201 protein-coding genes and 4 pseudogenes (2 of these 205 running past the window's edge) are annotated in these 230,686 nt (G+C 70.6%); 107 read left to right on the top strand and 98 right to left on the bottom strand.

All coding sequences use genetic code 11. From position 1 onward, the window contains the following. The 5 genes in view from FHR82_RS29430 to FHR82_RS29410 are tightly spaced (at most 15 nt apart) and all read right to left on the bottom strand, a layout consistent with a single transcriptional unit that may run on beyond the window. Nucleotides 1-1,452: the 5' portion of an asparagine synthetase B family protein gene (locus FHR82_RS29430; RefSeq protein ID WP_221464420.1), read on the bottom strand. 306 nt of this gene lie to the left of the window's left edge; 1,452 of the gene's 1,758 nt are visible here — the first part of the coding sequence; its start codon is at nt 1,450-1,452; its stop codon lies off the left edge, out of view. Nucleotides 1,453-1,467: 15 nt separating this feature from the next. Continuing rightward, on the bottom strand, nt 1,468-1,959 hold the full coding sequence (locus tag FHR82_RS29425; RefSeq protein WP_184813802.1) for a hypothetical protein: 492 nt from the start codon (nt 1,957-1,959) through the stop codon (nt 1,468-1,470). Between the two features lie 12 nt (nt 1,960-1,971). Beyond that, the gene (locus tag FHR82_RS29420) at nt 1,972-2,682 is read right to left on the bottom strand and encodes a hypothetical protein (RefSeq protein ID WP_184813801.1); all 711 of its coding nucleotides are present in this window, start codon (nt 2,680-2,682) and stop codon (nt 1,972-1,974) included. Next, on the bottom strand, nt 2,670-3,656 hold the full coding sequence (locus tag FHR82_RS29415; protein ID WP_184813800.1) for a hypothetical protein: 987 nt from the start codon (nt 3,654-3,656) through the stop codon (nt 2,670-2,672). The genes FHR82_RS29420 and FHR82_RS29415 overlap by 13 nt, the downstream gene beginning before the upstream one ends. Then, nucleotides 3,653-4,288, bottom strand: a complete 636-nt coding sequence (locus FHR82_RS29410) for a cupin domain-containing protein (protein ID WP_184813799.1) — start codon at nt 4,286-4,288, stop codon at nt 3,653-3,655. The genes FHR82_RS29415 and FHR82_RS29410 overlap by 4 nt, the downstream gene beginning before the upstream one ends. A 139-nt stretch (nt 4,289-4,427) precedes the next feature. Between FHR82_RS29410 and FHR82_RS29405 the strand changes: the two genes are divergently transcribed. The 3 genes from FHR82_RS29405 to FHR82_RS29395 all read left to right on the top strand — a co-directional run bounded on the left by FHR82_RS29405 (nt 4,428) and on the right by FHR82_RS29395 (nt 8,711). Next, a complete protein-coding gene (locus FHR82_RS29405) occupies nt 4,428-5,195 on the top strand; it encodes a class I SAM-dependent methyltransferase (RefSeq protein ID WP_184813798.1) in 768 nt (255 codons plus the stop codon). A gap of 272 nt (nt 5,196-5,467) precedes the next feature. Then, nucleotides 5,468-5,992, top strand: a complete 525-nt coding sequence (locus FHR82_RS29400) for a P-loop nucleotide/nucleoside kinase family protein (protein WP_184814149.1) — start codon at nt 5,468-5,470, stop codon at nt 5,990-5,992. Nucleotides 5,993-6,107: 115 nt separating this feature from the next. After that, a complete protein-coding gene (locus FHR82_RS29395) occupies nt 6,108-8,711 on the top strand; it encodes an NPCBM/NEW2 domain-containing protein (protein WP_184813797.1) in 2,604 nt (867 codons plus the stop codon). 45 nt (nt 8,712-8,756) lie between these two features. On the opposite strand, the gene FHR82_RS29390 is transcribed toward FHR82_RS29395, so the two are convergent. After that, nucleotides 8,757-10,265 (bottom strand): alpha/beta hydrolase, encoded by a 1,509-nt coding sequence (locus tag FHR82_RS29390; protein ID WP_184813796.1) that lies wholly within the window; start codon nt 10,263-10,265, stop codon nt 8,757-8,759. Nucleotides 10,266-10,675: 410 nt separating this feature from the next. On the opposite strand from FHR82_RS29390, the gene FHR82_RS29385 reads away from it, so the two are divergent. Both FHR82_RS29385 and FHR82_RS29380 read left to right on the top strand, forming a co-directional pair. After that, entirely contained in the window at nt 10,676-11,077 is a 402-nt protein-coding gene (locus tag FHR82_RS29385) for a hypothetical protein (RefSeq protein WP_184813795.1), read from the top strand. Further along, nucleotides 11,074-11,355 (top strand): hypothetical protein, encoded by a 282-nt coding sequence (locus FHR82_RS29380; protein WP_184813794.1) that lies wholly within the window; start codon nt 11,074-11,076, stop codon nt 11,353-11,355. The genes FHR82_RS29385 and FHR82_RS29380 overlap by 4 nt, the downstream gene beginning before the upstream one ends. Nucleotides 11,356-11,719: 364 nt before the next feature. Here the strand turns inward: FHR82_RS29380 and FHR82_RS29375 are convergent, their stop codons facing one another. From FHR82_RS29375 to FHR82_RS29360, 4 genes are read right to left on the bottom strand one after another with little or no spacing between them, the layout of a single operon-like run. Beyond that, the gene (locus FHR82_RS29375; protein ID WP_184813793.1) at nt 11,720-11,947 is read right to left on the bottom strand and encodes a choice-of-anchor I domain-containing protein; all 228 of its coding nucleotides are present in this window, start codon (nt 11,945-11,947) and stop codon (nt 11,720-11,722) included. Continuing rightward, entirely contained in the window at nt 11,908-12,348 is a 441-nt protein-coding gene (locus FHR82_RS29370; protein WP_184813792.1) for a hypothetical protein, read from the bottom strand. Before FHR82_RS29370 ends, FHR82_RS29375 begins: the two co-directional genes overlap by 40 nt. Nucleotides 12,349-12,374: 26 nt before the next feature. Beyond that, on the bottom strand, nt 12,375-12,791 hold the full coding sequence (locus FHR82_RS29365; protein WP_184813791.1) for a hypothetical protein: 417 nt from the start codon (nt 12,789-12,791) through the stop codon (nt 12,375-12,377). After that, nucleotides 12,791-14,512 (bottom strand): PHP domain-containing protein, encoded by a 1,722-nt coding sequence (locus FHR82_RS29360; protein ID WP_184813790.1) that lies wholly within the window; start codon nt 14,510-14,512, stop codon nt 12,791-12,793. The genes FHR82_RS29365 and FHR82_RS29360 overlap by 1 nt, the downstream gene beginning before the upstream one ends. Before the next feature lie 190 nt (nt 14,513-14,702). On the opposite strand from FHR82_RS29360, the gene htpG reads away from it, so the two are divergent. Together htpG and FHR82_RS29350 are read left to right on the top strand one after the other, a co-directional pair. Continuing rightward, nucleotides 14,703-16,529, top strand: a complete 1,827-nt coding sequence (htpG, locus tag FHR82_RS29355; RefSeq protein ID WP_184813789.1) for a molecular chaperone HtpG — start codon at nt 14,703-14,705, stop codon at nt 16,527-16,529. After that, on the top strand, nt 16,526-17,059 hold the full coding sequence (locus tag FHR82_RS29350; protein WP_184813788.1) for a GNAT family N-acetyltransferase: 534 nt from the start codon (nt 16,526-16,528) through the stop codon (nt 17,057-17,059). The genes htpG and FHR82_RS29350 overlap by 4 nt, the downstream gene beginning before the upstream one ends. Here FHR82_RS29350 and FHR82_RS29345 read toward each other — a convergent pair. After that, nucleotides 17,044-17,937 (bottom strand): SDR family oxidoreductase, encoded by an 894-nt coding sequence (locus FHR82_RS29345; protein ID WP_184813787.1) that lies wholly within the window; start codon nt 17,935-17,937, stop codon nt 17,044-17,046. The genes FHR82_RS29350 and FHR82_RS29345 overlap by 16 nt on opposite strands. Nucleotides 17,938-18,024: 87 nt before the next feature. On the opposite strand from FHR82_RS29345, the gene FHR82_RS29340 reads away from it, so the two are divergent. Continuing rightward, nucleotides 18,025-18,597, top strand: a complete 573-nt coding sequence (locus FHR82_RS29340) for a TetR/AcrR family transcriptional regulator (RefSeq protein ID WP_184813786.1) — start codon at nt 18,025-18,027, stop codon at nt 18,595-18,597. A 45-nt stretch (nt 18,598-18,642) separates the two neighbouring features. Here FHR82_RS29340 and FHR82_RS29335 read toward each other — a convergent pair whose 3' ends face one another. Continuing rightward, entirely contained in the window at nt 18,643-19,275 is a 633-nt protein-coding gene (locus FHR82_RS29335; protein ID WP_184813785.1) for a dienelactone hydrolase family protein, read from the bottom strand. A gap of 73 nt (nt 19,276-19,348) precedes the next feature. On the opposite strand from FHR82_RS29335, the gene FHR82_RS29330 reads away from it, so the two are divergent. Beyond that, on the top strand, nt 19,349-20,134 hold the full coding sequence (locus tag FHR82_RS29330; RefSeq protein ID WP_184813784.1) for an RNA ligase family protein: 786 nt from the start codon (nt 19,349-19,351) through the stop codon (nt 20,132-20,134). Here FHR82_RS29330 and FHR82_RS29325 read toward each other — a convergent pair. Beyond that, nucleotides 20,126-21,496: an aminotransferase-like domain-containing protein gene (locus FHR82_RS29325; protein WP_184813783.1), complete on the bottom strand. Its 1,371-nt coding sequence runs from the start codon at nt 21,494-21,496 to the stop codon at nt 20,126-20,128. The two genes, FHR82_RS29330 and FHR82_RS29325, sit on opposite strands and share 9 nt — an antisense overlap. Nucleotides 21,497-21,542: 46 nt before the next feature. Here FHR82_RS29325 and FHR82_RS29320 point away from each other — a divergent pair, with 46 nt between their 5' ends. After that, nucleotides 21,543-22,007: a carboxymuconolactone decarboxylase family protein gene (locus FHR82_RS29320; RefSeq protein WP_184813782.1), complete on the top strand. Its 465-nt coding sequence runs from the start codon at nt 21,543-21,545 to the stop codon at nt 22,005-22,007. Nucleotides 22,008-22,094: 87 nt separating this feature from the next. Here the strand turns inward: FHR82_RS29320 and FHR82_RS29315 are convergent, their stop codons facing one another. From FHR82_RS29315 to FHR82_RS29295, 5 genes are all read right to left on the bottom strand, one after another. Next, nucleotides 22,095-23,330, bottom strand: coding sequence for an ATP-grasp domain-containing protein (locus FHR82_RS29315; protein WP_184813781.1), 1,236 nt, complete (start codon nt 23,328-23,330; stop codon nt 22,095-22,097). Between the two features lie 11 nt (nt 23,331-23,341). After that, complete coding sequence (locus FHR82_RS29310) at nt 23,342-24,067, bottom strand: esterase family protein (RefSeq protein WP_184813780.1); 726 nt, start codon at nt 24,065-24,067, stop codon at nt 23,342-23,344. Next, nucleotides 24,067-25,119 (bottom strand): alpha/beta hydrolase, encoded by a 1,053-nt coding sequence (locus FHR82_RS29305; RefSeq protein ID WP_184813779.1) that lies wholly within the window; start codon nt 25,117-25,119, stop codon nt 24,067-24,069. The genes FHR82_RS29310 and FHR82_RS29305 overlap by 1 nt, the downstream gene beginning before the upstream one ends. 32 nt (nt 25,120-25,151) lie before the next feature. Continuing rightward, entirely contained in the window at nt 25,152-26,033 is an 882-nt protein-coding gene (locus tag FHR82_RS29300) for an LLM class flavin-dependent oxidoreductase (protein ID WP_184813778.1), read from the bottom strand. An 87-nt stretch (nt 26,034-26,120) separates the two neighbouring features. Next, a complete protein-coding gene (locus FHR82_RS29295) occupies nt 26,121-30,482 on the bottom strand; it encodes an ExeM/NucH family extracellular endonuclease (RefSeq protein WP_184813777.1) in 4,362 nt (1,453 codons plus the stop codon). 415 nt (nt 30,483-30,897) lie between these two features. On the opposite strand from FHR82_RS29295, the gene FHR82_RS48070 reads away from it, so the two are divergent. Both FHR82_RS48070 and FHR82_RS29285 read left to right on the top strand, forming a co-directional pair. Beyond that, nucleotides 30,898-32,061 carry a ThuA domain-containing protein gene (locus tag FHR82_RS48070; protein ID WP_221464419.1) on the top strand — a complete coding sequence of 388 codons (1,164 nt, stop codon included), beginning with the start codon at nt 30,898-30,900 and terminating at the stop codon, nt 32,059-32,061. 423 nt (nt 32,062-32,484) lie between these two features. Beyond that, complete coding sequence (locus tag FHR82_RS29285) at nt 32,485-33,264, top strand: alpha/beta fold hydrolase (protein WP_184813776.1); 780 nt, start codon at nt 32,485-32,487, stop codon at nt 33,262-33,264. 127 nt (nt 33,265-33,391) lie between these two features. On the opposite strand, the gene FHR82_RS29280 is transcribed toward FHR82_RS29285, so the two are convergent. Further along, on the bottom strand, nt 33,392-35,575 hold the full coding sequence (locus FHR82_RS29280) for an ATP-binding protein (protein ID WP_184813775.1): 2,184 nt from the start codon (nt 35,573-35,575) through the stop codon (nt 33,392-33,394). Nucleotides 35,576-35,708: 133 nt separating this feature from the next. On the opposite strand from FHR82_RS29280, the gene FHR82_RS29275 reads away from it, so the two are divergent. From FHR82_RS29275 to FHR82_RS29250, 6 genes are all read left to right on the top strand, one after another. After that, nucleotides 35,709-37,988: a hypothetical protein gene (locus FHR82_RS29275; RefSeq protein ID WP_184813774.1), complete on the top strand. Its 2,280-nt coding sequence runs from the start codon at nt 35,709-35,711 to the stop codon at nt 37,986-37,988. Between the two features lie 184 nt (nt 37,989-38,172). Further along, nucleotides 38,173-39,351 carry a PP2C family protein-serine/threonine phosphatase gene (locus FHR82_RS29270; RefSeq protein WP_184813773.1) on the top strand — a complete coding sequence of 393 codons (1,179 nt, stop codon included), beginning with the start codon at nt 38,173-38,175 and terminating at the stop codon, nt 39,349-39,351. Further along, nucleotides 39,344-40,891 carry a sensor histidine kinase gene (locus FHR82_RS29265; protein WP_184813772.1) on the top strand — a complete coding sequence of 516 codons (1,548 nt, stop codon included), beginning with the start codon at nt 39,344-39,346 and terminating at the stop codon, nt 40,889-40,891. The genes FHR82_RS29270 and FHR82_RS29265 overlap by 8 nt, the downstream gene beginning before the upstream one ends. Beyond that, the gene (locus tag FHR82_RS29260) at nt 40,884-41,327 is read left to right on the top strand and encodes a response regulator (RefSeq protein WP_184813771.1); all 444 of its coding nucleotides are present in this window, start codon (nt 40,884-40,886) and stop codon (nt 41,325-41,327) included. Before FHR82_RS29265 ends, FHR82_RS29260 begins: the two co-directional genes overlap by 8 nt. After that, complete coding sequence (locus tag FHR82_RS29255) at nt 41,324-41,737, top strand: hydrolase (protein ID WP_184813770.1); 414 nt, start codon at nt 41,324-41,326, stop codon at nt 41,735-41,737. The genes FHR82_RS29260 and FHR82_RS29255 overlap by 4 nt, the downstream gene beginning before the upstream one ends. A 59-nt stretch (nt 41,738-41,796) precedes the next feature. Continuing rightward, nucleotides 41,797-42,240 carry an SRPBCC family protein gene (locus FHR82_RS29250; RefSeq protein WP_184813769.1) on the top strand — a complete coding sequence of 148 codons (444 nt, stop codon included), beginning with the start codon at nt 41,797-41,799 and terminating at the stop codon, nt 42,238-42,240. Between the two features lie 296 nt (nt 42,241-42,536). Here the strand turns inward: FHR82_RS29250 and FHR82_RS29245 are convergent, their stop codons facing one another. After that, entirely contained in the window at nt 42,537-44,117 is a 1,581-nt protein-coding gene (locus FHR82_RS29245; protein WP_184813768.1) for a phytoene desaturase family protein, read from the bottom strand. An 81-nt stretch (nt 44,118-44,198) separates the two neighbouring features. Between FHR82_RS29245 and FHR82_RS29240 the strand changes: the two genes are divergently transcribed. After that, nucleotides 44,199-45,059, top strand: coding sequence for a serine/threonine-protein kinase (locus FHR82_RS29240; protein WP_184813767.1), 861 nt, complete (start codon nt 44,199-44,201; stop codon nt 45,057-45,059). A 4-nt stretch (nt 45,060-45,063) separates the two neighbouring features. Here the strand turns inward: FHR82_RS29240 and FHR82_RS29235 are convergent, their stop codons facing one another. Next, nucleotides 45,064-46,416 (bottom strand): aspartate aminotransferase family protein, encoded by a 1,353-nt coding sequence (locus FHR82_RS29235; protein WP_184813766.1) that lies wholly within the window; start codon nt 46,414-46,416, stop codon nt 45,064-45,066. Nucleotides 46,417-46,495: 79 nt separating this feature from the next. Continuing rightward, complete coding sequence (locus FHR82_RS29230; RefSeq protein WP_184813765.1) at nt 46,496-46,942, bottom strand: Lrp/AsnC family transcriptional regulator; 447 nt, start codon at nt 46,940-46,942, stop codon at nt 46,496-46,498. A gap of 227 nt (nt 46,943-47,169) precedes the next feature. Here FHR82_RS29230 and FHR82_RS29225 point away from each other — a divergent pair, with 227 nt between their 5' ends. The 5 genes from FHR82_RS29225 to FHR82_RS29205 are packed head-to-tail and all read left to right on the top strand — an operon-like array spanning nt 47,170 to nt 52,476. Then, nucleotides 47,170-48,384: a polyamine ABC transporter substrate-binding protein gene (locus tag FHR82_RS29225; protein WP_184813764.1), complete on the top strand. Its 1,215-nt coding sequence runs from the start codon at nt 47,170-47,172 to the stop codon at nt 48,382-48,384. Between the two features lie 3 nt (nt 48,385-48,387). Beyond that, complete coding sequence (locus tag FHR82_RS29220; protein ID WP_184813763.1) at nt 48,388-49,524, top strand: ABC transporter ATP-binding protein; 1,137 nt, start codon at nt 48,388-48,390, stop codon at nt 49,522-49,524. After that, entirely contained in the window at nt 49,521-50,435 is a 915-nt protein-coding gene (locus FHR82_RS29215) for an ABC transporter permease (RefSeq protein ID WP_184813762.1), read from the top strand. Before FHR82_RS29220 ends, FHR82_RS29215 begins: the two co-directional genes overlap by 4 nt. Continuing rightward, nucleotides 50,436-51,236, top strand: coding sequence for an ABC transporter permease (locus FHR82_RS29210; protein ID WP_221464418.1), 801 nt, complete (start codon nt 50,436-50,438; stop codon nt 51,234-51,236). Between the two features lie 49 nt (nt 51,237-51,285). After that, nucleotides 51,286-52,476, top strand: coding sequence for a saccharopine dehydrogenase family protein (locus FHR82_RS29205; RefSeq protein WP_184813761.1), 1,191 nt, complete (start codon nt 51,286-51,288; stop codon nt 52,474-52,476). 293 nt (nt 52,477-52,769) lie between these two features. Here FHR82_RS29205 and FHR82_RS29200 read toward each other — a convergent pair whose 3' ends face one another. Next, the gene (locus FHR82_RS29200; protein ID WP_184813760.1) at nt 52,770-54,203 is read right to left on the bottom strand and encodes a gamma-aminobutyraldehyde dehydrogenase; all 1,434 of its coding nucleotides are present in this window, start codon (nt 54,201-54,203) and stop codon (nt 52,770-52,772) included. A gap of 79 nt (nt 54,204-54,282) precedes the next feature. Between FHR82_RS29200 and FHR82_RS29195 the strand changes: the two genes are divergently transcribed. After that, complete coding sequence (locus FHR82_RS29195; RefSeq protein ID WP_184813759.1) at nt 54,283-54,957, top strand: maleylpyruvate isomerase family mycothiol-dependent enzyme; 675 nt, start codon at nt 54,283-54,285, stop codon at nt 54,955-54,957. On the opposite strand, the gene FHR82_RS29190 is transcribed toward FHR82_RS29195, so the two are convergent. Further along, complete coding sequence (locus tag FHR82_RS29190) at nt 54,954-55,913, bottom strand: aldo/keto reductase (protein WP_184813758.1); 960 nt, start codon at nt 55,911-55,913, stop codon at nt 54,954-54,956. The genes FHR82_RS29195 and FHR82_RS29190 overlap by 4 nt on opposite strands. 219 nt (nt 55,914-56,132) lie before the next feature. Here FHR82_RS29190 and FHR82_RS29185 point away from each other — a divergent pair, with 219 nt between their 5' ends. The 4 genes from FHR82_RS29185 (at nt 56,133) to FHR82_RS29170 (ending at nt 60,171) form a co-directional block, all read left to right on the top strand. Next, on the top strand, nt 56,133-56,906 hold the full coding sequence (locus tag FHR82_RS29185; RefSeq protein WP_184813757.1) for a helix-turn-helix domain-containing protein: 774 nt from the start codon (nt 56,133-56,135) through the stop codon (nt 56,904-56,906). Nucleotides 56,907-56,952: 46 nt separating this feature from the next. Next, nucleotides 56,953-58,086 carry a MalY/PatB family protein gene (locus FHR82_RS29180; RefSeq protein ID WP_184813756.1) on the top strand — a complete coding sequence of 378 codons (1,134 nt, stop codon included), beginning with the start codon at nt 56,953-56,955 and terminating at the stop codon, nt 58,084-58,086. A 124-nt stretch (nt 58,087-58,210) separates the two neighbouring features. Continuing rightward, nucleotides 58,211-59,170 carry a hypothetical protein gene (locus FHR82_RS29175; protein ID WP_184813755.1) on the top strand — a complete coding sequence of 320 codons (960 nt, stop codon included), beginning with the start codon at nt 58,211-58,213 and terminating at the stop codon, nt 59,168-59,170. Between the two features lie 44 nt (nt 59,171-59,214). After that, the gene (locus FHR82_RS29170) at nt 59,215-60,171 is read left to right on the top strand and encodes a pentapeptide repeat-containing protein (RefSeq protein ID WP_184813754.1); all 957 of its coding nucleotides are present in this window, start codon (nt 59,215-59,217) and stop codon (nt 60,169-60,171) included. Between the two features lie 159 nt (nt 60,172-60,330). On the opposite strand, the gene FHR82_RS29165 is transcribed toward FHR82_RS29170, so the two are convergent. Continuing rightward, the gene (locus FHR82_RS29165; RefSeq protein WP_184813753.1) at nt 60,331-61,602 is read right to left on the bottom strand and encodes a CHASE3 domain-containing protein; all 1,272 of its coding nucleotides are present in this window, start codon (nt 61,600-61,602) and stop codon (nt 60,331-60,333) included. Nucleotides 61,603-61,715: 113 nt separating this feature from the next. Here FHR82_RS29165 and FHR82_RS29160 point away from each other — a divergent pair, with 113 nt between their 5' ends. From FHR82_RS29160 to FHR82_RS29150, 3 genes are all read left to right on the top strand, one after another. Continuing rightward, nucleotides 61,716-62,009, top strand: coding sequence for a hypothetical protein (locus FHR82_RS29160; protein ID WP_184813752.1), 294 nt, complete (start codon nt 61,716-61,718; stop codon nt 62,007-62,009). Nucleotides 62,010-62,202: 193 nt separating this feature from the next. After that, on the top strand, nt 62,203-64,404 hold the full coding sequence (secD, locus tag FHR82_RS29155) for a protein translocase subunit SecD (protein WP_184813751.1): 2,202 nt from the start codon (nt 62,203-62,205) through the stop codon (nt 64,402-64,404). Nucleotides 64,405-64,420: 16 nt separating this feature from the next. Continuing rightward, the gene (locus tag FHR82_RS29150) at nt 64,421-64,780 is read left to right on the top strand and encodes a hypothetical protein (RefSeq protein ID WP_184813750.1); all 360 of its coding nucleotides are present in this window, start codon (nt 64,421-64,423) and stop codon (nt 64,778-64,780) included. A gap of 533 nt (nt 64,781-65,313) precedes the next feature. On the opposite strand, the gene FHR82_RS29145 is transcribed toward FHR82_RS29150, so the two are convergent. After that, nucleotides 65,314-65,838, bottom strand: a complete 525-nt coding sequence (locus FHR82_RS29145; protein WP_184813749.1) for a helix-turn-helix domain-containing protein — start codon at nt 65,836-65,838, stop codon at nt 65,314-65,316. A gap of 89 nt (nt 65,839-65,927) precedes the next feature. After that, the gene (locus FHR82_RS29140; protein WP_184813748.1) at nt 65,928-68,864 is read right to left on the bottom strand and encodes an AfsR/SARP family transcriptional regulator; all 2,937 of its coding nucleotides are present in this window, start codon (nt 68,862-68,864) and stop codon (nt 65,928-65,930) included. A gap of 528 nt (nt 68,865-69,392) precedes the next feature. Between FHR82_RS29140 and FHR82_RS29135 the strand changes: the two genes are divergently transcribed. Next, nucleotides 69,393-70,511: a hypothetical protein gene (locus FHR82_RS29135; protein WP_184813747.1), complete on the top strand. Its 1,119-nt coding sequence runs from the start codon at nt 69,393-69,395 to the stop codon at nt 70,509-70,511. Nucleotides 70,512-70,753: 242 nt separating this feature from the next. On the opposite strand, the gene FHR82_RS29130 is transcribed toward FHR82_RS29135, so the two are convergent. The 5 genes from FHR82_RS29130 to FHR82_RS29110 form a co-directional block, all read right to left on the bottom strand. Beyond that, nucleotides 70,754-72,916, bottom strand: a complete 2,163-nt coding sequence (locus FHR82_RS29130) for an ATP-binding protein (protein WP_184813746.1) — start codon at nt 72,914-72,916, stop codon at nt 70,754-70,756. 682 nt (nt 72,917-73,598) lie between these two features. Continuing rightward, a complete protein-coding gene (locus FHR82_RS29125; protein WP_184813745.1) occupies nt 73,599-74,861 on the bottom strand; it encodes an NAD(P)/FAD-dependent oxidoreductase in 1,263 nt (420 codons plus the stop codon). Then, on the bottom strand, nt 74,862-75,068 hold the full coding sequence (locus tag FHR82_RS29120; RefSeq protein ID WP_184813744.1) for a ferredoxin: 207 nt from the start codon (nt 75,066-75,068) through the stop codon (nt 74,862-74,864). It lies immediately after the preceding gene. Beyond that, nucleotides 75,065-75,637 carry a ferric reductase-like transmembrane domain-containing protein gene (locus tag FHR82_RS29115; protein WP_184813743.1) on the bottom strand — a complete coding sequence of 191 codons (573 nt, stop codon included), beginning with the start codon at nt 75,635-75,637 and terminating at the stop codon, nt 75,065-75,067. The genes FHR82_RS29120 and FHR82_RS29115 overlap by 4 nt, the downstream gene beginning before the upstream one ends. Next, nucleotides 75,631-76,668 (bottom strand): DUF1996 domain-containing protein, encoded by a 1,038-nt coding sequence (locus FHR82_RS29110; RefSeq protein WP_225943914.1) that lies wholly within the window; start codon nt 76,666-76,668, stop codon nt 75,631-75,633. The genes FHR82_RS29115 and FHR82_RS29110 overlap by 7 nt, the downstream gene beginning before the upstream one ends. Nucleotides 76,669-76,711: 43 nt before the next feature. On the opposite strand from FHR82_RS29110, the gene FHR82_RS45310 reads away from it, so the two are divergent. Then, complete coding sequence (locus FHR82_RS45310) at nt 76,712-76,963, top strand: hypothetical protein (RefSeq protein ID WP_221464417.1); 252 nt, start codon at nt 76,712-76,714, stop codon at nt 76,961-76,963. A gap of 132 nt (nt 76,964-77,095) precedes the next feature. Here FHR82_RS45310 and FHR82_RS29105 read toward each other — a convergent pair whose 3' ends face one another. After that, nucleotides 77,096-77,896, bottom strand: a complete 801-nt coding sequence (locus FHR82_RS29105) for a DUF4142 domain-containing protein (protein ID WP_184813742.1) — start codon at nt 77,894-77,896, stop codon at nt 77,096-77,098. A gap of 237 nt (nt 77,897-78,133) precedes the next feature. Between FHR82_RS29105 and FHR82_RS29100 the strand changes: the two genes are divergently transcribed. Continuing rightward, a complete protein-coding gene (locus FHR82_RS29100; protein WP_184813741.1) occupies nt 78,134-78,685 on the top strand; it encodes a sigma-70 family RNA polymerase sigma factor in 552 nt (183 codons plus the stop codon). 89 nt (nt 78,686-78,774) lie between these two features. Here FHR82_RS29100 and FHR82_RS29095 read toward each other — a convergent pair whose 3' ends face one another. Next, nucleotides 78,775-79,719 (bottom strand): alpha/beta hydrolase, encoded by a 945-nt coding sequence (locus tag FHR82_RS29095; RefSeq protein WP_311771333.1) that lies wholly within the window; start codon nt 79,717-79,719, stop codon nt 78,775-78,777. 89 nt (nt 79,720-79,808) lie between these two features. Between FHR82_RS29095 and FHR82_RS29090 the strand changes: the two genes are divergently transcribed. The 3 genes from FHR82_RS29090 to FHR82_RS29080 all read left to right on the top strand — a co-directional run bounded on the left by FHR82_RS29090 (nt 79,809) and on the right by FHR82_RS29080 (nt 84,628). Further along, entirely contained in the window at nt 79,809-80,768 is a 960-nt protein-coding gene (locus FHR82_RS29090) for an NAD-dependent epimerase/dehydratase family protein (RefSeq protein ID WP_311771332.1), read from the top strand. A 314-nt stretch (nt 80,769-81,082) separates the two neighbouring features. Beyond that, the gene (locus FHR82_RS29085) at nt 81,083-83,035 is read left to right on the top strand and encodes a Xaa-Pro dipeptidyl-peptidase (RefSeq protein WP_184813740.1); all 1,953 of its coding nucleotides are present in this window, start codon (nt 81,083-81,085) and stop codon (nt 83,033-83,035) included. Between the two features lie 51 nt (nt 83,036-83,086). Beyond that, entirely contained in the window at nt 83,087-84,628 is a 1,542-nt protein-coding gene (locus FHR82_RS29080) for an alkaline phosphatase D family protein (RefSeq protein WP_184813739.1), read from the top strand. Nucleotides 84,629-84,728: 100 nt separating this feature from the next. Here FHR82_RS29080 and FHR82_RS29075 read toward each other — a convergent pair whose 3' ends face one another. Then, nucleotides 84,729-85,760 (bottom strand): alpha/beta hydrolase, encoded by a 1,032-nt coding sequence (locus FHR82_RS29075; RefSeq protein WP_184813738.1) that lies wholly within the window; start codon nt 85,758-85,760, stop codon nt 84,729-84,731. 112 nt (nt 85,761-85,872) lie between these two features. Between FHR82_RS29075 and FHR82_RS29070 the strand changes: the two genes are divergently transcribed. Continuing rightward, a complete protein-coding gene (locus FHR82_RS29070) occupies nt 85,873-86,268 on the top strand; it encodes a hypothetical protein (RefSeq protein ID WP_184813737.1) in 396 nt (131 codons plus the stop codon). Nucleotides 86,269-86,324: 56 nt separating this feature from the next. Here the strand turns inward: FHR82_RS29070 and FHR82_RS29065 are convergent, their stop codons facing one another. Continuing rightward, nucleotides 86,325-87,098, bottom strand: coding sequence for a class I SAM-dependent DNA methyltransferase (locus FHR82_RS29065; protein ID WP_184813736.1), 774 nt, complete (start codon nt 87,096-87,098; stop codon nt 86,325-86,327). A 116-nt stretch (nt 87,099-87,214) separates the two neighbouring features. Between FHR82_RS29065 and FHR82_RS29060 the strand changes: the two genes are divergently transcribed. Next, on the top strand, nt 87,215-88,186 hold the full coding sequence (locus FHR82_RS29060; protein WP_311771331.1) for a magnesium transporter CorA family protein: 972 nt from the start codon (nt 87,215-87,217) through the stop codon (nt 88,184-88,186). 49 nt (nt 88,187-88,235) lie between these two features. Here FHR82_RS29060 and FHR82_RS29055 read toward each other — a convergent pair whose 3' ends face one another. From FHR82_RS29055 to asnB, 9 genes are all read right to left on the bottom strand, one after another. After that, nucleotides 88,236-88,631, bottom strand: a complete 396-nt coding sequence (locus tag FHR82_RS29055; protein ID WP_184813735.1) for a hypothetical protein — start codon at nt 88,629-88,631, stop codon at nt 88,236-88,238. Between the two features lie 9 nt (nt 88,632-88,640). Next, nucleotides 88,641-89,051 carry a DUF4383 domain-containing protein gene (locus tag FHR82_RS29050; RefSeq protein WP_184813734.1) on the bottom strand — a complete coding sequence of 137 codons (411 nt, stop codon included), beginning with the start codon at nt 89,049-89,051 and terminating at the stop codon, nt 88,641-88,643. Nucleotides 89,052-89,145: 94 nt separating this feature from the next. Next, the gene (locus FHR82_RS29045; RefSeq protein ID WP_184814142.1) at nt 89,146-90,747 is read right to left on the bottom strand and encodes a thiamine pyrophosphate-binding protein; all 1,602 of its coding nucleotides are present in this window, start codon (nt 90,745-90,747) and stop codon (nt 89,146-89,148) included. A gap of 254 nt (nt 90,748-91,001) precedes the next feature. Next, nucleotides 91,002-91,775, bottom strand: a complete 774-nt coding sequence (locus FHR82_RS29040) for a cyclase family protein (protein ID WP_184813733.1) — start codon at nt 91,773-91,775, stop codon at nt 91,002-91,004. Between the two features lie 60 nt (nt 91,776-91,835). Then, nucleotides 91,836-92,945 (bottom strand): alkaline phosphatase family protein, encoded by a 1,110-nt coding sequence (locus FHR82_RS29035; RefSeq protein ID WP_184813732.1) that lies wholly within the window; start codon nt 92,943-92,945, stop codon nt 91,836-91,838. Beyond that, the gene (locus FHR82_RS29030; protein ID WP_184813731.1) at nt 92,942-95,044 is read right to left on the bottom strand and encodes a phage holin family protein; all 2,103 of its coding nucleotides are present in this window, start codon (nt 95,042-95,044) and stop codon (nt 92,942-92,944) included. The genes FHR82_RS29035 and FHR82_RS29030 overlap by 4 nt, the downstream gene beginning before the upstream one ends. Continuing rightward, a complete protein-coding gene (locus tag FHR82_RS29025) occupies nt 95,037-95,645 on the bottom strand; it encodes a DedA family protein (RefSeq protein WP_311771330.1) in 609 nt (202 codons plus the stop codon). Before FHR82_RS29025 ends, FHR82_RS29030 begins: the two co-directional genes overlap by 8 nt. Further along, nucleotides 95,642-96,442 (bottom strand): MBL fold metallo-hydrolase, encoded by an 801-nt coding sequence (locus FHR82_RS29020; RefSeq protein WP_184813730.1) that lies wholly within the window; start codon nt 96,440-96,442, stop codon nt 95,642-95,644. Before FHR82_RS29020 ends, FHR82_RS29025 begins: the two co-directional genes overlap by 4 nt. Before the next feature lie 44 nt (nt 96,443-96,486). Continuing rightward, nucleotides 96,487-98,412 carry an asparagine synthase (glutamine-hydrolyzing) gene (gene asnB / locus FHR82_RS29015; RefSeq protein WP_184813729.1) on the bottom strand — a complete coding sequence of 642 codons (1,926 nt, stop codon included), beginning with the start codon at nt 98,410-98,412 and terminating at the stop codon, nt 96,487-96,489. Between the two features lie 191 nt (nt 98,413-98,603). Between asnB and FHR82_RS29010 the strand changes: the two genes are divergently transcribed. After that, nucleotides 98,604-99,395 carry a Ppx/GppA phosphatase family protein gene (locus tag FHR82_RS29010; protein ID WP_311771329.1) on the top strand — a complete coding sequence of 264 codons (792 nt, stop codon included), beginning with the start codon at nt 98,604-98,606 and terminating at the stop codon, nt 99,393-99,395. A 9-nt stretch (nt 99,396-99,404) separates the two neighbouring features. Beyond that, nucleotides 99,405-99,839: a hypothetical protein gene (locus FHR82_RS29005; RefSeq protein WP_184813727.1), complete on the top strand. Its 435-nt coding sequence runs from the start codon at nt 99,405-99,407 to the stop codon at nt 99,837-99,839. A 59-nt stretch (nt 99,840-99,898) separates the two neighbouring features. Here the strand turns inward: FHR82_RS29005 and FHR82_RS29000 are convergent, their stop codons facing one another. Together FHR82_RS29000 and FHR82_RS28995 are read right to left on the bottom strand one after the other, a co-directional pair. Next, a complete protein-coding gene (locus FHR82_RS29000; protein ID WP_221464415.1) occupies nt 99,899-102,658 on the bottom strand; it encodes a carbohydrate-binding protein in 2,760 nt (919 codons plus the stop codon). An 80-nt stretch (nt 102,659-102,738) separates the two neighbouring features. Beyond that, nucleotides 102,739-104,211, bottom strand: a complete 1,473-nt coding sequence (locus tag FHR82_RS28995; RefSeq protein ID WP_225943913.1) for a discoidin domain-containing protein — start codon at nt 104,209-104,211, stop codon at nt 102,739-102,741. Nucleotides 104,212-105,320: 1,109 nt separating this feature from the next. Between FHR82_RS28995 and FHR82_RS28990 the strand changes: the two genes are divergently transcribed. Next, on the top strand, nt 105,321-105,899 hold the full coding sequence (locus FHR82_RS28990) for a TetR/AcrR family transcriptional regulator (RefSeq protein WP_311771328.1): 579 nt from the start codon (nt 105,321-105,323) through the stop codon (nt 105,897-105,899). Here the strand turns inward: FHR82_RS28990 and FHR82_RS28985 are convergent. The 4 genes from FHR82_RS28985 to FHR82_RS28970 all read right to left on the bottom strand — a co-directional run bounded on the left by FHR82_RS28985 (nt 105,825) and on the right by FHR82_RS28970 (nt 108,904). Then, nucleotides 105,825-106,331: a GNAT family N-acetyltransferase gene (locus tag FHR82_RS28985; RefSeq protein ID WP_184813725.1), complete on the bottom strand. Its 507-nt coding sequence runs from the start codon at nt 106,329-106,331 to the stop codon at nt 105,825-105,827. The two genes, FHR82_RS28990 and FHR82_RS28985, sit on opposite strands and share 75 nt — an antisense overlap. Further along, nucleotides 106,328-107,203: an NAD(P)-dependent oxidoreductase gene (locus FHR82_RS28980; RefSeq protein WP_221464414.1), complete on the bottom strand. Its 876-nt coding sequence runs from the start codon at nt 107,201-107,203 to the stop codon at nt 106,328-106,330. The genes FHR82_RS28985 and FHR82_RS28980 overlap by 4 nt, the downstream gene beginning before the upstream one ends. A 66-nt stretch (nt 107,204-107,269) precedes the next feature. Continuing rightward, entirely contained in the window at nt 107,270-107,941 is a 672-nt protein-coding gene (locus FHR82_RS28975) for an ATP-binding protein (RefSeq protein WP_184813724.1), read from the bottom strand. A 216-nt stretch (nt 107,942-108,157) separates the two neighbouring features. Continuing rightward, entirely contained in the window at nt 108,158-108,904 is a 747-nt protein-coding gene (locus tag FHR82_RS28970) for a putative hydro-lyase (protein ID WP_221464413.1), read from the bottom strand. Between the two features lie 58 nt (nt 108,905-108,962). On the opposite strand from FHR82_RS28970, the gene FHR82_RS28965 reads away from it, so the two are divergent. Together FHR82_RS28965 and FHR82_RS28960 are read left to right on the top strand one after the other, a co-directional pair. After that, nucleotides 108,963-110,231, top strand: coding sequence for a hemolysin family protein (locus FHR82_RS28965; protein WP_184813722.1), 1,269 nt, complete (start codon nt 108,963-108,965; stop codon nt 110,229-110,231). Nucleotides 110,232-110,272: 41 nt separating this feature from the next. Next, nucleotides 110,273-110,632, top strand: coding sequence for a VOC family protein (locus FHR82_RS28960; protein ID WP_184813721.1), 360 nt, complete (start codon nt 110,273-110,275; stop codon nt 110,630-110,632). Between the two features lie 4 nt (nt 110,633-110,636). Here the strand turns inward: FHR82_RS28960 and FHR82_RS28955 are convergent, their stop codons facing one another. Both FHR82_RS28955 and FHR82_RS28950 read right to left on the bottom strand, forming a co-directional pair. Continuing rightward, nucleotides 110,637-111,038: a hypothetical protein gene (locus FHR82_RS28955; protein ID WP_184813720.1), complete on the bottom strand. Its 402-nt coding sequence runs from the start codon at nt 111,036-111,038 to the stop codon at nt 110,637-110,639. A gap of 23 nt (nt 111,039-111,061) precedes the next feature. Then, nucleotides 111,062-111,310 (bottom strand): hypothetical protein, encoded by a 249-nt coding sequence (locus tag FHR82_RS28950; RefSeq protein ID WP_184813719.1) that lies wholly within the window; start codon nt 111,308-111,310, stop codon nt 111,062-111,064. Between the two features lie 115 nt (nt 111,311-111,425). Between FHR82_RS28950 and FHR82_RS28945 the strand changes: the two genes are divergently transcribed. The 5 genes from FHR82_RS28945 to FHR82_RS28925 are packed head-to-tail and all read left to right on the top strand — an operon-like array spanning nt 111,426 to nt 117,976. Beyond that, nucleotides 111,426-111,776 (top strand): hypothetical protein, encoded by a 351-nt coding sequence (locus tag FHR82_RS28945; RefSeq protein ID WP_184813718.1) that lies wholly within the window; start codon nt 111,426-111,428, stop codon nt 111,774-111,776. A 12-nt stretch (nt 111,777-111,788) separates the two neighbouring features. Next, nucleotides 111,789-112,286, top strand: coding sequence for a hypothetical protein (locus FHR82_RS28940; RefSeq protein ID WP_184813717.1), 498 nt, complete (start codon nt 111,789-111,791; stop codon nt 112,284-112,286). Between the two features lie 37 nt (nt 112,287-112,323). Continuing rightward, nucleotides 112,324-116,754: an nSTAND1 domain-containing NTPase gene (locus FHR82_RS28935; protein ID WP_184813716.1), complete on the top strand. Its 4,431-nt coding sequence runs from the start codon at nt 112,324-112,326 to the stop codon at nt 116,752-116,754. A gap of 49 nt (nt 116,755-116,803) precedes the next feature. Then, nucleotides 116,804-117,157, top strand: a complete 354-nt coding sequence (locus FHR82_RS28930; protein ID WP_184813715.1) for a hypothetical protein — start codon at nt 116,804-116,806, stop codon at nt 117,155-117,157. 9 nt (nt 117,158-117,166) lie between these two features. Next, entirely contained in the window at nt 117,167-117,976 is an 810-nt protein-coding gene (locus FHR82_RS28925) for a hypothetical protein (RefSeq protein ID WP_221464411.1), read from the top strand. 530 nt (nt 117,977-118,506) lie between these two features. Here FHR82_RS28925 and FHR82_RS28920 read toward each other — a convergent pair. Continuing rightward, the gene (locus FHR82_RS28920; RefSeq protein WP_184813714.1) at nt 118,507-119,949 is read right to left on the bottom strand and encodes an Nramp family divalent metal transporter; all 1,443 of its coding nucleotides are present in this window, start codon (nt 119,947-119,949) and stop codon (nt 118,507-118,509) included. Nucleotides 119,950-120,076: 127 nt separating this feature from the next. Here FHR82_RS28920 and FHR82_RS28915 point away from each other — a divergent pair, with 127 nt between their 5' ends. The 3 genes from FHR82_RS28915 (at nt 120,077) to FHR82_RS28905 (ending at nt 122,900) form a co-directional block, all read left to right on the top strand. After that, nucleotides 120,077-120,901 carry a septum formation family protein gene (locus FHR82_RS28915; RefSeq protein WP_184813713.1) on the top strand — a complete coding sequence of 275 codons (825 nt, stop codon included), beginning with the start codon at nt 120,077-120,079 and terminating at the stop codon, nt 120,899-120,901. Between the two features lie 123 nt (nt 120,902-121,024). Further along, on the top strand, nt 121,025-122,059 hold the full coding sequence (locus tag FHR82_RS28910; protein ID WP_184813712.1) for a polysaccharide pyruvyl transferase family protein: 1,035 nt from the start codon (nt 121,025-121,027) through the stop codon (nt 122,057-122,059). A gap of 115 nt (nt 122,060-122,174) precedes the next feature. Then, nucleotides 122,175-122,900 carry a S1 family peptidase gene (locus tag FHR82_RS28905; RefSeq protein WP_184813711.1) on the top strand — a complete coding sequence of 242 codons (726 nt, stop codon included), beginning with the start codon at nt 122,175-122,177 and terminating at the stop codon, nt 122,898-122,900. On the opposite strand, the gene FHR82_RS28900 is transcribed toward FHR82_RS28905, so the two are convergent. Further along, nucleotides 122,857-123,306 (bottom strand): hypothetical protein, encoded by a 450-nt coding sequence (locus FHR82_RS28900; protein WP_184813710.1) that lies wholly within the window; start codon nt 123,304-123,306, stop codon nt 122,857-122,859. The genes FHR82_RS28905 and FHR82_RS28900 overlap by 44 nt on opposite strands. Before the next feature lie 40 nt (nt 123,307-123,346). Next, nucleotides 123,347-123,703, bottom strand: a pseudogene (locus FHR82_RS28895) (LLM class flavin-dependent oxidoreductase); the annotation flags it as partial. A gap of 5 nt (nt 123,704-123,708) precedes the next feature. Here FHR82_RS28895 and FHR82_RS28890 point away from each other — a divergent pair. Beyond that, nucleotides 123,709-124,083 (top strand): annotated as a pseudogene (locus FHR82_RS28890) (LysR substrate-binding domain-containing protein); the annotation flags it as partial. On the opposite strand, the gene FHR82_RS46555 reads toward FHR82_RS28890, so the two are convergent. Further along, entirely contained in the window at nt 124,049-124,552 is a 504-nt protein-coding gene (locus tag FHR82_RS46555; protein ID WP_311771325.1) for a winged helix-turn-helix domain-containing protein, read from the bottom strand. The pseudogene FHR82_RS28890 and the gene FHR82_RS46555 overlap by 35 nt on opposite strands. Nucleotides 124,553-125,002: 450 nt before the next feature. On the opposite strand from FHR82_RS46555, the gene FHR82_RS28880 reads away from it, so the two are divergent. From FHR82_RS28880 to FHR82_RS28870, 3 genes are all read left to right on the top strand, one after another. Beyond that, on the top strand, nt 125,003-125,356 hold the full coding sequence (locus tag FHR82_RS28880) for an STAS domain-containing protein (RefSeq protein ID WP_184813708.1): 354 nt from the start codon (nt 125,003-125,005) through the stop codon (nt 125,354-125,356). A 170-nt stretch (nt 125,357-125,526) separates the two neighbouring features. Beyond that, nucleotides 125,527-125,766 (top strand): hypothetical protein, encoded by a 240-nt coding sequence (locus FHR82_RS28875; protein WP_184813707.1) that lies wholly within the window; start codon nt 125,527-125,529, stop codon nt 125,764-125,766. Between the two features lie 9 nt (nt 125,767-125,775). Next, the gene (locus FHR82_RS28870; RefSeq protein ID WP_184813706.1) at nt 125,776-126,336 is read left to right on the top strand and encodes a DinB family protein; all 561 of its coding nucleotides are present in this window, start codon (nt 125,776-125,778) and stop codon (nt 126,334-126,336) included. A 305-nt stretch (nt 126,337-126,641) separates the two neighbouring features. Here the strand turns inward: FHR82_RS28870 and FHR82_RS28865 are convergent, their stop codons facing one another. The 3 genes from FHR82_RS28865 to FHR82_RS28855 form a co-directional block, all read right to left on the bottom strand. Continuing rightward, complete coding sequence (locus tag FHR82_RS28865; RefSeq protein WP_184813705.1) at nt 126,642-127,430, bottom strand: DUF899 family protein; 789 nt, start codon at nt 127,428-127,430, stop codon at nt 126,642-126,644. Nucleotides 127,431-127,582: 152 nt separating this feature from the next. Further along, on the bottom strand, nt 127,583-131,278 hold the full coding sequence (locus FHR82_RS28860) for a CARDB domain-containing protein (RefSeq protein WP_221464476.1): 3,696 nt from the start codon (nt 131,276-131,278) through the stop codon (nt 127,583-127,585). A 119-nt stretch (nt 131,279-131,397) separates the two neighbouring features. Next, nucleotides 131,398-131,835 carry a Rossmann-fold NAD(P)-binding domain-containing protein gene (locus tag FHR82_RS28855; RefSeq protein ID WP_225943910.1) on the bottom strand — a complete coding sequence of 146 codons (438 nt, stop codon included), beginning with the start codon at nt 131,833-131,835 and terminating at the stop codon, nt 131,398-131,400. On the opposite strand from FHR82_RS28855, the gene FHR82_RS28850 reads away from it, so the two are divergent. Continuing rightward, nucleotides 131,834-132,160, top strand: coding sequence for a hypothetical protein (locus FHR82_RS28850; RefSeq protein WP_184814186.1), 327 nt, complete (start codon nt 131,834-131,836; stop codon nt 132,158-132,160). The two genes, FHR82_RS28855 and FHR82_RS28850, sit on opposite strands and share 2 nt — an antisense overlap. A gap of 4 nt (nt 132,161-132,164) precedes the next feature. Here the strand turns inward: FHR82_RS28850 and FHR82_RS28845 are convergent, their stop codons facing one another. Together FHR82_RS28845 and FHR82_RS28840 are read right to left on the bottom strand one after the other, a co-directional pair. Continuing rightward, entirely contained in the window at nt 132,165-132,971 is an 807-nt protein-coding gene (locus FHR82_RS28845; RefSeq protein WP_184813703.1) for a tetratricopeptide repeat protein, read from the bottom strand. 24 nt (nt 132,972-132,995) lie between these two features. Beyond that, nucleotides 132,996-133,493, bottom strand: a complete 498-nt coding sequence (locus FHR82_RS28840; protein ID WP_311771324.1) for a mycothiol transferase — start codon at nt 133,491-133,493, stop codon at nt 132,996-132,998. Between the two features lie 212 nt (nt 133,494-133,705). On the opposite strand from FHR82_RS28840, the gene FHR82_RS28835 reads away from it, so the two are divergent. Together FHR82_RS28835 and FHR82_RS28830 are read left to right on the top strand one after the other, a co-directional pair. Further along, on the top strand, nt 133,706-134,623 hold the full coding sequence (locus tag FHR82_RS28835) for an SDR family NAD(P)-dependent oxidoreductase (RefSeq protein WP_184813701.1): 918 nt from the start codon (nt 133,706-133,708) through the stop codon (nt 134,621-134,623). Between the two features lie 42 nt (nt 134,624-134,665). After that, a complete protein-coding gene (locus FHR82_RS28830; protein ID WP_184813700.1) occupies nt 134,666-135,700 on the top strand; it encodes a trypsin-like peptidase domain-containing protein in 1,035 nt (344 codons plus the stop codon). Nucleotides 135,701-135,712: 12 nt separating this feature from the next. Here FHR82_RS28830 and FHR82_RS28825 read toward each other — a convergent pair. Continuing rightward, nucleotides 135,713-137,008 (bottom strand): annotated as a pseudogene (locus tag FHR82_RS28825) (MFS transporter); the annotation flags it as partial. Nucleotides 137,009-137,148: 140 nt separating this feature from the next. Beyond that, entirely contained in the window at nt 137,149-137,787 is a 639-nt protein-coding gene (locus FHR82_RS28820) for a TetR/AcrR family transcriptional regulator (protein ID WP_184814136.1), read from the bottom strand. A 40-nt stretch (nt 137,788-137,827) separates the two neighbouring features. On the opposite strand from FHR82_RS28820, the gene FHR82_RS28815 reads away from it, so the two are divergent. Together FHR82_RS28815 and FHR82_RS28810 are read left to right on the top strand one after the other, a co-directional pair. Further along, nucleotides 137,828-138,655, top strand: coding sequence for a shikimate dehydrogenase (locus tag FHR82_RS28815; RefSeq protein WP_184813699.1), 828 nt, complete (start codon nt 137,828-137,830; stop codon nt 138,653-138,655). Further along, entirely contained in the window at nt 138,652-140,349 is a 1,698-nt protein-coding gene (locus FHR82_RS28810) for a sugar phosphate isomerase/epimerase and 4-hydroxyphenylpyruvate domain-containing protein (RefSeq protein WP_184813698.1), read from the top strand. The genes FHR82_RS28815 and FHR82_RS28810 overlap by 4 nt, the downstream gene beginning before the upstream one ends. A gap of 1 nt (nt 140,350) precedes the next feature. Here FHR82_RS28810 and FHR82_RS46550 read toward each other — a convergent pair whose 3' ends face one another. After that, a complete protein-coding gene (locus tag FHR82_RS46550) occupies nt 140,351-140,593 on the bottom strand; it encodes a hypothetical protein (protein WP_225943909.1) in 243 nt (80 codons plus the stop codon). Nucleotides 140,594-140,616: 23 nt separating this feature from the next. Here FHR82_RS46550 and FHR82_RS28800 point away from each other — a divergent pair. Together FHR82_RS28800 and FHR82_RS28795 are read left to right on the top strand one after the other, a co-directional pair. Further along, nucleotides 140,617-140,844 (top strand): annotated as a pseudogene (locus FHR82_RS28800) (TetR/AcrR family transcriptional regulator); the annotation flags it as partial. Nucleotides 140,845-140,983: 139 nt separating this feature from the next. Next, nucleotides 140,984-142,267 (top strand): SGNH/GDSL hydrolase family protein, encoded by a 1,284-nt coding sequence (locus FHR82_RS28795; RefSeq protein WP_184813697.1) that lies wholly within the window; start codon nt 140,984-140,986, stop codon nt 142,265-142,267. A gap of 9 nt (nt 142,268-142,276) precedes the next feature. Here the strand turns inward: FHR82_RS28795 and FHR82_RS28790 are convergent, their stop codons facing one another. From FHR82_RS28790 to FHR82_RS28780, 3 genes are all read right to left on the bottom strand, one after another. Next, the gene (locus tag FHR82_RS28790; RefSeq protein WP_184813696.1) at nt 142,277-145,891 is read right to left on the bottom strand and encodes a family 78 glycoside hydrolase catalytic domain; all 3,615 of its coding nucleotides are present in this window, start codon (nt 145,889-145,891) and stop codon (nt 142,277-142,279) included. Nucleotides 145,892-146,046: 155 nt separating this feature from the next. Then, a complete protein-coding gene (ypfJ, locus tag FHR82_RS28785) occupies nt 146,047-146,937 on the bottom strand; it encodes a KPN_02809 family neutral zinc metallopeptidase (RefSeq protein WP_184813695.1) in 891 nt (296 codons plus the stop codon). Between the two features lie 216 nt (nt 146,938-147,153). Next, complete coding sequence (locus tag FHR82_RS28780) at nt 147,154-148,395, bottom strand: glycoside hydrolase family 28 protein (protein WP_311771322.1); 1,242 nt, start codon at nt 148,393-148,395, stop codon at nt 147,154-147,156. 530 nt (nt 148,396-148,925) lie between these two features. Here FHR82_RS28780 and FHR82_RS46545 point away from each other — a divergent pair. Beyond that, on the top strand, nt 148,926-150,311 hold the full coding sequence (locus FHR82_RS46545) for a glycosyl hydrolase family 18 protein (RefSeq protein WP_184813693.1): 1,386 nt from the start codon (nt 148,926-148,928) through the stop codon (nt 150,309-150,311). A gap of 292 nt (nt 150,312-150,603) precedes the next feature. On the opposite strand, the gene FHR82_RS28770 is transcribed toward FHR82_RS46545, so the two are convergent. From FHR82_RS28770 to FHR82_RS28755, 4 genes are all read right to left on the bottom strand, one after another. Continuing rightward, nucleotides 150,604-151,851 (bottom strand): SGNH/GDSL hydrolase family protein, encoded by a 1,248-nt coding sequence (locus FHR82_RS28770; protein ID WP_311771321.1) that lies wholly within the window; start codon nt 151,849-151,851, stop codon nt 150,604-150,606. A gap of 5 nt (nt 151,852-151,856) precedes the next feature. Further along, the gene (locus FHR82_RS28765; protein ID WP_184813691.1) at nt 151,857-152,546 is read right to left on the bottom strand and encodes a polysaccharide deacetylase family protein; all 690 of its coding nucleotides are present in this window, start codon (nt 152,544-152,546) and stop codon (nt 151,857-151,859) included. 206 nt (nt 152,547-152,752) lie between these two features. Continuing rightward, a complete protein-coding gene (locus FHR82_RS28760) occupies nt 152,753-154,111 on the bottom strand; it encodes an NAD-dependent succinate-semialdehyde dehydrogenase (protein ID WP_184813690.1) in 1,359 nt (452 codons plus the stop codon). Nucleotides 154,112-154,211: 100 nt separating this feature from the next. Further along, nucleotides 154,212-154,466 carry an ABATE domain-containing protein gene (locus FHR82_RS28755; protein WP_184813689.1) on the bottom strand — a complete coding sequence of 85 codons (255 nt, stop codon included), beginning with the start codon at nt 154,464-154,466 and terminating at the stop codon, nt 154,212-154,214. On the opposite strand from FHR82_RS28755, the gene FHR82_RS28750 reads away from it, so the two are divergent. Next, nucleotides 154,458-154,736, top strand: coding sequence for an OsmC family protein (locus tag FHR82_RS28750; protein ID WP_184813688.1), 279 nt, complete (start codon nt 154,458-154,460; stop codon nt 154,734-154,736). The genes FHR82_RS28755 and FHR82_RS28750 overlap by 9 nt on opposite strands. A gap of 306 nt (nt 154,737-155,042) precedes the next feature. Continuing rightward, a complete protein-coding gene (locus tag FHR82_RS28745; RefSeq protein ID WP_221464409.1) occupies nt 155,043-155,276 on the top strand; it encodes a putative signal transducing protein in 234 nt (77 codons plus the stop codon). Nucleotides 155,277-155,318: 42 nt separating this feature from the next. On the opposite strand, the gene FHR82_RS28740 is transcribed toward FHR82_RS28745, so the two are convergent. From FHR82_RS28740 to FHR82_RS28730, 3 genes are all read right to left on the bottom strand, one after another. Next, entirely contained in the window at nt 155,319-156,122 is an 804-nt protein-coding gene (locus FHR82_RS28740) for a leishmanolysin-related zinc metalloendopeptidase (protein ID WP_184813687.1), read from the bottom strand. A 94-nt stretch (nt 156,123-156,216) separates the two neighbouring features. Further along, the gene (locus tag FHR82_RS28735) at nt 156,217-157,131 is read right to left on the bottom strand and encodes a PfkB family carbohydrate kinase (RefSeq protein WP_184813686.1); all 915 of its coding nucleotides are present in this window, start codon (nt 157,129-157,131) and stop codon (nt 156,217-156,219) included. Between the two features lie 31 nt (nt 157,132-157,162). Continuing rightward, nucleotides 157,163-157,813: a hypothetical protein gene (locus FHR82_RS28730; RefSeq protein WP_184813685.1), complete on the bottom strand. Its 651-nt coding sequence runs from the start codon at nt 157,811-157,813 to the stop codon at nt 157,163-157,165. Between the two features lie 105 nt (nt 157,814-157,918). Between FHR82_RS28730 and FHR82_RS28725 the strand changes: the two genes are divergently transcribed. The 6 genes from FHR82_RS28725 (at nt 157,919) to FHR82_RS28700 (ending at nt 167,345) form a co-directional block, all read left to right on the top strand. Further along, nucleotides 157,919-158,338: a cupin domain-containing protein gene (locus tag FHR82_RS28725; RefSeq protein ID WP_184813684.1), complete on the top strand. Its 420-nt coding sequence runs from the start codon at nt 157,919-157,921 to the stop codon at nt 158,336-158,338. Nucleotides 158,339-158,403: 65 nt separating this feature from the next. After that, nucleotides 158,404-158,589 (top strand): PspC domain-containing protein, encoded by a 186-nt coding sequence (locus FHR82_RS28720; RefSeq protein WP_184813683.1) that lies wholly within the window; start codon nt 158,404-158,406, stop codon nt 158,587-158,589. Between the two features lie 195 nt (nt 158,590-158,784). Continuing rightward, nucleotides 158,785-160,011 carry an ROK family transcriptional regulator gene (locus FHR82_RS28715; protein WP_225943908.1) on the top strand — a complete coding sequence of 409 codons (1,227 nt, stop codon included), beginning with the start codon at nt 158,785-158,787 and terminating at the stop codon, nt 160,009-160,011. 228 nt (nt 160,012-160,239) lie between these two features. Further along, a complete protein-coding gene (locus FHR82_RS28710) occupies nt 160,240-165,909 on the top strand; it encodes a ThuA domain-containing protein (protein WP_221464408.1) in 5,670 nt (1,889 codons plus the stop codon). 13 nt (nt 165,910-165,922) lie between these two features. Continuing rightward, nucleotides 165,923-166,564, top strand: a complete 642-nt coding sequence (locus FHR82_RS28705) for a hypothetical protein (protein WP_184813681.1) — start codon at nt 165,923-165,925, stop codon at nt 166,562-166,564. 271 nt (nt 166,565-166,835) lie between these two features. Further along, nucleotides 166,836-167,345, top strand: a complete 510-nt coding sequence (locus FHR82_RS28700; protein ID WP_184813680.1) for a hypothetical protein — start codon at nt 166,836-166,838, stop codon at nt 167,343-167,345. A 38-nt stretch (nt 167,346-167,383) separates the two neighbouring features. Here the strand turns inward: FHR82_RS28700 and FHR82_RS28695 are convergent, their stop codons facing one another. Continuing rightward, a complete protein-coding gene (locus FHR82_RS28695) occupies nt 167,384-167,683 on the bottom strand; it encodes a holin (protein ID WP_184813679.1) in 300 nt (99 codons plus the stop codon). Between the two features lie 195 nt (nt 167,684-167,878). Here FHR82_RS28695 and FHR82_RS28690 point away from each other — a divergent pair, with 195 nt between their 5' ends. Both FHR82_RS28690 and FHR82_RS28685 read left to right on the top strand, forming a co-directional pair. Further along, a complete protein-coding gene (locus FHR82_RS28690; RefSeq protein ID WP_184813678.1) occupies nt 167,879-168,841 on the top strand; it encodes an anti-sigma factor RsbA family regulatory protein in 963 nt (320 codons plus the stop codon). A 180-nt stretch (nt 168,842-169,021) separates the two neighbouring features. Further along, on the top strand, nt 169,022-169,396 hold the full coding sequence (locus FHR82_RS28685; protein ID WP_184813677.1) for a DUF8711 family protein: 375 nt from the start codon (nt 169,022-169,024) through the stop codon (nt 169,394-169,396). Between the two features lie 11 nt (nt 169,397-169,407). Here the strand turns inward: FHR82_RS28685 and FHR82_RS28680 are convergent, their stop codons facing one another. From FHR82_RS28680 to FHR82_RS28670, 3 genes are read right to left on the bottom strand one after another with little or no spacing between them, the layout of a single operon-like run. Continuing rightward, a complete protein-coding gene (locus FHR82_RS28680) occupies nt 169,408-170,076 on the bottom strand; it encodes a hypothetical protein (RefSeq protein WP_184813676.1) in 669 nt (222 codons plus the stop codon). 31 nt (nt 170,077-170,107) lie between these two features. Then, the gene (locus tag FHR82_RS28675) at nt 170,108-171,085 is read right to left on the bottom strand and encodes an ABC transporter ATP-binding protein (RefSeq protein ID WP_184813675.1); all 978 of its coding nucleotides are present in this window, start codon (nt 171,083-171,085) and stop codon (nt 170,108-170,110) included. Beyond that, a complete protein-coding gene (locus tag FHR82_RS28670; RefSeq protein WP_221464407.1) occupies nt 171,078-172,061 on the bottom strand; it encodes an ABC transporter ATP-binding protein in 984 nt (327 codons plus the stop codon). Before FHR82_RS28670 ends, FHR82_RS28675 begins: the two co-directional genes overlap by 8 nt. Before the next feature lie 170 nt (nt 172,062-172,231). Here FHR82_RS28670 and FHR82_RS28665 point away from each other — a divergent pair, with 170 nt between their 5' ends. From FHR82_RS28665 to FHR82_RS28635, 7 genes are read left to right on the top strand one after another with little or no spacing between them, the layout of a single operon-like run. Then, nucleotides 172,232-173,440, top strand: a complete 1,209-nt coding sequence (locus tag FHR82_RS28665) for a dipeptidase (RefSeq protein ID WP_184813674.1) — start codon at nt 172,232-172,234, stop codon at nt 173,438-173,440. After that, a complete protein-coding gene (locus FHR82_RS28660) occupies nt 173,437-175,059 on the top strand; it encodes an ABC transporter substrate-binding protein (protein WP_184813673.1) in 1,623 nt (540 codons plus the stop codon). Before FHR82_RS28665 ends, FHR82_RS28660 begins: the two co-directional genes overlap by 4 nt. A gap of 16 nt (nt 175,060-175,075) precedes the next feature. Next, nucleotides 175,076-176,041, top strand: coding sequence for an ABC transporter permease (locus FHR82_RS28655; RefSeq protein ID WP_184813672.1), 966 nt, complete (start codon nt 175,076-175,078; stop codon nt 176,039-176,041). A 2-nt stretch (nt 176,042-176,043) separates the two neighbouring features. Further along, a complete protein-coding gene (locus FHR82_RS28650; protein WP_184814132.1) occupies nt 176,044-176,928 on the top strand; it encodes an ABC transporter permease in 885 nt (294 codons plus the stop codon). Then, nucleotides 176,925-178,103 (top strand): M24 family metallopeptidase, encoded by a 1,179-nt coding sequence (locus FHR82_RS28645; protein WP_184813671.1) that lies wholly within the window; start codon nt 176,925-176,927, stop codon nt 178,101-178,103. The genes FHR82_RS28650 and FHR82_RS28645 overlap by 4 nt, the downstream gene beginning before the upstream one ends. Before the next feature lie 9 nt (nt 178,104-178,112). Beyond that, a complete protein-coding gene (locus tag FHR82_RS28640) occupies nt 178,113-179,000 on the top strand; it encodes an alpha/beta fold hydrolase (RefSeq protein ID WP_221464405.1) in 888 nt (295 codons plus the stop codon). Beyond that, a complete protein-coding gene (locus tag FHR82_RS28635; protein ID WP_184813670.1) occupies nt 178,997-180,022 on the top strand; it encodes an Lrp/AsnC family transcriptional regulator in 1,026 nt (341 codons plus the stop codon). The genes FHR82_RS28640 and FHR82_RS28635 overlap by 4 nt, the downstream gene beginning before the upstream one ends. On the opposite strand, the gene FHR82_RS28630 is transcribed toward FHR82_RS28635, so the two are convergent. Further along, nucleotides 180,009-180,410 (bottom strand): hypothetical protein, encoded by a 402-nt coding sequence (locus tag FHR82_RS28630; RefSeq protein WP_184813669.1) that lies wholly within the window; start codon nt 180,408-180,410, stop codon nt 180,009-180,011. The genes FHR82_RS28635 and FHR82_RS28630 overlap by 14 nt on opposite strands. A 174-nt stretch (nt 180,411-180,584) precedes the next feature. Between FHR82_RS28630 and FHR82_RS28625 the strand changes: the two genes are divergently transcribed. After that, nucleotides 180,585-182,969 (top strand): polysaccharide lyase family 8 super-sandwich domain-containing protein, encoded by a 2,385-nt coding sequence (locus tag FHR82_RS28625; RefSeq protein WP_184813668.1) that lies wholly within the window; start codon nt 180,585-180,587, stop codon nt 182,967-182,969. A gap of 103 nt (nt 182,970-183,072) precedes the next feature. Here the strand turns inward: FHR82_RS28625 and FHR82_RS28620 are convergent, their stop codons facing one another. From FHR82_RS28620 to FHR82_RS28595, 6 genes are all read right to left on the bottom strand, one after another. Further along, a complete protein-coding gene (locus FHR82_RS28620; protein ID WP_184813667.1) occupies nt 183,073-183,828 on the bottom strand; it encodes an ESX secretion-associated protein EspG in 756 nt (251 codons plus the stop codon). Continuing rightward, the gene (locus FHR82_RS28615; RefSeq protein ID WP_184813666.1) at nt 183,825-184,214 is read right to left on the bottom strand and encodes a hypothetical protein; all 390 of its coding nucleotides are present in this window, start codon (nt 184,212-184,214) and stop codon (nt 183,825-183,827) included. Before FHR82_RS28615 ends, FHR82_RS28620 begins: the two co-directional genes overlap by 4 nt. Next, complete coding sequence (locus FHR82_RS28610; RefSeq protein WP_184813665.1) at nt 184,211-185,542, bottom strand: WXG100 family type VII secretion target; 1,332 nt, start codon at nt 185,540-185,542, stop codon at nt 184,211-184,213. The genes FHR82_RS28615 and FHR82_RS28610 overlap by 4 nt, the downstream gene beginning before the upstream one ends. Nucleotides 185,543-185,652: 110 nt before the next feature. Then, nucleotides 185,653-187,737 (bottom strand): MMPL family transporter, encoded by a 2,085-nt coding sequence (locus FHR82_RS28605; RefSeq protein ID WP_184813664.1) that lies wholly within the window; start codon nt 187,735-187,737, stop codon nt 185,653-185,655. 110 nt (nt 187,738-187,847) lie between these two features. Next, a complete protein-coding gene (locus FHR82_RS28600) occupies nt 187,848-188,507 on the bottom strand; it encodes a response regulator (RefSeq protein WP_184813663.1) in 660 nt (219 codons plus the stop codon). Then, complete coding sequence (locus FHR82_RS28595; RefSeq protein ID WP_184813662.1) at nt 188,504-189,604, bottom strand: sensor histidine kinase; 1,101 nt, start codon at nt 189,602-189,604, stop codon at nt 188,504-188,506. Before FHR82_RS28595 ends, FHR82_RS28600 begins: the two co-directional genes overlap by 4 nt. 168 nt (nt 189,605-189,772) lie before the next feature. Between FHR82_RS28595 and FHR82_RS28590 the strand changes: the two genes are divergently transcribed. The 3 genes from FHR82_RS28590 to FHR82_RS28580 all read left to right on the top strand — a co-directional run bounded on the left by FHR82_RS28590 (nt 189,773) and on the right by FHR82_RS28580 (nt 192,058). Next, nucleotides 189,773-190,369, top strand: a complete 597-nt coding sequence (locus tag FHR82_RS28590; protein WP_184813661.1) for a hypothetical protein — start codon at nt 189,773-189,775, stop codon at nt 190,367-190,369. Further along, on the top strand, nt 190,362-190,943 hold the full coding sequence (locus FHR82_RS28585; protein WP_184813660.1) for a hypothetical protein: 582 nt from the start codon (nt 190,362-190,364) through the stop codon (nt 190,941-190,943). The genes FHR82_RS28590 and FHR82_RS28585 overlap by 8 nt, the downstream gene beginning before the upstream one ends. A 209-nt stretch (nt 190,944-191,152) precedes the next feature. Further along, nucleotides 191,153-192,058, top strand: coding sequence for an MHYT domain-containing protein (locus FHR82_RS28580; protein WP_311771320.1), 906 nt, complete (start codon nt 191,153-191,155; stop codon nt 192,056-192,058). 300 nt (nt 192,059-192,358) lie between these two features. Here the strand turns inward: FHR82_RS28580 and FHR82_RS28575 are convergent, their stop codons facing one another. Beyond that, a complete protein-coding gene (locus FHR82_RS28575) occupies nt 192,359-192,976 on the bottom strand; it encodes a TetR/AcrR family transcriptional regulator (protein ID WP_184813659.1) in 618 nt (205 codons plus the stop codon). Nucleotides 192,977-193,045: 69 nt separating this feature from the next. Here FHR82_RS28575 and cysD point away from each other — a divergent pair, with 69 nt between their 5' ends. Continuing rightward, complete coding sequence (cysD, locus tag FHR82_RS28570) at nt 193,046-193,942, top strand: sulfate adenylyltransferase subunit CysD (RefSeq protein ID WP_184813658.1); 897 nt, start codon at nt 193,046-193,048, stop codon at nt 193,940-193,942. A 1-nt stretch (nt 193,943) separates the two neighbouring features. Continuing rightward, complete coding sequence (gene cysC / locus FHR82_RS28565; RefSeq protein ID WP_184813657.1) at nt 193,944-195,743, top strand: adenylyl-sulfate kinase; 1,800 nt, start codon at nt 193,944-193,946, stop codon at nt 195,741-195,743. Here the strand turns inward: cysC and FHR82_RS28560 are convergent. Genes FHR82_RS28560 through FHR82_RS28545 form a run of 4 tightly spaced genes read right to left on the bottom strand, consistent with a single transcriptional unit; the run spans nt 195,720 to nt 199,130 of the window. Further along, on the bottom strand, nt 195,720-196,181 hold the full coding sequence (locus FHR82_RS28560) for an SRPBCC domain-containing protein (RefSeq protein WP_184813656.1): 462 nt from the start codon (nt 196,179-196,181) through the stop codon (nt 195,720-195,722). The two genes, cysC and FHR82_RS28560, sit on opposite strands and share 24 nt — an antisense overlap. Further along, nucleotides 196,178-196,954, bottom strand: a complete 777-nt coding sequence (locus tag FHR82_RS28555) for an SDR family oxidoreductase (RefSeq protein ID WP_184813655.1) — start codon at nt 196,952-196,954, stop codon at nt 196,178-196,180. The genes FHR82_RS28560 and FHR82_RS28555 overlap by 4 nt, the downstream gene beginning before the upstream one ends. After that, nucleotides 196,951-198,078, bottom strand: coding sequence for a sulfotransferase family protein (locus FHR82_RS28550; protein WP_184813654.1), 1,128 nt, complete (start codon nt 198,076-198,078; stop codon nt 196,951-196,953). Before FHR82_RS28550 ends, FHR82_RS28555 begins: the two co-directional genes overlap by 4 nt. Beyond that, on the bottom strand, nt 198,075-199,130 hold the full coding sequence (locus tag FHR82_RS28545) for a DUF1214 domain-containing protein (protein ID WP_184813653.1): 1,056 nt from the start codon (nt 199,128-199,130) through the stop codon (nt 198,075-198,077). Before FHR82_RS28545 ends, FHR82_RS28550 begins: the two co-directional genes overlap by 4 nt. Nucleotides 199,131-199,218: 88 nt before the next feature. Here FHR82_RS28545 and FHR82_RS28540 point away from each other — a divergent pair, with 88 nt between their 5' ends. Then, entirely contained in the window at nt 199,219-200,340 is a 1,122-nt protein-coding gene (locus FHR82_RS28540; RefSeq protein ID WP_184813652.1) for an acyltransferase family protein, read from the top strand. A 426-nt stretch (nt 200,341-200,766) separates the two neighbouring features. On the opposite strand, the gene FHR82_RS28535 is transcribed toward FHR82_RS28540, so the two are convergent. The 3 genes from FHR82_RS28535 to FHR82_RS28525 are packed head-to-tail and all read right to left on the bottom strand — an operon-like array spanning nt 200,767 to nt 203,151. Then, nucleotides 200,767-201,798 carry an SPFH domain-containing protein gene (locus FHR82_RS28535; RefSeq protein ID WP_184813651.1) on the bottom strand — a complete coding sequence of 344 codons (1,032 nt, stop codon included), beginning with the start codon at nt 201,796-201,798 and terminating at the stop codon, nt 200,767-200,769. A gap of 2 nt (nt 201,799-201,800) precedes the next feature. Continuing rightward, a complete protein-coding gene (locus FHR82_RS28530; protein WP_225943906.1) occupies nt 201,801-202,259 on the bottom strand; it encodes an NfeD family protein in 459 nt (152 codons plus the stop codon). Nucleotides 202,260-202,311: 52 nt separating this feature from the next. After that, nucleotides 202,312-203,151, bottom strand: a complete 840-nt coding sequence (locus tag FHR82_RS28525; RefSeq protein WP_184813650.1) for a hypothetical protein — start codon at nt 203,149-203,151, stop codon at nt 202,312-202,314. A gap of 93 nt (nt 203,152-203,244) precedes the next feature. On the opposite strand from FHR82_RS28525, the gene FHR82_RS28520 reads away from it, so the two are divergent. After that, nucleotides 203,245-204,513, top strand: a complete 1,269-nt coding sequence (locus FHR82_RS28520; protein WP_184813649.1) for a cation:proton antiporter — start codon at nt 203,245-203,247, stop codon at nt 204,511-204,513. On the opposite strand, the gene FHR82_RS28515 is transcribed toward FHR82_RS28520, so the two are convergent. Next, nucleotides 204,491-205,699 carry an ROK family transcriptional regulator gene (locus tag FHR82_RS28515; protein WP_184813648.1) on the bottom strand — a complete coding sequence of 403 codons (1,209 nt, stop codon included), beginning with the start codon at nt 205,697-205,699 and terminating at the stop codon, nt 204,491-204,493. The two genes, FHR82_RS28520 and FHR82_RS28515, sit on opposite strands and share 23 nt — an antisense overlap. A gap of 108 nt (nt 205,700-205,807) precedes the next feature. Here FHR82_RS28515 and FHR82_RS28510 point away from each other — a divergent pair, with 108 nt between their 5' ends. The 7 genes from FHR82_RS28510 (at nt 205,808) to FHR82_RS28480 (ending at nt 218,965) form a co-directional block, all read left to right on the top strand. Beyond that, entirely contained in the window at nt 205,808-207,307 is a 1,500-nt protein-coding gene (locus FHR82_RS28510) for a sugar ABC transporter ATP-binding protein (RefSeq protein ID WP_184813647.1), read from the top strand. Further along, nucleotides 207,304-208,371, top strand: a complete 1,068-nt coding sequence (locus tag FHR82_RS28505; RefSeq protein WP_184813646.1) for an ABC transporter permease — start codon at nt 207,304-207,306, stop codon at nt 208,369-208,371. Before FHR82_RS28510 ends, FHR82_RS28505 begins: the two co-directional genes overlap by 4 nt. Further along, complete coding sequence (locus FHR82_RS28500) at nt 208,368-209,378, top strand: ABC transporter permease (protein ID WP_184813645.1); 1,011 nt, start codon at nt 208,368-208,370, stop codon at nt 209,376-209,378. The genes FHR82_RS28505 and FHR82_RS28500 overlap by 4 nt, the downstream gene beginning before the upstream one ends. Nucleotides 209,379-209,413: 35 nt before the next feature. Beyond that, nucleotides 209,414-210,616, top strand: a complete 1,203-nt coding sequence (locus FHR82_RS28495; protein WP_184813644.1) for a substrate-binding domain-containing protein — start codon at nt 209,414-209,416, stop codon at nt 210,614-210,616. Nucleotides 210,617-210,629: 13 nt separating this feature from the next. Then, the gene (locus FHR82_RS28490; RefSeq protein ID WP_184813643.1) at nt 210,630-211,487 is read left to right on the top strand and encodes a sugar phosphate isomerase/epimerase family protein; all 858 of its coding nucleotides are present in this window, start codon (nt 210,630-210,632) and stop codon (nt 211,485-211,487) included. Nucleotides 211,488-211,597: 110 nt separating this feature from the next. Further along, on the top strand, nt 211,598-217,606 hold the full coding sequence (locus tag FHR82_RS28485; protein WP_184813642.1) for a ThuA domain-containing protein: 6,009 nt from the start codon (nt 211,598-211,600) through the stop codon (nt 217,604-217,606). A 186-nt stretch (nt 217,607-217,792) separates the two neighbouring features. Beyond that, complete coding sequence (locus FHR82_RS28480) at nt 217,793-218,965, top strand: hypothetical protein (protein WP_184813641.1); 1,173 nt, start codon at nt 217,793-217,795, stop codon at nt 218,963-218,965. Between the two features lie 78 nt (nt 218,966-219,043). On the opposite strand, the gene FHR82_RS28475 is transcribed toward FHR82_RS28480, so the two are convergent. Further along, on the bottom strand, nt 219,044-219,412 hold the full coding sequence (locus tag FHR82_RS28475) for a hypothetical protein (RefSeq protein ID WP_184813640.1): 369 nt from the start codon (nt 219,410-219,412) through the stop codon (nt 219,044-219,046). Between the two features lie 136 nt (nt 219,413-219,548). After that, entirely contained in the window at nt 219,549-220,229 is a 681-nt protein-coding gene (locus FHR82_RS28470) for a GntR family transcriptional regulator (protein ID WP_184813639.1), read from the bottom strand. A 105-nt stretch (nt 220,230-220,334) separates the two neighbouring features. Between FHR82_RS28470 and FHR82_RS28465 the strand changes: the two genes are divergently transcribed. The 10 genes from FHR82_RS28465 to FHR82_RS28420 all read left to right on the top strand — a co-directional run bounded on the left by FHR82_RS28465 (nt 220,335) and on the right by FHR82_RS28420 (nt 228,255). Then, nucleotides 220,335-221,123: an FAD binding domain-containing protein gene (locus FHR82_RS28465; RefSeq protein ID WP_184813638.1), complete on the top strand. Its 789-nt coding sequence runs from the start codon at nt 220,335-220,337 to the stop codon at nt 221,121-221,123. Further along, nucleotides 221,123-221,599, top strand: a complete 477-nt coding sequence (locus tag FHR82_RS28460; protein WP_184813637.1) for a (2Fe-2S)-binding protein — start codon at nt 221,123-221,125, stop codon at nt 221,597-221,599. The genes FHR82_RS28465 and FHR82_RS28460 overlap by 1 nt, the downstream gene beginning before the upstream one ends. Then, entirely contained in the window at nt 221,596-222,978 is a 1,383-nt protein-coding gene (locus FHR82_RS28455) for a xanthine dehydrogenase family protein molybdopterin-binding subunit (RefSeq protein ID WP_184813636.1), read from the top strand. The genes FHR82_RS28460 and FHR82_RS28455 overlap by 4 nt, the downstream gene beginning before the upstream one ends. Then, on the top strand, nt 222,975-223,997 hold the full coding sequence (locus tag FHR82_RS28450; RefSeq protein WP_184813635.1) for a xanthine dehydrogenase family protein molybdopterin-binding subunit: 1,023 nt from the start codon (nt 222,975-222,977) through the stop codon (nt 223,995-223,997). Before FHR82_RS28455 ends, FHR82_RS28450 begins: the two co-directional genes overlap by 4 nt. Continuing rightward, nucleotides 223,990-224,820 (top strand): AAA family ATPase, encoded by an 831-nt coding sequence (locus tag FHR82_RS28445; RefSeq protein ID WP_184813634.1) that lies wholly within the window; start codon nt 223,990-223,992, stop codon nt 224,818-224,820. Before FHR82_RS28450 ends, FHR82_RS28445 begins: the two co-directional genes overlap by 8 nt. After that, nucleotides 224,817-225,932 (top strand): vWA domain-containing protein, encoded by a 1,116-nt coding sequence (locus FHR82_RS28440; protein ID WP_184813633.1) that lies wholly within the window; start codon nt 224,817-224,819, stop codon nt 225,930-225,932. Before FHR82_RS28445 ends, FHR82_RS28440 begins: the two co-directional genes overlap by 4 nt. After that, a complete protein-coding gene (locus tag FHR82_RS28435; RefSeq protein WP_221464404.1) occupies nt 225,908-226,810 on the top strand; it encodes an amidohydrolase family protein in 903 nt (300 codons plus the stop codon). Before FHR82_RS28440 ends, FHR82_RS28435 begins: the two co-directional genes overlap by 25 nt. Before the next feature lie 2 nt (nt 226,811-226,812). Beyond that, on the top strand, nt 226,813-227,091 hold the full coding sequence (locus FHR82_RS28430; RefSeq protein ID WP_184813632.1) for a YciI family protein: 279 nt from the start codon (nt 226,813-226,815) through the stop codon (nt 227,089-227,091). A 63-nt stretch (nt 227,092-227,154) separates the two neighbouring features. After that, a complete protein-coding gene (locus FHR82_RS28425; RefSeq protein WP_184813631.1) occupies nt 227,155-227,769 on the top strand; it encodes a hypothetical protein in 615 nt (204 codons plus the stop codon). Nucleotides 227,770-227,778: 9 nt separating this feature from the next. Then, on the top strand, nt 227,779-228,255 hold the full coding sequence (locus FHR82_RS28420) for an SRPBCC family protein (protein ID WP_184813630.1): 477 nt from the start codon (nt 227,779-227,781) through the stop codon (nt 228,253-228,255). Nucleotides 228,256-228,551: 296 nt separating this feature from the next. On the opposite strand, the gene FHR82_RS47670 is transcribed toward FHR82_RS28420, so the two are convergent. Next, nucleotides 228,552-230,686 carry the 3' portion of a tetratricopeptide repeat protein gene (locus FHR82_RS47670; RefSeq protein WP_184813629.1) on the bottom strand. The gene runs 682 nt beyond the window's last position, so 2,135 of the gene's 2,817 nt are visible here — the last part of the coding sequence; its start codon lies beyond the right edge, outside the window — the gene reads right to left on this strand; the stop codon is at nt 228,552-228,554.

The raw sequence follows: 230,686 nt of genomic DNA, 5'->3' as shown, positions 1-230,686 counted from the left end.
CCGCGGCGGCACGCGGAACGCGTGGTCGATCACCGCCCGGTCGAACAGCGGCGCGCGGCCCTCGATGCCGGTCGCGGCGGTCAGGCGCTCGACCTTGGTGAGGATGTGGTGGGCGCCCTTGGTGCGCAAGTTGGTGTGCAGGAGCTGGTTGAGCAGGCCGCGCATCGGGCCCGGCCGCAGGTACGGCGCGACGTGGTCGGTCAGCGGCGGGGCACCGGCGAGCGCCTCCTGCGTGGCGCGGGTCAGCAGCATCGGCAGGTCGCCGTGGCACTTGCGGTAGGACTCCAGGTAGGTGCGGGCCCGCGCGTCCGGGTCCGGGTCGTCGCGGTGCAGCTCGAAGATCAGCATCGGCAGGTTCTTCGGCCCGCCGAACACCGGGTCGCCGCCCTCGCCGTTGAGGACCGCGCTCGCGCCGGTGGCCGCGACGGCCTCGGCGAGCAGCAGGTTCGGCACCGTGAGCGGGTCGCCGACCGGGCTGTCGAGCAGCGCGACCGTGCCTTCCAGGCGGTCCGCGACGGTCTGCCCGCTGACCGACAGCACGGTGTGCTCGGTGCGGCAGTGGGCGGCGACGAGCCCCGAGTAGCCCAGCTCGTTGGGCAGGTCGGCGCCGAAGCTGATCGAGTACGTGTGGACCGGGTGGTCGTGCAGCTTGGCGGCCAGTGCCGTGACCAGGCTGGAGTCGACACCGCCGGACAGCAGGACGGCCGCGGGCTCCGCGTCGGGGAGACGGCGGGCGGTGGCGTCCTCGAGCAGCGCGCGGAGCGCGTCCGCGTGCGCCTCCGGTGACCGTTCGTCCGTTTCCTCCCTCGGTTCCCAGAAGGTCCGGGTGCCGTGGCGGGTGGTGACCCGGCCGGGGAGGGCCTCGTGGACGCCGCGCAGGAACGTGTCGGTGCCGGGGAGGTAGGCGAAGGTCAGGAACGACGTGACGGCGGGCAGGTGCAGGCCGGTGTCGAGCGCGGGCCAGTCCCGCAGCGCACGCAACGAGGTCGCGGCGGCCCAGTGGGCACCGGCGGTGGCGTGGAACAGGGTGCGGGCGCCGACGTGGTCCCGGACCAGCACGAGCGAACCCCCGTCGGAGACGGCGAGCACGAACATCCCGTCCGCGGCGGCCACCTCTCCGCGGGCGTAGGCGTGCAGGAGCAGCTCGGCATGGGTGGCGTCGGCGGGCGCACCGGTCAGCCGCCGCAACTCGGCCGCGTTGAACAGCGTGACCTCCCCGACGGCGGTCAGCGACCCGACGCGGAACGGCCCGACCGCGGGCCCTGTCCCGGCGAGCAACCCGAGTGCGACGTTGTCCACCGGCCCGCCCGCGCGGACGCCGGAACCGCCGGTGCCCGCCGCCAGGCTGGTGATCGGGGAGCCGTCGGCGGCGTCCGACACGATCGAGTGAGCGCCCATCGCCGCCAGTTGTGCCACCGGGTCCGGCCCCTGGCAGGCCACCCATCTCGGCATCACATCCTCCGCATCTCAGCCGAAGTCGCCGTCCGCGTCGCCGCCGTCATCGCCGTCGTCCCAGTCGTCGTACCCACCGCCACCGTCACCACCACCGCCCCCGCCGCCACTGGACCCCGACGCGGCCTGCTGCCGCAGCGCCTCCTCCTCCGCGACCGTCATCTCCGCGGGCGGCGGCGCCATCGCCCCCAGCACCACCCCGCCCGCCACCGCGGCCAGCAGCATCCCGAGCCGCCCGCGAAACGACGTCCGGTTCACCGTCACCGTGCCGTCGCGCCACAGCGTGCGCCCGTATCCGACGTCCCGCGCGTACACGACACCACCGTCGGTGTACGTGCGCTTGATGATCCGCTGCCCCAGCAGCTCGTCGGTGCCCGCGCGGCCCCGGTTGTCGCGCCACCGCACCACGCCACCGTCTCGCGTCCGCCACTCCTCACGCCCGTCGGCGTAGCGGCGGTGCACCGTGCGGTCCGCGAGCAGCTCGTCGCGGTAGGGGATCTCAGCCACGGTCGTGCCCTCTCATGCGGTCGGCCAGGTCAGGAAGCCGACCTCCCGGCCGACAAGCCACTGTGGACGTTGCGGCCGCACCTCGCGGACCAGCCGGTGCACGGTCCGCAGCAGCACCGCCGGGCGCACCGCCTCCACCTCCACGAACCGCCCGTCCGGGCCGCGGCCGTGCGTGAGGTGCAGCGCCGCCGCCTGCCGGTGGTTCAGCCCGAGTGGTGACACCCGCGGCCCGGCCGGCACCATCCCCGGCACGGCGAGCCCGGTCGTGCTCGCGTCGTGCAGCACGTACACCGTGCCGTCCACCCGTGCCAGCATCGACACCACCCGCTCGTCGAGCGGCAGGTCGGCCACGCTGAACACCGGGCACGCGGACTCCATCGGCAACCCGTTGGCACGCACCATGTCCGCGACCGCCGCCGACTGGCACACCAGCAGCCTCGGCAGTCCGTAGTCGAACAGGTCCGGCTCGGTCGTGTGCCGTCCCGGTGTTCCCAGCGGTTCCGGTGGCGGCAGGAGCCCGGGCAGCGGCCGGAGCAACGCGCGGAAGTCCGAATAGGACACCGGTGGCGCGGTGGTGAACGGCACCCGCCTGGTCACCCGGTGCCACGGCCGCAGCACCCGGCACAGCTCGTAGTACAGCTGCCGTTCGGTGAACCGCAGCCCGCCCGGTTCGGCCACCCGCTCCGCCGCGACCCGCAACGCCCTGGCCATCATTCCGGCCATGTCATGAACCCCACTTCCGCCGCGCGCGCCCGGTCCGTCCGCGTGAGCGCTCTGTCCACAGCGGACAGCAGCTTCGCGGGCGGCACCGCCCCGATCGGCGACCACCAGCCCGCCGCCAGCCACTCGACCTCCTCGCGGGACAGGCCGTGGCGCCGCAACTCCGCCCCCGCTCCACGGGGGCCCCGGAGCCGGAGCAGCCCGCGGTTGTGGAGCACGGTCGACGGTCGCAGGCCCGCGTCGACCACCACCCGGCCGGGCAGCGCGGCCCGGGTCGCGGCCGCGAACCGCAGGCCGGCCACGCTCGCGTCGTGCAGCAGGACGACCGGCACCTCCGGTGGCACCCCGGCCGCGTTCGTCGCGAGCGCCAGCTTGTTCCGGTGCGGCACACCGTTCGCGTTCAGGCAGTCGAGGACGGACCCGTCCTGGCACACCAGTGCGGCCTCGGGTGCCTGGACCATCGCGCGCGGCACGGTGTCGATCATGCCGGGCGGGCTGGCACCGTACACGCGCCGCCAGTCCGAGAGCATCGTGCGGAAGCGGATCTCGAGGACCGGCGGGTGGATCTCCGCACGCGCGGCAAGGATCGGCCGCAGTACCGCGAAGACGATGTTCGCCACGACGAGCAGGGCCACCGCACCGATCACCACCCCGGCGAACACCTCCTTCGGTGGCTGGATCGCCGCGGCGACGAAGACCACGGCGACCGTCAGGAGGACGAACGTGCCGCAGCCGCACCCGTTCAGCGGCTGGACCGGCTCGGTCACCTTCTTGCGGGACACGGCGTACCAGAGCTGCCGCGAGGTGTACGACAGCCCACCCTCCGCGAGCCGGGCCGCCTGCCGCCGCACCTTGAGGTCGTGCAGCTGGAGTCCGTTCGTCTTGGGGTCGAACGCGAACGTGCGGTCGCAGTACGTGCACTTCGAGCCCGTGCGGTGGCGCCGGAGCAGGTTCTTGCTGCAGTGCGGGCAGATCACGGTGAACCGTCCACTCTGGATGCCAGACGCCGGAGCCGGGACGCCACCCGTTCACGCCACGTCGTGGTGAGGTCCGGGGCGCGTTCCTCCAGTGCCAGCAACGCCTTCGTGAGCTCCACCGCACCACGCCGGTCGGCCTCGGCGGCGGTGATCGCGTAGTCCTCGTGGTCGATGCCGAACCCGGTGTTGGCAGCCAGGATCAGCAGCGGCGTGGTGGCGCGGTTGCCGAACGAGTGCGGCATCATCGCGGGGATGCGCACCATCGTGCCCGGCGTGAGCCGCAGGTCGACGGCGGTGTCGCGGCGCTCGTCGAACAGGCCGCACGACGCGTGCCCGAGGCTCAGCACGAAGTGCTCGCCGCCGTGCGCGTGCGGGGTGAACGCGCTGTGCGGCGCGACGACGCCCAGCTTGTAGGTCGCGTTGCTCGGCCGTTCGGGTGACGTCCGCGCGTCGCCGACGAAGTAGTGCGCCAGCTGCCCGTCGTCGATGAACCGGAGCAGGTCCTCGTCCGCGCCGAGCGGCCGGGTCCCGGCCCGGTCGGTCACCGTGCGGTCACCTGCTGCGCCGAACCGGTAGACCTCCACCCCGGTCGGTAACTCCGCCTCGTCCTTCACGACATCATCATCGTCCATCGGACTCGGGAGGGTTCCCGAACCGGCAACGTGGCACTCAGTGTTCACCAACCAATCGATCGTGTGACGCGTCGCCCGTTTCGGCGGTACAGCGGGCGCGGGCGGCACTTTTAGGCTGGCTTCTCTTGGAGGTTCCCCGGTGACCAGTACCGAACAGGGACGGCGCAAGTACGACGCGCTCGCCGACCGCTACGAGGAGATCTACTTCTACGTCGCTGACATGGGACAGGAGCTGGTGTCGGCAGCGGGGCCACCGCCGGGCGCACGGCTGCTGGACGTCGGCGCCGGACGAGGGGCGGTCGCCAGGGCCGCGCTGGCGCGTGGCTGTGCGGTGACCGCGGTCGACGCGTCGGCCGGCATGGTGGCCCGGCTCGCCGACGACCACCCGGAGATGGTGGCGCGCCAGCAGGACGCGGGCGCGCTCGACTTCCCCGACGGGTCGTTCGACGTGGTGACCGCCGGGTTCCTGGTGCAGGTGCTCACCGAACCGGCGGCGGCGCTGGCGGAGTTCCACCGCGTCCTCGCACCGGGCGGCATGGTGGCGCTGTCACTCGAACGGCAGACGGTCGGCCGCCTCGGCTGGCTCCACGACCTGAACCGCGAGTTCTTCGGCGGCGAGAGCGGTGGCGACCCGCTGTCCCCGGACGGCCTGGACGAATTGCTCGTCGGGTCGGGTTTCGCCGCTCCGGAGCGGGCCTTGGTGAAGGTGCCGAAGGACATGGACGACCCGGCCGCGTTGTGGGACTGGCTCGCGCTGCAGGGCGTGCCGGAAGCGCTCGACTCACTGCCTGGTGGTGAGGCCGTCACGTTTCGCGAGCGCTTCTTCCGCGGTGCGGAGGAGATGCACCGCAACGGCGGTATCACGTTGGAGTTCGCCGCCACGCTTCATACGGCTGTTCGTTCGTAGTGCTGTGTCCATTTGCGTTGGCCGGGGTGGGTTCGTGGTTTGTTCTCGCCGGACGGGCTTTGCCTCCGGCGGCTCCTCGCCGGAGGGGCAGGTCTCTGGGATGGCAGGCACCCTCGGGTGTGGTGTGGGGCTTGCGCCCCCCGGCGTCTCCCGCACCCTCACGACATCCCGTTGTGCCGTGAAAGGCGCCTTCACGGCACAGGCCATGCTGTGAAAGGCGCGTTTAGGACGCTCACCGCCCTCAACGCGCCTTTCACAACACCGGCGATGCCCTGAACGCGCCTTTCACGGCACACCAGCCCACCCCGCCGGGCACCGGCAAGACGACGCTCGCCAGGCTCACGGCCGCGGAGCTGAAAGCCGCCCACCTCCGGATCGACGCCATCGAGGCGGCGGTCATCCGCAGTGGGCTGGCGGAGCCGCCGCTCGGTCCGGTTGGCTACGTCGTCGCGCACGAGGTTGCCGCGTCGTGTCTGGTCGTGGGTGCCTCCGTCGTGGTGGACGCGGTCTCGCCGGTGCCTGCGGCTCGGGCCGGCTGGCTGGAACTGGCCCGCGCGTCGGGGACGTCGGTGCGCCTGATCGAGGTCGTCGTGTCCGATCCGGCTGAGCATCGGCGTCGGGTCGAGGCGCGGCGCAGTGACGTCACCGGGCTGGTCGTGCCGACGTGGCGGCAGGTCACGGCGGTCGCGTACGAGCCGTGGGACGCCGGGCGTGACGGGCCGAGGCTCGTCGTCGCCAACGATGGGTCACCCGATGACGCCATGGTCAGGGTGCGGGCCTACTTGAGCAAGATTTGAGCAAACTTTCGCGCAAGTTGAGCGAAAGTCTTGTCTATAACCGACACATCCGGTACCCCTTGAACAGGAACCGCACAGAAGCGGTCACGTTCACACACAAAGCGTGGGGTTGCCGATGAAGTCCAGCCTTGCCACCGCCGCCACGCTCGCCGTGGCCCTGGCCGCCGCGTTACCCGTTCCCGCCACCGCCGCACCGCCCGGTCAGTGGACCGTCACCGGTCCGGACCGGGCCCTGACCGCGCAGGTCGCCCTCGACCAGGACGGCACGCCCACCCTGAGCGTCACCCACCTCGGCACGCAGGTGCTCGCGCCCGCGCCGCTCGGCCTGCACACCGCGGGCGCCGACCTGTCCCGCGGCCTCCACCTGGTGGGGGACCGCAGCCGTACGGTCGACCAGCGGTACACCATGACCACCGGCAAGCGCCGCGAGCGCGCGACCACGATGACCGAGCGGCGGCTGTCGTTCGCCGGAGACGGCGGTGCGCGCATCGACGTCGTGCTGCGGGTCGCGCCCGACGGTGTCGCCTACCGCTATGAGCTGCCCGCCGCCGAGGAGATCACCTCCGAGGCGTCCGCGTTCACGCTGCCGGCCGACGCGCCTGCCTGGCTGCTGCCCTACAACGCCTGGTACGAGGCCAACCGGGTCGCGACCACCGCCGGTGGCGCCGCTGCGGGGGACTTCGGCAACCCGTCGCTGTTCCAGGTCGGTGACAGCTACGCGCTGCTCACCGAGTCCGATGTGGACGGCCGGTACTCCGGCATGCGGCTGCGGCACGCGGCGGGCTCGTCCACCTACCAGGTGGTGCTCGCCGACGAGGCGGTCACCGCGCGGCAGACGCCATGGCGCACCGCGATCATCGGCGACCTCGGCGGTGTCACCGAGTCCACGCTGGTCGACGACCTCGCGACCCCCGCGAAGTTCCGCGACACGTCGTGGGTGCACACCGGCAAGGTCGCATGGTCGTGGCTGTCGGAGCACCAGAGCCCGTCGGACTTCGAGCGGCAGAAGGACTTCGTCGACTTCGCGGCCAGCAACGGCTGGTCCGCGGTGCTCGTCGACGAGGGCTGGAGCGCCGACTGGGTGCCCGCACTCGTCCGCTACGCCCGTGCCCGCGGCGTCGAGGTGTTGCTGTGGTTCCACTGGAACCGGCTCGACACGGCGGAGAAGCGGGACACGATCCTGCCGATGGTGAAGAGCTGGGGCGTGCGCGGCGTGAAGATCGACTTCATGGAGTCGGACTCGCAGGCGCGCTACCAGTGGTACGACGCGGTGCTCGCGAAGACCGCCGAGCTGCAGCTCATGGTCAACTTCCACGGCTCGACCATCCCGCACGGCCTGGCCCGCACGTGGCCGCACATCATGACCATGGAAGGCATCCGCGGCGCGGAGAACTACCCGCCCGCCGTGAACAACCCGGTGCAGGCGTTCACCCGCAACGTGGTCGGCTCGATGGACTACACGCCGGTGTCGCTCGACGTCGGCACCCACGAGGCGTCGGTCGCGCACGAGATCGCCCTGCCGGTCGTGTACGAGTCGGGCTGGACGCACTACGCGGACAAGCCGGAGGCCTACGAGCGGTACCCGGAGGCGCTGCGGTTCCTGAACCAGGTGCCGTCCGGCTGGGACGAGACCCGTTACGTGGCCGGGCACCCGAGCGAGGGCACCGTCCTCGCGCGCAGGTCGGGCGACCGGTGGTTCGTCGGGGCGATCTCGGTCGGCGCGGCGCGCACGGTGACCGCGCCGCTGGACTTCCTCGGCGACGGCACGTGGACCGTCGAGGTGGTGCGCGACGGTTCGGCGACCGAACGCGGTGACGTGGTGTGGTCGCGGCAGCGGGTGCGGGCGTCGGACACGCTGTCGGTCGACGTGCCCGCGAACGGCGGGTTCGCCGCGATCGTGTGCCGGGGGTCGTCGTGCTCGAAGCCGCTGCCGGACGTGCCCTCGGGTTCTGTCTCGGTGACGCCGTCCACTGTGGACGCGTCCGTGGGCTCGACGGTCGAGGTGACCGGGACCTTCACGCTGACCGATGGCGTCGCGAAGGACGTGCGGTTCCGCGCCGCCGCACCTGACGGCTGGCAGGTCGACGGGCCGGTGCTCACGCGGGCACGCATGACCGAGGGCCAGTCGCTGACCGGCCGCTGGACCGTCCAGGTCGGACAGTCGGCCGGGTACGTCGACGTGCCGGTGTACGCGGAGTTCCGCGCGCCGGACGGGTTGTGGTCGAAGCGGGTGCACGTGGCGGAGGCCGTGCGGGTGTTCGTGCCGCCACCGCCGCTGACCGGCACCCCGTACGTCAGCGACCTGACGTTCGTCAGCGAGACCAACGGGTGGGGCCCGGTCGAACGGGACCGCTCCGTGGGCGAGTCGGCCGGCGGCGACGGCAACCCGATCACGATCGGCGGCGTGGTGTACGACAAGGGCATCGGCACCCACGCACCCGCCGCGGTGCAGGTCTACCTGGGTGGCCGCTGCACCACGTTCACCGCGGCCGTTGGCCTCGACGACGAGACCACGCAACCGGGTTCGGTCACCTTCCAGGTCCTGGCCGACGACGCGGTGGTCCACGACAGCGGCGTGCTCCGGCCCGGCCCGGCGACCGCGGTGTCGGCCGACGTGACCGGCGCCCGGATGCTGACGCTGAAGGTCACCGACGGCGGCGACGGCAAGAACTTCGACCACGCCGACTGGGCTGACGCACGGCTGACCTGCCAGGGCTGACAGGAGGAGAAAGGGGCCCGGCGCGTGGCGCCGGGCCCCCTTCCGCTAACCGAGCCGGTACGGGCCGACCTCGGGATGGATCGTGCTGGTCTTGATCGTCGCCGGTCCTGAGGCCGGGACCTCCGTGGCCGGGCAGCGCAGGCCCCGCTTCGGCGGCTTCAGGTTGATCAGGTAGTCGTCGACCGCCTTGTTGACGCAGTCGCTCGGGCCACCGTTGCCGTACGCCGTGTGGCCCCAGCCCTCGTAGGTGATCAGGTGCGCGCCGCTCTGGTGTGCGGCGGTCAGGTTCCACTCGTACACGGTCGCCGGGTCGTGGACGTTGCCGATCATCACCAGCGGCGGCGCGTCGTCGATGTCCAGGCGCCGCTGCGGGTTCGTGGTCTCGGTGCCGCTGCCGACGCACGTCATGGCGTGGTCGACGTACGGGGACCACTCGACGTTCGGGAAGGCGCGGTCGAGCTTGCTCCGCAGGAGCTTGTAATGGCTGTAGTTCTTCACCGGGTACTGCCAGTCGCTGCACCAGATCGACGGGTACGGGATGTTCCTGATGTCGGCGGCGAACGAGACGACCGTCGTCGCGGTGCCGTCCCGCAGGTCGGCGAAGTACGTCGCGAGGCCACCCCACGACGCGGGGTTCATCACCGCGAACGCCGACGACGCCAGGGCGTAGAAGTCCATCGGCCGCCCGTCCGGGTCGGTGAGCGTCCCGGCCTTGGCCCGCTTCTTCAGGTCGGCGTACACGGCCTTGGTGTCCTTGCCGTACAGCGCGCACGTCTGCGTGGTGTCACACCAGTTCGCGAACTCCACGAAACCCTGCTCGACCGGTGCGGTCTCGCTGCGCATGAAGTCCCACGCCGTCCGCAGGCTGTGGTCCATGTTGCCGTCCATGACGAACGCGCGGATCCGGTCCGGGAACATCTCCGCGTACTGCTGGCCCATCAGGCTGCCGTACGAGTAGCCGACGTAGGTGAGCTTCTCCTCGCCGAGCGCGGCGCGGATCGCGTCCATGTCCCGCACGGTCGCGAGGTTGTCGACGTGCTCCGCGAGCCCGGCGGAGTTGGCGCGGCAGCTGTCGTGCAGCGCCCGGTTGACGCTCGCCAGGTGGTCGAACTCGGCCTGGCTCGTCGGGTGCTTCGCCGCGTCCGATTGCTGCGCGAGGTTCGCGTCGCACCGCAGCTGCGAGGAGTTGGTGATGCCGCGCGGGTCGAAACCGACCTGGTCGAACCGCGCGTTCACGGCGTCGGTGAACGTGTCGGACCCCTTCACCGACTCGACACCGGAACCACCAGGGCCACCCGGGTCCATGAGGATCGAGCCGATGCGGGCGGCCTGGTCCTTCGCGGGACGCCGCGCGAGTCCGATGTGGATTTTCTCCCCGTCCGGTTTCGCCCAGTCGAGCGGCACCTCGATGGACGCGCAGTCGACCTCCGGTGTGTCGGGACAGGGTTGCCAGTCGATGGCCGGTGCCGCCGCGGCCGTGCCCGGTGTGAGCGCGACCCCCGTGGCGACGAGCGTGCCCGCGAGCAACGCGACCAAGCTTCGTTTATGCGTCATGTGAGATCCCCCGATGTCATGATCTGCACGCTGTGTGCTGCCCATGATGCCCTCAGTTGCACTTCGCCGCCAGGAACCTGGGCAGCGGTGCCGTGGACGTCGACCGCTCGCCGGCGGGCAGCGGCGTGGGGAGCGCCTCCTCGGCCGCACGCATCACCTTGCGCCGCAACGACTTCCCGCCCGCGGGGAACGTGGTCCGTCGCCGCCCGCAGTCTTCGATCGGGTGGCGGTGGCGAAGTCCGGCCCGGTCCGCGCAGCCCTGCTGTTGATCTATGTCGGAAATTAACTGATAGGGGACGCTTCACGGAGGCAATTGACGTAGTCGGGTCCGGGTTCGTTGCGGTGTCGCGGGTGATCATGAAACACACTGCAGCGCGGACGTCGACGCGGGCGGCACGACTGTGGAGTTCGTGCTGCGGATCGGCGACCAGCTGATCATGGCGGACGACCCGAGCGGTGAGCTGGCGGGACTGCCGCTGGTCGTGGACGACGAGGACCCGGAGTCGTGCTGGGTGTCGGTCGTGACGTCGTTCGAGCTGTCGCTGGGCATCACGTTCCAGGTGGACTATCCGGGCGGCGACGGGTGCGCGGCCGGAAAGACAGAGCTGACAACGGTTCTGACGACACTGCACGACGCCCCGCCGCAGTACGAGCAGGTGGAAGGGACGGTGCTGACCGCCGACCCGTGCGCGATGGCCGACGAGAAGGCCTTGGTGACCGCGCTGGGGGAGGAGACGTTCGTGGAGCCGAAGGCCTGCACGAGTGCGACATCTGGACCGGTGACGGCACGAGCTACCCGCAGCTGTCGGTGAACTTCCACACCGGCCTGCCAGTGGCGGCGGAGGACGGTGACCCCGCCGGCCTCGGTGGCGGCGTGCCGGCGATCCAGGTGAAGGACGAGGACACGAGCACCGTCCGGTGCGCGGTGACCTGGCTGCGGGTGGAAACCCCGGTCGAGGACGAGGCGGACGGTTACGGCGAGCTGGTTTCCGTGTCGTTCAGCGGAGAACCGGACAGCGGCCTCGACGCCGCGACCGCCTGCGAGAAGGCGACCGCGGTCGCCAAGACCGTGGTTCCGTCGCTCGGCTAGTGCTGTGTCCACCAACGTTTGCCGGGTCCTGCGGCGGGGTCCGGCCAAGCCGACAATGATCGCCGTACCGGGGTGGGCTGGTGTGCCGTGAAAGGCGCGTTCAGAGCATGGCCAACGCCGTGAAAGCGCCTTTTCACAGCACAACGGACGTCGTGAGGGTGGGCAGGCGCCGGGGGGCGCAAGCCCCACACCACACCCGAGGCTGCAGGCAGACCACCGAAAGAGTCCCTGCCAAAGACCCCCGTTGCCAACCCAGGGAGCCATCCCAGAGACCTGCCCCTCCGGCGAGGAGCCGCCGGAGGCAAACCCCGTCCGGCAAGGACAAACCACGAACCCACCCCGGCCAACGTAAGTGGACACAGCACTAACTGATCGTGACGCGGAACAGCGTGGTCGTGCCGGAGACCTCGTTGGCCACCGCGACGAGCGGCGTCCTGGTCGGAGAGTCCTCGGCGGGGATGAACGTCAGGCCCTCCGGCCCGAGATCGCCCGCCTTCGCGAGGTCGCCGCCGTCCTCGACGGACTCCGCGAAGTCCCGGTTGTTCTCGTAGGTCACGAAGAACGGGTGCCGCGGGTCGGTGACGTCGTACACCGGTCGGTCTTGGTGGCCGACTCGATCGCGACCGCGCCGAGGCCGTCCGGCCGCACGTCGACCGAGTTGGCGACCGCGCCGACCGGGATCGTGGTGCCGTCCGCGGCCCGCACACCGACGGTGACCAGGTCGAACAGCTTCGCCGGGACCGCCGTGTCGGCCGCGTCGAGCACCTCGACCTTGGCCTGTGCCGCGTTGACCACGAACAGCCGCCGCGACCGGGGGTGGTACGACACGATCTCGGCGGCGCTCTCGTCGAAGATGCCGGTCGCGTACGTGCCGAGCGGTGCGAGACCGAGGTTCGTCCGGTAGTCGCGGTCACTCGCCGACGCCGGGACCGTGAGGCCGGCGACCGCGGCGACGAGCGCGCCGCAGGCCGCGACGCGTAAGAGGGAACGCAAGGAGTCCTCCGTTGTCCAGCGCTGACTCAGTGCCCACCACAGCACTGGTGGGGTTGTTCGATCTCACTCGGCCGCAGGACACCGCCCGCGGCCGGTTCGACGAGCAGGACGAGCCTGCCCGACTGGTATGTCGGCCGGAGGAAGCCGCGTGTGTCCACCGGGGTGTCCGGCGCGACCGGCACCCCGATCCCGACGACCTCGTCGATCTCCGACAGCGCGGTGATCGCCGCGGCCGGGTGCACGCCCGTCAGGCGGTCCTGCCCGGGGAACCGGACCGCCCGTGCCCCGTCGGGTGGGCCGTCCAGCGGGGCGTGCCCGCCCGTCGGCACACCCCTGGCGACGAGCACGGTCGTCGCCACCACGGCCGAGCGGTCCACGTGCGTGCACACCACGTCCGCGGCCAGTTCGTCCACACAGGAGCCCGCGGCGGACCACCACCCCATCAGACGACGTCCACGAACACCGGGTTCGCGTAGAACCACAGGTCCGACCACGGGTCGTCGTCGCCGAGCACGTCCATCATCGGGTTGCCCGCCGAGTCGAGGCGGTTGCCGTCGCTGCCCCGCAGCCGCAGGTAGAACGCGCGGTCCACGTTGCGGAAGACGTGCGTGAACCGGACCTTGCCCGTGGCGCGGCCAGGCACCGCGAACGTCTCGACGACCTTCGTCTCCGGCGCGGTCATCGCGTCGCGGTCGGCGGCCGGGCCAGTGACCGGGCCCGCGACCAGGTCGACCTTCGCGAGCTTCGGCACGGCACCGGCGAAGTTCGGGCGGCTCGCGAGGGTGACCTCGATCGTCACCTCGACGTCGGTGCCGCGCCGCACGAACGTGCGCCCGCCGGTCGACACGCCTCGGGTGTCACCGTCGGACTTCGCACGCACCCGCAGGTCCAGCCCGTCGATCAGCCTGCCGTGCACCGCGACCACCTTGCCGGCCCGCAGCCCGCGCATGATGTCCACATAGGACCGCGAGGTGGCGCCGACGAGCGTGCTGCTGTACTGGCCCGGCCAGAAGTCGCCGTACACCTGGCGCGTACCGGAGTCGACGGGTGCGCCGCGGCTGCCGGTCTGGTCGTGGTTCTGCGACCCCGGCACGAACGTGTCGGCGAAGTTCTGGTGGCTGTCGGAGGTCGCGGTGATCGTCCACGGCCTGCCCTCGGCGAGCATCGAGTCCCACAGGCCGCCGAGCTTCGCGGTCATCCAGTCGAAGCCGCCATAGCCGCGGTACGGGTTCTCGGTCGCGGTCGGCGCGTAGCCGGGGAAGCTGTCGGCGCCCGGCGAGCCGTCGTAGTAGCCGCGGCCTGCGCCCCGGCCGCCGTTGGCCGAGGTGATCGCGGCGGCCTGGTGACCGGGCGCGCCCTCCATGCCGATCGCCACGTCCGGGGCCGCGTCCCGCCAGCCGCGCAGCTCGTGTGGGCTGTCGACACCGCGGCGGGCCGGGTGGTTGGCCAGCATGAGCGCGATCTCGGTGCGGCCCGCGAAGACCTGCGCGTCGAGGTACCGCAGCGCGGCCAGCGCGTAGGGCTCGCCGTCGGCCGAGGTGGCGCGCTGGATGAGCCCCCGGCCGCCGTTCGCGACCGGCGTCGACAGGACGCCGCCGTCGTAGGCCGCCTCGAACGCGCGGAGGATGTCGACGGTGTCGCGGCCCGGCGGCAGGAACACCGTCGCGTGCTCCGCGCCCGGGATGTTCCACTCCAGGCCCTGGTAGACGAGGGTGTCGCGGTACTGCCTGCGTGCGCGCTCGATGTCCGGGGCGACCTGGTCGATCGAGAACTTCTGGTGCGCGACGCCGCCGTGGTCGGTGATCACGACCCAGTCGAGGCCGTACTCGCGCGCGTTGGCGACCTGCGTCGCGACCTCGTACTGCGCGTCGGGGGAGTACTTGGTGTGGATGTGGTGGTCGCCCGCGTACCAGCGGTCACCGGGTCGCCACGGGTTGCGCGGCCCGTGCTGGTGGTCGCCGCGATGGCCGTGGTCGCTGCCGTGGTCGTCGGCCGCCGCGGTGCCGGTGCCCACCGCGGTCGCCGCCGCGGCGACGCCCATGCCGGTGAGGAACCGGCGGCGCGCGACCGACAGCGGCCGGTCGTCGGCCTCGTCTCGCCAGCTGCCTGCTACCGGCTCGAGGTCGTGGTGATGGTGGTGCTCATGATCGTGTCCGGCGCCCATGCGGCTGCTCCATTCGTGCTGTGACCAGCGCGAAGTATTGCTTCGCTTGCATAAGCAAGAACCCTCCGTTGGACTGAACAGTGGGTGAACAGTGCCGAATCGGCTCGCTACGCTCGCCGGTGCGCAGCGCCCGGAGGCGACACCGTAAAATCGTGCGGTCGAAATTCTTGTTGATTGAGGGGGGACACCCGTGACTGCTGAGGCCGAGACGCTCGAGTTCCAGTCCGAGGCGCGCCAGCTGCTGCAGTTGATGATCCACTCGGTGTACTCGAACAAGGACACCTTCCTGCGCGAGCTCGTCTCGAACGCGTCCGACGCGCTCGACAAGCTTCGCCTGGAGGCGTTCCGCGACAAGGAGCTGGACGTCGACACGTCCGATCTCCACATCGAGCTGACCCCCGACCCGGTCGCCCGGACCCTCACCGTGCGCGACAACGGCATCGGCATGAGCCGTGACGACGTGGTCAACCTCATCGGCACCATCGCCAAGTCCGGCACCGCCGAGTTCCTCGCGAAGCTGAAGGAGTCGAAGGAGTCGCAGACCGGTGAGCTGATCGGTCAGTTCGGCGTCGGCTTCTACTCGAGCTTCATGGTGGCCGACAAGGTCACGCTGGTGACCCGCAGGGCCGGGACCACCGAGGGGGTGCGCTGGGAGTCGGCTGGCGAGGGCACGTACACGATCGAGCCGTTCGAGGACGCGCCCCAGGGCACCTCGGTCACGCTGCACCTCAAGCCGGAGGACACCGAGGACCGCCTCTACGACTACGCGGACAAGGCGAAGCTGACCGAGATCGTCAAGCGGTACTCGGACTTCATCACCTGGCCGGTCCGCCTCGGCGAGGACACGCTGAACTCGATGAAGGCCCTCTGGGCGCGCTCGGACGCGACCGAGGAGGAGTACTCCGAGTTCTACAAGCACATCAGCCACGACTGGCAGGCGCCGCTCGAGACGTTCCGGCTGCAGGCCGAGGGCACCTTCGAGTACCAGGCGCTGCTGTTCCTGCCCGCCAAGGCGCCGTTCGACCTGTTCATGCGGGAGCGCAAGCGCGGCGTGCAGCTGTACGTCAAGCGCGTGTTCATCATGGACGACTGCGAAGCGCTGATGCCGGAGTACCTGCGGTTCGTCAAGGGTGTCGTCGACGCGCAGGACCTGTCGCTGAACGTGTCGCGCGAGATCCTCCAGCAGGACCGGCAGATCGAGCGCATCCGGCGCAGGCTGGTGAAGAAGGTGCTGCAGACGGTCAAGGCGCTGCCGTCGGAGAAGTACGAGACGTTCTGGGGCGAGTTCGGCAAGGCGGTCAAGGAGGGCCTGCTGGACGACGTGGAGAACCGCGAGGCGATCCTGGAGATCTGCTCGTTCGACTCCACCCACGCGGCGGAGGGCCAGACGAGGCTCGCCGACTACGTGGAGCGGATGAAGGAGGGCCAGGAGGAGATCTACTACCTCACCGGCGAGTCCCGCACGGCCGTGGAGAACTCGCCGCACCTGGAAGCCTTCCAGGCCAAGGGTTACGAGGTGCTGATCCTGACCGACCCCATCGACGAGATGTGGGTCGACGCCGTACCCGAGTTCAGCGGCAGGAAGTTCCAGTCGATCGCCAAGGGTCAGGTCGACCTCGAGGACGAGAAGGACCCCGAGCAGGAGAAGGAGTTCGAGGGCCTCCTCGGCTGGCTGAAGTCCACTTTGGACGAGCAGGTGAAGGAGGTGCGCCTGTCGTCGCGGCTGACCACCTCACCCGCGTGCATCGTCGGCGACACCTACGACCTGACGCCGACGCTGGAGAAGATGTACCGCTCGATGGGGCAGCCGATGCCGCAGATCAAGCGCATCCTCGAGCTGAACCCGAAGCACGAGTTCGTGCTCGCGCTGCGGGACGCCCAGGCTGCCGAGAAGCCGGACCTCGCTGAGGTCGCCGAGCTGCTGTACGGCATGGCCCTGCTCGCGGAGGGCGGCGACCTGGCCGACCCGTCCCGCTTCACGAAGCTGATGGCGACGAGGCTGTCGAAAACCCTGTGATACTGCGGCGTTTCACCTCGGCGGACGTCGACGGGCTCGCCCGCCTGCACGGCGACGCCGAGGTGATGCGGTACATCGGGGACCCGGAACCGCGGGCAGTGGTCGAGTCGTCGACCCTGCCCGCGATCCTGCGTGAGTACGTGGACCTGCCCGCCGGGATGGGTCAGTTCGCCGCGGACGCACCGGAGTTCATCGGCTGGTTCTCCCTGCGGCCCGCGACGAGCGTGGGCCTCGACCCGGGTGACGTCGAGCTGGGCTACCGGCTGTTGCCGTCGTGCTGGGGCCGCGGCCTCGCCACCGAGGGCGCGCGCGTCCTGGTGCGGCGGGCGTTCGAGGAATTGGGACTACCCCGGGTGGTGGCGACGACGATGGCGGTCAACACCGGTTCCCGGCGAGTGCTGGAGAAGGCCGGGCTGCGCCACGTGCACACGTTCCACGGCGACTGGCCGGACCCACTGCCGGGCGCGGACGAAGGCGATGTCGTCTACGCGCTGAACCGGCGGGAATGGCGTGATCAGCCGGAGAAGTAGCTGCCGAGGTCGTCGAGAAGTCCCGGCCCGGCGGGCACCCAGCCGAACCGCTCCCTGGTGAGCTCGGCGGACGTCGGGTTGTCGATCCCGACGAAGCCGGCCAGCCACCCGAAGTGAGTGGGCGCTTCGTCGGCCGGGATGCTCACGGTCGGCAGACCCAGGTGCCGCCCGATGCCCTCGGCGATCTGCCGGAACGGCACCCCCTCGTCGTCGACGGCATGCAGCCGCGTGCCGGCCGGCGCCTCCTCCAGTGCCAGACGGTAGAGGCGGGCGGCGTCGAGGGTGTGGACCGAGGGCCAGCGGTTGGCACCGTCGCCGAGATACCCGGACCGTCCAGCGGCACGAGCGGCAGCGATCAGCGTCCGGACGAAGCCGGTCGTGTCGAGCGTGCTGTGCACAACGGGCGGCAGCCGGACAACAGAGGGCCGGACCCCACGCCCGGCGAACGCCGTGAGCACGTTCTCGGCGTCGATCCGCGCCCCGGAGCCGAGCACGTCGTCCTCGGTGCCAACGCGGTTCAGCCCGGCGAGCATGGCCGTCCCGGAGGTTCCGACGAAGGGCGCGCCGGAGCCCTCGAGTCCCTCCGCGAGCGCCCGCACAGCAGCGAGATCGGCGTCGACCGCACCCGAGTAGTCGCCGGTGGCCAAGAGGTCGTGCTTGAAGGCGAGGTGCACCACACCGTCCGAGGCGGCGGCCGCCTCGCGGAGCCCGTCGAGGTCGTCGAGGTCACCACGCCGGACGTGGGCACCCCAGTCGGCGAGGACGGCGGCGGAGGCGTCGGATCGAGCGAGCCCGACGACGGAGTGACCAGCCTTGAGCAGCTCAGGGACGACGGCGGAGCCGAGGTGCCCGCTGGCACCGGTGACGAAGACACGCATTGAGAGATCCTCCTCAGTGATGACACTTGGTGTCGTAACCAACGCTAGCACTGACGACACCAAGTGTCATCACGCTAGGCTGGCCCCATGGCTCGATGGGAACCGAACGCGCAGGAGCGGCTGACGCAGGCCGCGCTGGAGCTGTTCGTCGGCCAGGGCTATGACAGGACCACGGTCGCGGAGATCACCGATCGAGCGGGCCTGACGAAGCGGACGTTCTTCCGGCACTACGCGGACAAACGCGAGGTCCTGTTCCTCGGCCAGGACCAACTGACCCGCCTGTTCACCGACGCGATCAAGGCCGCCCCCACCGGGGCCACACCGCTGGACGCGGTCACGGCGGCACTGGAGTCGGCAGCGGCGGTGTTCGGCCAGGACCGGCGCGAGTTCGTCCGGCAACGCCAGTCCGTCATCGACGCGAACGACGACCTGCGAGAACGCGAGCTGCTCAAACTGGCCCGACTGACGGCGGCCATGGCGACCGCGCTGCGCGAACGCGGAGTGGCCGACCCGACGGCAGGCCTGGCAGCCGAAGTAGGAAGCCTGGCCTTCGTGCGAGCCTTCGAGCGATGGGTGTCCCCGTCGTGCGAAGAGAAGTTCGCCACCCTGGCACGAGAAGCGCTGGCAGAACTGAAAGCAGCAGCGGCAACCCTCGCCTGAGGGGCAGAAAGCCCACCGCCCGGGGTCAAAGCGAGCTGCGGCGACTCAGGCCCGCAACGCCCCGGTGAACCAGTCCGCCGCCTGCGCGGCGACCTCCTCCAAGGTCCCGGGCTCCTCGAACAGGTGCGAAGCCCCGGGGACGACCCGCATCTCCGAAGGCGCCGAAAGCACATTCCGGGCCCGCTCGTTCAGATCCGCCACCATCGGGTCGAACTCACCCACGATCAACAGCGTGGGCGAACGAACCTCGACCAGAGCGGCGCCGGCCAGATCGGGCCGGCCACCACGACACACCACCGCCCGCACCGCGGAAGGCCGGGCAGCAGCCGCCACCAAGGCGGCCGCGCCGCCGGTGCTGGCGCCGAACAGCCCCAGGGCCAACCGAGCCGTCGAAGGCTCCGCGGTCAACCGGTCGATCGCCCCGACCAACCGCTCCGCCAGCAGAACGATGTCGAACCGAGGCCCACCGTCCGCCCGGTCCTCCTCTGCTGTCAGCAAGTCCATCAACACCGTGGCCAGCCCACGCCGGTTCAGCTCGTCGGCCACCGCCCGGTTGCGAGGACTGTGCCGCGAACTCCCACTCCCATGTGCGAACAACACCACCCCGTACGCACCGTCCGGCACAACCACGTCCGCGTCGAGGTGCGCGCCCGCCGTGTCGAGTACCAGCTGCGTCATGGCACGGGCCTACCCGGGCCGGAGGTGCCTAAACCGATCGCGCCGGGCGAAGAGCGCTGCGATCATCCTCGCCATGGAGGAGCAGTTCGACGTGCGGGCGGCCGATCTCGGCGCCCTCAACTCGATGACCAAGTACCCGTCGATCCCGACCTACCACGCGCTGGACCCCGGGAACGGCAGCCTGATCGAGGACGACACCGTCGCGTTCCCGGGTCCGGTGCTCGGCACCGAGAAGGTCGACGGCACCAACTCGCGCATCATCTCCTTGCCGGACGGGACTTTCCTGCTGGGCAGCCGCGAAGAGCTGTTGTACGCCAAGGGTGACCTGATCTGGAACCCGGCACAGGGCATCGTCGCGGCACTGCGGGAGGTGGCCTCGGGACTGGCGCCGGTCACCGACGACTGCGTGCGGGTGCACTTCCTCGAGGTCTACGGCGGCAAGGTGACCGCCGCGAGCAAGCAGTACACCGGTGCCAAGGCGGTGGGTTTCCGCCTGTTCGACGTGGCGGTGATCCCGGACCACCGCGCTGTGCTGCGGCAGGACGCGGCGGCGATCTCCACCTGGCGCGACGGCGGCGGCCAGTCGTACCTCGACGAGGACGCGCTCGCCGGCACCGCGGCGCGGGACGGCTTCGCGCTCACCCCGCGACTGTTCCAGGTGGATGGTACGGAGCTGCCGAAGGAGCTGGACAAGACCAGGGCCTTCCTCGCCGAGCACCTGCCCGCGACGCGGAGCGCGCTCGACGACGAGGCGGGTGGCCTGCCGGAGGGCATCGTGCTGCGCAGTCCGGACCGGGCCGTCATCGCGAAGGCGCGGTTCGGCGACTACGACCGCACGCTGCGCCGCCGGTCACGGTGACACGTCCCGCAGCACGCCCCGCAACGCGGCCAGCGCACCGCCGAACGACGCCTTCGACGAGGCCGCGTAGCCGATCATCAGGCCGGTCGACGGGTCCGTGGTGCGGATCGCGTGCGGGCTGACCGGTTCGATGGTCAGTGAGTGCCGTGCGGCCGAGGCGGGTACCGCCGCCTCGGCCGCCGCGGACAGCGGCACGAACAGCGCCAGCCCGGCTGGGATCCCGCGTGGCGTCAGGTGCGCGGGCAGCGCCGCCGCGAGCCGGTCCCGCCGCGCCCGGTACTCCAGCCTGCACCTGCGCACGTGCCGGTCGAACGCACCGGAGCTGATCAGGTCGGCCAGCGCGAGCTGGTCCAGCATCGGCGGCTGCACACCGGTGCTCTCCAGCGCGGCGATCACCGGATCCACCAGGAACCTCGGCAGCACCAGCCACCCGAGGCGCAGCGACGGCGCGAGAGTCTTGCTGGCCGTGCCCGCGTACACCACCCGCTCGGGCGCGAGTGCCTGCAGCGCGCCGACCTGCTGGCGGTCGAAGCGGAACTCGCCGTCGTAGTCGTCCTCCACGATGACCGCGCCGGAGCGGGCCAGTGCCGTGCGGCGGCCGGGCGCCATCGTGACCCCGAGCGGCGCCTGGTGGGCCGGGGTGACGACCACCGCGGGGCTCGACAGCCGGTCGACCACCAGCCCCTCGTCGTCCACCGGCACGCCGACGACCTTCTGCCCGGCGACCGCCGCGAAGTGCCGGAACCGGTCGATCGACGGGTCCTCGAACGCGGTCTCGGTCATGCCGAGGTCGGCGAACGCGCGCCCCAGCACGGTGATGGCGTGCGTGAAGCCCGCGACGACCACGATCCGCGCCGGGTCAGCCAGCACGCCGCGGCTGCGGCCGAGGTACGCGGCGAGCATCGTGCGCAACACGAGTGACCCGCGCTGCTCGCCGTAGCCGAAGATCTCGTGCGGTGCGTTGGTCAGCACCCGCCGGGTCGACGTCAGCCACTGGTCACGCGGGAACAGCGACACGTCCGGCCTGCCGGCCAGGAGCGTCCAGCGGCGCGTCGTCCCCGGCGTGTACGCGGGGTCCGGCGACGACAGCGGCGCCGCGCCCGCGGTCGCGACCCTGGTCGGCGCGCCCTGGCTGGTCCGCAGGTAGCCCTCGGCGGCGAGGTCGGCGTACACGCGGGTGACCGTCCCCCTGGCGACGCCGAGGTCGGCGGCGAGCGCGCGGGTGGACGGCACGACGGAGCCCGGCCGCCACCGGCCGTCGCGGATCGCGGCGCGGATGGCGTGCGCGAGCTGGGTGCGCCCGCTGCCCGGCGTCCAGTCCAGGTGCGCGTCGACCGACGAACTGGTCCACGAATCTGCCATGAAACTGGACTCTACGCGTGGACAAGTGCGAGCTAGTGTCGATCACATGACACAGCGCATCTCGATCATCAAAGGCATGACCGGCCCGTTCGACGCCCTCAACACCATGGCGGGGGTGGTCGCGAAGGCCGCGGCGGTCGCGGGCGTGGACACGAAGCTCCTCGAACTCGTCAAGGTCCGCGCCTCGCAGATCAACGGCTGCGCGTACTGCCTCGACATGCACACGGCCGACGCGCTCAAGGAGGGTGAGGACGCCAGGAGGCTGCACGTGCTCGCCGCGTGGCGCGAGACCGACCTGTACACCGAGCAGGAGCGGGCCGCGCTCGAGCTGACCGAGGTGCTCACCCGCCTCGCGGAGACGAACGACGTGCCGGAGGACGTCTACGAGTTCGCCACGAAGGTGTTCACCGAGTCGCAGTACCAGGCGGTCGTGTGGATGGTGATGGTGATCAACGCCTACAACCGGATCGTCCTCCCGGGCCACTCGAAGCTGCCGAAGAGGACGGCGTGACAGCCGCCACGCCGCGGGAGCGGCTCACCGGTCTCAGCGCCTGACGAGCGCGCCCGCGATCCGGGCCGGGCACGATCGCCCAGGTCTTCAGGTTCCGGTGTTCTCCTCGACCCACAACCGCAGCAGGCCGCGGAAGTGCGCGACGAACCGGTCGTGCTCGGAGACCGGGTAGGTCGACCGCACGGTCGACACGAGCAGCTCGTCGAACGCGGGCGACACCACCCAGTCCCGCACCAGGTCATCCACATGCGACAGTGTGGTCGCGCAGAACTCGTGGTACCGCTCGGTTTCGAAGTAGTCGTCGGCCAGCTTCCGGTACTCGGCCAGCTTCTCGTCGTAGGTCCGCTCCGAGTCCGCGACCGCGAAGTAGTTGTGGGTGTCCAGGTCCAGCCGCGGCGTGCGGCCCGACACCGCGCAGAACACCGACCACTTCAGCAGCGAGGAGATCGCCCACGGGAAGTAGTAGTGCAGCGACGTGATCGAGATGTCCGGGCACGCGTTGGCGTAGTCGATCGGGTGCACCGACCCGTCGACCACCAGGCTCTCGCACGAGTTGAACTCCCAGCGGAAGAACGCGTTGATCAGCCGCGAGATCGTCAGCACCTCGTCACCCACCTCGGGTGACAGGAAGCCGTGGGCCACCGCGTACCGGTGGTGCATCGGCTCGTCCGGCTGGAACTTCATCACCATGCTGTCCGGGCCGATCGTCAGCGACCGCGCGAACACGTCGTAGCCCTCGACCGATGCCTGCAGGTGCATCAGCATCTCGCCGGACTCGTCGTACGCCCGGTGCAGGGTGCGCGGGTCCTTGACGCGGGACACGCCGCGCCACGCGCCGCCGTCGTAGGGCTTCATGTACATCGGATAGCCGATCCGCCCGGCGATCTCGTCGAGGTCGAACGGCTGGTTGTACCGCTCGGCCGTGTAGGCGTAGCGGGCGTTGTCGACGGGGTTCTTGTACGGCACCAGCCACGTGTCCGGCACCTTCAGCCCCAGCCGGATCATCGCGCAGTACGCGGCGTGCTTCTCCATGGACTGGAACGTGAACGGGCTGTTCAGCAGGTACACGTCGTCCATCAGCGCGATCTTCTTCAGCCACTCGCGCGGCACGTAGTACCAGTACGCGAGCCGGTCGATCACGAGGTCGTAGCGGGGTTTCGCGCGCAGGTCGAACGGCTCGATGGTGATCCGCTCGGCGCGCAGCGTGTGCTCGCCGCCGCCCGCGCGCACCGGGCCGAGCCGTCGCAGCAGTTCCTCGAACGCGCGCGGCCAGTCCTCCTCGGTGCCCAGCAGGAGGCCGAGCAGGTGTTCCGTACGGTCCACGTGATCCTCCTTCAACAGAACCGGGGCAGGTGGTGGGTGAACTGCGCCCGCCACGACGGCCAGTCGTGCGGCACGTCGTGCCCCCACACGTCCAGCTCGCAGCGCAGACCCTTGTCCCGCAACAGGTCCGCGAACGCGGTCGTGGACGGCAGCGAGCCCGTCGTGTCCTCCCACTGGCCCTGGCCGACGACCAGCAGCACGGACAGGCGCGACCGCAGCCAGTCGAGGTGGCCGCCTGCCAGGTTCGGCACGAAGTCGACGGGGTTGGTGAAGTACGCGGCGTCACCCCGGTCGCCCCAGCCGTGCCACGTCGACGGGTCGTAGTTGCCGGACATGCCGATGGCCAGCGGGAACAGGTCCGCGCGGCGCAGCGCGAACAGCACCGCGTGGAACGCGCCGAGCGAACAGCCCACCGTCGCGACCTCGGTGAACCCGCCGCAGTCGCGGTGCACCGCGGGCAGGACGTCGTCGAGGATCCACGACTCGTACACGCCGTGCTGGTGGGCGCGTTCCTCGAGCGGGACCGACTGGTTCGACCAGGACGCCGCGTCGTGCGAGTCCACGCAGTACAGCTTCACCCTGCCGTCGTCGATCAGCGGCCGGACCGCGTCGATCATGCCGTTGGTCTCGAAGTCCCACGCCTGGCCCTGCTCGGAAGGGAACACCAGGAACGGCCGCCCGTAGTGCCCGTACGCGATGACGGTGCCGCCGCCGATCTCGTACTGGTCGCGGCGCATCAGCCGCTCCAGACCGCGCGGAGCAGAGCGGTGAGCGCCGGGTCGAACGCGTCGCGCCAGGCGACGTAGTTGTGCGCGTCGGGCACCTCGACCAGCCGCGCGTCGTAGCCCTGTTTGGTGAGGGTGACGGCCATCTGCCGGTTGTTCGCGAGGTTCTCCTCGGCCGTGCCGCACGTCATCACCACCGGCACGGTCTCGTGCGGCACCGTGCGCAGCACGTCCGCCACGTACACGCTGACCTGCCCGAAGCGGCCGAACCGGTGCTGTTCCTGCGGGTCGAGGTCCACGGTCAGGAACGACGCCGACTGCAGGAACAGCCCGCCGAACAGGCCGGGCAGCGCCCGTTGCGCGTGCAGCATGGCGAGCCCGCCGAGGCTCGCGCCCATGCCGACGACCGGCTCGGTCACCGCGAGCGTCGTGCGCAGCAGCGGCAGGACCCGCTGGTGCAGCGTCGCCGCGTACCGCGGGTTGGCGGCGTACTCGTCGTCCCGTTCCCCTGGCGCGAGCAGCGCCACCCGGAACGGCGGCAGGTCCCCGGCGGCGATCATGGCCGCGGCGTACGCGGTCAGGCCGGCGAGCCGGTCGTACTCGGGACCGTCGTGCGCGACGAGCAGCGGCAGCGGCTCATCGACTGGTGCGGGGGACCAGACCCGCACGGCGATGTCCCGTGCGAGCAGCGGCGCCGGCACCGCGAGGTCGGCCGTCTCACCGGGCACCTGGTCGGCGCCCAGCCACGCTGGCGGCACGTACCCGGGGAACTCGATGACCGATTTGTCCCCGAACGCCCCGGGCGCGCGCAGCGTGTTGCCCGGGTCGCAGATCTCCTCGTCGCTACCGTCGCGGTGGTGCAGCCGGAGGCGGTACTCCATCCGGTGCACCCCCGGGCGGGGGAGCTCGAGCTGCCACAGCCCGTCGGCGAACTCGAAGTCCAGGTCCGTGCCGGGGAGGGAGAGTGCGGGCAGCAACCGGGTCGCGTTCAGCGCCGAGTCGGCGTCGGGCAGCCGGAACGTGACGGATCCCTCGGTCACGAGCGGCTCCGTCTCGGCGATCATCGACCCATCTCAGCCACCGTCCACACGTGAAGTCAAGGGCGGAGCGCTTCGATGATCGTCATCGCCTGCTCCGTGGCTTCCTCGAGGGGCACGTCGGGGTTGCCGATGCGGTCGTGCCAGTTCAGGTCGTAGTACAGGTCGGTGACGCCCTGTTCGCCCAGCCAGTCGGCGTCGGCGCGGATCTCGTCGTAGGTCCCGGTGAGCCTGCCGTCGCGGGGGCCCGGCCGCACGACGCCTCTGACCACGATCCTGGTCCGGTCCGGGTCGGGTGCGGCGTTCTTCACCACGGCGATGTCGTCGGCGATGTGGTCGAGGTCGGTGGCGCTGCGGCTCATCCAGCCCGCTGCCACGCGTCCTGCCCGTTGGAGCGCTGGTTTGACCACGCCGCCGAGGAGGATCGGTGGGCCGCCTGGCTGTACTGGCCGGGGGCGCATCCGGCTGGGTGGGATGGTGTAGAACTCGCCTTCGAAGGAGGCCGGGTCGTCGTGCCAGAGTGTGTGGAGGACTTTGACGAACTCCTCGGCTCGGTGTCCCCTGCGGGCCTTGTCCGCGCCGGTCGCGGTGAACTCGGTGCGTGACCAGCCTGTCCCCAGTCCCAGGTCGAAGCGGCCTCCCGACAGCACGTCGAGCGTCGCGGCCTGCTTGGCGAGGTGGACCGGGGAGATGAAGGGGAGGTTGACCAGCGCCACGCCCAGCCGGATCCGGGTTGTCCTCGCGGCCGCGAAGCTCAGTGGCAGCAGCGGGTCCAGGACGCTCTGGTAGACGGGGTCGAGGTGGTCCTCCGTGCCTACCAGGAGTCGCTGGAACGTCCAGAGTTCGTCGTAGCCCAGCTCTTCGGCTCGTACGGCGACGTTGGTCAGCGTGTCCGGTGTCGCCCACGCGCCGGACACCGGTGCGCCCAGTCCGATCTTCATGTTTCCAACGTAGGTCGTTTCGCCCCGTGACGGCGGAAGGCCCGCCCGGCAGGTGCCGGACGGGCCTTCCCTTTGTTCCCTGGCTACTCAGAGTTTCGCGCACTGCCCGGACGCTGGGCCGCGCACGGTGTTCTTCCTGCCGTCGTTGGTCGGCGGCGGGTTGTTGCCCGTGCACGCGAGTGGGCCGGTGACCGTGTTGCCCGCCACGACCGCCGCACCGCCCGTGTTGCCGACCAGCGACACCGGGCCGGTGATCTTCGACGTGTCGATCGCGACGCCTGCCTTGTTGGTGGCCAGCGAGACCGGGCCGGTGATGTCGGCCTTGTCGAGTTCCACCCGGTCCGTCGCGCCGGTGACCGTCACCGGGCCGAAGACCTGCGTGCCGCCCAGCTCGAAGACCTGTGGCTTCGTGGCCGTGACCGGGCCTGCGATCAGGCCGTTGGTCACGATCAGTGACGCGCCTGCCCTGACCGTCACCGGACCCAGGATCGTCGCGCCGTCCACACAGGTCAGGCCGGACGAGACGGTGACCGGGCCGAACTTCATGCCCGTGATCGTCACGTCGCAGGCCGGGCCTGGCTGGCCGATCTCCGACCTCGGCGCCGGGTCCGCGGTGATCGGCGAGTTGGCACCGATGTAGGCGGTCAGCATCGTCAGGTCGTTGTCGCCCGTCGTGGCCGGGTTCGTGCCCTGGGCCAGGGTGGCGAAGTTGTCGCCGCCAGAGGCCAGGAACGAGTTCACCGTCACCCGGTAGGTCGCGGCCGGGTCGATCGGCACGTCGTTCAGCCACATGCCCGTGATCCGCTGACCGGCCGGGTTGTCCGGCAGGTACAGGTAGCGGAACCCGGCTGACACACCCAGGTGCAGCTTCGGCCGCGAAGCACCGGCGGGCTGCCACTGCTCCTCCAGCACCTGCTTGATCTGGGCGCCCGTGTACGACTTCGTCACGACGTCGTTCGAGAACGGCTGCACCGAGAACGCCTCGGAGTAGGTGACGACACCGTCCGGTGCGTACAGCAGGTCGGACCGCAGACCGCCCGGGTTCATGAACGCGATCTGCGCTCCACCCCGGCCCGCGTCCTTGGTGCCCGCCAACTGCACGTCGGCGACGAAGTTGCCCAGCACCGACTCGGCACCGCGGTCCTCGGCACCCGCCTGCGTGAACGCCCGCTTGATGTCGGCCGTGATCGATCCCAGCGGCTCCTTGCCCAGCTCCTCGGCGTTCGCCTTGGCCTGTGCGACCAGTGCCGCGACCTCGGGGTCACTCGGTGCGCCGGTCACGTCCAGCAGCGCCGCGTCCGACGAGATGACCGTCTTGGTCGCCGGGTCGATCGACAACGTGGCCTTGCCCAGCTTCACGCCGTAGTCCTCGGCCTGGATGACCGGGCGGGTCCGGTCGGTGCCCGGCACCGGGATCTCGAAGGCGTACGGCTGGTGCGTGTGCCCGGACAGGATGGCGTCGATGTCCGCGCTGACCCGCGTGAAGTCACCGAAGACCGGGTCGTTCTGCAGGTCCTGCGCGGAACCGATGTTCTCGGTCGCCGCGCCTTCGTGTGCCAGCAGCACGACCACGTCGGCCTCGCCGTTGGCCTCGTCGCCGTCGGAGAGTTGCGCGGCGACCGCGTCCGCCTCGGCCACCGGGTCGCGGAACGTCAGGCCCGCGATCCCGTCCGGGCTCACCAGTGACGCCGTCTGCTCGGTCACCACACCGACGATGCCCACGCGCACACCGGCCACGGTCTGCACGTCGTAGGCGGGCAGCACCCGGTCGTTCCCGCGGTACACGTTCGCGCCGAGGTACGGGAAGTCCGCCCGGTCGGTCACCCGGCCGGACAGGTCCGCGAAGCCCTTGTCGAACTCGTGGTTGCCCACCGCCGCCGCGTCCAGACCCATCAGGTTCAGCGCGTCGAGCGTCGGGTTGTCATCGTCGATGGCCGACACGAACGTCGACGCGCCGATGTTGTCACCGGCCGACAGGAACAGCGTGTTCGGGTTCTGCTCCCGCAGCTGGCCGACCAGCCCCGCGAGCTGTGCCGCGCCACCAACGCCCGCCGACGGCGGCTCGAGGCGGCCGTGGAAGTCGTTGATGCCCAGGATCTGCAGGTCGACCGGAGCGAGCGCGCCGGTGTTGATGCCGATCACCTTCGGGTTGTGGTCACTCGCCCGGTACGGGTCCGGTGCGTAGAACGCCGGGTGGCCGTCGTACTGGAACGCGAACGACTCGTGCGAGTTGATCTGCCACACGTCCACGCCGGTGACCCGCTGCATGAGCGACGGGGTCGCGACCGCGTGGTCCAGCGAACCGGACTCGCCGCCGAACACGTAGCTGGCCTCGCCGTCTGCGACGTCGTCGAACGAGGCGTCGTAGAAGACCTGCATCGGGTCCTCGTGCGTGTAGGCGTTGAAGTCGCCCAGGATGATCACGTCGTCGCTGCCGGACGACGCCTTCAGCCCGTCCACGAACGCGGTCAGCGACTGTGCCTGCCGGACCCGGTCGCCGTTGAACGCGCCCTGGCCGTCCCCGGCGTCGGCGTTGTCGCCGGTCGCGGAGTCCGAAGAGGACTTCGACTTCATGTGGTTGGCCACCACGGTGAACGTGACCTGGCCCGCGGTGAACGTCTGCGCGATCGGCTCCCGCGCGTTGAACCACACGGTCTCGTCGTTGATCGTCGTCGAAGCACCGGTCGGGGTCACCGAACCGGGCTTGAAGATGATCGCGGTCGTGATGAAGTCCTGCTGCGCGGCGGGCGGCAGGTTCGCAGGCGAGCGCACGTAGTCCCACGTGCCGGCGCCGTCCGCGGCGTTGAGCGCGTGCACGAGCCGCTTCAGCGCCATCTGCGGGTCGTTCGCCTCGAAGCGGACCGAGTTCTCGATCTCCTCGAGGGCCACCACGTCGGGGTCCAGTGCGGTGATCGCGGAGACGATCTTGGCTTCCTGCTTGGCGAGCCCGGCCTCGTCGTCCGCGCCCCGGGCGTCGCCGCCGAAGTGCACGAAGTAGTTGAGCACGTTGAAGCTCGCGACCTTGAGGTCGCCGCCGACGGCCGCCGGCGCGGGGGTGCGCGGGTTGGCCGACTTGAACGTGGTCCGCTGCAGCTCCGGGGTCGTCGCGGTCACCGGGGTGGTCGGCTGCAGCCGCCACTCGTTGAAGCCGTACGACAGCACGGCCGGCGCGAACGCCTCCACCTGGTCACCCACGCGCAGCGGCGCGCCCGGGTACACGTACGGCGGCAGCTGGCCCGCGCTCGACAGGTTCGTCGAGGAGCCGTCGTCGAGCAGCAGGCGCCGCAGCTTGTTGTCCGCGGCCTGCGCCTGCGCCTCGGGGGTGCCGGGGCGGAACAGGTCGGTCGGGATCGGCGCGGCCTGGTCGCCGGCGGCCAGCACGACCTCGCCGAAGCGGTTGGTGTTGTAGACCTCGGAGACCGTGAAGTCACCGACCGGCGCGACGAGCATCGACTCGACCGACTCACGCGCGGCCGGGTCGAGCGGCAGGGTCAGCTGGGCCGGGGCAGGCAGGGTCGCGTCGTGCGCGCAGACCTGGAAGTCGGCCTTGGCGCCGATGGTGACCTCGGTGAGGCCGTTGAACTCGCTGACCACACCGCGCACGCGGACCTGGTCGCCGACGGCGACAGCCGGGTGGTTGGCGGCGTTGGTGGTCAGGTAGACGAACACGCCGTCGGAGGCGGTGCCCGCGGCGGGGGCGCGGTCGCCGGAGCCCGCGCTCTGCACGTAGACGCCGTTGTAGCCGCCGGTGCCGTGGTCGGCGGTGACGACGCCCTCGATGACGACCTGGCTGCCGGACAGCGGCGAGGCGTCGGTGGTGCCCTGGACCTCGGCGATCGTGTTGGTGACCGCGATGTCGCAGCCGACCGGGTCCGGATCGGGGTCCGGGTCGCCGCCTGAGTTGCGGGTGCCGAAGGTGTTCTGGGCCGGCGCGCGCCACGTGCCGTCGATCTTCTGCAGCGAGTGGCCGACCGGGGTGGCCGAGCCCTCGGCGACGCCGATGTCGGTGGCGGTCGTGCCGTTCGCCGGGCCGCCGGTGGCGGTCAGCGGGCCCTCGTAGGAGAGGAACTCCGCGACCGTGCCGTCCGGGCGGACGAGCGCGACGGCGTCGGGGGAGCCGTTCTGGAGGCCGTCGACCGGGTAGGTCGCGACGACCACACCCGCGTCGGGGACGGAGCCGGACAACGTGCGGGTGTTGTACACCGCGCCGCCGTTGCCGTTGTACAGGGCGAGCTGCCAGCCGGAGAGGTCGAAGCCGGCGGGGGCCTCGATCTCCAGCGCCTCGCCGGTGTCCGTTCCGGCGTTGTCGTAGTGGATCTCAGACAGGAACGGGGCGTTCGGTTCGGCCGCCTGGGCCAGCGAGGGCACCGCGGCGATCGCGGCGACCGTGGCGATCGCGGTCAGCGCTCCGACGACTTGGAGCGAACGGACACGTCTACTACTGGGCATCGGGCCTCCATCAGGCGGATAGAACCTGCCGGAGCCTAGGTGTGAACGGTGTCGAGAAAAATGCGCGCAGATGTACGTTGCGCGATTGTTAGATGGGCGCTGGAAATCGTTGGCACACAACGGAGTCGCCTGGATACGGCTGGTTACGGTGGATATGTGCGGATTGTCACCGTAACGGTTCGCACCATTCTTCGGCGCCGTTTCCGGATATGCCGAACGGCGTAATGCGGGCGTTTTCCCAGCGGAGGACGATCTTGATCGGCTGACCAGTAGACATCGGATGTCTCGGTCAATCTTTCTCGTTCATGACGTCCGAATGGGCGCTTGACGGCAACGAGACCTCGGATGTTAACTGCTTGTGAAACACCCTGCTGTCTCTTTCGGATCCACCCCTGCACCGAGAGAGGACCGAGTCGTGCGCACCGTTGCCAAGGCTCTCCTTGTCGCGACCGCGGCCATGGCCGTCGTCGTCGCACCACTGGCCGCCCCGCCGCAGGCGGACGCCGCTCCGCTGTCCAAGATCCTGGTGTTCTCGAAGACCGCCGGTTTCCGCCACTCGTCGATCGACGAGGGCATCGCCGCGATCACCACGCTGGGATCGCAGAACGGTTTCTCGGTCACCGCGACCGAGGACGCCAACCAGTTCACCACCGCCAACCTGGCGCAGTACCAGGCCGTCGTGTGGCTCTCCACGACCGGCGATGTCCTCAACGACACCCAACAGGCCGCGTTCGAGTCCTACATCCGGGGCGGCGGCGGTTACGTCGGCGTCCACGCCGCGGCCGACACCGAGTACGGCTGGGCCTGGTACGGCGGTCTCGTCGGCGGCTACTTCGCCTCGCACCCCGCGATCCAGCAGGCGAACGTGCGCGTCGAGACCACCGCGCACCCGTCGACCGCGCACCTGCCGTCGACCTGGACGCGCACCGACGAGTGGTACAACTACCGCACCAACCCGCGCTCGGTCGTGAAGGTCCTGGCCAACCTGGACGAGTCGACCTACAGCGGCGGCTCCATGGGCGACCACCCCATCACGTGGTGCCAGAACTACCAGGGCGGCCGTGCCTGGTACACGGGCCTCGGCCACACCGAACAGTCCTACACCGAGTCGAACTTCACCCGCATGCTGCTGGGCGGCATCCAGTGGGCGGGCGGCGCGGTGACGGCGGACTGCGGCACCTCGACGGGCGTGACGGACCTGGCCAGAGGCAGGCCGGTCACGGTGACGAGCGTCGAACCCGGCACGTCCCACAACGGCGCCAACGCCGTCGACGGCAACTCCGGCACGAGGTGGAGCAGCGCCTTCGCCGACCCGCAGTCCATCACCGTGGACCTCGGCTCGGTCCGCGACGTCCAGCGCGTGCGGCTCGTGTGGGAGACCGCGTACGGCCGCGCGTACCAGATCCAGTTGTCGGACAACAACTCCACGTGGCGCACGGTCCACTCGACGACCACATCGGACGGTGGCACGGACGAGGTGACGGTCAGCTCGGCCGGCCGGTACGTGCGCGTCCTCGGCACACAACGTGCCACCCAGTGGGGCTACTCGCTTTGGGAGCTTGCCGTCCTCGGCTCCTGAAGCGAGTCCCGGCCGGGGTGGTCAACGAAGCCCACCCCGGACCGGGTAACCACTGGCGGGTGCGGCCGCGGCAGCCAGTGCTGTGTCCGCTTGCGTTGGCCGGGGTGGGTTCGTGGTTTGTCGCCGGACGTTCTCGCCGGACGTGGTTTGCCTCCGGCGGCTCCTCGCCGGAGGGGCAGGTCTCTGGGATGGCAGGCAGCCTCGGATGTGTGGGGGGCTTGCGCCCCCCGGCGCCCCCGCCGTCTCCGCACCCTCACCCGTTGTGCCGTGAAAGGCGCTTTCACGGCATTAGCGTCGGCGATGCCCTGAACGCGCCTTTCACGGTTAAACAAGCCCATCCCGGTATGGGTGATCACCGTCGGCTTGGCCGGACCCGCCGGAGGACCCGGCAAACATCGGTGGACACAGCACTAGGGTCAGGACGTGAGTCTCGCTCGGGCCGATGACGGTGTGTCCCTGTTCTACGAGGTCAACGGGGTCGGGGACGACGTGCTCGTGCTCATCGCCGGGCAGGCCAACAACCACCACTGGTGGGACGTGTCGCGGCCGGACTTCGACGCCCGCTTCCGCACCGTCGTCTTCGACCACCGCGGCACCGGCCGGAGCGACAAGCCGGAGACCGGTTACAGCACTCGCGGCTTCGCGGCGGACGTGCGCGCGATCCTCGACGACATGGGTGTCGAGCGGGCGCACGTGTACGGGACGTCGATGGGTGGCCGGGTCGCGCAGTGGTTCGCCGCCGACCACCCGGACCGGGTGCGCGGGCTGGTGCTCGGTTGTACGTCGCCGGGCGGGGCGCACGGGATCGAACGCAGCGCGGAGGTTCGCCGGTCCCTGGCACAGCGCGATACCGCCGCGGCTCGGCAGGCGCTGCTGGAGTTGATGTACACACCGGGCTGGCTGGCCGCGCACCCCGGCCCGTTCAACACCGTCGGCGACCCCGGTATGCCGGCTCATGCCCGCCGCGGCCATTTCACGGCGAGCAAGGAACACGACGGCTGGGACGCGCTCGCGAAGATCACCGCCCCGACACTGGTGGTCCACGGCGCGGACGACGTCTTCAACCCGGCGGCCAACGCACCCGTGATCGCGTCGCGGGTGCCCGACGCGCGGCTGCACCTGATCCCGGGCGCGCGGCACGCGTACTTCGAGGAGTACCGCGAGGTGGCGAGCCCCCTGGTTCTCGCCCACCTCGACGGCTGACCGCGTCCGGCGCTCCCTCCCCACGCGCCGAACGCGGACCCCATCCTCCGTCCGGGGGAACGGCCACACCACCGACAAGCTCTACAGTTCACCTACACAGTGCCGGTGCGTCCCGGTCCGGCAGGCTTCACCGGGTCAGGCGCAGGCCCTCCACCGCACGGCCGTGCTCATGGCGGTCGCCGATCGCGTCCGCCAGTGTCAACGCCTGCCGGTGCCGTTCCGCCGCCTCCGCGCGCTGGCCAACGGCCAGCAACGTCGTCCCCAGGTCGTTGAGCGTCTCCGCTTCCCCGCGCCGATCGCCGACCGCCCGCAGACTGGCCAGCGCCCGCTCGAGGTGGTCCAACGCCTCCGCGTGCCTGCCCAGCCGTGCGCACGTCACCCCCAGGTTGCTGCGCACCCCCGCCTCCCCGTACGGGTCATCCGCCGCCCGGTACAGGGCCAGCGCCCGTTCCTGCTGCTCCAGCGCCTCCTCGTACTGGCTGAGCGAGTGGTGCACCAGCCCCAGGTTGTCCCTGACCCGCGCCTCCCGCCAGCCGTCGCCCGTCCTGGCCAGGTGGTCGACCGCCCTGCGGTGGCACTCGAGGGCCTCCTCGAACCGGCCCAGCCAGCGGTACGTGAGGCCCTGGTTCACCAGCGCCCGCGCCTCGCCCTCCCGGTCACCCGCCGCGCGCAGCAGCGTCAGCGCCTCCTCGTAGTGCGCCAGCGCCTCGTCGAGCCTGCCCAGCCGCCACAGCACCACCCCGTACGTCACCAGTGCGTCGCCGCGCTCAGCGGGAGTCGCGGACCGCAACGCCGCGCTGTGCAAGGCGTCCGCCTCCTGGTAGTGCGCGCCGATGCTCAGGTACCGGTACAGCACGCGGGAGAACAGCACGCTGTGCGTACGCGTGCCGACGGCGACCAGGTTCGCCCGTTCGTCGTCCAGCCACGCCAGTGCCGCCGCGCGGTCCGGGAAGGCCGGTGCGAAACCGGCGGGCACCGGCGGGCGCAGGGCCCGGTCGAACGGTGCGAACTCGTGCATGGCCACCGCGGCCGCGCGCAGGTAGTAGTCCGCCAGGCGAGCCGGCGCGGCCGGCTCGTCGTGGGGGAGGGACGCGGCGTACGCGCGCAGCAGGTCGTGCATGTCGTACCGGCCGGGGCGGGCCTCGCGCAGCAGGTGCGCGCGGGCCAGCATCGCGATCACCGCGCGGGCCGGGCCCAGTGGGGTGTCGAGCAGGGCGGCCGCCGCGTGCGCGTCCACGTGCCTGCCCGGGTGCACGGCCAGCAACCGGAACAGGCGGGCCGCCTCCGCGGGCAGGTGGCGGTAGGACCACGACAGCACGGCACCCGCGGAGCCGTGCGGGCCGCCGGTGTCGAGCAGTGCCAACCGGTCCTGCTCGTCGTGCAGCTCGCCGACGAGTGTCGCCATCGTGGTGGCGGGACGGGTGGCGGCGAGCTGTGCCGCGATCCGCAACGCGAGCGGGAGCCGGGCGCACTGTTCGACCAGCGCCGCGGCGGCGGCCGGCTCCTCGTCGACGCGGGGTCCGATGTGGACACGCAGCAGCTGGTGCGCCTCGGCCGTGGTGAGCGCGTCGAGCGTCACGCGGTGCGCGCCGTGCCGCACGGTCAGCTCGCCGAGCACGTCGCGGCTCGTCACCACCGCGAGGCTGCCCGGCGTCCCCGGCAGCAGGTCGCGGATCTGCTCGAAGTCACGCGCGTTGTCCAGCAGCACCAGCAACTTCCGCTCGGCGAGCAGCGTCCGGTAGCGGTTCGCGCGTTCGGCCTGCTCGTGCGGGATGTCGGCGCTCCCGAGCCCGAGGCTGCGCAGCAGCGCGGTCAGCGCGGCCGCCGGGTCGAGCGGCTGGTCCGGTCCGTAACCACGCAGGTCCAGGTACAGCTGCCCGTCGGGGAACGCGGCCGCCACCCAGTGCGCCCAGTGGACGGCCAGCGCGGTCTTCCCGACGCCCGCGGTGCCGCACACGGCCACGACCGCGGTGGCGAACCCGCGGTCCAGCTCGGCGAGCTCGTCCGTGCGGCCGATGAACCCGAACGTGTCCGCGGGCAGCTCCTGCGGGCGGTGCCACGGCGCTGCGGAATGGCGTGGGCTGCCGCCCCGGCTCGGGGCCGCCGCGACGAACGCCTCCCTGGCCTCGTCGTGCAGGCCGAGCGCGTCCGCGATCCGGACCACGGTGTCGCGGCGGGGGAACCGCCGGTCGCCCCGTTCGAGTGCGCCGACCGCCTGGCTCGACAGCAACGCCCGCTCGGCGAGTGCCTCCTGCGTCAGGCCCGCCGCAACCCGGTGCTCCCGGAGCAGGTCTGGGAACGAGCTGTCCATCAGGTCGCAACAATCAGCCGGTGGCGTGGGTTCGCGGAGCTTGCGGAGCGAACATCAGACACAGTCGAGCATATCGAACCCGGAATTCCCCGTTGACCCGTAACGATCTCACCGTCAGTGACGACCTCGAGACATGTTCGTGGAACTGCGCGTCCACGGGGTGAGCGGCACGCCGCCGGTGGACATGCTCGACCGTCCGCTGGTCAAGCAGGTCGCCGGGGACGTCGACGGCAGGTTCTTCCGGCCGGTCGACGCCGCGGGGAACGAGGTCCGCGCGGCCGACGGCCACATCGTCGAGGGCTACCACTGGGGACCGCTGACCTCGGGCACGTGGCGGCAGGCGCTGTGGCTCGCGCTCATCCCGTTCGGGCTCGTGAACGCCGCCTACTTCATGCTCCCGGCGGGAAAGGGCGCCGCGGCTCGCGTGGTGGCCCGCGCCGCGCTGCGGGTCCTCGCGATCGCGCTGACCGCGCTCGTCGTGCTTGGCCTCGCGCAGGCCGCGGTCGACCTGTTCGCGTGGCAGTGGACCGGGGTGGCGCCGCGCTCCGGCGACCCGCGCTGGTGGCTGGCAGGCGCGTTCGCCGTGGTCGCCGTGGCACTGCTGGTGATCCGGTTCATCGGCGGGCCGCCGAGGTCGGTGCCGGACGCCGAGCCGCTGCCGGACGCGGCCGAGGTGACCGGGCTCGCGGGCGGCGAGTTCTACCGAGGCGACGGTGACGTGCCCGCGCTGCGGCACCTGCACCTGGCCGCCGGTCTCACCGTCCTGTCGTTCCTGGCGGGCGCGGTGGCCCGCGAGTTCAGCGGCGGCGACTGGCCGTACTGGGTCGCGCTCGTGCTGCTGCCGTGGACGATCGTGCACGCCGCGCTGATCGGCGACCCGTCCGGCACCCGTACCCGGCTGTCGGCGTTCTTCGTGACCCGGCTGCCCGCCGTCGTGCTGGCCGTCGCGATCGCGTTGCTGGGTGCCGCTCTGGTCACCGTGCTCGCCGTGCCGGAGTTCCCGTCGGCCGGCCGCGGTGTGCTGCCGGGCATCGCGAACCTCGGCATGTGGGCGGCCGGGCTCGCGCTCGCGGCACTGCTCGTGCTCATCGGGGCCGCGGCCGTGCTGGCGCTGCGGACCAGGAAACCGAGGCCGCCCAAGCCTTTCCGCCCGTTCCTCGGCGGCATGGCGGGGCCCGTGGTCGCCGCGCTCGGCATGTTCCTCGGCGTCGGGTTCACCGCCGCGCTCGGCTACGGCACGCTGCGGCTGCTGCGGCCCGCCGACCGGTCCGACGCGATGGCGCTGCCGCTGTTCCACCTGCGGATCGCGTACGCCGCCGGGATCGCCGTGGGGCTCGGGATCGTGCTCGCGCTGGTGCTCGCGGGGTGGATGCTGTTGTCCGCCAAGCGGTTCCGCGGGTTCGTGCGCGCGTCGGCCGGGCCCGCCCTGCTGCCGGACGGGCAGCTCACGGGTGTCGCGCGGTCGTGGTGGCTCGCGCGGCTCAAGTTCTCCGTGCACTGGCTCGCGATCGCCGTCGCCTCGGCGGGCACCGTGCTCACGGTCGCGGCGGTGGTCGAGTCGTGGGGCGACCTCGGCGCGGTCGTGTGCCGCCCTGGCGGCACGGTCCTGTCCGACTGCCGCGACCTGCCCGGCCTCGACGCGGTGACCGTCGGCACCGCGGCCCTGTTGCTGCTGGGTGGTTTCCTCGTCTACCTCGGTCGCCGCGCGGTGGGGGACAGCGCGGTCCGCCGCGGTGCCTGCGTGGTCTGGGACGTGGTCGCGTTCTGGCCGTCGGCGGTGCACCCGCTGGTGCCGCCGCCGTACTCCCCGAAGGTGATCGACGACCTCCGCAGGCGGATCGAGTGCCACGTCTCGGGCCCGGCCCGGTTCGTCGTGCTGGCGGGCCACAGCCAGGGCAGCCTGATCGCGGCGGCCGCGCTGACCCGGCTCGCGCCGGAGTACCGGCAGCGGGTCGCGCTGCTGACGTACGGGTCGCAGCTGCAGGTCGCCTACGCGCGGGCGTTCCCCGCGTACGTCAACCACCCGTTCCTGTGCTGGCTGCAGGAGGACGTGCTGCACCGCCAGTGGGTGTCGCTGTACCGCGAGACCGACCCGATCGGCGGCCCGGTGCTGAGCTGGGACCGCACCGACGATGGCGGGTTCCGCTCCTGCCGCCTCGGTGACGGCGAGGCGCTCACCGACGACGAGACCGACCCGGTGACCGGCATCCGGCGCTGCGGCGCGGAATGGCGGCTGCTCGACCCGTGGCCCGCCGACGGCGACACCGGCCCCCGGCTCGCCATGCGCCGCCACAGTTTCTACAGCCTCGAACCGGCCTGGGACCTGGCGTTGTCGGCGCTCACCGCGCCTTACACCCGCACGAACCGCGCCACAACCGCCATGCGCAGCGCTGGTCTGCCTCCCCGCGTATGAACGTGGTCCCGCCCGGCGAAGGTCGCCGATGGCCGGTGGTGGGTGGCTGAGCGCCGTCACGGTTCCACCTGTTCGGCGTGCGGCTGTGTCCATCACTACGTCGCGGCCCTCAGCCACTACGATGGGCAGACCGTATCGACCGCCCGTGGTCGGCACCGGGGAGTGAGGGACGAGCGGCCAGGACATGGTTGGTGCACTGAGCGCGGCACGTGAAAGTCCCGCGCCGACGCGGGTGCTGCTGATCGAGGACGACGACGGCGACGCGTTCCTCGTGGAGGAACTGCTGCTCGAGTCCGGTGCCGCGGTCGACCTGCACCGCGTCCGCACGCTGGCCGAGGCGAAGGCGGCCGTGCAGGACGCCGCCTGCGTGCTGCTCGACCTCGGCCTCCCCGACACACACGAGCTCGACGGGCTGCGCTGGCTGCAGGGGAACGTGCCCTCGGTCGCCGTCGTCGTGCTCACCGGCCTCGCCGACGAGTACCTCGGCGAGGAGGCGGTCCGGCTCGGCGCGCAGGACTACCTCGTCAAGGGCCAGGTCGACGGGCACCTGCTCGACCGCGTGATCCGCTACGCCGTCGAGCGCGAGCGGTCCGACTCGCTGCAGCGGCAGCTGCGGGACGCCCAGATCTACGCCGAGGAGAACGGCCGCCTCGAACGTGGCCTGCTGCCGACACCGATCGTGGACGAGCAGAGTGGCGTGCGGGTCACCACGCGTTATTCGCCAGGTGGGCAGCGGCTCCTGCTCGGCGGCGACTTCTACGACGTGGTCCAGACCGCCGACGGCTGCGTGCACGCGGTCGTCGGCGACGTCTGCGGCCACGGCCCCGACGAGGCCGCGCTCGGCGTGTCGATGCGCGTCGCCTGGCGGACGATGGTGCTGTCCGCCCGCCCGTCCACCGAGGTGCTCACGGTCGTGAACCAGGTGTTCACCCACGAGCGGTACCAGCCCAACCTGTTCACCACGCTCTGCATGCTCTCCATCGACCCGGCCCGCACCACCGGCACGCTGCACCTCGTCGGCCACCCGCCGCCACTGTTGATCACCGGCTCGGACGTGCGCGAGCTGAAGGCACCCGTCCGCACCCCGGTCGGTGTCGGCGACGGCAGTCGCTGGCCGAGCTGCGACGTCGAGCTGGGCGAGAAGTGGACCGTGCTGATGTACACCGACGGTCTCATCGAGGGCCGGGTCGGCAACGAACGCAGGCGGCTCGACGTCGACGGTCTCATCGAGCTGGTCCAGACGGGCATCGCCGAGGGCCTGCGGGACGAGGGGCTCCTCGACCACGTGATCAACGCGGTGCGCGAGCTCAACGGTGGTGACCTCGACGACGACATGGCCGTGGTGGCCCTGAGCCATGGCTGACGCGGACCGCTGGCCGCTGCGCCGCATCATCAACGTCAGCGTCGCGGCGCTGGCGTTGTTCCTGCTGGCCGCCGTGGTCGTCGGCGGGATGGCGCTGAACAACCTCAGCGACGCCCGCGAGACCGTCGTCGGGCGCATCGACCCCGCGCTGCAGCAGGCGCTGCGGCTCGAGTCGGCGCTCGTCGACCAGGAGACCGGCCTGCGCGGCTACGTGCTGGGCGCCGACGAGGACGTCCTGAACCCGTACACGGCGGGTGTGCGGCAGCAGAACGACGCGATCCGGCAGCTCGAGCGCCTGCTCAGCGACATGCCGGCCGCCGAGTCCGACCTCGCGCGGGTGGTCGAGCGCGCCGAGGCCTGGCGGACGCGCTACGCCCAGCCGACGATCGCCGACATCGCGACCAGCCCCACCGCGCAGCCGAACATGACGGTCGCCCAGGGCACCGTGCTGTTCGACCCGGTCCGCGACGAGCTGGAGGCACTCGACGACGAGCTCAACGCCGCCCGCGAGGACGCCACCACCGCCCTGCAGTCCGCGGCGGACTCGGCGAACCTGGCGCTGATCGGCATCGCGATCGCGTTCGCGCTGGTCATCACGACACTCGCGGTCGGCCTGCGGCGGGCGGCGATCCGGCCCGTCTCGCGGCTCGCCGAGGAGGTCCGGCAGGTCGCGCGGGGCGACTTCGACCACCGGGTCCAGCAGAGCGGCCCCCGTGAGCTGCGCGAACTGGGTGCCGACGTGAACGTGATGCGGGAGCGGATCCTGTCCGACCTGTCCGCCGCGAAGGTCGCGCACGCCGAGCTGGACTCGCGGACCACGGACCTGGAGCGGTCGAACGCCGAGCTGGAGCAGTTCGCCTACATCGCCTCCCACGACCTGCAGGAACCGCTACGCAAGGTCGCGAGCTTCTGCCAGCTGCTCGAACGCAGGTACAAGGGCAAGCTCGACGAGCGGGCCGACCAGTACATCGCGTTCGCCGTCGACGGCGCGAAGCGCATGCAGATCCTGATCAACGACCTGCTCGCGTTCAGCCGGGTCGGCCGCGTCGTGCGCGAGTCGGTCGAGGTGTCCTGCGCCGCGGTGCTGGAGCAGGCCACGGCGAACCTGGCGGACGCGATCGAGCGGACCGAGGCGTCCGTCGAGGCCGAGGAGCTGCCGACCGTGTCGGCGGAGGTGCCGCTGCTCACGGCCGTGTTCCAGAACCTGATCGGCAACGCGCTCAAGTTCCGGGGGGACGACCCGCCGAAGGTGCGCATCACCGCCCGCCGCGACGGCGGCTTCTGGGAGATCGCCGTCGCCGACAACGGGATCGGCATCGATCCCGAGTACGCGGAGCGCATCTTCGTGATCTTCCAGCGACTGCACAACAAGGCCGACTACCCGGGCACGGGCATCGGCCTCGCGATGTGCCGGAAGATCATCGAATATCACGGTGGGACGATTTGGCTGGACACGAGTGTGGAATCCGGCTCCCGGTTCTGCTTCACTCTCCCGGTGATCGACGCCACAATCGATCGAGACAAGGATTCCGATGGCTGACCCGACCCCGCTGGACGTGATCGACGTGCTGCTCGTCGAGGACGACGACGGCGACGTGCTGATGACACGGGAGGCGTTCGAGCACCACAAGATCCGCAACCACCTCCACGTGGTGCGGGACGGCGAGGAGGCGCTGCAGTTCCTGCGGCGCGAGGGCGAGTACGCGGACGCGCCCCGGCCGGGCCTCGTCCTGCTGGACCTGAACCTGCCGCGCCGCGACGGGCGCGAGGTCCTCGCCGAGATGAAGTCCGACCCCGAGCTGCGGGTGATCCCCGTGGTGGTGCTGACGACCTCCGAGGCGGAGGAGGACATCCTCCGCAGCTACACGCTGCACGCGAACGCGTACGTGAGCAAGCCGGTGGACTTCGACCGGTTCATCGACGTCATCCGCCAGATCGACGACTTCTTCGTGACGGTGGTGAAGCTGCCGGGATGATCGAGCTGCCGGACTCCTTCTGGGAGGTCCGGTATGTCGGCGCCCGCTACCCGGGCTCGCCAGCCGTGCTGGCCAGTCCCGGGCTCGCGGACGGCGCGAACTGCCAGCTGTTCGCGTACGAGGTGCTGCGGCACTTCGGGTACGACCCGCCGGACCTGCGGTCGAGCGAGCTGTGGGACGACTCCGAGTCGACACAGCGGGTGGCGGTGCCGCGTCCGCTCGACCTCGTGCTGGTGAACTCGTCGAACGACCCGTGGGGCGCACACGTCGGTGTGTGGGCGGATGACGGCCGGGTGCTGCACCTGTGCGCGGAGACCGCGCGGCCCGCGCTGTGGCACCTCGCGCAGTTCGCCGCGCGCCCCAGCTACCGCGAGCTGGTCGGCTACAAGCGGGTGACCTCCCGGTCCTGACCGTTTGCCCTGGCTCGGGCGGGGTATCAGAAGGGCTCCGACCCGGGGAGGCGTTACCCATGATCGATGTGACCGCGGAGATCGACGCACCGCTGGAGCAGGTGTGGGCGGTGCTGGCCGAGGGCTGGACGTACGCGGGGTGGGTGGTGGGCGCGTCGCACGTGCGGGCCGTCGACCAGGGCTGGCCGGGGACCGGCAACCGCATCCACCACAGCGTCGGGCTGTGGCCGCTGACGGTGAGCGACACGACCGAGGTCGTCGATGTCGAACCGGGCCGGTTCATCGAGCTGGACGCGCGCGCGTGGCCGATGGGCGTGGCCCGCGTCCGCATCGAGCTGTCACGGGTCGACGAGGGCCGCACCAAGGTCCTCATGTCCGAGCAGGTCGTGCGCGGTCCGTTGAAGGTCCTGCCGAAAGCGGTGCAGGCGGTCATGCTGATCCCGCGCAACCGCGAGTCGCTGTCCCGGCTCGCGGACCTGGCACTGGCGGGCGCGGGTCGCTGAGCGCTGTGTCCGCATGTTGGGTTGGGGATTGACGGGGTTGTCCTCGTCGGACGTTCAGCACGGGGTGGTGTGTCCTCGCCGGACGGGCGTCCTGCCGGCTGTGAAAGGCGCTTTCACGGCACTGGCCACGCTGTGAAAGGCGCTTTCAGGGCACTCAACGCCCTCAACGCGCCTTTCACAACACCGGCGATGTCCTGAACGCGCCTTTCACGGCAAACCCAGCCCCACCCCCGGCACGGCGATCACCTTGGCTTTGCCGGACCCGCCGCAGGACCGGCAAACGTTGGTGGACACAGCTAGCGGTAGAGCATTTTGTGGGCTGCCGAGACGAGACCGTGGTAGCCGGGGACCTTGTCGCGGGCCAGTGCCGCCTTCGCCGCGTTCGCGCCCGCGGCGCCGTGCACGCCGCCGCCGGGATGGGCCGACGCGCCTGCCAGGAACAGCCGGTCGATCACCGTGTCCGCGCGGCCGAGGCCCGGGACCGGGCGGAACACCAGCTGCTGGTGGATCGCGGACGTGCCCGCGTTGATCGCGCCCTCGACCAGGCTCGGGTTGTGTTCCGCCAGCTCGGCGGGGCCCGCGATCGCCCGGCCGGCGATCAGCGACCGGAAGCCGGGCGCCTGGTCCTCGATCACCTGCTCGATCCGGTCCGCGCGCCGCTTCAGCCGCGACGGCGACCACCTCTCACCCCGCGGCACGTGCGTGTACGCCCACACCGACTCCGTGCCGGCCGGTGACCGCGACGGGTCGGCCGTCGTCATCTGCCCGAGCAACAGGAACGGGTCGCGCGGCACGCGGCCGCACGCGAGGTCGTTCGCGACCCCGGCGAGCCCGTCGAGGTCCGCGCCCATGTGCACGGTGCCGGCGCCGCGCACAGCAGGCGCCGACCACGGGACCGGACCGGACAGCGCCCAGTCCACCTTGATCGTCGCGTCGTCCCAGTGGAAGCTGTCGAGGTCGGCCACGAGCCGGGCGGGCAGGTGCGACTCGCCGACCAGGTCCCGGTACAGCACCGGCGCGGGCACGTCCGCGAGCACCGCCCGCCGCGCCCGCACCACCTGCCCCTCCGCGTCCCACACCCCGAGCACCTCCCCGTTCCCGACGACCAGCGACGTGACCGGTCGCCCGCAGTCCACCCGTGCGTCCCGAGTGGACAGCCGACGTACCAGCGCCGCCGTGATCTGTCCCGCGCCGCCTTCCGGCACCGGGAACCCGACCTCCTGGCCCAGCATCGTGAGCAGCCACCCGAAGATCCCCGAACCAGCCTGGTCCGGGCCGAGGTCGGTGTGCATCGCGCTGCCCGCGAACAACGCGCGTGCACCGTCACCGGCGAACCGTTCCCTGGTCATCGTCCGCACCGGCATCACCGCCCTGCGCGCGAACCGCAGCATCTCGGCGGGCCCCAGCCGCCTGGCGAGCCGTGCCCCGGCGCGGACCGGCGGGAACGGCGACAGGATCGCGTCGAGCACGTCGTCCCGGATTCGTTGCCAGTAGGCGAACTCCGCGTGCCACGCGTCGGCGTCGGCGGCCGCGAACTCCCCCACCGCCTTCGCCGTCTCCTCGAGATCCCTGGACAGCACGACGTTCCTGCCGTCGGGGAACACGTGCGCGAGCACGGACGGCGCGTGCCGCCACCGCAACCCGTGCTCCTCCAGTCCCAGCCGCAGCAGCGCGGGGGAGGTCGCGGCGAGCGGGTAGAACGCGCTGCACAGGTCGGAGATGTACCCGGGCGCGGTCAGTTCGGCGGACGCCACCGCGCCGCCGGGCGCGTCGGTCGCCTCGCAGACGAGCACGCGCCAGCCCGCGTCCGCGAGCATGTTCGCGGCCACCAGCCCGTTGTGCCCGGCGCCGACCACTACCGCGTCGAACTCCTCCATGACCAGCGCCTCCTTGTGTTGTAAGTGCGGGTACCCGCACCTGGCAGGTTTCCACGTGGCGACCCCGGGTATCCGGAGATCATGTCCACGAACCCGATCATCGACCACCGCTACCGGCTGGGCCCCAGGCTCGGCGGGGGCGGCATGGCCGATGTGTTCGAGGCTCGTGACCTCCGGCTCCGGCGACCCGTCGCGCTCAAGCGGTGCCGCACCACCCGGCGCCGTCAGCGTCTCATCGAGGAGGCCGAGGTCATCGCCGGACTGTCCCATCCCGGGCTGTTGCGGCTCTACGACATCGGCTTCGAAGGGCAGCGGCCGTTCCTCGTGCTGCAGCTCGCGTCCGGGGGCACGCTGCGCGACCGGCTCGAAGTGGGACCGATGCAGGCCGACCGGGTCGCCGAGATCGGCGCCGCCGTCGCGTCCGTGCTGGCCTATGTGCACAGTCAGGGCATCGTGCACCGGGACGTCAAGCCCGAGAACCTGCTCTTCGACGCCGAGGGTGAGTGCTACCTGGCCGACTTCGGCATCGCGCGCCTCGACGACCGTCCCGTGTCGGACTTCCTCGGCACCGCCGGTTATCTCGCGCCGGAGCAGGTGGGGCGCGGCGAGATCGGCCCGGCCGTCGACGTGTACGCGCTCGGGCTGGTGCTGCTGGAGTGCATGACCGGGCAGGTCGAGTACCCGGGCGATGGCCCGGCGGCCGCGATGGCCCGGCTCGCCCACCCGCCGAAGGTGCCCGGCACGTGGGGGAGGGACTGGCGTGCGGTGCTCACCGCGATGACCGCGACCGAGCCGCGCGAGCGGTCGGACGCCGCGGCGTGCTCCGCCATGCTGGGTGCTCTGGCGGCGGGTGACCGCGTGCCACTGCCGCTTTCCGCCCGGCGCAAGGAAAGGTCGTGGGTCGCGCGCTTCGCGTCCAAGGCGTGCGCCGCCCTGATCTGAGCGGCTACAGCCGGTTCGACGCCTCCGTCAGCACCGCGCGCAGGATCTCCTCGATCTCGGCGAACTGCGGCTCTTCGCAGGTCAGCGGCGGTGCCAGCTGCACGACCGGGTCGCCTCTGTCGTCGGCGCGGCAGTACAGGCCCGCGTCGAACAGCGCCTTGGAGAGGTAGCCGCGCAGCAGCCGCTCCGACTCCGCGTCGTCGAAGGTCTCCTTCGTGGCCTTGTCCTTCACCAGCTCGATGCCGAAGAAGTAGCCGTCGCCGCGCACGTCGCCGACGATCGGCAGGTCGTGCAGCCGCTCCAGGTAGGACCGGAACAGCCCGGAGTTGCGGCGCACGTGCGCGTTGAGGTCCTCGCGCACGAACAGGTCCAGGTTCGCGAGGGCCACCGCACTCGCCACCGGGTGCCCGCCGAACGTGACGCCGTGGGCGAACGTGTTCGCCCCGTGCCGGAACGGCTCCGCGAGCCGGTCGCTCACCAGCATCGCGCCCAGCGGCACGTACCCACTGGTCAGGCCCTTCGCACAGGTGATGATGTCGGGCTGGTAGCCGTACCGGGTGGCGCCGAAGTACTCGCCGAGCCGCCCGAACGCGCAGATCACCTCGTCGGACACCAGCAGCACGTCGTGCCGGTCGCAGATCTCGCGGACCCGCTGGAAGTAGCCGGGCGGCGGCGGGAAGCAGCCACCCGCGTTCTGCACGGGTTCCAGGTAGACGGCGGCGATCGTGTCGGCGCCCTCGAAGAGGATCGCTTCCTCGATCCGGTCGGCGGCCCACCTGCCGAACGCCTCGGCGTCGGTGCCGTCGGGGCCTGCCGTGCCGGCCGGCGCCCGGTACAGGTTCGTGTTCGGCACCCGGATCGTCGAGGGGACCAGTGGTTCGAAGTCGGCCTTCAAACCCGGCAGGCCGGTGATCGACAGGGCGCCCATGGAGGTGCCGTGGTAGGCGATCGCTCGGGAGATGACCTTGTGCTTGGTGGGCTTGCCGACCAGCTTGAAGTACGCGCGGGCGAGCTTCCACGCGCTCTCGACGGCTTCCGAGCCGCCGGTCGTGAAGAAGACCTGGTTGAGGTCGCCCGGGGTGAGGGTCGCGAGCCGTTCCGCCAGCTCCACCGCCTTCGGGTGGGCGTAGGACCAGATGGGGAAGTAGGCCAGTTCGCGGGCTTGTTTCGCCGCCGCCTCCGCCAGTTCCTCGCGGCCGTGACCTGCCTGGACCACGAACAGGCCGGACAGCCCGTCGAGGTACCGCTTGCCGTTGGTGTCCCAGACGTAGGGGCCTTCGCCGCGCGCGATCGTCGGCACGGGGGTGTCCGCGTAGGACGACATGCGGGTGAAGTGCATCCAGAGGTTGTCGGCCATGCTTCGATTACCGCATATCAACCAGGGTTCGGCAAGTGATTACGGCTGTGATGTGCTGCGATCGCGACGGAATCCGCACTCAGGTGGTGCCCCACGAATAGGTCTGCTTCCTCAGCTTCAGGTACATGAACGCCTCGGTCGTCGTCACGCCCGGCACCGCACGCATCTGCTTCAGGATCTCCAGCAGGTGGTCGTCGTTGCGGGCCACCACCTCCGCCAGCAGGTCGAAGGAGCCCGCCGTGATCACGACGTAGTCCACCTCGGCGATCTCGGCCAGCCGGTCCGCGGTCTCCTCGAGGTCCGCCGACGTGCGGATGCCGACCATCGCCTGGCGGGGGAAGCCGAGTTGCAGTGGGTCGGTCACCGCCACGATCTGCATCACGCCCGCGTCGAGCAGGCGTTGCACCCGTTGCCGCACGGCCGCCTCGGACAGTCCCACCGCGCGCCCGATCGTGGCGTACGGCCTGCGACCGTCCTCCTGCAACTGTTCGATGATCGCCTTGGAGACGTCGTCCAGATCCGCCATTCAGCCCTCCGTGTCATGGGTCGCTTCACCCTCCGCTACCACGCGGTCTTCCCTCGTCGCGTGCTCGGCGCTGGCGCGCCTGTGCGCGCTCCTCAGTCCAGACGGCGCCCGCTACGTCGTTCAGCTCCCGTGTTACGGCCGTAAGTCTTACGCAATTCGTTGCGCAACGCGAACGTGACAACGGAATCCCTTGTCGACCTGTGACGTGCGTGTCAATATCAGTCGCCATGCGAACCAGGGCGCCTACGTCGCTCTCTCCGGAGGCGACGGCACTGCTGACGGGACAGACCCGCTTTTCCCGCAGGACTGTCCTGCGTGGCCTGGTGGCCGCCACCGCCCTGGCGGCCACCAGCTGTGGCATGCCGGGCACCCGCCAGGACCCCGCGGCGTGCCGCAGCGCCGACGAGTCGGCGAGTGACAAGAGCCTCGTCATCTCCAACTGGCCCCTGTACATCGACGTCGCCGAGGACGACGAGTCGGTGCGGCCCACGCTGGACGCGTTCGTCGCGCAGTCGGGCATCCAGGTGACGTACCAGGAGGACGTCAACGACAACAACGAGTTCTTCGGCAAGGTCCGCAACCAGCTCTCCACGTGCCAGACGATCGACCGGGACATCATCGTCCTCACCGACTGGATGGCGGCGCGGATGATCCGGCTCGGCTGGGTGCAGCCGCTCCAGAAGGACAAGCTCCCGAACGTCGAGGCGAACCTACTGCCCTCGCTGCGCGGCCGCCCGTGGGACAAGAACACCGAGTACGCCGTGCCGTGGCAGACCGGTCTCGCGGGCATCGCCTACAACGGCAACGTCACCGGAGAGGTCCGCACGATGGACGAGCTGCTGACTCGTCCGGACCTCAAGGGCAAGGTCACGATGCTGTCCGAGATGCGCGACACCGTCGGGCTGATCCTGCTGCAGATGGGCCACGACCCGTCCGACTTCACCGAGGAACAGTTCAACGAGGCGCTGAACAAGCTGCAGCGGGCGGTCGACGACGGGCAGATCCGCCGCTTCACCGGCAACGACTACGCCCAGGATCTCGCGAAGGGCGACATCGCCGCGTGCGTCGGCTGGTCCGGTGACGTGATCCAGCTGAACTTCGAGGACGAGAACATCAAGTTCGTGACACCGGAGTCCGGCGTGATGCTGTGGTCGGACAACATGCAGGTGCCCAACCGCGCGACGCACCAGACCAACGCCGAGGCGCTCATGAACTTCTACTACGAGCCCGAGGTCGCCGCCGAGCTGGCCGCGTACGTCAACTTCATCTGCCCGGTCCAGGGCGCGCAGGACGCGATGGCCGCCATCGACCCGGAGCTCGCCGAGAACGAGCTGATCTTCCCGAGCGAGTCCACGCTGTCTTCGGCCAAGGTGTTCATGGCGTTGAACGAGGCGCAGGAACGCATCTTCGAGCAGGGCTTCCAGCAGGTGATCGGAGCGTGAACCATGGCAGATGACCTCGTGCTGGAAAACGTCACCAAGCAGTTCGGTGGTGTGACCGCCGTCGACGACCTGTCCCTCACCGTGCCGGAGGGCAGTTTCTTCGCGCTCCTTGGCGCCTCCGGCTGCGGCAAGACCACGACGCTGCGGATGGTCGCCGGGCTCGAGGAGCTGTCGTCGGGCACGGTCCGCCTCGGCGACCGCGACATCACCGGCCTGCGGCCGTACAAGCGACCGGTCAACACCGTCTTCCAGAGCTACGCGTTGTTCCCGCACCTGACCGTCGAGGACAACATCGCGTTCGGGCTGAAGCAGCGCGGTGTCAAGGACACGAAGAAGAAGGTCGCCGAGATGCTGGAGCTGGTGCAGCTGCCCGCGTTCGGCAAGCGCAAACCCGCACAGCTCTCCGGCGGGCAGCAGCAGCGCATCGCGCTCGCCCGCGCGCTGGTCAACGAGCCGAAGGTGCTGCTGCTCGACGAACCGCTCGGTGCGCTGGACCTCAAGCTGCGCAGGCAGATGCAGATCGAGCTCAAACGCATCCAGACCGAGGTCGGCACCACCTTCCTGCACGTCACCCACGACCAGGAGGAGGCCATGTGGATGGCCGACACGGTCGCGGTGATGACGGAGGGGAAGATCGCCCAGCTCGGTTCGCCCACCGACATCTACGAGTTCCCTTCGTCGCCGTTCGTCGCGAACTTCCTCGGCCAGTCCAACCTGTTCGCCGCCGAGGTGTCCGGCACCGCGGGCGACGACCTGCTGCTGTCGGCGCACGGGGGACGGTTCGCGGCGCCGTCGTCCCGTGCGCATTCCGCTGACGGCCGGGTGTGGCTCGGGGTGCGGCCGGAGAAGGTGCGCCTCGCGCTGCCCGGCGAGGACGCGCCAGCCGGGCACAACCAGGTCCACGGCGTCCTCACCGACACCTGCTACGCGGGGGTGAGCACCGAGTACCTGCTGAAAACCCCGTGGGGACAGGAGATGTCGGTGTTCTCCGCGAACGCGGCGGCCGGTGAGCCGCTCCAGCCCGGCACCGAGGTCGTCGCGCACTGGTACCCGCCGCACTCGTTCGTGCTGGCGCGACAGTCCGGCGAGGGCGACGAGGTCATGCGGTACTCGGCCGACCCGCTCGGGGTGGCCCCGTGACCGCGTTCGTCGGCACGACCGCGGCGGCACCCGGTGGCACGGCACCACCACCGCCCCCACCGGCGCGGCGGCGCCGCTGGCTGCCGTACCTGTTGCTGCTGCCGGGCGGGTTGTGGCTGCTGCTGTTCTTCGTCGTGCCGTCGGTGCAGCTCGCGGGCACCAGCCTGTACGACCGGTCCGGCAGCCTCGAACTCGGTTACTCGCAGGCTTTCGCGTTCGGCAACTACGGCGACGCGATCATCGCGTACTGGCCGCACCTCGTGCGGTCGGCGCTGTACGCGGGCATCGCGACGATCATCTGCGCGGTGCTCGGCTACCCGCTCGCGTACTTCATCGCGCAGAAGTCGGGCCGGTGGCGGAACCTGTTGCTGGTGTGCGTGATCGCGCCGTTCTTCACCACGTTCCTGGTGCGCACGCTCGCGTGGAAGTCGATCCTGTCGGACAACGGGCCGGTCACCGGGTTCTTCCGGTCGCTGCCGTTCTTCCCCGACGACTTCCGGCTGCTCGCCACGCCGGTCGCGGTGGTGTGCGGGCTCGTGTACAACTTCCTGCCGTTCATGGTGCTGCCGCTGTACGCGACCCTGGAACGCCTCGACGGCAGGCTCCTGGAGGCCGCCGGCGACCTGTACGCCAAGCCGGCCACGGTGTTCCGCCGCGTGACGCTGCCGCTGTCGATGCCCGGCGTGATCGCGGGGACGCTGCTCACGTTCATCCCGGCGGCCGGTGACTACATCAACGCGGAGCTGCTCGGCACGCCCGGCGAGTACATGATCGGCAACGTGATCGACTCGGCGTTCCTGGTGCGGCTGGACTACCCGCAGGCCGCGGCGCTGTCGTTCCTGCTGATGGCGACGATCCTCGTGATGGTGTTCAGCTACATCCGCGCCGCGGGGACGGACGAGGTGGTCTGAGTGCGGTTCTGGCGCTGGGTCGCGGACCACTGGGTGATGGTGGTGGGCCTGCTCGTGCTGGCCTACCTGTTCCTGCCGATCGTCGTCGTGTTCCTGCTGTCGGTCAACCGGCCAGCGAACCGGCTGTCCTACGACCTGTCTCCGTCGTGGACACTCGAGTACTGGGCGGATCCGTTCGGCGCGGCCGGGCTCGGCGCGGCGCTACGGGTGAGCGTCGGCATCGCACTGGTGGCGACACTGGTGGCGACGGTCCTCGGCACGTTGATGGCGTTCGCGCTGGCACGGCACCGGTTCCGCGGCCGTGCCACCACGAACGTGCTCATCTTCCTGCCGATGGCGACGCCCGAGGTCGTGATGGGCTCGTCGCTGCTCGCGTTGTTCGTGACGCTGCGGGTGCCGCTCGGGTTCTGGACCGTGGTGGTCGCGCACATCCTCTTCTGCCTGTCGTTCGTGGTGGTCACGGTGAAGGCCCGCCTGGCCGGGCTCGACCCTCGGCTGCAGGAGGCGGCGATGGACCTGTACGCGAACGAGTGGCAGACGTTCCGGCGCGTCACGCTTCCCCTGGTGCTGCCGGGCATCGCGGCGGCGGCGCTGTTGTCGCTGTCGCTGTCGTTCGACGACTTCATCATCACGAACTTCAACTCGGGCACGACGGTGACGTTCCCGATGTACGTGTGGGGCGCGGCGCAGCGGGGGATCCCGCGAGAGGTCAACGTGGTCGGCACGGCGGTGTTCCTGCTGGCGTTCGTGCTCGTGGTCATCGTGCAGCTGAGGTCACGGCGAAAGGCGCGGTACGTATGAGCGGAGCTTGCGGAGCGGTCCGGTGCCACGGAGCGGGCGAGGGGGCGTCATGAGGATCCTGCAGATCGGCGCGGGCGCGGTGGGCGCGGCGGCGGTCGCCATCGCCGCGAGGCGCGAGTTCTTCGAGTCGTACGTGGTCGCGGACTACTCGACGGCCAGAGCGGACGCCTGCGTCCCGGACGCCCGCTTCACGTCGGCGACGGTCGACGCGTCCTCGTCGTCGGCGGTGGCGGAGCTGTGCCGCGCGCACGGGATCACGCACGTGTTCAACGCCGTGGACCCCAGGTTCGTGATGCCGATCTTCGAAGGCGCGCTGGAGGCGGGCGCCGACTACCTGGACATGGCGATGTCACTGTCCACTCCGGACGAGTCGGCCCCCTACTCCCGGCCGGGCGTGAAACTGGGCGACGACCAGTTCGCTCGTGAGTCGACGTGGACCGACCGCGGCCGCCTGGCGCTGGTCGGCATCGGCGTGGAACCAGGCCTGTCGGACGTCTTCGCCAGGTACGCCGCGGACCACCTGTTCTCCTCGATCGAGGAGATCGGCGTCCGCGACGGCGCCAACCTGGAGGTCGAGGGCTACGCCTTCGCCCCGACCTTCTCCATCTGGACGACCATCGAGGAATGCCTGAACCCCCCGGTCATCTGGGAACGCGATCGCGGTTGGTACACGACAGAACCGTTCTCCGAGCCGGAGGTGTTCGACTTCCCGGAGGGCATCGGCCCGGTCGAGTGCGTGAACGTCGAGCACGAGGAGGTACTGCTGATCCCGCGCTGGGTGTCAGCCGGCCGCGTGACCTTCAAGTACGGCCTTGGCAACGAGTTCATCGAGGTGCTGCGCACCCTGCACAAGCTGGGCCTCTCCTCTGCCGACCCGGTGCAGGTGGGCAACGTGCGGGTCTCCCCGCGCGACGTGGTGGCGGCATGCCTCCCCGACCCGGCGGGCCTGGGCCCTCGGATGCGCGGCAAGACGTGCGCGGGCACGTGGGTACGCGGCCTGGACACTTCCGGGGCCCCGAAAGAGGTGTACCTGTACCACGTGGTGGACAACGAGTGGTCCATGCGCGAGTACGGCCACCAGGCAGTCGCCTGGCAGACGGCGATCAACCCGGTGGTAGCACTGGAGTTGCTGGCGTCAGGCACGTGGACCGGCACCGGAGTACTGGGGCCGGAAGCCTTCGACGCCGTCCCGTTCCTGGACCTGCTGACGGAGTACGGCTCCCCGTGGGGCATGCGTTAGCGCTGTGTCCACCAACGTTTGCCGGGACCTCCGGTGGGTTCGGCCGAGCCGACGGTGATCGGCCCACCGGGGTGGGTCGCCGGCGCGATGAAGGACCTCCGGCGCGATGAAGGACCCCTTCGTAACGTCCGGCGCGATGAAGGACCCCTTCGTTGCGCTCACCGTGATGAAGGACCCCTTCGTCACGCCCGATGTGACGAAGGGCCCCTTCATGAACATGGGTCCACGCCCTGAAAGCGATCCAGCGCTGCGATTGCCGCCGTGCGTGGTAGATCGGGTGATTCGTGTGCTGCTCAGCCGATGTTGTGCATCACGTGCTTGACCCGCGTGTAGTCCTCGAACCCGTACATCGACAAATCCTTGCCGTACCCGGAATGCTTGAACCCGCCGTGCGGCATCTCCGAAATGAAGGGAATGTGCGTGTTCACCCACACGCACCCGAAATCCAGCGCCGCGGTCATCCGCATCGCCCGGCTGTGGTCCTTGGTCCACACCGAGGAAGCAAGCCCGTACTCGACCCCGTTGGCCCAAGCCACAGCCTCGTCCTCCGACGAGAACCGCTGCACGGTGATCACCGGCCCGAATACCTCGTCCTGGATGATCTCGTCGTCCTGCCGCAACCCGGAAACCACCGTGGGCGAATAGAAGAACCCCCGAGAGCCGACCTGCGACCCACCCGCCTCCAGTGAGGCGTGCGAAGGCAACCGGTCGACGAACCCGCGAACCCGCTCCAGCTGCCGAGCGTTGTTCAGCGGCCCGTACAACACGTCCGGATCCGACGGCGGCCCCGTCCGCGTGGACCGGGCCTGCGAGGTCAGCTCCGCCACCAGCTCGTCGTGCACCCCGGGCCCCGCGAGCACCCGCGTCGCGGCGGTGCAGTCCTGTCCGGCGTTGAAGTACCCGCCGACCGCGATCGCCTCCGCGGCCGCCGCGAGGTCGGCGTCGTCGAACACCACGACCGGGGCCTTGCCGCCCAGCTCGAGGTGCACTCGCTTGAGATCCGCGGCGGCGGCCTGAGCCACCTCCCGTCCGGCACGCACCGACCCCGTGATCGACACCAGTGCGGGCACGGGATGCGACACCAGCGCACGGCCCGTGTCCCGGTCGCCGCACAGCACGTTGAACACACCGGGCGGGAAGAACTCCGCCGCGATCTCCGCCATCAGCAGCGTCGACAGCGGTGTCGTGTCGGACGGCTTCAGCACCACCGTGTTCCCCGCGGCCAGCGCGGGCGCGATCTTCCACACGGCCATCATCAGGGGGTAGTTCCACGGCGTGACCTGCGCGCACACCCCGATGGGCTCGCGGCGCACGTAACTGGTGTGGTCGGCCAGGTACTCACCCGCCGACTTGCCCTCCAGCACCCTGGCCGCGCCGGCGAAGAACCGGAAGTGGTCGATCGCGGGCGGCATCTCCTCCTCGAGCGTGAGCTGCCGCGGCTTCCCCGTGTTCTGGCACTCGGCGTCGAGCAGCTCGTCGGTCCTGGCCTCGAGCGCGTCCGCGAACTTCAGCATCGCGAGCTGGCGGTCCTTGGGCGTCGTCGTCCGCCAGCCCTCGAAGGCCCGCGCCGCGGCCCGCATGGCCTGGTCCACATCGGCCGTACCGGACCGCGGCGCGGACGCGAACACCTCCCCGGTGCTCGGGTCGACGACGTCGGTGTGCTCACCGTCGGCGGGATCAGTCCAGGTGCCGTCGACGAAGTTCCGCAGAACACGCTTCTCGGTCATGGCTGCCATCTTCACAACTGAATCCGCAGCAGACAAGTCGTCCGACGACTATTTCAGCAGGCCACCTACGATCATGTACATGACTGTCCCAGTGCCTGAGGTGATCTCCGCACATCGTCGTTTCGTCGCGGACGTGTCCGGTCTGACCGCGGTGGAGCTGGCGGTGCCGACCGCGTTGCCCGGGTGGACCCGTGGGCACGTGGTCGCCCACGTCGCCGACGGTGGCCGGGCCTTCGCCGACCTGACCGAGGCGGCACTGCGCGGTGAGATCGTCTCCCTCTTCCCCGGCGGCGTCGACGAGCGCAACGCGCGCATCGAGGAGTTCGCGACCGCACCGGACCTCATGGACCGTCTCGGGGACGGCATCGCCAGGCTCGAGGCGGCGTGGGCGCGCGCCGAACCGGGGGACTGGCGCCGCCCGGTCCGCTTCCGCAACGGCGACCTCGCCGGGACGGTGTTCGCGCGCTGGCGTGAGACGTGGATCCACCTGGTCGACTGCGCGGTCGGCGTGACGCCTGCCGACTGGCCGGAGTCGCTGGCCGCGCACGTCATCGACTTCCTGTGGTCGCGGGTGCCGTCCGGCGTGGCGCTGGTCGCGACCGACACGGGGGAGCACTGGGGATCCGGCGACCCGGTGTCCGGCACGGTGCGGGACCTGGCCGCCTGGGTCGCGGGCCGCACACCGATGGGCGCGGTGGCTGGACCGCCGGTCGGGCTGAACCCGTGGCCACCGCACCCGGTCCCGGACCGCTAACGGCCGACGACCTTCGTCGCCGCGTCCCCGAACGCGAACCGCGACGGCTCGCACTCGGCGATGAAGTCGGCCGGGAACCCCCGTTCGAACCCGGCCGCCGACTCCAGCACGGTGACCGCTTCTGCGGGCAGCACGAGGTCGAGCGCACCGAGGTTGTCGGCCAGCTGCTCGGGCCGGCTGACCCCCACGAGCGGCAGCACGGCCGGTGACTTCGCCCTGGTCCACGCGAGCGCGACCTGCGCGGGCGTCGCCCCCAGCTCCTCGGCGACCTTCCGCACCGCGGCCGCGGCGGCCTGGTCCCGAGGGGTCAGCTCACCGACCCGGGTGGACCCGCCGGACAGCACTCCCGCTGCCAGCGGCGCCCACGCCGCCACGCTCATCCCCAGGGCCTCCGCCATCGGCAGCAGCTCCCGCTCGACGTCCCGGCGCAGCAGGTTGTACGGCACCTGCAGACCGGCGAACGGCGTCCAGTCCCGCCACTCCGCGAGCGTGTTCGCCCTGGCCACGAACCACGCGGGCGCGTCAGAGGCACCCACGTACAGCACCTTGCCCGCCCGCACCACGTCGTCGAGCGCCCGCATCGTCTCCTCGACGGGCGTGTGCCGGTCCCACAGGTGCACCCAGAAGATGTCGACGTGGTCGGTGCGCAGGCGGCGCAGGCTCTGTTCCAGCGACAGCACGAGGTTCTTGCGGTGGTTGCCGGCCGCGTTGGGGTCGGCCGCGTCGCGGGACAGCGTGTACTTGGTGCCGATGACGAAGCGGTCGCGGCGCTCGATGACCGCGCCGAGCACGGCCTCGCTCTCGCCGTACGCCGACGCGGTGTCGAGGACGTTGCCGCCCGCCTCGGCGTACACGTCGAGGATTCGCCGTGCCTGTTGCTCGTCGCGCAGGGTCATGGTGCCGAGCAGGAGTTCCGAGACGCGCAGGCCGGTCCTGCCGAACAGTCGATAACGCATGACCGACACTCTGACCCGGCTGTCCGCGCCGAGGGAGACCGCGGCAGGGCCCCTCTCAGGAAACTAGCGCTGTGTCCACCAGCGTGTGCCGGGTCCTGCGGCGGCCCCTCCGGCGAGGAGCCGCCGGAGGCAAACCCGCCCGGCGAGGACGTCCGGCGAGGACAAACCACGAACCCACCCCGGCCAACGCAAGTGGACACAGCACTAGACTCGGTGATCATGGCCGACAACGCACTGGGCCGGTTCCTGCGCGCCCGGCGGGACGCGACCACGCCGGCCTCCTTCGGGCTGCCCGCCGGCCCGCGCCGCCGCGCTCCGGGGTTGCGGCGCGGGGAGCTGGCCGAACGCGCCGGGATCAGCGTCGAGTACCTCACCCGCCTCGAACGCGGCAGCGACCGCTACCCGTCCGGCCAGGTCCTCGGCTCGCTCGCCGACGCGCTGGTGCTCACCCCGGACGAGCGCGTGCACCTGTACCGCCTCATCAAGGCGGAGAGCGGTGCGCATTGCCAGGCCACGAGCACAGCACCGGTGTTGCGCCCCACTGTCCGCGCGCTACTGGACCGGCTGAGCGCCACACCTGCCTACGTGACCGACCCGGCTGGTGACGTGCTCGCGTGCACCGACGGCTTCCGGTCCCTCGCAGGCCCGGTCGGTCTGCTGGACGACGAGCGTCCCAATCTGGCGCGGTACGTGTTCGCCGATCCGCGTTCCCGGGCCACTTTCCCGGACTGGCCGGACGTCGCGGACGAGCGTGCGGCGGCCGTCCGCGCCGCCGCCGACCTCGGTGATCTGGCGGCGGGCGCGCTCGCGGTCGAGCTGTCGATCACGGCGGGCACCGAGTTCGGCGACCGCTACGCGGCGGCGGCCGCGCTGCCCGCGCAGACCGGTGTCGAGCGGTGGTCGGTCGCGTCGGGTACGCGCCGCCTGGCATACGAAACCCTTGCGCTGCCGGGGATCGAGGAGCACCGTCTCGTGGTCTACCTGCCCGCCTGACCTGCGCGGAGCGGAATTGTCGGTGGCATCGTCTACTCTCGCCCGCATGTTCGATCAGCTCGATCTCGACGACCTCCGACTGCGCCCCGGCATCAAGTGGGCGCAGGCCGGACCCGGCGTCCTGCCCGCATGGGTGGCCGACATGGACTTCGCCGCGCCGGAGGCGGTGCGCGCAGCCCTGTTGCGGCACACGGACTTCACCTACCCGGCGTGGGACGAGCGGCCGGAGCGGAACCCGTTACGCGAGGCGTTCGCCGGGCGCATGGCGGCGTGGTACGGCGTGGCGTTCGACCCCGCGCACGTGCGGCTGTTCACCGAGCTGACCCAGGCGTTGCAGACCGTTCTGCACGTCGCGACCGAACCGGGCGACGCCGTCGCCATGCACACTCCGACCTACCCGCCGTTCCTCGACTCCGTGCACGGGATGGGGCGGCGGCTGGTGCCGATCCCGTTGTCGGACAACGGATCGGGCTGGACCTTCGACGTGGACCGGCTGGCGGCCGACGTCGTGCGGCACGAGGTGCGGGCGCTCGTGCTCGTGAACCCGCACAACCCGACGGGCCGGGTGTTCACGCGCGCCGAGCTGACCGCGATCGCGGCGGTGGCCGAGGAACACGACCTGGTGGTGATCGCCGACGAGATCCACTCGGACCTGACCTACGACGGCTTCAAGCACGTGCCGTTCGCCTCGTTGTGTCCACACCGGACGGTGACGCTGTACTCGGCGAGCAAGACGTACAACCTGGCGGGGCTGCGGTGTGCCGTCGTGCACGTCGGTGACGCGCGGGTGCGGTCCGGGCTGGCCAAGCTGCCGTCCGCGCTGCTGGGCGAGGTGAGCGTGCTGAGTGTGCTGGCGACGCTCGCCGCGTGGCAGCAGTGCGACGACTGGCTCGCCGAGGCGAAGGCGACGCTCTCCCGCAACCGCGCGCTGGTGGCCGAGGGCTTACCCGGTGGCGTGCGCCACCACAGCCCGGAGGCGACGTACCTGGCGTGGCTGGACTGCCGCGAGCTGGAGCTGGACGCGGACCCGGCCGCGTTCTTCCTGGAACGCGCGGACGTCCTGCTGAGCTCCGGTCCGGACTTCGGTTCGGCGGGCTTCGTGCGCCTGAACTTCGCGACCTCCGGCCCACTGGTCGAGGAGATGCTGAGCCGGATGCGCGCAGCGGTGGCGGCTGCCTGACGACGGTCGAAGTGCCCCCGGCGAGAGGAGATTGCGGGTAGATTCGAACACATGAACGAAACAACGCGAACAGCACCCGGATCCGCCCATGCGCGGTAGCCGGTTCCGCCGGGGAGCCACGGCGGTGGCGTCACTGGTGGTGGTGGCCGGGGCGTCGGTACCGGCCGTCGTCACGCCTGCGGCGGCCGTGGAACCGGCGCGGAGCGCGTGCGACTGGGTACCGGACGTGCTCCCGCTGCCGGAGTACGCCTTCCACGGTCGCGTGACGGCGGGCGCGGGCGAGTGGCTGGCAGGCGTGGCGGGGATCGACGGCTCGAACGAGGCGGTGCGATGGCGTGCCGGCGAGGTGGAGCCACTGGGCCCGGCGTTCGGCCTGGACACCGCGGTGACGGCGGTGAACGAGGACGGCGTGGTGGTCGGCACCGCCACGGACCAGGAGGGAGCACAGCACGCGTTCCGTCACCAGGACGGCCACTACGAACGACTGCCGGAATCAGGAGGTTCGTCAACGGCACTGGACATCAACGCACGAGGAGACGTCGTGGGCCACGACGGCGGCCGCCTGGTCGTGTGGCCGGCCACGGGACCACCCCGGTTCCTGGACACGCCGCCGGGAGAGGCCCCGTACGGCCGGGCAGCGATCGACGACGACGGCACCGTCGCGGCCAGGACCGGGCACGTCGCGGCGGGAGCACTGCGGTGGCGTGCGTACGCGTGGACACCGGCCGGTGAGCGGGTGTCGCTGCCGCCGGCAGACGTGCAGGACCTGCGGCACGGCCGGATCGTCGGCGTCACAGGCGACCCGGCCGTCGTGACCGCGGCGGCGAGCTGGGGCACGGACCGCGACCTGCGCGCGTACCTCGGCGGCGCCGCGGCGGTGGCGCTGAACGACGATGGCGTGGTGGTGGGCGAGGGCAGGAACGGCGAGCCGCTGGCGTGGACCGGCGTGCTGCCAACGCCGCTTCCCACCCCGGCCGGCCACACGCCGGGCTCGGTCACGGCCGTGAACTCGACCGAGGCGGCAGGCTTCGCCTACCCGGAGGACGGCGACGGCGCCGCACCGGTCCGCTGGCGCTGCCGATGATGATCCACCCGGCCGGCCGCACCCGGCCGGGACCACCTGACATCATGCGTCCCGTGTCGAAGGCCTTGTCGAGCAGGACGATCGTCTGGTGGGCGGTGGGCCTTGCGGTGATGGCGGCGGTGGCCGTCACGGTGCTGTGGCTGTTCCTTGGCGGCGGTGACCAGGCCTCGGCGCACCGGCTGGACGCACTGCGCACAGCGGCGAGCCTGGTGATCGGTGCGGGCGGCGCCGCGGCCCTGCTCCTGGCAGCACGACGGCAGCGGTACGTGGAACTGGACCTGGAGCAGAAGGAACACGACGCGAACGAGCGCCGGGTGACCGAGCTGTACGGCAAAGCGGCGGACCAACTGGGCAGCGAGAAGGCCCCGGTACGACTGGCGGGCGTCTACGCACTGGAGCGCCTGGCACAGGACCAGCCACAACACCGCCAGACGGTGGTGAACCTGTTGTGCGCGTACCTGCGGATGCCGTACACCCCGCCGCAGACGCCGGAGGAAGCGGAAGCCGCACAAGAACAACTGGTCCGCATGACCGTGCAGGACGTGCTGGAAACCCACCTGCGTCCAGCAGACCAGACCCGCTTCTGGCCGGACATGGATCTGAAGATCACCGGCACGACACTCGAGTTCTTCTGGTTCCGCAACTGCCGGGTCCGCAAAGCGACCTTCCGCCACACCACCTTCCTGGCGATAGCCGCCTTCCGGGACACAGAGTTCACCGAGGAAGCGGACTTCCACCGCGCCCACTTCACCGGCACCGCCGACCTCCGCCGAGCCGCCTTCGGCCCCCGCAGGGCCAACTTCCGCAACACGACCTTCGACGCGGACGTGGAGTTCGGCGAAGAACCAACAGCAGGCAGAAGAGTCGACCTGACCGGCGCCACAGCCGCCAAGGCAGCGGACAAACGCGAGTGGCCACAGGGCTGGCAGGAAGAACCGTCACCGGACGACAAAGACCAAGTGCGCCTGGTCCCAGAACCGGTCCCCACCACCGAGTCCTAGCCACCTTCGCGGGCCGCACCGACCCCGCCGCCTTGGGACCGTCGGGACTTCGTTGTCTCTGCCGCTTCGCAACAGCCGGTCTCGCCCTGCCACCTCTCGCGGACTCCCCGCAGGCGCCGGGCTTGTCGAGCCCGCCGCTCCCAGGGGTGCCTCAGCTCGTCAGAGTTCCGTCGACCATTCGATCGTCACCTGGTCCGGTTCGAAGATCGCGGTCGCCGAGTGGTCCGAGGCGGCCTCCTTCAGCAGCGTGGGGTCGTGCGCCGCCGGTCCGGTCAGGCTGACGCGGAGTTCCGTGTCGCTCGTCGTGATCAGGACGGTCGTCGCCTCCGGGTAGAGCGGGAGCACGTGTCGGAGGAAGGTTTCCAGTGCCACCGGCGCCGGGGTGTCCGCCGGGCCCGTCACCGTCGGGGGTGCTGCCAGTTCGGGTTCCAGTGCTGTCAGCACGTCCGCGATCGAACGGTCGCCGTCGAAGAGGCGGGAGCGCAGTTCCTGCAGCACGCGGTCCACGTCGGCGGTCACCGCGCGCAGAGCAGGAGCCGCCGACGGGTGCCGTGCCGCCGCCGACTGGAGGGACAGGCTGATGCCGAACAGGTCGCGGATGGTCGTGGCGCCGAGGTCCTGGGCGATGCGGTCCGCCTCGTGCAGCCGGACCAGTTGCTCCGACGACCGGGCCGCGCGGGCGCTCTCCCGCAGGATGCGCTGCCGCATCGACTCGACCGCGTGACCGACCGTGATGACCTCCGCCGGGCCGCGGGCGGGCACCGGGTGGGACAGGTCGCCCTCCGCTACCCGGCGCACGTTCGCGACCAGGTCGTTCACCGGGCGGACGAGGGAGCGGCGCACCAGCACGATGACGCCCCCGCCGATCACGAGCGCGAGTCCGCCGCAGAGCGTGGTCACCAGGTTCGCCCGTGCCTGGGCGTCGGTCCACGACTGGATCACCGCGGCCGTGCGGCGGTCGATGTGGGCCTGCAGGGCCGTGAGCAGGCCGCGCACCGAGTCGAACCGGGCCTTGTCGCTCGCGGCGGCGGGGTTCTCGTCGCGCAGGGCCGGGGCGGCGACCGTGCGTTCCCAGTCCGTCGCCGCGCGGTCGACCGCCGCCAGCAGCCTGCTGCCCTCCGCGTCCTCGGCGAGCAGGGCGCGCAGGCGCGCGTGGTTGGCCGACGCGGTGTTGCTGCCGTCGTCGTACGGTTCGAGCAACTGCGCGGCGCCGCTCAGCTGGTAACCACGCACGCCGGTCTCCATGTCGACGTACGCCTTCGCGAGCGCGGCCGTCGACGACTGCGCTGGCCGCAGGGTGTTGCGGATCTGGCTGCTGAGGTCCGCGACCCGCTGCCGGGTCATGGTCGTCGCCGCGACGGCCACCAGCAACAACATCACCAGGCCGCCTACGAGCACGTAGAGGCGCCATCTGAGCGTGCTTGGCCGCATGAATCGATGGTAGTTACCCTGAGCGAGCGCACAACCGTTGCGTCGCAAGGGAAACTAACGGCAACTCACACAGGTGGGAAACCATCGGACCACTGATCGGATACGGTGGCGGCATGAACCGGCGTGCGATGGCCACTGGCCTGCTCATCGCGCTGCTCGCCGTGTTCGCGATGGTGACCCCGGCCCACCACGAGCCGGGCACCATGTCCCCGCACACGGTCGTGAGCAACGCTGCCCCGACCCTGCCCGCGCCGAACACCACCCCCGAGATTCCGCTGGCCGGCGCGGAGACCACGCTGCACCCACCGGTCGCGCCGCGGCAAGTGCACGTCGAGGCCGAGCCGGACGCGCACCCGAGGGCCCATCGCGAGCCCGCCGCGGGCCGGGCACCGCCAGCACGAGCCTGAATCGGGCACCACAGACCAGCGAAAACGGCGCGCGCAACCGCGAACCCGCCGGAACGCAACCCCCACCCTGTCCCGGGGGCGTCCCGCCTTGCCAGTCTACCAGTTGGGTGGCGTGCAGGCCAGGGGCGCGGGCTGATCTGTGGACAACTCACCCGGCTGTGGACAACCACCCTCACTCGTGCGAAGGAATCCCATGTCACGCCGCATTTCCTGGCGGGGACGAGCGTTGCTGTCGTTCGGCGTGCTCGTCGCCGCTGTCTATCTCGTCCTCACCGCCTCGCCGCGGCTCGGGCTCGACCTGCGTGGCGGCACGCAGATCGTGCTCGAGACCCACGACTCACCCACCGTCACCGCCGATGCCGAGAGCACCGACCGCACGCTCGAGGTGCTGCGCCGCCGCGTCGACGCGCTCGGGGTCAACGAACCGAACCTCCACCGCAGCGGGGAGCGGCGCATCGTCGTCGAGCTGCCCGACGTGCAGGACCCCAGGGAAGCCGCCGAGGTCATCGGGCGCACCGCCGCGCTCACGTTCCACCCCGTCGTCCTCGAGGGTGGCGACGCCCTGACGGCCGAGAGCGGCGAACCCATCCAGGTCGGGCCTGCCGCGCTGGACGGCAGCGGGGTCGCGAACGCACGCTCCGGGCCCGACCCCAACGGGACCGGGCGCATCGTGTCCGTCGAGTTCCAGGACGGCGGCGAACGGGCCTGGGAGAACCTCACCGCCGAGGCCGCCTGCGCGTCCCCGGGCGACCCGCGCCGCCGCGTCGCGATCGTGCTCGACGACAAGGTGATCTCCTCCCCGCAGGTCGATCCCTCGATCGCCTGCGGGGTCGGCATGATCGGCGGGTCGACCAGCATCACCGGCCGCTTCACCCAGGCCGAGGCCGCCGACCTCGCCCTGCTCATCAACGCGGGGGCGCTGCCGGTGCCGGTCGAGATCATCGAGCAGCGGACCGTCGGGCCCACCCTCGGCGAGGAAGCCATCGACACCAGTGCCCGCGCCGCGGTCATCGGGCTCGCGCTCGTCGCGTTGTTCCTGATCGCGGTGTACCGGCTCGCCGGACTCGTCGCGGTGGTGGCGCTCGTCGGCTACACGGCCGTGTCCTACGCGGCACTGCTGGCGATCGGCGCGACCCTCACCCTCCCCGGACTGGCCGGGTTCGTGCTCGCCATCGGCATGGCCGTCGACGCGACCGTGCTCGCCTACGAACGCGCGCGCGAGGAGTACAACGGGAACCTGCCGAGAGCCGCCGACCAGGGGTTCCGGGGCGCGCTGTCCGCGGTCGTCGACTCCAACGTCACCACGCTCCTCGCCGCCGGTCTGCTGTTCCTGCTCGCGTCCGGGCCGGTGCGCGGGTTCGGCGTGACGCTCACCATCGGCGTGCTCGCGTCGATGTTCACCTCGCTCGTCCTCAACCGCGTGTTCATCCACCTCGCCATGACCCGCGCCCGGCCGAGCTGGAGCGGGATCGCGCACCAGGGGCGGGTGCGGCGCTGGATCCGCGGCCGCGACACGGGTTTCCTGGTGAACGCGAAGCGCTGGCTCCTCGGCGCAGGGGCGGCGGTGCTCATCGCGCTCGCGGGGCTCGTGCTCGTCGGGCCGAACCTCGGGGTCGAGTTCACCGGCGGCCGCCTCTTCGAGTACACGACGGCGGCGGGCGTCGACCAGGTGCGGGAGGCGCTGTCCGAGGCCGGGTACGGCGACGCGGTGGTGCAGGAGTCCGGCGGCGGCGTGTCCGTGCGCACCGCGCCGCTCGACGAGGCGGGCGCGGACCGGGTCGCCGACGCCGTCGCGTCGCTCGGGCAGGCCCAGGAGGTGCGCGACGAGAAGGTCGGCCCGAGCCTCGGCGCGGAGCTGCGGGACAAGGCGCTGCTCGCGCTCGGGCTCGCGATCGCCGCGCAGCTCACCTACCTCGCCATCCGCTTCGACTGGCGGCTCGGCCTCGCCACGGTGATCGCGCTCGCGCAGGACGTCCTGCTGCTGCTCGGGATCTTCGCGTGGTTCGGCAAGACCATGGACGGCGTGTTCCTCGCGGCGCTGCTGACCGTGATCGGCTACTCGGTCAACGACACGGTCGTCGTGTTCGACCGGGTCCGCGAGCTGCGGGGGAACAGGCCGTTCCCGCACGTGGTCGGCGACGCCGTGCTGCAGACGCTGCCGCGCACGGTCAACACCGGCATCGGCGTGCTGTTCGTGCTGGGCGCGCTGCTGGTGCTCGGTGACGGCTCACTGGCCGACTTCGCGCTCGCGCTGCTGCTCGGACTGGTGATCGGCACGTTCTCCACGGTCGTCACGGCCGGGCCCGCGGCGATCCTGCTGGACCGGCGCTGGCCGGGTGCCGGCAAGCGCAAGCCGGTGCGCAGGGAGCGGGAGGGAAGTGGCGCGGTGGTGTGAGGCGATAATGACCGGCGTGAGTTTCGACCTGGCTGTGCTCTCCGCCCCTGCCGACGCGGAGGCCGCACGCGAGACGTACGCCCGCTGCACCCGTGACGACCACCAGGACGGCGACATCGACGTGCGGATCGCCCGCTTCCACGAGTCGCTGGCCGCGGTGTTCCCCGACCACGAGCCCACCCCGGACTCCCCATGGGCGGTGACACCGCTGTCACTGGGCGCGGACCACGTCCTCATGCGCCTGCGCATCGGCCCGGCCGGCGAGCAGGCGATCGAGAAGATCATCGCCCTCGCCGACCAGCACGACCTCGCGCTGTACGACCCCCAGGCCGACGAGACGTACCTGCCCCGCCGCCGGCCAGGGCCGCCGAGGTAACGAGAACCCCATCAAGACCCGTGGGCCGCAACGGAAGCTTCCGTTGCGGCCCACGGCGTTCTGGCCTGTCAGTGGAACGGCCACCAGAGAAGAAAGAACATCAGTTCCCCCCTGCATCAACACTGCCGGAAGGACGGCATCGGTGGTCGTTCGGCTGGTCGTCCGGTGAGGAGACATGCAACGGACGCACGGTGTTATCCACGGTGCGTAGCGTGCCACAAGTGTGCGTGGATGCTCTCGGTGGGTCCCTTTGTGACACCGGAGCCAGAGATGTACACATTCTGGTGAGACGCGGCTTCTGTGGTGACTATCTGATTTCGGCCGACAGGTCAAGCCTCGAAGGCTCGCGAAATCCATGAAACGTTTCAGTGTTATCTGGAGCGGCGCAAGAGTTGGATGCGCTCAACTCAGAGTGTCAACAATGTGATTGGCGCCGATGAATAATTACCCGACAGGAGTAATTTGCACCGCTGCTATTGCTCGTCAATCGCCACTCAGTTGGGTGACGCGGAAACAGGGCTGACGGCGGCGGGTCAGTCCCAGAGCATTCTGCGCGGTGTCCGCTCGGGAATGAACTGGCGGAGATATCGAAGGAACTCGGCGACGGGAAGATCGAAGATGGTCGCCATCTCCTCGATGGCCGCTCGTTCCAGCCGTGCGACACCTGTGCCTTCGGGGTTGCTCTTGAGGCGGTTCTGTGCCCACTGGCGCAATGTGGGATACGCTGAATCCTCCGTGGCGATCACGGCTTTCAGGTCGATCTGCAGGCTGTCCGCGTCCGGCTCGACCGAGATCCTTTGCAGCGCAAGGGCGACGAGGGTTGGCGTCGGCACGTCGAGTGCCTCGCAGATTTCGACAAGTCTTGGCAGGGTGCAGGGACGCAGCCCGTACTCGTAGTTGGCGAGGGCCTGAACGCTGATGTCCGACGCCATCCGGTCGATGACCATGCCCCTGGTCCAACCGAGATCGTCGCGGACCCGTCGCAGCTCGTCGCCGATGGCGCGGTTGACGCTGCCGTCGGTCAAGGTTTCCTGGTCGGCACTCGGCCTGTTCGGCATCGAGGTGTCAGTGTGGTCGGCTGCCTGGTCGGCAGAAGTTCGCGGCGGCAAGGCGTACCTCCCTCATCGTCATCGCCTCGGTCCCCACGTCAGATGCCTTCGTCAAGCGGAGTTGCCGCCTTGGCGATCTTCGCCTGCAGTGCCGCGCTCTGCGCCGTGTTCCCCAAACGCTCGTAGTGCACCAGAGCGTGCCGCCACGAAGTGGCAGCGCCGATTGCATCGTTTTCGGCCGACGCTATGTTACCCATTACTGTTCTTGCTCTTGCTTCTTCCGCGATCAGATGTGACTCGTTGCATACGTCGAGCGCTTGCTGGATGTACGCGTGCGCCATCGTCGTGTCACCACGGACATGCGACACCTCTGCGAGAGTTACGCAGGTTTCGGCTGTGACAGCCATGTCAGGAAGACCTTCGGTGAGCGCCAATGCCTGTCTGCAGTAGGACAGCGCGGCGTCGTGGTCACCTTGATCGCGGTACACGGCGCCGATGCCCGCGAGGCTCTTCGCATGTGCCGACGTGTCGGCTATCCGCTGCGCGTGGAACTCGCTCTGCCTGAGGTGCAGCAAGGCGTTGTCGTGATCTTTCAGCACGCGCAACGCATTGCCCAGGTCGACATGCGTCCAGCACAGCGCCTCCGCGTCGTTGATGCGTTGCGCGATGTCCAGGCAGCGCTGGAAAAGCTGTGCTGCCGTGTCGGCCGCGCCCATCGTCATCGCCAGCTTTCCCAGCTGGTAAAGGGTCGACGCCTGGCCGCGTTCGTTGCCGGTTTCCTCTGCGTACCGGAGAGCGAGGTCAAGGCACCGGCGAGCTTCGGTGGGCAATCCCAGGGTTCCCAAGGTCATTCCGAGTCCCACCTGGGATGACGCCTCCGCTTCGCGGTCGCCCGCGGCCGCCGCTGCCTTGACGGCGATCTCGCGGACTGACCGGCTGTCCTCGAACTGTCCGTACCTGTCGAGGAAGGTGGCCGCCGTGTCCGCGAGGCGCCATGCGTGGTCGTGATGGCCGTGGGCGCTGGCCATGTGTATGACCGAATTGATGTTCGTGCGTTCCCTGCTGGCCCAGCCCTGCGCGTGCGCGGCGTCGACGAACTGGACTGGAACAACGTCTTTCTCCAACGGGAGCGGGGGTGGGGTCAAATGACCCGGATACATCGTGTGGTGCGCCGCGGTGGCGGACGCGAGATAGTGGCCGATCATACGGCGTTCGGCCGCCCTTACCCGATCGGGGGATTCATCCCGTTCGGCGCAGAAGGTGGCGAACTCCCGAAGAAGATCGTGAAACTGGTAGCGGTCCAGAACATCCGGTCGTTCGAGTAGGTGGGCACCGACAAGAATACCCAGACTCCTTTTGATCGCCGCGGTCGTACGCCCGCCGCACGACGCCGCTGCTTCGATACCGATGTTGGGTCCGGGGTGCAGCCCGAGCAATCGGAACAGGCGGCGTTCTTCCGCGGGAAGGGCTTCGTAGGACCAGGAGAAGAAAGTCCTCGCCGAGTTCGACCCGTCGCCGTCCTCGCCGAGTTCCGCGATGAGCCTGCGGAGGTCGAGGTGCTTGGTGACGCTGGCTATCTCCGGTGGCCGGAACGTCACCAGGTGCTCCGCGAGAATGGCGATCACCAGCGGAAGTCCGCCGCATCGCGCCACCAGTTCCCTGCCGGCTTCTTCCGGGAGCTCGACGGTGGAGTCGAGCCTGCGGGTGAGTAGTTCCGCGCCCTCTCGTGCCGGCATCGGTGGCACCTGAATGCGGCGTGCCCCCATCGCGGTGCTGAGCGAGGTGAGGCGCTGGCGACTGGTGATCAGAATCAGGCTGTGGTTGAGCAGTGAGATCAGTTTCCGGACGTGATCGCTACTGCGTGCGTTGTCCAGGACGACGAGCGTTCGCCGGTTCATCATGAGTCTGCTCAACAACAGTTCTCTTGCTCTCGGGTTCATCGATTCGTCCGGCGGGGTTCCCAGTGCGACGAGCAGGTCGTCGACGACGGCGGAGTCGTCGACCACGCCGGTGTCCGAGAACCCGTTGAGGTTGACGAAGAAATCGCCGTCCTCGAACCTGTCGCGCACCTGGTGCGCCCAGTGCACGGCAAGAGCCGACTTGCCGACGCCTGGCATGCCGTCGATGATCACCACACCGGCGCCCAGCTCCCCGGAGCGTGTTGTCGCGGCCCGGTCCAGTTCCCGCATGAGGTCCGCGCGGCCGACGAACTCCGGGATGTCCATCGGCAGCTGGCGTGGTGGAGCGATCGTCGGCGTGGGGTCGCCCGGTGGTGTCCCGGTGCGGCGGGTCCGGAGTTGTTCGTGGTGGTGGCGGAGGTGGTCGGCCCGCTGCTCGTCGCCTTCGTCGAGGAGCCTGCGCCGGAGGTGGAAGTAGTACGTCGTGGCCTCCGACGAACGCGACAGCATGTGCAGCGCCGACATGCGCAGCCGTGCGAATGCAATGTCGTCCGCATATTCGGTCGGAAGTGTGTTCAGCATCGCGAGTACCTGATCGGCGTCGCCCATGCTGAGGAGTGCTTCGAACAGAACGGCATTGACGGGAATCCACTCGTCGCGTTCGATACCGGTGCGCCATGCCTGTGCGCGTTCGCTGATCAGGTCGTCGAGTGGACGACCGCGCCACAGTGCGAGCGCCTGCTCGGCGCATTCCGCTGCCTCGTGGGGCCGTTGTTCGCGCGCGTGCAGGCGGGCCTTGCCCGCGAGCGAACGGAAGCGGTGGTAGTCGATCGTCTCCTTGTCGACCTCGAGCCGGAAGCCGCCGTTTCCCGTGTACAAAGTGGACGGAGAGGGCAACCGCCGCAGCACCTTCCGAATCCTCGTCGCGTAGGTGTGGAAGGTTGCCGCGCGGTTCCGTGGTAATGGCTTCTCCTCCGGCCACGCCCATTCGGTGAGCGTGTCCAGCGTGACCCGTCGTCCCGCGTGCGCGAGCAGGGTCGCGAGCAATGCCTGCACCTTCGGAGAAGCCCAGTCTTCCTCGAAGGTGTCGCCGATCCTGATCGCGGTGCGCCCCAGAATCCCGAAGATTATTTCCACGGTTTCACCCCATCGCTGAACCTTCAGCTCTGTCGAGTGTGCCGCCAAAGGCATGATCAAACCAAGGAGTTACCTCGTGGAGTGGATACGGAGAAGGTTCCGATATGGCAACGGAGACGGCGATATCGGCGCCTGAAAGCCCGCTGACAGTCCGTTGAAAGGTGGGGTTCCGCGCGATGTCCATGATTTGTCCTGTCCGTCGGTCGCGTACTGCGCCACGAGTGGCTGACCCGTTTCTTTCGCACACGGTCAGAACGTTGGGTGACAGCGTTCTGCAGGACCGGCGGTGCACGCTGGGGGCACTGAATCGGGGACGTGCCCTGGCCGGGGAACCGGACGGGGCTTCTGGAGGCGTCATGTATTTGTCATGGACCTGCGGTGAATCACGACCGGATTGTCTTCGCGTGACGGGAATTCGCGGGGGCGGCGATGTCTGACGTCGCCTGGGTGCGCGGTCCGGTTGGCAAACGGGACCGGCACTGGTCCACACGCCTGGGATGCCGCGTCGTTCTGGTCATGGTGCCGCACATGGTCGCCGGCACCCGGCTCGCGGACCTGTTGCCGTTGCTCGAGGCGGACCACCGTGTCCAGGTCGTGTTCACCATCCCCGAGACCCACGCGTCGTGGACGGCCACGACCGAGTACGTGCGGGGGCTCGGCGGTGTCGTGCTCCCGTGGTGCCAGGCACGGCAGCTGGAGTACGACCTCGTGTTGGCGGGAAGCGTCCGAGGCCTCGACGACGTGGCAGGTCCCGCGTTGCTCGTCCCGCACGGTGGTGGGTTCGCGCAGTACCGTTCCTACCGTCCGCCGACCGGTGACGATGGCAGAGAACCGCTGCTGGGTCTCGACCCGAGCCGGTTGGTCAACGAGGGCCGTGTTCGCGCGGAGGCGATCGTCCTGACCCACGACTCGGAGCTGGCCGTGCTGCGGCGAACCTGCCCGCGGGCCGTGTCGAAGGCCGTCGTGGTCGGCAACATCGCCTTCGACCGGCTCGTGGCCAGTACGGCCTACCGGGCGCGGTACCGCTCGGCACTCGAGGTCGGCGCCGGACAGCAGCTCGTGGTGGTGAGTTCCACCTGGTCCGAGCGGTCGGCGTTCGGACGGTACCCGGACCTGTTCTCCCGGGTGCTGGCCGAACTGCCGCCCGAGCGGTACAAGGTCGTGGGACTACTGCACCCGGCGATCTGGTCCCAGCACGGAGAATGGCAGGTGCGTGCGTGGCTGGCGGGCTGCCTGCGCGACGGCTTGTCGCTGGTTCGCCCGGAGGAGGGATGGCGGGGAGCGCTGGTCGCGGCCGACCATGTGATCGGCGACTACGGTTCTGTCACCGGCTTCGCGGCCGGGCTGGGCGCTCCGGTTCTCCTCGTCGACGGACCGGCCGTGCCACTCCTGGAAGGGAGCCCGACCGCCATCATGTACGACCGGGCACCCCGGTGGTCCTTCGACCGGCCGCTGGTGCCGCAGCTCAACGCCCTCGCGGTGGCGCACCGGCCGGACGCCTACGGCGATGTCCGCGCCCTGCTCACGACGCGACCGGGACAAGCCGCGCGGGTGCTGCGGCAGACCATGTACCGGCTCATGGGTTTGAGTGAGCCCGATCGTCCCGTGGCCGCGAGCCCTGTCCCACTGCCTCGGGTGGTGCGATGAGACCGGGGCGGCGCGCGACGGGCGCACAGGAGCTGACGGTCCGTGCCGACCGCACCCCGCTGTCCGACGGGTCGCGGAGGTGGCAGTGCGACATCGACGGTGTGCGGCACGTCTTCAGCCTCGCGGACCTGGCAGGCAGCGCGCGGCTGTCGCTCGTCGACGGGCTGGTGCAGGAGCTTCGCCATCCCACCGTCGCCGACGCGGAACAGGGCGCGACCACGGCACTGGCCTGCTGGCCGGGCTCACTGTTGGTGGTCACGCGGTGTGGGCGGGATCGGTTCTGCCTGGTGGCGCGTGACGGTCAGACCACGGTCGTCGCCGGTGTCTCCGGAGAGCTGGTGGCTGTCGTCGGGTGCCTGTGGCTCACCGTGCGGCGGCGGCTCGACGAGCTCTGGTTCGTCGGCGCCGGTGGATGGCAGTTCGGCCAGCAACGCGGTTATCCGCGCGGTGAGCGGTCCACCGGGCAGGCGGGACAGCTCGAGGGCTTCCAGGAGGTGGGTCCTGGCGGTCGCCGGATCGTCGTTGTCACGGCTGACTTCCGCGAGGGCGATGAGCACCTCCGCGTGGTAGACGGCCGATCCTGACGAACGGAGCACGGTCAGGGCCTCGCGGAGCTGACGTGTCGCGAGGTCCGGCCTGCCCTGGCGGGCGGCGATCCTGGCCAGTGCGACCAGGGTCTTGGCCTCGTCCTTCTGGTCGGACAGCTCGGCGAACATCTCGCGGGCCCGCGTCAACCGCACGGCGGCTTCGTCGTCGCGGCGAGCCTGTGACAGGGCCTCGCCGATCCGGCGGTGCCGCAGTGCGACACCGCGGTCGATGCCCAGTTCGCTCTCGATCCGGAGGCTCTTCTCGAAGAACGCGATGGCGGTGTCGATGTCACCGCGCCCCTGCGCGGCCAGGCCGAGCTGGTTGACCGCCACGGACTCGTTGAGCCTGCTGCCCGCGCTCCTCGCGAGGTCCGACGCGGTGCGGCACTCCCGTTCGGCCGCGTCGTAGTCGTGCAGGTCGAGAAAGGCCCGGCCGAGCTGGCACCTCAACCGGGACTCGGCGACCACGTCACCGCATCGATGAGCGGCCCGCACGCCGACCTCGTGCGAGGAGAGCCAGATCTGGTAGTGCTTGCGGTGCAACAACAGTTCCCACAGCGATTCGCACAACTGCCACGCGAGCTCGTCCCAACCGCGTTTCGCGACCTCGTTGAGGATCGCGATCACGTTCGGCAACTGCGTGTCCAGCCATTCGACGGCGTCGCTGCCCCGGGAGAACATCGGTGGTGTGTCCCGAACCCGCTGCCACACCTTGCTGACCCGCCACCGATTCGGAATGACGACCATGTTCGCGCGAGTGACCTGGCGGAGGAGCCACTCGGCGATCCGTCTCAGCGGGCCGTCCGGTTCGTTGTCCTGGGTTTCGGCATGTGCTTTCCCGTGCAGTTTGACCAGGTCGTGAAAGCGATACAGGTCGTCGCCGATTTCCTCGACGAGGCTGGCGTCGACCAGTTCCTGCAGCCCGGTCTCCGCATTGGGAACGGGGATGTCCGCGGCGCTCGCCGCCATCCCCGCGCTGAAGTGCGGCCCGGGGTGCAAGCTCGTCAACCGGTACAGGCGAGCGGGTGCGTCGTCGAGCGCCTGGTAGGACAGGTCGAACGCGGCACGAACGGAGACGTCGTCACCGATGGAGAGCCGTGCCAGGCGCTGCTGCTCGTCCGCGAGTTCCGTGACGAGCCGGTTCACTGTCCACTTCGGACGAGAGGCGAGTCGTGCGCCGACGACCCGGATCGCGATGGGCAGCCTGCCGCATAACGACACCAGTTCGTCGACCTGTTGCATCTGCTCGACGACCCGGGTTCTGCCGAGCGAGTGCGCCAGCATGTCGACCGCGTCTTCGTGGGGCAGGGGAGTGAGCTCGACGAAGACGGCACCTTCGTTGTGCAGGCCACCAAGGCGGAACCGGCTCGTGACCAGGACCATGCTCTCGCCGCTGGTCGGGAGCAGCGGGCGCACCTGTGCGGCGGAGAAGGCGTTGTCGAGGACCACCAGGATGCGCCTGCCGCTGGTGACACTCCGGTACAGGCCGGTCAGCTCGGCGAGCTCGATGGGCACCCGTGCCGGTGGCACACCGAGGTCGCGGAGGAACCTGGCGAGCGTTTCCTCGGGCCGGACGGTGTCGTCGACGGAAAAGCCACGCAGGTCGGCGTATAATTGACCGTCGGTGAATGCCCCGGCGTTGTTGGTGCCCCACCAGACGGCGAGAGCCGATTTTCCCACCCCGCCCGGACCGACCAGGAGCGCGAGTTTCGGGGCGCCGGGATTTTCGGCGGACAGGTGCAGGACTTCATCGAGAACCGCCGACTCCGTGGCCCGGTTCGTGAAGTTCGACGGCGACGGGGGAAGCTGTCGTGGCACCGGAAGCGGCTCGCTCTGGCTCTGGACGGTTATTCCCCCGTGTATCACACCCGCCTGGACGAATGGGCCGCTGATCGTGCCATCGACCACGTTGCGGATTCTTCGATACTCGTCGCCGCCCATGCCTCAGCCCATCGCTTCGTCACCTGCTTTCGGTGCTGTCTGGACATCGTAGAATCAGGAGGTCGATTCACTGCGCGCCAAACCGGAATTTCGCCCGGAATAGGGACAGGTCGACAGGGCCTCCTCTACGCGCCCGTCACCATTTGTCAGGCCATGGAGCCCCACACCTCCAACCGCGCGCACCCGCGTACCGGCGACCCGATCGCCGCACACGATCGGTGTTATCGCCGGTTCACCCCAACCGAGCGTGCTGGATAGGGCGGCCTCGACGCAAGTGGCCGACTCGGTGCACCGCATGGCGGTTCAGCCGTGTGGCGTAGGTCGGTGCACCCGTCGGGGCTACAGGGAGTGAAGAAATCCCTCGTGGGCGACGCGGGATTTCAGCGTTCTCGCGATCGTGAACGTGTGCCGGCGGATCGCTGAACGCACCGTCACCGCGACCTCGGACTCACGTTGCCCTTTCGCAACCTCTCGAGGGTGAGAGCCGGACGCGCGCGCCGGGATATGGCCTGGATCGTGAAGGCTCCACGATCCAGGCTGCGCGTCCCGACGGGTGCCTTCAGCGCAGGCGGACGACGGGGAGGGTGCGCTCGCCTGCCGGGGTGTGGGTGGCGGGCTTGCGGCGGACGAGACGCTCGCGCATGGCCTTCGTGGTCTGGCGGTCCAGCTCCTTGGTCCACTTGAGCATCGCGGGTGGGGTGTCCCAGCCGATGATGCCGACGAGGCTGCCGTTCGTGACGTAACCCGTCACGCGGCGGCCGACCATCGCGGGGCTGGCCAGTTGTACGCGGTCCTTCGCGAGGGCCGGTGTGCCCGCACCCTGGATGCGCATGCCGTGCTGGTCGGTCCAGAAGCGGGGGAGCGGGGTGTACGGCTTGGCGTTCTCCTGGCCGGCCAGGAGGTTCGCGGCGGCGGCGCGGCCCATCTCGACGGCGTTGAGCCAGTGCTCCACGCGGCGGGGGGCGGTGTCGAAGCGCAGGTTCGGCCACCGCGCCGCGTCGCCCGCCACCACGATGTCCTGGGCGCCGATGGCGTGGCAGGTGGGGCCGCACATCACGCCGTCGTCGATGATCAGGCCCGAGCCGCGTAGCCAGCTCACCGCGGGCACGCTGCCGACGGCGAGCACGACGCAGCCCGCGAACACGACCTGGCCGGTGGTCAGGTGCATCGCGATCCCGTCGGGCTGGGGGACCCAGTGGTGCACGGCCGCGTTCGTCACCACCTGGACGCCGTTGGCCTCGTGCAGTGCGTGGACCGTGGAGCTGAAGTCCTCGCCGGGCACGTGCCGCAGCAGCGACTTGCCGCGCACGATGATCGTCGCGTCGCGGCCCATCGAGCGGGCCGCCGACGCCACCTCGCACGCCACGAAGCCGCCGCCGATGACGGCGACCGGGCCGCGGAAGCGGGTCATGGTCTTCTGCAGCGCGACCGCGTCGGCGACGGTCCGCAGCACGTGCACGCGCGGGTCGTGGCGTGGTGCGCCGGGCAGGTGCCGCGCCTGCGCGCCGGTCGCGATGATCAGGCCGTCGTAGCGGATCTCCTCGCCACCGGGGAGGTGCAGCAGGTGCTCGTCGGGCTCCAGGTGCGAAGCGCGGGTGTTGTACCGCCAGGTCGCGTCGAGCGTGGTGAGCACCGGAAGCCGCAGGTCGCGGGGCCGCATGCGGCCCGTCAGCAGCGGTCTGATGAGCCCCGGCCGGTGGTACGGGCGGTACGGCTCCTCGCCGACGACGACCAGCTCTCCGTCGTACTTCAGCTCCCGCAGCCGCTCCGCCGCACGCAACCCGGCGGGGCCCGCTCCGACGACGACGATTCGCTCGGCCATCTAACGCCTCTCTTCCAACGAGATCGCGAGGGTCGGGCAGCTGCGCACGGCCGCCTGCGCGGCCTCCAGCGCGTCGGCGGGCACCGCTCGCTGGTAGTTCAGCCCGCCTCTGGGGGTCAGCCGGAACAGCTGAGCCGCCTCATCGGCACAGATGCCGAATCGGCGGCAGCGGTCGTTGTCGACACTGACCCGGTAGCTGTGTTTCATGGCCCGTCCTCCGCCAGTCCGGCCGCTTCGAGGGTCTTCGCGGGGACGAGCCGCAGGAGGATCACGGTCAGCGCGGGCACGAGCAGCGTGAGCCCGCCCAGGTACACCGTCGACAGCGTGCCCTTCGCGAGTGCCTGGAAGAACGCGTGCAGCACGCCGAGCACGAACGCCGGGTACGCGAGCCGGTGCAGCCACAGCCACCGCCAGTAGCTCGTCCACCGCTTCAGCCCCACCGCGATCGCGGCCGTCAGCATGCCCTCGAACGCGAGGACCCCGAACGTGTCCCGGAGCACCCCGCGGAACGGGATGATCAGGTCCGCGACCGACCTCGCCTGGTCGAGCAGCGTGAACGACACGCCGTGGACGAACGCGAACGCGAGCGTCAGCGTCGCGAACACCTGGTGGGTGCCACGCAGGGCGTGCCGGCCCGTGAGCCGGTCGAACCAGCCCGTCGAGACCAGCACGCCCCACGTGAGGGTCATGCACATGAGGGCGTACGCGAGCCGTGCCGAGAGCACGGACAGCTCGCGTACGCCGTCATCGTGGCTTGCCGCCGCCAGTTCTAGCATCGCCGTCCGGTGTTGATGCAGCGCACGACCTGGTTCATCAGCCGCTCACCCATCACGTTGACGAAGTCGTTGTGGTCGGTGAGCGGGTTGTGCTTCTCGTCCGGGAACGCGTCCAGCGCGAACACCTTGCCCCGGGGGAGGTTGTACTTCAGCGTGATCCGCAGCTGTGGGATCGGCTCGAAGCCCTCGGGGCAGTTGCCGTTGCGGTCCGCGAACGCGAGGTGCGTGCGGTGGTTGGCGCTGTCGGTGTTCCCGTCGTTGCAGCCGGGGAAGTCCGCGATCCGGACGGTCTGGCTGCCCCGGGGGCACAGCGGGTACTTCGTGGTGATCCGGTTCTCGAACCCGGTGCACGTCCACTTGGCGTTGGCGTTGGCCCCGCCGTTGGTCGACGACTTCGCGTCACCGGTGAGGATCCGGAGGAACTGCGGCGCCGCGGTCACCTGCTGGCTCGGGTTGCCGCGGAACTGGATCTTCACCGAAGCGGGCAGGATCGGGTCGCCGACGTTGTGCGCGTTCAGCGGGTCGACGGCGGTCGAGCCCGCGTTGCGGATCCGGATGATCGGCCAGAAGTACGCCGACTTGTCACCGTTGGTGCAGGTGGTGCCGCCCGCCGCGAGGCTCTCGTTGCTGGAGAAGCCGTCCGTGGTCAGGTTGCCGACGTAGTCGTGCGTGTGCTGGGCGCCGTTCACGTTGCCCGGCGCGGCGATCATGTTCGCCGAGTTGTTGTGGCCGTTCTCGTTGCGGCCGCAGTTGACCGTGAACGTGCCTGCCGAGCCGCCGCGGCGGACCCGGGGCTGGGCGTTCAGGTTCGACGGCCGGACCTTGCGGATGTCGACGAAGTCCTGCGGGAACGGGCCGAGCGGGTCCTGGCAGTTCGGGCCGCCGAACTTGCGCATGGTGCTGTCGGCGGGTGCCGAGGGAGCCTGCTCGGACGGCACGGGGCCGCCGTAGTCGGGAGGCGTCGGCTGGCCGCCCCGGCCGCCGGGACGCTCGCCGTTCATGGACAGGAGCCGGTCGGACGCGTAGCCCATCGGCTCCTCACCTTCCGGGGCCTCGGTCTCGGTCGCTGTGTCGGTGGCGGTCTCCGTCGCCGTGTCGGACGGGGTTTCCGTCGCTGTGTCAGTGGCCGTGTCGGTCGCGGTCTCGGTCGCCGTGTCGGTGGCGGTGTCCTCGGGCGGTGCCGTCTCCGGCGGAGCCGTTTCAGAGGACGGCGGCGCCGTGGTCGTCGAGCTGGGCGGGGCGCTGGCCGTCGGGGGCGGCGGCAGACACGCTTGGCTCGAGTCCGACGCCCTCCTCTGGTTCTGGTCGGCCAGAGCGCTGCCGTAGATGCCGATGCCAACCATGGCACCGAACACCGTCACGGCGGCGGTACCCGCGATGACCAGGCGTTTCCGGTTGTATCGCGAGGTCTTGTGTCGACCCATCGTTCGTCTGCCTCATTTCGTGTGTGCTCGGGACTCAGCGCGAGCGCGCGTAACGCACCAGGCCGACGGTCAGGCCGGCCTCCGCCAAACAGACGAGGGCGACCAGCCAGAAGCTGATCCCTCCGCCCGCGGTGCTCGTGCTCGCGACAGGCGTTACCTCGGGTGTCGAGGTCGCCGGTCCCACTGCTGGTTCGGTGGTCGACGCATCGCGCGTCGGCTCCGGTGGCGCGTTGTCCGTGACCAGCCCGGTGTTCTCCAGGTCGGTCATGTGCCGGTCGACCACGTCGTTGACTAGGGAGGCGAACGCGCGCACCTCGTCGTCCCAGGACCCGGCGCGGGTGTGCGCGGCGACGAGGAAGAGCTCGCCGAGCGCGCCACGCAGCCGGTTCACGAAGGCGAGGTCGTAGTCCGCGCCGGACAGACCACCGAGCTGGTCCAGCCAGCCCTGCTGCTCTTCGTTCGCCTGGTCGGGCAAGGTCAGCTCGAGACGGGTCGCTATCGCCCCGGCCTCGTCGTCGAGCGTCGTCAGGTCCTCGGCCAGCCCCCGGCCGATGTCCTGCAGTTCCGCGTTGTCCGCCTGTTCTTCTGCAAACTGGCCAGCCGGTATCGCCCACAGACTGGCCTGTCGCACTGTGGTGAGGAACGCCTCGTCGGTGACGGGGCCGGTGGTGGCCTCCGCGTCGTCGCCCGGCTGCGCGGCGGGGGATGCGCTGCCGGACGACGACGGGAGGCCGGACGCGACGGGCGTGCCCAGCCCGATGGCCGCGAAGGCCAGCGGGGTGAGCAACGCCAGCAGCGTCACCGCCACGACACGACCGAGCCGTTCTCCCTCCATAGTGGACTCAGGCGTCGCCGGTGACGTCGCGGTGATCGAGAGGGGCGATCTCCGCGACCGAAACCAGCCGGTCGCATCGGGTGCTCATGCGGTTTCCTTTCTGGTGCAAGGACTTCCCTGGGACACCAGCACGTGCGGTCACCAGCAAATACGGACACGCGAGAATCACGGTTCAATCACGGCCGGGAAACAAGTGTGACCTGGGTCACTCGACTTATGGTGCCCATTGAGGCAAAGATGTCCGCCGTGAGCCGGCGTCCAAGATTGGAAGTCGCCGGCGCGGACGACGCTTCGGACAGACACGAGGCGTTGGTCAGGATGCTCTATCGAGAGTTCGGCGGAGCGTTGTTCGGTCACGTACTGTACCTGACCGGCAACGATCGGCAATGGGCCGAAGACGTAGTGCAAGAGACCCTGGTCCGCGCCTGGCGCAACGCGGATCGATTGGACCGCGAGTCCATCGGCGTACGCGCGTGGCTGTACACGGTGGCGCGCAACCTGGTGATCGACGGCAGGCGCAGTTCGAGTGTGCGCCCGCACGAGGTCGACCCCACGCCGCTGGAGACCATGACCATCCCTGACGATTCGGAGAACTCCTTGTCCGCCATGGTGATCGCCGACGCGCTGCAGGCGTTGAGCCCCAAGCATCGCGAGGCACTTGCCGAGACCTACCTGCGGGATAGGACCATCGAGGAGGCGGCTGCGGTGCTGGGTGTGCCGCAGGGGACGGTGAAGTCCCGCGTCTACTACGCACTGAGAGCGTTGAGGAACGCCCTCGAGAAGGAATAGTTGGTTTATCCGTTCAGAGCAACGCGAATAGCCCATTCGGCGCTGGTTCCATTTCAGGCCGAATGGGCTATTCCTTTGGGTAACACCTCTTACATGATCGAATTCACGAGCAGCGGGAACGAGCGGTGCAGCGCCCGCTCCCAGTAGGGCCACGTGTGCCGTCCCGGCCCGTAGAAGTCGGTCCTGACCCGAACTCCCACATCACGCAGGCGGTCCGCGACCGCGACCGTCTGCTCGCCGAGCAGCTCCTCGAGTCCGTCGTGCGTCGCGTCCGGCGGGTCGAGCGGCCCCGGTTCCCCGTTGCCGGTCGACAGGTACACAATCGTCCCGCGCAGCTTCCGTGCCAGGTCAAAGGGGTTGTGCGCGGCCCAGACGCCCGCGTCGGCCACCGGGTCGCCCCACAGCGCGAGTGGGTCGTCCCCGTACGCGCCGACGATGCCGAGGACCAGGTCCGTGCTGCGCGCGCCCTCGTAGGTCGGGTGCACGACGCCGCTGTAGGACGCCGCCGCGCGGAAGAACCCGGGATGGCGCGCCGCGTAGGTCAGCGCGCCGAAGCCGCCCATGGACAGCCCGGCGACCGCGCGGTGGCTGCCGGACCGGTACTCGCGCTCGATGATCCGGCGCAGCTCGGTGAGGTGGAAGGTCTCCCAGCCGGGGCCGTCGAGCCAGTCCGAGTAGAAGCCGGCAGGCCCGGCCTCCGGCATCACGATCAGCACGTTGGTGCGTGCCGACAGCTCCTCCACGTCGGTGTTGTTGGTCCAGCTCTGGTAGCCGCGGTCGCCGTCGCAGCAGCCGTGCAGCAGATACAGTGTCGGCCACTTCTTGTGCGGCTTGCGCTCGTAGTCGGGTGGGAGCAGCAGCCGCACGCCGACGTCGCGGCCGACCGCCGGGGAGTGCACGGTCAGCTCCACCAGCCGCTCGTCGAGCGCTTGCGCCGAGACGATGTACGCGCCCGCGCGTTCCGCGGTGGCGGGCAGGGTGAGCACGGTGCTGAACACCAGCACCAGCGCCAGCAGGAATCCCTTCAGACGCACGATGACCTCCTAGTCGTCACGAGCAGTCAACGGGGTCGGCTCGGGGTGGTCAACAAACCCGGTTGCGGCGGGCCCGTACGGTGATCGTCGTGGAGCGGATTCTGGTGACGGGAAGTGCCGGGCACCTCGGCGAGGCGCTGGTGCGGGTGCTGTCCGCGCAGGGCCGTGACGTGGTCGGACTCGACGTGCGGGCGTCGCCGTTCACGTCGGTGGTCGGCTCGGCGGCGGACCGGGACGTGGTGCGGGCCGCGCTGCGCGGTGTCACCTCGGTCCTCCACCCGGCGACGCTGCACAAGCCGCACGTCGGGTCCCACTCGCGGCAGGACTTCGTCGACACCAACGTCACCGGCACGCTGACGCTGCTGGAGGAGTCGGTCGCCGCCGGGGTGGGCAGCTTCGTCTTCACGAGCACCACCAGTTCGTTCGGCCGCGCGCTGTCGGGGTGGATCACCGAGGACGTGGTCCCGTTGCCCAAGAACATCTACGGCGTCACGAAGGTCGCCGCGGAGAACCTGTGCGAGCTGGTGCACCGCGACCACGGCCTGCCGGTGGTGGTCCTGCGCACGTCCCGCTTCTTCCCGGAGGCCGACGACCGCGACGAGGTCCGCACCGCGTACGAGGACGCGAACCTGAAGGCCAACGAGTACCTGTACCGCCGCGCCGACCTCCAGGACATCGTCGACGCGCACCTGCTGGCGCTGGAGAAGGCCCCGTCGATCGGGTTCGACCGCCTGATCGTGAGCGCCACGACCCCGTTCCTCCCGTCGCACGTCTCCCGCCTGCACGGCGACGCGCCGTCTGTGGTGGCCGAACTGTTCCCGGAGCAGCCCGCCCGGTACGCGGACCGCGGGTGGCGCATGTTCGACGAGGTCGACCGCGTGTACGTCAACGACCGGGCCCGCACGGTGCTGGGTTGGCGGCCCCGGTACGACTTCGCGCACGTGCTCGCCTGTCTGGCGGCGGGGACGGACTTCCGGAGCCCGCTGGCACTCGAGGTGGGCGCGAAGGGCTACCACGCGTCGCCGACGGGTGTGTACACGGTGCGCTGACCAGTGCACCACCAGGACCAGTCCCACGACGAAGACGACGCGCCTGCTGACCACCGCGATCCGCTGGTCCCTCGAAGGACCCTGTGTGCCGCTCATCGGTTCGCTCGCTCGACGCTGCCCTGGCGCGAACCGTCGTCACCTTCTGCGAGCATCTCAGGCTCTTCGTTCGTGGCTGCCCCCGCGGCCAACCACCGTGCCGAGACGTCACGCTGTATTCCAGGCCGTCACACGGCGGAGTCGCGAGGGTTCGCCGACCCCTGTTCGGCAAACGGTGAGTCTTCCTCCGCGTCGTGACCGCCAGTAGGTTGCTGGCCATGGCCTTTCCCTCCCTGCGCCGGGCCGCTCTGGTCGCGGCGGTGATCGGTCTCGCCGGTCTGGTGATCGCGCCGCCCGCCGCTGCGGCGGCACCCCGGCCTCCGCACATCAAGGGCACGGAAACCGCGCCCGTCTACGACTACGCCAGCGCCGTCCGGGAGAGCGTGTGGGTCACCACGAAGCTCGACAACGACGGTGACGGCGCACCCGACAAGGTCGTCGTCGACCTCGTCCGGCCCCGTGAGGCGGCCGCGGGCAAGGTGCCGGTGATCATGGACGCCTCGCCGTACTACCAGTGCTGCGGCCGCGGCAACGAGAGCGAGCTCAAGGAGTACGCCGCCGACGGTTCTGTGACGAAATTCCCGCTGTTCTACGACAACTACTTCGTGCCACGCGGGTACGCGTTCGCCGCCGTCGACTTCAACGGGACCAGTCGGTCCACCGGGTGTGGTGACGTCGGCGGCCGTGAGGAGATCGAGGGTGTCAAGGCCGTCATCGACTGGCTGAACGGCCGCGCGAAGGGCGCCTACGCCGACGGCACCCCGGCCCGCGCCTCCTGGACCACCGGCAAGGTCGGCATGATCGGCAAGTCCTGGGACGGTTCCGTCGCGAACGGTGTCGCCGCCACCGGGGTCGAGGGGCTCGAGACCATCGTGCCGATCGCCGCGATCTCCAGCTGGTACGACTACTACCGCGACAACGGCGCCCTCTACACCATCGACGGCGGGCCCGCATGGCTCTCCGGTTACGTCAACGGCAGGCCGGACGAGGTGTGCCAGCCGGTCCGCGACGCCCTGTACGAGGGCTCCGCGAACGCCACCGGCGACTACAACTCGTTCTGGGCCGAGCGGAACTTCGTGCCCGACGCGCGCAAGGTCAGGGCCAGCGTGTTCATCGCACACGGCATCAACGACAACAACGTGGAGACCAAGCACTTCGCGCAGTGGTGGGACGCCCTGGCCCGCGCAGGCGTGCCGCGCAAGATCTGGCTCGGCCAGGAGGGGCACGTCGACCCGTTCGACTTCCGCCGCGCCGAATGGGTCGACACCCTGCACCGCTGGTTCGACTACTGGCTGCAGGACCTGGACAACGGCATCATGCGTGAGCCGATGGCCACGATCGAGCGGGCGCCGGACGTGTGGGTCGACGAGCCGGCGTGGCCCGCCCGGGGCGCGTTCACGCTGCCGGTGTCACTCGGTGCCGGCGACGGCACCACCGGCACGCTCGGACTGAGGCCCAGCCGCGGCGAGATGTCCATTGTGGACAACCCGGCGCTGCGGGAGCGGGCCGCGGTCGCGAACCCGAACACCGTGGTCGCCGGCCGGTCGGTGTTCCTGTCCGCGCCGCTGGAGAGGAACCTGCGGATCAGCGGCACCGCCACGGTCTCGCTGCGGGTCAAGGTCGACAAGCCGAACACGGAGATCTCCGCGCGGCTCGTCGACTACGGCACCGCGACCAGGATCAACTACCAGGGCGCCAAGGAGGGCATCAGGAACCTCACCACGGAGTCCTGCCACGGCGCCTCGATCCCGGCCGACGACGCCTGCTACCTCGAGACCGCCAAGGACGTCGTGACCGCCGACGCCGCGATCATGACCCGCGGCTGGGTCGACGCCGCACACCGCGACTCGCTGACGCGGCCGACGCAGCTGCGGCCGGGCCGCTGGTACACGGTGACGTTCGACCTCAACGCGCACGACGCGGTCCTGCCGGCCGGCCGCGTGCTGGGTCTGGTGCTGACGCTGTCCGACACGCAGTACACGGTGCCGACGTCGACCGGCGCGACCGTCCAGGTCGACCTGTCGCGCAGCAGGCTCGGACTGCCGGTGTCGCTGGCGCCGGGCGCGACCGCACTGCCCGACGCGACCGTGGCGCCGAAGGTCTCGGCCCCGGCACCGAGGGTGTACGCGGAGGAGCCGGACCGCGAATCTGGCCTGATTCCGCAGGGCTGACGTTCACCTCCGGTTGACTCGCCGTTCGTCATGGGCGGTTAGACATCGCCCATGACGAACGAGCGGGTCAGCAGGCGGACGGTGTTGCGGGCGGGTGCGGTCGGCGCGGGGGTGCTCGCGGCGGGTGTGCCGGGTGTCGCGCTGGCGACGCGGCAGCGGCCGGTCCTCACGCACGGCGTGCAGACCGGTGACGTGACCACCGACGGCGCGATCGTGTGGACCCGCGCCGACCGGCCGGCCCGCATGCTGGTGGAGGTCGCCTACGACAGGGACGGTGTCGCGGACTTCCGCCGGTCCCGGGTGGTGCGCGGGCCCGTGCTCACGCCGGAGACCGGCGGCACCGGTAAGCTCCGGCTCGACCACCTCGCACCCGGCCGGACCGTGCACTACCGCGTCACCGCGGAGGACCTCGACGGCCGCGCCCGCAGCGAGGCGCTCACCGGGTCGTTCCGCACCGCGCCGGCCGGCCGCGAGGACGTCCGGTTCACGTGGTCCGGTGACGTCGCCGGACAGGGCTGGGGGATCAACCCGGACATCGGCGGCATGACCGCGTACCGGTCGATGCTCGCCCGCCGCCCCGACTTCTTCCTGCACAGCGGCGACACCGTGTACGCCGACGGCCCGCTCGCCGAGACCGTGGCGCTGCCCGACGGCCGGGTCTGGCGCAACCTCGTGACGCGGGAGAAGACGAAGGTCGCCGAGACGCTCGACGAGTACCGGGGGCAGTTCGCGTACAACATGCTGGACGAGAACGTGCGTGCCTTCGCCGCGCGCGTGCCTTCGGTCGTCCAGTGGGACGATCACGAGGTCACCAACAACTGGTACCCGGGCGAGATCCTGGACCTGCCGCAGTACACCGAGAAGCGCGTCGACGTGCTCGCCGCGCGCGCGTTCCGTGCGTTCCACGAGTGGCAGCCGATCGACGAGCGCCGCGCCGTCGACGGGCGGGTGTACCGGAGCTTCTCGTACGGGCGGCACGTCGAGGTGTTCGTGCTCGACATGCGCACGTACAAGGACGCGAACAACTCGCCCCGCGACGGCCGGGGCGTGGTCCTGGGGGCGCGGCAGGCGCGCTGGCTGGTCGACGGCCTCGCGCGCAGCACGGCGACGTGGAAGATCGTCGCCGCTGACCTGCCGATCGGGCTGACCGTGCCCGACGGCGCCGACATCGAGGGCGTCGCCAACGGGCTGCCCGGGGTTCCCGGTGGCCGGGAGCACGAGCTGGCCGGAGTGCTGCGCACGCTCGCGCGCAGGCGGGTGCGGAATGTCGTGTGGCTGACCGCGGACGTGCACTACACCGCGGCACACCACTACTCACCGGATCGCGCGGCGGTCGGGGACTTCGACCCGTTCTGGGAGTTCGTGTCCGGCCCGCTGCACGCCGGCGCCTTCGGGCCCAACACCCTCGACCCGACATTCGGCCCCGAGGCGGTGTTCACGCACGCGCCGCCGAGGGCGAACACCTCGCCGCTGGAAGGATTCCAGCACTTCGGTGAGGTACGGGTGGACGGTGGTTCCGGGGCGCTGACGGTCTGGCTGCGTGATGGTCAGGGTGTGAGTCTGTGGTCCAGAACGCTTGCGCCGCAGCGATAGGGGTTCTGCACGGGGTGCTTTGTCCTCGCCGGAGGGGCAGGCAGGTGTGGGTTCGGGCCTGCGCTCGGCTTCTCTCGTCGTGAGGGTGCCCCGGGGCCCTTCAGGGGGCGATGCGTTCGCAGAGCCACTTCAGGGCCATCGGGTAGCGGTAGTCGATGTTGCCGTGGCGGCCTTCGAACAGTTCGAAGTGGACTCGGTCGGCCGCCGCGCCCGCTGCCGCCACTGCTCGGTGGAACGCCGTGGCGCCCAGGTCGAGGTAGTACTCGTCGCCGCGGCCCGCGTCTATCCAGATGGCTTTCAGGTCGCGGAGGGTGGTCGCGTGTTCTTCCTGTGCGGCCATGCGGACCGGGTCCCAGCGCAGCCACCGTGCCCAGACCTCCGGTACCAGTGCGCCCGTGTCGTCGAACGGCAGGGACACCGTGCCGTCCTCGTTGCCCGAGTAGGCCGCCGCGTAGCCGTAGATCTCCATCAGTTCCATGTCCGAGTCCCTCGTGCCGTGCACGCGCTGCGCCACGTCGGCGAAGAACTTCCGGTAGTCGCCCTCGTACGTGTCCCGGAGGATGCGGGCCGCTTTCGGGAAGTCCGACGGATAGCACACGTCGAACAGGGCGTCGCCGGCGTGGGTGGCCAGGGCGCCGAACAGGTCGGGGCGGAGCATCGGGGTGATCATGGCGCCGTAGCCCCCGCTCGACTTGCCGGAGATCGCCCGGTGGGCGGGGGATGCCAGGGTGCGGTAGCGGGCGTCGACCCACGGGACCACCTCGTCGCAGAGATACGAGTGGTAGCGGCCGGTGGCGGGAGAGTCCACGAACTGGCTGCCGCCGAACGCGGTCCACGCGTCGACGTACACCAGGATCGCGGGTGGGGTGTCGCCCTCGGCGAAGACGTCGTCGGCCATTTCCGGGTACGGGCGGGCGAACGGTCTGCGGTTGAACCACATGGTCACGTGGCCGGTGTAGCCCTGGATCACGTACACCACCGGGTAGCGACGGTCCGAATCGTCATAGCCGGGCGGCAGGTACACGTACACCGGTCGCTCGTGCGGGTCGCCCAGCGGGTTGTCCCGCAGCAACTCACTGTGGATGACGTCGTTCTCGATTCGGCCGGCCAGCGGCGAGGACCAGGGCAGCATGGCCGGAGCGTAGAGCAGCGCCTGTAACGGTGCCGAACCATATTCCACCCGACCTGGTGCAATCGGCTGCTCCCGGTGGCGGGCCGCGTCGGGCGCGAGTAACTGTGTGCGCATGCGTTGGCTCGTGGTCGTGATGGCACTGCTGACCGCGGGGTGCGGCACCACCGCGGCGTCCGAGCCGTCCGCGCCGCACCGGGTCACCCTGCGCGGGATGACCGTCGAGTCCGTGCCCGCCGACACCGGCTTCTGGGCGACCACCACCCGCGACGACTACGTGTGGGTGAAGCTGAAGCTGGCGGGCCGCTCCGCGATGCCGGTCCAGCCGGGCGAACGCGTCGACGTCACCGGCGTCGTCGTGTCCCACGGTCCGGACTTCGCCGCCCGCCAAGGCGTGACCGCCCGGCGCGACGTCGACCGGCTCACCCGGCTGGGCTCCCACGTCGAGGTCGAGCAGGCCGACGTGCGGGTGGTGCCGGAACCAGTCGCGCCGGACCAGCTCGCCACGTGAGTCCTGGTGGGACGCCTCGACCGCCTACTTTGCACACCCGCAGCTTCGTCCTGCCGTCAGGTGTCCCGCCGCATCGTCCGCGCGGTGACCACCGGCTGGTAGTAGCCGCTGTCCGGCGGGTCGGCCCAGACGATGTCGGTGAACCCGGCGGCGGTGAGCGCGGCGGTCAGCTCGGCCCGCCGCCACGCCCGGTAGACGGTGGTCCGGACAGACGCGGTCCACCCGTCTTCCCGCTGCCGCAACATGAACAGGTCGAACGTGACCGTGCGGAGGTCGTCGGTCCAGGTCCACGACTGGCCGACGATGCGGCGGGCGCCGTTCTCGGTGTGGGTGACGGGCATGACGCCCGCGACCCGGTCGCGGGCGAGCGCGTCGTAGTCGCGGACGCTCGCGAGGAACACCCCGTCCGGCGCGAGCACGGTGCGGATCGCCGCCAGCGCGGCGCCGAGATCGTCGTCGGTGCGCAGGTGGGGGAGCGAGTTGTCCGCGGAGATCACCACGTCGAACGGCTCGGCCGCGGTCAGCTCACGGACATCGGCCGTGCCCAGCGTGATCGGGATGCCGCGGCGGGCGGCCTCGTCCCGTGCCCGCGCGACGGCGCTCGCCGACAGGTCGGAACCGGTGACCCGGTACCCGCGCGCGGCGAGCGGCAAGGCCTGCGTGCCGATGCCACACGTGCAGTCGAGCAGCGTCGCTCCCTCGGGAACGCCGCGGTCACGCAGGATCCCGTCCAGTGTCTCGCCCTGCGCGACCGCGCTCGTCCACCAGTCGGCGAACATGAGGTGGTAGTCCTCGGCGAGGGAGTCGTAGAAGTCCATCGGTTCGGCCATCCGACAAGTTTCGCCCAACCGGGAGCACCGACGGGTTCCTCCCCGCATGCGAGTCCGCACAGAACGTGTACAACGATGTTCTGTGCGGCTGGCCACGCGCGGCTACCGTTGGCCTGGTGGCACGCACGCGCTTGTACCGGAACGGGGTCCTGGAGGCCGAGGACTTCCCGCCGGAGGACATCTCCGACCACCTCCGCGACGACGCGCTGACCGTGTGGATCGACCTCGGCGACCCGACCGAGGCGGACCTCGCGCTGGTGTCGTCCGAGCTGGGGCTGCACGAGCTGGCGATCGAGGACGCCATGCACCTGCGGCAGCGGCCCAAGGTCGACCGGTACGACACCCACAGTTACGTGACGGCGTACTCGGTCGAGCTGGACCAGGACACGTGCCTGGTGACGACCGCGGAGCTGGGCATGTTCGTCACCGACCGCGTGGTGGTGACGGTCCGGGCGGGCGATGCCTTCGACATCGGCGCGGTGGTGCGGCGGTGGGACGAGCTGTCGCACCTCGCGAAGAGCGGCGTCGGGTTCCTGGTCCACGGGCTGCTGGACTACGTGGTCGACACGCACTTCGCGGCTGTGCAGAGCCTCGACGACCTGATCGAGGACCTCGAGGACACCGTGTTCGACGAGAACGCGTCGGCGCCGGAGGCGCAGCGGCGGGCGCTCGCGCTGCGGAAGTCGCTCGTGACGCTGCGGCGGGTGGTGCTGCCGATGCGGGAGGTCGTGAACACGTTGCTGCGGCGGGAGGACCGCATCGTCGACCAGGCGATGACGCCCTACTTCCAGGACGTCTACGACCACGTGCTGCGTGCGTCGGAGTGGACGGAGTCGTTGCGGGACCTGGTGACCACCATCCGCGAGACGCAGCTCAACATCCAGGGCAACCGGCTCAACCTGATCATGAAGAAGGTGACCGGGTGGGCCGCGATCATCGCCGTCCCGACCGCGATCACCGGTTTCTACGGCCAGAACGTCCCGTACCCCGGCGACGGGGAGGTGTGGGGCTTCTGGATGTCCACGGCGTTGATCTTGCTGGTGGGCGGTGCTCTCTACGCCCTGTTCAAACACCGGGACTGGCTATGACGCGGCGAGTCCCCCGTCCGGGTGGGCACGGGGGACTCGCGCGCGGGCGTCAGGTGCGCGGTGTGCGCAGTTCCCTGGCCACCGAGCCCGCGCCTTCGTCAGCGGTCTGGCCCCGGCGGGCTTCCTCCGGTGGTGTCTCGGTGTCGCGGGCGTAGGCGGGCACGCCGTCGTCCGTGGGGTGGCCCTCCAGTTCGCCCGCCGCGTCCATGCGGTCGATCTCGTCGCGGGGCTCGCGGGGCGCGGCGGTGTCGGGTTGTTCCTCGCGGAGGCGCTCGTCGAGGTCCTGGCCCTCGCGGGTCTCCCGCTCGGTCGTCCCGTGTTCCATCGCCTGCGACCAGTGCTCCGGCGGGTCCATGCCGTCCTCGAGCGGGTCCAGCCGCAGCCGGTCCTCGTCGAGGTCCTCTGCCGCGGAGAGCCCCTCGGGGGCCGGTTCGTCGGTAGTCATGGTTCCTCCTCAGCGCGCCCTCAGGCGCAACGCGTAGACGAGCGCGCAGGTCAGCGCGGACAACACGTACAGACCGACGTTCCACCACGTCATGTGCAGCGGGTCGCCGACGTCGCCGATCACCCCGGCGATCACGCCGTACGCCGCCATCGCGGTGAACACGACCGTCCCGATCGCCGCGAACAGGCTCGCCGCGCCGCGGACCGCCGCCAGCACGGCCACGACCCCGAGCACGGCGTGCGCGATGTCCAGCAGCCTGCTCACCCCGAACACGCCGAGCAGCAGCGCGGGATCCGCCTCGTGGATCGCGCCCCACCCGACGACGAGGATGCCCGTCACGGCGAGCGCCAGGTACACCACGCCGAGCACCAGCACGGCGACCCGCGCTGACCTGGCCGACTTCGCCATTGTCGCGGTCACGGTCCTCACCTCCCCGGAACAGCGGGATTCCCGCCAGGCCCGCCGAGAAACCCCGGGGCCGCGCCGGTGCGGTGGGCGGGCGCACGCCGGTGCGCTACCGGAACGCCTCCGCCAGCCACCACGAGCCGCCGTCGTCGGTGATCTTCGCGTCGACCAGCAGGGGGCGGTCGCGGGGACCGTCGAGCCACCGGGTCACGCCGTCGAGGTCGGCGACCGTGCGGACGGTCAGGCCCGCGCAGCCGAAGCCTTCGCCGATCGCCGCGAGGCCGGTGTCGGGGAAGGTGACCGTCGACAGGTCGGCGTCCCTGCCGAAGTGGTGGATCTCCGCGCCGTACGCGGCGTCGTCGTACACGACCACCACCATCGGGATACCCAGTCGCACCACGGTTTCCAGCTCGGCGACCCCCATGAGGAACCCGCCATCGCCCAGTGCCGCGACCGGCAGCCGGTCCGGCCGGGCGAGCGCGGCGCCGAGCGCGGTCGCCAGGCCGAGGCCGATCGACTGGAACGCCTGTGTGAAGCAGAACCCGTACTCGTCGGGCACCGACAGGTACGCGCTCGGGTACCCCATGAAGTTCCCCGAGTCCACCGACACGGTCCGCGCGGCGGGCAGCAGCGCGTCGAGTCGCGCGCTCAGCACCCGAGGGTCGATGCGGTCCGCGGTGGACTCGTCGGCCGGCGGGGTCCACCGGACCTCGCCGAGGGGTGCGGTGCGGTAACCGTCCTGTGTGTACCCGTCGAGCGCGGCGAGCACGTCCCGCGCGGTCCACGCCACGTCCCCGACCACACCGAGGCCGACCCGCGTGTGCGCGCCGAACGCCGCCGGGTCCAGGTCGACCTGCGCGACGGTCGCGCCGAGCAGGGCGCCGTGCTTCGTCGTCCACTTGTTGAGCGCACAGCCCCAGCCCACCACGAGATCCGCGTCGGCGATCAACGCGGCCGTGCGCGGCGACGCGAACCCGCCGGAGATCCCCAGCGACCACGGATCGCCGGCGAACAACCCGTGCGCCACCGCGGACGTCGCCAGCAGGGCGCCGGTGGCCTCCGCGAGTGCCCGCAAGGAATCGGCCGCGTGCCGGGCGCCGCGCCCCGCCACGAACACCGGACGCCGGGCGCCGCGCAGAGCGTTCGCCAACGAGGCCACGGCGTCCGCGTCCGGCCGGACCGGTCGCGGCACCACGGGCACCGTCGCCGGGCCGGGTACCGCGGGTGCCGCCTGCACGTCCAGCGGCAGGTTCAGCACGACGGTCCGCCGCTCGTGCACGGCTTTCCGGTACGCGCGCACGGTGTCCGCCACCGCCGACGCGGGCGAGTGGACGCGTTCGGAGACCGCGCCCACCGCCCTGATCGCCGCGTCCTGGTCGATCCGGAAGTTCGCGGTCACCGCCGCACCGGGTGTGTCGGCGGTCAGCACGAGCAGCGGAGTGCGGCTCTTCGCCGCCTCCGTGATGCCGGTCAGCGCGTTGGTCAGCCCGCACCCCTGGTGCAGCGTGACCACCGGCAGCCGGTCGCTCATCCGCGCGTACGCGTCGGCCATCACGGTCGCGCCGCACTCGTGCCGCGCCGCGACGAACGGCACCCCGCGGGCCACCAACGCGCCCGTGACGACGAAGTTGCCGCTGCCGACCACCCCGAACGCCTGCGCCACACCGAGTTCCGCGAGCGTGGCGCCGACCAGGTCCGCGGTCGTGCTCAGTGTCGACTTGCCTCGCTCCGCTCGGCGTTCGCGGGCCTTGTCCCGGTGTCTTCCCTCCTGCGCTGCTCGGTCGCTCGTGGCCGAGCTCCCTGCGCTGCTCGTCGGTCCAGACACCGGCGGCCCGCTCAGTGTCGGCTTGCCTCGCTCCGCTCGGTGTTCGCGGGCCTTGTCCCGGTGTCTTCCCTCCTGCGCTGCTCGGTCGCTCGTGGCCGAGCTTCCTGCGCTGCTCGTCGGTCCAGACACCGGCGGCCCGCTCACCGCTCGACCAGTGCGTACACCCGCGCCGGGCTGCCGGAACCGCCGACGATCGGCAGCGGCGACACCACGAGCACCGCGCCAGTCGGCGGCAGCGACGCGACGTTCCGCAGTTGCGTCAGCCCCATCTTCCCGGCGCCCAGGAAGTAGTGGTGACACGGGAAAGCGGGCTCGAACGAGTGCGCGGCACCCGCGTCGGTGCCGACCGTCTCCACCCCGAGCCCCACGAGCCCGGTGTCCTCCGCGAGCCACCGCGCGCACTCCGCCGAGATGCCGGGGGAGTGCGGGCCGTTCTCGTCGGCGTTGAGGAACCGGCCCGCGTCGGTCGACCGTGCGTCCCAGCCGGTGCGCAGCAACAGCCAGGCGCCGTCGGGAAGGGGCCCGTTCGCGGCCTCCCACGCCTTCACGTCGTCGATGCCCAGCAGGAAGTCGGCGTCGTCGGCCACCCGGCCGGACACGTCGACCACGACGGCGGGCGCGACGAGCTGGGTCAGCGCGAGCTGGGAGACGTCGGCGCCGTCCTTGCCGGTGGCCCAGTGCACGGGCGCGTCGACGTGCGTGCCGGTGTGCTCACCGGTGTGGATGTTGTTCCAGTACCAGCCGGGCCCTGCGTCGTCGTAGCGGCTGATCAGCTCCAGCGAGAACGGGATCGTGTTCGAGAACGGCTCCGGCAGCTGCAGGATCGGCGTCTCGTTGGACAGTGGCGCGGTCAGGTCGACGATCTCGACCCGGCCGCCCGCGATGGCGGCGAGGAGATCTTGGAGGAGCGGCATGCCCGCAGTACTACCGCACAAGAGCTGGTGCGGGAAGGCCGAGCCCAGACCACCGACGGCTCAGTCACGGCGTGCGACGAGCAGTGGCACCAGCTGCTCGGCGGACGTGAGCGACCCGTGCTGACCGATCAGCCGGGACAGGAACGCCTCGGCTTCCGACCGGATCACCCCGGCCGTGCCGCGGGCGGCCGCGACCACGCCCCCGATCCGGTCGGCGAAGTGCGGCGACAGCGGCCCGAACCAACCCTCGTCCACCGCCTGCTCGCGGGACACCGTCCACGCCGCGTCGCCGAGCACGCCCTGCCACGTCGCGAGCACGTCCGCCGCCGCACCCGGCGCAACGTGCGCGTGCCGGGCCCGCGGTTCACCGCTCAGCGCGCGGACTCCGGCCTGCAACACGGGATCGGTGTCGGCGTCGAAGGTGTGGTCCATCGTAACCATGCCGTGGTCGCCGGTCACCGCGAGCTGCGCGTCCGGTGGCAGCAACGACACGACGGTCTCCACGAGCCGGTCCACCTGCCGCAGCTGCAGCCGCCACTGGAGCGAGCCCGGCCCGTACACGTGACCCATCGCGTCGAGGTCCGCGTGGTAGCCGTACACCAGCTGTCTGCCCGGTCGGGCCAGGGCCGTCACGATGGCCGCGGCCAGGTCGCCGAACGCGTGGGTGCCGGTGAACGTGCCGCCGCGCAGCGCCGCCCTGGTGAGCCCGGACCCCTCGAACTTGGGTTGCGACACTACGGTCACGCCGATCCCGGCGGCCTCCGCGCGCTGGAACACGGTGTCGGCGGGCTGGACGACCTCGGGCGGGAACGACTTGCGCAGGTCCACCTTCCCGTGCGTGCCGTGCTCGGCCCACCGCAGCGTGTCCATCACGATGTCGTCGGACAGCCGCAGCGACGTGCCGAGCAGCCCGTGCGCACCGGGTGGCAGACCGGTGCCGAGCGACGCGAGGCTGATGGCGGTACTGGACGGGAACCCGACGGTGAGCGGACCGGCGTCGGCCATCGACGCGAGGAACGGCGCGTCCCCCGGATGTGCCCGCAGCAGCTCCGAACCGAGCCCGTCGACCAGCAGCAACGCGGTCGCGCGGGCGGGGTCGAGCAGGGTTTGCTCACCCAGCACGGACGGCAGCACGTCGGCGAGCGACCGCACGCCGTACTCGGGGGTCATGTCTCCGCCACCAGTTCGGTTTCCTTCTCTCGCACCGGTTCCGGGTGGCCGAGGTGGCCGAGCCAGCCGCGCACCACCCGGTGCAGCTGCTCCGCGCCGACGATCTCCCCGGGCGCGGGCAGGTCCGCCGGGTACAGGAGGAAGCCGCGGGACTGGCCGCCGCCGAGTCCGCCGTGCGAGCCGACGTGGATCTCGTACGGCGACGCGTCGTCGGTGGCCGGGTGGTAGCGGCTGTTGATGAGGATGTCCGGGCAGTGCGCGAACCCGTCGGTGCGCCGGATCAGGTCGGCCGCGTGCGGGCCGTAGTCGGCCAGGGGGTCCTCGCCGGACACCGAGTCGTCCCGCAGCCGCCGCACGCCGTCGCGGCCCAGCACGATCGGACCCGACCGGGCGCTGCGGACCAGCATGAACCCGACACCGGGGTGGTCGACGAGCGAGGGCAGCAGGTCGGGGAACTCGCGCTCGACGGTCTCCATGTCGACTCGGCCCTCGTGTTCGGTGAACGACACCATCGCGACGTGCCCGGACACCACGACCACCACACCGGGCGCCGCGCGGGTCACCGCCGAGGGCCTGCCCTCCTCGGTGCGGTGCTGGTCCCTGGTGCTCTGCCTGCCCGCCCGCTTCCGCAACGCCATCGCGATCGGGCCCGCGCCGGTGGACGCCTCCGCGAGCGCCGCGCCCAACTGCCACGCACCGGTTCTCGGCTTGCGCCGCGACCCGTTGGCGGGTGGCGTCCCGCCGCACAGCCGCCCGACGAGCTGCTCGATCGACTCGCCGAACCGGTTGGTGAACGCCCAGCCCTGCGTCACGCCGTGGTCGGACAGCACGACGAGCTTGTACCGGCGCGGGGCCAGCCGGGCGGCCCGGTGCAGGCGGCCGATCTGCTGGTCGATGGACCGGATCACGGCGAGCGCGTCGAACCGCTCGATGCCGGTGTGGTGGGCGACCTCGTCGTAGCCGAGGAAGTCGGCGTACACGACCGGCCTGCCGGCCAGCATGTCCCCGATGATCGCGGACACCACCAGGTCCCTGGCGATGACCGTGGTGCCCGCCCGCGCGAACGGGAAGAAGCCGCCGCGCCTGATCCTCGGCCGCACCCGCGCCCGGTGCTGCCGCACCGACGCGGAGATCTCCCGGAGCACGTCGACGAGCGCGGACCCGAACGTCCGCACCACGTTGATGGGGTTCGCGAAGTAGGCCGAGTAGCCGGAGCCGGCCGGGTCGCGGCGCTTGCGGTACGACCTGGTCAGGAACGGCACGGCGCTCATCGTGAGGCTCGTGTGGTCGGCCTCCCCGGTGAACAACCCGCCGCGGGCCGCGCCGCCGTTCGCGAGCAGGCCCTGCCCGCTGGTGTGCCGCCGCTCGATCTCGGCCGCGTCCACGGGGTGCGCGCACGCCATCACGTGGTCGCGGTCCTTCTCGTACCAGCGGAACCCGAGGATGTCGTCGTTGCTGCCGTGCAGCAGCGCGCACACGCTCGCGCCGGTCTGCGAGCTCCAGTCGCAGTGCCAGTCGGTGAGCACGTGGCTGCCCTCGGACACCCAGCGGGCGAGGGTGGGCAGGTCACCGTCGCGGACCGCGCGGCGCACGGTGTCGTGGCCGAGACCGTCGATCTGCAGGAGCAGCACGCCCGGCGGGTCGTCGCGGGGGTCGGACCCGTCGCGGCGGGCCCTGCGGGCCGCGCGCCGGAAGAACACCTCGTCCTCGTCGATGGCGAGCATGCTGCTGACCAGGCTCGCGACGCCCGCCATCACGACGGCGACCACGACCGCCGTCCGCAGGTTCGCGATGTAGACGTACGGCACCGCGAACGAGATGCCGAGGATGCCCGCCCCCAGCAGCAGGAACGAGAACAGGCCGAGGAACAGGACCGCGCCGGGCGGCGCGAACCGCATGATCAGCGGCCAGACCACGGCGCTGAGCAGGCCGAGCATCGCCGCGAACACGGTCGGCTGCCACCACAGCGGCATGGCGAAGCCGGTGAGCCACAGGTCGAGCAGGTGCAGGCTGACCGCGACGAGCGCCCAGACGAGCAGCAGGCGGGCCACGGCCCGCCCGCCACGCAGCAACCGGCCGCGCTCAGTGGGTTCAGGCATGGTTTCGCGCCTTCTTGCGTGCTTCCCGCTGCCTGCTGACCAACCCGGCCACCAGCGTCACGATCAGGATCAGGAACGTGGCGATCACGGTCGCGACCAGCGGGTTGTCGAACAGCCCACCGCTGACGACGCCCAGTGCCGAGTACGCGACCGCCCACAGCAGGCACGCGCCGGTCGCGGCCACCACGAGCCGCCGCCACGGGTAGTCGAGCGCCCCGGCGGCGAGCAGCACGGGGATCCGCCCGGCGGGCACCATCCGCCCGATCACGACGAGCAGCCAGCCGCGTTCGACGAACTTCGCCCGCGCGTTGTCGAGCTTCTCCTGTGACTGCCGCTTCTCGAACCACCGCGCGAGCGTGCCCCGCCCGCCCCGGCCCGCGCCGAACGTGACGAGGTCGCCGAGCAGGGCGCCGAGGGTGGAGAACACGACCACGAGCACGAGGTTGAGGTCACCGCCGCTGACCGCGATCGCCGCCCCGGCGCCGACCACCGCACCGGTGGGCACGACGGGCACGATCGACCCGAGCAGCACCCCGCCGAAGATCACCGGGTAGCCGATGGACGACGGCTGCGTCCAGTCGATCCCGAGGAAGCCACTCACGAAGCACCGGGGACAGCGCCGGGCAGCCGCACGGTCTCGCCGGGTTGCGTGACCAGGACCCGCGTGGGCCCGGTGACGGCGTTGGCGAACTCGTGCGGTGGGTCCTTGAGCAGCCGTCGCATCCGCTTGCCGTGCTTCCCCGGCACCTTGGGCAGCCCGGTGACCGCGAGCGTCCCCCAGTGCACCGGCACGGCCACGCGGGGCTTGATGAGGTCCGCGGCGGCCGCGGCCCGTTCCGGGTTCATGTGCCCGGGTCCGAGCGTCGGTCCCCAGCCCCAGACGGGCAGGAGCGCGACGTCGACGTCGGTCAGGTCGGCCATCTCGGGGAAGAGGTCGGTGTCGCCCGCGGCGTAGACCTTCCGGTCGGCGCCCTCGATGAGGTGCCCCATGGCGACGGCCTGTGGCCCCCGGGTCGACCTCGGCCCCCAGCGGTGCCCGGAGTGGTCGGCGCGGACACCGGTGACGCGCAGGTCGCCGTGCTCCAGCACCTCACCGGGCGCCAGCTCGTCGACCCGCCGGACGCCCTTGCTCCGCAGCCAGTCACCGGCGCCGCGCGGCACCACGACCCGCACGTGCTCGCTCAGCAGCCGCAGCGAGGGCAGGTGGACGTGGTCCCCGTGCAGGTGGGACAGCAGGACCAGGTCGACGTCGGCCCGGTCCGCCGCGGTGCAGGACGGCGTCACCCTGGTGAGGGCCGACACCCGGTCGGTGAGCACGGGATCGGTCAGCACGGCGTGCCCGGCCAGCTCCACCCGCACGGTGGAGTGCCCGACGAACCGCAGACCGAGAGAACGCACCCGGCCAGTATTCCAAGTCGTGCGCGCGGAAGCAGCTCCGCAGGTCAGAGCTTCACCGGGTAGGCAGGCTCAGGAACCGCGACCTTGATCCGGTTCTCGACGAAGATGCCGTGCCAGAGCATGAACACGATCAGCGCCCACAGCTGCCGCGACCGGTCGAGGTTGCCTTCCCGGTGCTCGTCGAGCAGCGCCATCACCGCACGCCGGTCCAGGTGCTCGTCGGTCTGCGACGACGCGATGATCGAGCGCGCCCAGTCGTACATCTCGTTGCGCAGCCAGTGCCGGATCGGCACGGGGAAGCCCAGCTTGCGGCGGTTGAGCACGTGCGGCGGGATGATCCGCTTCAGCGCCTGCCGCAGCGCGTACTTGGTGGTGCCGCCTGCCAGCTTCTCCTCACGCGGCAGCCGGGACGCGACCTCGAACACCTCGATGTCGAGGAACGGCACCCGCAGCTCCAGCGAGTTGGCCATGGTGACCTTGTCGGCCTTCACGAGGATGTCGCCGCGCAGCCAGGTGAACAGGTCGACGTGCTGCATGCGCGCCACCGGGTCCCAGTCGTAGGACTCCCGGTACCACGGCATGGTCACGTCCTTGAACCCGATGTTCGGGTTGTAGTCGCGCAACACGGCCCGCAGCTGCTCGTCGCGGAAGTTGCGGGCGTTGCCGTAGTAGCGGTCCTCCAGCTTGAGCGCGCCGCGGCGGAGCAGGTCCTTGCCCCGGGTGCCCTCGGGGATCTTGGTGGACAGGTTGCCGAGTGCCCTGCGCATGCCGTTCGGCATCTTCTCGAACGGCGCCAGCGACACCGGCTCGTTGTAGATCGTGTAGCCGCCGAACAGCTCGTCGGCGCCCTCCCCGGACAGCACGGCCTTGACGTACTTGCGTGCCTCCCTGGCGATGAACCACAGCGGCACGAGCGCCGGGTCGGCCACCGGGTCGTCGAGGTACCAGACGATGAGCGGCAGCGCGTCCATCATCTCCTGCGGCGACACGGTCCGGACCACATGCCGCACGCCGATCGCCGCCGCGGTCTCGGCGGCCACGTCGACCTCGGAGTAGCCCTCGCGCTCGAACCCGGTGGTGAACGCGATCAGGTTCGGGTTGGACTCGCGGGCCAGGGTCGCGGTCGCGGTGGAGTCGATGCCGCCGGACAGGAACGCGCCGACCGTGACGTCCGGGTCGGAGATCATGTGCTTGGCGACCGAGTCGCGCATGACCTCGGCGATCTCGTCGTACAGCTTCTCCGGCTCGGGCACCGGCTTCGCGTCGAACGTCGGGTGGAAGTACCGGTTGAACTGGATGCGCTGGCCAGGCCGCACGTAGAACGAGGTGCCGGACTCGATGCGGCGGATGCCGGTGTGCATCGACTCGGGCTCCGGCACGTACTGCAGCACCAGATAGTGCTGCAGAGCACGCTTGTCGAGTTGCTCACGTACGCCCAGTGGGCCGGACAGTTCGAGGAGGCTCTTCTTCTCGCTGGCGAACGCGACCCCGCCCGGGCCGCCCGACCAGTACAGCGGCTTGATGCCGAACGGGTCCCGCGCGCCGAACACGACCCGCTCCTGCGCGTCCCAGATCAGGAACGCGAACATGCCCCGCAGCTTCTTGACCGAGTCCGGCCCGAGGTAGTGGAACGCGGCGACGATCGCCTCACCGTCACCCTGCGTGCGGAACCGCGCACCGAACCGGTCCGAGAGCCACTGCCGCAGCTCGCGGTAGTTGTAGATCTCGCCGTTGAAGTTCAGTGTGTACCGGGTCGGGTTCTCCGGCGGGCCCCAGACCAGCGGCTGGTGGGAGTGCTCGAGGTCGATGAACGCGAGCCGGTTGAACCCGTAGACGACCTCGCCGCCCGCCCACGTGTCGGTCTCGTCCGGGCCGCGGTGGCGCTGGCAGCGCATGGCCGCCCGCACGGCCTCGCGCCTGGCGGCCGCGTGGTGGGGGGTGGCGCAGACAAGTCCGATCAGGCCGCACACGCGTGGTCACACCTCGTTCACGGGTTTGGGGGAGTGCTTCCACTATGCCGTATGCCGAAATGGGTGTTTGTCTCGACCGCGCTGTGGGAACCTGGATCACCATGAAGGAGCCACCAAGAGCCGCGGTACTCGATGTCGGGTGCTTCAGCGCCCATCTCATGGTGGTGGAAAGGTCCCTGACCAGGCCTTTGGTGTCCCACAAGGTGCGGCTGCGGCTGGACAGGGCGCTCGACGAGACCAACCGGATCTCCCCGGACGGCATCGACAACATCTCCGCCGCGGTCGCCGAGGTGCAGGAACGGCTGCAGGAAGTGCGCGTGCCCGCTTTCATGGCGTTCGCGACATCGTCGGTACGGGACGCGGTCAACTCGTCACAGGTGGTCAACAAGGTCGCCAAGCGCACCGGCCTCGAGCTGCGCCTGCTGTCCGGCGAGCGCGAGGCCAGGATGTCGTACACGGCGTGCCGGTCGTGGTTCGGCACCACCGACGCGCTGGCGGTGCTCGACATCGGCGGCGGCACGATCGAGCTGGCCGCGGGGGACGCCCGCAAGCCCGCGTTCGCCCGCTCGCTCCCGCTGGGTGCCCGCACGCTCACCCGATCGGGTCTTTCTTTGCGGCAACTGCGGGCCACGCTGCCCCGCCGCATCGTCGACGCGCTCCCCTCGGCCGCACTGGCCGAGCTGGCGGACGGCCGCGCGGTCGGCTGTTCGAAGGTGTTCCAGCAGCTGGCCGTGCTGACCGGCTCCCCGGCCCGCCTGCGCGCGGCTGACCTGGCCGAATGGATCCCCCGCCTGGCGGAGATGACGCCGCGCGAGCGGGCGCGGCTCCCCGGCATCTCCCGGCACCGGGCTCGCCAGTCGCTGGCAGGCGCGGTGATGGCGGAGGCCCTGATGCACGCGACGGGCCACAAGACCATCGAGATCAGCCCGTGGTCGACGAAAGAAGGCCTGTTGCTCGACCTGTTGCGGGAGCAGCGAACCTAGACTGGGTCGGTGGGCGTCCGCGAATGGCTCGCCGGAGCGCCTCGATACGAGCCCATCCGGCTGGTCGAGGCGTGGGACACCTACGAGCGGGCCCTGGCGGAACGCCCGGTCGACATCAGGTCGGCGATCGGCGACAGCCAGCCGACGTCGTTCAGCGCGCTGTACACGCACAAGGCGGTCGCGTACTTCACGGAGCTGGTCGGCCAGGAGCGGTGGCCGTGCCCGCTGGAACTGGCCGAGGGCGCGGGAGAGGAGTTCCTCGCGTTCGTGTCGGTCGAGCTGCCACCGGACCACATCGACGTCCTGGAGCGCACGAGCCACGTGCCGCCACTGAACGGCATCCGCCACCGCAAGGTCTTCCGCGGCAGCGTGTTCCGCCACCCGGACGTGGACGGCGTGTGCGTCCTGTGGCGCTGGTACGCCACCGAGTCGATCCCCGAGTGAGCGATCGCTGAGCACGGGAACGGGCGCCCACGTTCGTTCGTGGGCGCCCGTTCTACGCACTAGTACCGGACTGTCACCGTGTCCACGTCGAACAGCGAGCCCGCGCCGCCCGTGAACGACAGGAACAACGGTCCGGACACGTTGCCCGTCAACGTGGTCGAGACGTCCTGGAACGTCTCCCACCCGCCGGTGACCGGCACGGGGACCGACCCGAGCACGGTCCCGGTCTGGGACCCGGACCGGATCGTGATGGTCCCGCCCGCCCCGGCGGACGAGATCCGGGCCGAGAACCCCTTGGCGCCACTGGTGTTGAGCTGCGAGTACCCGGCCCAGTCACCCGTCTCGATGTACCCGGCCGTCGCACCACCCGAGGCCCCGGCGTGGGCAGCGGCCTGCACACCACCGGTCGACGTCCACGCCTCGCCCTCGACCGTGCGGTTCGTCCCCGCACTGCCCGGGTTGAGCGTGAACGCGTCCAGGTCGAACAGGTTCCCCTGCCCGGTGACGCCCTTGAACACCAGGAACAGCTGTGTGGTCCCGGATGGCGCCCCGGACAACGTGCCGTTGACGTTCACGAACGTGTCCCAGTTGCCGGTGTTGGCGACGGCGGCGGAGCCGAGCAACGTGCCGGTGGCCGAGCCGGCGCGGACCTCGAGCGTGCCACCGGCCCCGCCGGAGGAGACGCGGGCGGTGAAACTCCCCGCACCCGACAGCACGTACGGCGTGTACGAGATCCAGTCGCCGTTGTCGGTGAACCCGACCGTCTGGCCACCTTCCGCGCCACCGTGCTGAGCGAGTTGGATGCCGTTCTGCGCACTGAAGTGTTCACCCTGCCGGTGTCGCGGCTGGAGCTTCCGCTTGCTGTGCGTGGTCAGGCCACCGTTGTCGGTGTACTCGGCGTCGAGCACGCCGAACACGTTCGCGGCCGGATCGTGCTCGCCGTCTACCGGAGTGGTGATCGTGCCGGAGCACCCGGTCCTGGACGTGATCTCGTGCTCGTGGCTGTCGTGGCCCAGCAGGTACCGGATCTTCACCCGCGAGCAGTCGATCGTGCCGTCCTCCGGGTCGGTGGCGGTGATCTGGAACGACACCGTGTCGCCGAAGGAGAACAACGCGCCGTCGCCCGGCGACGAGAGCGTGACCGACGGTGCCGTGTTGCCGACCGAGATCTGCACGTTCGCCGAACCGGTGAGGCCCTGCGGGTCCCGCACGGTCAGGGTGGCCGTGTAGTTCCCGTTGGTGTTGTACGTCTTCGTCGGGTTCGCCGCCGTCGACGTGGTGCCGTCACCGAAGTTCCACGAGTAGGTGAGCGCGCCGCCCTCCGGGTCGGAGCTGCCCGCGGACGAGAAGGTCACCGTCAGCGGGGACGGGCCGGACGTCTTGTTCGCCGCCGCCTTCGCGATCGGGTTGCGGTTCGTCCCGCCGATGTACTCGATCCGCCACAGGGCCTGGTTGTTCGACCCGGTGCCGTAGTCGAGGACGTACAGCGCGCCGTCCGGTCCGAACGCCATGTCCATCACCTGCGTGCCGGTCCACGGGAACGCGCCGATGTCACCGACTCCGCCGGAGCCGGTCACCTCGATCGCCTTGATCCAGCGCCTGCCGTACTCGCCCGCGAAGAACCGCCCGTCGAGCGACTGCGGGAACTTCACCGACGAGTTCAGGTTCGGGTCGTACCGGTACACCGGGCCGCCCATCGGCGACTCGGAACCGCCGCCGAACTCCGGCGGGGTGCCGCTGTCGCCGCCGTACTTGATCCACGACGCCTTCGGTGCGGGCAGCTTCTGCTGACCGGTGTTGCGGAAGGAGTTGTTCACCGGCCCGGTGGCGCAGTCGAACTTCGCGCCGGACGGACCGGACGGGAACGTGAAGTCGTTGTAGGTCTCGGTGGTCGTGTTCGTGCCCGTGCAGTACGGCCAGCCGTAGTTGCCCGGCGCGGTGATGCGGTTGAACTCGACCTGCCCGCCCGGCCCGCGGTTCGCGTTGGTGCCGCCCGCGTCCGGGCCGTAGTCGCCGAGCCACACGATCCCGGTGGCCTTGTCGACGCTCATGCGGAACGGGTTGCGGAAGCCCATCGCGTAGATCTCCGGGCGGGTGTTCGCCGTGCCCGGCGCGAACAGGTTGCCCGATGGGATCGTGTACGTGCCGTCGGCCTGCGGCTTGATGCGCAACACCTTGCCACGCAGGTCGTTGGTGTTGCCCGACGACCGCTGCGCGTCGAACTGCGGGTTGCGGTTCGTGCGCTCGTCGATCGGCGTGTAGCTGTCCGACTGGAACGGGTTGGTGTCGTCACCCGTTGTCAGGTAGAGGTTTCCCGTGGCGTCGAAGTCGATGTCGCCGCCGACGTGGCAGCACTGGCCGCGGTCGTTCGCGACCCGCAGCACGATCTTCTCGCTCGCCAGGTCGAGGGTGTTGCCGGTGTTCAGCACGAACCGCGACAGGCGCAGCTCGCCCTTCCACCGGTCCCAGTCCGCCTGGGTGCCCTCGGTCGGCGCGTCACCGCCCGGAGTGGACAGTGCGGGCGAGTAGTACAGCCAGATGAACCGGTTCGTGGCGAAACCGGGATCGGCCGCCACGCCCTGGAGGCCTTCCTCGTCGTGGGTGTAGACGGGCAACTTGCCCGCCGTGGTGGTGTTGCCCGCCGCGTCCGTGACGCGGACCGTGCCGTCGCGGGCCGTGTGCACGACCGACCGGTTCGGCAGCACGGCGAGCGACATGGCCTCGCCGAGCTCGCCGCCACCGGACGCGAGCTGGACCTGTTGGTAGTCACCGGGTGGGATGACGGACCCGGCCTGCGCGGCGGGGACCGGTAGGAGCATCGCGGCAGTGAGCAGTGCGGCGACAACACCGCACCGACGCCGTTTTTGCAGGGACATCGGCGTCCTTCTCTTCTGTTGTGTCAGTTGCGGAACGCCTGGAACTCAGCGACCTGGCCCGCGGGCCAGCCGGTGTTGCCGCTGAACACCAGGCGCACGAAACGGTGGCTGCCCGCCGTGACGGGCACGCTCACCGTGTTCTGGGAGGCGGGGTCGAAGCGGTAGCCCTTCGCGGCGGCGATCGTGGCGTACGACCCGCCGTCACCGCTCGCCCGCACCTCGATCGTCTGCGTGCGCGCACCCCACGACGGCGGCAGCGACAGCGACAGCCTGCCGACGCTCTGCGCGGCGCCGAGGTCGACCGTGAGCGACTGCGGGAACGCGTGGTTCGCGCTTTCCCAGTAGCTGCCCTGGTTCCCGTCATTCGCGTTCGAGGCGGGGTAGCCGTGCTGCGTGCTGCTCGCCGTGATCGCCTTGCCGCGCGCGAGGTCCGGGTTCACGGGTGGCACCGTGCCGCCGGTGAACCGCTCGACCCAGTAGCGGGTGCGGTCCAGGTAGGCGATCTCGGCGGCGGCGCCGGTCTTGCCGTACGCGCCGTCGTAGGTCAGGTAACCGTGGCCGCCGGGCGGGTTCGACCGGGCGGGCTCGATGATCGAGCCCTCGTGCCACTCGTTGAACGAGGTGATCGACACCCACGTCGGCGCGCCGCCGGTCGCGGGGTCGAGCGCGTTGTTCCACTGCTGGTCGTACATCGCGCCGTTCGCGCGGTCCACGGTCGGGGTGGTGTTGCCGGGCACCGCGCGGTCGTCGAGGTACCCCGGCGCGATCGACGGCGCCCACACCAGGCCGTTGGCCTTGCAGAAGTCCGACGCGTTCTTCCAGCCCGGTGCGGTGGCGCCCGCGATGCCGTCGTAGGTGTACATGCCGCCGAAGTGCGCGACCTTGGACGTGTCGGTGGTCTGCGCGAGCACGATGCTGTTGTCCGCCACCTGGTCGAGCGCGGTCCAGTCGGTGATCCGCAGGCTCTCGAACACGTAGAACGCCGACCGGTTGCCGTGGCCTGGGTCCCGGTAGAATGCGGGACTCGACCCGTAGCGGGAGTGGATGTAGTCGATGTCGGCGACCGTCGACTCGGCCGTGCGCCCGCTGTAGGGCTCCAGGTGCCAGGCCACCTTGATGCCGTGCCGTGCCGCGGCGGCCAGGATGGCGGGCACCAGGTTGTCCTCGTAGGAGCCCTGGCCCCACCAGCTGGTGACGATCACGCCGGCACCGGACTGCCGGACCCACGCCATGTGCTGTTCCAGCACCGCCGCGTTGCCGGAGTCGTACGCGCCGAGGGTGGGGTAGAAGTTGGCGCCGACGTCGTTCGGGGGCGTGTGACCGCCCTGGTCCCAGTGCCGGTAGGTGCCGTACCAGGGGTAGTAGAAGAGGTGGACGTCCGAGGGGACGGCTTGGACAGCCACTGGCTGCGCACCGGCCTCCGGCGCGGGTGTGGCGACCGCGCCGAAAGCGAGCAGCAGAGCCAGAAGGCCGACGATTGCGTGCAGGGTTCGCATGTCTGCCCTTCGATTCCTCGCAACACTGCCAGGTGACTAGGAGGATACGCAGCGTCAACAGTTTCCGGCAATATGACAGCAGTAATCTGCAAGAAATTGACAGACTTACGCAAGTCTTGCGACGTCAGTCTCGGCTGGTCAGCACGGCAGCAGGACAGGTCGGTACGGACCTTCGCGGCCGCGTCCTGGTGCTCGTCGCGCGTCAGCACGGTGTTGCCGAGCAGCAGGGTCGTCGTGATCCACTGATGGTCGAACCGTGTGTTCTTGCCTCATGGCGGTGCCGGGCCTGGCCAGGCCCGCCGCGCGGGCGACGGGCGCGCAGCGCCCGCACCCATTCGCAGGATGCCTCGAAAGACGCCTTCGAGACAGCTGCGATGCCACGAAAGGCCCCTGCGGGACGCTCAACGTCCCGAAGGACCCCCTTCGTAACGCCCGGTGTGATGAAGGACCCTTCGTTGCGCTCAACGTGATGAAGGACCCCTTCGGTGTGATGAAGGACCCTTCGTTGCGCTCAACGTGATGAAGGACCCCTTCGTAACGCCCGGTGCGATGAAGGGCCCCTTCGTTGTGCTCACCGTGATGAAGGGCCCCTTCATGACATCGGCCACGTCCTGAAAGCGTCTTCCACGGCACGAAGGCCAACCGAGCACAGGGCGAAAGCCCGCCACAGAGGGGCTTCCTGCCATCCCGTCGACCTGGCGAAGCCCGATCACACCGGATCAAGGGGGCACCACCAACGAAACCGGCGCCAAAAGTCGAAAACCGCCCCCTTGAGCCGGTGTGATAGCACGCAGTGAGGTCGACGGGATGGCAGGCAGACCCGCACCCAACTGCAGGCAACCTGCGAAACCGAAAGGCCATCCCAGAGACCTGCCCCTCCGGCGAGGAGCCCGGGGCACACCCATCCGCGAAGACACCCCAACACCAACCAGCAACCGAGAACGGAGGTCCATCGGTGAGATCCAGGTCCAGTGCCCTGAAAGCGCCTTTCGCAGCAATGCGTCCACAGTCCGGCCCCGCGACAGCGGGCGAAGCCCACGCACCGGACGGTTTCACGCCGGTTTCAGCTGGTAGCCTGCTATGACGATCGTCATAGTCGGGAGGTTGTCGTGGCCGGTGGGACGCGGTCGCCGCGGGAGCGGATGGTGTACAGCGCCGTGCAGCTGGTGCGGACCCGGGGTGCGAACGGGACCGGGGTGCGGGACGTCGTCGAGCACGCGCGGGCACCGCGGGGGTCCTTCCAGCACTACTTCCCCGGCGGCAAGGACCAGCTCGTCGGGGAGGCGGTGCTCTGGGCGGCGGACTACGCGGCCGACTGGGCGCGGGCCTACCGGGCCACGGCTCGCAGGCCAACGCCCGCCGGTTTGTTCGCGCACCTGGCGCGCCAGTGGAAACAGGAGTTCGGCAGGCGCGGCTTCGACCGGGGGTGCCCGCTCATGGCCGCCGCCGCGGATCTGGTCGGGGCCGGGTCGGTCGTGGCGGAGCAGTTGCGGGACGCGATCGAGCGGTGGGAGGCCGCCGTCGCGGGGGAGCTGGTCGCCATGGACGTGCCGCCGCGGCGGGCGAAGCGGCTCGCCACCCTCATGATCTCCACCCTCGAGGGCGCGATCATGTCAGCGCGGGTCCGGGGGGACGCGGGCCCGCTCACGACCGTCGTCGCGGAGCTGGCGCCACTGCTCGACGGCTGACCGCACGTCCAGATCCAGCGTCGTGTCGCAGCCGTGGTGGCGGGCCGACACGACCGGCAGCGTCCGCGTGAGGTAGCCCAGCAGCGAGGTCTGGCACACCTCCATGCGCACCACGGCCACGCCTGCGTGCGCCAGCAGCGCGGTCACCAGCTCGCGGCCGAGTCCCTTGCTCTGCCAGCGGTCCTCGACGATCGTCGCCGCCTCGTGCACGGCCGGTTCCTCGAACACCGGGCCCACGCTCGCGAACGCGACGATTTCGCCGTCCTCCTCGGCCACCATCGCCGTGTGCTCGCCGGTCAGGCAGCGGCGCAGGTACGCGGGCGGGAACTCGGCGACCACCCCGTGGAACCGGCGGTACCTCGTCATCGGCGAGCAGCGGGCCAGCATGCGGGTCAGCGCGTCCGCGTCGTCGGGGCGCAGTAAGCGGATCACGACGCCGCCGCCGTGCGTGCCTCGATCGCGCGCACCACCGCGACCATGTCCTCCTGCCCGTGTCCGAGCGCCGCGGTCTCCCCGTACAGCGCGTGGCAGACGTCCAGCAGCGGCGACGCGATGCCGGCGTGCCGCGCCGCCTCCGCGACGAGGCGGTTGTTCTCCAGCACGTTCGTGATCGACGCCTGCACGTCGAAGTCGCCTGCGAGGAGCTTCGCCGTCTTCACCCGCGACACCGCGCTCGCCATCGGGCCCTCGTCGAGCACGTGTGCGAACCGGGCCAGGTCCAGCCCGTGCCGCCGTGCGAAGTGCGTGGCCTCCGCGAGGCCGGTGACCATGGTGATCAGGTACAGGTTGACCGCGAGCTTGGTCAGCAGCCCGTTCGGTACCGGACCGCACAGCACCGTCTCGTGGCACATCGGCGCGAGCAGCGGCGCGATCTCACCGGCCGCGTCCCCGGCCAGCATCGCGACCAGCTCGCCCTTCGCCGCGGGGATCCGCGACCCGGACACCGGTGCCTCCACGTACCGGCCACCCGCCGCCGCCACGTCCTCGCCCAGCGCCCGCGACCAGCCGGGCGCGGTCGTTCCCATGTGGACGACGGTGTGCCCGGCGACGTGCGCCGCGAACGCCGGTGTGCCCCGGCCGAGCACGGCGTCGACCGCCGCGTCGTCGGCCAGCATCATCAGCACGGTCGACGCGGTCGCGAACACCCCGGCCGGGCTCTCGGCCACCTCCGCACCAGCCGCACGCAGCTCGTCGCACCGCCCCGGCGTGCGGTTCCACACCACCAGCGGGGTGCCCGCCCGCGCCAGGTTGAGCGCCATGGGCAGACCCATCACGCCGAGCCCGAGAAAACCCAGTCGCACCATGACCTCCCAAGGCTATGACGGCTGTCATAGTAGCGCGATCATGACAGCCGTCATAGCCCGTGCGCGTCACAGTGCCGCCCAGACCACCTTCCCGCCGCTGGTCGTCGGCGCGGTGCCCCACGCGTTCGCGAGCTTGTGCACCGCGCCGAGCCCGTGCAGTGGCCGCAGCGCCGGGTCCGGCCGTGGCGGGCTCGGGTCCTCGTCGGCGACGGCCACCGTCAGCTCGTCCTCCCGCAGTTCGACCCGCAGCGACGGCTGGTACGGCGTGTGCCGGATGGTGTTCTCGATCAGTTCGTTCGCGACCCACACCGCGTCACCGGCCCGCGGTTCCTCGACGTGCCAGCGCCGGCAGCAGTCCCGCACGAACGCACGCCCGGCACGCCCGCCCATGCGGGTGTTGGGCAGGTCACGCCGCGCGACCCGGCGTGCCGGCGGATCGCCGATCGCCGCCAGCGCGTCCGCGACCGAGTGGTGGGCCAGGTCACCGGGTAGCCGGTCGTGGGGGTCCACCACCAGCAGCGGCACCCCTGGCCAGCGCGCGGCCTCGTCGGCGGCCTCGGCGAACAGCGTGGTCGGGCCGGACAGGTCCAGTTCTCCGATCTCGACCAGCACGGCGCGCGGTTCCGTGGCGGCGGCGGCCAGCATGCGGATGCGCAGAGCGTCACCGCTCTCCGCGTCCAGTGCGCCCGTCGGTGCCAGTATCGCGATGTGGTCCTGTGTTTCGGTGCCCTTGAACACGACCCGTTCACCTCCCGTCGTGGTCGGGATGCCCTACCGCGAAAGGTGAAAACGCGGCGAATCGGGTTTGTGTGGGGCGTGGCCGGGTAGGCGGTCGAAGCGATGACCGGTGGTCGTGCTCACGCGGTCGGACGCCTCGCTGTGCTCGTCGCAGGCGGACAGCGTGCCTGCCGGTCCGGCCAGGAGCACCGCCGCGCCGCGGTCCCGTCCCGCGGCTCACGTCATCCGGTACTCGCTGTCCGGGACGTCGGTGACGAACATGTGACCCGGTGCGTGCGTGATCGCGAACGGTGGCTTCGACGCCATCAGCACCGCCTGCGGGGTCACCCCGCACGCCCAGAACACCGGCACGTCACCGTCCGCCGCGACCGGTGGGTCGCCGAAGTCCGGCGCCCCGAGGTCCGTGATGCCCAGCCCCGCCGGGTCGCCGACGTGTACCGGTGCCCCGTGGACGGCGGGCATCAGGCCGCTCACCCGGACCGCGGTGTCCACCATGGCCGCCGGGACCATGCGCAGTGACACCACCATCGGACCGTGCAGCCGGCCCGCCGGGCGGCATTCGCGGTCCGTCACGTACATCGGGACGTTGCGGCCGTGGCGCAGCGGGACCCCGGCCGCCACCAGCGCGGCCTCGAACGTGAAGCTGCAGCCGATGAGGAACGCGACCAGGTCGTCGCGCCAGTACGGGGTCGCGTCGATCGGCGTGTCGGTCAGCACACCTTCCCGCCACACGCGGTAGCGCGGGACATCGGTGCGCAGGTCGGCGTCCGGGGCGAGGACCGTCACCGGGTTGCCGGGGTCGGTCACGTCCAGCACCGGGCACGGTTTCGGGTTGCGCTGTGCGAACAGGAGCATGTCGTAGGCCCAGTCCGTGGGCACCGCGATGAGGTTGGCCTGTGTGTACCCCGGGGCGAGGCCCGCTGTCGGCCCGGTGACCCGCTGCCGGACATCCGCTGGTCTCATGACCACCACGTTAGGTACGGCTCGGTACCGTTGTCCTCTGCCGAGCCGGGATTGGAACATGAGCGGTTATTGGTTCAACCTTGTGTTGGTCGGTGTGCTCGTGGTGCTCAACGCGTTGTTCGCGGGCAGTGAGATCGCGTTGATCTCGCTCCGGGAGGGACAGCTGAAGCGGCTCGAACGCCACGGCGGCGCGACGAGCAGGACGCTGGTGCGGCTCGCACGGGACCCGAACCGGTTTCTCGCCACCATCCAGGTCGGCATCACGCTCGCCGGGTTCCTCGCGTCCGCGACCGCGGCCGTGTCGCTCGCCGAGCCGGTGGCACCGCTGTTCTCGTTCCTCGGCACCGCACGGGAGGCCGTCGCGATCGCGGTGATCACGTTGCTGCTGACGTTCGTGACGCTCGTGTTCGGTGAGCTGGCGCCGAAACGGCTGGCGATGCAGTACGCGGAACGCTGGGCGCTCACCGTGGCCCGGCCGCTCGACTTCCTGTCCCGCGTGTCGCGGCCCGCCGTGTGGTTGCTCGGGCGGACCACCGACCTGATCGTGCGGATGTTCGGCGGTGACCCCAGGGCGGACTCCGAACAGCTGAGCCCGGAGGAACTGCGAGACCTGGTCGCCGGGCACCGCGGGCTCAACGCCGAGCAGCGCACGATCATCACCGGCGCGCTGGAGATCCACGAGCGGATCCTGCGCGAGGTGCTCGTACCGAGGCGATCGGTGTTCACGATGCGGGCCGACGTGCCGATCGCGCAGGCCAGGGCCGCGCTCGCCGGGTCCGGCCACACCAGGGCCCCGATCGTGCGCGACGGGCACCTCGACGACGTGATCGGTGTGGTGACGCTGCGGGACCTGCTCGACGACTCGGCCACGCTCGCCGCCGTCGCGCGGCAGCCGGTCGTGTTCCCCGACTCGGTGCGGGTGTCGGACGCGTTGCGGCGCTTCAAGGACGAACGCGAGCAGTTCGCGCTGGTGGCCAACGAACACGGCGCGATCGACGGCATCGTCACGCTCGAGGACCTCCTCGAGGAGATCGTCGGCGAGATCTACGACGAGACCGACCGGGACGTGATGGCCGTCCAGACCCGGCCGGACGGTGCGCTGCAACTGCCCGGCACGTTCCCCGTCCACGACCTCGTCGACGTCGGGGTGGAGCTCGCGGACCGGCCCGATGGCGACTACGCGACGATCGCCGGGCTCGTCCTCACCGCACTGGGCCGCATCCCGACCGCGCCCGGCGACCGGGTGGTGCTGACCGAGTGGACCGTGGAGGTCACCGCCGTCGCCCACCACGCGATCACCGAGGTTCGCTTGCACCCGAAGCGGTAGTTTGACGCCGCCGCTCAACGTCAACACCCGTGGGTATGACGATGACGTACACGAGCACCGTCCTGGACGCGCCGGACGCGCGCGAGCTGGCGGACTTCTACCGGCGCCTGCTGGGCTGGGAGACCGAGCAGGACGAGCCGGACTGGGTGGTGCTGCGCGACCCTTCGGGCACCGCCCGGCTGTCGTTCCAGACCGAGCCCGAGTACCGGCGGCCGGTGTGGCCGGGGGAGCGGGACGGCCAGCTGGTGATGGCGCACCTCGACATCGAGGTCGACGACCTCGACGCCGAGGTCGCGCGCGCGGTCGCGGAAGGCGCCGGGATCGCGGACTTCCAGCCACAGGACCACGTGCGGGTGTGCCTCGACCCGGCGGGGCACCCGTTCTGCCTGTACGTCGGGTGAACCGTCACGAGTAGATGTCGTCGATGTCGTTGGCGTACTGCGCGAGGAGCTCGACGACCTCCTCCGCGTGCGCGACCTGCCGCTCCTCCGTGGTGAAGATGTCCGCCTCCCGCGCGGACCGCGGCATGAGCACACCGGTCACCCCGCTGCGGTCGGTGACGAGCGAGTAGTCCTCGAACTCCGGCAGGTCCGGGTCGGCCGCCATGTCCTCGCGCACGACGATCGAGACCGCCACCCCCGCCTGGACGTGCCTGCGGATGATCTCGCGCGCGTTCGCCACCTGGCCCCTCGGCAGCACGAGCACGCGCGTCACCTCGAGGTTGCCCGCCGCGATGCCGCTGCGCTGGCTCTCCAGGTACCTCCGGCCGCCGCCGGTGTTCCAGTAGTTCGTGAGCGTCGCGTCCACGGACCGGATCCGGGCGAAGTCGATCAGCGGGTGCGTGCGTCGTGCAGCCGCCGCACGTCGGCACGCAGCCCTACCGCCGACTCCTCCGACTGGAACCGCAGCTCGACCACCAGCGTCGTCGCGATCCCGAGCAACGTGATCACGGCCGCGGTCTTCAGGTCCGCGTCCACGCCCTCGACCAGCAGCGAGAACCCGCCCAGTGCCACGGAGACGAGCACACCCCAGACGAGTTTCCTGCGCCACCAGGCAATCACCCCGGTCACGGCATCCATGCCGGAACTGTCGTCGCGCCGCACCGAATCGTTAACCGGCGGCGGAACTTTCCGCTACTCGCGCGCGTGGCGGATCCGCAGACTGGAGTACACCGAGCGAAGGCAGGGGAGTCGCATGAACGGGACGCGGAGAACGACGGTGGTGTACGCGGTCGTGCTGGGGGTGCTGGTCGCGGCGGCGGGGGCGTTCGTCGCGCTCTTCCTCATCGAGCGGTCGGCGGCGAGCGAGGTCGGCGGCCAGGTCACCGTGACGGAACGGGAACTGTCGGGTGCGCGGGACCGGCTCGGCACCGCGCGGTCCACAGTGGACGAACTGGCCGACGACGAACAGGTGCTCCGCGACGAGGTCGACGCGCTGCGGGCGTGCGCGGACCCGACGAAGGCGTCCATCGATGCGGTGCGGGCAGGCGACGACCAGGCGCTCTCGGACTCGATCGACCAGATGATCCTGTACTGCGGGAGATGACGGGAGATGACCATGTCCGACCACTACCCGGGCCCGTACCGGCAACCGCAACAGCAACAACAGCCGCACCTGCCGGTGCAGTCGCCGCGGTCACCGATCTCCCAACCCATCCCGCAGCAGTACCCCCAGCAGTTCCCGCAGCAGTTCCCGCAGCCGTTCCCGCAACAGTGGCAGCCCAAGCAGCGGGCCAGGATCGTCCTCCTGGTCGCCTGCGTGGTCGCGTTCGCGACGGCGGGGGTGTTCGGGGCCCTCTACATCGGCGCGGACTCCGGCCACGACGCGGCGGTCGCCCGTCTGGCGGAACGGAAGTCGCAACTGGCCGAGGTTCGCGAACGCCTCACCACGGCGGCGGCCGCGCAGGACAGCGCGGAAACCCGCAACAGTGACCTGGAAGCCGAGAAGGCCACGCTCACGACGTGCGTGGACGCCGTGCAGCACTACCTGTGGGACGGGCTGGAGGGAACCGCTCGCGACGCCGCGGTCGACGCCATGTTCACCGCGTGCCAGTAGGATCACCTGGCACGAACAGAACATGGGAGGGGGCGCCGTGAACGACGATACGGCCACCGAGTTATTCGGCCCGTATCGGATCGAGGAGCTGCTCGGCCGTGGTGGCATGGGGGAGGTGCACCGCGCCTTCGACACCGAGCACGAGCGCCACGTCGCCCTCAAACGGCTGCCCGCCACCGCGGGCGCGGAGTTCCGCGCCCGCTTCCGCCGCGAGGCCAAGCTGGTCGCGGGCCTGCGCGAACCGCACGTGATCCCCATCCACGCGCACGGCGAGATCGACGGCCGCCTGTACCTCGACATGGCGCTGGTCGACGGGCCCGACCTCAAACGCGTCCTGGCCGACGGCCCGCTGTCGCTCGCACGGGCCGTGGAGATCCTCGGCCAGGTCGCGACCGCGCTCGACGCCGCCCACGCCGCCGGGGTGCTGCACCGGGACGTCAAGCCCGCCAACATCCTGCTCGACCGCGACGGCAAGGCGTACCTCGCCGACTTCGGCATCGCGCGCTCGCTCGCCGACGACGTCACGAAGCTGACCAACACCGGCGACTACATCGGCACCCTCGACTACATGGCGCCGGAACGCCTGATGCGCGGCGACGTCGACGCCGCGTCGGACGTGTACTCGCTCGCGTGCGTGCTGTTCCAGTGCCTCACCGGCCGCGTGCCCTTCCCCGCGCCCGACTCGGTCGGCAAGCTGTCGGCACAGCTCAACGACCCGCCGCCCGCGCCGTCGCTGTTCGACCGCCGCATCCCGGCCGCCATGGACCTCGTCGTGCGCACCGGCATGGAGAAGGACCCCAAGCGGCGCTACCCCAGCGCGGGCGAGCTGATGGCGGCGGCCGCCGCGGTCACCGCCGAGGCGCCGACGGCCGTGCAGGCCGAGGCCACGCTGACCGGCGGCCACTTCGTGCAGCTGCTCATGACCGTGGTCTCCGGGCAGGACCAGCCGCGGGCGCACCACACTCCCGACAGCTGCCCGTATCCGGGGCTGCAGAGCTTCGGGGTGCGCGACAGCGACTGGTTCTACGGCCGCGAGCAGTCCGTGCGGGACCTGCTCGCCCGCCTGTCCCGGCAGCGCGCGGACGACGGGCCGCTGATCGTGGTCGGCGCGTCCGGCGCCGGGAAGTCGTCGCTGCTGAACGCGGGGCTCCTCGCCGCGCACGCCAGGTCCGGTGAGAAGTCGCTCGCCATGACGCCCGGCGATCGTCCTATTGGAACACTCGCGGCACGGCTGGCCGCGCTCGTCCACGCCGACCCCGGCGTGCTCGCGCAGCGGCTGTGGGAACGGCCTGCCGAGCTCGGCGAACTCTGCCAGGCGGCCGCCGGTGACCACGGACCGCTCGTCATCGCCGTCGACCAGGCGGAGGAGCTGTTCACCCTGTGCCGGGACCCGCGCGAGCGGGAGGCGTTCGCGACGGCGCTCGCCTCCGCGTGGCCTGCGCGAGCCGTGCTCGCGGTCCGCGCGGACTTCGTCGAGCACTGCATCACGTTGCCCGCGTTGAAGCACTCCCTCGCGGCGCCGTACGTGCTCGGCCCGCTGTCCACCGACGAGCTCGCCAGGGTGGTCACCCAGCCGGCGCGGGCCGCCGGGCTGGAGCTGGAGCCCGGCCTGGTCGACCGGCTGATCACCGATGTCGGCGCGGGCCGGGACCCCGGCGCGCTGCCCCGGCTGGCGCACGCGCTGCGCGAGACGTGGCACAACCGCGACGGGAACCGGTTGACGCTCAACGGGTACCAGCGCACCGGCGGCGTCGACCGGGCGGTCGCGCTCACCGCGGACGGCGTCTACAACCGCCTCCCAGAACCGGACCGGTGGGCGTTGCGCGCGGCGCTGCTGCGGATGGTCACGCTGCTGGACGGCGGCGGGATCGCCCGCCGCCGCGCCCGCCGCGACGAGGTGCCGCCGAGGATCCTCGAGAGCCTGGTCGCCGCGCGGCTCGTCACCGTCGACCGCGACACGGTCGCCCTGTCCCACGACGCGTTGCTGACCGCGTGGCCGCGCCTGCGCGAGTGGGTGGAGGAGGACCGGCAGGGGCTGCTCATCCGCCAGCAACTCGCCGAGGCCGCGGGTGCGTGGCGCAAGAGCGGCCAGGACCGCGGCGACCTGTACCGCGGCGCCCGCCTCGCCGCCGCGCTCGACTGGAGTGGCGGGCGGACCGACATCACCCCCGACGAGCACGCGTTCCTGCAGGCGAGCGACCGGGACCGGCGGCGCACCACCCGCAGGTTGCGCGTACTGGTCGCCGGGCTCGCGTCGCTGCTCGCGGTCGCGCTCGTCGCCGGTGTGGTCGCGGTGATCTCCCGCGCGGACGCGCAGGACCAGCGCAACGTCGCCCTGTCCCGCCAGTTCGCGGCGGAGTCGCTCGCCGAGTCACAGGTCGACCCGGTGAGCGCCATGCGCAAGGCCGTGCAGGGCTGGCGTGCCAGCCCGACCGTGGAGGCGCGCGGCGCGCTGCTGTCCGCGCCGGGCCTCACCTACCCGTCCTCGTTCGCGTCCGGTGTCGGGCAGGGGTACTCGATCGACATCAGCCCGGACGGGCGGCTCGTCGCCATCGGGTCCGGCGAGGGCGAGGTCGCGCTGTGGGATCTGGAGAAACGCGAACGGCTCGACGTCGACATCTCCGGCGCCGGGACCATCCGGGCGCTCCGGTTCTCCCCGGACGGGCGGATGCTCGCGGTGTCGTCGATCCAGTCGGGCGACATCGAGGACAGCGGGGTGAAGATCTGGTCGGTGCCCGGCGGCACGCTGATCCGCAGGCTCCGGCACAACCTCAACGCGTTCGGGCCGGTGTCGTGGCGGCCGGACGGGGCCGCGCTCGCGGCGCTGTCGGTCGACACGGACGGCAAGGCCAAGTTGGGCGAATGGGAGCCGGGCACGGGGAACCTGATCCGCTGGATCGCCGAGACCGCCGGCGACGTGTCCGGTCTCGAGTACAGCAAGACGGGCACGCGGCTGGCGGCCGGGCACGCCAGCGGGGTGGTGGACCTGTGGGACCCGGCCACCGGCGGGCTCGTCGCCCGGCACGACGACCACTTCCGGACCGCGGTGAAGGACGAGGAACCACACGTGCCGGTCCAGGTCGCGTTCTCCGACGAGCTGCTGGCGAGCGTCAGCGTCGCCGACAACACGATCCGGTTGTGGCACGCGGAAACCGGGGCGCTGGTGCGGGAGTTCCGGGACGTCACCCGGCACGCCACCGACGTGGGCCAGGGCCCGATCGCGCTCTCGTTCAGCTCGGACGGCTCGATCCTCTACACCAACAGCGACTCGACCACGCTCACCGCGTGGGACACCCTGACCGGCAGCTACGGCGGCACACTCGCCCCCGGCCCGAGGGCGGGCACGACCGTCGGCCACACGGTGCTGGCGATCGCCGTGTCCGGCGACGGCCGCACGAAGGTCGCGGCCACCAGCGACGGCACGGTGCTGCGGTGGCACTCCAACACGAACTGGTACGTCCGGCCCATCGGCTCGGTGACCGGCCTCGACTTCGGCTCGGACAGCAGGACGTTGTTGGCGGGCGACGCCGAGGGTGGCCTCGAGATGTGGGACGCCCGGTCCGGGCGGCAGATCGCGGCCACCCGGCTCGACAGCTCGGTCTTCGCCGCCCGCTTCACCCCCGACGGGTCGCGCATCACCGGCACCGCGGACGCCACGTTCACCGTCACCGCCGAACGTGGCGGGTTCGCCCGCCCCAGGTCCGTCCGCCTGACCGGCCGCGACTTCCGCGGTGCGCTGGTGGTGTCGCCGGATGGCAAGACCTTCGCCGCCGCGCACGAGAGTCCGCTGCGGTCCACGGAGTCGACCGACTACAAGATCGGTGTGTGGGACGTGGCGACGCTGAAGCAGTGGGCGGTGCTGGACCTCGGTACCAGGTCACCGGCGGACCTCACGTTCTCACCGGACGGCAAGCGGCTGGTCGCGCTCGTGAACAGCGCGGGCAACGCGGCGGTCGGCAGCGACCCGGACGGTGCGATCTCGTCCACCATGGTCTCGTGGCGGACCGCGGGCTTCGACGCCGAGGAGGAGGTCCCGCTCGACGAGAACTCCCTGTCCACGCTCGCGTTCACGCCGGACAGCCGGTCCGTGCTCACGGCGGGCACCGAAGGCGTGGTGCAGGTCCGCGACGCGGTGACCGGCGAGGTGCGGGCCACCTTCGGCAGTCACTCGTCCACGGTCCGCGAGATCGCCGTGTCGGCGGACGGGCGCAGAGCCGCGACGGTGACGGTGGAGGATCCGGTCGTGCGGCTGTGGGACCTCGCCGACCGTGCGCTCCTCGCCGTGCTCACCGGGCACGGCGCGTCGCTCAACGAGGTCGTGTTCGCACCGGACGGCTCGATGCTCGCGAGCGGTGGCACCGACACCGACGTCGGCGTGTGGCAGCTCGACCCGGAGGCGGTGGTGCGGCAGCTGTGCGACAACCTCGCCGACGCCGGCGAGGAGGACCTCGGGTCGCTCGGCTGCTGAGGCGGAAGATTCCACTGGGGTGTGGCGCGGTTTTTCCTAGGATTGGACCATGACCGCAACCGAGAACCCACGACCCCGGCTCCGTCCGGGATTCACCGCCCTGCTGGTGATCGTCACGGTCGCCAACGTGGCCGCGCTCGTCCTCGCGGTGGCGGCCTGGTCCGAGGAATCCACCTACGGCGGCGACCTCACGGGTCTCGGGATGCTGTCGATACTGGTGACGGTGGCCGCCCTGGCGGGCATCGCCGGTGCGTGGCTGCGACGACCGTGGGGTCCGCCGCTGTACTTCGCGGCACAGGCGATGGGTTTTCTGTTCCTGTTGTTCGCGGCGCCCGACGCGATCACGCTGTTCACGTTCGTGCCGCTGGCGCTGGCCGGCCTCCTGTGGTTCCTCGCCGGGTAGTCTGCGCCAATGTTGCAGGTCATGGTGCGGGGCAACGATGTGCATCCCGTTCTGCTGACGACGGGCGAGCGCCTGTTGTTCGGCCGCGATCCCCACAGCGCGGGCGGTCCGGGACCGGGCCGGGTCGAGCTGCGGCTGCCCGCCGCCGCGCCGCACGTGTCGGGCACGCTGGCGGAGCTGGTGGTCGGCAACGAGGCGGCGTGGCTGCGGTGGCTGGGTGCCGGTGAGGGCCGCTTGTCGAGCCTGCTGGACGCGCCGGGCGGCGCCCGGCGGGTGACGCTGGTGCGGGACATGACGGCTCTGCTCGACGGCGGCAAGAACGAGCTGGTCGTGCTGGCGGGCAAGCAGGTTGGCAACGAGCTGTTCACCGACCTGCTGATGACGTTCTCGGTCAACGCGCTCATGCCGTCCACGCCGCCCGCGGCCCCGGTCCACCGCGACACGGAGCTGAAACCCCACGAGCGCAAGGGACAGCTCACGCGCGGTTCGAAGGAGTGGTACGTCGCCCTGGCCCTGGCCGAACCCTGGCTGGCGGGCGACGACGACTCCCCGTTCCCGCCGACGAACCGCCGCATCTACGAACGGATCCGCGACTGGCGCGGCGGCCAGGCGTGGAACCTCGAACGCCCGCAACGCGTCGACGACGCGATCCGCTCGGTCTCCCAGATCGCGTTCGGCGAACTGGGAGACCCGTACCTGGAGGCCCGCGACGGCCGCATCCAGAACCCGAGGTTCGCGGTGGGCAAACGGGTCGCCGAGTACCGGCTGGTGACCGCGGAGGACCTGGCGGAGGTCGAACACGCGGTACGCCGCCCGTAGCCCCGCCTCGATGCCCCTGTGACCCTGAGGCTCTTTTGCGCCGGGACGGCACGGCTCACATCTCCCGGGACGGGGGCCGTGCCGGTGACTCCGATGGGCACCGGCACGGCCCGCGGCGCTAGTGCTGCTTGCTTTACGTTGGCCGGGGTGGGTTCGTGGTTTGTTCTCGCCGGATGGGTGTCTTCGCCGGACGGGTTTGCCTCCGGACGGGTTTGCCTCCGGCGGCTCCTCGCCGGAGGGGCAGGTCTCTGGGATGGCAGGCAGCCTCAGGGGTGGTGTGGGGCTCGCGCCCCCCGGCGCCTGCGCGCCCTCACGACATCCCGTTGTGCCGTGAAAGGCGCTTTCACGGCGTTGGCCATGCTGTGAAAGGCGCTTTCAGGGCACTCAACGCCCTCAACGCGCCTTTCACAGCGCCGGCGATGTCCTGAACGCGCCTTTCACGGCAAACCCAGCCCCACCCCGGGTACGGCGATCACCGTCGGCTTGGCCGGACCCGCCGCAGGACCCGGCAAACGTCGGTGGACACAGCACTAGTCGCCGAACAGCTTGCGCACCTGTTCGATGATCGTCAGGACGCTCAGGATGCCGAACAGCGCGACCGACCAGCCGAGCACGGCCGTCCGCCCCGCGCGGATGCGGATCGGGCCGGGCAGGACCTTGCGGTTGAGCAGGATCAGCAGTCCGGAGTAGATGAACATCATCAGGCCGCCGACGCACGCGGAGATCACCAGCAGGATCAGCGGCTGCGCGAACCCGGACAGCACGATCCCGCAGCCGACCAGCACGAGCACCCACACGATGCCGAAGTACAGCGTGCTTTCCTTGGCCTGCTTGACGTACGCGGTCTTGAGCACGTCGGCGACCAGCCGGGCCGTGTAGTCCACGATGCCCAGCGCCGCCGCGAACAGCGCCAGTGCGCCGATCAGCCAGAACAGCGTGCCGAACCACGCGCCGACCGTGTCCTTGAGCACCTGGCCCTCGATCTCCAGGAACCCGATGTTGTTGGGCAGGTCGTCGCGGCCGTACACGGTCGAGTATGCCAGCAGCGACGTGAACAGGATGGAGATGAACGTGATCAGCACGAACGTGAACAGCTGCTCGCGGTTCGCGAACCGCCACCACGCCCGCCAGCGCGCCATGTGCTCGTCGGTCGGTTCGAAGATGAAACCGGTGCTCGGCGCGGCTTCCGGCTTGCCGGTCACGGGGCTCTTGATGCGCGGCACGTACTTGCCCATGCCGAAGCCCTTGTCGCGGATCCAGTTGCTCTGCACCAGGTTCTGGCCGCCGCCCGCACCGGCGAACGCCAGCGCGCCCATCAGGAACGCGAGGCCGAGCGGGTCGATCGGTATGCTCGCCTGGGTCACGATCGTCGGCACGTCCGCCCACGCGTCCGCGGTGATCGCGACCACCGCGCCGACGACCAGCAGCACCAGCACGGCCGCGACCTTGACCATCTCGGCGCGTTCCAGTGCCACGTACACCACCGGCGCGAGCGTGAGGATCAGTCCGATGGCGACCAGCATGCCGACGGAGATCCAGGTGACGCTGCCGCCCCACAGGTACGTCACGAGCGTCGCGGAGCTGGTCGCCCAGCCGGGCCACAGGTTCGCGAGGAGCGTGAGCACCGCGAACACCAGGCCCCAGTGCCGCCAGAAGCGGCTGAACCCGGTCAGCGCGGTCTCCCCGGTGGCGAGCGTGTACCGCTCGATCTCCATGTTCAGGAAGTACTGCGTGGCCAGGCCGATCAGCGCGGCCCACACGAACACGAGGCCGACCTGGGAGGCGATGTAGGGGAAGAGGATGAACTCGCCGGACGCCAGTCCGACACCGGCGGCGATGACTCCCGGGCCGATGATCCGCCACGTGGAGGTCGGCGCCTCCGGCAGGGGCCGGATCTCGGGCGCGGGTAACCGGCTGTTCGTGGGGAACCGGCTGGTCACCGAGGTTGTCACGTCGTCGTGCTGCCTCGTCATAGTGGTGATCCCTTCACAGGAAAAGGAGATCTCGGCAAGATCGTACTGCGGATGTCATCCCCGTGGGGGATGGCCGCAACCGGCCGCCCGGGACCCGTCCCCGCGCGGCCGTGGTTGTCTCGCGGACATGCTCCGCCGCGTCGCGCTGTGCCTGCTCGCTTTCCCGCTCGCCGCCTGCATGTCCACTGTGGATGGGCAACCGGCCGCGGCGCCGGCCAGTGCCGCGCCGGCGACGACGACCACCACCACCGAACCGCCGCCGGAGGGTGCGTACACGCCGGGCGACTGCCTCGCCATCGAGGACGGGATCCAGGTCGTGTCCTGCGACGAGCCGCACGAGTACGAGGTCACGCTGTCCGCCGGCCTGCCCGCCGGCGTGCCGGCCACGTTCCCGCCTGAGCTGGACACGGTCGTGGGTCCGACCTGCCGGGAGGAACTGGTGGAGTTGACCGGCAGCCAGGACGTGGAGGCGAGCCTTGTCGAGGCGGCGTACGTGTGGCCGCACGAGCCCCAGTGGCAGGCGGGGGAGCGGTGGTACTCCTGTCTCGCCAGCGTCGACTCGACGAACGGCGAGACGACCCGGCGGACCGGCACCCTGCGTGACTCCCTCGCCGACGGGCTCGGTGACCTGCGGCAGTGCCTGGTCGGCGCCACGACCGACCCGGGCCCGCCGGTCATGGTGTCCTGCGATCAGCCGCACCGCAGTGAGGCTGTCACGCCGGTGGTGAAGCTGGGGGAGCTGACTGATCCGCCGCCCACCGAGGCGGACATCCAGGAGGTGACGTTCGGCGAGTGCGAGGACGCGGTCTCGGACTATCTCGGCGGTGAGCGTGCAGGGGTGAGTTTCGGTATGAGCTACGGGTCGCCGGAACAATGGTCCGCCGGTTACAACACCGGTACCTGCATGGCGATCTCGGACACTCCGGTCACGGGACTGATGGGTACGCCGTGAGGTGACCGTGGGTGGTTGGTCCGCTTTGCCGGTTCCTCGGTCGCGTGCTCGTGCGCTGCGTGGCCGTCGTCGGGGCGGACCGTCCGCCGCGGTCGGTGCTCGACTGCCTCTAGGCTGCGGCGTGTGTCCAACCCAGACTCCGCACTGATCGCGAGCCTGCGCTCGGAAGTGGACGATGCGCTCCGCGCGGTGCTGCGCGGCGCCCGCCGGGTCGCGCTCGTCAACTTTCCCAACCACGGCAACCCCGGCGACCCGGCCATCTGGCTCGGCACCAGGGCCGCGCTGCGGCGCATCGGCGTGCGGGTCGGGTACCAGTGCGCGTGGGACACGTTCTCGGCGGCGGCGCTGCGGCGCGCGGTGCCCGACGGGCCCGTGCTTCTCAACGGGGGCGGCAACTTCGGCGACCTGTACCAGGGGCAGCAGGGGTTGCGTGAGCACCTGCTGTCGACGTTGCGGGACCGGCGGCTCGTGCAGCTGCCGCAGAGCATCCACTTCCGCGAGCGCCAGAACCTCGACCGGGTGCGCCGCCTCGTCGCCGAGCACGGCGACGTGACGTTGCTGGTACGCGAGCACCGCAGCCAGGAGATCGCGGCCCGCGAGTTCGACGCGGACGTGCGCCTGGTGCCGGACATGGCGTTCGGGCTCGGAGAGCTGCCTCTTCCCGGCACGCCGCGTGCGGACGTGTTGTGGCTGCACCGCGTGCCGGGCGACCCGGAGCACGTCGACCACGGTGGTCTGCCGGACGGGGTCACCGGCAGCGTGGTGGAGTGGATCCACGAGCAGCCCGACGAGCCGGAGTGGCGTCTCGACCACCGGATCGCCAGGCGTGCCAACGTGTTCCTGCGTGCCCGCGCGCAGTCCGACGCGCGGTGGGCGCGGTACGCGTGGCGGCCGCTCGGTGCCACGTTCGCACCGCTCGGACACGGGTGGGTGCTGCGCGGTCTGCACATCCTCGGCCGGGGCCGAGTGCTGGTGACGGACAAGCTGCACGGGCACGTCCTCGCGCTGCTCGCCGGGGTGGCGCACGTGGTGCTGGACAACGGCTACGGCAAGGTCAGCGGCGTCCACGAGTCGTGGACGCACCCCAGTACGCTCGCCCACTGGGCTGACAACGGCGACGAGGCACGCAAGCTGGCGCTCGACCTCCTCACCGGATAGCCGGTAACTCTGGGAAGTTCGCGTCCTTGCCCGCTCGCGCGGAGGGATGGTGAGCTGAGGTTTCCCGATTCACCCCTGCTCGCGGTCTATGGACCGCAGAATCGAGAAACCGGATATGAAGCTGTTCAAGGTCGCCCTCGCGATGGTCGGGGCCGCACTCGCACTCGCCACGGCCGCCCCGCAGGCGGTCGCCGCGCCGCCGGAGCCGGGTGGCGCCACTCCGATGATCATCGGCGGTGGCACCGCGTCCAACGCCCCGTGGGCGGCGCGCCTGTTCGTCAACGGGCAGCAGAACTGCACCGCGACGATCATCGCGCCGCAGTACATCCTCACCGCGCGGCACTGCGTGTCCGGCTCGGGCACGTACACGTTCCGGATCGGCAGTCTCGACCAGACCAGCGGCGGCGTGGTCGCCACCGGCGTCGCGATCACCCGTCACTCGCGGGCGGACCTCGCGATCGTGCGGCTCGACCGCAGCGTGTCGGGGACCTACTCGCCGCTCCCGCGCACCGGCGAGGATCCCGTGTCCGTCGGCCAGACGGTCCAGGTCTACGGGTGGGGCGCCACGTGCACCGGTCAGCCGGAGATCAACTGCCAGTCCCGCTACCTGAAGTACGCCGACGTGCGCGTCACGTCGGAGAGCTGCCGCGACTACACCGGCGGTGTCGCGATCTGCGCGCAGCGGATCAACGGCATCACCGCGGGCGGCGACTCCGGCGGCCCGATGTTCGCGAGCGGGAAGCAGGTGGGCGTCGCGTCGACCAGCGACCGCGCCACCCGCACCGCCTACACGAACGTCATGTCGTACCGGAGCTGGATCCAGTCGGTCGCGGGCGTATGACCTTGTGACTGGACGTGGGGCTGGGCACGTCGTCCAGCCCCACGTTCCGCAACGCCAGCCGCACCACGGTCCGCCCGGCATGCCTGTTGATCATCTCGTTGGAGTCGACCGCGTGCGGCAGCACCTTGTGCAGCACCACCCGCACCGTGGGCAGCTTCCCGAACAGTGCGTAGAACTCCTCCTCGATGCCCTCGCGCACGTTCGTGACGCAGAAGTCGACCAGCTCCTGGTCCTCGTACATGTCGTTCTCGCGCGGCGGCGGGGTGGCGTCCACGAACTCGTAGGTCTGCGCGGCCGCGAGATCGATGCGTGCCGCCGCGATGCCGCCGCAGCCTGACTGGCTCCCGACGCGGATGTGCTCGCTCGAGATCGGCAGTGCCTGGTACAAAGCGGTTAGTGATGCCACAGTCGTGATCGTAGATCAGCGTGCTGTTCGAGAAAGCGAATTACGGCGGTGGGCTCCGCCAGCGGCAGCGGGTACACGACGAGGTGGTCGACGCCCAGCTCCGCGTACCGGTCCGCGGCCCGCCGGGTCGTGCCACAGCGAGTGCATGGCGTCCAGGTACTCGTCGGTGCGCCTGCCGCGCGTGGGCGAGGTCGACGCCGACGGCGGCCGGCTCCGGCTCGAGGTGCCCCGCGCCCACGCCGAGGCTGAACCGGCCGCCGCTCAGCACGTCCAGGCTCGCCGCCTGCTTCGCGAGGACCACCGGGTTGCGCTGCGGCAGGATCAGGATCGCCGTGCCGAGGCGGATCGTGGTCGTCACGGCGGCCACGAACGCCAGGTGCGTCAGCGGGTCGGGGGCTCGCGCGCCGGGAGGTCGACGTCGCGGTCGCGTGGCTGCCCGTGCCCGAGAGCGGGCTGTCCTGGCGGGTCGTCGCCACCGAGGACCGCTGGGTCGCGCTGGCCGCCGGCCACCCGCTGGCCGGGCGTGCGGAGGTCGCGTTCGAGGCCGTCGCGTCCGGGCTGGGCGTCGCGCTGCTGTCGGCGGGCAACGCCGGGATCTACTGCCGCGACGACGTGGTGTTCCTGCCGGTCACCGGGCTGCCGCCGAGCGAACTGGCCATCGCGTGGCGGACCGCTGACGACCGGTCCGCCATCCGCGTGTTCGTCGACGCGTGCGCGGTCTGCCTCTGCGGCGGTGCCGCCGTCACACCACCGCCCACTCCGGTGCCGACTCGATGACCACGTCCTGCGGGCCGTCGAAGCGGTAGCCGACCCCGCGCACGGTCGTGATCCGCGGCCGGTCCGGGCCGAGCTTGTCCCGCAACCGTCTGATGTGGACGTCCACGGTCCTGCTGTTCAACGGCTCGTCGATGCCCCACACCTCGGCCATCAGCGTGCGGCGCGGCAGCACCCGCTTCGGCCGCTGCGTGAGGTACAGCAGCAGGTCGAACTCCAGCCTGGTCAGCGGGATCGGCCTGCCGCGGCGCAGCACGGTCCGCGAGTAGGGCACGATCCGCAGCCGCTCGTCCACGGCGTCCGCTGTGGACGAGCGGGGGTAGGGCAGCTCGGGGACCGCCTGCTGCGTCACCGCGACGCCGGGCAGCTCGGCGACCGAGTGCAGCAGTTCGGACAGCGCGGCGAGCGTGTCCGGGTGTCTGGGGAGCTCGATGTTCAGGTGGACGACGATGGTCGGGGTGGGCAACGACACGGGTGCACCTCGCAGGGGTCGGCAACGGCTGGCAGGGCGAAACCGGCACAGCCTTGGGCCGCCACGATGGCGAAGTCCACGTGGCGACGCCTCGTGAGCGCGACCTGGGGCACGTCGTCCATAGGACCCGGTACGGCGGCCGGTGTCAATGAGCCGTCTGGCGGGATTCCATGCTGTGGACCGGCTTGCGCGACGGAATCCGCACCGGAGTCCCCGATGTGAATCCGTTCCACGTTGGGGGCGGGGAAGTCCCGTACCGTGGCGGCGGGTGACAGTCCGAAATGGACTGAATACACCCCGGCGTGCGGGTTTCGCCGTGCGATCTTCCTCCAGACGGGTGATGTTCCGGAATCGTGGTGACCACGGCAAAACTGGGCTCGCGCCCGGGCGCGAACCTCGACTATGCTCGACCGTCTCCCCCAAGGCTCGCGCCATCCAGTGGAGGTCGTTGTGACCGAGATCGATGATGTGCTGTGGGTGCAGCGGACCGTCGACAACCTGTCGGTGGTGGTTCAGGCGGGCGGCGAGCTGGACATGCTGACCGCGCCGAGGCTGTCGGCCCAGCTCGACCAGGCGGAGGCGATCGTCGTGCCACCGGCCCCGGTCGTGGTGGACCTGACGGGACTCACGTTCATCGGGTCCGCGGGTCTGGCCGTGTTACTGGCGCACCACGAGCGCTGCGCCGCCCTCGGCAGCTCGCTCCAGATCCGGGCGAACACCAGTGTGGTGACCCGTCCGCTCATGATGATGGCACTCGATCGGGTGTTGAATCTTGTTCCCGAGCTCGCGGGGTCTGCTCGTTAGTTTCTGGCCCGGTCGGGTGTTGTTCTTGGCGGAAGTTCTTGCCCGGCGGGGTTTGTCCTCGCCGGGCGGGTGTGCTGCCGGACGGGCCTCCTCGCCGGAGGGGCAGGTCTCCGGGATGGCCTTGGGTTGGCAACGGGGTTGGTTTGGCAGGCAGCCTCGGGAGTGGTGCGATGAAGGACGCCTTCGTGACGTCCGGTGCGATGAAGGACGCCTTCGTGACGTCCGGTGCGATGAAGGACGCCTTCGTGACGTCCGGTGCGATGAAGGGGCCCTTCGTTGTGCTCACCGTGATGAAGGGCCCCTTCGTGACGTCCGGTGTGATGAAGGGCCCCTTCGTAACGTTCGCGGTGATGAAGGGCCGCCCGCCGCAGGTGGACGCGGCCAGCGGTTTTGTCGGTGGTGCGATCTAGCCTGGCCGCATGATTACCGCTGACCTGCGCCAGTACCTCCAGCAGGGCCGCGACGCGATGGTCGCGTCGTTGGCCGGGCTGTCGGAGTACGACATCCGCCGACCGATGACGCCCACTGCCACCAACCTGCTGGGGCTCGTCAAGCACCTGGCCGGGATCGAGTTCGGCTACCTCGGTGAGTGTGTGGGGCGGAGCGCGCCGGTGCCCATGCCGTGGACCGACGAGTCGATCTGGGACAGCGCGGACATGTGGGCGTTACCGGAGGAGAGCCGGGAGTACCTCGTCGGGCTGTACCGGCGGGCGTGGCAGCACTCGGACGAGTCGCTGGAGCAGTTCGGGCTCGACGCGCCCGCGACGGTCGCGTGGTGGCCGGAGGAGCGCCGCACGACGACCCTCGGGCACCTGCTCGTGCGTGTGGTCGCGGAGACCGCCCAGCACGCGGGGCACGCCGACATCGTCCGGGAGATGATCGACGGCCGGGCGGGTAAGGACCACGAGGACACGGGCGACACGGCGTGGTGGGACAAGCACGTGGCCCGGGTACAGGAGGCAGCCGACCAGCACCGCTGACCCACCGCACCGGGCCACGTCACCCGAACAGGGCCGCCAGTCGGGGAGATCGCGCCGGTTCGCGTCGTCGTCCTCGACGCTCGGCGACCTGGACGTGGCCGACGTACCAGTCGACCAGCTCGGCCGGGGTGAGCGTGGCCAGCTCGTCGACGAGCGCGCCGGGCAGCGGGTCGTCCGGCGGGTTGAGGTCCTCCGCCCGGTCCCCGGCCGCGGCCCGTGCGCGCTCGATGACGGCTCACCAGGAGTCGAAGTCGATCTTCGTGGTCGGATCCTACGATGCGACCGGAGTGGGTCGGACGAAGGCGTCAGCTGTGGAAGTGGCGATCCTTCCGGCCAAGCGTCTCCACGGGCGTGGCGCCGGGGCGGGTCCACTGCGGCACGGGGCGGCTGGTGGGGCCCCAGTCGGCGTTCCCGTCGGCGTCCGTGCGCCAGTACCAGCACGAGCCGTTCGGCCTGCCGCCGTCGGGCTGGAAGGTCCGCCCCTCCGGCCAGCCATCGGGGTTGTCCTCCCACGCCTCGCGGCGGCCGTGGGGCGTCATGTCGAGCAGGCCCAGTGACCCGTTGACCCGCTCGTTGCCGCGGGCCGTCGTGGAGTAGGTGAGGAACACGCGATCGCCGTCGCGCAGGTAGCTGGTCAGGTAACCCATGCTGCCGCCCGCCGGCCCGTCCACGTCGCGGACCGAGTACCAGGGCTGGGTGTAGCCCATGAACTCGACGTAGCCGGCCACCTCGTCCCAGCGGCCGGTGGTCAGGACGGCGAAGGAGACGCCGCGGGCGTTGAGGTAGGAGGCGTCGGGGAGGTGCCAGGCCGTGGTGGTGCAGCCTTCGCACTGCCCCTGGTGCGGTGCGCCGTCGTACCACATGTGCTTGTAGACCACGAGCTCGTCGCGGCCCTGGAACAGGTTCAGGAACGGGACCGGGCCGTCGGGTCCGACGACCTCGACGGTGCCGTCGAACTCGACCATCGGCAGCCGTCGGCGGGCCGCGGCGATGGCGTCGCCCTCGCGGGTGTGGGCCTTCTCGCGGACCAGCAGTTCGTCGCGGGCGGCCTGCCAGGTGGCCAGGTCGACCACGGGTGGCAATGCGGTGGTCATGGTGTCCTCCGAGGTGTCGTGTTCTCCCCTTACACAGACACGACGAAGTCACCGGCGCCGTTTCTACATCGGGCCGGAACAGGAATGCGAGGGCCGGTCCCGTGCCGGGGCGGTCACCATCCACCCCGGCCCAGGACCGGTTTCCCCTCCGGCTACCGGGTGCCGCGGCGGCCAGGTGCGGCCGCCACCGCCGGGACCTGCGCCCCGTTGATGACGAACTGCGAGCCCGGCTGGACGAGGATGTTCCCGTCGGCCGAGTTCGTGATCGTGACGTTCGTCAGGTTGGCGCTGCCACGTGCCCCGCTCATCGCGAGGATGCCGGCGCCGTTGTTCGACTTGTCGATCTTCACGTTGGTGATCGCCACGTTCGGCACGTTGCCGCCACCCGTCTTGAACTGGATGCCGTCATAGGTCGAGTCGTGGATCTCCGTGTCCCGCAGCGTGACCCCGGGGATGTCCCGGCCCTGCGCGAAGAACGTGATCGCGCCGAACTCCTGGTCCTCGTTCCAGAACACACCGCCGCAGCGGTACAGGGCGTTGTTCGCGATCAGCGTCTGCCCGGAGAACGGCAACGGGTCGTGGTCCGTCGCCAGCATGATGCCCGGGTAGTTCATCGTGTCGTAGATGAGGTTGTTCTCGATCTTGTTGCCGTAGCCGCCGTAGATCGCGATGCCGTTCGCGCGCCACGGGAGCTGGATGGTGTTGTTGGTGAACACGTTGTCGTGCGCGACGTCGACCGACGTGTCCTTCACGTACTGGTTGGCCCACACGGCGAGCGAGTCGTCGCCGGTGGTGCGGAACGACGAGTTGAACACCTTCGAGTTCCGCGTGCCGTTCGTGAAGTTGATGCCGTCGGCGTAGGTGTTGCGGATCCGCACACCGCTGAACTCCAGCCCGTCGCCGGGGCCCCACAGCTCCGGCTTGTTGCTGTAGTCCCGGCCGACCCAGGCACCGACGTTCGCGTGCTCGATCCACACGTTCGTGATCTTCGTGCCGGTGCCGAACCGCCCGTTGAGGCCGACGCCGCCCTCGGCGCCGCCGTCCCCACCGCGGATCCGGCCGGAACCGAAGATCGCGATGTCCGAGATCTGCGTGTTCTTGTCGATGTCGAACCCGAAGTTGCCCTCGTGCGGGTGGTTGATGCCGCCCGCGTTTTGGGGCTGGGTCAGCGTGTACAGCTGCGAGTGCCACATGCCCGCGCCGCGGATGGTCACGTTGGAGATGCCGACCTGGTTGTACTGGCCACCGCCGTTGGGCACGGTCGGGTCGTCGGTCAGGATCTTCTGCTCCTGCCGCCACTGGCCGGCCGGGATCCACACGCAGCTGATCACGCCGTTCTGGTCGTCGGTCACCGCGCGCTGGATCGCCGCCGTGTCGTCGTTCCCGTCGTTCGGCACCGCGCCGTACTCGGTGATCGACGTGCAGTTCGCCGGTTTGCTCGCGGCCGGTGCGACCTGCTCGAGGTCGATCAGGTCGATGATGTAGAACGATGCGTTGTCACCGCTGTCGCGCTGCAGCCGGAACTTCGTGCCCGCCGGGTACGACTGAGACAGCAGCGCGTGCGACTCGTCGAACAGCCGTCGCGCGTCACCCTGCGGCGTGTTCGTCAGGCCCTCGGGGTCGTCGGTGTTGCCGTACAGCCAGCTGTGCTTCGACGACAGCGTCAGCTTCTGCACGAACGTGCCGTTGGCGTACAGGCTGATCGTCGCGTCCTGCCCACCACCGCCAGGGGCGTCGGGGATCGAGTTCCGCACGACGATCGAGTTCGCCTGGTTCGTCGACGTGAACTCGACGTACTGGCCCTGGCTGTTCAGCCGCACCGACTTGCGGCCCGACGACTCGGTGCCGAAGTTGGTGTGCCCGAACGTGCGCAGCGGGTCGGCCTCCACGAGCTGGCCCTGGTACTGCGCGGCCTCCGCCTCGTACTCGACGTACGGCACCGCCGCGCCGCGGCCGACCACGATCGCCCGCGAGAGCCCGTTGTTGGACTCGTTGGTCTCCGCGACCGTGTTCGTCGCGTCGGCCGTCGCGGTCAGCGTCGCGCCGCCGTTGGTCGCGGTCCACGTGCCCGACATCGCGACGGTGGCCGTGGCGCCTGCCGCGATCGTGCCCGTGTTGCCGTTCAGCGTGGTGCCGCCGACGCTCAGCCGGGTCACCGAGGCGCCCGCGCCGCTCGTCCCTCGGTTGTGCACCGCCACGGTGAACGACACCGCCTGGCCGACCGCCGGGTTCGGCGGGTTCGACGTGATGCCGGTGACCTCGAGGTCCGGTCCCGGCGACTGCGCGACCACGAGCGGCGTCGGTGAGGTGAACGTGTTGTTGGTGTCGTTCTGCTCGACCACCGTGTTGGCCGGGTCGACGGTCGCGGCCACCGGGTAGCTGCCCTGCGGCCGGGTGCCCGCGCTCACGGTCACCGTGGTGGACGCGCCCGCGGCGAGCGCGCCGACGGCCGCGTTCCCGACGACCGTGCCGCCGAGGCTGACGTTCACGGTCGTGGCGCCCGCGGCGGCGGATCCGGAGTTCCGCACGGTCGCCGACACCGCGATCTGGCTGGTCTCCGTCGGGTTCGCCGGGGTCCAGGTGGTGCCGGTGACGACCAGGTCCGGGTTCGGTGCCGGGGTGCCGATCACCTGGAACTCCGCGACCTGCCCGCCCGGTGCGCCGGTGTTGGCGAAGAACTGCAGCCGCACGTCCGCCGCGCGCCCGCTGACCGGGATGGTCACCGAGTTCTGGTTGGTGGCCGGGTCGAAGCGGTGGTCGGCCCGCGCCTTCAGCGAGGTGAAGCCGGTCGCGCCCTGGTCACGGCCGAGCACCTCGAAGTTCTGCGTCCGCGCGCCCCAGATCGGGTCCGGGTTGAGTTTCACGACGACCTGCTCGAGCTCGGCGTTGGCACCGAGCTTGACGGTCAGCGTGTTCGGGTAGCCGGCGGCGGACTCCCAGTAAGTGCCGGTGTTGCCGTCGTTGGCGTTGGCGGCGACGAACGAGTGGACCGTCGACGACGCCTCGATGGGCTTGCCGGCGGCGAGGTTCGCGCCCGCGATGGGCCCGGCCCGCACGACGTGGTTGCTGTCGGCGGACTCGTTGCCCGCCGCGTCCCTGGCCCGCACGAAGTACTCGATCCGCGTGCCCGCGGGCCGGGTCTCGGTGAACGTGGTGCCGGTGATCGTGGTGACCGGCGCGCCGTCGCGGTAGACGGTGTAGCCGGTGACCCCGACGTTGTCGGTCGCCGCCGACCAGGCCAGCCGGATCTGCCCGGAGCCGGGTTCGGTCAGCGCGAGGTTCGCGGGCGCCGACGGTGCCTGCGTGTCCCCGCTGTCCGGCCCGTACAGCTCGAACTCCGAGAGCTGCGCGGCAGGCCACTGCGTGTTCGCGGTGATGTTCAGGCGCACGTAGCGGGCCGAGGTGGTCAGGGGGATGGTGACCGTGTTGGCGCTCGGGGTGAACGCGTACCCGCGCGCGGCGGCCAGGTCGGAGAACGACGTGCCGTCGTTGCTGCCTCGCACGGTCAGCGTCTGCGTGCGGGACTCCCAGTTGGCTGGGAGTTTCAGCACGATCCTGGACAGGGCTTTCGTGGAGCCGAGGTCGGCCTGGATCCACTGGGGGAAGGCGTTGTTGGTGGACTCCCAGTAGGTGGCCTGGTTCCCGTCGACCGCGTTGGCGACGGGGTAGCCGGGCAGCGCGCTGCTCGCCGACACCGAACGGGTCAACGGCACGTCCGCGAGGGCGACGGGTCTGGGTTGGGCGGTGGTGGTGTCCTGGGATGGACCACTGGCCGCGGAGGCGAACGAGACCCCGGCGACGGAAAGCCCCGCCGCGAGGAACCCGGCGACGAGCCGGGAGAGCCGCATACGTGTCATGGCGTCTTCTCTTCTTTGAGACAGCAGGGGTGCCAGAGCTGTAAGCAGCATGCAACAGTCGGTAGACTCAATGCAAGAACTTGACGTGATTCAGAAAATTTGCGACTACGTCAGCGTGGCTCCGTTGAGGGTCCGATCCTCGACGGCCTGGACGTACCGAACGGCCACGTCGGCGGCTGGTGTGCCGCCCGCACGACCCATGGCCTGCGACGTTTCGTCGGCTCGGTGAACCGGCCGGCGGTCAGCGTGACCGAGCCCCCGTCCCGCAGGCACCGGACCGCGCGGCGGACCAGCGGCAGCTGACCAACCAGCTTGTCGTGCAGACCGCGCAGGAACTCGTCGTCCGTGCCACCGTCGATCCGGGTCAGCCCACCGCTCGCCGCACAACAGACGACCGCATCGACATCGAGCGACGGCACCGTGCCGGGGTCCGCGATGTCAGTCCCGGTCGACCGGAACGCGGCAAGCACCGTGTGGCCGCGTCCCGTCACGGCCGCCGTCACCGCGCGGCCGATCGTCCCACTCGCACCGATCACCAGGATGTCCATGGCGTCGAGGGTGGCGATCATCGGGCGGGCGCGGCTCACACCCGCCGACGTGGGCCTGGACGACTTCGGCGAGCGGCGCCGCGTGCCAGGGCTGCGCCGCGAAGAGCTCGCCCCGCATCTCGACGTCACGGACCGGCCCGACTGGGCCCGCCTGGTCTTCCTCGACCCTCGGGTGCGCGCGTTGTTCGCCGACTGGCGGCGGAAAGCCCGCGACAACGTCGCCGACCTGCTGATCCTGCCGGACGACGGACAGCGGCTGGCGGTCTTCTACGCCGAGCCGGGCTCGCCGTCGGCCGCGGCGCTGGCGCGGTTGACCTCGGCGTAGTGGACTACGTCGAGCCCGGATCGTTCTCCTTCGCGCGGCTCGACCTGCCTGCCAGCGCGGACAGTTCCTCCACGACCTCGATGGCCTCCACGTACCGCCCCACGGCGGACAGCGACTGCTCGTAGTTCCGCAGCGACAGCACCAGGTCCCGCTCGAACCGCTCCCGGTCCTCCTTGACCAGTCGCCTGCGGATGCCCACCGCCTGCTCGAGGTACGGGAGCCCTTCCTTCGACTGGCCCAGCTTGTGCAGCACGGCCCCGTAGTTGTGCAGGGCCATCGCCCGGTCGCCGTCCCGCGTGGCCGGGAGCTTCGGGGCCAGTGCGGCGGCGTCGCGGAAGGCGGGGAGCGCCGCGTCGAGGTCACCGCGCTGGTGGCGCCAGAAGCCGAGCGACGTGAGCGCGGCGAACAGCACCGGCTCGAAGCGCTCCGGGTCGGTCGGGGTGAGGGTGCGGAAGATGTCCACCGCGCCGGTCACCGACGACAGGGCCTCGTCGATGCGGTTCAGGTCGGCCAGCAGGTGCGCCTTGGTCAGCAGCGCGGCGGCCATGTTCGGCGCGTAGCGCAGCGGTTTCTCCTGGATGTGCCGGTTGCCGATGGCGATCGACTCGTTCAGCGCCGCGAGCGCCTCCTCGCGGCGGCCCGCCTCGGTCAGCCTGCGCGCGTAGTCGAGCAGCACGGAACCCACGTCGAAGTCGTGCCGGGACCACCTCGCCGCGAGCCAGCGCGTCAGTTTCAGCGTGAACTCGGCGTTGTCCAGATCCCGTGTGAGCCAGTCCTGGCGTTTCCTGCGCCACCGTCGGCCGTGTCCCATGCTCACCCGCCCCAGTCCGGCTGCCTAACGGGACAGCAGCCCGCGCACGTACGCGGCCTGCCCGGCGTGCTGCAGGTCGTCCGAGACGACGCTGATCAGCCGGACCCCCAGCGTCACCGGCGGTTCCCAGTGCTCGTCCACGACGCGCGCGAGATCACCGTCGGCGATACCGGAAACGTACTCGACGGTCCGTGCGTGGGTGGCGTCGTGGTAGGCAAGGAGCAGGTCGGCGGGGACCCGCACCGCGCCGACGGCGGCGGCGTCGTGGCCGTAGCCGGTGTCGTGCCGGCGGAACGGCAGGCCGAAGCGGTCGGCCCAGTCGGGCCAGGTCTGCTCGGTGCCCGCGACGCCGGCGACGTGGTCGTCCTGGATGCGCGTCAGGTGCCACACCAGCCAGGCGATGGAGTTCGCCGACGGTTCCGGCCGGTGGGTGAGCTGGTCTTCCGTGAGTCCTTCGACGGCGTCGTGGACGACCTCCTTGATCCGTCCGAACGCGTCGAGGAGCAACTCCGCACTCGTCACCCGCTCGACGTTACGCCGTCCTTGACCGGCGGACATGGCCGGTCGTCGCACGAGGTGTACCGCTGGTCGTTACGCCGGGACGTAAGGCCCTGCCGAAGTGCCCGGTGTGCGTTGACCGCACCGAGCCGACCTCCCGTCGAGGACACGGGCAGGCGGGTGGTCCCGGATGGACACTGGAGGCATCGGGAGGGTGCGACCGTGGGGAGCGGACGATGACGTCGTTGGACGGGCGAGCTGTGGTGGTGACCGGGGCCGGACAGGGGCTCGGGCGGGCGTTCGCGCGGCACGCCGCGAGTACCGGCGCCGCGGTCGTGGTCAACGACGTGGACGGGGGCCTCGCGGCCGAGACCACGGCCTTGGTCAGGGCCGACGGTGGCCGCGCTGTCGTCAGCGCGCACTCGGTGGCCGACGCGGACGAGGCGCAGGCGCTCGTCGACCAGTGCGTCGCCGAGTACGGCCGGGTCGACGGCCTCGTCAACAACGCGGGGCTGAACTACGCGGTCCTGCCGTGGGACGAGGACCCCCGGCTGGTGAAGGAGCTGGTGGAGGTCAACCTCCTCGGCGTGATCTACACCGGGCTGGCCGCGATGCGCGCCATGGGCCGCGGCGGGTCGATCGTCAACATCTCCTCCGGCGCCGCGCTCGGCCAGCGCGCCCGCGGCACCTACGCGGCGACCAAGGGCGCTGTCGCGTCGCTGACCTACTCGTGGGCGCTGGACCTGGAGGTGGCGGGGATCCGCGTCAACGCCGTGTGCCCGCTCGCCCACACCCGCATGGTGCTCGGCTGCGAGCGGTCGTTACGCAACTGCCCGCCCGACCGGACCCCGGAGAAGGTCGCGCCGCTGGTGACGTTCCTGCTCGGCGACCGCTCGCGCGGCGTCACCGGGCAGGTGATCCGGTGCAACGGGCCGCAGCTGCACATCGTGGGCCAGCCGTACTTCAAGGCACCCGTGCTGGAACGCGACACGTGGGACGACGAGAGCATCGAGCGGGCGTTCGACGAGGTGTTCGCCGCGCACCTGGAGCCGTACGGGCTGGAGAAGCGGCTGCCGCCCACCATGCGCGAGTGGCTCGAACCGGCGCGTGTGCCCGTGGACCTCGACGACCGGGCCGTGGTCGGCGAGTCCTGACCGAAATCCTTCCGTGGCAGCATGGTCCGGGAGGAGGCGCCCATGCCCGAGGTCGACGTCGAGGACCGGCAGCGCCTCGTGCGACTGCTGTCGGACGTGCCGGGTCTCGCGACCGAGGAGTCGCGCCGGGACCTGCTCGTGCTCGCGGGACTCGACGAGCTGGCGGCCAACATCGACGTGTCCGGCCCGCCGCCGGAGGCGGTCGCCCGGATCGTCCACCACCTGGCGGGCTACGGGCACGCGTCGTCGGGCCCGCACGCACTGGGCCTGTTCTGCAACCTGGTCAAGGGTTTCGTCGGCGCGGAGCGGCAGGCGGTGCTCGCCGACCTGCTGACCGGGTACGACCTGATGACCCCGGTGGCGGCGGCGCCCGGCGTCGGCACGTGGCGCGGCACCACCACCGACCTCACGGAGACGGTGATCCGCTCGAACGCGGTGCACCCCATCGCGTTCCTGTCCACGGCGGTGGCTGTCGCGCGGTGCGTCGCCTTCCTGGAGGTGACGGCGGGCGGTGTGCCGTGGTCCGGCACCGGGTTCCTCGTCGGCCCGGATCTGTTGCTCACCACCAACCGCGTGCTGCCCCGCGCGGACCTCGCGCTCACCACGGTGTTCCGCTTCAACTTCCAGCACGACGCGGACGGCAGGCCGGAACAGCACGACGACCACACGGCCGCTCCGGGCGGGCTGTTCCACACCAGCAAGCACCTCGACTACACGCTGGTGCGGCTGACGGGCAGGCCCGGTGACCGGTGGGGCTACCTGCCGCTCACCGCGGAGACACCCGCGGCGGGCGACCGGGTCACCGTCATCCACCACCCCGGCGGCGGGCCCAAGCGAATCGCGCTGCGCGACAACGTCGTCGAGTACGTCGGCGGGGGCGTGGTGCAGTACGTGACGCCGACGTTGCCGGGGTCGTCCGGCGCACCGGTGCTCACCGACGAGTGGCGGGTCTGCGCGGTGCACCACGCGGCCGGACCGGCCCCACAGCGGACGTTCCTCCGCAACGAGGGCGTGCTCGTTGCCGCGATCCTCCGCGACCTGCCCACCTCGGCGATGACGGCACTGGCTAGGCGGTAGGCCCGCGGTGGCGGTGTTCGCAGCGGCCCCCGGCCGGGCGCCCAGCTCCTCGGTCGGCACCCGGTAGGTCTCGCGCGCGGTGGCGACCGCGACGATGTTCACCAGGCACAGCACGGCGGTCAGGACCGCGACCGGCACCCACTCGGAGCCGTCCCCGTCGACCGCGGCCGCGATGGTGGGGGAGAAACCCCCGATGGCGAACCCGATCTGCGTGCCGATCGCCATGCCGGACAGGCGGACGCGCGCGGTGAACATCTCGCCGTAGAACGACGGCCAGATCCCGTTCGCCGCGCTGTAGACGATGCCGAAGAGCACGATCCCGGTGATGAAGATCAGCGGGTAGTTGCCCGCCGAGATCACGCCGAGGTAGGCGAACATCAGGAGCGCGGAGCCGGCCGAACCCGCGATGAACACCGGTTTGCGGCCGACGCGGTCGGCGAGGATGGCCCACAGCGGCAGCGCGGCGAGCGCCACCACGTTGGCGAGCACCCCGACCCAGAGCATCGGCGTGCGCGCCAGTTCTTCCGTGTTGACCGCGAAACTGAGCGCGTACACGGTGAAGATCGTGCTGACGGACGCGACCATGGCCGCGCACACGACCCGCAGCACGTCCCGCCAGTGGTCCCGGAACAACTCGACGACGGGCATGCGGGCGACGGTGGTCTGCTCGAACACCGGCGTCTCGTCGAGCCTGCGGCGGATCAGGTACCCGACGACCACGACGATCACGCTGGCGAAGAAGGGAATCCGCCACCCCCAGGCGAGCAGGTCCTCCTCTGGCAACGCGGCGACGGGCAGGAACGCGGCCGTGGCGATGATCTGACCGGCCTGCGTGCCGCTGAGGGTGAAGCTCGTGTAGTAGGCGCGCCGGTCCGACGGCGCGTGTTCGAGCGTCATCGAGTTGGCGCCTGCCTGTTCCCCCGCGGCGGAAAGCCCTTGGAGCAGCCGCAACACGACGAGCAGCACGGGTGCGAGCACGCCGACCTGGTCGTAGGTGGGCAGGCACCCGACCAGGAAGGTCGCGACCCCCATGAGGACCAACGTGAACACGAGCACCCGTTTGCGCCCGAACTTGTCGCCCACGTGCCCGAGGACGAACGCGCCAACCGGCCGGGCCGCGTAGCCGACCCCGAACGTGGCGACGGCCAGGAGCGTCCCGGTCGCCGGATCCGAGTCGGGGAAGAAGACCTTGTTGAACACGAGCGCGGCGGCCGTGCCGTAGATGAAGAAGTCGTAGTACTCGAGCGCACTGCCGACCCACGCGGCGACCGCGGCCTGTCGAGGTTTTCCGGAAACGGTGGGGGCCACGGCGTACTCCTCAGTCAGACGACGACGGCGAACCGAAGAACGAACGAACTGGATAGTTAATAAGGCGGAGGACGGGGTGTTGTCAAGGCCGGACGGCCGCGCGCCGGCGGCTCCGGGTGCGCGTCGTGGCCTTCGCGCGGTCAGCGGGTCAGGTAGTCCAGCACCAGGTCGCCAAGGAGGCGGCGGTGGTCCTCCCGGTGGTCGGGGGACAGCATGTCGCGCTTGAAGATCGCCTTGAAGGTGTGGCGGTTGGCGATGCGGAAGACGCAGAACGCGCTGATGACCATGTGGATGTCCAGCGGGTCGACGCCGCTGCGGAAGACCCCGGCTTCCCGGCCGCGGTCCAGGATCCTGGCGAGCACGTCCAGAGCCGGGTTGGCCAGCCCGGACAGCACCGTCGACCGGCCGATGTGTTCGGCGCGGTGGATGTTCTCGATGCTCACCAGGCGGATGAAGTCGGGGTGGGACTCGTGGTGGTCGAAGGTCAGTTCGGCCAGCTGGCGCATCGCGTCGGCCGGGTCGAGGTGTTCGACGTCGAGTTCCTGCTCGATCGCGCGGATGCCCGCGTACGCGTGCTCCAGCACCTCGACGTACAGCTGTTCCTTGTTGCCGAAGTAGTAGTAGATCATCCGCTTGGTGGTGCTCATCTTCGCGGCGATCTCGTCCACCCGGGCACCGGCGTAGCCCTTGTCGGCGAACTCACGCGTCGCCACCTGGATGATCTCCGCGCGGGTGCGTTCCGCGTCGCGGGTCCGGTCGGGCTGTGCCACCTGCCCAATGTAGCGCGAACGTAACTAACTATCTGGTACGTTAATTAGCGTGGACAGCTACCTCGTCGGTCTCGTCGGCACGGGCATCGGTCCCTCGCTGAGCCCCGCGCTGCACGAGCGCGAGGCCGACCTGCTCGGGCTCCGCTACCTCTACCGGCGCCTCGACCTCGATGACCTCGGTCTGCCACCCGAGCAGGTCGGCGACCTCCTCGCCGCCGCTCGCCTCGCGGGCTACGACGGCCTCAACGTCACCCACCCGTGCAAGCAGCTGGTGCTCCCGCACCTCGACGAGCTGGACGCCACCGCCGCCGCGCTCGGTGCCGTGAACACCGTGGTCTTCCGCGATGGCACGGCCATCGGCCACAACACCGACACCACCGGCTTCGCGCGTGCCATGCACTCCGGGCTGCCGGACGTGAGACTCGGACACGTGGTCATCCTCGGCGCGGGCGGTGCGGGTGCGGCGTGCGCGCACGCGCTCGGCACCTCCCGGATCACCGTCTTCGACCGCGACGAAGCCCGCGCCGCCAGCCTGGTCGCCCGGCTGGGGGACCGCGCCACGACCGGCGGCTCGATCGAGGACGCCATCGCGCACGCCGACGGGCTCGTTCACGCCACCCCGACCGGCATGGACGCCCACCCCGGCCTGCCACTGCCGGCTGAATTGCTCGCCTCATCCTTGTGGGTCGCCGACGTGGTCTACCGGCCGCTGACCACCGCGCTCGTCGAGACCGCCCGCGCGCGTGGCTGCCGCGTGCTCGACGGCGGCCGGATGGCGGTCTTCCAGGCCGCGGACGCGTTCCGCCTGTTCACCGGCCGCACCCCGGACGCCGACCGGATGCTGCGGTTCTTCGACACGCTGGAGGTGCGCCAGTGAAACTGGGCATCGCGACCGTGTGCCTGTCCGGCACGCTCGACGACAAGCTCGCCGCCGTCGCCGCCGCGGGCTTCGACGGGGTCGAGATCTTCGAGAACGACCTGGTCGTCTCACCGTGGTCACCGAAAGGGATCCGCGACCGGTGCGCGGACCTCGGCCTCACGATCGACCTGTACCAGCCCTTCCGCGACTTCGAGGCGGTGCCGCCGGACGTGCTCGCCGCCAACCTGCGCCGCGCGGAGCACAAGTTCGACGTGATGGCCGAGCTGGGCGCGGACACGATGCTCGTGTGCTCGTCGGTGTCCCGCGACGCGGTGGACGACGACGACCTCGCCGCCGAGCAGCTGCACCTGCTCGCGGACCGCGCGGCGGAGCGCGGCATCCGGATCGCGTACGAAGCTCTTGCCTGGGGCCGTTTCGTGAACACGTACGACCACTCGTGGCGGATCGTGCGTCGCGCGGACCACCCCGCGCTCGGGCTGTGCCTGGACAGCTTCCACGTGCTCTCGCGCGGCAGCGACCCGGCCGGCATCCGCGTGATCCCGGGGGAGAAGCTGTTCTTCCTGCAGCTGGCCGACGCGCCGCGGCTGCGCATGGACGTGCTGCAGTGGAGCCGCCACCACCGGCTGTTCCCCGGGCAGGGCGCGTTCGACCTCCCGGAGTTCGTGCGGCTCGTGCTCGGCACCGGGTACGCGGGGCCGCTGTCGCTCGAGGTCTTCAACGACGTGTTCCGCCAGGCCGACCCGAACCGCACCGCGGTCGACGCGCTGCGGTCGCTGCTCGTGCTGCGGGAGGAGGTCGGCCTTGGCGACCTGCCGGCCGCGCCACCGCTCGACGGGTACGCGTTCGCCGAGGTGGTCTCCCGGGACGCCGAGGAAACGGTGGCAGCGCTGGGTTTCCGCCGCACCGGCGACGACGTGTGGCGCCAGGGCGGCGCGGCACTGCGGTTGCGCGCCGGTGACGACACCCGCATCGCGACGGTCGGTGTCGTGAGCACGTCCCCCGACGACTCCCGGCGCCGCGCGGAAAGCCTGCTGGCGCGACCGCTCCCGGGTGGCGCGGTGGCCGCGCCGGACGGCACCGCGCTCGCGTTCGAAGCCGGCCTCCCCCCGGTCGTCGAGGACGGGCTGCTGACCGGCATCGACCACGTGTCGCTGTCCGCGCCCTTCGACGACGTGGACCAGACGGCGCTGTTCTACCGCGCGGTGCTGGGACTGCGCCCGGAACCGGAGGCGGAGTTCGCGGCGCCGTTCGGCCTGGTCCGCAGCCGTTCCGCGATCGACGCGGGGGGCCGGGTCCGCGTGGCGCACAACGTCGCGATGCTGCGTCGCGGCGACTGGGCACCCGCGGTGCCCGACCCGCAGCACATCGCGTTCACCACCCCGGACGCGCTGGCCGCGGCGGACGCGATGCGGGCGGCGGGCGCGAAACTCCTCGAGATCGGCGACAACTACTACGACGACCTCGACGCCCGCCTCGCCCCGCCCCGCCTCGACGACCTGCGTGCCTCCTCGATCCTGTACGACCGCGACGACGACGGCGAGTACCTGCACTTCTACACGCACATCCTCGGCGGCCGCGTGTTCTTCGAGATCGTTCAGCGGATCGGCGGCTACGCGGGCTACGGCGCGGTCAACTCACCGGTCCGCATGGCCGCGCACCGGCGGTTGCGACTCGGCGCCGTGCCATCGTGAGCTAGGACCGCGTGAGCCACGTGACCTGCGCGCCGTTGTCGAAGGTCTCCCGCTGGGTCGGTGTGCACCCGGTGGGGCTGAACCCGTCGGCGACCATCGGGATGCCGGCGCCCGCCACGACCGGGTAGCTCTTGAGGATCTCGTCGATCTCCCCAGCAGCGCGCCGGCGAGTCTGCCGCCGGCCCATGACCAGCGTGTCGAAGGCCTTGTTGGGCGTGCCGTCGAGGCCGACGAGCTTGCGCACGTGGGTGGGGAGCGTCCACCCGGCGGCCGGAGTTGCGCGAGGTGCTGACCAAGCGCATCCGCGAGGACATCGACGCCAACATCGGCCACCACGCCGCGTCGGGCCTGCCCGGCGACTCGACCTCGGTGGTGCTCCTGTACCTCGCGCTCAACTGGCTCATCGTCGAGCGGCTGACGCTGCCCGGCATCTTCAGCGAACAGGACGCCCACGACCTGATCGACGCCGCCGTGCGCCGGTCGTCGGCGGTCTGAGGAATGTCGAAACTTCCAGAATTCTTTTTGTTGACCCGAAATTGTAGTTTGCCCTAACGTTCTGAGCGGAGCTTGCGGAGCGAATATCGTCTTCGCGTAAGCGGTGCATTTCCGATAATTTCGGAATTCGGGAGGGCGTATGCGCGGGCGCGTTGTCGTCGGCCTCGTCGGCGTGCTGGTGGCCGCGCTTCTCGGTGCGGCACAAGGGATCGGGGCGGCAGGGATCGGGGCGTCACCGGCCGCCGGATCACCGGTCGCGGCGGGGAACTGGGTCAATACCTGGACGTCGATGCCGCAGCTCACCGAGCCGGGGAACATGCCGCCGCCACCGTTCACGCAGGACGGGCTCGTCATGGCGGACACGACGCTGCGCCAGACCGTGCGTGTGACGGTCGGCGGGCCGCACCTGCGCCTGCGGTTCTCCAACGCGTTCGGCGGCACCGCGCTGCCGATCACCGCCGCGTCGGTGGCGGTACCCGCCGGTGGCCGTGCCGGGGTGGCGGCCATCGAGCCGGGGTCGGCGCGGCCAGTCACGTTCAACGGGCGCGTCGCGACCACGATCCCCGTCGGGGCGCAGGTGGTGTCCGATCCGCTCGCGTTCCCCGTGGCGCCGCGGACGAACCTGACCGTCACCGTGTACCTCCAGAGCGGTCAGGCGTCGAACGACATCACGTCGCACCCGGGCTCCCGGACCACCTCGCACCTGGTGGCGGGTAACCACGTCGGCGACGCCGACCTGCCGGGCGCGACCCCGACGGACCACTGGTACTTCCTGTCCGGCGTCGAGGTGCTCGCCGCGCGCGGCACCGAGGGCGTGGTCATGCTCGGCGACTCGCTGACCGACGGCCGCGGCTCCACCACCAACGGCAACGACCGCTGGCCCGACCAGTTCGCCGACCGGGTCCGGCACCTGCCCGTGCACAACCAGGCGGCGGGCGGCAACCGCGTGCTCAACGACGGGCTGGGTCCCAACGCACTCGCCCGCCTCGACCGGGACGTGCTCGCGCAGAGCGGCGTCGAGTGGTTGATCGTCTTCGAGGGCGTCAACGACATCGGCACCGCGCCCGCCACTCCCGAGGCGCAGCAACAGGTCGCGGCCGACCTGATCGCGGCGTTCGAACAGATCGTGGTCCGCGCCCACGCGCAGGGCATCGAGGTCTTCGGCGCGACGGTGACCCCGATCGGCGGCAACACCTCCTACGACGACCCGGCGGGCCTGCGCGAAGCCGCGCGGCAGAAGGTGAACCACTGGATCCGCACCAGCCGCGTCTTCGACGCCGTCATCGACTTCGACAGGGCCGTGCGCGACCCGGCCACCCCGCGCCGGCTCCTCCCGGCCTACGACACCGGCGACCACCTCCACCTCAACCCGACCGGGTACCGCGCCCTCGCGGACGCGGTCCCGGCCAGGCTGTTCCGCTGACGTGGTCGCTCACATGGTGGCCGTGAACGTGTAGCTCCCCGCCGGGACGTGGAAACCGTCCTCTGTGGGCACTGCCTCCGGTGGGTACGACGTCACCGTGCCCGGTACCCGTACCGTCGCCGACGTGCCCGTCGGGACCGTGACCCGCAGCGTGAACCGGTCGCCCGAGCGCGACCAGTCGCTCTTCGCCACACCGTGCGGGGTCTCGTACGCGGCGCTCGCCGACGTCAGACCGCCGCCCGGCCGTGGGGCGATCAGCAGCGACTCGTAGCCGGGGCTCGCCGGGGCGAGGCCGCCGACCTGCCGGTACAGGAAGTCGCCGACCGAGCCGAGGCCGTAGTGGTTGAACGAGTTCATGCCCGGATCGTTGAACGAACCGTCCGGCCGGATGCCGTCCCACCGCTCCCAGATCGTCGTGGCGCCGCGGCCCTGCATGTAGCCCCAGCCGGGGAAGTCCGGCTGCAGCAGGATCTCGTACGCCGTGTCGGCGTGCCCGTGGTCGGCCAGCACCGGCAGCAGGTTCTCCACCCCGAGGAAGCCGACCGACAGGTGGCCGCCGGTCGCGGCGACCTTCGCCGCCAGCTTGTCCGCCGCCGGCTGGCGCAGCGACGGCGGCAGCAGCTCGAACGCCAGCGCCAGCACGTAACCGGTCTGCGTGTTCGACCCGACCGTGCCGTCCGCGGCGACGAACCGGTTGGTGAACGCGGCCGCGACGTCGTCGGCGAGGCGACCGTACGACGCGGCCTCGGCGGTGCGCCCGGTCGCCGCCGCCATGCGCGACACCAGCCGTGCCGACCACGAGAAGAACGCCGTCGACAGCACGTCCTGCGCGGTGTTGTCGTTGACGTTGAGCCAGTCCCCGTACGTCCACTGGTTCCGGATCAGGTCCGCGCCGGACGTGGCCCGCAGGTAGTCGACCCACTTCGCCATCGCCGCGAAGTGCTCGTCGATCACGGCCGTGTCGCCGTACCGCTGCCACAGCGTGTACGGCACGACCACCCCCGCGTCACCCCAGCCCGCGCGGCCGGCGCCGTCGATCACCGCGGGCACCACGTCGGTGTACGCGCCGTCCGCGCGCTGCGCGTCGACGAGGTCGTCGGCGAACTTCCCGAGGAAGTTGTGCGCGGCCAGGTTGAACGTCGACGTGCCGGCGAAGATCGCGATGTCGCCGGTCCACCCGAGCCGCTCGTCGCGCTGCGGGCAGTCGGTCGGGATCGACAGCATGTTGGACCGCGTGCCCCAGAGGATGTTGTGCTGCAACTGGTTCACGAGCGGGTTCGACGTCGTCAAGGTGCCCGGCTGCCCACCGGACGCCCACGCCGCGCGGCCGGTGACCGTGTCCGCGGTCGGTGCCTCCGTGAGGCCCGTGACCTCGACGTACCGGTAGCCGTGCACGGTGAACCTCGGCTCCCACGTCTCCACCGCGCCGGTGCCGGTGAGCGTGTACCGGTCGGTGACCTGCGCGGCCCGCAGGTTCGCCGTGTAGATCGTCCCGTCGGGGTTGAGCACCTCCGCGTGCCGCATGGTGACGGTCGTGCCCGCCGGGCCGCGCACCGCGAGCCGGTTCCAGCCGGTGAAGTTCTGGCCGAGGTCGAACACCCACACCCCCGGCTTGGGCTGCGTGATCGCGACCGGCCGGAACTCCTCCTGCACGGTCACCCCGTTGTCCACCTGGGACACCAGGTTCGGCAGCGGGTCGGTGCGCACGACCGGCGCCGCCCACGTCCGGTCGTCGAAGCCGGGACCGTCCCATCCCGGCACCGCGAGCCGCGCGTCGTAGGTCTCGCCGTGGTACAGGTCGTCGGACCGGATCGGGCTCGCGGCCGTCTTCCACGTGTCGTCGGTCCCGACCGCGGTCGTCGTGCCGTCGGTGTGGGTGAGCACGAGCTGCGCCGAATACCACGGCTGCGTGCCGTAGTACTGGTTGCCGGCCATGCCGAGGCTGCCGGAGTACCAGCCGTTGCCCAGCCACGCGCCGAGCGCGTTCGCGCCCTGCCTGATGTCGCCGGTCACGTCGAACACCTTGTACTGCAAGCGTTTGCGGTAGTCCGTCCACCCGGGAGCGAGTACGTCCTCGCCCACGCGTTGGCCGTTGAGCCTGGTCTCGTGCAGGCCGAGCGCGGTGGTCGTCAGACGCGCGCTCGCGACCGGCTTGTCCACGGTGAAACCCTTGCGCAGCAACGGTGCCGGTTGCGCCACCCGCACATTCGAACCCCACGGTCCGCTGCCGTACGTGGCGAGCGCACTCGCGGCAGGCCACGCGCTGTCGTCGAACCCCGGTCGCTCCCAGCCGGACGGCCCGGTCTGGCTAGCCTTCCACGACCCGTTCGTGACCACCGTCTGGCCACCCGGGACGGCCAGTGCGCCGATCACGCCCGCCGGGGACTGGGTGGTGTTCTCCGCGCGCACCGCGACCACGTTGGCGCCCGAGGACAGCGGCACGTCGACCACCGCCGCGTTCTTCCACGAGTCCGTGACCCGCGGCGACGTGCTGACCTGCGTGCCGTTCACCCACACGTCCGCGGAGTCGTCACCGGTGAGCACCAGCGTGGCCCTGGTCGCCGACGGCACCTGGACCGTGTGCCGGAAGTAGCGGGTCGACGGCGGCACCCCGGCCACCGGATCGCCTTCTGGGTACCAGATCCAGCTCGCGCCGGACAGGCCAGGCGCGACCGGCCGCTGCCCGATGAAGTCCGCGGTCCACTCCCCGGGCGCGGTCTCGAACGAGTACTCCTGGCTCCAGCCGCCCGCGCGGCCCTGCCCGTCCCACACGCGGACCCGCCACGTGTAGCGGGTGAGCGGCGCGAGCGCGGGTCCGCCGTAGGTCACGTCGGCCCGCGTGCCGGACACGACGCGGCCGCTGTCCCACACCTGGCCCCGGGGGCCGGACACCGTGAGCTGGTAGCCGGCCTGCCGCTGCTGCGGGGCGGAGGCCGTGAGCTGCCAGCCGAACCGCGGTTTCGCCGCGTCGACACCCAGCGGGTTCGCCTGGTGCTCCACGGTGCCGCTGGCGACCTGCAGTGCCGACGCCACGGCCAGGTCCGGCGCTACGACGTCCCGGTTCCACGGCGGGACCCCGTACGCGCCGAGGTCCTTGGCGGCCGACCAGGAGCCCGCACCCTTCTCCCAGCCGGTGGCCGCGGTGCGGCTCACCTTCCAGGCGGTGCCGGTGACGAGGTCGGTCACCCCGCCCGCGGTCGCGATCCGGCCGCGGCCGATCACCCCGGCGGGGGAGGCGGAGGTGTTGCGCGCGGCGACCGCGATCGTGTTCGTGCCCGCGACGAGCGCGGGCCGCAGGTCGACCGCGATCGACTGGCGCCACGAGTGGTCCCGGCGCGGGGAACCGGCGAGCGGTGTGCCGTTGAGCCACACGTCGACGGTGTCGTCGCCGGTGACGACGAAGGTGGCGTCGCTGACCGCACCTGGCGCGACGGTGAACGTGGTGTGGAAGTAGCGGTGGCCCTCGGGCGCGGAGACGCGTGGATCCCCTTCCGGGAACCAGATCCAGTGCGCCCCGGCGAGATCGGGTGGCGCGGCGGTGGCCGAGGGCGGCACACCGACGACGGCGAGGACGAGTGTCGAGACGAGGACGGCGACGATCGAGCGACGGCTGTTCCGGGGCATGGCAGGGCTCCCACCGAGCGAACCGACGAGCAGGGGATTTAAACGTTTCATAACCCGGGTAGGCACAACTGTAACCAGCCGGTCACAAGGAGGCAACGTCCGGACGGGCTAATGCCGTGCAGCACCCTCCGAGACGTGCGACGTCCGTCAGGGCATCACCCGAGGTCGTCGGTGGCGAACGTGTCGCAGCGGTTCGGGTCACCGCTGTCGTAGCCGATCGTGTACCACTTCTGGCGCTGCGCCGAGGAACCGTGGCTGAACTGGGTCGTGTCGACCTTGCCGCCACCCAGCTCCTTCTGGATGTAGTCGTCCCCGATGCGGGAAGCGGCATCCAGCGCGGCGGCGATGTCGTCCTGCGTGACCTCGGTGATCAGCGGTTCGCCGTCCGCGTCCGGGGCGGTGGTGGCGTGGTTGGCCCACGCGCCCGCGTAGCAGTCGGCCTGCAGCTCGAGACGCACCGACCCCGAGGTGGGCCCGGTGTCCGAGCCGACGTTCTTGGAGGTGCCGAGGAGGTTCTGCACGTGGTGGCCGTACTCGTGGGCCAGCACGTACCCCTCGACGAACGGCCCGCCCTGCGCGCCGAACCGGTCGGTCAGCTCCTGGAAGAACCCGAGGTCGATGTACACCTCGTTGTCGGCGGGACAGTAGAACGGCCCGACCGCCGAGGACGCGTTCCCGCACCCGGTCTGCACACCGCCGGAGAAGAAGTTGGTCTCGGCGGGCTGGTAGCCGTCGAGGGTGCCGGTCCAGTAGCTCTGGATGGAGTTGATGAACGCGACCGCGCGGCAGTCCGCCTCCCGGTTCGCGTCCGCCCCGGTCTGACACCGCTCGGCGAGCGACGACGACCCGACCTGCTCGTTCTGCCCGATGTCCCCGAACCCGGACGGCAGCGCCGCACCACCCCCACCGCCGAGCTGCGAGATCACGAAGTAGATGACGAGCCCCAGAATGCCGAGCCCACCACCACCCACGGCGATGCGCCCGCCCATGCCCCGCTGATCGGTGACCTGCGACGTGTCGAGGTCCGCACCCTCGTTGAATCTCACCCGTCGATGCTCGCACGTACAGCCCACACCGGCACGATCGACTCAGCCACCACACCCGCAAAGGCGCGAACGGCGTGAAAGGCGCGTGCGTGGGAGGGGGCGCGAGCCCAGACCGACCCATGCCAAACCAACCCCGTTGCCAACCCAGGAGCCATTCCGGAGATCTGCCCCTCCGGCGAGGAGGCCCGTCCGGCAAGGACAACACCTTCCGAGCAGCTAGATCTCCATCGGTGCGCCGTTCTCGTACACGTCGGTCAGCTCGAGCCCGGACACGTTCTCCACGATCGACGGCTGCGCGGTGCGCAAGAAGTCGACATTCGTCAGATGGATGGCCCCGACCGGGTTGTCCGGGTAGCCGCGCAGGTTGAGTGCGCGACCGGCCTCGGCGACCGTGAGGTTCTCCGCGGTGATGCCCGTGACGTCCGGGTTGAAGCCGTGGCCGGGGCCCTCCTCGTAGTAGAAGTCGATGGTGATCACGGCCTGTGCGACGGTGCCGACGGTGATGTCGCGCGCGTGCACGTCGTGGATGAAGCCGCCGCGGACCGAGTTCGTCTTGAAGCGCAGCGCCGTGTCCAGGTCGGGGCTGCTCAGCCGCAGGTCGCGCGCGTACACGTCCCGCACGCCGCCGGACATCTCGCTGCCCACCGTCACTCCGCCGTGCCCGGCCGCGAAGTCGCAGTCCTCCACCAGGATCCGTTCGCTGGGCACGTTCACGCGCCTGCCGTCGGCGTTGCGGCCGGACTTGACCGCGATGCAGTCGTCACCGGTGTCGAAGGTGCAGCCGCGGATCACGACGTCCTTGCTCGACTCGGGGTTGCAGCCGTCGTTGTTCGGGCCGTGCGTCGCCACGGTCACGTCCCGCACCAGCACGTTGCGGGAGAGCACCGGGTGGACCTCCCACATCGGGGAGTTGACGATCGTGACGCCCTCGACGAGCACGTTCCGGCACCGGTACGGCTGCACGAAGCTCGGCCGCAGGTAGTCGCCGGCACCGAAGACCCGCTGCGCCACCGGCACCCCCTGCTCGGCCATGGCGAACAGCCGCGCGCGGGCGTCGGCCTGGTGCGGGTCGCCGGGTTGCCAGCCGTAGTCGGGGTTTCCCTTCCACGGCCACCAGTGCGCGTTGTCGGCCTGCCCGTCGAGCGTCCCGGTGCCGGTGACCGCGATGTCGTGCTGCTCGAACGCGTAGATCAGCGGCGAGTAGTTGTACAGCTCGGTGCCCTCCCACCGGGTGAACACCGCGGGCAGGTAGTGGTCCGGGTCCTGGCTGAAGGCGATCGTCGCGTCGGCGGTGACGTGCAGGTCGACGTTGCCGCGCAGGTGGATCGGCCCGGTCAGGTACCGGCCCGCCGGCACGACGACGTGCCCGCCACCCGCGTGCGCGCAGGCACGCACCGCCCGCGCGAACGCGATGGTGCAGTCGGTGACCCCGTCGCCTTTCGCGCCGAATCGGGTCACGGGGAAGTACTTGCGCGGAAATCGCGGCGGGCGCACTTTTCGTGCGATCTCGTCCGCACGTGCCCACGGCTCGGCCGGCGCACCCGGAGTAGCCGAGGCAAGCGGTTGCCCCAGGGTTGTCGCGCCGAGCAGGCTACCCGCCGCCGCGGTTCTGAGGAACGAGCGGCGGGACCATCGAGCTGACATCGCGCACCTCCGGGGATTCGGCAACGGTGGGGAAAATTCACGCGAAAACCGGTAGTACCGCATTCCCGGCGACCTGCGCAATGGCCCCGAACAATCCCGGAAAACCGGCCGAAACTCCCGTGGAAATGGTCGAACGACGCGTCGAACGAGCCCGGTCGTCCTGGCCGTGATCATCGGATGGCTGGGGCGCCGGGGGTCGCCGGTTCGCCCGCCTTGCCCGGCCAAGTGGTTGAACCAATGTGCCGTCCACTATTGACGCCCGGGAGAGGTCCGATGTTCACTGGGCCGGAACCGGTTCCACGTGTGCACGCGTCACCTTCTCCCCCTGCCTTGGAAGGACGCCCATGCCCAACTCTCGCCTGTCCCGGCAAAGACGCCGGTGGGGTGCCGCCGGACTCGCACTGGCGACCGTCGCCACCGGGCTCGTGGTGGCGGCCGCGTCGCCTGCCGCGGCCGCGGTGCTGCCCAACGGGTTCCGGAGCGTCGGCTACATGCCGTCGTGGTCCGGGAGCGTGAACAGCATCCAGTACAACAAGCTCACGCACATCAACTACGCCTTCGCGCTGCCGAACTCCAACGGCACGCTGCAGGGCATCCCCGACCCCGGCAAGCTCTCGTCGCTCGTGAGCCTCGGGCACAGCAACAACGTCAGGGTCTCCCTCGCGATCGGCGGGTGGAACGACGGCAACGACTCCGCGTTCGAGGCCCTCGCCGCCAACGCCTCGTCGCGCACCACGTTCGTCAACAGCGTGGTGAGCGTGGTGAACCAGTACAACCTCGACGGTGTGGACATCGACTGGGAGTACCCGGACCCGGGGCAGTCGGGGAACAACTTCACCGCGCTGATGCAGCAGCTGTCCTCCGCCATGCACAGCAGGGGCAAGCTGCTCACCGCGGCGGTCGTCTCCGGCGGTGGTACCGCGGAAGGCGTGCAGCCCGCGGTGTTCGGCTACGTCGACTGGCTCAACATCATGGCCTACGACGGCGGTAGCCCGCACGCGAACTACGACTGGTCGATCCAGTCCGCCAACTACTGGAAGGGCCGCGGCCTGCCCGCGAGCAAGACGGTGCTCGGTGTGCCGTTCTACAGCCGCCCCGGCTACTACACGTACTCGCAGCTCGTGGCCATGGACCCGGCCAACGCGAACCGCGACTGCGTCACCGCGGGTGGTGCGCAGCAGTGCTACAACGGCATCCCCACGATCAAGCGCAAGACCCAGTGGGCGATGGCGAACGCGGGCGGCATCATGAACTGGGAGCTGTCGCAGGACACCAGCGGCAGCACGTCCCTGGTGAGCGCGATCTACGAGGTGGCGACCGGCGGCACGGGCAACCCGCCGACCGGCCGCACCGGCCCGATCACCGGCATCGGCGGCAAGTGCGTGGACGTCGCGAGCGCCAGCAGCGCCAACGGGACCGCCGTCCAGCTGTGGACGTGCAACGGCTCCAACGCCCAGAGCTGGACGGTCAGCTCCGACGGCACGCTGCGCGCGCTCGGGAAGTGCATGGACGTCACCGCGGCCGGCACCGCCAACGGCACGGTCGTGCAGCTGTACGACTGCAACGGGACCGGTGCGCAGCAGTGGCAGGCGCAGTCCAACGGCACGTTGCGCAACCCCACGTCGGGCCGCTGCCTCGACGCCACCGGACCCAGCTCGGCGGACGGCACGCGACTGCAGATCTGGGACTGCTTCGCTGGCAGCAACCAGGTGTGGCGCCTGCCTGCTTGACGGTGAGGCGGCCGCCGGCCCCCGGTATCCAGAGTAGTGCCGAGGACCGACAGGTTTCGGTGTCGCGGGCCCGGGTTGTGGACAACGTGGTGCGTTGTGGACACCCCGGGCTTCGCGGCGTCCGCGGTCGGCGCGTTGTCGGTGCCCCGTGAGAGGCCGGCAACCGGGGCCGGAGGCCAAGCCCGGCCCCGCGTGGGGTCGGTTCGAGTCCACGCGGCGGGCTTGCTTACGGGCGGGCCGTTCGAAACGGGCCGCCGGTTCCGCGGGCGCGCGGCGCCCGCGGAACCAACCGTCAGCGGAGCAGGTTCAGCGGGATCGCCGCTGCCATGGCTGCCATGCCGGCGTCGTTGGGATGCAGGTGGTCACCGCTGTCGTAGGTGGCGCGCAGCTGCCGCGGATCGGCCGGGTCGCGGAGTGCCGCGTCGAAGTCGACGAACCCGTCGTACTCGCCACCCGTGCGGATCCAGTGGTTCACCGCCTGCCGCTTCGCCTCGTTCTCGGGGCTGTAGAAGCCGAAGGTGTCGTTCTTGAACGGCAGGATCGTGCCGCCGATGATCTCCAGTCCGGCCGCGTGGGCGCGCACGATCAGCTGCCGGTGTGCGTTGATGATCTCCTCCGCCGTCACCGCCTCCGTCACCGGCGCCGACGTCCCCGGGTGGCCAAGGTCGTTCACCCCCAGCAGCACGATCACGTGCTCGGCCCCCGGCTGCGCGAGCACATCCCGGTCGAAGCGGCGCATGGCGCTCTCGCCGAAGAACGCCGCGTAGTTCACCGCGTCGCTGCCGGGCGGCGGGTTCGGGTCGTGCAGCAGGCGGTTGCCCGCCACTCCCAGGTTCAGCATTCCCCTGCCCCGCAGGCGGTTCGCCAGCAGGTCCGGCCAGCGGTGGTTGGCGTTGACCGCCGACTCGGCGCCGTTGGTGATCGAGTCACCGAACGCGACCACCGCCGTCGCGTGCCGGTCCGTCGTGCGCACGCTGACCGAGGACAGGAAGTACCACGCCGTCACCGTGCGGCCGGCGACGGCGCGGTCGTCCGTCACGTCTCCCCGCGCGACCACGTTCTCCTGGTACGCGAAGTTGTGCAGTGACGTCACCGGGGTCGGGCCCGGCAGGTAGATGCTCACCACCAGGTCGGCTCGTGCCGGGACCGGCAGCCGCACCGGGTCGCTCAGCAGCGGGGCACCCGAGGGGATCGTGGGGGAGCCGACGCCGCCGAACGTCACCGTGCGGTCGGTGCGCGGGTCGATCGCCGTGCCGGTGGACCCCGCCCGGCGGGCCACGTGCACCGCGCCCACGCGCAACGCGGTCGTGCCGAACTCGTTGGTGAGGCGCAGGCGCACCTCACTGCCCGCGACGCTCGTGTGCACGACCTGCCGGATCGTCTCGTCGGCCAGCGTCGGGGTCGCCGTCGCCGGGGTCTGTGTCGGGACGCTCGCCCACGTGCCGACCCAGTGCGCGGGCGGGGTGGCGTCGGCGACCGAGGCGCCGGTCAGCAGGACCGCGGCGCCCGCGAGCACCGCCAGGATCTTCTTGCGTGCCACGGTGCTCACCCGCGCCGCGCGGGGAGGGCGAAGCGCCAGCCGTCGGACCGCAGCCGCGGGATGACCGCCGCCACCGCGTCGACGGTCTGGACGCGGTCACCGCCGCCGTCGTGCAGCAGCACCACCGCGCCCGGTGTCACGCCGGTCAGGATCCGGTCCACGAGCACGTCGGTGCCCGGCGGGTCCCAGTCGCCGATCGCGAGGCGCCAGCCCAGCGGCTGCATGCCCATGGCCGCGGCCACCTCCGGGCTCGAGCCCCACGCGCCGTACGGGGCGCGGAAGTACGGGATGCGCGCCCACGGCACGGCGGCGCGGATGGCGGCGTTGGTCGCCTGGAGATCCGCCCGGATCGCCTCCGGGGTCCAGGTCGACAGGTCGTCGTGGTTGAGGGAGTGGTTGCACAGGACGTGCCCCTCCGACACGATCTGCCGCACCAGCGCCGGATACTGGCGCGCGTGTTCGCCCCATAGGCAGAAGACCGCTCGGATGTGGTTGCGCCGCAACAGTTGCAGCAGCTTCGGCGTGTTCTGGGGGTCAGGCCCGTCGTCGAAGGTGAGGGCCACGGACAGGCCGCCCTCCCGCGCCGAGTCCACGATGGTCGAGGTGGGCGGGGCGTGCCGGTCGGCGTACGCGGGCGTCGCGCCGAGGGCCAGCAGTGGAACGAGGAGAAGACCGAGGGTTCGTGCGGCGGACACACCGTGCTCCCGTCTATCGCACTTCTACGAATTCCGGAAGTTTCGAAACAATTCCGGAATTAAATGTAGAAGTGTTCGGCAGACGTTGTCAATCACGAGGTTCTGCGGACCGAAATTTTCGGAGCCACAAAGCCGTGTTGGCCGCCCCGTGCGCATGAGAAACGGACCGGAGCGCGTGGCTCCGGCCCGTTCGCGGCGAGCTCAGCTCACAACCGGATCGCCTTCTTGTTCATGAACTCCTCGATGCCCGCGGGGCCGAGTTCGCGGCCGATGCCGGAGCGTTTGATGCCGCCGAACGGGAGGTCCGCCGACGAGCCGCCCGCGCGGTTGACGTACACCATCCCGGCCTCGATCTGTTCGGCCACGCGGCGCATCCGCGCCGCGTCGGTGCCCCACACGCTCGCGCCGAGGCCGAACGGTGAATCGTTGGCCAGCTCGATCGCGTGCTCGTCGTCGTGCGCGCGGAACACGACCACGACCGGGCCGAAGATCTCCTCGTAGTAGGCGTCCATCTCGCGCGTCACGTCGGTCAGCACGGTCGCCTCGAGGTACGCACCCGGCTCGACGCGGTTGCCGCCCGCGCGCAGGGTGGCGCCCTGCTCGACGGCCTTGCGCACCTGCCCGGCCACCTCGTCCGCGGCTGCGGTCGACGCGAGCGGTGGCAGCCTGGTCGCCGGGTCGGCCGGGTCGCCCGGCTGGAAGTAGTCGGCGACGTGCTTGGACAGCTTGTCCACGAAGTCGTCGTACAGCTCCGACAGCACGATCATCCGCTTCGGCGCGTTGCACGACTGGCCGCAGTTGCGCATGCGCGCGGTCGCGGTCTGCTTCACCGTCTCGTCCAGGTCGTCGGAGTCGAGCACGATCAGCGGGTCGGAGCCACCCAGCTCCAGCACCGTCTTCTTCAGGTGCTTGCCTGCCTCGGTCGCGACCGAGATGCCTGCCGGCTCGCTGCCGGTCAGCGACACGCCAACGATCCTCGGGTCCGCGAGCACCGCCGGGATCTGGCGGCTGGACGCGAACGTGTTGACGTACACGTCCTCCGGCACCCCCGCCTCGTGCAGGATGTCGGCGATGGCCTGCGCCGAGCGCGGGCAGATCGACGCGTGCTTGAGCAGGATCGTGTTGCCCAGCACCAGGTTCGGCGCCACGAACCGGGCGACCTGGTAGCACGGGAAGTTCCACGGCATCACGCCGAGCAGTGCGCCGATCGGTTGCTTCACGATCACCGCGTCGCCGGTCGTGACCTTCAGCGGCTCGTCGGCGAGCAGTGTCGCGGCGTTGTCCGCGTAGTAGTTGAAGATGTCGACCACGATGCCGACCTCGCCGCGGCCCTCGTTGATCCGCTTTCCCATCTCCAGCGTCATGATCTCGGCGAGCTCGTCGGAGCGCTCCGCGAACAGCTCGGCCGCTCGCGAGACGATCTTCGCGCGTTCGGCGACCGGCCGCCGCCGCCAGGCCGGGTAGGCACTGTGCACGCGGTCGATCGCGGCCCGGACCTCCTCGTCGGTCGCGTTCTCGATCTCCTCGACCAGTTCGCCGGTCGCCGGATTGGTGACTGTGTACATGGAAGCGCGGGCCTTTCCTCTACGACACGGTCCTCAGCTCAGCCTACATTCCAGACAGAATACTGTATACACAGTGATGTCACTTGGTGAGAAGCCGCTGTTACCGGGGACCGGTCGGCCGGTTCGCCGAACAGCCTGCCGGCGACCAGTGTGTAGATCGCCTCCCGTAGCTCGACGTCTTTGCGCAGGCCAGCGTCGTCCACGTGCGTGTCGTCGTCGACGAGCCCGACTCGCGGAACCACGCGTCGAGGCTGGCGGGCGCGCCGAGCATCTCCCTGGGCAGGGCGTTGCGCCGCGCGCGCAGCGTGCCGACGAAGTCCAGCGCGAGGGTCCCGCAGGGGAAGGCATGCTCCACGTCACGGGCTGGGCGTCCTGTTTCCTCGGCGCGGTCAGACGCGCCGCGGCGGAACGGAAGGCGCGGCTGTCCGACCTGGCGGTGGTCGCCGAGGTGACGCCGCACCACGACGACGGCGAGTTCCGGCTCAGCGCCGCGCCGAACGTCGAGATGTCCGGTGTGGACCAGGACACCGCGGACGCGCTCGGTGCCGCCGCGCACCGGATCTGCCCCTACTCCAAGGCGACGCGCGACAACATCGACGTCACCATCACCGCGACCGTCGCGTGAGGACGAACGACATGATCAGCAGGAGGACCTTCGCGACCGCCGTCGCGGGCGGGGCGGCAGCGGTCGCGCTGACGAAGTGGCGGTTCGGCGAGGCCCGCCTCCTGGCGCAGCCGCGGATCCAGGCACCCGCTGTGACGCTCGACGGCCTGGCCGACGGCGTGATCCCGCCGACCGACGCAGCTCCTCCGCGCGGTACTTCGCCGGGCCGCGGGTGCACCACCAGGTCGCGGGCGCCGGGCACAACCTGCCGCAGGAGGCGCCGCGCGCGTTCACGGCCGCCGTGCTCGAAGTGGCGGGACTACGCTGATGACACGACAGAAGGGGGCGGTCATGGTCGAGCTGCTCAGGTCCAACGATCCCGTGCTGATCTCGTTCGCCGCGTCGCTGCTGGCGGACGCGAAGATCACCCACTCGGTCGCCGACTCGCACATGAGCGTCATCGACGGCTCCATCAACGCGGTCACGAACCGGGTCCTCGTCGCCGAGGACCAGCTCGCGGCGGCCAGGGAGCTGCTCGCCGACGCGGGTGTGGACGCGTAGCGCGACGGGCCGGCGCGGCTGTCCGCCGCGCCGATGTCCTGGTCAGACGCGTTCGCCGACCTGACGGCGCGCAGGCCGTTCGAAGTGTCCCTCCAGACGGCGGACGGTGAGTGCGGCGCCCTCCACGGGCACCGGGAACGTGTACGGCTCGGCGGCGTCGAGGTCGACCTGGTAGCCGAGGTCGATGAGGGACGCGACGGTCAGCCTGCTGATCGGGTTGTGCATGCCGCCGATCGCGCTCGACATCAGCTCGTTGCGGAAGACGCGCTCGCGCCAGTGGCTGTCGCGGGAGCCGTCGCCGCCCTCGTTCTCCACCGGTACCTGCTCGGGGTCGCTGCCGGTGAGGCGGCCGTACTCGACCATGGCGACACGGCCGGTGTAGCGCGGGTCGGCGCCGCCGTCACCGTCGACGAGGTCCGCCCACAGGGTGCCGATGCCGAGCACGTGGCCCATCTCGTGGGTGATGACGTCGACGAGGATGCCGTCGCGTTCCATCGCGGCGAGGTCCGCCGAGTCGAACCGCATCTCGCCGCGGCAGGGCGCGCCGCCGGCCCGGATGTGTGTTGGCCCGGCCATGCCGAGGACGTTGCCCTCCCCGTCGATGTCCTCGCCGGAGGCCAGCACGAGCACGTCGTCGATGACCTCCCCGTCGAGTTCCACGTCGGGCAGGTCGCCGACGATGACGCGGGCCCAGCGGTCCGCGGCCGCGGCGAACGCGTCCTGCTGCGTGCGGGTCAGCCCGCCGGTGAACCGCACGGTGATCGTGAAGGGGGACGTGGTGCCGGTGAGTTCCTGTGCCCGCACGGTATCCGCGCGCGCGACATACGTGTCGAGATAGTCGACCATTGTTCTCTCCTCGCGGATGAGCTCGGTACGACTGGACAATCGCGTGTGGACACAGAACGTGACGGGGGATTTCTCGTTGCCTGTCAGTTGCCTGTTACCGGGTTCCGCGACGAGTGGTTTCTTTCCGGCGCAGGTGGGTGAGTCGCGGGCGACCACCAGCATGCCCGACAGTGGCCGCCGCGGCGGCCACCCCCAGCTCGGCCGCCTGCTGCGGGTCGCTGCCTCGCACGAGCTCGGCGGTCAGCCCCGCGGTGAGCGCGTCACCCGCACCGGTGGTGTCGACGACCTCGGCGTCACCGTGCGTGGCGACGAGCGAGCCGCCGCGCCACGCGAACACGTCGCCGCCGTCGTAGCCGAACGCGACCATGGCGAGGTCGTGGGTGCGCTGGACGTCCCGGGCGGCGCGCACCGCGGTCTCGGGGTCGGCCAACTCGGCGCCGGTCAGCATCCCGGCCTCCCTGGCGTCGGCCCGCAGCACGTGCGCGGCGGCGAGGATCGCGTCGCGCCGCCCGTCGTCCGGTGGCGCGCCGTCCACCACGACGAGCCCGGTGGCCTGCCGGACCGCGGCGAGCACGGCGGCGGACGGCTGCTGCAGCTGGGCGACCGTGCACCGGGCGGGCCGGGCGGCCAGCAGCACGTCGTCCTCGGTGAGCAGGACCGGGCCGGGCAGGTCCTCGACGTACCGCCACCGCCCGCCGGAGTCGAGGAGGCTCACGATCAGGCCGGTGCGCGTCCCCGCCCGCCGCACGACCGGCGAGACGTCGATGCCGTCGTCGCGGGCGCGGGCCAGCAGGTCGTCGGCCACGGCGTCGTCACCGACGACCCCGAGCAGCGCGACGGGCACCCCCAGCTGCGCCAGTGCCACCGCCTGGTTGGCGCCCTTGCCGCCGAGCATCTCGAGCCGCTGCCGCGCGGGTACGGCCTCCCGCTCGCCGGGCACCTCGTCCACGCGGAGCACGAGGTCCCGCGCCACCTGCCCGACCACGAGCACCTGGTCAGCCGCATCCATACCGTCCGGGGTACCACCGGAGGAGGCACCGTCAACCGGGCAGTTCCGCGGCCACGTCGACGACGACCGAGAAGAACGCCGGATCCGGGGTGCCGGAGACCGCGGCACCCTCCGCCACGACGAGCAGGTCCCGCTGCGGGCGCGACCGGAACGGTGTGCCGGTGAAGCGCACGCCCTGAGTCTTCAGCGCCGCGGCCCCGAGCTGGGTGACACTGCCGGTGCCGTCGACATCGATGAGGTTCTTGAGCCGCCGCACGTCGCCCTGCTGACGCATCCGCACCCACGACACCGACACGACGAACGTGTTGCCGTCGGGGTCGGCGAGCGTGAATAGCGTCCGGTCGAGTGACCGGCACGGGTTTCGCAGAAAGAAGTCGCGGATCTGACCGTAGGAATTGATGGCGCAGTCCAGAGCCGGTTCGGCGGCTTTTCGGACCCGGCGCAGGTTCAGCCCCCGCCAGGCGTCGTCGGAACGCCCTTTTCGCGCGGCCTGTTTGCTCTGCGCCACCCGTGCCGCCGACACGTTCGCCGAGCCGATCGCGTCCACCGCGGAGCCACCAACACCGGCACCGCCACTGATTCCGCTCGCCGCCAACGCGATCGCGCCGCCGACGACCACCGTGCCCGCGCCGCGGGAGGTCCACCTGCCCTTGGCGTCCCGTGGTTGGTCTGGCTTTCCCATTCAGATTCCCCCAAAGCAATCCAACAGGATGCTAGCGGGCCGCTGACTCGATACAAGGTTTGTCAACTTTCTGACCAATTACTGGCCGGGAAAGGAACTTCGACGATGTCCAGGATTCTGGGGGCTGTGCTCGTCGCCGTAGGGCTCGTGTTCGTGCCGGGGACCGCGGTCGCCACGCCGCCGTCCGGGGTCACCGGGACGGTCATCGCCCAGAGGACCGTCGGGGGAACCGACTACGTGCTGCGGACGATCACGATCACACCCGGTGGCTACACCGGCTGGCACTACCACGACGGGCCGCTGTACGCGTACGTCCGGCAGGGGACCCTCACCCGCACCATGGCCGACTGCGCCACCACCGAGGTGAGCCCGGCAGGCAGCGCCATCGTCGAGACCCCGGGCGCCGACCACGTGCACATCGGCAGGAACCTCGGGGGAGTGCCGGTCGTGCTGGACGTGCTCCACGTCCTGCCCACCGGGAGCCCGCTGTCCGAGGACGCCGCCGACCCCGGGTGCGACCTCTGACAGTCCAGGGTCATCTCAGGGTGGTCCACCATGCGAGACCGCCAGGACCGGGGCACCGTGGAGGCATGACCACGTTGACCAGACCTCAGAGCAAGAAGATGATCGCCGGCGTCTGTGCCGGGCTCGCCGAGCGGTACGGGTGGCGGGTCGGGCGGGTGCGGCTCGTGTTCGTGCTGTCCTGCCTGCTGCCAGGGCCGCAGTTCATCGCCTACCTGATCATGTGGGCGCTCGTGCCCAAACGGCCCTACTGAGCAGCCGTTCGGCGTAACGGTGGCGCCGCCACCTGGGTTACGCGGACGAAACTTTCACCCAACCCATTGACGGCCGATTTCACACCGCCTTAATTTGTCCGGCTAACGGACAAATTAGCGGGGCGGTGCTGCCTTGTGAACGCGTCTCGACCCGCCGGGCGCATGACCGGGCGGCAACCTGCCGACCAGGTCACCATGCGTCGTAGCAACCTGGCGCTGGTGCTGCGGCACCTGCGGGACGCAGGTCCGCGCAGCCGTGCCCGCATCGCGGTGGAGACCGGGCTGAACCGCGGCACCGTGTCGAGCCTGACCGCGGAGCTGATCGACCGGGGCCTGGTCCGCGAGGGCGACGTCGAGCGCGGCGGGTCCGTCGGCAGGCCGGGGCAGACCGTCGAGCTGGACGGGCGCGGCATCGGCGGCATCGGTGTCGAGATCAACGTCGACTACGTGACCGCGGTCGTGCTGAACCTGTCCAACGCGGTCGTGTTCGAGCACCGGGTCGCACTCGACGTGCAGGCGTTGCCCGCGGAAGCGGTGCTGGACGCGGTCACCGAGCTGGCCATCCGCGCGCTCGCCGAGTGCGACGAACGCCAGGTCACCCCGGTCGGCATGACCCTGGCCGTGCCCGCGCTGGTCGACACCGACGACGGCGTGGTCGCGTTCGCCCCCAACCTGCACTGGACCAAGGTCGACGCCGTGTCCGGCCTCCGGCGGCGGCTCGACGGCCACACGCCCGGGTTCTGGGGGTCGCTCCCCAGGAGGCACAGCGCCATCCAGGTCGACAACGACGCCAACCTCGCCGCACTCGGCGAGTTCGCCATGGGCAGCCGCGCCGGCACCGCCGACCTGGTCTACCTCACCGGCGAGACCGGCGTCGGCGGCGGCGTGATGGTCGACGGGCGCCTGCTGCGCGGCGCCGCCGGGTTCTCCGGCGAGATCGGCCACATGCCGCTCAACCCCGGCGGTGACCTGTGCGGCTGCGGCCGTCGCGGCTGCTGGGAGACCATGGTCGGCCTGGCCGCGCTGCTGCGCATGGCCGCCACCCCCGACGACCCCGTCTGCGACCCGTCGCTGGACCTCGAGCAGCGGCTGTCGATGCTGTCCGGCCGCGCCGACGCCGGTGAGCCGCGCACCCTCGACGCACTCAAGCTCGTCGGCGAGGCACTGGGCCTCGGCGCGTCGATCCTGGTCAACGTGTTCAACCCGCGGGTACTGGTGCTCGGCGGGTACTTCGCGAGCCTCGGCGACTACCTCCTCGAGCCGATGCTGGCCGAGCTGCACGCGCGGGTGATCGCGCCCGACGCGTGCGAGGTCGCGCTCTCCACGCTGGGCTTCACGGCCGCCGCCCGGGGCGGTGCGCACGTCGCGCTCGAAGCGGTCCTCGACGACCCCACCCTCGTCGCGCTGCGACATACCCCCTGATCGGGCCGTGGTGCGGGACGTGGCAGCGCCCCACACCACGGCAGGTGCACCACTCGGACGAAAGGAGGGATACGAGATCCACACCTGTCGGGGAAGCAACGCCGAAGTCACACCCCCGCCCGGGTTTCCGGGCACCTCTTGGGAGGTTAGTAGATGTCCCTGACGAGCAGGGCGTCCGCGTTGAGATCGCGGTTACGTAGATCGGCTCGACTTGGCAGACCGCTGGCGGTGGCCGTACTGGCCGCCGCGGTCGCGACCACCATGGCTTCCGCCACGCAGGCCGAGACCGCGGCACCCGCCGCGGACCCGTCGTTCAAGGCCCTGGTCTTCTCCAAGACCACCGGCTTCCGCCACGACTCCATCCCGGACGGCATCGCCGCCGTCCAGAAGCTGGGCCAGGAGCACAACTTCACGGTCGACGCCACCGAGGACTCCTCGGTGTTCACCGACGCGAACCTGGCGCAGTACAACGTCGTGATCTTCATGTCCACCACGGGTGAGCCGGTCGGCGAGCAGTCCCAGCAGGAAGCGTTCCAGCGCTACATCCAGCACGGCGGCGGGTACGTCGGTGTGCACGCCGCGGCCGACACCGGCTACGCGTGGGAGTGGTACGGCGGCCTCGTGGGCGCCTACTTCAAGCAGCACCCGGCCATCCAGCAGGCCACCGTCAAGGTCGAGGACCCCGCACATCCGTCGACCAAGGACCTGCCGGCGGAGTGGTCCCGCACCGACGAGTGGTACGACTACCAGACGAACCCGCGTGGCACGGCACACGTCCTCGCGTCGCTGGACGAGACGACCTACAACGGCGGGTCGATGGGCTTCGACCACCCGATCACCTGGTGCCAGGACTACGACGGTGGCCGCTCCTGGTACACCGGCCTCGGCCACACCAAGGAGAGCTTCGTCGAGCCGGCGTTCCTGTCCATGCTGCTCGGCGGCATCCAGACCGCGGCAGGCGTGGTCCAGGGGGACTGCTCCGCGTCGCAGGACACGAGCTTCGAGAAGGTCACGCTCGACGACAACACGTCGAACCCGATGATGCTCGACGTCGCCGACGACGGCCGGGTGTTCTACATCGACCGGCTCGGGGACGTGAAGGTCGTCCAGCCGAGTGGCTCGGTCGCGACCGCGGCGCACCTGAACGTGTTCACCGCCAACGAGTCCGGCCTGCTCGGCATGGCGCTGGACCCGGACTTCGCCACCAACAACTGGATCTACCTGTACCACTCGCCGGCCACCGGCGGGGACATCGACCGGTTGTCGCGGTTCACGGTGAAGGCGGACTCCACCCTGGACATGGCCTCGGAGAAGGTCGTGCTGGACGTCCCGGTCCAGCGGTCGCAGTGCTGCCACCACGGCGGCGGCATGGTCTTCGACGAACAGACCGGTGACCTGTGGCTCGCCAACGGCGACAACACCAACCCGTTCGCCTCCGACGGCTACGCGCCGATCGACGAGCGGGCCGGCCGGTCCGACTGGGACGCGCAGAAGTCGTCGGCCAACACCAACGACCTGCGCGGCAAGGTGCTGCGGATCCACCCCGAGGACGACGGGACCTACACCATCCCCGAGGGGAACCTGTTCGCGCCGGGAACGGCGAAGACCAAGCCCGAGATCTACGCGATGGGCTTCCGCAACCCGTTCCGCATCGGCATCGACCCGCGGACGCACAAGCTCATGGTCGCCGACTACGGTCCGGACGCCGGTACGGCGAACCCGAACCGAGGGCCGGAGAACACTGTCGAGTGGAACCTCCTGAACGGGCCGGGCAACTACGGCTGGCCGCTCTGCATCGGCAACAACGTCCCGTACAACGAGTACGACTTCGCCACCGCCACCTCGGGTGCGAAGTACGACTGCGCCAACCCGGTGAACAACTCGCCGAACAACACCGGCCTCACCGCGCTGCCACCGGCCATCCCGGCCACCGTCGACTACCACTACGCCACCAACCCCGCGTTCCCTGAGCTGGGTGGCGGCGGCGCGCCGATGGCGGGCCCGGTCTACCGGTACGACGAGGCCGTGAGCTCCGACCGCAAGTGGCCCGCGTACTGGGACGGCAAGGCGATCTTCGCCGAGTGGAACCAGAACAAGCTGTACTCGTTCCAGCTGAACGAGGACGGCAGCGAGCTGACCGACATCAACCAGATCTTCAAGACGGTCACCATGCTCAAGCCGATGGACATGAAGTTCGGTCCGGACGGCGCGCTGTACATGATCGAGTGGGGCTCCGGCTTCGGCGGCGACAACGCCGACTCCGGCATCTACCGCATCGACTACGTGCAGGGCAACCGGGCGCCGATCGCGCGGGCGCACGCGGACAAGACGTCCGGCATCGCCCCGCTCTCGGTGAACTTCTCCAGCGACGGGTCGCTCGACCCGGACGGCACGGCGGTCACGTTCGCGTGGGACTTCACCGGTGACGGCACCACGGACTCCACCGAGGCCAGCCCGTCCTACACCTACACGGCGAACGGGAACTTCAGCGCCACGCTGACGGTGACCGACGCCGACGGCCGCACCGGTACGGCGAACGTGCCGATCGTGGTGGGCAACACGGCCCCGACCGTGAAGCTCAACCTGCCACCGGACGGCGGGTTCTTCGACTGGGGTGACCAGGTCAAGTTCTCCATCACGGTCACCGACCCGGAAGAGGGCACGATCAACTGCGACGACGTCAAGCTGCAGTCGATCCTCGGCCACGACACGCACGGCCACCCGCTCGACCAGTACACCGGTTGTGACGGGACGGTGCAGACCACGCTGTCGTCCGGGCACTCGGACAGCGACAACGTGTTCGCGGTGTTCGAGGCCAGCTACACCGACAAGGGCGGCGCCGGCGGCTCCTCGCCGCTGACCGGCCGGGCGGAGGCCATCCTCCAGCCCAAGCACAAGCAGGCCGAGTTCTTCTCCGCGACGGGCCGCACGGCAGACGCGGCGGGGACCGGTGACCCCGGTGTCCAGGTGGAGACCACGTCCGACACCGGCGGCGGCTTCCGCAACATCGGGTTCATCGAGGACGGCGACTGGTGGTCGTTCGACCCCGCGAACCTGTCCGATGTGGACTCCATCGGGTTCCGGGTGTCCTCCAACGGTGGCGGCGGCACCATCGAGGTGCGGTCCGGTGCCACCGACGGCGCGCTCGTGGGTTCCGTCGCGGTGCCGGTGACGGGTGACTGGCAGAGCTTCACGGACGTGACGCTCACGCTCGACGACCCGCCGACGGGTTCGGCGCCGCTGTACATGATCGCTCGGCGGCCGTCCGGTTCCACCAACACCGGCGGGCTGTTCAACGTCAACTGGGTCGACTTCAACGGCAAGGGTGTCACCGACAACCAGCGCCCGGAGGTCACCGCGTCGGCGACGCCGACCCGCGGCACCGCCCCGCTGACGGTGGAGTTCCACTCCGAGGCCACGGACGCCGAGGGCGACAACCCCCTGGCGTACCAGTGGAACTTCGGTGTGAACGGTGCGGGCGCGACCACACCGGACGCGTCGTACACCTACACCGCGCCCGGCAACTACGCGGCATCGGTCACCGTGACCGACTCGCGGGGCGCGGCCACCACCGAGCACGTCGACATCACCGTCGACAGCCCGGGTGTCACGTGCCTCACGGGCAAGTCGGACGACTTCCTCGGCACGGCACTGGAACCGGGCCGGTGGAGTGTGGTCCGCCAGAACCAGGACCTGGCGGTGCGTGACGGCGCGCTGCACATCCCGACGTCCAACACCGACATCTACGGCACGGACAACTCGAACCCGACGCCGAACCTGGTCCTCCAGCCCGCACCCGGCGGGGCGTGGCAGGCCACCACGAAGGTGTCGCTGACGGCGCGGGACGCCTACCAGCAGGCGGGTCTGATCCTCTACGGGGACGACAACAACTACGCGAAGATGGTCCTGGAGGGCCGCGGTACCGCTTCGGCGGCCGACCGTGTCTTCCAGTTCATCCGCGAGGAGAACGGCGTCCCCAACGAGGTCGCGGAGTCCAACACGGCCAACCTCGGCGCGGGCTACCCGGACACCGTGTACGTGCGGCTGGCGAGTGACGGCACCCGCCTCACCGCGTCGTACTCGGCGGACGGTCTGTCGTGGACGAACATGCCGCAGACGGACAAGCTGATCGCGGGCATCGACAACCCGCGCATCGGCCTGGTCTCGCTGTCCGGCACGGGCAACCGGCCGGTCGTCGACGCCGCGTTCGACTGGTTCCAGCTGCTGCCGGACGACACCGCCACCGCGGCAACGCCGAACGACGAGTTCGACGGGTCCACTGTGGACGGTTGCCGGTGGACCACCGTGGTCCGCCCGGACGCCACGAAGACCAGGGTGACCGGTGGCAACCTGGAGATCGACACCACCCCCGGTGACATCTACGGGACCGACAACTCGGGCCCGAAGAACTTCACCCTGCAGACCCCGCCCGCCGGGGACTGGACGGTGGAGACGAAGGTCGACGCCAGTGCGCTCAACCAGGCCTACCAGCAGGCGGGCCTGATCGTGTACACCGACGACGCCAACTACGTGAAGCTGGACTTCGTGGCCGACAGCGCGACGGCCAAGCGGATCGAGCTGCGCAGCGAGATCGGTGACGCGGTACAGGAGCCGCAGCCGACGGCGAACAACCTGACGCAGGGTGTCTGGTATTTGAGACTCGCCAAGACCGGGAACGCCTACCAGGGTTCCTACTCGGCTGACGGTGTCACCTGGACCGACATGGCCCAGACGGTCACCAACGCGGCCGTGGCCGGCGGGAAGGTCGGGCTGTTCGCCATCGGGACCAACGCGACCGAGCTGGTGACCGCGAAGTTCGACTACTTCCACGCGTCATGGGCGCAGCAGGCCGACCAGATCGCACCGGAGACCACCGCGACCACGAACCCGGCGGCGCCGGGGGCGAGCGGCTGGTACACCGGTCCGGTCACGGTCACCCTCGCGGCGACCGACGAGGACAGCGGCGTCGACCGCACCGAGTACACAGTGGATGGAGGGGCCTGGACCCCGTACACCGCGCCGTTCGTGGTGAGCGGGGACGCCAACCACGCCATCCAGTACCGGTCGGCCGACAAGGCGGGCAACGTCGAGGAGGCCGGGACCCTCGCGGTCAAGGTCGACGCGACCGCACCGCTCACGACCGCACAGTTCGCGCCACCCAACGACAACGGGTGGAACGGCGGCGCGGTGCCGGTGACCCTCGCGGCCACGGACGCCGCGTCGGGCGTGGTGAGTACCGAGTACTCGCTCGACGGCGGCCCGTGGACGGCCTACACGCAGCCGGTCGACGTGTCCGGGGACGGCACCCACGAGGTGGCGTACCGGTCGAAGGACGCGGCGGGCAACGTGGAGACCGACAAGGCGGCCACGATCAAGATCGACGGCACCACGCCGACGGTCCTGATCTCCGGCATCGCCGACCGGCAGGTCTACGGCGACAGCCAGGACCTGCGGATCGGCTGGCAGGCCGTCGACCCCACGTCCGGGGTCAAGACGCTGACCGGTGTGCTCGACGGTGACGCGTACAGCTCCGGCGCACTGCTGCCGCTGTACACGCTGCCGCTCGGCACGCACACGCTGACCGTCACCGCCACCGACGGCGCGGGCAACCGCACCGCCCAGACGGTCACGTTCGGCGTCGGCACCTCCACCCGCGACATCTCGAACCTGATCGACCGGTTCAAGGCGGTGGGCTGGCTCAACCAGGCCACCCAGAAGTCGCTGCAGGAGAAGCTGACGAAGGCGCGGCAGGCCGAGGCGAAGGGCAACGACGCCAAGGCCGTCAAGCTGCTGCGTGAGTTCCGGACCCTCGCGACCGACCCGCAGAAGGTCAAGGTCGCGGAGGTGCGGGACGTGCTCGCCAGGGACACCGACGACGTGATCGCCAGACTGAATTGATGGAGGAGACGCGATGAACCCCCGCACCACGGCGTCCGCCCGGCGCCGCGCCCGATCGTTCCGCCTCGGCGAACAGCAGGAGGAGACGCCGCTGTGGCGTCGGGTCCTGCCCGCCGTACTGGCGTTCGTGGTGGGCGCCGTGGTGTTCGGGGTCGGCGGCTACCTCGTCGGCAAACCCAGCGAGGAAGCCCAGATGGCGGCGGACATCCGAGCCTCGGACGCCGCCCGCGACAAGGTGCAGATCAAGGAACTGACCGACCTGGCCCGCACCACCGCGGACGACCTCGCGCCCGTCGTCGAAGGGCTGGCCGGGCACGAGGGGGACGCGACCGCGTGGCAGCGGGCCGTCGAAGCGGCCGCTGCCTCGTTCGACGACCCGCCGTCGGGCACCACCGCCACCAACGTGGCCCGCGGCAGCCTCGCGACCGCGATCGACCAGCTCGCCCTCGCGGTCACCGCCCACCAGCAGGGCAACCACGACCTGGCGACGCGGCAACGCGACCTCGCGGTGACCACGTGGTCGGTCGGCGCCACGCAGCTCGACCAGATCAACGTCGACGCGGGCTACGGCCACCAGCACGTGTACCTGCAGTCCGAGCCGGGTGGCGAGGCCTTCACCCCGGACGGCGAACCGGAAGGACATGGACACAATTGAGCAAGCCGGTAGCTGTCGCGCCGTTCGTGGCGGGGGTTGGTGGTTTCGACCAGCATCGACACGAACCAGCGTCCGGCCGAATCACGGGACACGGTGACTGTGGACGGCTCAGCGCCGTCCGGCAGCGGTCGGGACCACACGATGTTGAGCGGGTCGTGCGTGCCTCCAACGCCCGGTTGTACACCAGGCGCACCGCCAATGCGTGTCACTGCCAAGACACTCGATTCCTCCCCACGGCTGAAGCCAAGGGTCTCCAGGAACGGAGATTTCGATGATCCGCAGACTCCTGGTGGTCGCGGCCACCCTGCTGACCGCCGTCCTGCTCGGCGCGGCCCCCGCGTGGGCCCACGGCGGCCCGATCCAGCTCGACGTGCGCAGTGACGGCGGCCAGGGCGTCACCGCGACCGTGACCTACGTCCGCGACGGCCACGCCGTACCGGGCGAGGTCCGCATGACCTACACGGCCGTCTCCTCGTCGGACGGCGAGGTCGTCGGCCCGGTCCAGCTGCGCGCGTCCGCCGAGGGCCAGGCCTTCTACCAGGCGAAGGACCCCCTGCCGACGGGTGACTGGACCGTGACGGTCACGGCCACCCACCCGTCGGCGGCGACCAAGACCGTGACGGTCACGTCGGCGGAGCTGCCCCCGGTCGCCACGACACCGCCGCCGGCCCCGGCCGGCATGTCCACGGTCACCATGGTGGCCATCCCGGTCGCGGTGGCCGTCGTGGCGCTGGCGATCACCGTCTTCCTCCGCAGGCGCCGCCTGGCCCGCGTGGGCTGAGGCAGGGGGAGTTCCCAGGTACCGCGCGATGACGGACGTCACCGGGGCGGTACGGCAGGGCTCGGCGGAGACGGCTGGGACACCAGCGATGCCGTTCCGTCCGGCGACTTCATCTCGCTCGCGACGGAGGTGAGCACCGACAGCAGCCCGGCCATCGCGGCCGAGGACAGGTACGCGAGCCAGTCGGTGTCGAGGAGGCCGGTGCCCGCCGCGAGGATCAACGCCACCATGATCTGTGCCGTCGTGCGGACGGCGCGTTCGGCGGCGTCCTTCCAGAAGGCGGGTTTCCACAACTCACCTGCCGGGACCTGATCCACTGTCCTGTGCTGACCGGGCATGGTTCTCACCTCTCGTCCCGCCACGCCACTCCCGCGTGGCAGCGCTTCGACCACCTTCGTGGAGATGGATGAGGGTGGCGGCGCCGTGATACAGGCAGTCGGCGTGGACCGCGCCCCACGTGGGGCTGAACCCCCCGTCAACCGCGGGGCGCGCATTGGTGCGATCCTGGACGGCGTGCGCCATGAGGACGGTTTATGAGGACCGGGGCGCCCGCTGGGCGCACCGGGTACTTCCACGAGGCCGTCTACTACGGCAGCGACGAGGAGCTGCTCGCCGTCGTCCTCCCGTTCGTCCAGGGTGGGGTGGCGGCGGGGGAGCCGACGATCGTCTCGTTGAGCGAGCCCAACGCCGCGCTGGTCCGCGAGGCGCTCGGCGACGACACACCGGTGGTGTTCAACTCCGGCGGCGACCTGTACGTCCGCCCGGCCGGCGCGATCCGCGCCTACCGCGACCTGTTCGCCGAGCACACCCGCGCGGGCGCCGGCCAGATCCGCGTCGTGGGTGAGCTGCCGCCCGACACGCTGGGCGTGACGTGGGACTGGTGGGCCCGGTACGAGTCGGCGATCAACGACGCGTACGACGACTACCCGCTGTGGAGCATGTGTACCTACGACACCCGCAGCACCCCGGCCGAGGTGCTGGCCGACGTGGCCCGCACCCACCCGAACGTGGCCGCTCCCGGTGACCGGCACCTGACCAGCCCGGACTACGTCGAGCCCGACCTGTTCCTGCGCCGCGACCGGCCAACGCCGCCCGACCCGCTGCAGCTCACGGCACCCACCGTCGAGCTGGCCGACCCGAGCCCCGCCGACGCGCGGGCGGCACTCGGACGGGTCAGCGACGGGGTGCTGTCCGCCGACAGACTGGTCGACCTGCGGATCGCGGTGACGGAGACCGTCACGAACGCGATGAGCCACGGCGGTCCGCCGGTGCTGGTCCGCTTCTGGGCGGGCCCGGACCGCGTCGTGGTGACGGTGACCGACCGCGGCAAGGGCCCCGTCGACCCGTTCGCCGGACTGCGCGCCGCCGCGCACGCCCCGATCGGCGGGCTGGGCCTGTGGCTCACCCACCAACTGTGCGACCACGTGGCGATGAGCAACACGACGGACGGCTTCACGGTCCGGATGATCAGCGGGAACCCGTACCACCGCGTCTGAGCGAGCCGTTGCCTCGGGAATGCCGGGGAGGCGGAAAGGAGGACCGGACCCCATCGAATTGCGAGGGCACGTTCGACGGGTCCGGTCCTGTAGCACCAGAACGGCCCTGCTTCCGTTCCGGGCAAGATCGGGCTACCCGATCACCCGCACGGGTAAACGACGGCCAGCTAGATTTTGTGCATGGGGATACGGGGAGTGTGCGTGGCGCTGGCAACGGTGCTGGTCGTGGCGGGTTGTGCCGAGGTCGGTGAGGCGGTCGACGAGGCAGGCGCGGTCGCGGACCGGGCGTCGGTGTGCGCGGAGGCACTCGGCCTGGCCGACCTCAACCCGCTGGTCGACCAGGAGCGGCTGCGGGAACGGGCCGAGGACAAGGAACGCAGGCTGCGCGAGCTGGCGGGCGACGTGGCAGACGAGGACGTGAAGGCGTCGTTGCTGGGCCTCGCCGACTCGTACCTGCAGGTGCAGAAGGAACGCCTGGACGACGCCGGTGTGGTCGCCCGCTGGGTGCGGCGCAACACCGAACGCCTCGACGCGCTCCGCGTGGCCTGCACCTGACGCGGTGCCGGTCACCGGCTCTGCTGACCACCGGCCTCCACCGGCTCGGCGTCGTTCGGTTCCTCGGTCAGGCCTGCCGGCTCGTTCGGTTCCTCGGTCGGCCCCTCCGGGTCGGCCTGCTCCTCGGTCAGGCCTTCCGGCTCGCCGGGTGTCGTGCCGCCCGCCGCGTCGCTGGACAGGGCGGGCGGCGCCAGCGCGTTCAGCTCGCCGAACTGGCCCTCGTAGGTCATCTTCGGCGGCTCGAACCCGATGCCGGAGAAGACGTCGTCGCCGCTGAGCCGGGAGCGCCAGTCGACGTTCGGTTCCCCCTCCTCGATCGCGTCGTCGACGGCCTGGTCCTCCTCGGACGCGCCTGCCTCCTCGATGCGGCGCTTGGCCGCGTCGTCCTGTTCCCGGTAGGCGTGGGCCACCTCGGCCAGTGCCTGCCCGGTGTCACCCAGCCCGCCCGCGAGCCGCGTCGCGGCGTCGCGTTCGGCCCCGACGAGCGCGACGAAGTCGTCGAGGAACAGCGCCAGCACGCCGGAGAGCTGTCCGTTGGTCCCCATGGGCACCGGCAGGGTGGACAGTCCCAGGCTGAGTTCGGCGGCCTGCCCGCCGACGGACGAGTAGAACTCGCCGATGCCGCCGATCTGGTCGCTGAAACCGGTCAGGTCGGGTGGCGAGACGGTGAAGTCGGTCATGGGCGGCATGATCGCCGCCGCCACTTTCCTCCTACTTTCCTCCGTGCTTCGCGTCCTCCGCGAAGTGGCACGCGGTCAGCCTGCCGTCGACTTCGCGCAGTGCCGGGGTTACCGTGCGGCAGCGGTCCTGCGCGAGCCAGCACCGCGGGTTGAACCGGCACCCGGAAGGCGGGTCGATGGGTGAAGGCGGTTCCCCGGTCAGCACCCGGCGCCGAGCCAGCCGCCCCCGTGCGGCCCGGTCCGAGGAAGGCACCGCCGACAACAGGGCCTGCGTGTAGGGATTGGTGGGCGACTCGTAGATCCGGTCCGTGGTCCCGACCTCCGCGATCCGCCCGAGGTACATCACCGCCACCCGGTCCGCCAGATGCCGCACCACGGACAGGTCGTGCGCGATGAACACGATCGCGACGTCGAGCCGCTTCCGCAGGTCGGCGAGCAGGTTGATCACCTGAGCCTGCACGGAGACGTCCAAGGCGGACACGGGCTCGTCCGCGATCAGCACCGCGGGGTCGAGGGCCAGCGCCCTGGCGATCCCGATCCGCTGCCGCTGCCCACCGGAGAACTGGTGCGGATACCGGTTCATCAACTCCGGCGCCAGCCCGACCAGCTCCAGCAGTGACGCCACCCGCTCCCGCCGGGACGCACGCGTTCCCGACCCGGTGGCGGCCAGCGGCTCGGCGACGATGTCGAGCACCGTCATCCGCGGATCCAGCGACGCGTACGGGTCCTGGAAGATCATCTGCACCCCACCGCGCAGACGAGCCCGCCCACCCGACGTCACCTCCGTACCGTCGTACACCAGCCGTCCGCCGTCGGGGTGCTCCAGCCCGACCAGCATCCGCGCGAGTGTCGACTTGCCGCACCCGGACTCGCCGACGATGCCCAGCACCTCACCGCGCCGCAGCGACAGGCTCACCCCGTCGACCGCCGACACGTGCCCCCGCCGCAGCAGCGACCCGACCGAGTACCTGCGGACCAGGGCATCGGCAACCAGCACGTGCTCAGACACCGAGCATCACCTCCGACTGGTGGCAGGCCACGGTGCGGCCGGCCAACGGCACCAGCTCCGGCCGAACCGACGAACACCGCTCGACGACGCGGTGGCACCGCGGGTGGAACGGACACCCCGACGGCACCCGCGCCGGGTTGGGTGGCGAGCCGGGGATCGTGAACAGGTCGGCGCCGTGGTGTTCCAGCTGCGGCACCGACCTCAGCAGCGCCTCCGTGTACGGGTGGGACGGTCGCGACAGGACGGTGTCGGCGTCGCCCGCCTCCACGACCCGCCCCGCGTACATCACCGCGAGCCGGTCGGCGACCTCGCTGACCACCGCCAGGTCGTGGGTGATCAGCAGGACACCCATGTCGAGCTGTGTCCGCAGTGACCCCAGCAGGTCCAGGATCTGTGCCTGGACGGTCACGTCGAGTGCCGTCGTCGGTTCGTCCGCGATCAGCAGCTCCGGCTCCAGCGCGATGGCCATCGCGATCAGGATGCGCTGCCGCATGCCGCCGGAGAACTGGTGCGGGTAGTCGCCGATCCGCCTGGCGGGTGCGGGGATCCCGACCACGCCGAGCAGGTCGGCGGCCTTGGCGCGCGCGACCTTCTTCGACGCTCCACTGTGGACCCGGAAGAGCTCGCCGAGCTGGTCGCCGATCGTCAGGACGGGGTTGAGCGCGGACAGGGCGTCCTGCAGCACGAGGCTCATCCGCGTGCCGCGCAGTTCGCGCAGCCTGCGCGGGGTAGCCGTGCGCAGGTCGGTGCCCGCGACGGTGATCTCGTCGGCCGCGACCGTCGCGCCGGGACCGGCGAGACCCATCACGGCGCGCGCGGTCACCGACTTGCCGGAGCCGGACTCGCCGAGCAGCGCGACCAGCTGTCCACGTGGGACATCGAGGTCGACGTGGCGGACCGCTTCCACCGGGCCCTGGTCCATCTGGAACGAAACAGACAGGCCGCGGACCCGCAGGGCGTCGGGAGGACTGTTCACCACACCATCCTCACACGAGAGGCGTTGCCGATAAGTTTCATCTTAGGGCCAATCACGCCGAGTTCTGACACATGCATTGACAAGCATGCCGGATATTGATGACACTCTGCGGCATTCCACAGGAGACAGTCAACTGGTACCGCACACCACGCGGAGACAGGAGTGGCAGCGTGCTGGAGCCCGCTTCCCGCTACACCGGCTACACGGCCTACGAGTACCTGGAGTCCGGAAAGGACTACCGAGAGTTCACCTACGCCAAGCAGGTCGGCCGCGTGCCTGCCTACGCGGGCCTCGAACTCTCCGCCGAGCAGGAGGAGCGGACCAGGCGGCTCCTCACCGAGGAGACGGTGATCTCGCTGCACGAGCACGTGCAGGTGTTCCCCGAGGACATGTCCGACCTGCGCGAGCACATCCGCAACGGCCGTGAGCCGACGGGCTACGAGGGCCTGTCCCGCTCGGGCCTGACCGCCGTGTTCGACAACGGCATGGACGGCACCTGCTGCATCAGCTCCGACGCGGGATGGAAGTACCAGGACGTCCTGTTCGACCTCGGTGTCCGGATGGCCGACCTGGCCCACCAGGACTTCGTCATCAAGGCGGAGTCGGTCAAGGACATCGAGTACGCGGCCGAGACCGGCCGCGTCGCCCACATCTTCGCGCTCGAGGCGGCGACCCCGATCGAGAACGAGATCGACCGGCTCGACGTGCTGTACGGCTTCGGTGTGCGGCAGATGGGCATCGCCTACTCCGAGGCGAACCTGCTGGGCGGCGGCCTGAAGGAGCGCGGCGACGGCGGCCTCACCTACCTCGGCGACCGTGCCGTGGAGCGGATGAACAAGCTCGGCATCGCCATCGACATCTCGCACTCGGGTGACCGCACCGGCCTCGACGTGATCAAGAAGTCGAAGACGCCGGTGTTCATCACCCACGCCGGTTCGCGGACCGTCTGGCCGACGAACCGGATGAAGGACGACGAGACGATCAGGGCGTGCGCCGAGCGCGGCGGTGTGATCGGCATCGAGGCGGCCCCGCACACCACGTTGTCGCGCGACCACATCCGGCACTCGCTCGACTCCGTGATGGACCACTTCACCTACTGCGTCGAGCTGGTCGGCATCGACCACGTGAGCTTCGGCCCGGACACCCTGTTCGGCGACCACGTCGGCCTGCACGACACCTTCGCCGCGAACCTGTCCCTCGGGCAGGCGCACGGCGGCGTCGAGTTCCCGAAGGTCGAGTACGTGGACGGCCTGGAGAACCCGGCGGAGGGCTTCTTCAACATCATCGGCTGGCTGGTCAAGCACCAGTACAGCGACGACGACATCCGCAAGGTCATCGGGGGTAACACGCTACGAGTCCTCAAGGAGGTCTGGGTTTGACGTCACGTCCACGACGGACCGCGGCCATTGCGGTCACAGCCGCGGCGGTCAGCATCGCCACGTTCGCGGCCTGTGCGCCGAGCGCTCCCACCGAAGGCGGTGGGGGCGGAGCGGCGGTCACCGACGCCACGCTCACCATCGCGACCACCACCGACGTGGTCAACTACAACCCGTTCGTCGGCAACAGCCGCAGTGACTACTGGATCACCAACCTGATGTACCCGCACCTGCTCTCGATCGGCCCGGACGGCGAGAAGGCGCCCGAGCTGGCGGAGAAGTGGGGCTACGTCGACGACACCACCGGTTACTACGAGATCCGGTCCGGCATGAAGTGGTCGGACGGCACGCCGCTGACCGCGAAGGATGTCGCGTACTCGCTCAACGCGGTGAAGCGGGACAAGCCGGCCGGCACGCTGACCGGCCAGCTGACCAACTTCGAGTCGGCGACCGCGGTGTCCGACACCCGGGTCGAGCTGAAGCTGAGCGCACCGGACTCGACGGTCGTCCCGGAGGTCGGGTTCTGGGGCAACGTCGTGCCCCAGCACGTGTTCGAGCCCGCGGGTTCGGTCGCGACGTTCGCGAACGACGGGAAGGACGGCGGCTGGGTGTCGGCCGGGCCGTACGTGCTCACCGAGGTGCAGCGCGGCCAGAGCTACACGATGGAGCGGGTCGACAACTACCCGCTGGTCGACGGTGGCAAGCCCAAGGCCGCCAAGGTGGTCTACCGCGTGTACCCGGACGTGAACACCGAGATCCTGGGCCTGAAGAACGGCGACGTGGACGTCATCGCGAACGCGTTGCCGCCCGCGCAGGTCAAGGGTCTGCAGGGCACGCAGGGCATCACGGTCGAGGAGATCCCCGGCCTCGGCTACGCGCACATGACGTACAACATGAACAAGCCGGACCTCGCGAAGAAGGAGGTCCGGCAGGCGCTCGCGTACGCGGTGGACTACAACGCGATCCGCAAGGTCGTGCTGGCCGACCAGGCGGTGTCGACCGGGTCCAGCCCGATCATGCCGGTGCTGAAGGACTACCACGACGACTCGATCAAGGAGTACGAGTTCGACCCGGAGAAGTCGAAGCAGCTGCTGACCGACGCCGGGTACAAGACCGACGGATCGCTGAAGTTCCGGCTGATCTACTCGCTGCAGGACCCGGTGACCACGCAGTGGGCGACGCTCGTGAAGGACGGCGCGGCCAAGGCGGGCGTCACCATCGAGCTGCAGGGCCTGGAACGGAACACGTACCTGGCGAAGACCGACGCGGGTGACTTCGACATCTACGCGGGCAACTTCGCGATCATGGACGACCCGGCGACCAACATGGCGTTGACCTACCTGCCGGGCGGCGTGATCAACTACTCCTATGTGGACGACCCGGAGCTGTCGTCCTTGATCGAGCAGGCGCGGGTCACGTTCGAGCGCGACGAGCAGAAGCCGCTGCTGCAGAAGGCGGCGAAGGTCGTGCGGGACAACGTGTACGACAACGTCATGTACACGCAGAACCTGTACGTGGCGCACCGCAGCGACTGGAGCGGGTTCGTCGTGAAGCCGTCGGAGCTGCTGTCCATCGTCAACCCGATCTCGGTCGCCTCGGCGACCAAGTCCGAGTCGCAGTAAGGCAGGGGCCGCCCGGATGTCGCTGTTCTTGTTCGTGCTCAAGCGGGTCGGCCGCGGCCTGCTCACGCTCTGGTTCGCCGTGACGGTCACGTTCCTGCTCCTCCGGCTGCTGCCGGGGGACCCGGCGCTGGCCGTGGCGAACCCGAACATGACACGCGAGACCCGGGCGGCCCTGCTCACGCAGTACGGCCTCGAGGAGTCGCTGCCCGTCCAGTACGTGAAGTACCTGTGGCAGCTGCTGCAAGGAAACCTCGGCATCTCGTTCCACCAGAACACCGAGGTCACGACCGTCCTGATGGAACGGCTGCCGTGGACACTGCTGCTCGCCGCGTCGTCGCTGCTGGTGACGGTCGTCGTCGGCATCCCGCTGGGGGTGCTCGCCGCGTCCCGGCGGGGCGGGCTGTGGGACCGGTTCGTGCAGATCGTCGCCGTGACCGGGCAGTCGTTGTTCGTGCCGAGCCTCGGGATCCTGCTGCTGTACGTCTTCGGGCTGCAGCTGAACTGGTTCCCGATCGGTGGTGCGTACACCGACGGCACGTACGGCGGCGAGTGGTACCTGTCGGTGATCTCGCACCTCGTGCTGCCGTGCCTGTCGCTGGTGTTCGCCCAGCTCGGTGCGTACGTGCTCACCATGCGGTCGTCGCTGATCGACGCGCTCGGCGAGGACTACGTGGTGCTGGCCAACGCCAACGGCCTGCCCGCCAGGCGGGTGCTGTGGAAGCACGCGCTGCGCAACGCGTTGCTGCCCACCACCACGCTCGTCGGCCTGCAACTCGGGTTCGTCGTCGGTGGCGCGGTGCTGATCGAGACCGTGTACGCCTACCCGGGCATCGGCCGCGGCATCTACGAAGCGGTCACACAGCTGGACTTCCCGGTGCTACAGGGTGCGTTCCTGCTGCTCGCGGTGACCGTGGTGGCCGTGAACATGATCACCGACATCGCCTACGGCATCCTCGACCCACGCGTGAAGGCGGCCTCGTGACCATGACAACTCCGCAGGCACAACAGGCCGAGGCGGTGTCCGTCGACGCGCCACCCAGGGCGGCGCGGCTGACGTGGCGGCGGTTCCGGCGCGAGCCGCTCGGCGTGGCGGCCCTCGCCGTGCTGGTGCTGCTGGTGATCGCGGCGATCGCCGCACCGCTGCTCGCGGACTACCCGGCGGGCTACGGCGACACGGTGCTCGCGCCGCCGTCCGGTGCGCACTGGTTCGGCACGGACAGCCTCGGGCTCGACGTGTTCGCCGAGGTCGTGTGGGGTGCGCAGCAGAGCCTGCTCGTCGCGGCGGCCGCGTCGCTGATCGCGATCGTGTTCGGCACGCTGCTCGCGGTGATCGGCGCGTACTTCCGCCGGGTCGACGCGGTGATCAGCGTGGTCGTGGACCTCACGCTGTCGCTGCCGATCCTGCCGCTGATGATCCTCGTCGCCGCCCTCGTCGGCCCGAGCACGATGACGATCATCCTCGTGATCGCCGCGTTCTCGTGGCCCGAGGTGACGAGGGTCGTGCGCTCGCAGGCGCTTTCCGTGGTGCGACTGCCCTATGTGGACGCCGCGCGGCTGATGACGGGCTCACCGGTGTGGATCATCCGGCGGCACGTGGTGCCCGCGGTGATGCCGCTGGTGCTGGTGTCGGTCGTGCTGACCTCCTCGCGGGCGGTCCTGTCCGCCGCGGGCCTGGCCTTCCTCGGCCTCGGCGACCCGAACACGTGGTCGTGGGGCCGGATCCTCTACGAGGCGCAGCAGGCCGGCGCGATGTCCACCGCGTGGTGGCTGCCGCTGTTCCCCTCACTCGCCATCTTCCTGCTCGTGCTGGCGTCGACGCTGCTCTCCACCGCGTACAACGACGCCCGTAACCCAAGGCGGAACAAGTGACCTTCTCGCAAAGACTGGACCGCGCGTTCTTCGAGCGTGTCCAGGACCGGGTGCGTGCCCGTGCCACCGAGGCCGGGCTCGACGCGGTCCTCACCGACGACCCGGAGGACGTCGCCTACCTGACCGGGTTCTTCCACCACCCGTGCGAGCGACCGGTCGCGGTGTGGCTGCCCGCCGACGGCGGCGCCACCCTGCTGCTGCCCGAGCTGGAACGTGAACACGCCGAGGCGCAGCACGCGGTCGCGGATCTGGTGTCCTACCCCGAGTACCCGGGTGTGGTGCCGCCGTTCGCGGTGCTCGCGGGCGCGGTCGGCGCGGGACGGCGCAAGGCAGGGCACACCACGTCGATGACCTACGCGCGGCTCAGTGCCGCCGCGGCCGCACTGTCCACCGCGGAACTGGTGCCGACCGACCTCGTCACGGTCGCCAGGTACGTCAAGGAGCCCGGCGAGGTCGTGCTGCACCAGGAGGCCGCCCGCATCACCGACGTCATGCTGACCGAGGGCGTCAAGCTGGTCACCGACGCGCTCGCCACCGGCGCCGCGCTGCCCAGCGAGGCCGAGCTGGCCACGCACGTCGGGCGCGTCGGCACCTCGACCATGTACGGCGAGCACACCGACGTCGTCGTGGTGTCCTTCCTCGCCGGCGGGCTCGTGTACGCGGGTGCCAACTCCTCCTACCCGCACGGCCTGCCGTCGAGCTACCGGCTGCGGCCCGGTGACACGTTCATGTTGTCGCTCGGCTGCGCGGTCGGCGGCCGGTTCGTCGAGGGGGAGCGGACGTTCGTGCTCGGCGAGCCGACCGACGAGCAGCGCCGCTACCACGAGACCATCCGCCTGGCACAGGAGGTCGGCGGGCACGCGATCAAGCCGGGCGCGGAGTGCCGTTCTGCCAACGAGGCCTGCCTCGCGGTCGTCAAGGAGGCCGGGCTGGGCCGCTACCTGCGGCACCGGCAGGGCCACGGCATCGGCCTCGGCATGCACGAGCCGCCGTGGCTGGAGGACGGCGACGCGACCGTGCTCGAGCCCGGGATGATCGTGTCCAACGAGCCGGGCATCTACGTCCCCGGCCACGCGGGCTACCGGATCTCGGACTCCATGCTCGTCACCGAGGACGGCTCCCGCCCGCTCACCTCGTACCCGCGCAGCCTCGACCACTGCGTCATCCCCGTCTGAGGAGTTTCCGTGAACGACGTGTCGCCAGAGTTCGCCGCCGCCACCACCGAGGCGCGGATGGTGGAGATCAACGGCAACCGGCTCGCGGTCGAGGTGCTCGGCCCCGAGGGCGCACCGGTACTGATCGCACACCACGGCGCGCCGGGGCTTGGCTCGCGGGCCGAGCCGCGCGCGAGCTTCGGCAGGCTCGCCGACACCTACCGGGTCGTGGTCTTCGACGCCCGCGGTTCCGGGCAGAGCGAGGGCAACGGCACGTTCAGCCACGAGCAGTGGGCCGCCGACATCGACGGTCTGCGCCAGTGGATCGGCGCCGAGCAGGTCATCATGGCGGGTGGCTCGTACGGCGGGTTCATGGCGATGGAGTACGCCACCCGCTACCCCGGCCGCGTGCGGGCCATGGTGCTGCGCGACACCTCGCCGGACAACTCGCACGAGGAGAAGGCGCTGGCCAACGCGCTCGCCAACACCCGGGTGGAGATCGACCGCGAGAAGCTGGACCGGATCTTCGCGGGCACCGTCCGCGACGACGACGACCTGCGGGACTGCTGGCGGGAGATCCTGCCGCTGTACGACTACGTGTACGACCCCGAGGCGGTCGAGAAGAAGGTCGCGGCCACCCCGTACCGGTACGAGGCGCACAACTACGCGTTCCAGGTCAACATCCCGAACTACGACCTGAAGCCGGTGCTGCCGCAGGTCACGGCCCCCACGCTGATCACGGTCGGCCGCACGGACTGGATCACGCCGGTGGCGTGCAGTGAGCTGATCGCTAGTCTGATCCCCGGCTCGCGGCTGGTGGTGTTCGAGAAGTCGGGCCACTCGCCGCAGATCGAGGAGGCCGAGGCGTGGACGAAGGTGGTGCGCGAGTTCCTGGCGGGAGTCATCCGAAGCACATGAGGCCTCTCGACGACCTCGACCGCCAGATCATCATCGCGCTGCAGAGTGACGGGCGCGCCAGCTGGACGTCGATCGCCGCGCTGTGCGAGACGTCGGTGCCGACGGTCGCGCGGCGTGCCCAGCAGCTCGTGGCCGACAACCTCCTGAAGGTGGCGGTGCTGCCGAGCCTCGGCAGCACCGGCCCCGTGGAGACGTTCTTCACCCGCATCGGCTGCCGGCCCGGCACGCAGCTCGACGTGGCCGAGCAGCTGGTCGCCCGCCCGGACGTGCGGTGGGCGTCGCTGATCACCGGCTCGTACGACATCGGCATCGAGCTGGTGGTCAACTCGGGGCCTACCCGCTACCCGAAGACCATGCTGGAGCTGCAGCAGATCGACGGCGTGCAGCGGTGGTACAGCGACCTGCTGCTGCACGTCTACAAGGTGTCCCACGACTGGTACAAGCAGCTGCTCGACGACCGTGACGCGCTGCCACCCGAGGTGCCGCTGTGCTCGCCGGACCACTTCGACAAGGTCGACTGGGCGATCCTCGACCACCTGCGGGACGACGGCCGCGCGGGCTTCAAGACCATCGCGGGTGCTCTGGACCTCAACGAGTCGACCGTGCGGCGCCGGTTCGAGCGCATGATCGGCGAACGATGCGCGGCCGTGTTCACGATCGTGCCCGCGCAGGCACTCGGCCTGGAGGCGGAGACGCTGATGTGGGTCACCGTCGAACCGTCGAAGCTGAACGAGGTCGCGGCGGCACTCGTCCGCCACCCGTCCGTGCGCTACCTCGGCGCCACGCTCGACGGGAACTCCTTGCTGTGCGAGGTGATCGCCGAGTCGACACGCGGCCTGTTCGAGTTCACCACCGCCACGCTCGCGAAGATGGCGGGCGTGGTCGGGTGGAATGCGTCGGTGGAGCTGCTGTCACTGAAGCGTGGCTTCGTCGAGACCCCGTGGTGGCGCGACCAACTGGCCGAACACCACGCGGACGCGGCAGTGCCGTTCGGCCAGGGCACCGCGGTCAGCGGCGGCTGACGGGCGCGGTCCAGCTGCACCGCAACAGGTGCCGGTACAGGTGTTCCCGGCCCATCCGGTTCGGCACCACCCGGTAGCGCAGACCGCGGAGCACGGCGTCGGCGGGCTTCGCGGCCGGGTCCTGCGGGTGGAAACCGGCCTCCGTGACGCGCACCAGCCAGGTCGCGACGGTGCTCCCGTTCTGGTAGCCGTCGACCGCGATCTGCACCAGGTCGCCGTGCCGGGCCATCACGACGAGGTCGGCCACCATGTCGGTGGTGATCGGTGCGCGGCCCGCGTAGGCCCGCATGTGGTCGTTGAGCCACCGCGCGGCACGCAGGACTTGGTAGGCGGCAGCTTCTCCGGGGTCCCGGCGGGGCCGGTGGAGGTTCCAGGCCGGCATCGTCATCGCCTCCAATCGTGGAGATGCGCAGTCCTTCGGACCGCGCCGCGCCGCCGTTACGGCTGGAGGGCACGAAAAGCCAATTGTTATCGCGGATGCGCCGATGCGTTGCACACTCCTTGATCCACGGGGCCGGAACGACGACCATCTAGGGCACAACGGCCTTTGATCGGGGGTCCAATGGAACTGTCACGCCGTCATGTCCTGTCACTCGTACCCGCGGCCGGGTTGCTCGCACTGGCTCGACCGGTGCCCGCGAGCGCCGACCCGGCAACCGACCTGGCCCGGCTGAAGACGAACACCATCGAGGTCTTCGCCGGTACCGCCTCGTCGAACGCACGCCAGGAGGTCGCGCCGAAACTCGCCGCGATCGTGCAGGCGGCAAGAGCACGGCTCGCGGACATGGACGCCGCCGGTGAGGGCGAACTGTTCGCCGGCCTGCCGCTCGGCACCAGCGACGCGAACCTGAACCGCGCTTTCCAGAACCTGTACGAGATCGCGCTCGCCACCCGTGCCCCCGGCTCGGCACTGTTCGGTGACAGCGCGGTGCGGCAGCGGGTGCTGGACGGCCTCGAGTGGCTGCACGAGTCGTACTACGGCGACCAGAGCGCCGGTTACTACGGCAACTGGTTCAACTGGGAGATCGGCATCTCCACGAGCGCCAGCAAGGCGTTGCTGCTGCTCGACGCGCCGGCGGACCTGGTGTCGACGTACGTGGCGTCGATGGACGCCTACCTGCGCAACGGCAAGGACGGCGACGTCGACCTCGACTCCCGCTTCCACACCGGTGCCAACCTCGCCGACATCACCACGAACCGGATCCTGCAGGGCGCGCTGCTCGGTGCCGAGGCCAGGGTGACCAAGGCCGTCGCCGACCAGCGGACGGTGTTCGCCACGGTCGACCCGTACGACCTCCAGCACGGGGTGACCGACGGGTACTACGCCGACGGGTCGTTCATCCAGCACCACTCCGTCGCCTACACGGGTTCGTACGGCAGGGCGCTGCTGACACGGGTCGTGCAGGCGGTGAAGATCCTCGACGGCACGGCGTACGCGGGTGACGCCGCGCTCGTCGAGGTCGTGCGGGGATGGGTGGTCGACGGGTTCGCGCCGCTGATCTTCGAGGGTTGGCTGATGGAGGTCGTCAAGGGGCGCGCGGTGTCGCGGTCGACCGCGGGCTACGGCGATGTGGCGTCCATTGTGGAGGCGATCGTCGACCTGGCGGATTACGTGTCGGATCCGGTGCCGCTCAAGGGGTACGTGAAGTTCCTGCGGGTGGCGGACGCTTCGGTGTTCGTGTCGCCGGTCAGCGTGCAGCGGTACTTCGACGTGCTGGCTTCTCCTGTGCCTGCGGCGGACCTGAACCCGCCGTCGCGCTCGGTGGCGTTCAACGCGATGGACCGGACCGTGCACCGGCGGCCGGGGTACGCGTTCGCGGTGGCGCGGAGCTCGTCGCGGATCAGCAAGTACGAGTACATGAACGGTGAGAACCTGATGCCCTGGTTCCAGGGGGACGGCGCGCACTACCTGTACCTGTCCGGCCAGGACCAGTCCGACTCGTTCGGGGTCGACTACTACACGACCGTGTCACCGTACCGGCTCTCCGGCGTGACCACCTTGCCCGAGGAACGTCAGACGGTGCCGGACCTGTACGGGCGGTTCTGGTACGAGAACCCGGCGGCCGGGTTCACGTCGTCGTCCTCGCTGCAGAACAAGTACGTGTACTTTCCCTGTGGTACCAACGAGTTCTCGGGTGGCGCCACCTTGGGGGCGTATGGTGTGGCGGGGATGGTGCTGTCGGATGACGTGCCGTACGTGGACAAGCAGGCGGGCTTGTTACCCGACGACTTCGTGGCGTACCCGAACGCCAGGGCCACGAAGTCGTGGTTCCTGTTCGACGACGAGGTGGTGGTGCTGGCCGCCGGAGTGTCACCGGACGCGGTGACCACAGTGGACAGTCGAATCGCGGCTGCCGACGATGACGTGGTGGTGACCGGGTCGCGGGAGTGGCTGCGGTGGGCGAACCGGACGTCCGGGGCGTCGGTGGGCTACGTGTTCCTGTCCGGCCGGCCGGAGGTGGAGCAGGCGGTGGTGACGCGGAGTCAGCGAGTGGTGCGGGTGTCCAACCCGGACACCGCGGTGACGAAGCGGGTCGTCTCGGTGGTGGTGCGGGGGACGTGTGCGTTCGCGTTGGTGCCGAACGCTTCGGAAGGCGCGGTGCGTACGTCCGCACGGGTGGTGGCGAACACGCCCGCGGTGCAGGCGGTGTCACACCGAGGGCTGGTGGGGGTCAACGCGTTCGGCGGCGGGTGGCAGCGGGCGGGATGGGTGTCGGTCCACGGGCCGGGGTCGGTGCTGGTGCGACGCTCACCCGACCGGACGGTGACGGTCGCGGTGTCGGACCCGACCATGGGGCAGGAGTCGGTGTCCGTGGTTCTGCGTGGTGCTTTTCGGGTGGTGAGTGCGGACGAAGGGGTTGAGGTGCGGCGGGTCGCTGGGGGGACTCTGGTTCGGGTTCGCACGTGGCGGGCTTACGGGCGGACGTTCTCTGCTGTGTTGCGGTAGTCGTCCACAGGGATGGGGTCGCGGCGGTTGCTCGTTGTGTTTGACGAGTGGCGCTTCGGTTCGTTGCCGGGGTGTTCCGGTGCGTGAGCTGCGCCGGGTGGGGTCACCTGCGTAGTGCTTCGACCAGCGTCTCGGCCGCCTGGCGCAGCGTGCTCGGGGACAACGGGTTCACGCTGACCCACCCGTCCGGTTCCGGCGCGGGTGGAGTGGTCACCCGGACCCGGCCCGACGGGGTGTCCAGCCAGCACAGTTCCGGGGCGGTGCGCGTGTCCTTCACGTCGCCGCCTTCTCGCGTGGTGACTGTCGCACCCAGTTGGCCGCCGCCGTCCACCGCGCTGACCAGGTCTGTCAGGGCATCCAGCTCGTCAGGGTCGCCGCCGTGTGCTGCCACCACGTGGTGGTGGCCCGCCGTGACCAGCGTCGCCGCGGCGGGCAGGCGGACCGGCATCGCGGTGGCGGCCACCAGGTCCGGGACCAGTGCCGTCAACGCGGTCGCCACGGCGCTCAGCGGGATGCGGCGCACGTCCACGAGCTGTTCACCGTCGAAGTCCTGCTTGCACAGCACCGCGTGCTTGCCGTAGACCATCGCGACCGCGCCGCGTTCGCCGCCCGGGCCGCGGACCACCAGGTCCACGGTGCCGCGGCGCCTCGCCAGCGCGGCCACCACGTCCGCGGCAGGCCCCGCGGGTCCGTCCGCGTCGGCAAGGCCTCGTACCTGCAGAGCCTCGGCGGCCGCGGCGAACAGCTCGTCGCGTTCCTCCGGCACGCGGCCGTACGACGGGACACGCAGCGGGTACGGGATGGCCGCACCCGCGTGGGTGGCGAGCAGGTCCAGCTCGACGAGCCCGAACCGGGTCACCTGGCCTCACCGAGACGGGTGAACCTGCCTTCGTTGTCGTCGTCGGTGGTGCGGTACTCGGCCACCGTGGCGCGGGTCTCGCCGCCCAGCCTGGTGAGCCCGTCCGCCCACTCCCTCAGCACGGTCGGCGTGCCGTCCGGGCCCGTGAGCCGGGCGAGCTTCGCCGCGAACCACAGCGCGGGCGGGGACGAACCGAGCCGCAGCGGCTGGACCTCCGCCCGGCCCACCCGCTCGTGCAGGACCTCGCCCAGCCGGACCAGCTCGTCCGCCTGCCGGTTCAGCTCGTAGGGACTGACGAACACACCCGCGCCCGCGCGGCCCAGCGCACCCTTCGTGCCGGAGGGGTCTTCATCGGAGTCGACGTACATGATGGCTCCCCGTCTCATGCCCCGATCACGGGCGGTGGTGTCCTGTCGTCGAGGGTGAACAGCTTGTCGGCGCGCGGCATGCGGTTGTGGTGCTCGCGGTCCTCGTCGCGGCGAGCGCTGTTCGCGGGGGCGGCGCCCTGAGCGGCGGCGCGGGCGGGACGTTCGGTGTCGGTCAGCAGGCCCGGTGTCGCGCCCCTGCCGACGAGGTCCCGCCACGCCACGGGACGGCCACTCGCGCGGCCGTCCGGGCCACTCGACCACCCGCTGCGGCCCTGGACTGCGCCAACTCCGCGGCTGCCTCGACCCGGCCCGCCGCCGACCGGATGACCGACGGCGAGGGCCGCGGCCGGTGTGGTGCCGGACGGCTGCGTCGCCGGTGCGGGTGCCTGGACCGGCTGGACCGGCTGGACCGCCTGGACCGGCTGGACCGCCTGGCTCGGGCTGGTGCCGGGGACGCCACCGGCCGCAGCGGAACCGGTGGCCGGTACCGGAGCGGCGAAGGTGCCCGGGCCCGAGGAGGCCGTCTTCGCGGGAGCGGCCGGGGTGGCCGCGGCGGGCCGCACGTTCGGGATGGCGGCGACCGGACCGGCCACGACGGCCGCCTGCTCAGGGCGCGGCGCCGGGAGCGCAACACTCCCACCCGGCACACCCGGCGGGAGCTTCGCGGGTGCGTCGGGCGGGTCGGCGGCGACGAGGCTCTGCTCGAAGACCTGCATCACCTCGACCGCCTCAGCCTTCTTGTTCGCCGCCAGCAGTGCCGCGCCGAACCAGCTCGCGCCCGCGCCCGACACGGAACCGAGCGCGAACGCGGGGCCCGCCGTCGTGCCGCCCGCCAGCGCGCCGTACGAGGTCGCGGCGCCGACGTCGACCGGTGCTGGCATCCGCGCCTGCGCCCGGCTCAGCGCCTCCGACGCGCGCAGCACCGCCGTGGACAGCGCCGATGCGTGCTCGGCGACCGCGGTGCCGCCCGAGGTGTGCTCGTCGAGCGTGCTGTCGAACGCGCCCGACGCCTGGCCCTGCCACACCTCGGCGACCTGCTGCCGCCGGGACGACAGCTCGTCGGCGGCGTCGTACGCGCCGCGGCCCAGCCCGTCCAGCACGGCGGACTGCTCACCGACCTGGCCCGGATCGGCGTCACCGCTGACCATCGCGTACAGCTCCTGGTGGCTGTAGGCGTTCCAGTTGGTGCCGCCGGGCGGTGTGGGGGAGCCGAACACGCCGAGCCAGGTCTGTGTGAGCTCCCTGCGCAGCGTCGCGGCCGCCGCCCCCGCCGTGTCCGCCACCGGGGCGAGGACCGCCCCGACGGCGTTCTCGATGCCGTCCGTGACCGTGTCGAGAAAATCCACCACGACTCCCAGCTCGCACAATTCGGCGAACCGACATTACACGAGCAGCGAACCACGGCGCGACGGCACTTTTCACCGGAACCACAAGGAAAGTCACCCGATCGGAGCAGTCAGCCCATTTTGTTCGAACGTGTGAATTCCACCGTTTTGGCGTGCAATTCCGGCGGTTCGAGCGCGACCGTGGGCAGCGCTTTGTCGAGCCATCGGGGCAGCCACCACGCCCGCGCGCCGAACAGGCGCATGACCGCGGGCACCACGAGACACCTGATCACGAGCGCGTCGACCAGCACCGCGACCGCCAGCCCGAGCCCGAACTGCTGGAGCATCCGGTCGGGGCTGAGCACGAACGCGCCGAACACCACGATCATGATCGCGGCCGCCGCGGTGATCACGCCGCCGGTGGCCGCGAGGCCTTCCCGCACCGCGCGGGTCGCGTCACCGGTCCGCCGCCACTCCTCGTGCATGCGGGAGACGAGGAACACCTCGTAGTCCATCGACAGCCCGAACACGATCGCGAACACCAGCACCGGCACGAACGCCTCGACCGGCCCGGTCGGCGCGAACACCAGCGTCACCACCCCGAGCGACGCGCCGATCGACAGCAGGTTCAGCACCGCCGCCTTCAGCGGGATCAGCAGCGACCGGAACACCGCCATCAGCAGCAGCGCCGACAGCCCGACCACCACCAGCAGGAACAGCGGCAGCCGGTCGGCCACGGCCGCGGCGAAGTCGTCGGCCGCCGCGGTCGACCCGCCGACGAGGTACGTCGCGCCGGTCTGCGCTTCCAGCGGCGGCAGGACGTCCGTGCGCAGCCGCGTCACCAGGTCGCTCGTCGCCGTGTCCTGCGGCGCGCTGTCCGGGAACGCCAGCAGCATGCCGAGGTCACCGCCCAGCCGTTGCGGCTCGCCGACCCGCGCCACCCCGTCGGTGCGCTCGACCGCGGCGGCCAGCTCCTCGGTGCCGCCGCCATCGGACATGAGGACGAGCGGCCCGTTGACCCCCGGCCCGAACCCGTCGGCGAGCAGGTCGTACGCCTGCCTGCTGGTGGCGTCCGCCGACTCGGTGCCGGCGTCGGCGAACCCGAGCTGCATGCCCAGCGCGGGCACGGACAGCGCACCGAGCGCGGCGAGCGACACGACGAGCGCAGGCACCGGCCTGCGCTGCACGGTGTCGCTCCACCGCCGCCATCCCACGCCGGAGCCGCGGTTCGGGCGCTTGCGCACGGCCCGTTCGATACGCTTGCCGAACACGGTCAGCAGGGCGGGCAGCAGTGTCAGCGACGCGATCATCGTGAGCAGCACGGTCAGCGTGACGGCGAGCGCGACCCCTTGCAGGGAGCCGAGGCCGAGCGCGAGGAGGCCGAGCAGCGCGATCATCACCGTGCAGCCCGCGAACAGCACGGACCGGCCAGCGGTGTCGAGCGCGGTGCGGGCCGCGGCCTCGCGGTCGGCGCCGCGGTGCAGCTCGCCGCGGTACCTGGCGAAGATCAGCAGCGCGTAGTCGATGCCGACACCGAGCCCGACGAGCATCATCAGCGGTGGCGCGTAGCTCGGCAGCGCGGTGAACTGGCTCGCCAGCATGATCACGCCGAGCGTGCTGCCGACGGCGAACACGGCGGTGACGAGCGGCAGGCACGCGGCGAGGAACGACCCGAACATCAGCACGAGGATCACGAGCGCGGCGAGGATGCCCGCGCCCTCCGCCGCCCCGCCCGCGGACTCCTCGGCACCGCGGACCGGGTCACCGCCCAGCTCGACCCGCAGGTCCCCGTCCCGCTGGGCGGTGTCGATGATCCGGCGCACGTCCTCGGCGGGCACGTCGGCGCCGTCGAGCGTGACCGTCGCGAACGCGACCGAACCGCGCTCGGACACGGTCAGCGGTTGCACGTCCGCCACCCTCGGCAGACGCTCCACTTCGGACAGCACGGCGTCGGCTCCCGCGCGGGCGCCGGCGATCCCGTCGTCGCGCTGGAACACCACCTGTATGGCGTCGGGCTGCTGTCCCCGTGCGGCGAACGCGTCGGCGACCTGCTGCGACTCGGTCCCGGGCAACGAGTGGTCGTCCCGGTAGGCGGAGCCGACGGCCTGCGCCGCGACGGTGATCCCGCCGAGCACGAGCACCCACAGCGCCAGCGCGAGCCAGTGCCGCCGCCCTGCCCAGCCTGCCAGGCGGACGAATCTGGATGGAGAAGTCATGCGGGAAGGCTCGCGTGCGACCGGGGTTGCCGTCGTCGGGCTGGGGAGGACACCTGACCCGCGACTCCAGTAGCCCCCTAAGGGTGATCACGTACGCCGGGAGTTGTGGGTCAGCCGAGCCAGCGGGGCGTGACCATCGCCGACTCGTAGGCCAGGACGACGAGCTGCGCGCGGTCGCGGACGTCGAGTTTCGTCATGATGCGGCTGACGTGGGTCTTGGCCGTGGCGGGACTCAGCACCAGGCGCGCGGCGATCTCGTCGTTGGACAGCCCGGCGGCCACGAGCGTCGTCACCTCGCGTTCGCGTTCGGTCAGCGACGCGAGCCGGGGGCTGGGCGCCGGGCGTTCGACCCGGCCGGCGAACTCGGCGATCAGCCGCCGCGTCACCGACGGCGCGAGCAGCGCGTCGCCGCGGGCCACGACCCGCACGCCGTGGAGCAGCTCCTCCGGTTCGGTGTCCTTGACGAGGAACCCGCTCGCGCCCGCCCGCAGCGCGCCGTAGACGTACTCGTCGAGGTCGAAGGTCGTCAGGATCACCACCCGCACGTCGAGCAGCGACTCGATGATCTCCTTCGTCGCGGCGAGGCCGTCGAGGTGTGGCATGCGGACGTCCATCAGCACCACGTCCGGGCGCAGCGACCGCGCCGCGCGTACGGCGGCGGCGCCGTCCCCGGCCTCGCCGACGACCTCGATGTCGTCCTCACCGTCCAAGATGGACCGGAAGCCCGCACGGACGAGGTTCTGGTCGTCGGCCAGCAGCACGCGGATCACGCGGCACCCCCGATGGGCAGCCGGGCCAGCACGACGAAGCCGCCGTCGGCACCCGCGCCCGCCTCGAGCGAGCCGCCCAGTTCCGTGGCCCGCTCGGTCATCCCGGCGATGCCGGAGCCCGCGTCTCCGTCCGGTCCGCGTCCGTCGTCGGCCACCCGCACCTCCACCTCACGATCGCCGTACGCGACCAGGACGTCCACCCGCGACGCGGCCGCGTGCCGGGTCACGTTCGTCAGCGCCTCCTGCACGATCCGGTACGCGGCGAGGTCCACCGACGGCGGCACCGCGCGCGCTTCGCCGGTCACCGCCCCGTGCACGGCGAGCCCGGCCTGCCTGGACCGGTCGAGCAGGTCCGGCAGTGCCGCGAGCCCGGCCGAGGGTGCGAGCGGTGCCGCCTCGTCGACCTGCCGAAGCACGCCGAGGGTGCGCCGCAGCTCCTTCAGCGCCCGCCCGCTCGCGTCCTTCACCGCGGCCAGCGCGTCGCGTTGCGGTCCGGTGTCGCCCTTGTCCACGCGGCGCAGCGCGGCGGCGGCCTGCACGTTGATCAGCGAGAGGTCGTGCCCGAGCACGTCGTGCAGCTCACGGGCGATCCGCAGCCGCTCACCGGTCGCCGCCGCTCGCTGCGCTTCCCGCAGGTACGCACGCCGCGTCCGCACCACACCACCGACCGCGACGGACGCGACGAGCCAGCCGAACAGCAGGAAGAAGGAGATGTCGTCGAGGTGGCGGCGTTCGCTCAGCACCTCACCTGCCACCGTCAGCCCGAGCGCCAGCGTCCCGAACCCCGCCGCGGCCCACAGCAGCCCGGCCTCGCCCGCACCGAACATCGCGGCCATGAACGTCAGCATGATCGGGCTGCCAGGACCGGTCAGCGGGTAGTACAGCATGCAGGCCGCCAACGTGCAGGCCGCCACGGCGACCGGGTGGCGGCGCCGGAAGTACAGCACCGCCGACGCCGTGATCACCAGCAGCCAGCTGAACGGCCCGACCTCGCCGTGCGTGGCCGACACCACGGTCGACCCGATCACGAACGCGCCGACCGCACCCGCGACCAGCGCGTCGGCGAACCGCCCGCGCGGCGGCCACGACCACTCCATGCGGCAAGCATAGGGAGACGAACGGGAGTGAACACCCGGTGACGGGTCTGATGCGGAGCACTCGCAGTCAGTTGACCGGCTTGCTCCGGTTGGAGCAATCTCGCGGTCGTGCCGTTTCCTGATCAGGCCCGCGGGCCACCCTCCCGTAGTCCCAGGAAGGAGCGCGTGATGTCGACCGCAGCCATTGTCATCCTGGTGGTCGTCCTGCTCGCGGTGTTGTTCGCGGCAGGGTGGTTCTTGGGCGGACAGGCTCGCAGCCGCAGGCTGCGCAACCGGTTCGGACCGGAGTACGACCACCGACTCGAGACCGCCGAGAACCGGCGCGTCGCCGAGCGTGAGCTGGCAGAACGGGAGAAGAGGCACGCGAAGCTGTCGCTGCGTCCGCTGGCGGACACGGCACGTGCGCACTACGTCGAGCAGTGGACGCGGGTCCAGGAGCGCTTCGTCGACGCGCCGCGTGAGGCCGTCGCCGGTGCCGAGGACCTGGTGCACACCGTGATGCGCGAGCGCGGCTACCCGATGGAGGGCTTCGACCAGCAGGCCGCCGACCTGTCCGTCGAACACGCCGGTGTCGTGGACGGCTACCGGTCCGCGCACGAGATCCGCGGCCGCGACGGCCAGGCGGACACCGAAGAACTGCGCACCGCGCTGGTGCACTACCGGGAGATCTTCCGCGAACTGGTCGGGCCCGCCGACGCGGTACCCGAGCAGCGGGCGCCCGAGATCGACCACCACCGTCAGGACCGGGAGGCCCACCATGCATGACGTCGAACGCCACGACAACGTGGCCCGGCGCGAGAACGACAACGTGCAGGCGCGAGAACCCCTTGCGGCGGAACCACTTCCCGTCGACGAGGCCGGCCTCGAACCCGGCAAGGACACCAGACCCGGACAGTTCCCGGCACAGGAGACGGCGCCGGCACACGACATGACGCCGGACGACAGAGTGCGGGACACTGACACGGTGCGCGACACCGACATGGTGCGCGACAAGGACACCGTGCCCGGCAACGACACTGTGCTCGACAACGACGCCGTGCACGACAACGACACCGTGCGCGACCGTGAGACCACGCCGGGGCACGACACCGAGCTGTTCACCGGTGACGCCGTGGCCCGTTTCCGTGACCGGTGGCGCGAGCTGCAGGCGGACTTCGTCGACGACCCGGAGCGGGCCATGCGCGAGGCCGACGGCGTGGTCGACGAGGTGGTTCGGACCATCACCGAGCACCGGCAGCGGCTCGCCGGTGAGTGGCGGGGCCACACCGACACCGAGCACCTGCGGCTGGCCATGCGGGAGTACCGCTCGTTCGTCGACCGTCTGTTGCCCACGACCTGAAACAGGGTTCCGTAATTCGCGTGACGCCGGTTGCCATCTGCAACATGCAGATCAACCGGCGTCACGCTTTGCTTATGGGACAACACCTTTCTTGACATCCCGAACAAAGTGGACTTCCATCCACGTTCGGTGCGCGGACAGGGTCGTTCCGCGTGCGACTCGGGCGCTGGTCGGGGATGCGCTCCAAGCTCGAAATGGGGAACCCCGCTGTGTCCGTTGCCATCGGCCACGTCCATCACTTCGCCATGGGCTCGTGGCTGCCTTTCTTCGCCTACCTCGTCTCGGTCGTCGGTTGCGTCGTGGGGCTCGCGTGCACGCTGCAGGCGCGACGCGCGGGTGACGAGGACCGGCCGCGCCTCGGCTGGCTCGTCCTCGCCGCTGTGTCCATCGGCGGTGTCGGCATCTGGCTCATGCACTTCATCGCGATGCTCGGCTTCGACACGCCGGGCAGCCCCGTGCGCTACGACATCGGCCGCACCGCGATCTCCGCGGTCCTGTCGATCTCCGCGGTCTTCCTCGGGTTGCTGGTGTTCGGCGTCCGCACCCGCTTCTCGCTGTGGCGGCTGCTGCTCGGCGGACTGATCACCGGCCTGGCCGTCAACCTCATGCACTACACGGGCATGTGGGCCGTGCGGGTGCGGGGCACGATCACCTACGACCCGGCCGCCGTGTGGTTGTCGATCGGCATCGCGGTCGTCGCCGCCACCGCCGCCTTCTGGTTCACCGTCCTGATCGAGCACCCCGGGCTGCGCGTGCTCGCCGGTCTCGTGATGGGTCTCGCGGTGACCGGCATGCACTACACCGGCATGGCCGCGGTCGAGGTGACCATGAGCGACACGGCACCGGCACCTGAGGGTGCCGAAGTGTTCACCTTCCTGTTCCCGGTCTTCGTGCTGTCGGTCATCGCCCTCGCCGTGCCGATCTACGCCGTGCTGATGGCGTCCACGTGGTCGGAGAGCGAAGAGGTGGCGCGCGAGGTCCCGCGGTCGTCGGCCGCGCCGTCACCGTTGCGGGACCGGCCGATGGCCGAACCCGAGATGGGGCCGGGGTTGCGTGGCTTCGGCCAGCTCGCCGCGCGGTACTCGCCGGGCCAGGAGGACGACCGCCGCCGCTAGCGCTGTGTCCACGGCCCTCCGCCGGGCCCTCCGCCGGGTCCGGCCAAGCCGACGATGATCGCCGTACCGGGACGGGGTTGGTGTGCTGTGAAAGCGCCTTTCACGGCACAACGGGATGGCAGGCAGACCGACCCATGCCAAGCCACCGAAGATGCCAACCCGGGGAGCCATCCCAGAGACCTGCCCCTCCGGCGAGGAGCCGCCGGAGGCAAACCCGCCGGAGGCAAAGCCCGTCCGGCGAGGACGTCCGGTGAGGACCAAACCACGAACCCACCCCGGCCAACGTAAGTGGACACAGCACTAACGCGCCACGATGCCGCGCTCGATCGCCTCGGTCGCGAACTCGACGAGGCGGCCTGCCGACACCCGTGCCTGCAGCGAACCGCCGTGCACGAGGTCGTCGGCGACGCCGATCAGCGAGTCCCAGACCCAGTAGGCCATCGCGGGGTGGTCGACCAGCGCGACTCCCTGCGCGGCGGCCGCCGTGCGTAGCGCCTTCTCCAGTGCGCGCGCCATGCGGCGGAACACCGTCGCCGACGTGACGGCCCGCTTGCCCTTCGGTCCGCCCGCGAGCACCTTCGACTCCCACTGCTGCGCGGACCGCCCGAACAGCCGCCATAGCTCGCGCACCTGCGGCAGGATCGCGGACAGCACCCCGGTGATCCCGACGCCGGGGTCCAGCTCGTCGAGCGTGGTCGTCATGTCCGCCAGCCGGGCCGACATGAGCGCGACGAACACGTCCTCCTTGCCGTCGAAGTACTGGTACACGGTGCCGGAACTGACGCCGGCGCCGACGGCGATCGCGCGCATGGTCAGCGCGGCGTAGCCGGAGTCGGCGAGCAGCTTCTCCGCGGAGCGCAGGATGTCGCGTCGGCGGCCCTCGGCGTCACCCCATGCGGTTGGTTCGGTGCTGTCCACGCCCACAGCATATCGAACGTTGTCCAATTCACTTCTGGACAACGTTCAAAATGGCCCTATCATCGAGTCATGCTGACCCATCTCGACCGGCTCGAGGCGGAGAGCATCGACATCCTGCGCGAGGCGGTCGCCGAGAGCGAGCGCCCGGTCCTGCTGTACTCGATCGGCAAGGACTCCTCGACCCTGCTGCACCTCGCGCGCAAGGCGTTCCACCCGTCGAAGCCGCCGTTCCCGCTGCTGCACGTGGACACCACCTGGAAGTTCCGCGAGATGATCGCCTTCCGCGACCGCACCGCCGACGAGCTGGGCCTGGAGCTGATCGTCCACCGCAACCCGGAGTGCCTGGCGCTCGGCATCAACCCGTTCGACCACGGCTCCGCGACGCACACGGACATGTGGAAGACCCAGGGGCTCCGGCAGGCGCTCGAGAAGCACCGGTTCGACCTCGCGTTCGGCGGTGCGCGCCGCGACGAGGAACCGGTGCGGGCCAAGGAACGCGTGTTCTCGTTCCGCACGGCCGACCACCGGTGGGAGCCACGCGCGCAGCGGCCGGAGCTGTGGCGGCTGTACAACGCGCGCACCGCGCCGGGCGAGAGCATCCGGGTGTTCCCGCTGTCGAACTGGACCGAGCTGGACGTGTGGCGGTACGTCGAACGCGAGCGGATTCCCGTGGTGCCGCTGTACTTCGCGGCGCCGCGACCGGTCGTCGAGCGGGACGGCGCGCTGATCATGGTGGATGACGACCGCATGCCACTGGGGCCGGGTGAGGAGCCGGCGCTCCGGACGGTGCGGTTCCGGACGCTGGGCTGCTACCCGCTGACCGGCGCGGTCGAGAGCACGGCGGCGACCGTGGCGGAGATCGTCGCCGAGACCGAGGCCGCGGTGACCTCGGAACGGCAGGGCCGGGTGATCGACCGAGACCAGTCCGGGTCGATGGAGCGCAAGAAGCGGGAAGGTTACTTCTGAGATGGATCTCCTGCGGTTCCTGACCTGCGGCAGCGTCGACGACGGCAAGAGCACGCTGATCGGCCGCCTCCTCTACGACACGCACACCCTGTACAGCGACCAGGTCGCCGCGCTCACCGAGTCCGGGCTGGACTTCGCTTCGCTCACCGACGGCCTGCTCGCCGAACGCGAGCAGGGCATCACGATCGACGTCGCGTACCGCTACTTCGCCACCGCGGCACGGAGTTTCATCGTCGCCGACACGCCGGGCCACGAGCAGTACACGCGGAACATGGTGACCGGCGCGTCCACCTCGGACGCCGCGGTGCTGCTGTCCGACGCGCGTGCCGGGCTGCTGCGCCAGACCCGCAGGCACAGCCACGTCGTCGCGCTGCTGGGCATCCGGCGGGTGGTGCTCGCGGTGAACAAGATGGACCTGGTTGACTTCGACCGGGCCCGGTTCACCGCGATCGCCGACGAGTACCGCGAGTTCGCGGCCGGCCTCGGCATCGACGAGGTGACCTGCGTGCCCACCGCGGCGCTCGACGGGTCCAACGTGGTCCACCGCGCGGCACGGACACCCTGGTACGACGGGCCGACGCTGCTGGAGTGGCTGGAGACCGTGCCGGTCGAGGCGGGCTCCGGGCCGTTCCGGATGATCGTGCGGTGGGTGAACCGGCCCGGGCCCGACTTCCGCGGCGCGTCGGGACTCGTGGTCGGCGGGACGGTGCGCGTCGGTGACGAGGTGCGGGTGCTGCCGGGGAACGCGCAGAGCGCGGTCGCGCGGCTGATGACCTTCGACGGCGACCTCGAGGAGGCGGAGGCCGGGCAGTCGGTGACGGTCGTGCTGGCCGACGACGTCGACGTGTCCCGCGGTGCGGTGCTCGCCGCCGCCGACCCGCCGGGCGTGGCGGACGCGGCGCAGGCGGACCTGATCTGGTTGTCGGAGCAGGAGTTGCTGCCCGGCAGGCGGTACCTCGCGAAGGTGGGTGCGCGGACCGTCGGGCTCACGGTGGACCCGCCGAAGCACCGCGTGGACGTCGACACCGGCGCGCGGCTGGCGGCACGGACGTTGCACCTCAACGAGATCGGCGTCGGGAACGTCCACTTCGACCAGCCGGTGGTGCTGGATCCCTACCGCGCCAACCGGGACCTCGGCGGCTTCATCGTGATCGACCGGCTGACGAACGCGACGGTCGGCGCCGGGCTCGTGCGGTTCCCGTTGCGGCGCGCGGCGAACGTGCGGTGGCAGGCGATGTCGGTGACCAGGCGGATGCGGGCCGACCTGAACGGGCACCGCGGCTGCGTCGTGTGGTTCACCGGGTTGTCGGGGGCCGGCAAGTCGACCATCGCGGACCAGGTGGAGCAGCGGCTGTATGCGGCGGGCAGGCACACGTTCCTGCTCGACGGCGACAACGTGCGGCACGGGCTGAACGCCGATCTCGGGTTCACCGACGCCGATCGGGTGGAGAACATTCGCCGGGTGGCGGAGGTCGCCGGCCTGATGGTCGAGGCCGGGTTGGTCGTGCTGGTGTCGTTCATCTCGCCGTTCCGCGCGGAACGCGAGCTGGCGCGCGGGATCGTGGCGGGGGACGAGTTCTGCGAGGTGTTCGTGGACACGCCACTCGTGGTCGCGGAACAACGGGATCCGAAAGGCCTGTACGCCAAGGCGCGCAGGGGAGAGCTGCCGAACTTCACCGGCATCGACTCGCCGTACGAGCCGCCGGAGCACCCGGAGCTGCGCCTGGACACGACGACGTTGACCGCGGCGGAGGCAGCGGACGCGGTGCTGGTGCGGTTAGGACAGATGGGCGTGGTGTAGGGCTTCGGCGCGGGCCTTGAGCGCGTCGGCCACCGAGTCGAAGCCCGCCTGCACCCACGCGCCGGTCAACTCCATGACCTGGTCCGCGTACCTGCCGCTGATCGCGTCGGTGGTGTGGTACGCGCAGCGGTCCGGGCCCAGCTCGGTGAGCCACTGGTCCCGCACCGCGAAGATGCCGGGCATCTCGTCGGCCGTGTCGTAGCGCAGGTGGTGCGGCGGGTCCACGACCCGCACCCACTCGCGGTTCACGAACGTGCCGTCCGAGCCGTCGGGGTTCGGCAGCGTCAGGTCGATCGGCGTGCCGATCTCCAGTGTCGTCGCCACCGCCACCGTGTACGGGTTCCACTGTGGATAGTTGGCGAAGTCGGTCAGCACGTCCCACACGAACGCCGCAGGTGCGGCGATCTCCACCTTGACCGAGGTGATCACGTGGCTCATACCGGCATGTGCTCCCCGCCGTTGACGTCCAGCACGGCGCCCGTCACCTCGGACGCGTACCGGGACAACAGGTACAGGATCGCGCCCGCGCACGCCTCGTCGGTCGGGATGCGGCCCAGTGGGTTGCGGGCGGCGATCTCGTCGTACACGTCCTGTTCGGTGATCCCGCGCTGTTGGGCGGTCATCGTCAGGTAGAACCGCACTCCCGGGCCGTCCAGCCAGCCCAGTACCGCCTGGTTGACGCGGATGCCCTGCGCGCCCAGTTCCAGCGCCAGGTACTGCGACGCGCACCCCATGGCCGCCTTCGCCACCGCGTAGCCGCCCTCGCCGCGCATCGGCTTGCGGGTCGACATGGTGCCCACGTTGACGATCGAGCCGCCGCCGGTCATGTGCGGCACCACCGCGCGGGTCATCGCGAGCGCGCCGTGCAGGATGATGTCCACCGAGCGGCGCAGCTGCTTGTCCGGTGTGGCGAGGAGATCGTGGAAGCCGGGGTGCGAGTACGCCGAGTTCACCAGGCCCGTCACCCGGCCGTACCGCTCGACCGCGGTGCCGGCGACGCGTTCCACGTCCTCGGGTTTCCGGACGTCGCACGGTACGCCGACGGCCTCGCCGCCCGCCGCCGCGACCTCCTTCGCCACCTGGTCCATCACCTGCGTCGACCGGGCGGCCATCACGACCTTCGCACCTTCCGCGGCCGCGCGGGCCGCGAGCTTCGCGCCCAGTCCCGCGCCGACACCCGACACGATGACGACCTCGCCGTCCAGGATCATGAGGTGACCTCCTCGTAGAACGCGAAGTCGCGCGCCAGTCCTTCTTCTGTCAGCCCGAAGTCCGCCGCCGTGTAGGTGTGCTTGCCGTGCCGCTGCTCGCGGTCGCGGGCCACGTACGCGGTGAACGCGGCGCGGTCGGCGGGCAGCCCCAGCTCGGCCGTGACCCGTTCCGCCGCCGCGACCGGGTCGGCCACCACGTCGGCGAACCGCACGTCCACGAACCGGTCCTGCTGCTCGCGGCGGGTCTCGGTGAACTGACGCAACGTGGTCGCGAACCGGTCCGACCAGTACCGGCCGATGGCGACGGGGTCGGCCTCGTCGCTGTACTGGCCGGTCATCGTGGTGACCATCGAGGCGTACGACGGCACGGCCGCGGCGGGTGAGCGGTGCGTCATGACGATCTTGCAGCCGGGGAACTCGGCGAGGACGGTCGGCACGGCGGTGAGGTGGTGCGGCGACTTCAGCACCCACGGCAGACCTTCGCGTGCCGGGTCCTGCCACTGCAGCACCTGCAGCCACTCCCGCAGCTCCCGGTAGGCGGGGCCCTGGTCGGCGGCGCGCAGCCACGTCCCGTACGAGGGCACCCAGTAGAAGGAGTCGAAGCTCATCGAGGTGAACGTGCGGTCGAGCAGGATGACGTCCTCCTCCGGCCCGTCCCACTCGATGGTGTGGATGTCGCCGAACTCGGGTGACATCCGGAGGAACAGCGCCGCGCGGTCCTGCGCGCGTTTCTTGCGTTCGGCCGCGTCGGGGCCCTCGCCGGGGAAGGGCAGCGGGTAGGACGTCTCCCACGACAGGGTCGACGTGACGTGCCGGGAGGCGGCGAGGAGCCGGTGCAGCAGCGTCGAACCGGTGCGCGGGAGGCCGCAGATCTCGGCGGCGACCGTCACCTGTTCGTCCCGCACCTCGGGGTGGTCCTTGTGCAGCTGACGCAGCCGCAGCCGGTCCGCGAGCAGGGCGGTGAGGCGGCGGCGGGTGAGCGTGAGTCCCAGCTCCGAGAGGCGGGCCTCGTCGTTCAGCGCGCGGACCAGCACGGTCAGCGGCTCGGTGAACCACTCGTCGCCGTAGTCGGTGAGCCCGGTCTTGTCCTTCGCGGTGGCGAGCAGGTCGTCGACGGTGATCATGTCGCCTCCAGGTCGATGACGCGGCAGTCCGGGATCGGGTGGTGGTCGGCGCCGAGCCAGCGCAGCAGCGCGGTGCCGCTGGTGTGGCCGGACGTGTCGATCCAGTTGCCCCAGCCGGGGTCCCGGGGCGCGACGACGATCGTGAGGCGGCCGTCGTCGAGGGTGGCGGTGTGCTTGTTGACGGTGATCCGCCGGTCGTTGTCCAGGGACTCCATCCACCAGTTGCTCAGCTGGAAGTTCCAGTACGGGCAGTCGGGGACCTCGGTCTCGATCACCCACGCCTGGCCGGGTTCGAGCGTCCAGTAGCCGTGCAGGTAGAAGATCTCGGGGTCACCGCCCGCGCGCTGGAACATCTCCTGGCCGAAGTCCGGCAGTTCGTTGGGGCGGGTCATGAACAGCTCGGTCCAGTGCGCGAAGGTGGCCGCGGTGCCGTGCACGGACAGCGCCGCCCTGCGCAGTGCCTTGGTGAGGAACTCGGGGGACAGGTCGCGGGGCTCGGCGCGCCCGCCGACGCACTCGATCCGCCACCGGCCGGGTACCTCGGTGGTGCGGTCGAGGTAGGTCTGGCGCACCACGAGACTCGTCGAGTCGGGGGCCAACGGCAACCAGTTCTTGTCGTGCGGGGTGGCGCTCGCGATGATCTCGACGGTGCCGTCGGGCTCGACCACGAGGTCGGCGTCGGACAGCTCGCCGGTGGAGGCCATCGTGCCGTCCTTGGCGTACCGGTTGGCCTTCGAGCCGATCGAGAAGTAGGCGATCGTGCCGCGGGTGCCGGTGATCCGGTACGTGCGGTCGCCGCGGATGTTCGCCGACAGGTACACGTTGTCCGGGTTGTCGGCGCCGATCTTGACGCGGTCCAGCTCGTGCAGGCGCGGGAAGTCGGGATCGGCGTTCTCGACCGTCGAGTACAGCATCTCGCGCACGAGGCGGGTGAGGTACCGGTAGCCCTCGGCCCGGTCGAGGGGCGTCGCCGGTGCCCGGTCCCGCAGGACCACCTCGCCCGCTCGTTCCAACGCCTGGCAGAACTCGGCCCAGACCTGCGCGTCGGCCATGCGCACCTCCCTGGATCTAGAACACGTTCTACCAGAGTCGACCCATTCTGGACAACGTTCGAAATTGTGGTGGCCTACTCTGGGAGACATGACCGGGCAGCGGCTGTCCCAGGTGGACAACCTGCGCACGCTGATGGTTGCGTGGGTGATCGGGGCACACGCCCTGATGGGCTACACGGCGGTGGGCGGCTGGGCCTACGACGAGGTCAACGAGACCACCTTCACCGCGGGGTCCGAACTGGCGCTCACCGTGCTGATCGGGCCGTCCGGCCTGTTCGTGATCGGCGCGTTCTTCTTCGTGTCCGGCCTGTTCACACCCGAGTCCTCGGCGCGGAAGGGCCGCCGCGCGTTCGCGCTGGACCGGCTGGTGCGCCTCGGTGTGCCGTGGGCGGTGTCGGCGCTGGTGGTGTGGCCGCTGTCGGTGTGGCTCGCCTACCGCGCGGCAGGCCACGACGTGACACCGTGGGCGCTCGTCGGGCAACGCTCCCCGCTGCTCGACTCCGGCGCGCTGTGGTTCGCGCTGGTGCTGTTCATCTACTCGGTCGGCTACGCGCTGTGGCCGCTGCGGTTTGGCGTACCGAGCGGGTACCTCCTGGTGCTGGCGGCCGGGGGTATCGCCGTCGGCAGTTTCGTGACCAGGCTGGTGTTCCCGGCCCGCAGCGGTCAGCCGGGTGACCTGCACCTGTGGCAGTGGCCCCAGTGCCTCGGCATGTTCCTGCTCGGCATCGCGGCCGCCCGGTCCGGGTGGGCCCGCGCGCTGCCCGACCACGTGTACCGGCTGTCCGGCCGGATCGCGGCGACGACGGTGCTCCTGGTGCCGGTGGCCGCCCTCGCACTGGGCGTCACCGAGGCCGCGTCGGGCGTCGACGAGTTCCTGGGCGGGTGGCACTGGCAGGCTTTGCTGACCGCGGCGGTCGAGGGTGTGCTGGTGGTGTTCGGTTCGGTGTGGCTACTGGGCCTCGCGCAACGGCACTTCACGTGGAGCGGCCCGCTCGCGACGGCGTGTGCCCGTGGTGCGTTTCCCGCATTTGTGGTGCAGGGGCCGGTGTTGCTCCTGCTCGCCGTCGCTCAGCGGCCGCTTGCGTTGCCCGCGGAGGTGAAGGGGCCGTTGTTGGTGGTTGTCGCTCTTGTGACGAGTTTCTGGCTGGGCAACCTGTTGACCGCTCGTGTTACGCGGACCGCGCCGGTGGTTCGGTCCGTTGAGTCCTGATCGTCGGTTGTCTTCGTCGTTCGCGTTGTCTTCGCTCGGGTTCCTTGTGGCTGCCCTCGCCGGGCGGGTGTGCCCTCCGGGGGCTCCTCGCCGGAGGGGCAGGTCTCTGGGATGGCAGGGAGCCCCTTGGCGGTCGGCTTCCGCCGCGTGCTCGGTTGGCCTTCGTGCCGTGAAAGGCGCTTTCAGGGCGTGGCCCGATGTCATGAAGGGCCCCTTCATCGCGCCGGGCGTGACGAAGGGGTCCTTCATGACGGTGAGCGCAACGAAGGGGTCCTTCGTCACACCGGGCGTTACGAAGGGGTCCTTCATCACGGTGAGCGCAACGAAGGGGTCCTTCATCGCATCGGGCGCGTTACGAAAGGCCCCTTTGGGACGTTGAGTGTCCCGAAGGGGCCCTTCGTGGCATTGCTTGCTGTGAACGCGTCTTCAGGGCGTGCGGCCGTCCGGGGTGCGGGTGGGCTGGGCTTCCGCTGCGTCGGCTACCGCTTCCGCCGCCGCGTCGGCTGCTCGGGCCGCGTCGGCGGCGGCTTCCGCGGTCAGTTCGGCTTCTGGTGTGACGTCGCGCGTCGCCGGGGACCTCGGCAGGGTCTCGGTGAACGCCTTCGAGATCCCCGACAGCGCGGACGTGACCTCGCTCGGGATCACGAAGAACGTGTTGTTGGGGCCCTGTGCCAGCTGCGGCAGCGTCTGGAGGTACTGGTACGCCAGCATCTTCGGGTCCGGGTCGTTGCGGTGCACGGCCTGGAACACCGCGTCGATCGCCTTCGCCTCGCCTTCCGCCTTGAGGATGCGGGCGGTCCGGTTGCCTTCGGCGCGCAGGACGGCGGACTGCTTGTCGCCCTCCGCGGTCAGGATCTGGGACTGTCGCTGGCCTTCCGCGCCGAGGATCGCGGCGCGCTTGTCGCGTTCGGCGCGCATCTGCTTCTCCATGGCGTCCTTGATGGTCTTCGGCGGGTCGATCGCCTTGATCTCGACCCGGTTGACGCGGATGCCCCACCGGCCGGTCGCGTCGTCGAGGACGCCGCGCAGCTGGCTGTTGATCGTGTCGCGGGACGTCAGCGTCATCTCCAGGTCCATCGAGCCGACCACGTTGCGCAGCGTGGTGACCGTCAGTTGCTCGACCGCCTGCAGGTAGTTGGCGATCTCGTACGCGGCCGCGCGCGGATCGGTGACCTGGAAGTACAGCACCGTGTCGATCTCGACGACCAGGTTGTCCTCGGTGATGACCGGCTGCGGCTGGAACGACACGACCTGCTCGCGGAGGTCGATCGCGTTGTACACCCGGTCGATGAACGGGATGACGAAGTTCAGGCCCGGTTGCAGCGTCTTGGTGTAGCGGCCGAGCCGTTCCACGTTGCGTGCGCGGGCCTGCGGCACGATGCGGATCGCGCGGAAGACGGTGAACACCACCAACAGGACCACTAGCACGGTCACGACGAGTGCTGCGGAGATCTCCATGTTCACTCCTGTGGGTAGACGTAGGCCGTGGTGCCGCTGATGCGCATCACGTTGACGACGGCGCCTTCCGGGATCACCGTGACGTCGTCGAAGGACCGGGCGGACCACTCCTCGCCGTCGATGCGCACGAGCCCGTCCCGGTCGCTGACCTCGCGGACCACGAACGCGCGCTTGCCGACCAGCGCGTCGACCCCGAACCGCTCGAGCTGGGGCCTGCTCATGTGCCGCAACGCGATCGGCCGCACGAGCACCACACCGGCGACGGACGCGACCACGAAGGCGGCCAGTTGCAGGGGGAGCGGCAACCCGAGTGCGGCGATCACGGCTGGCACGGCCGCGGCGGCCCCGAGCACACCGAGAGCGGCGGTGAGGGTGAAGATCTCCGCGACGCCGAACACCACCGCGATGATCAGCCAGATCAGCCACAACTCCAACGCGGCCTCCCGGTGCTCAGGCGTCATTACCTGCCGACCAGACTTCCCGGCGCACCCTTGTTACCCACCGTAGCACCGGCTAGGCGGTGACGTTGATCCCGTTCGGCACGTCGTCCGCGTCGACCTCGAAGGTGGCGAGGTAGTGCGACGCCGTTTCGCAGTCCACGGGCACCTTCGGGTAGACCCCGTCGGCCGTGATGTGGTCCGGGCCCAGCACCAGCACCGCGCCCTCGATGGCGCAGCCGGACAACACGAACGCGAACGTCCGCTTGCCGTCCGGCACCGCCCGGTCGAGCGCGGCCGACAGCTGCTCCGCGTGGTCCGGGCGTGCGGTGAACAGCGCGGTCCGCAGCACGTTCAGCGCGTCCGTGCCGAACTCAGCGGGCGGGACCGGGTCGAGCCCGCTGTCGCCCAGCGGCACGAAGTCGACCGGCGCACCGGGGCCCGCCGGGTCACGCGGCGCGTCCCCGTTGACGGTGCGCACACCGTCGACCGCGTCCTCGGGTACCGCGAAGTACACGCCGGCACCGATGTGCCGCACGCACTCCTCCTGGTCGGTGCCGCCGGTGAACCGCACCTCCAGGTCGTCGCCGTCCCGGTGGACCTCGATCCCCTCCGGTACCCGGCAGCCCGTGTTGCCGGTGAACGCGACGTAGGCCGAGCCGGGCGGTGCCGTGTCGGTCACCACGTCGAAGTCCTCGCCGTCCGCGCCGCGGCCGTACCAGGAGGCGAACGCGCCGAGGTGAATGGGTGACTCGCTGAGCGCGGCGAACCGTCCCGGTGCCCAGCCGTCGGCGTCCATCGCGAGCGTCGTCACCTCGACCGGCTCGGCGGGTGCACCCTGCTGCTCCGCGGGTCCGGTGCAGCCCGCGAGCACGCACGCGACGGCTCCCGCCGCGACGAGTCGGATGCGCTTCACAGCCGTCGGACGGGACGTGGGGTGGCCCGGTTCCGTTTGCCGTAATCCGCGGTGGGTACCACTGCCCAGCGTCGATCACCCCGAAGGAGAAACGTGGCGGACACAGCAGCGGTCGTCTACGTGGCGGCCGGTGCGGCGACACTCGCCGCCGCGTTCCTGCCCCGGTTGCTCGGCCGTGCGCCGGTGTCGATGCCGATGGTGTTCCTCGGGGTCGGGGCAGGCGTGTTCGGGTTCATCGGCCCGCTGCCCGCACCCGACCCGTCCGAGCACGCCTCGGTCACGCTCCACCTCACCGAGCTGTGCGTGATCATCTCGCTGATGGGTGCCGGGCTCGCGCTCGGCAGACCGGTCGGCCTGCGCCGGTGGTCCACCACGTGGCGGCTGCTGGGGATCACGATGCCGCTCACGATCGCCGTGGTCGCGGTCCTCGGCGGGCTGCTGCTCGGGATGGGGGTGGCGGCCGCGTTGCTGCTCGCCGCCGCCATCGCGCCGACCGACCCCGTGCTGGCGACCGAGGTGCAGGTCGCGGAGCCCGCGGAGGACCCGGAAGAGGACGAGGACGAGGTGCGGTTCGCGCTCACCTCCGAGGCGGGCCTCAACGACGGGCTCGCGTTCCCCTTCACCTACGCCGCCGTCGCGATCAGCCTCGCCGGGGTCGCACCGGACGGCTGGCTGGCGCACTGGCTCGCCGTCGACGTGGTGTGGCGCGTCGCCGCGGGCGTGCTCGTCGGTCTCGGCGCGGGATGGTTGCTGCGCAAGCTGTTCTTCGCCGCGCCGTCGGAGCGGTTCCGCCTCGCCGAGCACGCGGAGGGCTTCGTCGCGCTCGCGGCGACCTTCCTCGCGTACGGCGCCGCCGAGTTCGTCGAGGGCTACGGCTTCGTCGCGGTGTTCGTGTGCGCGTGCACCATCCGCGCGGGTGAGCGGTCGCACGGCTACCACCGGGTGCTGCACCAGTACGTCGAGCAGGTCGAGCGCATGCTCACCGTGCTGGTGATCTTCCTGCTCGGCGGGGCCGCCGCGACCGGGCTGCTGGCGGGCACCACCTGGCGCGAGGTGCTGGTCGCGGTGCTCGTGCTGGTCGTCATCCGGCCCGCCGCGAGCCTGGTCGCGCTGGCGGGAAGCCGGGCGGGGCCGAGGGAACGGGGCGCGATCGCCGTGTTCGGCGTGCGGGGCGTCGGGTCGGTGTTCTACGTCGCCTACGGGTTGCAGGCCGGTGACTTCACCGGGGGCGAGCAGGTGTGGCGGGTCGTCGCGCTCGTGGTGATCGGCTCGATCGTGCTCCACGGCATCAGCGCGACCCCGGTGATGCGGCGGCTGGACCGGCTCCGGGACGAGCAGGTCAGCGGACCTGACCGGCCGTGAAGATGTGCGCGTCCACCTGGGTGGGTGCGAGCGCGTGGTCGATGACCATGACCGCGGCGCCGATGATGCCCGCGCGGTCGCCGGTGCGGGACTGCACGATGCGCAGGTCCTGTGTGGCCAGCGGAAGTGACCGCCGGTAGACGACCTCGCGGACGCCCGCGATCAGGTGCTCGCCCGCCTGCGCGAGGGAGCCGCCGATCACGATGATCGACGGGTTGAACAGGCTCACCGCCGCGGCCAGGACCTCGCCGATGTCGCGGCCCGCCTGGCGGACCAGGTGCAGTGCCTCGACCGAGCCGCCACGTGCGAGCGCCACCACGTCCTGGCTGGACTTGGCAGGCAGGCCCTGTTCGGTGAGCTTGGCCGCGATGGCCGCGCCGCTGGCGACCGCCTCGAGGCAACCGGTGTTGCCGCACCGGCACACGATGTCCGCGCCGTGGGGGAGCTGCAGGTGGCCCATGTCGCCCGCCGCGCCCTGTGCGCCGCGGTGCAGGCGGCCGTGGCTGATCAGGCCGCTGCCGATACCGGTCGCGACCTTCACGAACATCATGTGCGCCGCGGTCGGCCACTGCGTGAAGTGCTCGCCGAGCGCCATGATGTTCACGTCGTTGTCCACGAGCGCGACCACGCCGCCGAGGTGCTCGGTCAGGTAACCCTGCACGTCGAAGTTGTCCCAGCCCGGCATGATCGGCGGGTTCACCGGCCGCCCGGACGAGTGCTCGACCGGGCCGGGCAGGCCGATCCCAATGCCGAGCAGGTCCCTCGGTGTCCTGGCGACCTGGGCCAGCAGGTCGTGCGAGGTGGCGACCACCCATTCGAGGACGGGCACCGGGCCGAGCGCGACGTCCAGGTCGTCGCGGTGCTCGACGAGGACCTCGCCCGCGAGGTCGGTGGCGGCCATCCGTGCGTGCGTGGCGCCGATGTCAGCGGACAGCGTGACGCGGGCGGCCGGGTTGAACGCGAACTGGGTCGGTGGCCTGCCGCCCGTGGAGGTCGCCTCGCCGACGGGCAGGACGAAGTTGGCGCCCAGCAGCGCTTCGACGCGCTGCGTGATCGTCGAGCGGGCGAGCCCGGTGATGGCCGCCAGCTCGGAGCGGGTACGTGGTCTGCCGTCCCGCATGAGCCGCAGCAGAGCGCCGGCACCACCTCCATCGGTGATGCCGTTCGTGACCGGGCCTTCCACCATCTATCCAGTGAAACACACCGTAGTTCCGTTGGCTTCCGAAACATACCGCGGCAACAGAATCGCAACTTTTGATTGTTAAGTGTCAAAAGTCGGGTTAGGTTCATGCGCATGGCAGTGGCGCCGCTCACAGAGACCGTGTTGCGGATGCATGGCATCCAGAAGTCCTTCCTCGGCGTGCAGGTGCTCCACGGCATCGACCTGGAGCTGCGGGCGGGCGAGGTGCACGCGCTGATGGGGGAGAACGGCGCCGGCAAGTCGACGCTGATGAAGGTGCTGGCCGGGGTCTACCAGGCCGACGCGGGCACGATCGAGCTCGCCGGCCGCGAGGTCGCCTTCGCCCATCCGCTGCAGGCGCAGCAGGCCGGGGTGTCGACCGTGTTCCAGGAGTTCAACCTGCTGCCAGAGCGCACGGTCGCGGAGAACGTGTTCCTCGGTCGCGAACCGCGCAGGCGCGGCATGGTCGACGCCGACCGCATGAACGCGGACACCGCCGCGCTGCTCGACGACCTGGGCCTGTCCTCGATCGCCCCTCGGCGCCGGGTCAGCACGCTCTCGGTGGCGGGCCAGCAGATCGTCGAGATCGTCAAGGCGCTGTCCTACGACGCGCGGATCATCTCCATGGACGAGCCGACCGCGGCGCTCGCCGAGGAGGAGGTCGAGCTGCTGTACGGGCTCGTCCGCATGCTGCGGGAACGCGGGGTGGCCATCCTGTACGTCTCGCACCGGCTCAAGGAGATCTTCGACCTGTCCGACCGGGTCACCGTGCTCAAGGACGGCGCGCTCGTGGACACCGTGCCCACCGAGGACATCACGCCGGACGAGCTGGTGCGCAAGATGGTCGGGCGGCCCATCACGAGCTTCTTCCCCGACAAGCTGCCCGAGACCTCCCTGGGGGACACCAGGCTGCGGATCTCCGGTGGTGGCAACGAACAGCTCGACGGCATCGACCTCGAGGTCCGCGCCGGCGAGATAGTGACACTGGCCGGACTGCAGGGCAGTGGCCGCACGGAGATCGCGCACGCGTTGTTCGGCGTCGCCCGGTTCACCCGCGGCACGGTCGAGGTGGACGGGAAGCGGGTGTCGCCCCGGTCCGCGCGGCAGGCCGTGCGGGCGGGGCTCGCGTTGGTGACCGAGGACCGCAAGGCCGAAGGCCTGGCGCTCAACCAGTCCGTGGCGGCCAACGCGCGGCTGGTGCTGGACGCGGTGCTGCCGAGGCAGTCGGGCCGGAGGGCGAAGCAGATCCCCGGGATCCTGTCGTCGCTCGAGCTGGTGTCGCGCGGCGGGGACCAGGAGGTCCGGTTCCTGTCCGGCGGCAACCAGCAGAAGGTCGTGCTCGCCAAGTGGCTCGCGACCGACCCGGCGGTGATCGTGCTCGACGAACCGACGCGCGGCATCGACGTCGGGGCGAAGCAGAAGGTGTACACGCTCATGCGCGAGCTGTCCGCGCGCGGCGTCGCGATCCTGATGATCTCCTCCGAGCTGCAGGAGGTCATCGGCATGGCCGACCGGATCGTGGTGCTGCGGGACGGCCGGATCGCGGGCGAGCTGCCGGCGGGCACCGACGAGGAGGCGGTCATGCAGGTCGCGACGGGCCAGGTGACGTCATGACCACAGTGGACAGGAAACCGCGTCTGCGGTCCCTTGGCAGCACCGAGATGGTCTACCTGGCTCTGCTGGGTGTGCTGGTGATCGGTGCGGTGCTGGTGGCCGTGGACGGCGGGAACCTGTTCGGCACGGCGAACCTCGTCGACATGCTGACGCGGTCGAGCCTGCTGGGGTTCGTGGCGCTGGGACAGACGTTCGTGATCCTGTGCGGGTCGCTGGACCTGTCGGTCGGCTACGTGATGGCGCTGTGCAGCCTGATCGGCGCGACGACGATGGCCGGTGACCCGGCGAAGGTGCCGCTGGGCATCGTGGTCGTGCTGGTCGTCGCGGCGGGGATCGGCCTGCTGAACGGGCTGATCGTGTCCGTGCTGAAGGTCAACCCGTTCATCGCCACGCTGGGCATGGGCCTGATCATCAAGGGCTACCTGGACACCACCTACAAGGGCCCCGCCGGTGAGGTGCCCGCGTCGTTCCAGCAGTTCGGGTACAGCCGGATCGCGTTCCTGCCGGTGTCGACGGCGGTCATGCTGATCGCGGTGGTGCTGGGCATCCTGTACCTGCGGCGGTCCCGGACGGGCTACCACATGTTCGCGGTCGGCGGCAGCCAGGACGTGGCGCGGCTGTCGGGCATCCGCACCGGTCGCGTCCTGGTGACGGCGCACGTGCTGTGCGCCGTGGCGGCCGGGGTGGCGGGCCTCCTGATCGCGGCCCGGTTCGGCACGGGCAGCGCGCTGGTCTACAGCTCGGGCTACGACCTGGACTCGATCGCCGCGGTCGTGCTCGGCGGGACGCTGCTGATGGGCGGCCGGGGCGGGATCGCCGGGACGCTCGCCGGGGTGCTGATCCTGGCGGTGCTGGACACGGTGTTCAACATCCTGCAGGTCGACCCGTTCTTCAAGGACGTACTGCGCGGCGTCGTGATCATCGCCGCGGTCGCCATCTACGCCCGCAGGCAGATCGACCGCAGGGCGAGCAGACCCAGGTTCGGCCCGGGCGGGAACGGTGGCCCGCCGAAGGATCCGGTCCCGGACGAACCGGTACCGGCAGGACAGGGGGCGGACCGATGACGACCACCGCTCCCGAGAAGAAGGCGACCAGGCCGGGTGTCGCCGTGGCAGCCAGGTTGTTCGGTGGTGGCAGCGCCACCGTGTTCGCGTTGCTGGTGCTCGTCTTCGTCGCGATCCTGTTCCTCAACCCGAGTTTCTTCGAGCCGCCGTCGTTGATGGCGTTCGCGAAGAAGGCGGCGCCGCTCGTGGTCCTGGCCGTGGGGCAGTACCTCGTGATCGTGTGCGGGGAGCTGGACCTCTCGGTCGGGTCGCTCGTCGGCGCGCAGGTCGTGATCGCGGCCGCGGTGATCGACGGCCAGGAGAGCCGCACCGTCCCGGTCCTGCTCCTGATGCTCGCGTTCGGGGTGCTGGTCGGGCTCGTCAACGGGCTCGTGGTCACCGTGCTGAAGGTGCACTCGCTGATCGCCACGCTCGGCATGATGCTCGTGCTGTACGGCGCGATCCGGCTCTGGACCGGCGGCGCGCCCACCGGCGCGCTGTCCGAAGGGTTCCGGCAGGTCGGTCGCGAGGGGATCGACATGCCGGTGCTGCGGCAGCTGCCGTGGGCGCTGCTGGTCGCCGCCGCGGTGGTGGTCGTCGCGGTGGTGTTCATGCGGAAACCGTTCGGCCGCACGCTGGTCGCGGCCGGGGACAACGAGAAGGCGGCGGCGTTCGCCGGTGTCCGGGTCTGGTGGGTGCGCACGATCGCGTTCGTGCTGTCGAGCGTGCTGGCCACGCTCGCGGGCGTGCTCATCGGGGGCTACGCGGGCGTCACCGCACAGGTCGGCGAGGGCCTGGAGTTCACCGCGATCACGGCAGTGGTCCTCGGTGGCGTGGTCCTCGGCGGCGGCCGGGGCACCGTGCTGGCCGCGATGGCGGGTGCGTTGACCGTCGAAGCGCTGTTCACCTTGTTCAACCAGCTGAGCCTGCCGTCGACCATCCGGCCGACCGTGCAGGGCCTGATCATCGTCGCGGCCGTCGCGTGGGCCGCACGGGAGCGGCGCAGGCCGTTCCTTCCCCAGTCCTAGCCACCTGAAAGCTCCCCGAACCCCAGGAGGAACCCATGCGGAGAACGCGTGTCCTCGTCGCAGGCTTGGCGGCCGCGGCACTCACGCTCACCGCCTGCGCCACCGACACCCCGACCGACCAGCCACCCGGCGGCGGCGGTGAGACGGAGCAGGAGCAGTCCTCGGACGGCGAGTGGTTCGTCCAGGCCGAGTACGACAAGCAGCTCGCGCAGCGGGAGCAGGAGCCGCAGGGCCCGGCCGACCAGCCGTGGCTGCAGATGATCCAGCCCGAGCTGGTCGACACCGCGGAGTTCAAGCAGGACGGCAAGACCCTCTGCTTCTCCAACGCGTCGGTCTCCAACCCGTGGCGCGTCACCGGCTTCATCACCATGCAGCAGCAGGTGGAGGTCCTCAAGCAGGCCGGTGAGATCAGCGACTTCCGCGTCTCGGACGCCGGCGACGACGACAACCAGCAGATCTCCGACATCCAGGCGTTCGTGGACGCGGGCGACTGCAACGCGATCATCATCTCGCCGTCCACCACCGCGACCCTCACCCCTGCCGTCGAGACCGCCTGTGAGAGCGGTGTGCCGGTGATCGTGTTCGACCGCGGTGTCAACACCGACTGCATGGTCACGTTCATCCACCCGATCGGCGGCTACGCGTACGGCGCGGACGCGGCCGAGTTCCTGGTGGAGAAGCTGGAGCCGGGCTCGAAGGTGCTCGCCCTCCGCATCCTGCCTGGCGTGGACGTGCTGGAGCACCGCTGGGCCGCGGCGCAGCAGATCTTCGGCGACAGCGACCTCGAGGTGCTCGGCGACGAGTTCACCGGCGGCGACGGCGCGAAGATCAAGGACATCGTCACCCAGTACCTGCAGCGCGGTGACGTCGACGGCATCTGGATGGACGCGGGCGACGGCGCGGTCGCGGCGGTCGAGGCCTTCGAGGACTCCGGCAAGGACCTCCCGGTGTTCGCCGGTGAGGACGAGCTGTCGTTCATGCGCAAGTGGAAGGACACCGGCATGACCGCGATCGCGCCGGTCTACTCGAACTTCCAGTGGCGCACGCCGATCCTCGCCGCGGTGAAGATCTGGAAGGGCGAGCAGGTGCCGAGCGAGTGGGTGCTGCCGCAGGAGCCGATCACCGACGCCGACCGCGACGAGTACCTCGAGCGCAACAAGGACATGCCGAGCCTGCACTACGCCAAGTTCGGCGGCGAGGACCTGCCGGGCTTCCCCAACGCCTGGAAAGATCGCTGAGGACCGCGGGAGTATGACGATGGCGCACGCGCTCGGGGTCAACACGTGGGTCTGGGCCTCACCGCTCACGGACACCGCACTCACCGAGCTGGTACCCAGGATCGCGGGCTGGGGGTTCGACGTCGTCGAACTGCCGGTCGAGAACCCTGGTGACTGGGACCCCGGGCGCGCCGCCGCGCTCCTCGCCGATCACGGGCTGGCCGCCTCGGTCGTGCTCGTGATGGGCGAGGGGCGGGAGCTGGTCGCCGCCGGCGCCACCACCGTGCTGTCCACACAGGACTACCTGAAGCACGTGGTGGACGTCGCGGCGGCGGTCGGCGCGCCGGCCATCTCCGGACCCGCGTACGCGTCGGTCGGCCGCACCTGGCGGATGTCCGACGAGGAACGGAGAACCCGCTACGCCGAGCTGCGCGACGGGCTCGCGCCCGTCGCCGAGCACGCGGTCGCGGCCGGGGTGCGGATCGGCGTGGAACCGCTGAACCGCTACGAGACCAGCCTGCTCAACACCGTCGACCAGACCCTCGACGCACTCGACGGCCTGCCGGACACCTGCGGCATCGCGCTCGACATCTACCACATGAACATCGAGGAGACCGACATGGCGGCGGCCGTCCGGAAGGCCGGGCCGCGGCTGGTGCACGTCCAGGTGTGCGCGAACGATCGCGGCGCGCCCGGCGCGGACCACCTGGACTGGCAGGCTTTCCTCGGTGCGCTGGACGACGTGGGCTACCGCGGCCCGCTCGTGATCGAGTCGTTCACCGCGGAGAACGCGACCATCGCGACCGCGGCATCGGTGTGGCGCCCGCTCGCACGGACGCAGGACGCCATCGCCACCGACGGCCTTGCCTTCCTGAGGAAGGTGATGCCGTAGTACCGAGTTCCCCGACGGCGCCGGCACGCCGCGCGGGTCATGGCACGCAGAAGCTGTTCCCGCTGCAGTTTCCCCGCTGCAGTCTCCTCAGTGGAGAGGGCACTACGCTCATGAACCTACGCAGATCCCTGGCCGGCGCGGTCGCCGGCGCGATGGCGATCTCCATGCTCGGCGCCGCGCCAGCGGTGGCCCATCCCGGGCCGCACGGCGACGCCCACGTCCTGATCTTCACCAAGACCACCCAGTTCCGCCACACGGAGGCGATCGAGCAGGGCGTGCCCGTGCTCACCCAGACCTTCGCGGACGCCGGCATCACCTCGGAGCACACCGAGGACTCGTCGGTGTTCAACGACGAGGACCTCGCGCACTTCGACGCGCTCGTCATGTTCCAGGCCTCCGGCGACCCGTGGAACGCCGACGAGAAAGCCGCTTTGGAACGTTACATGCAGGCGGGCGGCGGCATCGTCGCGATCCACAACGCGACCGACATGCGCGGCAACTACACCTGGTGGGACGAGATGATCGGCGCGCTCATGCCCGGTCACGCCGCCACCGGTTCGAGCCCCGGCCTGCCGGGGACGGTCCGCGTCGAGGACCGCACGCACCCGTCGACCAAGCACCTCCCGCAGCGCTGGAACCGCGCCGACGAGTGGTACAACTTCTCGGCGAACGTCCGCGGCGACGCACACGTGCTGGCCACCATGGACGAGTCGACCTACGACCCCGGCTCCAACAGGATGGGTTACGACCACCCGATCTCGTGGTGCAAGCCGTACGACGGCGGCCGCGCCTGGATGACCGGCATGGGTCACTTCGGCGCGCACTACACGCAGGAAACCGGGCTGGTGGAACACATCCTGGGCGGCGTGAAGTGGGCGGCCGGTCTGGAGGCAGGCGACTGCGGCGGCACCGTGTGGGACCAGTTCGAGCGCGTCCCACTGGACCAGAACACCAGCGCGCCGTACGCGATCGACGTCGCGCCGGACGGCCGCGTGTTCTTCACCGAGCTGGTCCGCGGCCAGATCCGCGTGTACGACCCGCAGGCGCAGACCACCTCGACCGCGATCACCATCCCGGTGTACTCGGGCGGTGAGGACGGCCTGCTCGGCATCACGCTCGACCCGAACTTCGCCGACAACGGCTGGCTGTACGTCTACTACTCGCCCGCGAGCGGCGACGACACGAACCCCGACAACTTCGTCAACCGGTTGTCCCGCTTCACGGTCGGCGAGGGTTCGCAGATCGATCCCGCGTCGGAGAAGGTGCTCCTCGACGTGCCGGCGCGGCGCCTGCCCGACGAGCCGGGCCACACCGGTGGCGGTCTGGACTTCGGTCCCGACGGGTCGCTGTACCTCGGCGTCGGCGACGACGTGAACCCGCACTCCGAGCCGTCCGGCGGCTACGCGCCACTGTCCGAGCGGGACGGTACGTTCCACGACGCGCGGGCCACCTCGGCCAACACCAACGACCTGCGCGGCAAGGTGCTGCGGATCGTCCCGCAGGCGGACGGCACGTACACCATCCCCGAGGGCAACATGTTCGCCCCCGGCACGGAGAAGACCCGTCCCGAGATCTACGCGATGGGCTTCCGCAACCCGTTCCGGTTCGCGATCGACCCGAAGACCGGTGCGCTCGGCGTGGCCGACTACGCGCCGGACAACGGCACCGACAACCTCGCGAACCGCGGGCCGGCCGGCATCGTGGAGTGGAACCTCATCAGCGAGCCCGGCTTCTACGGCTGGCCGCTGTGCATGGGGAACAACGAGCCGTTCCGGGACGTCGACTACCGGACCAACCCGGTGACGGTCGGCGCGTTCTTCGACTGCGCCAACCCGGTGAACGACTCGATCCGCAACACCGGCCTGGTGAACCTGCCGCCCGCCAAGCCCGCCCAGATGTGGTACGGCTACCAGCGGTCCTCGGTGCCGGAGGTCATCCCGCAGGGTGGCGGTCTCGCGCCGATGGGCGGCCCGTTCTACGACTACGACCCGGACCTCGCCTCGGACACCAAGTTCCCGTCCTCCTACGACGGCAAGGCGTTCTTCTACGAGTGGTCGCGGAACAAGATGTACTCGATCATCCCGGGCGACGGCGACCGGGCCGGGACGGTAGAGAAGGTCAACCCGTTCCTGCCGGAGACGCAGTTCCTCGCGCCGATCGACTCGAAGTTCGGGGCCGACGGCTCGATGTACGTGCTCGACTGGGGTGGCGGTTTCGGCCGTGACAACCCGAACTCGGGCCTGTACCGGGTGGACTACGTGTCCGGTTCCCGGTCCCCGACGGCGAAGGCGACCGCGACCCCCGACTCCGGGCACGCGCCGCTCGAGGTGACCTTCAACGGGGAGGCGAGCACGGACCCGGAGAACGAGGCGCTCACGTACGCGTGGGACTTCACCGGGGACGGCACGACCGACTCGACGGAGGTGTCGCCGTCGTACACGTTCACCGAGAACGGCGTCTACAGCGCGCGGCTCACGGTGACCGACCCGGCGGGCAAGACCGGCACCACCACGGTGCCGATCACGGTCGGCAACACGAGACCGGAGGTGGACTTCCAGCTGCCGCCGACCGGCGCGTTCTTCGACTTCGGTGACGAGGTCTCCTGGCAGCTCGACGTCTCCGACGCCGAGGACGCGACGATCGACGACGCGGACGTGATCATCCAGCCCGCGCTCGGCCACGACGAGCACGCCCACCCCGGTGAGCCGCTGCACGGCAGGACGGGTTCGGTCGAGGCGTCGCTCGGCGGCGGGCACGGCGAGGGCATGAACGTCTTCTACGCGATCGACGGCCGGTACACCGACTCCGGCGGCGAGGGCGGCATCCCCGCGCTCACCGGGTCGGACACCACGCTGCTGTTCCCGAAGCAGCGGGAGGCGGAGTTCTTCGACTCCTCCTCCGACGTCACGACCGGCCCGTCACGGGACGTGGAGGGCCACGGCGACGCGATCACCGGCCAGAACGGCGCGTGGGCGGCGTACGACCCGGTGAACCTGCACAACGTGGACGCGCTCGTGGTCCGGGCGTCCGCGAACGCGGCAGGCGCGATCGAGCTGCGCCGCGACGCACCGGACGGCCCGCTGCTGGGCACCGCGCAGGTCCCCGCGACCGGCCCGGTGTCCTATGTGGACGTGTCCGTGGCGGTCGACGACCCCGGCGAGTCGTTCACGCTGTATGCGGTGTTCCCCGGTGCCGGGGAGCGGCGGCTGAACTTCGTCGAGGCCGACGGCAAGGGCGCGTCGCCGACCTCCAAGCCGAAGGTCGCGGTGACCGCACCGACGCCGGAGGCCGACCTGGAACCGGGCGAGATCGCGGTCCGGGCGTCGGCGACCGACGCGGAGAACACGGTCACCAAGGTCGAGTTCTTCGCCGACGGCCAGTCGATCGGTGTCGACGAGTCGGCGCCGTACGAGGTCACCTGGAACGCGGCGAACGAGGCGCGGTACAAGCTGACCGCGGTCGCCACCAACGACAAGGGCGCGTCGACGACGTCCCGGATCGTGCAGGTCGAGGTCGGTGACCTCTACGGCGACTGGCAGACGTACAACAACGTCACCGCCACGTACGACCGGCCGGACACCGACACGTGGGTCGTCAACGCCGGTGGCGCGAACATGTGGCAGGGCACCGACGAGTACGGCTCGGTGTACCTGCCGGGCGCGGTCGGTACCGAGTGGACGGCCACGGTGAAGATCGAGCGGCAGGGCAACTCGGCAGGCTCCGCGAAGGCCGGGATCATCGTCCGCGACGACATCACCCAACCCGGGAAGTCGCCGGGGTACGCGATGCTGGCGATCCGGCCGAGCGGCGGGTTCGAGTGGCTGCGCGACAGCGACGGCAACGGCCAGCTCGACGCGAGCACCGGTGCCGGCACCACCTCGTACCCCTCGTGGGTGCGGCTGGTGCGCGACGGCGACTCGTACACCGCGTACTGGAGCAAGGACGGCGAGAACTTCACCGCCGTCGGCGACCCGGTCACGCTGCCGAACGCCGGTTCCGTCCAGGACATCGGGCTCGCGGTGACCGCGCACAACGCGGCCGCCACCAGCGAGGTCGAGTTCAGCGGGTGGACGCTCGACGACGAGGCGTGGACGCCGGGCACCGGCCCGGAGCCCGAGCCGGGTCCGACCTGCCTCGTGCAGGGCACGGACGCGTTCGACGGCGACTCGCTGAACCGCACCCGGTGGTCGACCGTCCGGAACGGCCCGGACCTGCCGGTGCGGATCGAGGGCGGCAAGCTGGTGCTGCCGGTCACGGGCGGCGACATCAACGAGGCCGCCGAGGGGCCGATCAGCTTCGTCGGCCAGGCGATGCGGCCGGGCGAGTGGACCGCGACGACCGCGGTGTCGCTCGCGCACACCCGTGAGTGGCAGCACGCCGGGATGCTGGTGCACGGCAGCGACGACGACTACGTCAAGCTGGCGTTCACCCGCAACAACTCCGGCGGGCGGCTGCTCGAGTTCCAGACCGAGGCCGACGGGAGCAGGACGTGGCACGCCAACGTGACACTGCCCGCGGACTTCCCGGCGACCGCGCACCTGAAGCTCGTCAGTGACGGGTCGAACCTGACCGCCGCGTACTCCACGGACGGCCAGAACTGGACGGCGCTTCCTGGTGCTGCGGTCGTGCTCCCTGGTGCGAAGGTCGGGCTGATGGCCGCGGGCGACACCGCGGCGCACAGCGTGGACGCCGTGTTCGACCACTTCACGGTCATGCCGGACACCACCGACACCGGTGAGCGCGAGGCGACCGACGAGTTCGACGGCGCCGCGGTCGACGGGTGCCGGTGGACGGACGTGGTGCGCTACGACTCGGCCAACGTGTCCATGGCGGACGGTCAGCTGAGGATCAGGACGCAGCCGGGTGACATCAACGGTGCCAACAACGACTCGCCACGCAACTTCGTGTTGCAGAAGGTCCCGGACGGGGACTGGACGGTCGAGACGAAGGTGACGCCGTCGATGCTGCACCGGTGGCAGCTGGCGGGCCTGGTCGTGTACGGCGACGACGACAACTACGTCAAGTTCGACGTGATCGCGCAGAACGAGAGCGGCACGGCGACGAACCTGCACGCGGAGCTGGTGTCCGAGAAGGACGGTCAGTTCGGCAACGGCGGCAACCGGAACATCGACATCGCGGACTCGTCCGAGAGCGGCTGGTTCTTCCTGCGGCTCACCAAGACGGGCAACGAGTACGCGGCGGAGATCAGCGACGGCGGCGTCAACTGGACGTCGCTCGGTCAGCCGGTCACCAACGACGCCGAGCTGGGTTCGGTCGGCCTGATGGCGATCGGCCCGGAGCAGACCGCGCCGGTGACCGTCGGGTTCGACTACTTCAAGGTCGGGTCCCCGGACCGGACCGCGCCGACGGTCGAGGTCGCGGTGTCCACACCGGACGGTGCGAACGGCTGGCACCGCGGCTCGGCGACGGTCACCGCGACGGCGGCCGACGACCGGCAAGGCGAGGTCCGCGTCGAATACCGGGCGGGCGAAGGTGAGTGGGCCGCCTACACGGCACCGGTGGTGCTGGACCAGGACGGCAGCCACGCACTGGAGTTCCGCGCGGTCGACGCGGCGGGCAACGTCTCCGCCGCGGTCCCGGCGACCGCGCTGGTCGACAAGTCGGCACCCGCGGTGTCGGTGACCGGTGTCGAGGCAGACGGGCAGTACGTCGTCGGCACCGCGCTGTCGCTCGGCGCCACGGCGGACGACCCGGCGTCGGGTGTCGCGTCGGTGCTGGTGGAGCTGGACGGCAAGCGCGTCCAGACCCCGCTGTCGGTCGAACCGACCGCGGGTGCGCACGAGCTGCGGGTCGTGGCCACCGACGAGGCGGGCAACGCCAAGGAGGTCAACGTGCCGTTCGTCGTGACGGTCACGTGGGACACCGCGGCCGACCTCCTGGTGCGGTACCGGTTCGAAGGAAAGGTGGGGCTGGCGAGTTACCTCCAGCTCTACGTCCACCTCTCGACCGCCGAGCACCTGGCCAGGGCCGGCCTCAACCGGCCCGCGGCACAGGCGCTCGACCGGTTCACCAAGGTGGCGAACACGGTCCGGAACGCGGACACCCGCGCACAGCTCGTCGCGATCGCGGCGGCGCTGCGGGCACCGCTGACCGTGTGACGGACGGGGGACCGGTGCCGGCCGGTCCCCCACCCCGGTGCCGGCGCTCCAGGTGCCGGCACCGGGGCCCTCCCCGGCGTCGAAATTCTTTCGCGACCCTCGCAACCCCTTCGGTGTCCCGGCGTCTTCCATTGCCGCCGAAGGGAGTCCCCTTCGGCGGGGGAACCAAACTGGGGGTTCAATCCAATGCGCAAGCGTTTCTTTGGCGTGCTCGCGGCAGGTCTGGCCGGTCTGACACTGGCGGGCTCCGTCAGCCAGGCGGCCGCCGAGCAGTCGCCCGCCGCTGCTGAGGCCGGCTCGTCGTACACGGCGGTCGACCCGGTGCGGGTGCTCGACACCCGCGACAGCATGCCGGTCGGTCCGGGCGGCGGCGTCAGCGTCAACCTCGCGGACCGCGTGCCCGCCGGCACGACCGCGGTGGTCCTGAACGTGACGGCCGTGTCGCCGACCGTCGCCACGTTCATCACCGCGCACGACAGATGGGCGCCACGACCGGGGGTGTCGAACCTCAACGTGCGGACGATGGAGACCCGCTCGAACGAGGCGACGGTCGTCGTCGACGACGAGCGCCCGTGGGTGACGCTGTACAACCGCAACGGGAACGTCAACCTGGTGGCGGACCTGGTCGGCTACTACTCGACCGGTGCGGGCGCGTACTTCAACGCCGTGACCCCGCACCGGTTGTTCGACACGCGGGACCACGACACGCGGATCCCCGCTGGCGGCGTGATCAGCGCGCCGCTGGACGGCCGGATCCCCGCCGACGCGACGGCGGTCGCGGTGAACGTGACCGCGTACGCGCCGACGACGAACACGTTCCTCGCGGTGGACGGCGGCCGGTTCCCGTCGCTGGCCACGTCGGTGGTGAACGTCAGGCTGGGCTCGGTCGTCGCGAACAAGGCGATCGTCGGGATCGACGCCGATGACCGGTGGCTCAGCGTCCGCAACAACGCGGGCTCGGTGGACGCCTTCGTCGACCTCCTCGGCTACTACTCCGCCGACGGCGACGCGTTCCACCCGATCGACCCGGTCCGCGCCTTCGACTCCCGCGAGTCGACCTCGCTGACCCACCGCGGCACCCGTCGCGTCCCGCTGGGCACCGTCGTCCCGGCCGAGGCCGAGACGGTGTCGTTCAACCTGACCGGCATCGGCGACTACGGCACCTACACGCACCTGACCGCCCACCAGGCGGGGACGCCCCTCCCGGCGACGTCGACGCTGAACCTGTACTCGCTGCAGATCGCGTCGAACCAGGCGGTCGTGCCCCTGGGCGTCGACCGGGCGGTGGATGTGTACAACCACGTGAACTATCCGGACGCCATCGTCGACGTGTTCGGCTACTTCGCGCCGCGTGCGTGACCTGAGCAAGTCCTGACGGGGGCCGGCGACTCGCCGGTCCCCGTTCGCGTTGCCGGGGGCGGCGCGGATCGGGGTCGGTCAGCGCCAGCGGGCGGCGTCGGCGTACTCGCGCTCCAGGGTGGCGGCGTCGGCGAGGCGGATGGCGGTCGTGGCGGCGGTGATCACGCCGTTGATGGCGGGTTCGGGACGGCCGTCGACGGCGTGGCCGAAGCTGACGCGCAGCTGGTCGAGCACAGCCGCCAGCGGGCCGCCGGGTGCGGCGGCCGCGGCTGCCGCGAGCTGGTCGTGGATCGGGGCGAGTTCCGCGAACAGGCTCGCCAGCGCCTCGTTGACGTCCGCGAGGTCGCGGTCGCTGAGTAACAGCCTTCGTTGCGCGGTCTGCACCGCCTGCCGCAGCACCGGGGTTGGATCACGGCGCTGCGTGACATGTTTCGCTGTACTGGTCACGGAAGGTGATAGTACGCCGCACATGCAATTTGCAGAAGGCATCTGCACGTGCATCACTCGTACGGCGGCTGCACGTGCATCCGAGTTCTACTCCCCGTGGCAACTCACCTGATCGGGTGTCAGGCGACCTCGGTGGCTACCGGTCCGGGTTGCCGGAGTCGCGGGCGCGGCCGTGGGCGTCGTGGGGGAGGTCGGCGTAGTGCCACTGGTGGTCGCGGGTCAGCAGGCACGCGGCCGCCAGGTCACCCGACTCCAGCACCGCCAGCAGCTCCGCGTGTTCCTCCGCGACCTCGGGCAGCGCGGGCTCGACCGCCAGCAGGGTGACCGCCGTGCGGGCCTCGATCTGCAGCGCCTCCCACGCGCCCTTCAGCAGCTCGTTGCCCGCCGCGTCGATGACGTGCCGGTGGAACGACACGCTCGCCGAGCCGACCGCCTGCACGTCACCGCGGTCGGCGGCCTCGCGCATCGCGGTCACGTCGGCGTGCAGTGCCTCGAACGGGACCGTGCCCGCCGGTAGCGCCAGGCGGGTCGCCGCCTCCTCGAGCGCCGCGCGCACGACGTAGCTCTCCCGCAGCGTCTGCTGGATGAAGTGCCGCACGAACGTGCCCCTGCGCGGCCTCGTCTCGACCATGCCGATGGCCTCGAGCTCGCGGAGCGCCTCGCGGACGGGGGCCTGGCTCGTGCCGTAGTCCTCCGCGATCCGGGTCTCCACCAGGCGTTCGCCCGGCGCCAGCTCGCCCGACACGATGCGGCGCACGAGCGCGTCGCGGATCTGCCTGCCCAGTGTCGCCCGGGGGAGCGGCTTCGTGTCGGTCATGTGGTCTCGCCGGTCTCTCAGGGGGTCTTGACGGTCCTCACGCGGCAACCGTACCGTCTCACTCAGATTATCAATTATCGATAATCAGCGCGATGGGGAGGGTTTGTGCTGGCCAACATTCATCTGCCGGCCTCGGCGGCCGAGGCGGCGGGGCTGCTCGAGGGTGGGGGCTGGCTCCTCGGTGGCGGCACGCTCGTCATGCCGCGCGTCAACACCGGCGCCGTGCCGGTCGACACGCTGATCTCGCTGCGTGCCGCCGGGCTCGACGGAGTCCGGGTGGCCGACGGCCTGGCCGAGGTCGGTGCCGCGGTCACGCTCGCCCGGCTCGGGGAGCACGAGGAACTCGCCTTCCTGCGGCCCGTGGTGCGGTCCATCGCCTCGCCGCCCGTGCGCAACCTCGCCACCGTCGGCGGCAACCTCTTCGCCACGCAGCCGCACGGGGACCTCGCCGTGGCACTGCTCGCGCTCGGCGCCCGCGTCGACGTGCTCAGCACCGGCGGGGCCCGCACCATCGACGTCGGGGAGGCCGTGGCACACAACGAGGTGGTCACCACCGTCCACTTCGGTCTGCCGAAGGTCTGGCGGTACCGGAAGGCGATGCGGCGCAAGCACAACTCGGCGTCGATCGTGACCGTCGCCGCCGCGCTGGTCGTCACCGGCGGAGTTGTCGAACAGGCGACGATCGCACTCGGCGGGGTCGCCTCCACGCCGGTCCGCGCCAACGCGGCCGAGCAGGCACTCATCGGCCGCCCGCTGGACCTGGCCGCCGCCGAAGCCGCCGCGGCGGCCGCCCACGAGGGCACCGCGCCGTTCGACGACGCCTACGCCTCCGCCTGGTACCGCGCCCGCGTCCTGCCCGTCCACGTCCGCCGCGCACTGCTGGGGGAAGACTGATGGCCTCGAAGATCGTCACCCTCCGCGTCAACGACCGCGAGGAGGAGTTCCTCGCGCGCCCCGGCACCACGCTGCTCGGCGCGCTGCGCGACACACTCGGCCTCACCGCGGCGAAGCGCGGCTGTGCGCAGGGCGCCTGCGGCTCGTGCAACGTGCTGGTCGACGGGAAACCCGTCCCGTCCTGCCTCGTGCCGGTCGAGACCGTCGACGGCGCCGCGGTGGCCACCCTCGAAGGCGTCGCGCCGACCGGTGACCTCGACGAGGTGCAGGCCGCGTTCCTCGAGGACTTCGCGACGCAGTGCGGATTCTGCACCCCCGGCATGATCATGACCGCCGAGGCGCTGCTCGCCGAGAACCCCGACCCGACCCGTGCCGAGGTGGTCGAGGCGATCAGCGGCAACGTGTGCCGCTGCACGGGTTACGAACCGATCGTGAACGCGATCCTCGACGCGGCGAGCCGACGGAGGAGCGCATGAGCTACCGCCTCAGCCCCATCGACACCCAGTACTTCGCCCCGGACCACGAAGGCGACGACTTCACCGTCATCGGCTCCGTCGTCACCCGCTCGGACGCCCTCGGCCACGTCACCGGACGCACCGAGTTCTTCGAGGACGTCCGCCCCAGCGGCCTGCTGCACCTCAAGATGCACAGGTCGACCCGTCACCACGCCCGGCTCGCGGGTGTCGACTCGTCCGCCGCGCTCGCGGTGCCGGGCGTGGTGCGGGTCCTCACCGGCGCCGACATCCCGAACAACCTGTACACGCCGCTGAAGCTGATCAACGTCGAGCCAGACGACGAGCCGATCCTGGCCGTGGACAAGGTGCGCTACCTCGGTGAGCCGATCGTCGCGGTCGTCGCGGAGACCGAGGCCGCCGCGCTCGCGGGCGCCGCCGCCGTGCGGGTCGACTACGTGGACCTGCCGCCGGTGTTCGACGTGGAGGAGGCCCTCGCGGATGGCGCCCCGATCGTCAACGAGTACCACGGCAAGAACTACTTCACCTACGAAGGACACCACTGCCGCCGCGTGCGCCTCGGCGACGTGGACGCCGGGTTCGCCGAGGCCGACCACGTCTTCGAGTGGCGCTACCAGTCCTCACCGATCGAGCAGGCCCCGGTCGAGACCACCGGCTGCACGGTCGTGCCACAGCCGGACGGCCGCCTGCGCATCCACTCCGACACACAGGCGTGCTTCTTCACGCTCGACAACACCGCGCTGATCCTCGAGTCGGACTTCAACAAGCTGCGGATCGTGGGCGGCACCGTCGGCGGCGGGTTCGGCGGCAAGGTCGACGTCGTGGTCGAACCGGTCGCGTGCGTGGCCGCGATGGTGACCGGACGGCCGGTGAAGTTCGTCTACGGCCGCCACGAGGAGATGCAGGTGTCCTCACCCCGTGCCGCCGAACGGATCTACATCAAGGACGGTGTGCTGGCCGACGGCCGGATCGTCGCGCGCCAGGTGACCGCGTACATCGACGCGGGTGCCTACTCGCGCCACACCCCTTACGGCACAACGAAGGCGGCCGCGCACTTCCCCGGCCCGTACACGATCCCGAACGTGCGGATCGACTGCCACTGCGTGTACACCAACCGCACCCCGTCGAGCGCGATGCGCGGGTTCGGCGTCACCATCGGCGACTTCGCGCTGGAGTCCCAGATGGACCGGATCGCCCGCGAGCTGGGCATGGACCCCTTGCGGCTGAGGCTGAAGAACGCCTACCGCGACGGTGACATGAAGGCGCACCGCAAGCGTGCCGAGGGCACCGCGCTCATCGAGGTGATGCAGAAGGCGGCCGAGCTGGTCGGCCACGAGCTGCCCGACGAGTATCGCCGCATGTCGTCCCTGGAGGCGCGGTGACCAGGCTCCGTGGCCGCGGGTACGCGGCGGTCAACTACCCGACGGGCATGAACCTCGGCGGCGACCCGTCACAGGCGCTGATCCACGCCACGACCACCGGCACGTTCGTGGTCTCACTGTCCTCTGTGGACCTCGGGCAGGGCCTGAAGACCGTCGTCGCCCAGTGCGCGGCGGAGACCCTCGGTCTGCCGTTCACGAACATCCTCGTCGACACCGCCGACACCGACACCGGCCCGCACTGCATGGGCACGTTCGCGAGCCGTGGCACGCACCGCGTCGGCAACGCGGTGATCATGGCCGCGACCGAGGCCCGCGCGATCATGCTGGACGTGGCGGCCGAGGAGCTGGAGGTCGACGCGGCCGACCTGGAGACCGACGGCACCGGCTACATCCAGGTCAGGGGTGCCGAGGCCAAGCGCATCCACATCACCGACCTCGCGCTGGCGGCCCACTTCACGCACGGCCGCACGATCTCCGGGCGCGGCGTGTTCATGAAGGAGAAGAGCGAGGTCGTGCCGGAGACCGGCGAGATGGACCCGGACTCCTGCCAGGCGCACGCGTGCACGGTCGCCGAGGTCGAGGTGGACGACGAGACCGGTGTCGTCGAGGTGCTGCGGATGTACAGCGTCTACGAGATCGGCCGCGCGCTGCACCCGGCGATGGCGACGCAGCAGGTCGAGGGCGGCGCGTGGATGGGCATGTCGCACGCGTTGTTCGAGGCCACCGAGCCGTACTACCCCGTCCGCGACCACGGGCCCGCCGACTTCAGCGAGTACCTCATGCCCGCGGCCGGTGACATCCCGGAGCAGGTCAGTGTCCTGCTGGAACGGCCGGCGCCGACCGGCCCGTACGGTGCGAAGGGCATCGGTGAGATGACCGCCAACGCGCCCATCCCGGCCATCGCCAACGCGATCTTCGACGCGTGCGGCGTGCGCCTGGACCACATGCCGTTCACCCCGGAACGCGTCCTGCGCGCACTGGACTCCTTGCGTGGCCAGGATCTCAGCGCCCATGGATGAGGCGACACTCGCGGCGCGGCTGCGGGAGGAGCGGTACTTCGCCGACGACGGCCTGCTGACGGCCGTCTACCTGGCACTGACCCTCGGGCGGCCGCTGCTGCTCGAAGGCGAGCCCGGCGTGGGGAAGACCGAGATCGCGGCCGTGCTCGCCCGCGTCCTGGACCGCGAACTGGTGCGGCTCCAGTGCTACGAGGGCCTCGACGCGGGCCAGGCGCTGTACGAGTGGAACTACCCCCGGCAGCTGCTCGCGTTGCGCGGCGGGGTGGTGGATGACGTGTACGCGGAGGAGTTCCTGCTGGCGCGGCCGCTGCTGCGGTCGCTGCGGACGGCGTCCGTGCTGCTCGTGGACGAGGTCGACCGCGCGGACAGCGAGTTCGAGGCGTTCCTGCTGGAGTTCCTGGCCGACTTCCGCATCACGATCCCGGAGCTGGGCGCGGTCGAAGCGGTCGTGCCACCGGTCGTGGTGCTCACGTCGAACCGCACCCGCGAGCTGCACGACGCGCTCAAACGGCGCTGCCTCTACCACTGGATCCCGTTCCCGGAACCGGAACGCGAGCAGGCGATCGTGTGCGCGCACGTCCCGGCCATCGCGGAGGACGCCGCCGCGTCGCTGGTACGTGCGGTGTCCGGGGTCCGGCGCCTCGACCTGCTCAAACGGCCCGGCATCGCGGAGTCCGTCGAGTGGGCGCGCGGTGCCGTGACCCTCCTGTCCGACGGGAACCCGTGGCCCGTGGCGCTGCGCAGGGCGCTCGGGCTGCTGGTCAAGGACGAAGAGGACGTCGCGGTCGTCCACGAGCACCTCGACGAGCTGATCGCACCGTGAACGAGCGTGCGAGTGAACCATCGACACCGAACACCGCTCGCGAGTACGTGCGTGGCTTCCTGAGGGAGCTGCGCGAGCAGGGGCTGGCCGTGCCCGTGCCCAAGCAGCGGGACTTCCTGCGGGCGTTGGCGTCCGTGCCGCCGCGCGATCCAGGCCACCTGTACTGGATCGCGCACGCCACCCTCACGTCGTCGCCTGCCGACACCGACGTCTTCGACCCGGTGTTCGCGCGCTGGTTCGGCACGGGGCCGCTGCTCGTCCCCGAGGCCGAGGAGCCGGGCGAGGAGGACCGGGACGGCGGCACGGACGAGAGCACGCCACCCGGCCAGGCCACCAGGGAAGGCGACGGCACCACGGCCGGATGGTCCAGTGTGGACAGAGCGGCGCGGATCGCGGGCGACGACGTCGCCAGGGTGGCGAGGGTGCTGCCGAGGGCGGTCCCGACGATCCGGTCCCGCCGCCGGAGATCCGCGCGCCGCGGCGACCGACTCGACGTGCGGCGCGTGCACCGCGACGCGTGGCGGACCGGCGGCGAGGTCGCGCGGCTGCACTGGCGCAGGCATCCGAGGCGGCAGCGGCCGGTGCTGGTGCTGATCGACGTGTCGGGGTCGATGAAGCAGCACAGCGCCGCATACCTGCGGTTCGCGCACGCGGTCGTGACCACGTGCGACCGAGCCGAGGTGTTCACGTTCGGCACCCGGCTCACGCACGTCACCCCCGCCCTGCGGGCCAGGGACGCCGGTGCCGCGCTCGCCGGCGTGGTACGCGACGCCGACGGCGGCACCCGGATCGGCCCGTCGCTGCAGGCCTTCCTCGCCAACCCGCGCCACCTGCGGGCGGCACGTGGCGCGCTGGTGCTCGTGCTGTCCGACGGGCTGGAACGCGGTGACTGCGAGCCGTTCGTCCGCGCGGTCCGGCGGCTCGCGCTGCTCGGCCACCGGCTCGTCTGGTGGTCGCCGCTCGCCCGCGACCGTTCCTATCGGCCGGTCACCCGTGGCATGGCCGCCGTCCTGCCGCACCTCGACGTCCTCGCGGGCGTCGACGACCTCACATCCGCCTATCAGCAGCTTCTCAAGGGAGAGAACGCATGGACAGCGGAGCGATGGACATAGTCGACTCGCACCACCACGTCTGGCGCACGAGGGACATGCCGTGGCTGTCCGGCCCGATGGTGCCGCGGATCTTCGGCCCGTACGAGCCGATCAAACGCGACTACCTGATCGACGAGTACATCGCCGACGCGACCTCGGGCGGCATCACGCAGTCGGTGTACGTGCAGGCCAACTGGCCGCTCGACCAGGTGCTCGCCGAGGTCCGGTGGCTCGCGTCGCTGAACGAGGCGACCGGCTGGCCGACCGCCGTCGTCGGCAGCGCGGACCTGTTCAGCCCCGACGCCGTCGACGTGATGAAGGAGCAGGCGGCGCTGCCGGTCGTGCGCGGCACCCGGCTGCAGCTGCACTGGCACGAGCGGGAGGAGTTCCGGTTCGCGTCGGCGCCGGACCGCATGAAGGACCCCGTCCTGCGCCGCAACATCGCGTCGCTCGAGGAACTGGGCTGGGTGTTCGAGCTGCAGGTGTTCCCCGGTCAGATGGCCGCCGCCGCAGACCTGGTCGCCGCGATCCCGGACGTCACGTTCGTGCTGGTGCACGCCGGCATGCTGACCGACCGCGCGGAGGCGACCGTGCGGGAGTGGCGCGACGGCATGGCGCGGCTCGCGCAGTACCCGAACGTGGTCGTGAAGCTGACCGGCCAGGGCACGTTCACCCGGTCGCTGGACCGCGACTTCATCGCGTTCGTGGCGGCGGAGACGGTGGGCTGGTTCGGCCCGGACCGCGCCATGTTCGGCACGAACTTCCCGGTCGAGAAGCTGTGGACGTCGATGCCACCGCTGGTTCTCGCGTGGCGAGACGCGCTGGCCCACCTGCCCGCGGCCGACCAGGCCGCGATCTTCGCCGGCACCGCCCGGCGAATCTACGCACTACCGGAATGAGGATGGAAGTGGCTCTGTTCCTGCTGACCTACGGCTACGACGAGACCGACCTGCGTGCCCAGCGCCGTGACGACCACGTGGCGCACCTCAAGCAGCTGCACGCGGACGGCACGCTGGTGGCCGCCGGCCCGTACGAGGACGGCACGGGCGGCGCGATCCTGCTGAACGCGGCCGACCAGGCGGCGGCGGAGGCGCTGGTCGCGGCCGACCCGTACACCCAGCTCGACGTCACGAAGGACCGCTACCTGCGCCCGTGGAAGGTGACGGTGGGCGGAGTCTGACCCGCGCGCGAACCGGGTGGCGCGCGTGCTCGTAGTTAGGGGTGACCCGGCTACGAGAGGACGGTGGGCGCACTGGACACCGACGACGAACTGGTGCCACTGCACACCGGCTTCGACGTGGTGTGGCGTGGCTGTGATCGTGGCCAGGTGGCGGAGTACGTCGAACGCGTGGAAACCGAACTGCGGCTCCTGGAAGTGGACCGCGACGCGGCCACCCGGCGCGCGGACGCACTGGCGGAACGACTGGAAGCCGCCCGCGGCGAGATCGACGACCTCGGCCACCTGGTGACCGAAGCGGAAGCCCGCAGGCGCGAACTGGACGAACAGGCCGCGCGGCAACGCGAACAGATCCAGACGGACTTCGAACTGGCCATGAACGCCCGCCGCACGGAGACGATGCGGGAGCTGGCCGACGAGCGCGCGGCAGCCGAGGCGTCGGCGGCCCGGCTGGTCGAGGAGGCCCGGGAGGAGGCCGACCGGCTGGTGGCACAGGCCCGGGAGGAGGTGGCCCGGTTGTGCGCCCAGCGGGACCTGGTGATGGAAAGCCTCCGTGCGGCGAGTGCGGCTCTCGCCGAGGCGGGGCCGCTGCTGGAGCCGTCGCCGGAGGAGCACTCGGAGAACTGCGTAGCCGGACGACTCCCGTGCTGTGCGGCGTCCCCGACCGTGCCTGCCTTCTAACATGGCGCCATGCCACGGACTGACACGGGATCTCGGGTGATGGCCGCCCCACCGGAACGCGTGTACGCCGCCCTCGTCGATCCGGACGCGCTCACCGCGTGGCTGCCCCCCGAGGGGATGACCGGCGAGTTCGACCGGTTCGACGCGCGCCCGGGCGGCTCGTACCGGCTGGTCCTGACCTACGCGGACGCGTCGGGCGCACCGGGCAAGGCCACCCCCGGCTCGGACGTCGTCGAGGCGCGGTTCGTCGACCTCGTGCCCGGCGTGCGTGTGGTGCAGGCGGTCGACTTCGTCTCCGACGACCCCGCCTACGCCGGCACGATGACCATGACCTGGGAGGTCACCGCCGTCGGCACCGGCACACGCGTGGCGATCCGGGCCGACGACGTGCCCGACGGCATCTCGGCCGAGGACCACGCCGCCGGGCTGGCCTCTTCGCTGGCGAACCTCGCCGCGTATCTCGACAGGGGTGTCGACGACGTTTAGTCGTTCTTTCTGCACGGGGTGCTTTGTCCTCGCCGGGGCTTTGCCTCCGGCGGCTCCTCGCCGGAGGGGCAGGTCTCCGGGATGGCAGGCAGACGGGTCCGTGGTGTGGGGCTGACGCCCCCACGCTTCGCGCCTTCGCGGCTGTGCGGCTTTGCGCGACCGGTGGTGCCGTGAACGGCGCTTTTCGGGGCGTGGCCCGATGGCATGAAGGGGTCCTTCATTGCGGTGAGCGCAACGAAGGGGTCCTTCGTCGCGTCGGGTGTTACGAAGGGGTCCTTCGGGGCGTTGACGCAGCACTAGGTTTTGCTGTCACCGTCGGTCGGTGGGCGGAGGTGGTTCCGTGCGGCCTGGGTGAGGGGGTTGTCCTTGCCCAGGGTTCGCATGGCGATGATGCCGGTCCGTCTGAAGAGGACGGTCGCCTCGTCCTGCCGCCCCGCGTCGCGGTAGGCGCAGGCGAGGTTGTGGCCGAGCGTGAGTGTCCTGGCGTCGGCGCCGCCGTGGGTTTTCTCGGACTCGGAGAAGGCGCGTTCGAGGTACGGGATGGCCAGGTCCGGACGGCCCCCCTCGAGGTAGGCGACGGCGAGGTTGCCCGCGGCGCCGACGGTGTCGGGATGCGTGTCGCCCCGTAGTCGCCGTGCGGTGACGAAGATCTGCGCACGGAGCGGGACCTCCTGGTCAGGCCGCCCCGCTGAGCGGTACCAGTCCGCGAGTGCGGCGGTCAGTGCGCGGGTGACCTCGTGGTCCTCACCGTGTACGCGCCTGCTGTCCGCCAGGGTCCGCTCGTACTGCGTCATCGCGTCGTCCGCTCGGCCCGCGTCGTGGTAGGCCAGTCCGAGGCTTGCCGCCGCGCTGATGGTGTCGGGATGGTCGTCGCCCATTACCCGTCGCCGGGTGGCGAGGGTCTGTTCGTAGAGCCGGATCGCCTCGTCGTGCCGACCGGCCTCGAGGTGGACGTGCGCGAGCATGGCGGCCGAGTCGAGCGTGTCGGGGTGGTTGTCACCCAGCACCTGCCGCCGGTCGGCGAGGTTCTGCTCGGCCAGTCGGGTCGCCTCCTCCAGGCGTCCGGCCGTGCGGTAGGTGTCCACCAGGCTGTTGGCCGTGAAGAAGGCATCGAGGTCGTGGTCGCCGAACAGCCGCCGCTGGTCGCCGAGGATCCGCTCGTAGAGGGGGATCGCCTCGTCCAGCCGCCCGGCCGCCCCGTACATGCCGGCGAGGTTGCTGGCGGCGCGGAGCGTGAAGGGGTGGTTGTCGCCGTGCCGCCGCCTGCCCGCGGCGAGAACCGGCTCGAGGTGTTCGATCGCCGTGTCCGGCTCGTGTGCGGCGTGGTGGGCGCAGGCGAGGCTGTCCGCCGCGTCGAGCGTGAAGAGGTCGTCGTCGCCGAGCATCCGCCGCGCGGAGGTGAACACCTGCTGGAAAAGCCGGATCGCGTCGGCCACCCGGCCCGCTCGTTGGTAGGCGGCCGCGAGTTGGCCGGTCGTGTTCTGCGTGGTCTCGTGGTCGTCGCCGAGCATCCGCCGCGCCGCGGGGAGGGTCCGTTCGAGGAGCGTGATCGCCTCGTCCAGCCGGCCGGCTTCACGGTAGGCGCTGGAGAGGTTCCCGGCCGCGATGAGAACGTTGGGATCCTCGTCGCCGAGGAACCGCCGCGTGGCGGCGAGGCCCTGCTCGTGGAGCTGGATCGCGTCGTCGAGCCGCCCGGTGCGCTGGCAGGTGGTGGCGAGAGCGAGGAGTGCGCCGAGCCGGCCGGGATCGTCGTCGTCGCAGAGGCGGCGGTGGTCGGCGTGGACCTCCTCGGCGAGGCGCACCGCGCGGTCCGCGGCCATCGCGTGGTCCAGCTGCCGCACCGCCCACCGGCGCAGGACGAGCACCTCCTGGATGACGGGTGGCGAACGGTGTTCCCAGAGCGCGTCGATGTGGCGGACGAGTTCGTCGCCCTGGTCCCTGCGTTGCCAGGCTTCCTGTGACGCGAACGTGGCCTCGTTCAGCAGGTGGGCCGCGCGGGCGACCACCGAGGGGAGGTCGTGGTTCGCGCGCTCGCGCAACACGCGCTGGGTGAGCCGGTGCATCACCACCACCGCGTCACCGGGGCCGCCGGCGAACTCGATCAGCGACGCCTCGAACAGCCTGTTCAGCAGGTCGTCGTCGACGTCGAGCAGGGCGCGGGAGACGCCGTCCGGCGACAGCACGCCGAGCAGGTCCAGCACGGCGAGCTCAGCGGCCGTCTCCTGGGCCAGGAAGGGCTCGACCGCCAGGAGGACGGCCTCGGCGGCACCGAGCGGGTACGGGTCGCCGGAGCGAGCCGTCAACGCCTGCTCGAGCGACACGTCCTCGAGCAGGCGCAGGTACGTGCCGTAGTCGCCGGCCCGCGGTGGCCGGGCGATCCGCGCGGCGGCCTGGGCGAGCGCGAGTGGCAGGTGGCCGAGCTTGGCCGCGA

Source organism: Actinophytocola algeriensis (assembly GCF_014203735.1).
Lineage (GTDB): Bacteria > Actinomycetota > Actinomycetes > Mycobacteriales > Pseudonocardiaceae > Actinophytocola > Actinophytocola algeriensis.
This window is presented reverse-complemented; position numbering and strand designations above follow the sequence as displayed.

Coding starts and splice junctions, on each gene's coding strand:
- FHR82_RS29420 (WP_184813801.1), bottom strand. CDS start 2,682: ATGGCCGGAATGATGGCCAGGGCGTTGCGGGTCGCGGCGGAGCGGGTG.
- FHR82_RS29410 (WP_184813799.1), bottom strand. CDS start 4,288: ATGGACGATGATGATGTCGTGAAGGACGAGGCGGAGTTACCGACCGGG.
- FHR82_RS29395 (WP_184813797.1), top strand. CDS start 6,108: ATGAAGTCCAGCCTTGCCACCGCCGCCACGCTCGCCGTGGCCCTGGCC.
- FHR82_RS29390 (WP_184813796.1), bottom strand. CDS start 10,265: ATGACGCATAAACGAAGCTTGGTCGCGTTGCTCGCGGGCACGCTCGTC.
- FHR82_RS29365 (WP_184813791.1), bottom strand. CDS start 12,791: ATGGGGTGGTGGTCCGCCGCGGGCTCCTGTGTGGACGAACTGGCCGCG.
- FHR82_RS29360 (WP_184813790.1), bottom strand. CDS start 14,512: ATGGGCGCCGGACACGATCATGAGCACCACCATCACCACGACCTCGAG.
- FHR82_RS29345 (WP_184813787.1), bottom strand. CDS start 17,937: ATGCGTGTCTTCGTCACCGGTGCCAGCGGGCACCTCGGCTCCGCCGTC.
- FHR82_RS29340 (WP_184813786.1), top strand. CDS start 18,025: ATGGCTCGATGGGAACCGAACGCGCAGGAGCGGCTGACGCAGGCCGCG.
- FHR82_RS29335 (WP_184813785.1), bottom strand. CDS start 19,275: ATGACGCAGCTGGTACTCGACACGGCGGGCGCGCACCTCGACGCGGAC.
- FHR82_RS29330 (WP_184813784.1), top strand. CDS start 19,349: ATGGAGGAGCAGTTCGACGTGCGGGCGGCCGATCTCGGCGCCCTCAAC.
- FHR82_RS29325 (WP_184813783.1), bottom strand. CDS start 21,496: ATGGCAGATTCGTGGACCAGTTCGTCGGTCGACGCGCACCTGGACTGG.
- FHR82_RS29320 (WP_184813782.1), top strand. CDS start 21,543: ATGACACAGCGCATCTCGATCATCAAAGGCATGACCGGCCCGTTCGAC.
- FHR82_RS29310 (WP_184813780.1), bottom strand. CDS start 24,067: ATGCGCCGCGACCAGTACGAGATCGGCGGCGGCACCGTCATCGCGTAC.
- FHR82_RS29305 (WP_184813779.1), bottom strand. CDS start 25,119: ATGATCGCCGAGACGGAGCCGCTCGTGACCGAGGGATCCGTCACGTTC.
- FHR82_RS29300 (WP_184813778.1), bottom strand. CDS start 26,033: ATGAAGATCGGACTGGGCGCACCGGTGTCCGGCGCGTGGGCGACACCG.
- FHR82_RS29295 (WP_184813777.1), bottom strand. CDS start 30,482: ATGCCCAGTAGTAGACGTGTCCGTTCGCTCCAAGTCGTCGGAGCGCTG.
- FHR82_RS29280 (WP_184813775.1), bottom strand. CDS start 35,575: ATGGACAGCTCGTTCCCAGACCTGCTCCGGGAGCACCGGGTTGCGGCG.
- FHR82_RS29275 (WP_184813774.1), top strand. CDS start 35,709: ATGTTCGTGGAACTGCGCGTCCACGGGGTGAGCGGCACGCCGCCGGTG.
- FHR82_RS29270 (WP_184813773.1), top strand. CDS start 38,173: ATGGTTGGTGCACTGAGCGCGGCACGTGAAAGTCCCGCGCCGACGCGG.
- FHR82_RS29265 (WP_184813772.1), top strand. CDS start 39,344: ATGGCTGACGCGGACCGCTGGCCGCTGCGCCGCATCATCAACGTCAGC.
- FHR82_RS29260 (WP_184813771.1), top strand. CDS start 40,884: ATGGCTGACCCGACCCCGCTGGACGTGATCGACGTGCTGCTCGTCGAG.
- FHR82_RS29255 (WP_184813770.1), top strand. CDS start 41,324: ATGATCGAGCTGCCGGACTCCTTCTGGGAGGTCCGGTATGTCGGCGCC.
- FHR82_RS29250 (WP_184813769.1), top strand. CDS start 41,797: ATGATCGATGTGACCGCGGAGATCGACGCACCGCTGGAGCAGGTGTGG.
- FHR82_RS29245 (WP_184813768.1), bottom strand. CDS start 44,117: ATGGAGGAGTTCGACGCGGTAGTGGTCGGCGCCGGGCACAACGGGCTG.
- FHR82_RS29240 (WP_184813767.1), top strand. CDS start 44,199: ATGTCCACGAACCCGATCATCGACCACCGCTACCGGCTGGGCCCCAGG.
- FHR82_RS29235 (WP_184813766.1), bottom strand. CDS start 46,416: ATGGCCGACAACCTCTGGATGCACTTCACCCGCATGTCGTCCTACGCG.
- FHR82_RS29230 (WP_184813765.1), bottom strand. CDS start 46,942: ATGGCGGATCTGGACGACGTCTCCAAGGCGATCATCGAACAGTTGCAG.
- FHR82_RS29225 (WP_184813764.1), top strand. CDS start 47,170: ATGCGAACCAGGGCGCCTACGTCGCTCTCTCCGGAGGCGACGGCACTG.
- FHR82_RS29220 (WP_184813763.1), top strand. CDS start 48,388: ATGGCAGATGACCTCGTGCTGGAAAACGTCACCAAGCAGTTCGGTGGT.
- FHR82_RS29205 (WP_184813761.1), top strand. CDS start 51,286: ATGAGGATCCTGCAGATCGGCGCGGGCGCGGTGGGCGCGGCGGCGGTC.
- FHR82_RS29200 (WP_184813760.1), bottom strand. CDS start 54,203: ATGACCGAGAAGCGTGTTCTGCGGAACTTCGTCGACGGCACCTGGACT.
- FHR82_RS29195 (WP_184813759.1), top strand. CDS start 54,283: ATGACTGTCCCAGTGCCTGAGGTGATCTCCGCACATCGTCGTTTCGTC.
- FHR82_RS29190 (WP_184813758.1), bottom strand. CDS start 55,913: ATGCGTTATCGACTGTTCGGCAGGACCGGCCTGCGCGTCTCGGAACTC.
- FHR82_RS29185 (WP_184813757.1), top strand. CDS start 56,133: ATGGCCGACAACGCACTGGGCCGGTTCCTGCGCGCCCGGCGGGACGCG.
- FHR82_RS29180 (WP_184813756.1), top strand. CDS start 56,953: ATGTTCGATCAGCTCGATCTCGACGACCTCCGACTGCGCCCCGGCATC.
- FHR82_RS29170 (WP_184813754.1), top strand. CDS start 59,215: ATGCGTCCCGTGTCGAAGGCCTTGTCGAGCAGGACGATCGTCTGGTGG.
- FHR82_RS29165 (WP_184813753.1), bottom strand. CDS start 61,602: ATGCGGCCAAGCACGCTCAGATGGCGCCTCTACGTGCTCGTAGGCGGC.
- FHR82_RS29160 (WP_184813752.1), top strand. CDS start 61,716: ATGAACCGGCGTGCGATGGCCACTGGCCTGCTCATCGCGCTGCTCGCC.
- secD (WP_184813751.1), top strand. CDS start 62,203: ATGTCACGCCGCATTTCCTGGCGGGGACGAGCGTTGCTGTCGTTCGGC.
- FHR82_RS29145 (WP_184813749.1), bottom strand. CDS start 65,838: ATGCCGAACAGGCCGAGTGCCGACCAGGAAACCTTGACCGACGGCAGC.
- FHR82_RS29135 (WP_184813747.1), top strand. CDS start 69,393: ATGGTCGCCGGCACCCGGCTCGCGGACCTGTTGCCGTTGCTCGAGGCG.
- FHR82_RS29125 (WP_184813745.1), bottom strand. CDS start 74,861: ATGGCCGAGCGAATCGTCGTCGTCGGAGCGGGCCCCGCCGGGTTGCGT.
- FHR82_RS29120 (WP_184813744.1), bottom strand. CDS start 75,068: ATGAAACACAGCTACCGGGTCAGTGTCGACAACGACCGCTGCCGCCGA.
- FHR82_RS29115 (WP_184813743.1), bottom strand. CDS start 75,637: ATGCTAGAACTGGCGGCGGCAAGCCACGATGACGGCGTACGCGAGCTG.
- FHR82_RS29110 (WP_225943914.1), bottom strand. CDS start 76,668: ATGGGCTACGCGTCCGACCGGCTCCTGTCCATGAACGGCGAGCGTCCC.
- FHR82_RS29105 (WP_184813742.1), bottom strand. CDS start 77,896: ATGGAGGGAGAACGGCTCGGTCGTGTCGTGGCGGTGACGCTGCTGGCG.
- FHR82_RS29100 (WP_184813741.1), top strand. CDS start 78,134: ATGTCCGCCGTGAGCCGGCGTCCAAGATTGGAAGTCGCCGGCGCGGAC.
- FHR82_RS29085 (WP_184813740.1), top strand. CDS start 81,083: ATGGCCTTTCCCTCCCTGCGCCGGGCCGCTCTGGTCGCGGCGGTGATC.
- FHR82_RS29080 (WP_184813739.1), top strand. CDS start 83,087: ATGACGAACGAGCGGGTCAGCAGGCGGACGGTGTTGCGGGCGGGTGCG.
- FHR82_RS29075 (WP_184813738.1), bottom strand. CDS start 85,760: ATGCTGCCCTGGTCCTCGCCGCTGGCCGGCCGAATCGAGAACGACGTC.
- FHR82_RS29070 (WP_184813737.1), top strand. CDS start 85,873: ATGCGTTGGCTCGTGGTCGTGATGGCACTGCTGACCGCGGGGTGCGGC.
- FHR82_RS29065 (WP_184813736.1), bottom strand. CDS start 87,098: ATGGCCGAACCGATGGACTTCTACGACTCCCTCGCCGAGGACTACCAC.
- FHR82_RS29055 (WP_184813735.1), bottom strand. CDS start 88,631: ATGACTACCGACGAACCGGCCCCCGAGGGGCTCTCCGCGGCAGAGGAC.
- FHR82_RS29040 (WP_184813733.1), bottom strand. CDS start 91,775: ATGCCGCTCCTCCAAGATCTCCTCGCCGCCATCGCGGGCGGCCGGGTC.
- FHR82_RS29035 (WP_184813732.1), bottom strand. CDS start 92,945: ATGACCCCCGAGTACGGCGTGCGGTCGCTCGCCGACGTGCTGCCGTCC.
- FHR82_RS29030 (WP_184813731.1), bottom strand. CDS start 95,044: ATGCCTGAACCCACTGAGCGCGGCCGGTTGCTGCGTGGCGGGCGGGCC.
- FHR82_RS29000 (WP_221464415.1), bottom strand. CDS start 102,658: ATGCTCCTACCGGTCCCCGCCGCGCAGGCCGGGTCCGTCATCCCACCC.
- FHR82_RS28995 (WP_225943913.1), bottom strand. CDS start 104,211: ATGCGAACCCTGCACGCAATCGTCGGCCTTCTGGCTCTGCTGCTCGCT.
- FHR82_RS28980 (WP_221464414.1), bottom strand. CDS start 107,203: ATGGTGCGACTGGGTTTTCTCGGGCTCGGCGTGATGGGTCTGCCCATG.
- FHR82_RS28970 (WP_221464413.1), bottom strand. CDS start 108,904: ATGAGACCAGCGGATGTCCGGCAGCGGGTCACCGGGCCGACAGCGGGC.
- FHR82_RS28965 (WP_184813722.1), top strand. CDS start 108,963: ATGAGCGGTTATTGGTTCAACCTTGTGTTGGTCGGTGTGCTCGTGGTG.
- FHR82_RS28960 (WP_184813721.1), top strand. CDS start 110,273: ATGACGTACACGAGCACCGTCCTGGACGCGCCGGACGCGCGCGAGCTG.
- FHR82_RS28950 (WP_184813719.1), bottom strand. CDS start 111,310: ATGGATGCCGTGACCGGGGTGATTGCCTGGTGGCGCAGGAAACTCGTC.
- FHR82_RS28945 (WP_184813718.1), top strand. CDS start 111,426: ATGAACGGGACGCGGAGAACGACGGTGGTGTACGCGGTCGTGCTGGGG.
- FHR82_RS28940 (WP_184813717.1), top strand. CDS start 111,789: ATGTCCGACCACTACCCGGGCCCGTACCGGCAACCGCAACAGCAACAA.
- FHR82_RS28930 (WP_184813715.1), top strand. CDS start 116,804: ATGACCGCAACCGAGAACCCACGACCCCGGCTCCGTCCGGGATTCACC.
- FHR82_RS28925 (WP_221464411.1), top strand. CDS start 117,167: ATGTTGCAGGTCATGGTGCGGGGCAACGATGTGCATCCCGTTCTGCTG.
- FHR82_RS28920 (WP_184813714.1), bottom strand. CDS start 119,949: ATGACGAGGCAGCACGACGACGTGACAACCTCGGTGACCAGCCGGTTC.
- FHR82_RS28915 (WP_184813713.1), top strand. CDS start 120,077: ATGCTCCGCCGCGTCGCGCTGTGCCTGCTCGCTTTCCCGCTCGCCGCC.
- FHR82_RS28905 (WP_184813711.1), top strand. CDS start 122,175: ATGAAGCTGTTCAAGGTCGCCCTCGCGATGGTCGGGGCCGCACTCGCA.
- FHR82_RS28875 (WP_184813707.1), top strand. CDS start 125,527: ATGAAGGACGCCTTCGTGACGTCCGGTGCGATGAAGGACGCCTTCGTG.
- FHR82_RS28870 (WP_184813706.1), top strand. CDS start 125,776: ATGATTACCGCTGACCTGCGCCAGTACCTCCAGCAGGGCCGCGACGCG.
- FHR82_RS28865 (WP_184813705.1), bottom strand. CDS start 127,430: ATGACCACCGCATTGCCACCCGTGGTCGACCTGGCCACCTGGCAGGCC.
- FHR82_RS28860 (WP_221464476.1), bottom strand. CDS start 131,278: ATGCGGCTCTCCCGGCTCGTCGCCGGGTTCCTCGCGGCGGGGCTTTCC.
- FHR82_RS28850 (WP_184814186.1), top strand. CDS start 131,834: ATGGCGTCGAGGGTGGCGATCATCGGGCGGGCGCGGCTCACACCCGCC.
- FHR82_RS28855 (WP_225943910.1), bottom strand. CDS start 131,835: ATGGACATCCTGGTGATCGGTGCGAGTGGGACGATCGGCCGCGCGGTG.
- FHR82_RS28845 (WP_184813703.1), bottom strand. CDS start 132,971: ATGGGACACGGCCGACGGTGGCGCAGGAAACGCCAGGACTGGCTCACA.
- FHR82_RS28835 (WP_184813701.1), top strand. CDS start 133,706: ATGACGTCGTTGGACGGGCGAGCTGTGGTGGTGACCGGGGCCGGACAG.
- FHR82_RS28830 (WP_184813700.1), top strand. CDS start 134,666: ATGCCCGAGGTCGACGTCGAGGACCGGCAGCGCCTCGTGCGACTGCTG.
- FHR82_RS28795 (WP_184813697.1), top strand. CDS start 140,984: ATGCGCGGGCGCGTTGTCGTCGGCCTCGTCGGCGTGCTGGTGGCCGCG.
- FHR82_RS28790 (WP_184813696.1), bottom strand. CDS start 145,891: ATGCCCCGGAACAGCCGTCGCTCGATCGTCGCCGTCCTCGTCTCGACA.
- FHR82_RS46545 (WP_184813693.1), top strand. CDS start 148,926: ATGCCCAACTCTCGCCTGTCCCGGCAAAGACGCCGGTGGGGTGCCGCC.
- FHR82_RS28760 (WP_184813690.1), bottom strand. CDS start 154,111: ATGTACACAGTCACCAATCCGGCGACCGGCGAACTGGTCGAGGAGATC.
- FHR82_RS28750 (WP_184813688.1), top strand. CDS start 154,458: ATGCTCCACGTCACGGGCTGGGCGTCCTGTTTCCTCGGCGCGGTCAGA.
- FHR82_RS28745 (WP_221464409.1), top strand. CDS start 155,043: ATGACACGACAGAAGGGGGCGGTCATGGTCGAGCTGCTCAGGTCCAAC.
- FHR82_RS28740 (WP_184813687.1), bottom strand. CDS start 156,122: ATGGTCGACTATCTCGACACGTATGTCGCGCGCGCGGATACCGTGCGG.
- FHR82_RS28735 (WP_184813686.1), bottom strand. CDS start 157,131: ATGGATGCGGCTGACCAGGTGCTCGTGGTCGGGCAGGTGGCGCGGGAC.
- FHR82_RS28730 (WP_184813685.1), bottom strand. CDS start 157,813: ATGGGAAAGCCAGACCAACCACGGGACGCCAAGGGCAGGTGGACCTCC.
- FHR82_RS28725 (WP_184813684.1), top strand. CDS start 157,919: ATGTCCAGGATTCTGGGGGCTGTGCTCGTCGCCGTAGGGCTCGTGTTC.
- FHR82_RS28720 (WP_184813683.1), top strand. CDS start 158,404: ATGACCACGTTGACCAGACCTCAGAGCAAGAAGATGATCGCCGGCGTC.
- FHR82_RS28715 (WP_225943908.1), top strand. CDS start 158,785: ATGCGTCGTAGCAACCTGGCGCTGGTGCTGCGGCACCTGCGGGACGCA.
- FHR82_RS28705 (WP_184813681.1), top strand. CDS start 165,923: ATGAACCCCCGCACCACGGCGTCCGCCCGGCGCCGCGCCCGATCGTTC.
- FHR82_RS28700 (WP_184813680.1), top strand. CDS start 166,836: ATGATCCGCAGACTCCTGGTGGTCGCGGCCACCCTGCTGACCGCCGTC.
- FHR82_RS28695 (WP_184813679.1), bottom strand. CDS start 167,683: ATGCCCGGTCAGCACAGGACAGTGGATCAGGTCCCGGCAGGTGAGTTG.
- FHR82_RS28690 (WP_184813678.1), top strand. CDS start 167,879: ATGAGGACCGGGGCGCCCGCTGGGCGCACCGGGTACTTCCACGAGGCC.
- FHR82_RS28685 (WP_184813677.1), top strand. CDS start 169,022: ATGGGGATACGGGGAGTGTGCGTGGCGCTGGCAACGGTGCTGGTCGTG.
- FHR82_RS28680 (WP_184813676.1), bottom strand. CDS start 170,076: ATGACCGACTTCACCGTCTCGCCACCCGACCTGACCGGTTTCAGCGAC.
- FHR82_RS28655 (WP_184813672.1), top strand. CDS start 175,076: ATGTCGCTGTTCTTGTTCGTGCTCAAGCGGGTCGGCCGCGGCCTGCTC.
- FHR82_RS28650 (WP_184814132.1), top strand. CDS start 176,044: ATGACAACTCCGCAGGCACAACAGGCCGAGGCGGTGTCCGTCGACGCG.
- FHR82_RS28635 (WP_184813670.1), top strand. CDS start 178,997: ATGAGGCCTCTCGACGACCTCGACCGCCAGATCATCATCGCGCTGCAG.
- FHR82_RS28630 (WP_184813669.1), bottom strand. CDS start 180,410: ATGACGATGCCGGCCTGGAACCTCCACCGGCCCCGCCGGGACCCCGGA.
- FHR82_RS28625 (WP_184813668.1), top strand. CDS start 180,585: ATGGAACTGTCACGCCGTCATGTCCTGTCACTCGTACCCGCGGCCGGG.
- FHR82_RS28615 (WP_184813666.1), bottom strand. CDS start 184,214: ATGAGACGGGGAGCCATCATGTACGTCGACTCCGATGAAGACCCCTCC.
- FHR82_RS28605 (WP_184813664.1), bottom strand. CDS start 187,737: ATGACTTCTCCATCCAGATTCGTCCGCCTGGCAGGCTGGGCAGGGCGG.
- FHR82_RS28595 (WP_184813662.1), bottom strand. CDS start 189,604: ATGGAGTGGTCGTGGCCGCCGCGCGGGCGGTTCGCCGACGCGCTGGTC.
- FHR82_RS28590 (WP_184813661.1), top strand. CDS start 189,773: ATGTCGACCGCAGCCATTGTCATCCTGGTGGTCGTCCTGCTCGCGGTG.
- FHR82_RS28585 (WP_184813660.1), top strand. CDS start 190,362: ATGCATGACGTCGAACGCCACGACAACGTGGCCCGGCGCGAGAACGAC.
- cysD (WP_184813658.1), top strand. CDS start 193,046: ATGCTGACCCATCTCGACCGGCTCGAGGCGGAGAGCATCGACATCCTG.
- cysC (WP_184813657.1), top strand. CDS start 193,944: ATGGATCTCCTGCGGTTCCTGACCTGCGGCAGCGTCGACGACGGCAAG.
- FHR82_RS28560 (WP_184813656.1), bottom strand. CDS start 196,181: ATGAGCCACGTGATCACCTCGGTCAAGGTGGAGATCGCCGCACCTGCG.
- FHR82_RS28555 (WP_184813655.1), bottom strand. CDS start 196,954: ATGATCCTGGACGGCGAGGTCGTCATCGTGTCGGGTGTCGGCGCGGGA.
- FHR82_RS28550 (WP_184813654.1), bottom strand. CDS start 198,078: ATGATCACCGTCGACGACCTGCTCGCCACCGCGAAGGACAAGACCGGG.
- FHR82_RS28545 (WP_184813653.1), bottom strand. CDS start 199,130: ATGGCCGACGCGCAGGTCTGGGCCGAGTTCTGCCAGGCGTTGGAACGA.
- FHR82_RS28540 (WP_184813652.1), top strand. CDS start 199,219: ATGACCGGGCAGCGGCTGTCCCAGGTGGACAACCTGCGCACGCTGATG.
- FHR82_RS28535 (WP_184813651.1), bottom strand. CDS start 201,798: ATGGAGATCTCCGCAGCACTCGTCGTGACCGTGCTAGTGGTCCTGTTG.
- FHR82_RS28530 (WP_225943906.1), bottom strand. CDS start 202,259: ATGACGCCTGAGCACCGGGAGGCCGCGTTGGAGTTGTGGCTGATCTGG.
- FHR82_RS28515 (WP_184813648.1), bottom strand. CDS start 205,699: ATGGTGGAAGGCCCGGTCACGAACGGCATCACCGATGGAGGTGGTGCC.
- FHR82_RS28510 (WP_184813647.1), top strand. CDS start 205,808: ATGGCAGTGGCGCCGCTCACAGAGACCGTGTTGCGGATGCATGGCATC.
- FHR82_RS28505 (WP_184813646.1), top strand. CDS start 207,304: ATGACCACAGTGGACAGGAAACCGCGTCTGCGGTCCCTTGGCAGCACC.
- FHR82_RS28500 (WP_184813645.1), top strand. CDS start 208,368: ATGACGACCACCGCTCCCGAGAAGAAGGCGACCAGGCCGGGTGTCGCC.
- FHR82_RS28495 (WP_184813644.1), top strand. CDS start 209,414: ATGCGGAGAACGCGTGTCCTCGTCGCAGGCTTGGCGGCCGCGGCACTC.
- FHR82_RS28490 (WP_184813643.1), top strand. CDS start 210,630: ATGACGATGGCGCACGCGCTCGGGGTCAACACGTGGGTCTGGGCCTCA.
- FHR82_RS28485 (WP_184813642.1), top strand. CDS start 211,598: ATGAACCTACGCAGATCCCTGGCCGGCGCGGTCGCCGGCGCGATGGCG.
- FHR82_RS28480 (WP_184813641.1), top strand. CDS start 217,793: ATGCGCAAGCGTTTCTTTGGCGTGCTCGCGGCAGGTCTGGCCGGTCTG.
- FHR82_RS28470 (WP_184813639.1), bottom strand. CDS start 220,229: ATGACCGACACGAAGCCGCTCCCCCGGGCGACACTGGGCAGGCAGATC.
- FHR82_RS28460 (WP_184813637.1), top strand. CDS start 221,123: ATGGCCTCGAAGATCGTCACCCTCCGCGTCAACGACCGCGAGGAGGAG.
- FHR82_RS28455 (WP_184813636.1), top strand. CDS start 221,596: ATGAGCTACCGCCTCAGCCCCATCGACACCCAGTACTTCGCCCCGGAC.
- FHR82_RS28445 (WP_184813634.1), top strand. CDS start 223,990: ATGGATGAGGCGACACTCGCGGCGCGGCTGCGGGAGGAGCGGTACTTC.
- FHR82_RS28435 (WP_221464404.1), top strand. CDS start 225,908: ATGGACAGCGGAGCGATGGACATAGTCGACTCGCACCACCACGTCTGG.
- FHR82_RS28430 (WP_184813632.1), top strand. CDS start 226,813: ATGGAAGTGGCTCTGTTCCTGCTGACCTACGGCTACGACGAGACCGAC.
- FHR82_RS28420 (WP_184813630.1), top strand. CDS start 227,779: ATGCCACGGACTGACACGGGATCTCGGGTGATGGCCGCCCCACCGGAA.